The sequence below is a fragment of the Paenibacillus sp. FSL R5-0701 genome (assembly GCF_037973995.1).
In the GTDB taxonomy this organism is placed as follows: domain Bacteria; phylum Bacillota; class Bacilli; order Paenibacillales; family Paenibacillaceae; genus Paenibacillus.
Map to the genome: position 1 here is coordinate 6,168,620 of NZ_CP150230.1, position 230,686 is coordinate 6,399,305.

178 protein-coding genes, 11 tRNA genes, 7 rRNA genes, 1 pseudogene and 1 other annotated feature (1 of these 198 only partly in view) are annotated in these 230,686 nt (G+C 46.5%); of the genes and pseudogenes, 13 read left to right on the top strand and 184 right to left on the bottom strand.

The window, feature by feature from the left end; genetic code table 11:
- From MKZ13_RS27165 to ppc, 12 genes are all read right to left on the bottom strand, one after another.
- Positions 1–11,598: the 5' portion of an amino acid adenylation domain-containing protein gene (locus MKZ13_RS27165; RefSeq protein ID WP_339179668.1), read on the bottom strand. 3,462 nt of this gene lie to the left of the window's left edge; 11,598 of the gene's 15,060 nt are visible here — the first part of the coding sequence; its start codon is at positions 11,596–11,598; its stop codon lies off the left edge, out of view.
- Positions 11,591–11,713 (bottom strand): hypothetical protein, encoded by a 123-nt coding sequence (locus tag MKZ13_RS27170; protein ID WP_339179670.1) that lies wholly within the window; start codon positions 11,711–11,713, stop codon positions 11,591–11,593. The genes MKZ13_RS27165 and MKZ13_RS27170 overlap by 8 nt, the downstream gene beginning before the upstream one ends.
- A 108-nt stretch (positions 11,714–11,821) precedes the next feature.
- Complete coding sequence (locus MKZ13_RS27175) at positions 11,822–11,980, bottom strand: hypothetical protein (RefSeq protein ID WP_339179673.1); 159 nt, start codon at positions 11,978–11,980, stop codon at positions 11,822–11,824.
- 294 nt (positions 11,981–12,274) lie between these two features.
- Positions 12,275–13,558 carry a diaminobutyrate--2-oxoglutarate transaminase gene (ectB, locus tag MKZ13_RS27180; RefSeq protein WP_076217242.1) on the bottom strand — a complete coding sequence of 428 codons (1,284 nt, stop codon included), beginning with the start codon at positions 13,556–13,558 and terminating at the stop codon, positions 12,275–12,277.
- A gap of 453 nt (positions 13,559–14,011) precedes the next feature.
- Positions 14,012–14,257, bottom strand: a complete 246-nt coding sequence (locus MKZ13_RS27185) for a hypothetical protein (protein ID WP_339179677.1) — start codon at positions 14,255–14,257, stop codon at positions 14,012–14,014.
- Positions 14,258–14,766: 509 nt separating this feature from the next.
- The gene (glmS, locus tag MKZ13_RS27190) at positions 14,767–16,599 is read right to left on the bottom strand and encodes a glutamine--fructose-6-phosphate transaminase (isomerizing) (protein WP_036668148.1); all 1,833 of its coding nucleotides are present in this window, start codon (positions 16,597–16,599) and stop codon (positions 14,767–14,769) included.
- A 749-nt stretch (positions 16,600–17,348) separates the two neighbouring features.
- On the bottom strand, positions 17,349–18,689 hold the full coding sequence (gene glmM / locus MKZ13_RS27195) for a phosphoglucosamine mutase (RefSeq protein WP_339179680.1): 1,341 nt from the start codon (positions 18,687–18,689) through the stop codon (positions 17,349–17,351).
- Positions 18,690–18,761: 72 nt separating this feature from the next.
- Complete coding sequence (locus tag MKZ13_RS27200) at positions 18,762–20,255, bottom strand: CdaR family protein (RefSeq protein ID WP_339179683.1); 1,494 nt, start codon at positions 20,253–20,255, stop codon at positions 18,762–18,764.
- Entirely contained in the window at positions 20,248–21,084 is an 837-nt protein-coding gene (cdaA, locus tag MKZ13_RS27205) for a diadenylate cyclase CdaA (protein ID WP_047841664.1), read from the bottom strand. The genes MKZ13_RS27200 and cdaA overlap by 8 nt, the downstream gene beginning before the upstream one ends.
- Positions 21,085–21,397: 313 nt before the next feature.
- On the bottom strand, positions 21,398–22,012 hold the full coding sequence (locus MKZ13_RS27210) for a zf-HC2 domain-containing protein (protein WP_036614042.1): 615 nt from the start codon (positions 22,010–22,012) through the stop codon (positions 21,398–21,400).
- A gap of 136 nt (positions 22,013–22,148) precedes the next feature.
- Complete coding sequence (sigW, locus tag MKZ13_RS27215; protein WP_017692117.1) at positions 22,149–22,715, bottom strand: RNA polymerase sigma factor SigW; 567 nt, start codon at positions 22,713–22,715, stop codon at positions 22,149–22,151.
- A gap of 260 nt (positions 22,716–22,975) precedes the next feature.
- Complete coding sequence (gene ppc, locus MKZ13_RS27220) at positions 22,976–25,768, bottom strand: phosphoenolpyruvate carboxylase (protein ID WP_076217238.1); 2,793 nt, start codon at positions 25,766–25,768, stop codon at positions 22,976–22,978.
- Between the two features lie 578 nt (positions 25,769–26,346).
- On the opposite strand from ppc, the gene MKZ13_RS27225 reads away from it, so the two are divergent.
- The gene (locus tag MKZ13_RS27225) at positions 26,347–26,703 is read left to right on the top strand and encodes a WGxxGxxG family protein (protein ID WP_339179687.1); all 357 of its coding nucleotides are present in this window, start codon (positions 26,347–26,349) and stop codon (positions 26,701–26,703) included.
- 221 nt (positions 26,704–26,924) lie between these two features.
- On the opposite strand, the gene MKZ13_RS27230 is transcribed toward MKZ13_RS27225, so the two are convergent.
- From MKZ13_RS27230 to MKZ13_RS27310, 17 genes and pseudogenes are all read right to left on the bottom strand, one after another.
- A tRNA-Gly gene (locus MKZ13_RS27230) sits at positions 26,925–26,994 on the bottom strand.
- A gap of 10 nt (positions 26,995–27,004) precedes the next feature.
- A tRNA-Pro gene (locus tag MKZ13_RS27235) sits at positions 27,005–27,078 on the bottom strand.
- A 95-nt stretch (positions 27,079–27,173) separates the two neighbouring features.
- Positions 27,174–27,248 (bottom strand) — tRNA-Gly (locus MKZ13_RS27240).
- 10 nt (positions 27,249–27,258) lie between these two features.
- A pseudogene (locus tag MKZ13_RS27245) lies at positions 27,259–27,335 on the bottom strand.
- 6 nt (positions 27,336–27,341) lie between these two features.
- Positions 27,342–27,419, bottom strand: a tRNA-Lys gene (locus tag MKZ13_RS27250).
- Positions 27,420–27,428: 9 nt separating this feature from the next.
- Positions 27,429–27,503: transfer RNA gene (locus MKZ13_RS27255), tRNA-Gln, on the bottom strand.
- A gap of 9 nt (positions 27,504–27,512) precedes the next feature.
- A tRNA-Val gene (locus MKZ13_RS27260) sits at positions 27,513–27,588 on the bottom strand.
- A gap of 7 nt (positions 27,589–27,595) precedes the next feature.
- Positions 27,596–27,667: transfer RNA gene (locus MKZ13_RS27265), tRNA-Glu, on the bottom strand.
- Between the two features lie 10 nt (positions 27,668–27,677).
- Positions 27,678–27,750: transfer RNA gene (locus MKZ13_RS27270), tRNA-Thr, on the bottom strand.
- 3 nt (positions 27,751–27,753) lie between these two features.
- Positions 27,754–27,828, bottom strand: a tRNA-Asn gene (locus MKZ13_RS27275).
- A gap of 85 nt (positions 27,829–27,913) precedes the next feature.
- A 5S ribosomal RNA gene (rrf, locus tag MKZ13_RS27280) occupies positions 27,914–28,028 on the bottom strand.
- A gap of 147 nt (positions 28,029–28,175) precedes the next feature.
- Positions 28,176–31,068, bottom strand: a 23S ribosomal RNA gene (locus MKZ13_RS27285).
- A gap of 210 nt (positions 31,069–31,278) precedes the next feature.
- Positions 31,279–31,340 (bottom strand) — tRNA-Gln (locus tag MKZ13_RS27290).
- A gap of 148 nt (positions 31,341–31,488) precedes the next feature.
- Positions 31,489–31,607 (bottom strand): 5S ribosomal RNA (gene rrf, locus MKZ13_RS27295).
- A 158-nt stretch (positions 31,608–31,765) separates the two neighbouring features.
- Positions 31,766–33,311, bottom strand: a 16S ribosomal RNA gene (locus MKZ13_RS27300).
- Together the 16S, 23S and 5S rRNA genes with 7 tRNA genes alongside form the textbook arrangement of a ribosomal RNA operon.
- A 479-nt stretch (positions 33,312–33,790) precedes the next feature.
- Positions 33,791–34,021 carry a hypothetical protein gene (locus MKZ13_RS27305; protein WP_056697767.1) on the bottom strand — a complete coding sequence of 77 codons (231 nt, stop codon included), beginning with the start codon at positions 34,019–34,021 and terminating at the stop codon, positions 33,791–33,793.
- Between the two features lie 153 nt (positions 34,022–34,174).
- Positions 34,175–34,792, bottom strand: coding sequence for a stage II sporulation protein M (locus MKZ13_RS27310; RefSeq protein ID WP_221825229.1), 618 nt, complete (start codon positions 34,790–34,792; stop codon positions 34,175–34,177).
- A 123-nt stretch (positions 34,793–34,915) separates the two neighbouring features.
- On the opposite strand from MKZ13_RS27310, the gene pdaB reads away from it, so the two are divergent.
- On the top strand, positions 34,916–35,692 hold the full coding sequence (gene pdaB, locus MKZ13_RS27315; RefSeq protein ID WP_076216866.1) for a polysaccharide deacetylase family sporulation protein PdaB: 777 nt from the start codon (positions 34,916–34,918) through the stop codon (positions 35,690–35,692).
- Between the two features lie 99 nt (positions 35,693–35,791).
- On the opposite strand, the gene MKZ13_RS27320 is transcribed toward pdaB, so the two are convergent.
- Positions 35,792–36,424 carry a KinB-signaling pathway activation protein gene (locus MKZ13_RS27320; protein ID WP_047841115.1) on the bottom strand — a complete coding sequence of 211 codons (633 nt, stop codon included), beginning with the start codon at positions 36,422–36,424 and terminating at the stop codon, positions 35,792–35,794.
- Between the two features lie 125 nt (positions 36,425–36,549).
- Between MKZ13_RS27320 and gerD the strand changes: the two genes are divergently transcribed.
- Entirely contained in the window at positions 36,550–37,305 is a 756-nt protein-coding gene (gene gerD, locus MKZ13_RS27325; RefSeq protein WP_221825239.1) for a spore germination lipoprotein GerD, read from the top strand.
- 86 nt (positions 37,306–37,391) lie between these two features.
- Here gerD and MKZ13_RS27330 read toward each other — a convergent pair whose 3' ends face one another.
- From MKZ13_RS27330 to MKZ13_RS27640, 63 genes are all read right to left on the bottom strand, one after another.
- Positions 37,392–38,492: an Mrp/NBP35 family ATP-binding protein gene (locus MKZ13_RS27330; RefSeq protein WP_339179695.1), complete on the bottom strand. Its 1,101-nt coding sequence runs from the start codon at positions 38,490–38,492 to the stop codon at positions 37,392–37,394.
- A gap of 79 nt (positions 38,493–38,571) precedes the next feature.
- Positions 38,572–39,327 (bottom strand): N-acetylmuramoyl-L-alanine amidase CwlD, encoded by a 756-nt coding sequence (gene cwlD / locus MKZ13_RS27335; protein ID WP_339179697.1) that lies wholly within the window; start codon positions 39,325–39,327, stop codon positions 38,572–38,574.
- Between the two features lie 68 nt (positions 39,328–39,395).
- Complete coding sequence (gene sat, locus MKZ13_RS27340) at positions 39,396–40,565, bottom strand: sulfate adenylyltransferase (RefSeq protein WP_339179701.1); 1,170 nt, start codon at positions 40,563–40,565, stop codon at positions 39,396–39,398.
- A 23-nt stretch (positions 40,566–40,588) separates the two neighbouring features.
- Positions 40,589–41,281, bottom strand: a complete 693-nt coding sequence (locus MKZ13_RS27345; protein WP_339179703.1) for a phosphoadenylyl-sulfate reductase — start codon at positions 41,279–41,281, stop codon at positions 40,589–40,591.
- Positions 41,282–42,084: 803 nt separating this feature from the next.
- Positions 42,085–42,477 carry a 30S ribosomal protein S9 gene (rpsI, locus tag MKZ13_RS27350; protein WP_017692105.1) on the bottom strand — a complete coding sequence of 131 codons (393 nt, stop codon included), beginning with the start codon at positions 42,475–42,477 and terminating at the stop codon, positions 42,085–42,087.
- A 19-nt stretch (positions 42,478–42,496) separates the two neighbouring features.
- The gene (gene rplM / locus MKZ13_RS27355; RefSeq protein WP_024633564.1) at positions 42,497–42,934 is read right to left on the bottom strand and encodes a 50S ribosomal protein L13; all 438 of its coding nucleotides are present in this window, start codon (positions 42,932–42,934) and stop codon (positions 42,497–42,499) included.
- 205 nt (positions 42,935–43,139) lie between these two features.
- Positions 43,140–43,913, bottom strand: coding sequence for a tRNA pseudouridine(38-40) synthase TruA (truA, locus tag MKZ13_RS27360; protein WP_339179705.1), 774 nt, complete (start codon positions 43,911–43,913; stop codon positions 43,140–43,142).
- Between the two features lie 159 nt (positions 43,914–44,072).
- A complete protein-coding gene (gene rplQ / locus MKZ13_RS27365) occupies positions 44,073–44,438 on the bottom strand; it encodes a 50S ribosomal protein L17 (RefSeq protein WP_017692102.1) in 366 nt (121 codons plus the stop codon).
- 34 nt (positions 44,439–44,472) lie between these two features.
- Positions 44,473–45,417: a DNA-directed RNA polymerase subunit alpha gene (locus MKZ13_RS27370; RefSeq protein WP_017692101.1), complete on the bottom strand. Its 945-nt coding sequence runs from the start codon at positions 45,415–45,417 to the stop codon at positions 44,473–44,475.
- 136 nt (positions 45,418–45,553) lie between these two features.
- On the bottom strand, positions 45,554–45,949 hold the full coding sequence (gene rpsK / locus MKZ13_RS27375; protein ID WP_017692100.1) for a 30S ribosomal protein S11: 396 nt from the start codon (positions 45,947–45,949) through the stop codon (positions 45,554–45,556).
- Between the two features lie 19 nt (positions 45,950–45,968).
- The gene (rpsM, locus tag MKZ13_RS27380; protein ID WP_062329455.1) at positions 45,969–46,337 is read right to left on the bottom strand and encodes a 30S ribosomal protein S13; all 369 of its coding nucleotides are present in this window, start codon (positions 46,335–46,337) and stop codon (positions 45,969–45,971) included.
- A 20-nt stretch (positions 46,338–46,357) separates the two neighbouring features.
- Positions 46,358–46,471 (bottom strand): 50S ribosomal protein L36, encoded by a 114-nt coding sequence (rpmJ, locus tag MKZ13_RS27385; protein ID WP_003333770.1) that lies wholly within the window; start codon positions 46,469–46,471, stop codon positions 46,358–46,360.
- A 152-nt stretch (positions 46,472–46,623) separates the two neighbouring features.
- Positions 46,624–46,839, bottom strand: coding sequence for a translation initiation factor IF-1 (gene infA, locus MKZ13_RS27390; protein ID WP_017692098.1), 216 nt, complete (start codon positions 46,837–46,839; stop codon positions 46,624–46,626).
- A 3-nt stretch (positions 46,840–46,842) separates the two neighbouring features.
- On the bottom strand, positions 46,843–47,151 hold the full coding sequence (locus MKZ13_RS27395; RefSeq protein WP_036607194.1) for a KOW domain-containing RNA-binding protein: 309 nt from the start codon (positions 47,149–47,151) through the stop codon (positions 46,843–46,845).
- Between the two features lie 10 nt (positions 47,152–47,161).
- Positions 47,162–47,914, bottom strand: a complete 753-nt coding sequence (gene map, locus MKZ13_RS27400; protein WP_036607191.1) for a type I methionyl aminopeptidase — start codon at positions 47,912–47,914, stop codon at positions 47,162–47,164.
- Positions 47,915–47,917: 3 nt separating this feature from the next.
- On the bottom strand, positions 47,918–48,562 hold the full coding sequence (locus MKZ13_RS27405) for an adenylate kinase (RefSeq protein ID WP_036607188.1): 645 nt from the start codon (positions 48,560–48,562) through the stop codon (positions 47,918–47,920).
- A gap of 90 nt (positions 48,563–48,652) precedes the next feature.
- Complete coding sequence (secY, locus tag MKZ13_RS27410; protein WP_076216860.1) at positions 48,653–49,951, bottom strand: preprotein translocase subunit SecY; 1,299 nt, start codon at positions 49,949–49,951, stop codon at positions 48,653–48,655.
- Positions 49,951–50,391 (bottom strand): 50S ribosomal protein L15, encoded by a 441-nt coding sequence (gene rplO / locus MKZ13_RS27415; RefSeq protein ID WP_017692093.1) that lies wholly within the window; start codon positions 50,389–50,391, stop codon positions 49,951–49,953. Before rplO ends, secY begins: the two co-directional genes overlap by 1 nt.
- 43 nt (positions 50,392–50,434) lie before the next feature.
- A complete protein-coding gene (gene rpmD, locus MKZ13_RS27420; protein ID WP_017692092.1) occupies positions 50,435–50,620 on the bottom strand; it encodes a 50S ribosomal protein L30 in 186 nt (61 codons plus the stop codon).
- 13 nt (positions 50,621–50,633) lie between these two features.
- Complete coding sequence (gene rpsE / locus MKZ13_RS27425; protein WP_017692091.1) at positions 50,634–51,131, bottom strand: 30S ribosomal protein S5; 498 nt, start codon at positions 51,129–51,131, stop codon at positions 50,634–50,636.
- Between the two features lie 27 nt (positions 51,132–51,158).
- Positions 51,159–51,527 (bottom strand): 50S ribosomal protein L18, encoded by a 369-nt coding sequence (gene rplR, locus MKZ13_RS27430; RefSeq protein WP_017692090.1) that lies wholly within the window; start codon positions 51,525–51,527, stop codon positions 51,159–51,161.
- A gap of 117 nt (positions 51,528–51,644) precedes the next feature.
- A complete protein-coding gene (gene rplF / locus MKZ13_RS27435; RefSeq protein ID WP_017692089.1) occupies positions 51,645–52,187 on the bottom strand; it encodes a 50S ribosomal protein L6 in 543 nt (180 codons plus the stop codon).
- Between the two features lie 30 nt (positions 52,188–52,217).
- A complete protein-coding gene (gene rpsH, locus MKZ13_RS27440) occupies positions 52,218–52,616 on the bottom strand; it encodes a 30S ribosomal protein S8 (RefSeq protein ID WP_017692088.1) in 399 nt (132 codons plus the stop codon).
- Between the two features lie 32 nt (positions 52,617–52,648).
- The gene (locus MKZ13_RS27445; protein ID WP_013312154.1) at positions 52,649–52,834 is read right to left on the bottom strand and encodes a type Z 30S ribosomal protein S14; all 186 of its coding nucleotides are present in this window, start codon (positions 52,832–52,834) and stop codon (positions 52,649–52,651) included.
- Between the two features lie 73 nt (positions 52,835–52,907).
- Complete coding sequence (gene rplE / locus MKZ13_RS27450; protein WP_221825249.1) at positions 52,908–53,450, bottom strand: 50S ribosomal protein L5; 543 nt, start codon at positions 53,448–53,450, stop codon at positions 52,908–52,910.
- A 32-nt stretch (positions 53,451–53,482) separates the two neighbouring features.
- The gene (gene rplX / locus MKZ13_RS27455; RefSeq protein ID WP_017692086.1) at positions 53,483–53,836 is read right to left on the bottom strand and encodes a 50S ribosomal protein L24; all 354 of its coding nucleotides are present in this window, start codon (positions 53,834–53,836) and stop codon (positions 53,483–53,485) included.
- A gap of 39 nt (positions 53,837–53,875) precedes the next feature.
- On the bottom strand, positions 53,876–54,244 hold the full coding sequence (gene rplN / locus MKZ13_RS27460) for a 50S ribosomal protein L14 (protein WP_017692085.1): 369 nt from the start codon (positions 54,242–54,244) through the stop codon (positions 53,876–53,878).
- Between the two features lie 34 nt (positions 54,245–54,278).
- Positions 54,279–54,545 (bottom strand): 30S ribosomal protein S17, encoded by a 267-nt coding sequence (rpsQ, locus tag MKZ13_RS27465; protein ID WP_017692084.1) that lies wholly within the window; start codon positions 54,543–54,545, stop codon positions 54,279–54,281.
- 48 nt (positions 54,546–54,593) lie between these two features.
- A complete protein-coding gene (rpmC, locus tag MKZ13_RS27470; RefSeq protein ID WP_017692083.1) occupies positions 54,594–54,791 on the bottom strand; it encodes a 50S ribosomal protein L29 in 198 nt (65 codons plus the stop codon).
- The gene (gene rplP, locus MKZ13_RS27475) at positions 54,781–55,215 is read right to left on the bottom strand and encodes a 50S ribosomal protein L16 (protein WP_017692082.1); all 435 of its coding nucleotides are present in this window, start codon (positions 55,213–55,215) and stop codon (positions 54,781–54,783) included. Before rplP ends, rpmC begins: the two co-directional genes overlap by 11 nt.
- Before the next feature lie 2 nt (positions 55,216–55,217).
- Complete coding sequence (rpsC, locus tag MKZ13_RS27480; protein ID WP_076216858.1) at positions 55,218–55,883, bottom strand: 30S ribosomal protein S3; 666 nt, start codon at positions 55,881–55,883, stop codon at positions 55,218–55,220.
- A gap of 15 nt (positions 55,884–55,898) precedes the next feature.
- The gene (gene rplV / locus MKZ13_RS27485) at positions 55,899–56,231 is read right to left on the bottom strand and encodes a 50S ribosomal protein L22 (RefSeq protein WP_024633583.1); all 333 of its coding nucleotides are present in this window, start codon (positions 56,229–56,231) and stop codon (positions 55,899–55,901) included.
- Positions 56,232–56,266: 35 nt separating this feature from the next.
- Positions 56,267–56,545, bottom strand: a complete 279-nt coding sequence (gene rpsS, locus MKZ13_RS27490; RefSeq protein ID WP_062836183.1) for a 30S ribosomal protein S19 — start codon at positions 56,543–56,545, stop codon at positions 56,267–56,269.
- 71 nt (positions 56,546–56,616) lie between these two features.
- Positions 56,617–57,447: a 50S ribosomal protein L2 gene (gene rplB / locus MKZ13_RS27495; protein WP_017692078.1), complete on the bottom strand. Its 831-nt coding sequence runs from the start codon at positions 57,445–57,447 to the stop codon at positions 56,617–56,619.
- 30 nt (positions 57,448–57,477) lie between these two features.
- Positions 57,478–57,768, bottom strand: a complete 291-nt coding sequence (gene rplW / locus MKZ13_RS27500) for a 50S ribosomal protein L23 (protein WP_017692077.1) — start codon at positions 57,766–57,768, stop codon at positions 57,478–57,480.
- Positions 57,768–58,391 (bottom strand): 50S ribosomal protein L4, encoded by a 624-nt coding sequence (gene rplD, locus MKZ13_RS27505; protein WP_017692076.1) that lies wholly within the window; start codon positions 58,389–58,391, stop codon positions 57,768–57,770. Before rplD ends, rplW begins: the two co-directional genes overlap by 1 nt.
- A gap of 25 nt (positions 58,392–58,416) precedes the next feature.
- Positions 58,417–59,040 (bottom strand): 50S ribosomal protein L3, encoded by a 624-nt coding sequence (rplC, locus tag MKZ13_RS27510; protein WP_017692075.1) that lies wholly within the window; start codon positions 59,038–59,040, stop codon positions 58,417–58,419.
- Between the two features lie 46 nt (positions 59,041–59,086).
- Positions 59,087–59,395 carry a 30S ribosomal protein S10 gene (gene rpsJ, locus MKZ13_RS27515; protein ID WP_017692074.1) on the bottom strand — a complete coding sequence of 103 codons (309 nt, stop codon included), beginning with the start codon at positions 59,393–59,395 and terminating at the stop codon, positions 59,087–59,089.
- 436 nt (positions 59,396–59,831) lie between these two features.
- Entirely contained in the window at positions 59,832–61,022 is a 1,191-nt protein-coding gene (gene tuf, locus MKZ13_RS27520) for an elongation factor Tu (RefSeq protein WP_017692073.1), read from the bottom strand.
- A 95-nt stretch (positions 61,023–61,117) separates the two neighbouring features.
- Positions 61,118–63,196 (bottom strand): elongation factor G, encoded by a 2,079-nt coding sequence (fusA, locus tag MKZ13_RS27525; protein ID WP_076216857.1) that lies wholly within the window; start codon positions 63,194–63,196, stop codon positions 61,118–61,120.
- Between the two features lie 49 nt (positions 63,197–63,245).
- On the bottom strand, positions 63,246–63,716 hold the full coding sequence (gene rpsG, locus MKZ13_RS27530; RefSeq protein ID WP_017692071.1) for a 30S ribosomal protein S7: 471 nt from the start codon (positions 63,714–63,716) through the stop codon (positions 63,246–63,248).
- 87 nt (positions 63,717–63,803) lie between these two features.
- On the bottom strand, positions 63,804–64,226 hold the full coding sequence (gene rpsL, locus MKZ13_RS27535; RefSeq protein ID WP_017692070.1) for a 30S ribosomal protein S12: 423 nt from the start codon (positions 64,224–64,226) through the stop codon (positions 63,804–63,806).
- A gap of 153 nt (positions 64,227–64,379) precedes the next feature.
- Positions 64,380–64,628, bottom strand: a complete 249-nt coding sequence (locus MKZ13_RS27540; RefSeq protein ID WP_221825251.1) for a ribosomal L7Ae/L30e/S12e/Gadd45 family protein — start codon at positions 64,626–64,628, stop codon at positions 64,380–64,382.
- A gap of 206 nt (positions 64,629–64,834) precedes the next feature.
- Positions 64,835–68,449 carry a DNA-directed RNA polymerase subunit beta' gene (gene rpoC, locus MKZ13_RS27545; protein ID WP_221825252.1) on the bottom strand — a complete coding sequence of 1,205 codons (3,615 nt, stop codon included), beginning with the start codon at positions 68,447–68,449 and terminating at the stop codon, positions 64,835–64,837.
- Positions 68,450–68,562: 113 nt separating this feature from the next.
- Positions 68,563–72,108: a DNA-directed RNA polymerase subunit beta gene (gene rpoB, locus MKZ13_RS27550; protein WP_091020534.1), complete on the bottom strand. Its 3,546-nt coding sequence runs from the start codon at positions 72,106–72,108 to the stop codon at positions 68,563–68,565.
- 412 nt (positions 72,109–72,520) lie between these two features.
- A complete protein-coding gene (locus MKZ13_RS27555) occupies positions 72,521–73,123 on the bottom strand; it encodes a class I SAM-dependent methyltransferase (protein ID WP_237178600.1) in 603 nt (200 codons plus the stop codon).
- 96 nt (positions 73,124–73,219) lie between these two features.
- On the bottom strand, positions 73,220–73,579 hold the full coding sequence (gene rplL / locus MKZ13_RS27560; protein WP_017692065.1) for a 50S ribosomal protein L7/L12: 360 nt from the start codon (positions 73,577–73,579) through the stop codon (positions 73,220–73,222).
- Between the two features lie 72 nt (positions 73,580–73,651).
- Complete coding sequence (rplJ, locus tag MKZ13_RS27565) at positions 73,652–74,155, bottom strand: 50S ribosomal protein L10 (RefSeq protein ID WP_017692064.1); 504 nt, start codon at positions 74,153–74,155, stop codon at positions 73,652–73,654.
- A 23-nt stretch (positions 74,156–74,178) separates the two neighbouring features.
- Positions 74,179–74,326, bottom strand: a sequence feature (ribosomal protein L10 leader region).
- A gap of 68 nt (positions 74,327–74,394) precedes the next feature.
- Positions 74,395–75,087, bottom strand: coding sequence for a 50S ribosomal protein L1 (gene rplA / locus MKZ13_RS27570; protein WP_017692063.1), 693 nt, complete (start codon positions 75,085–75,087; stop codon positions 74,395–74,397).
- Positions 75,088–75,181: 94 nt separating this feature from the next.
- Complete coding sequence (gene rplK / locus MKZ13_RS27575; protein ID WP_017692062.1) at positions 75,182–75,607, bottom strand: 50S ribosomal protein L11; 426 nt, start codon at positions 75,605–75,607, stop codon at positions 75,182–75,184.
- 68 nt (positions 75,608–75,675) lie between these two features.
- Complete coding sequence (nusG, locus tag MKZ13_RS27580) at positions 75,676–76,209, bottom strand: transcription termination/antitermination protein NusG (RefSeq protein WP_024633599.1); 534 nt, start codon at positions 76,207–76,209, stop codon at positions 75,676–75,678.
- Positions 76,210–76,230: 21 nt separating this feature from the next.
- Positions 76,231–76,422: a preprotein translocase subunit SecE gene (gene secE, locus MKZ13_RS27585; protein ID WP_017692060.1), complete on the bottom strand. Its 192-nt coding sequence runs from the start codon at positions 76,420–76,422 to the stop codon at positions 76,231–76,233.
- Positions 76,423–76,439: 17 nt separating this feature from the next.
- The gene (gene rpmG, locus MKZ13_RS27590) at positions 76,440–76,589 is read right to left on the bottom strand and encodes a 50S ribosomal protein L33 (RefSeq protein ID WP_072735843.1); all 150 of its coding nucleotides are present in this window, start codon (positions 76,587–76,589) and stop codon (positions 76,440–76,442) included.
- 304 nt (positions 76,590–76,893) lie between these two features.
- Positions 76,894–77,538, bottom strand: coding sequence for an RNA polymerase sporulation sigma factor SigH (gene sigH, locus MKZ13_RS27595; RefSeq protein ID WP_017692059.1), 645 nt, complete (start codon positions 77,536–77,538; stop codon positions 76,894–76,896).
- A gap of 171 nt (positions 77,539–77,709) precedes the next feature.
- Complete coding sequence (locus MKZ13_RS27600; RefSeq protein WP_036607162.1) at positions 77,710–78,231, bottom strand: NYN domain-containing protein; 522 nt, start codon at positions 78,229–78,231, stop codon at positions 77,710–77,712.
- 5 nt (positions 78,232–78,236) lie between these two features.
- Positions 78,237–78,983 (bottom strand): 23S rRNA (guanosine(2251)-2'-O)-methyltransferase RlmB, encoded by a 747-nt coding sequence (gene rlmB, locus MKZ13_RS27605; protein WP_017692057.1) that lies wholly within the window; start codon positions 78,981–78,983, stop codon positions 78,237–78,239.
- A 43-nt stretch (positions 78,984–79,026) separates the two neighbouring features.
- Entirely contained in the window at positions 79,027–79,506 is a 480-nt protein-coding gene (locus tag MKZ13_RS27610; protein ID WP_339179717.1) for a ribonuclease III domain-containing protein, read from the bottom strand.
- Complete coding sequence (gene cysS, locus MKZ13_RS27615; protein ID WP_339179719.1) at positions 79,503–80,903, bottom strand: cysteine--tRNA ligase; 1,401 nt, start codon at positions 80,901–80,903, stop codon at positions 79,503–79,505. Before cysS ends, MKZ13_RS27610 begins: the two co-directional genes overlap by 4 nt.
- 42 nt (positions 80,904–80,945) lie before the next feature.
- A complete protein-coding gene (gene cysE / locus MKZ13_RS27620) occupies positions 80,946–81,605 on the bottom strand; it encodes a serine O-acetyltransferase (protein ID WP_221825254.1) in 660 nt (219 codons plus the stop codon).
- A gap of 538 nt (positions 81,606–82,143) precedes the next feature.
- Positions 82,144–83,601: a glutamate--tRNA ligase gene (gltX, locus tag MKZ13_RS27625; protein ID WP_339179723.1), complete on the bottom strand. Its 1,458-nt coding sequence runs from the start codon at positions 83,599–83,601 to the stop codon at positions 82,144–82,146.
- Between the two features lie 33 nt (positions 83,602–83,634).
- Positions 83,635–84,111 carry a 2-C-methyl-D-erythritol 2,4-cyclodiphosphate synthase gene (gene ispF / locus MKZ13_RS27630; RefSeq protein ID WP_017692052.1) on the bottom strand — a complete coding sequence of 159 codons (477 nt, stop codon included), beginning with the start codon at positions 84,109–84,111 and terminating at the stop codon, positions 83,635–83,637.
- On the bottom strand, positions 84,108–84,803 hold the full coding sequence (ispD, locus tag MKZ13_RS27635) for a 2-C-methyl-D-erythritol 4-phosphate cytidylyltransferase (protein WP_221825258.1): 696 nt from the start codon (positions 84,801–84,803) through the stop codon (positions 84,108–84,110). Before ispD ends, ispF begins: the two co-directional genes overlap by 4 nt.
- Before the next feature lie 82 nt (positions 84,804–84,885).
- Positions 84,886–85,971: a PIN/TRAM domain-containing protein gene (locus MKZ13_RS27640; protein WP_047841132.1), complete on the bottom strand. Its 1,086-nt coding sequence runs from the start codon at positions 85,969–85,971 to the stop codon at positions 84,886–84,888.
- A 172-nt stretch (positions 85,972–86,143) separates the two neighbouring features.
- Between MKZ13_RS27640 and MKZ13_RS27645 the strand changes: the two genes are divergently transcribed.
- Positions 86,144–86,539, top strand: a complete 396-nt coding sequence (locus MKZ13_RS27645) for a hypothetical protein (RefSeq protein WP_017692049.1) — start codon at positions 86,144–86,146, stop codon at positions 86,537–86,539.
- Between the two features lie 126 nt (positions 86,540–86,665).
- Here the strand turns inward: MKZ13_RS27645 and pssA are convergent, their stop codons facing one another.
- The 12 genes from pssA to MKZ13_RS27705 all read right to left on the bottom strand — a co-directional run bounded on the left by pssA (position 86,666) and on the right by MKZ13_RS27705 (position 101,819).
- Positions 86,666–87,397 (bottom strand): CDP-diacylglycerol--serine O-phosphatidyltransferase, encoded by a 732-nt coding sequence (gene pssA / locus MKZ13_RS27650; protein ID WP_017692048.1) that lies wholly within the window; start codon positions 87,395–87,397, stop codon positions 86,666–86,668.
- Between the two features lie 45 nt (positions 87,398–87,442).
- Positions 87,443–88,519, bottom strand: a complete 1,077-nt coding sequence (gene disA / locus MKZ13_RS27655) for a DNA integrity scanning diadenylate cyclase DisA (protein WP_047841130.1) — start codon at positions 88,517–88,519, stop codon at positions 87,443–87,445.
- 13 nt (positions 88,520–88,532) lie between these two features.
- Positions 88,533–89,900: a DNA repair protein RadA gene (radA, locus tag MKZ13_RS27660; RefSeq protein WP_036671578.1), complete on the bottom strand. Its 1,368-nt coding sequence runs from the start codon at positions 89,898–89,900 to the stop codon at positions 88,533–88,535.
- Between the two features lie 272 nt (positions 89,901–90,172).
- On the bottom strand, positions 90,173–92,635 hold the full coding sequence (locus MKZ13_RS27665; protein ID WP_036607223.1) for an ATP-dependent Clp protease ATP-binding subunit: 2,463 nt from the start codon (positions 92,633–92,635) through the stop codon (positions 90,173–90,175).
- A 184-nt stretch (positions 92,636–92,819) separates the two neighbouring features.
- A complete protein-coding gene (locus tag MKZ13_RS27670) occupies positions 92,820–93,890 on the bottom strand; it encodes a protein arginine kinase (protein ID WP_339179728.1) in 1,071 nt (356 codons plus the stop codon).
- 28 nt (positions 93,891–93,918) lie between these two features.
- Entirely contained in the window at positions 93,919–94,443 is a 525-nt protein-coding gene (locus MKZ13_RS27675) for a UvrB/UvrC motif-containing protein (RefSeq protein WP_237178603.1), read from the bottom strand.
- Positions 94,444–94,474: 31 nt separating this feature from the next.
- Positions 94,475–94,936, bottom strand: coding sequence for a CtsR family transcriptional regulator (locus MKZ13_RS27680; protein ID WP_036607135.1), 462 nt, complete (start codon positions 94,934–94,936; stop codon positions 94,475–94,477).
- 461 nt (positions 94,937–95,397) lie between these two features.
- A complete protein-coding gene (locus MKZ13_RS27685) occupies positions 95,398–96,573 on the bottom strand; it encodes a GNAT family N-acetyltransferase (protein WP_339179731.1) in 1,176 nt (391 codons plus the stop codon).
- A 179-nt stretch (positions 96,574–96,752) separates the two neighbouring features.
- A 5S ribosomal RNA gene (rrf, locus tag MKZ13_RS27690) occupies positions 96,753–96,869 on the bottom strand.
- A gap of 75 nt (positions 96,870–96,944) precedes the next feature.
- Positions 96,945–99,872 (bottom strand): 23S ribosomal RNA (locus tag MKZ13_RS27695).
- A 210-nt stretch (positions 99,873–100,082) separates the two neighbouring features.
- Positions 100,083–100,158: transfer RNA gene (locus MKZ13_RS27700), tRNA-Ala, on the bottom strand.
- Positions 100,159–100,266: 108 nt separating this feature from the next.
- Positions 100,267–101,819, bottom strand: a 16S ribosomal RNA gene (locus MKZ13_RS27705).
- Between the two features lie 599 nt (positions 101,820–102,418).
- Here MKZ13_RS27705 and MKZ13_RS27710 point away from each other — a divergent pair.
- The gene (locus tag MKZ13_RS27710) at positions 102,419–103,798 is read left to right on the top strand and encodes a molybdopterin-dependent oxidoreductase (RefSeq protein ID WP_339179734.1); all 1,380 of its coding nucleotides are present in this window, start codon (positions 102,419–102,421) and stop codon (positions 103,796–103,798) included.
- Between the two features lie 115 nt (positions 103,799–103,913).
- Here MKZ13_RS27710 and ligA read toward each other — a convergent pair whose 3' ends face one another.
- The 15 genes from ligA to uvrB all read right to left on the bottom strand — a co-directional run bounded on the left by ligA (position 103,914) and on the right by uvrB (position 130,918).
- Positions 103,914–105,935, bottom strand: a complete 2,022-nt coding sequence (gene ligA / locus MKZ13_RS27715) for an NAD-dependent DNA ligase LigA (protein ID WP_339179736.1) — start codon at positions 105,933–105,935, stop codon at positions 103,914–103,916.
- 217 nt (positions 105,936–106,152) lie between these two features.
- Positions 106,153–108,507: a DNA helicase PcrA gene (pcrA, locus tag MKZ13_RS27720; RefSeq protein WP_339179738.1), complete on the bottom strand. Its 2,355-nt coding sequence runs from the start codon at positions 108,505–108,507 to the stop codon at positions 106,153–106,155.
- Positions 108,508–109,038: 531 nt separating this feature from the next.
- Entirely contained in the window at positions 109,039–109,734 is a 696-nt protein-coding gene (locus MKZ13_RS27725; protein WP_339179740.1) for a heptaprenylglyceryl phosphate synthase, read from the bottom strand.
- A 115-nt stretch (positions 109,735–109,849) separates the two neighbouring features.
- Positions 109,850–110,725 (bottom strand): phosphatidylinositol-specific phospholipase C/glycerophosphodiester phosphodiesterase family protein, encoded by an 876-nt coding sequence (locus tag MKZ13_RS27730; protein ID WP_339179743.1) that lies wholly within the window; start codon positions 110,723–110,725, stop codon positions 109,850–109,852.
- Between the two features lie 134 nt (positions 110,726–110,859).
- Positions 110,860–111,741: a dTDP-4-dehydrorhamnose reductase gene (gene rfbD, locus MKZ13_RS27735; RefSeq protein ID WP_339179746.1), complete on the bottom strand. Its 882-nt coding sequence runs from the start codon at positions 111,739–111,741 to the stop codon at positions 110,860–110,862.
- Complete coding sequence (rfbB, locus tag MKZ13_RS27740) at positions 111,738–112,763, bottom strand: dTDP-glucose 4,6-dehydratase (RefSeq protein WP_339179749.1); 1,026 nt, start codon at positions 112,761–112,763, stop codon at positions 111,738–111,740. The genes rfbD and rfbB overlap by 4 nt, the downstream gene beginning before the upstream one ends.
- Before the next feature lie 54 nt (positions 112,764–112,817).
- On the bottom strand, positions 112,818–113,366 hold the full coding sequence (rfbC, locus tag MKZ13_RS27745) for a dTDP-4-dehydrorhamnose 3,5-epimerase (RefSeq protein WP_339179751.1): 549 nt from the start codon (positions 113,364–113,366) through the stop codon (positions 112,818–112,820).
- 181 nt (positions 113,367–113,547) lie between these two features.
- Complete coding sequence (gene galU / locus MKZ13_RS27750; protein ID WP_076328769.1) at positions 113,548–114,426, bottom strand: UTP--glucose-1-phosphate uridylyltransferase GalU; 879 nt, start codon at positions 114,424–114,426, stop codon at positions 113,548–113,550.
- Between the two features lie 297 nt (positions 114,427–114,723).
- Complete coding sequence (locus MKZ13_RS27755) at positions 114,724–118,374, bottom strand: DEAD/DEAH box helicase (protein ID WP_339179753.1); 3,651 nt, start codon at positions 118,372–118,374, stop codon at positions 114,724–114,726.
- A gap of 104 nt (positions 118,375–118,478) precedes the next feature.
- Positions 118,479–120,992: a U32 family peptidase gene (locus MKZ13_RS27760; protein WP_017692029.1), complete on the bottom strand. Its 2,514-nt coding sequence runs from the start codon at positions 120,990–120,992 to the stop codon at positions 118,479–118,481.
- Positions 120,993–121,320: 328 nt separating this feature from the next.
- Positions 121,321–123,273, bottom strand: a complete 1,953-nt coding sequence (locus MKZ13_RS27765) for a stalk domain-containing protein (protein ID WP_339179755.1) — start codon at positions 123,271–123,273, stop codon at positions 121,321–121,323.
- On the bottom strand, positions 123,260–124,429 hold the full coding sequence (locus MKZ13_RS27770; RefSeq protein ID WP_339179757.1) for a trypsin-like peptidase domain-containing protein: 1,170 nt from the start codon (positions 124,427–124,429) through the stop codon (positions 123,260–123,262). The genes MKZ13_RS27765 and MKZ13_RS27770 overlap by 14 nt, the downstream gene beginning before the upstream one ends.
- A 277-nt stretch (positions 124,430–124,706) precedes the next feature.
- The gene (locus MKZ13_RS27775; protein WP_017692026.1) at positions 124,707–124,919 is read right to left on the bottom strand and encodes a hypothetical protein; all 213 of its coding nucleotides are present in this window, start codon (positions 124,917–124,919) and stop codon (positions 124,707–124,709) included.
- 338 nt (positions 124,920–125,257) lie between these two features.
- Positions 125,258–128,116 carry an excinuclease ABC subunit UvrA gene (gene uvrA, locus MKZ13_RS27780; RefSeq protein WP_339179760.1) on the bottom strand — a complete coding sequence of 953 codons (2,859 nt, stop codon included), beginning with the start codon at positions 128,114–128,116 and terminating at the stop codon, positions 125,258–125,260.
- Positions 128,117–128,926: 810 nt separating this feature from the next.
- The gene (gene uvrB / locus MKZ13_RS27785; RefSeq protein ID WP_091013102.1) at positions 128,927–130,918 is read right to left on the bottom strand and encodes an excinuclease ABC subunit UvrB; all 1,992 of its coding nucleotides are present in this window, start codon (positions 130,916–130,918) and stop codon (positions 128,927–128,929) included.
- 169 nt (positions 130,919–131,087) lie between these two features.
- Here uvrB and MKZ13_RS27790 point away from each other — a divergent pair, with 169 nt between their 5' ends.
- Both MKZ13_RS27790 and MKZ13_RS27795 read left to right on the top strand, forming a co-directional pair.
- Positions 131,088–131,885, top strand: coding sequence for a flagellar motor protein (locus tag MKZ13_RS27790; protein ID WP_339179764.1), 798 nt, complete (start codon positions 131,088–131,090; stop codon positions 131,883–131,885).
- On the top strand, positions 131,869–132,693 hold the full coding sequence (locus MKZ13_RS27795; protein ID WP_221824030.1) for a flagellar motor protein MotB: 825 nt from the start codon (positions 131,869–131,871) through the stop codon (positions 132,691–132,693). The genes MKZ13_RS27790 and MKZ13_RS27795 overlap by 17 nt, the downstream gene beginning before the upstream one ends.
- A gap of 105 nt (positions 132,694–132,798) precedes the next feature.
- Here MKZ13_RS27795 and MKZ13_RS27800 read toward each other — a convergent pair whose 3' ends face one another.
- Genes MKZ13_RS27800 through MKZ13_RS27810 form a run of 3 tightly spaced genes read right to left on the bottom strand, consistent with a single transcriptional unit; the run spans position 132,799 to position 136,116 of the window.
- Entirely contained in the window at positions 132,799–133,977 is a 1,179-nt protein-coding gene (locus tag MKZ13_RS27800) for an ABC transporter permease (protein WP_339179768.1), read from the bottom strand.
- The gene (locus MKZ13_RS27805; RefSeq protein WP_339179770.1) at positions 133,970–135,166 is read right to left on the bottom strand and encodes an ABC transporter permease; all 1,197 of its coding nucleotides are present in this window, start codon (positions 135,164–135,166) and stop codon (positions 133,970–133,972) included. The genes MKZ13_RS27800 and MKZ13_RS27805 overlap by 8 nt, the downstream gene beginning before the upstream one ends.
- A 14-nt stretch (positions 135,167–135,180) precedes the next feature.
- Positions 135,181–136,116 carry an ABC transporter ATP-binding protein gene (locus MKZ13_RS27810; RefSeq protein ID WP_339179773.1) on the bottom strand — a complete coding sequence of 312 codons (936 nt, stop codon included), beginning with the start codon at positions 136,114–136,116 and terminating at the stop codon, positions 135,181–135,183.
- Between the two features lie 211 nt (positions 136,117–136,327).
- Here MKZ13_RS27810 and MKZ13_RS27815 point away from each other — a divergent pair, with 211 nt between their 5' ends.
- Positions 136,328–137,539 (top strand): sensor histidine kinase, encoded by a 1,212-nt coding sequence (locus MKZ13_RS27815; protein ID WP_339179776.1) that lies wholly within the window; start codon positions 136,328–136,330, stop codon positions 137,537–137,539.
- A 21-nt stretch (positions 137,540–137,560) separates the two neighbouring features.
- Positions 137,561–138,250, top strand: coding sequence for a response regulator transcription factor (locus tag MKZ13_RS27820; protein WP_339179779.1), 690 nt, complete (start codon positions 137,561–137,563; stop codon positions 138,248–138,250).
- A gap of 90 nt (positions 138,251–138,340) precedes the next feature.
- On the opposite strand, the gene MKZ13_RS27825 is transcribed toward MKZ13_RS27820, so the two are convergent.
- The 5 genes from MKZ13_RS27825 to ftsE all read right to left on the bottom strand — a co-directional run bounded on the left by MKZ13_RS27825 (position 138,341) and on the right by ftsE (position 144,403).
- Positions 138,341–139,669 (bottom strand): PDZ domain-containing protein, encoded by a 1,329-nt coding sequence (locus MKZ13_RS27825; RefSeq protein WP_339179782.1) that lies wholly within the window; start codon positions 139,667–139,669, stop codon positions 138,341–138,343.
- A 64-nt stretch (positions 139,670–139,733) separates the two neighbouring features.
- Positions 139,734–141,206, bottom strand: coding sequence for a S41 family peptidase (locus MKZ13_RS27830; protein ID WP_339179784.1), 1,473 nt, complete (start codon positions 141,204–141,206; stop codon positions 139,734–139,736).
- 135 nt (positions 141,207–141,341) lie between these two features.
- The gene (locus MKZ13_RS27835; RefSeq protein WP_339179786.1) at positions 141,342–142,622 is read right to left on the bottom strand and encodes a peptidoglycan DD-metalloendopeptidase family protein; all 1,281 of its coding nucleotides are present in this window, start codon (positions 142,620–142,622) and stop codon (positions 141,342–141,344) included.
- A 187-nt stretch (positions 142,623–142,809) separates the two neighbouring features.
- Entirely contained in the window at positions 142,810–143,727 is a 918-nt protein-coding gene (ftsX, locus tag MKZ13_RS27840) for a permease-like cell division protein FtsX (protein ID WP_221824017.1), read from the bottom strand.
- Positions 143,717–144,403, bottom strand: coding sequence for a cell division ATP-binding protein FtsE (gene ftsE, locus MKZ13_RS27845; RefSeq protein WP_076209894.1), 687 nt, complete (start codon positions 144,401–144,403; stop codon positions 143,717–143,719). Before ftsE ends, ftsX begins: the two co-directional genes overlap by 11 nt.
- 254 nt (positions 144,404–144,657) lie before the next feature.
- Here ftsE and MKZ13_RS27850 point away from each other — a divergent pair, with 254 nt between their 5' ends.
- On the top strand, positions 144,658–146,091 hold the full coding sequence (locus MKZ13_RS27850) for a VanW family protein (protein WP_339179789.1): 1,434 nt from the start codon (positions 144,658–144,660) through the stop codon (positions 146,089–146,091).
- Positions 146,092–146,239: 148 nt separating this feature from the next.
- Here the strand turns inward: MKZ13_RS27850 and MKZ13_RS27855 are convergent, their stop codons facing one another.
- The 4 genes from MKZ13_RS27855 to MKZ13_RS27870 all read right to left on the bottom strand — a co-directional run bounded on the left by MKZ13_RS27855 (position 146,240) and on the right by MKZ13_RS27870 (position 149,950).
- Complete coding sequence (locus MKZ13_RS27855) at positions 146,240–147,793, bottom strand: MDR family MFS transporter (protein ID WP_339185459.1); 1,554 nt, start codon at positions 147,791–147,793, stop codon at positions 146,240–146,242.
- Between the two features lie 72 nt (positions 147,794–147,865).
- Positions 147,866–148,549 (bottom strand): hypothetical protein, encoded by a 684-nt coding sequence (locus MKZ13_RS27860; RefSeq protein WP_339179791.1) that lies wholly within the window; start codon positions 148,547–148,549, stop codon positions 147,866–147,868.
- A gap of 34 nt (positions 148,550–148,583) precedes the next feature.
- The gene (locus MKZ13_RS27865; protein ID WP_339179794.1) at positions 148,584–149,312 is read right to left on the bottom strand and encodes a polymer-forming cytoskeletal protein; all 729 of its coding nucleotides are present in this window, start codon (positions 149,310–149,312) and stop codon (positions 148,584–148,586) included.
- 14 nt (positions 149,313–149,326) lie between these two features.
- Positions 149,327–149,950 carry a YhbD family protein gene (locus MKZ13_RS27870; RefSeq protein ID WP_074096600.1) on the bottom strand — a complete coding sequence of 208 codons (624 nt, stop codon included), beginning with the start codon at positions 149,948–149,950 and terminating at the stop codon, positions 149,327–149,329.
- A gap of 274 nt (positions 149,951–150,224) precedes the next feature.
- Between MKZ13_RS27870 and MKZ13_RS27875 the strand changes: the two genes are divergently transcribed.
- On the top strand, positions 150,225–151,013 hold the full coding sequence (locus MKZ13_RS27875) for an alpha/beta hydrolase family protein (RefSeq protein ID WP_076254082.1): 789 nt from the start codon (positions 150,225–150,227) through the stop codon (positions 151,011–151,013).
- A gap of 206 nt (positions 151,014–151,219) precedes the next feature.
- Here the strand turns inward: MKZ13_RS27875 and argH are convergent, their stop codons facing one another.
- The 7 genes from argH to argC form a co-directional block, all read right to left on the bottom strand.
- Positions 151,220–152,623: an argininosuccinate lyase gene (gene argH, locus MKZ13_RS27880; protein WP_339185460.1), complete on the bottom strand. Its 1,404-nt coding sequence runs from the start codon at positions 152,621–152,623 to the stop codon at positions 151,220–151,222.
- 106 nt (positions 152,624–152,729) lie between these two features.
- Complete coding sequence (locus MKZ13_RS27885; RefSeq protein WP_017692004.1) at positions 152,730–153,965, bottom strand: argininosuccinate synthase; 1,236 nt, start codon at positions 153,963–153,965, stop codon at positions 152,730–152,732.
- A gap of 324 nt (positions 153,966–154,289) precedes the next feature.
- Positions 154,290–155,255 carry an ornithine carbamoyltransferase gene (gene argF, locus MKZ13_RS27890; protein ID WP_047840650.1) on the bottom strand — a complete coding sequence of 322 codons (966 nt, stop codon included), beginning with the start codon at positions 155,253–155,255 and terminating at the stop codon, positions 154,290–154,292.
- Between the two features lie 199 nt (positions 155,256–155,454).
- Positions 155,455–156,708, bottom strand: coding sequence for an aspartate aminotransferase family protein (locus MKZ13_RS27895; protein ID WP_169479733.1), 1,254 nt, complete (start codon positions 156,706–156,708; stop codon positions 155,455–155,457).
- Between the two features lie 408 nt (positions 156,709–157,116).
- Positions 157,117–157,956, bottom strand: a complete 840-nt coding sequence (gene argB / locus MKZ13_RS27900) for an acetylglutamate kinase (RefSeq protein WP_339179799.1) — start codon at positions 157,954–157,956, stop codon at positions 157,117–157,119.
- A 335-nt stretch (positions 157,957–158,291) separates the two neighbouring features.
- A complete protein-coding gene (gene argJ, locus MKZ13_RS27905) occupies positions 158,292–159,518 on the bottom strand; it encodes a bifunctional glutamate N-acetyltransferase/amino-acid acetyltransferase ArgJ (RefSeq protein WP_339185461.1) in 1,227 nt (408 codons plus the stop codon).
- Between the two features lie 141 nt (positions 159,519–159,659).
- Positions 159,660–160,709: an N-acetyl-gamma-glutamyl-phosphate reductase gene (gene argC / locus MKZ13_RS27910; protein WP_339179802.1), complete on the bottom strand. Its 1,050-nt coding sequence runs from the start codon at positions 160,707–160,709 to the stop codon at positions 159,660–159,662.
- Positions 160,710–161,039: 330 nt separating this feature from the next.
- Between argC and cls the strand changes: the two genes are divergently transcribed.
- On the top strand, positions 161,040–162,488 hold the full coding sequence (gene cls / locus MKZ13_RS27915) for a cardiolipin synthase (protein ID WP_339179805.1): 1,449 nt from the start codon (positions 161,040–161,042) through the stop codon (positions 162,486–162,488).
- Positions 162,489–162,622: 134 nt separating this feature from the next.
- Here cls and MKZ13_RS27920 read toward each other — a convergent pair whose 3' ends face one another.
- The 3 genes from MKZ13_RS27920 to secA form a co-directional block, all read right to left on the bottom strand.
- The gene (locus MKZ13_RS27920) at positions 162,623–163,531 is read right to left on the bottom strand and encodes a YitT family protein (protein ID WP_169479738.1); all 909 of its coding nucleotides are present in this window, start codon (positions 163,529–163,531) and stop codon (positions 162,623–162,625) included.
- A 132-nt stretch (positions 163,532–163,663) separates the two neighbouring features.
- Positions 163,664–164,777 (bottom strand): peptide chain release factor 2 gene (gene prfB, locus MKZ13_RS27925; RefSeq protein WP_100528440.1). Its coding sequence is split into 2 segments (ribosomal slippage): positions 163,664–164,704 and positions 164,706–164,777, totalling 1,113 coding nucleotides; the frame shifts between segments, so codons are not numbered across the junction.
- A 242-nt stretch (positions 164,778–165,019) separates the two neighbouring features.
- Entirely contained in the window at positions 165,020–167,524 is a 2,505-nt protein-coding gene (gene secA, locus MKZ13_RS27930; RefSeq protein WP_036667733.1) for a preprotein translocase subunit SecA, read from the bottom strand.
- A gap of 88 nt (positions 167,525–167,612) precedes the next feature.
- On the opposite strand from secA, the gene MKZ13_RS27935 reads away from it, so the two are divergent.
- On the top strand, positions 167,613–167,780 hold the full coding sequence (locus tag MKZ13_RS27935; protein ID WP_338707151.1) for a hypothetical protein: 168 nt from the start codon (positions 167,613–167,615) through the stop codon (positions 167,778–167,780).
- A gap of 532 nt (positions 167,781–168,312) precedes the next feature.
- On the opposite strand, the gene raiA is transcribed toward MKZ13_RS27935, so the two are convergent.
- The 42 genes from raiA to fabZ all read right to left on the bottom strand — a co-directional run bounded on the left by raiA (position 168,313) and on the right by fabZ (position 230,219).
- Positions 168,313–168,888, bottom strand: coding sequence for a ribosome-associated translation inhibitor RaiA (gene raiA, locus MKZ13_RS27940; RefSeq protein ID WP_339179810.1), 576 nt, complete (start codon positions 168,886–168,888; stop codon positions 168,313–168,315).
- A 445-nt stretch (positions 168,889–169,333) separates the two neighbouring features.
- Positions 169,334–173,170, bottom strand: a complete 3,837-nt coding sequence (locus MKZ13_RS27945; protein WP_339179812.1) for an InlB B-repeat-containing protein — start codon at positions 173,168–173,170, stop codon at positions 169,334–169,336.
- A 520-nt stretch (positions 173,171–173,690) separates the two neighbouring features.
- Complete coding sequence (locus MKZ13_RS27950) at positions 173,691–173,888, bottom strand: cold shock domain-containing protein (RefSeq protein ID WP_024631599.1); 198 nt, start codon at positions 173,886–173,888, stop codon at positions 173,691–173,693.
- A 364-nt stretch (positions 173,889–174,252) separates the two neighbouring features.
- Positions 174,253–174,588 carry a hypothetical protein gene (locus MKZ13_RS27955; RefSeq protein ID WP_339179813.1) on the bottom strand — a complete coding sequence of 112 codons (336 nt, stop codon included), beginning with the start codon at positions 174,586–174,588 and terminating at the stop codon, positions 174,253–174,255.
- Positions 174,581–174,973 carry a flagellar export chaperone FliS gene (gene fliS, locus MKZ13_RS27960; protein WP_339179816.1) on the bottom strand — a complete coding sequence of 131 codons (393 nt, stop codon included), beginning with the start codon at positions 174,971–174,973 and terminating at the stop codon, positions 174,581–174,583. The genes MKZ13_RS27955 and fliS overlap by 8 nt, the downstream gene beginning before the upstream one ends.
- A 13-nt stretch (positions 174,974–174,986) precedes the next feature.
- The gene (gene fliD, locus MKZ13_RS27965) at positions 174,987–176,576 is read right to left on the bottom strand and encodes a flagellar filament capping protein FliD (protein ID WP_339179818.1); all 1,590 of its coding nucleotides are present in this window, start codon (positions 176,574–176,576) and stop codon (positions 174,987–174,989) included.
- A gap of 14 nt (positions 176,577–176,590) precedes the next feature.
- Positions 176,591–176,971, bottom strand: coding sequence for a flagellar protein FlaG (locus MKZ13_RS27970; RefSeq protein ID WP_339179821.1), 381 nt, complete (start codon positions 176,969–176,971; stop codon positions 176,591–176,593).
- A 126-nt stretch (positions 176,972–177,097) separates the two neighbouring features.
- Positions 177,098–178,798: a flagellin gene (locus MKZ13_RS27975; RefSeq protein WP_339179823.1), complete on the bottom strand. Its 1,701-nt coding sequence runs from the start codon at positions 178,796–178,798 to the stop codon at positions 177,098–177,100.
- A 144-nt stretch (positions 178,799–178,942) separates the two neighbouring features.
- Complete coding sequence (gene csrA, locus MKZ13_RS27980) at positions 178,943–179,188, bottom strand: carbon storage regulator CsrA (RefSeq protein WP_339179826.1); 246 nt, start codon at positions 179,186–179,188, stop codon at positions 178,943–178,945.
- Between the two features lies 1 nt (position 179,189).
- Positions 179,190–179,678, bottom strand: a complete 489-nt coding sequence (fliW, locus tag MKZ13_RS27985; RefSeq protein ID WP_339179829.1) for a flagellar assembly protein FliW — start codon at positions 179,676–179,678, stop codon at positions 179,190–179,192.
- Between the two features lie 42 nt (positions 179,679–179,720).
- The gene (locus MKZ13_RS27990) at positions 179,721–180,290 is read right to left on the bottom strand and encodes a DUF6470 family protein (RefSeq protein WP_339179832.1); all 570 of its coding nucleotides are present in this window, start codon (positions 180,288–180,290) and stop codon (positions 179,721–179,723) included.
- A gap of 15 nt (positions 180,291–180,305) precedes the next feature.
- The gene (gene flgL, locus MKZ13_RS27995) at positions 180,306–181,226 is read right to left on the bottom strand and encodes a flagellar hook-associated protein FlgL (protein ID WP_339179835.1); all 921 of its coding nucleotides are present in this window, start codon (positions 181,224–181,226) and stop codon (positions 180,306–180,308) included.
- 23 nt (positions 181,227–181,249) lie between these two features.
- Positions 181,250–182,800, bottom strand: coding sequence for a flagellar hook-associated protein FlgK (flgK, locus tag MKZ13_RS28000; protein WP_339179837.1), 1,551 nt, complete (start codon positions 182,798–182,800; stop codon positions 181,250–181,252).
- 19 nt (positions 182,801–182,819) lie between these two features.
- Entirely contained in the window at positions 182,820–183,323 is a 504-nt protein-coding gene (locus tag MKZ13_RS28005; RefSeq protein WP_076333996.1) for a flagellar protein FlgN, read from the bottom strand.
- Positions 183,324–183,334: 11 nt separating this feature from the next.
- Complete coding sequence (flgM, locus tag MKZ13_RS28010; protein ID WP_053779526.1) at positions 183,335–183,619, bottom strand: flagellar biosynthesis anti-sigma factor FlgM; 285 nt, start codon at positions 183,617–183,619, stop codon at positions 183,335–183,337.
- A gap of 173 nt (positions 183,620–183,792) precedes the next feature.
- Positions 183,793–184,200 carry a TIGR03826 family flagellar region protein gene (locus MKZ13_RS28015; protein WP_339179840.1) on the bottom strand — a complete coding sequence of 136 codons (408 nt, stop codon included), beginning with the start codon at positions 184,198–184,200 and terminating at the stop codon, positions 183,793–183,795.
- Between the two features lie 149 nt (positions 184,201–184,349).
- Positions 184,350–189,284: a fibronectin type III domain-containing protein gene (locus MKZ13_RS28020; protein WP_339179843.1), complete on the bottom strand. Its 4,935-nt coding sequence runs from the start codon at positions 189,282–189,284 to the stop codon at positions 184,350–184,352.
- Between the two features lie 294 nt (positions 189,285–189,578).
- On the bottom strand, positions 189,579–190,475 hold the full coding sequence (locus MKZ13_RS28025; RefSeq protein WP_339179846.1) for a ComF family protein: 897 nt from the start codon (positions 190,473–190,475) through the stop codon (positions 189,579–189,581).
- A gap of 65 nt (positions 190,476–190,540) precedes the next feature.
- Entirely contained in the window at positions 190,541–192,430 is a 1,890-nt protein-coding gene (locus MKZ13_RS28030; protein ID WP_339179848.1) for a helicase-related protein, read from the bottom strand.
- A gap of 313 nt (positions 192,431–192,743) precedes the next feature.
- Complete coding sequence (locus MKZ13_RS28035; RefSeq protein ID WP_339179850.1) at positions 192,744–192,926, bottom strand: aspartyl-phosphate phosphatase Spo0E family protein; 183 nt, start codon at positions 192,924–192,926, stop codon at positions 192,744–192,746.
- A gap of 281 nt (positions 192,927–193,207) precedes the next feature.
- The gene (locus MKZ13_RS28040; protein WP_339179853.1) at positions 193,208–194,578 is read right to left on the bottom strand and encodes a helix-turn-helix transcriptional regulator; all 1,371 of its coding nucleotides are present in this window, start codon (positions 194,576–194,578) and stop codon (positions 193,208–193,210) included.
- A 392-nt stretch (positions 194,579–194,970) separates the two neighbouring features.
- On the bottom strand, positions 194,971–195,348 hold the full coding sequence (locus MKZ13_RS28045) for a hypothetical protein (protein WP_036612497.1): 378 nt from the start codon (positions 195,346–195,348) through the stop codon (positions 194,971–194,973).
- Positions 195,349–195,705: 357 nt separating this feature from the next.
- Complete coding sequence (locus MKZ13_RS28050) at positions 195,706–196,428, bottom strand: response regulator transcription factor (RefSeq protein WP_026081439.1); 723 nt, start codon at positions 196,426–196,428, stop codon at positions 195,706–195,708.
- Positions 196,429–196,435: 7 nt separating this feature from the next.
- Positions 196,436–197,596 (bottom strand): sensor histidine kinase, encoded by a 1,161-nt coding sequence (locus MKZ13_RS28055; RefSeq protein WP_074092506.1) that lies wholly within the window; start codon positions 197,594–197,596, stop codon positions 196,436–196,438.
- A 47-nt stretch (positions 197,597–197,643) separates the two neighbouring features.
- On the bottom strand, positions 197,644–200,367 hold the full coding sequence (locus MKZ13_RS28060; protein WP_339179857.1) for a stalk domain-containing protein: 2,724 nt from the start codon (positions 200,365–200,367) through the stop codon (positions 197,644–197,646).
- Positions 200,368–200,862: 495 nt separating this feature from the next.
- A complete protein-coding gene (locus MKZ13_RS28065; RefSeq protein WP_339179860.1) occupies positions 200,863–201,444 on the bottom strand; it encodes a hypothetical protein in 582 nt (193 codons plus the stop codon).
- A 16-nt stretch (positions 201,445–201,460) separates the two neighbouring features.
- A complete protein-coding gene (locus MKZ13_RS28070) occupies positions 201,461–201,811 on the bottom strand; it encodes a hypothetical protein (RefSeq protein ID WP_339179861.1) in 351 nt (116 codons plus the stop codon).
- Between the two features lies 1 nt (position 201,812).
- A complete protein-coding gene (locus MKZ13_RS28075) occupies positions 201,813–203,462 on the bottom strand; it encodes an RHS repeat-associated core domain-containing protein (RefSeq protein WP_339179863.1) in 1,650 nt (549 codons plus the stop codon).
- A 199-nt stretch (positions 203,463–203,661) separates the two neighbouring features.
- Entirely contained in the window at positions 203,662–207,438 is a 3,777-nt protein-coding gene (locus MKZ13_RS28080; protein ID WP_339179865.1) for a SwmB domain-containing protein, read from the bottom strand.
- Between the two features lie 208 nt (positions 207,439–207,646).
- Complete coding sequence (metK, locus tag MKZ13_RS28085; RefSeq protein WP_036612510.1) at positions 207,647–208,849, bottom strand: methionine adenosyltransferase; 1,203 nt, start codon at positions 208,847–208,849, stop codon at positions 207,647–207,649.
- A gap of 255 nt (positions 208,850–209,104) precedes the next feature.
- The gene (locus tag MKZ13_RS28090) at positions 209,105–209,377 is read right to left on the bottom strand and encodes an alpha/beta-type small acid-soluble spore protein (RefSeq protein WP_339179868.1); all 273 of its coding nucleotides are present in this window, start codon (positions 209,375–209,377) and stop codon (positions 209,105–209,107) included.
- Positions 209,378–209,525: 148 nt separating this feature from the next.
- Positions 209,526–210,119, bottom strand: coding sequence for a hypothetical protein (locus MKZ13_RS28095; RefSeq protein ID WP_339179870.1), 594 nt, complete (start codon positions 210,117–210,119; stop codon positions 209,526–209,528).
- A 172-nt stretch (positions 210,120–210,291) separates the two neighbouring features.
- Positions 210,292–212,916, bottom strand: a complete 2,625-nt coding sequence (locus MKZ13_RS28100) for a hypothetical protein (RefSeq protein ID WP_339179871.1) — start codon at positions 212,914–212,916, stop codon at positions 210,292–210,294.
- Positions 212,917–213,401: 485 nt separating this feature from the next.
- Positions 213,402–217,076, bottom strand: a complete 3,675-nt coding sequence (locus MKZ13_RS28105) for an S-layer homology domain-containing protein (protein WP_339179874.1) — start codon at positions 217,074–217,076, stop codon at positions 213,402–213,404.
- A 519-nt stretch (positions 217,077–217,595) separates the two neighbouring features.
- Positions 217,596–217,937: a hypothetical protein gene (locus MKZ13_RS28110; RefSeq protein WP_036612519.1), complete on the bottom strand. Its 342-nt coding sequence runs from the start codon at positions 217,935–217,937 to the stop codon at positions 217,596–217,598.
- A 205-nt stretch (positions 217,938–218,142) separates the two neighbouring features.
- Positions 218,143–222,096 (bottom strand): S-layer homology domain-containing protein, encoded by a 3,954-nt coding sequence (locus MKZ13_RS28115; protein ID WP_339179877.1) that lies wholly within the window; start codon positions 222,094–222,096, stop codon positions 218,143–218,145.
- A gap of 164 nt (positions 222,097–222,260) precedes the next feature.
- The gene (locus tag MKZ13_RS28120; RefSeq protein WP_036667762.1) at positions 222,261–223,388 is read right to left on the bottom strand and encodes an MraY family glycosyltransferase; all 1,128 of its coding nucleotides are present in this window, start codon (positions 223,386–223,388) and stop codon (positions 222,261–222,263) included.
- 416 nt (positions 223,389–223,804) lie between these two features.
- On the bottom strand, positions 223,805–224,566 hold the full coding sequence (locus tag MKZ13_RS28125) for a WecB/TagA/CpsF family glycosyltransferase (RefSeq protein ID WP_315371198.1): 762 nt from the start codon (positions 224,564–224,566) through the stop codon (positions 223,805–223,807).
- Between the two features lie 7 nt (positions 224,567–224,573).
- Positions 224,574–225,740: a polysaccharide pyruvyl transferase CsaB gene (csaB, locus tag MKZ13_RS28130; protein ID WP_339179882.1), complete on the bottom strand. Its 1,167-nt coding sequence runs from the start codon at positions 225,738–225,740 to the stop codon at positions 224,574–224,576.
- Entirely contained in the window at positions 225,716–227,737 is a 2,022-nt protein-coding gene (locus MKZ13_RS28135) for a DUF5693 family protein (protein ID WP_339179885.1), read from the bottom strand. Before MKZ13_RS28135 ends, csaB begins: the two co-directional genes overlap by 25 nt.
- A 217-nt stretch (positions 227,738–227,954) precedes the next feature.
- Positions 227,955–229,676 carry a phospho-sugar mutase gene (locus MKZ13_RS28140; RefSeq protein WP_091036315.1) on the bottom strand — a complete coding sequence of 574 codons (1,722 nt, stop codon included), beginning with the start codon at positions 229,674–229,676 and terminating at the stop codon, positions 227,955–227,957.
- A 111-nt stretch (positions 229,677–229,787) separates the two neighbouring features.
- On the bottom strand, positions 229,788–230,219 hold the full coding sequence (gene fabZ, locus MKZ13_RS28145; RefSeq protein WP_036613058.1) for a 3-hydroxyacyl-ACP dehydratase FabZ: 432 nt from the start codon (positions 230,217–230,219) through the stop codon (positions 229,788–229,790).
- Between the last annotated feature and the right edge of the window lie 467 nt (positions 230,220–230,686).

Consider the following 230,686-nt stretch of genomic DNA (forward strand, 5'->3'; position numbering starts at 1 on the left):
CGTCGCATATTCGAAGCTGTAATCCAATCCGCCGTTCTCCTCGCCCACATCCAAGCTGATATCAAACTTCGCAGTATCCAGTACGCTCGGATAAGGAATCAGGCGAAGCCCTTCCAGTTCAAATTGCTCGTTCTCCGTATTTTGCATCGTAAACATCGTGTCGAAGAGTGGATTACGGCTTAAATCACGGGTGACTTGCACCTTGTCCACCAATTGTTCAAACGGATAGTTTTGATGCTCAAAGGCGTGTAAAGTTGTTTCTTTGACTTCATTTAGATAGGACAGGAATGTTTTCTCCGAAACCGGATAACTGCGAATCGCCAGCGTGTTTAGGAAAATCCCAATCAACGGCTGCACATCTCCATGATTTCTTCCGGCAATCGGCGTACCAACGATCACGTCTTCCTGACCTGAATATTTGTGCAAAAGCACGTTATATGCCGCAAGCAGCACCATAAACAGTGTCGTGCCCGTTTCCGAAGCCAGCTGTTTCAAACCGTCGGTTTTTGAAGCGTCGAAGAAAAACTCCAGCGTTTGACCCTCATAGCTCTGTACAGCCGGACGTGGATAGTCAGTCGGCATTTCCAGCACCGGAAGCTCGCCCTGGAACATATCCAGCCAATACGTCCCCTGATGCCGAAGCCTTTCCTGCTGCTCCTGCGAATGCTGCCAAACGGTGTAGTCTTTGTACTGAATGCGCAGTGGCTCCAATTGCTCTCCACCATACAAGCGCACGAATTCTTCAACAAAGATTTCCATCGAAACGCCGTCAGAAATAATATGATGCATGTCGTACATCAGAATATGGCGTTCCGGAGCCAGCTCAACAAGGCCTACCCTCAACAGCGGTGGCTTAGCCAAGTCAAACGGACGGACGAAACCGTGAACCACCGTTTCGACCTCTTGCTCATCCGCTTGATAGAACTCCACCGCAAAATTCACATCCTGGTAAATCCGCTGTGATGCTTCGCCGTCCACCATTTCGAACCCGGTGCGCAGCATTTCATGCCGCGTCACGAGCTTACGGCATGTTTCTTCGAACCTTGTCCGGTCCAAAGCACCTTCCAGCAGCATCGCTTCCGGCATGTTGTAGCTAAGCTCCGCACCTTCCAGCTGATTTAGGATAAAGAGACGTTTTTGAGCAAAAGATTGAGGGTACACCTCTCGGTCATCCGCCACCGGAATGGCAACAAATGTCTGCTCATCCAGCCGGTAAATGACGGCAGCCATGCTCTCGATCGTGGAATGGCGGAACACGTCGCGCAGTGGCAGATCCACGTTCAAGTCTTTATGAATCTTGCTGACCAACGTTGTCGCGCGCAGGGAGTGGCCACCGATGTCGAAGAAGTTGTCGTGAATACCAATCTCCTTCGTAAGCCCCAGCACTTCCTGCCAAATAACTACCAGCTTCATTTCCAGCTCATTGCGTGGTGCGACGTACTGTGTTCCGCTTCCCGCTTCTCCTTCCGGCGCTGGTAGCGCCTTTCGGTCAAGCTTCCCGTTCGGTGTCAGAGGCAGATGCTCCAGCTCCACGAAGTACGACGGGATCATGTAACCTGGCAACTCCTGTGCCAACGCACTGCGCAGATCGTTCACTAACAGCTTCGCACCAGTATCCGGTGTGTAATACGCACACAGCATCTTCTGCCCGTTCGCATCATCACTTCGAACCAGCACCACCGCTTCGCGCACACCTTTCACCCGCAACAGCTGCGACTCGATCTCACCCGTCTCGATCCGGTAACCCCGGATTTTCGCCTGGTTATCGATCCGGCCGATGAAGTCCACGTTCCCGTCTTCCATCCACCGCGCCAAGTCTCCCGTGCAGTACAACCGCTCGCCCGTGATGAAGGGGCTGCCTACAAACTTCTCTTCCGTCAGCTCTGGACGGTTCAAGTACCCTCGTGCCACGCCGACTCCGCCGATAACCAGCTCGCCCAGCACCCCGACTGGTACGGGATTCAGATGTGCATCCACGATGTAAAATTTCGCATTCAACCACGCTTTGCCAATCGGCACATGGCCTGTCTGCGGCAGTTTCTCCAACTGCTCGTCATAGAAACTGGAGTCAATTGCCGCTTCCGTCACACCGTAGGCGTTAATAATGCGGAATGACGGGCCGAACCGTTCCTGCAAGGTACGGTAATCTGCCACGCTGCAGCTGTCCGAGCTTGTGATCAGCAGCTCCATCCCGCTTAACTCCAACCCCTGCTCATGCACGTATTCCATAAACGGTACGATCAGCGCCGGCGTTGATTCAAAGATCGTCACTTGCTCCCGCTCTATCCAGTAGTGCAGACGAGACGGATCGATCCGGTCGTCCTTCGGTACAATGACCATGCTGCCTCCGTTATACAACGTGCGTGCAATATCACCCACGAACACGTCAAACGAGAAGCTGGCGAGTTGCAGTAGCCTCACCGGGAACTGATCTAACCGGTATTCCCGTCGGTAACCCGCTGCCGTGTTCACCAGGCTGCGGTGCTCAATCATTACACCCTTCGGCTTACCCGTTGTACCCGACGTATAGATTACATAGGCCAAATCCTCTGGACGAGCTTCATGGAAGCTGTCCATACCGACAGCATCAACATCATTTGGATGACTCTCGCCGCCACCGTTCACAGCACCCGTCAGCTTGCTGGAGACTGGATTAGGAGCATTGCTGGAGCCAAGCGGTGCATTCTCCCAGTCTTCGCTGTATGACGTTTCGTCGTCGAGGTACAACACCTTCGCCAGTGACAGTTCCTCTTCGCCGAGCCAGGCTTCGGCACGCTCTCGCAGCGGCGTTTGTGTCAACAACACCTTAGCTCCGCTGTCTTCCAGCATGAACCGCACGCGGTCCGCCGGATAGTCCGGGTCGAGCGGTACATACGCCCCTCCCGCTTTCCAGACGGCCAGCACGGCCACCAGCAAATCGACCGAACGCTCGGCGAGAATGCCGACGATTGACTCCCGGCCGATTCCACTTGCGCGCAGCGTTGCCGAAAGGCGGTTCGCCCGCTCATTCAGCTCCGCATACGTCAGCCGATCGTTTTCGTACACGACCGCCTCCGCTTCCGGAGTGCTCTCCGTCTGTTCCTCGAACAGTCGGTGGAACGCGGCCACAGGAGCCACTTCCGACTGCGCCGGGTGGAACGCGGCGATAATTTGCTCTTTTTCCTCTGCCGTCAGCAAGTCCAGCTCGGCAATCTTCGCATCTGGACGGCTTACAATCGCCGCAAGCAAATGTCCAAAATGAATCGATAGCCGCCGGATCGTGCTTTCTTTATAAAGAGCCGTTGCGAATTCAAAGTTGCACTCCAGTCCGCCATTTTCTTCCGTAACATCCACACTCAGGTCGAACTTGGCCATACCATATTCGCTAGGGTACGGGGACAATTTCAGCCCTTCCAGCTCAAACTCTGACTCCTCCAGGTTTTGCAGGGAGAACATCGTGTCAAACAGCGGGTTGCGGCTCAAATCCCGGCTAACCTGCACTTTATCGACGAGTTCTTCGAACGGATAATTCTGATGCTCGTAAGCGCCTAAGGTCGTTTCTTTCACTTCTTCCAAATACGACAGGAAGGTCTTCTCCGAAGCCGGATAATTGCGGATCGCCAGCGTGTTGACAAACATTCCGATCAAGGGCTGCATATCGCCGTGCGTTCTACCCGCAATCGACGTGCCAACGATCAAATCATCCTGACCTGTGTATTTATGCAAAAGCACGGTATACGCGGCAAGCAACACCATATATAGCGTCGTTCCTCTTTGAGCGGCTAGCTGCTTCAAGCCTTCGTTCGTTGCCTCGTCCACAAAAGACGTCAGCGTATGTCCTTCATAGCTCTGTACAGCAGGACGCGGGTAGTCCGTTGGCATTTCCAGAACCGGCAGCTCGCCCCGGTAACGGTCCAGCCAGTAAGCTTCCTCGCGTTTCAATTGCACTTTTTGCTCGTCCGATTGCTGCCATACCGCATAGTCCTTGTACTGAATATGCAAAGGCTCTAATGACTCACCGCCATACAAACGAACGAGTTCCTCAACGAACACGTCCATCGAAACCCCGTCGGAGATGATATGGTGCATGTCAAACATCAGTAAATAACGATCGGCTGCCAGCTCTACGAGCTCGGCACGCAGCAACGGTGGCTTCGCCAAGTCGAAAGGTCGGATAAAAGCCTGCACGACTGCAGCCGCTTCTTCCTCGTTCGCATGTCGACACACAACGGCAAAATCAACGCTCTCGTAAATACGCTGTACCGCTTCGCCTTGCACGATCTCAAATCCGGTTCGCAACGTTTCATGACGTTCGATCAGTCCGCGGAAAGCTTTCTCCAGCAGGCTGTGGTCAATCGATCCTTCGAGCAACAGCACACCCGGCATGTTATAGCTCTGATCGGCTCCTTCCAGCTGATTCAGGATAAACAGCCGCTTCTGAGCTGAGGAAAGTGGATAATACGCTCTTTCATCTGCCAGCGGAATCGACGAGAACAACTGCTCTTCAATCCGGGAGAGGGCGAGAGCCATCTCTTCGATCGTTGAGTAGCGGAATACGTCGCGTAGAGGCAGCTCGACGTTCAACTCCTGATGCACCTTGCTCACCAGTGTCGTTGCCCGCAGGGAATGGCCGCCCAAGTCAAAGAAGTTGTCATGAACCCCGATGTGTTCCAATCCGAGCACGCTTTTCCATATTTCAGCCAAGCTGGCTTCCAACGGAGTCCGAGGCGGAGTATGTCCTTCGCCCGGCTGCAAGCTCTCCTCAGGTGCCGGGAGGGAGCGGCGGTCGACCTTGCCGTTCGTCGTCAGCGGAAGCCGTTCCAACTGGATCAGGTATGCCGGGATCATATAGGCAGGAAGTTCCTGGGAAAGAACGCTCTTCAGCTCGGCCGCCGGAAGCTCACGGTCCGCTTCATAATAGGCACAAAGTTGCTTCTCGCCGGAGGCGTTTTCCCGCGCAAATACCGTCGTTTTCCGAATTCCCTCCACTTTCTGAAGCTGAGCTTCGATCTCGCCCAGCTCAATACGGAAGCCGCGGACTTTCACTTGATCATCCGTCCGCCCCACGTATTCAATCGTGCCGTCCGGTAGCCATTTTGCCAAATCTCCTGTACGGTACATGCGCTCTCCCGGCACAAACGGATGGTCCACAAATTTCTCCGCCGTTAGCTCCGGCCGGTTATTGTAGCCCTGTACCAAGCCTTCTCCGCCGACGCAAAGTTCCCCGGCCACGCCGATCGGCAGAAGTTTATTCTGGCTGTCGACGATATACACCGTCGTATTGCTGATCGGCCGTCCGATGGGTACGGTAAGCGCGGACTCATCGACAAAGTCGACTGGAAGATACGTGGTATAAACCGTGCTTTCTGATGGACCGTACAGGTGGTTGAGCCTGCCCGGTCCGATATGGGCGAGCGCTTTACGCACATGGCCGACCGACACGCGCTCTCCTCCGAACAAAATCGCCCGGACATCCCGCAGGCAGTCGACGTTCACATCTACAAGGACGTTGAAGAAAGCCGTCGTAATTAGCATGACCGAGATTCGCTCGCGCTGGATAAGATCCGCCAGCTGGCCGATTTCCAGCAAAGTCTCGTGGGGAACCAGCACCAGCCGTGCCCCGTTGGTCAAAGCACCGAAAATATCAAAAATCGCTCCGTCAAACGAATAGCTCGAAAGCTGGAGGACATGATCCCGCTCAGTGATGTCGATATAATTCGTATTTCGCACGATCCGCACGATATTGCGGTGCGAAACAAGGTTTCCTTTTGGCTTGCCCGTCGTGCCTGACGTATAGATGATGCAAGCCAGGTCTGTCGCTTCGTTGCCCGAATTAAGATTTGTGCGGTCCTCGTGATAGAAGGACTCGTCATCCAGTAAAATCACGGAGTCCGAACCCGCCAGGCGCTCGCGTAATCGGCTTTGCGTCAGCATGACCTGCGCACCCGAATCCTCGATCAAGAAACGGATACGCTCCTCGGGATATTCCGGGTCAATCGGTACGTAAGCCGAACCGGCTTTGTGTGCCGCCAGCATACCCACCACCATTTCGATGGAACGCTCAGCCATAATGGCGACCAGGCGGCCTTTGGATATCCCGTGGCTACGCAAGGTACGAGCAAGGCAATTAACGCGTTCGTTCAGCTCGCGGTAGGTCAGCTCTTGCCCATTCAAGGAGATGGCAGCTGCATCCGGGATGCGCTCCGCCTGCTCTTCGAACAATTGAATGAGCGTTTTCCCGCACGGAAATTCCGTTGTGGTGTCGTTAAAACGTCCGAGAAGGTCAGCCTTTTCCGCCTCTGTCACAAGTTCCAGCTCGCCCACGGTAATCTCCGGGTTATCCGCCACCTGCTCCAGCAAATGAACGAGATGCCCCTTGAGCCGCTCAATGCTAGCTTTATCAAACACTTCGGCGTTAAAGTCGAACCGAATTTCAATCTCGTCTCCCGGCACCACGGTGACGTTGAAGTTATAGTTTGTCTGCTCCTCCATCTGAACATCAGCAATCGTCAGATCGCCATGTTGCTGGTCCCCCGCCTGCTCCATCTGCTCGTCCACCGGATAGTTCTCAAAAGCGATGATATGGTTGATCAGGTTCTGCTTTTGCACGCTACGGGCCTGAATTTCATACAGCGGATAGTAATCATAACGCCCGGACTCCAATGCCCGCTCTTGAAGCTTCGCCATTAGGTCGGCGAACACGGTGTCCGCTTCACTCGTGACCCGGACAGGCACCGTATTGATGAACAGCCCGATCATGGACTCAATGCCCGGGATTTCCGCCGGTCTTCCGGCCACGACGCTACCGAATACGGCATCGTTTGTTCCGTTATATTTTTGCAGCATCACGCCCCAAATAGCTTGCAGCAGTGTATTGACCGTAACCAGGCGCTGTTTCGCCACCCGGTCCATCCGCTCACTCAAGTCCTTGCCCAGCTCGGCGGTGACGTGATCAGCCGTAAATCTGCCGTTGGGCGCCACTTCCTTTTGTCCCGGGAGTACGGTTTGCCCTTCATAACCTGCCAGGAATGCCATCCAATAGTTTGATGCCGCCTGATCGTCCTGTTTCTCCAACCATTCGATATAGGCGCCATAATCCGATCCCTTATCTCCCGCTGATTGCTCGCCGGATGCCAAGGCTGAGTATGCCTCAAACAGCTCCTGCGTCAGCTGAGCCAGGCACCAGCCGTCCATCAAAATATGTTGGAAACTCCACAGTACATGATAACTTTGCTCTTCGGTGCGCAGGATCGTGAACCGAACGAGCGCGTCATGTTCCATGTCGAAGCCGCGAAGCTTGTCCTCCTCGGCCTTTTTATCCAAGTAAGCTTGTTTCTCGTCCATCTGCAAATGAAGCAGCTCTTCATATTCAAAACCGACCGGTTTGTCGCGGTATATGATTTGCAGCGGCTCGCCCGCGGGTCCTTTCACAAAATTCGCCCGCAGCACCAGATGACGTTTCGCAAGTTCCATCCAACTCCTCTCAAAAAGCTGGACGTCGAGCGCTCCCCGCATCGTAAACCGCGTCTGCTCAAAATAAGCCGCCGTTTGCCGGTCAAGCGCGCTGTGGAACCACATACCTTTCTGCATCGGCGTAAGTGAGTAAATATTTTCGATTTCCCCGAGATGGCACGAGCGCTGGGCGATTTGCTCCAATTCTGCAATGGTCAAGCCTTTAAATTGCACGTCACTCGGCGTCAATTCTGTGTTTTCTTTGCCTGCACAGTGGATAATGAGGTCTCGGAGACTTTGCTCAAGCCGCTGAGCGAGGGCTTCCATCGTTTCCTTGCGATACTGCTTCCGGCTGTAGCTGAGATCGAGCGATAAAGCGCCGTCCAGCACCATACCGTTGATATCCAGCACAAAGCTGCGGGCCTGCCGGTCGCTAGCCGGGTTGCCGCTGGAATAAGAAGATATGCCGATCTCGTCCTGGTCGACATCATCGTCGAACTGGCCGAGGTAGTTAAAATTAATTTCCGGCTCTGCGCCCCAAACCAAGCCATCCTCCGATTTAGAGAGATAGCGGCATATGCCGTACCCTAGCCCCTTGTTCGGAATACGGCGCAAGTTTTCCTTGACCTGTTTAATCTGATATGCCAAATCTCGGTCGGTTTCCGGTTCCAGGACGACCGGAAACTTGGTCGTAAACCAGCCAACTGTACGCGTGATGTCGATATCCGTTCCGATCGATTCACGTCCGTGTCCTTCGAGATTGATCCGCACCCGTTCATGCCCCGTCCATTTGCGTAAGGCTATGCCGAGCGCCGTTACCAAAATATCATTCATTTCAGTGTTGTAGGCACGGTGAACCCGCTTCAGTAGCAGCTCCGTTTCTTCGGGAGTCAAACGGACAAACAGCGATTCGCTGTCATGCTGCGTCGTAACGTCCGCCTCCATATCCTTCGGCACGGCCAGAACCTCCATTTGTTCCACGGCCTGCCAATAGGCCCGTTCCTTTGCCATCTCCGGACTTTGCGCGTAAGCAGTCAGCTGCTCGGACCAAGTGCGGTACGCATCTGTTTTCGCCGGGAAACGAATTCCCTCACTTTTTCCAATCTGCTCGTAACCTAGAGCGAAATCCTCCATCAAAATGCGCCAAGACACGCCGTCTACCACGGCATGATGAACCGCGAGCAGCAAATGATCTCCGTCCTCGCACTGGAGCAGTGCCGCCTTCATGAGGGGCCCGTTCTCCAAATCAATGCCTGCTTGAATGTCCGTTGCCTTCGCTTCCACAGCCTGCGTGGGATTCTCCGCATCCTTAAAGTCGAACACGTCCAGCGTGAACAGCCCACCATCCTGAATCGCTCGTGTTAACGCACCAAACCCTTGTTCCGTCTTGCAGAACACCATGCGTAAGGCGTCATGATGCTCTGCCAGCTTTTGCAGCACCTGATACACGATCTCTTCGTTGAAGCGTTCCTTCCGGTACAGCATCACCGACTGGTTGAAATGATGTGGGTCCGCAAAGGAACTCTCGAAAAACCAATGCTGAATCGGCGTCAACGCCGTTTCACCCGTTATTTCGCCTTGATCGATGGTACTTCTGATCGGTTTCACATGCAGGCTGAGCTGTGAAATCGTCGGATATTTGAATAAATCCCGGATTTCCAGCTTGTACCCGGCTTGATGAAGCCGCGAAGATACTTGAATGGACTTGATCGAGTCTCCGCCCAGCTCAAAGAAATGATCCGTTACCCCAACACGATCGGCGTTCAATACCGCCTGCCACACATCAGCAAGCTTTTGCTCAGCTTCATTGCGGGGAGCTACGTACGCGCCACCGGTCAGTGCGTTGCCTTCCGGGGCAGGCAAAGCCTTACGATCGATTTTGTCGTTCGGCGTGAGCGGCATCCGTGGAAGCTGAACAAAATACGCCGGAATCATATAATTCGGCAATTTTTGCGCCAGCGCGCTTCTCAGCTCGCCGAGCGTAAGAGGGAGGCTCGCGACCAGGTAAGCGCACAATTCTTGCCCACTTTTGCCTTCCCGCGCGATTACAATCGTCTCCTGCACCGAGTCGATCTTCAAAAGCTGCTCTTCAATCTCACCGACCTCGATTCGGAATCCACGGATTTTCACCTGATGGTCGATTCGGCCCAAGTACTCCATATTACCGTCAGGCAGCCAGCGGGCGAGATCTCCTGTCCGGTAAAGGCGTTCTCCCGGCGCAAACGGATGTTCCACGAACTTCTCTGCCGTCAGCTCCGGTTGGTTCAGGTAACCTCTCGCAAGCCCCACGCCTGCCACGCACAGCTCGCCGTCCACTCCCGGAGGCACAAGTTGCAGGTGGGCATCCAAAATAAAAATCTGATGATTAGCCAGCGGGCGCCCAATCGGAATGACTCTGCGCTCCGGCTGCTGCTCATCCGCATCCCAAAGCGTCGTAACAATCGAAGCTTCGGTAGGGCCGTAAGCATTGAAATAGTGAACCTTCGCTTTCCACTGCTGCACGAATTCGGCCGATACCGCCGAACCTCCCGTTACAAGCTTTGTTAAGCTGGGAAGACGATCCGGGTTCAAATGAGCGCTGTACGTCGGAGGCAAAATCGCCGCTGTAATCGCATGCTCGTTCATATAACTCTCGAACAGACGAGTGTCGAGAATTGTTTCGGCTGTCGGGATGTACAAAGCCGCGCCAAAATAGAGTGCTTTGAATACTTCCCAGCAGGATGCGTCGAAGGACAAGCTCGCAAATTGTACGATCCGGTCATGCTCCGTGATGCCCAGCCTGTCTGCGAACATCAGCTTCAAGCTGACCAAACCACGATGCTCCAGCATGACCCCTTTGGGTTTGCCCGTTGTACCTGACGTATAAATGACATAAGCAAGATCGTTTGGACCGCTGACTGCCTCCAGGTTCGAGCAATCGTCGCTATAGGCTTGCTCGTCATCAAGCGCCAATACGGTCCCTTGAAACGGGACTTGCTGTAACAGCTCTCTTTGAGTCAGCAGCAGCTGCGCGTTCGAGTTCTCCAGAATGTAGCGGATACGTTCTTCCGGGTACTCCGGGTCGATCGGCACGTAAGCACCGCCAGCTTTCAGAACCGCCAGAATGCCAATGACCGTCTCCAGTGATCTCCTGACCATCAAGCCTACTAACTGATTGGGCAGCACACCGACCGATCGTAGCGTATGCGCCAGCTGGTTTGCCCGTTCGTTCAACTCTGCGTATGAAAGCCGCTGCCCCTCAAAGACAACCGCAGTCGCCTCGGGCACACGCTTCGCTTGCTCCTCCACAAGCTGATGAATCGTCCGATCAAGAGGATAGTCCTTCTCTGTATCGTTGAAGCTTTGCAGTAATTGAAATTTTTCGTCCTCCGACAGCATGTCCGCTCGCACGATGTCCAGCTCCAGCTCATAAAGCCCCACGGACAGCAGGCGATTCAGGTGGCCGACGACCCGACTCATGAACTCGGAGTCATATAAGTGCTCGTTATATGACAGCGCTAGCTGTATCGTCCCGCCGGTTAAACTGAATTCAAAGGAACAGTCCGTGACCACGTTTTGCCCAATTTCGTCCAGATGCAACTCCTTAAGGGATACTAGCGTATGGACGAAGGGTATCCCTTCAGCATATTGCAGATCCAGCTTCTCCGTCATTTTCAAGAACGGAATATGTTGATGCTGAATGGCTTCCGGCAAGGAAGTCCTCAGTTCGCTCAGAAGCGTCTTAAAAGTTGCCCCCACCGAAAGCGAGTTTTTCAAAATGACCGTATGATTAACGGATCGACGAGTCTCCGCCTTTTTCCGCACAACCGGCATGCCGACCAGAATGTCTGAAGCACCTGTATATTTATGCAAGAGTGCCTGAACACCGGCGAGCAATATCATAAAAGCGGCCAGCGGAGCACCCTTGCTCATTTGAAGAACGCGTTGCGCCGCTTCCTCCGAAAGCGAACCGCCGACGGTTTTCACATTGGGCACCAGGGAGCTTGGAGCTTTGCTGTAAGGCAGCCGCGTCAAAGTATAATCGTCACTACCGAATTTTTCGTTCCAAAACAACGTTTCTTGTTCAAAAGCCATCTGGATCGTTCCCCTCTCTTCATCGGTAAAAGCAATCCGGCGGAGCATATGCCGAAGCAACGCTCCAACCTCGCTCCTCTCCTTTTCAAACATCTGACAACAACATCAATGGCTTGCGCAATGTCACCGCTTCATTTGCCCGGTTGATCGCATGCGGCAATCCTCTGCCTGGCAGCTGTCCCGCTCGGCTCCCATGCGTAAAGGACAACAACAAGCATCGTTCTACGCAAGAGATGCGGTTACTTCGGACTCCTCTGCTTCAATAAGATTGCTGCCGACGAGTCACCCGAAGACGGGATTTGGTTTAACATGGGATTCAGAATTGGATTTGGGGATAGACGACAAGATATGTTCCTCCTGTCGATGTAAGGCTTGCCGCAGGGTTCCAGCCGTCCAGCAGGAAGTCGACCGTACCTCCTGATTTGGCACCCGAGCTGCCTTTGACGAAGCCTATGTTTAAGGGGTATTGATACACTCTATGTACGATTTGCTTATTCCCCCACAGCCCTGGTTGTGGATAAGTAAAGATTCGGCTGCGGGGTAGTGAGCTTTTCCTGACGATTAAATTTAACGAGGGTATTGCATGAGACTCAAGGAATGCTCCGTATGGCACGAACGGTACTGCCCTTGGATTGCCGGAGAATTCCATGCTGATTGACGTTACCGCAGGTAGCATGAGGAGAAAGCGCTACCTTAACATCAAGTCCGCACGCCCTCCGGAAGGCACTTTCATGCCTCTTGCCGGGGGCGGCCATCGGCTTGGCCAAGCTTAGGTCGTTACTAACAAATCCTTGGTCTCCTGAGAGATCACCTGCTGCATACTGGACTTGATAATGGCGCAGCCGGCGGTCAGATGCTCCATCGAGACGGTCAGCGGAGGCATGATCTTCAGCACACAATCTCCTCTGCCGGCTCTTTCAATGATGAGCCCGTTCTCGAAGCTGATATCCGTCACCCGCTTCGCCCCGGCTTCATCCATGAACCCCGAGACGTCAATGCCCCAGATCAGGCCGAGTCCGCGGATGGCGATGGACGGATGCAGAGGCTTGATTTCTTGATCAAGGAACGAGCGCACATACTCTTCCTTCTGCTTCACCTGAGCTTCCAGTTCGGTTCTGTCCCGGAACTCGAGAGCAGCCTTCGCGGCCACAAAAGCCAGCTGGTTGCCGCGGAAGGTGCCGTTGTGCTCGCCCGGCGTCCAGATATCCAGTTCGGGCTTCAGCAGCAGGAGGGACATTGGCAGGCCGTACCCGCTGATCGACTTCGACAGGGTAATGAGATCCGGCTCGATCCCTGCACGTTCGAAGGAGAAGAATTCGCCTGTCCGACCGCATCCTACTTGAATCTCGTCTGTAATGAGCAAAATATCGTGCCTGCGGCAAAGCTGCTGCAGCTCGCGTAGCCACTGCGCGTCGACAACGTGAATTCCTCCTTCGGCTTGTACCGTTTCAAGCAGGATCGCGGCTGGCTTGTCGATTCCGGAGTGCGAATCAGTCAGGATATTTTCGATATAGCCGAGAGTATCCATTTCTGCAAAAGCCCCGCTCGGGTGCGGCATGAACGTAACTCCGTCCAGAGGGAGCCCCGCCCCTTCTCTCATGGACTTGGAGCTTGTCGCCGACAGACTGCCGAGCGACATACCGTGGAAGCCACCCATGAATGCGAATATTCCACTTCTCTTCTTCGCCTTGCGTGCGAGCTTCAGGGCCGCTTCCACCGCATTCGTCCCTGTTGGACCGCAGAATTGAAGCTTGTAATTCAGCTTCTTCGGCTCCAGGATCCGCTCTGAGAAGCTCTGGATGAATTCACGTTTGGCCATTGTATACATATCCAGACCGTGCATAATCCGGTCGGAGGTCAAGTAATCAAGAACCCGGTCTTTAATATAATCGTTGTTATGACCGTAATTGAGTGCCCCGGCACCTGCAAAGAAATCAATATATGCTCTTCCGTCCTCAGAATATAAAAGGTCTCCCTTGGCCCGGTCGAATACCACCGGAAAACTTCTGCAGTAAGATCTTACGTTGGATTCCAGCTTTTCAAAAATGCTCACTCACTTCATCCTCCATCGGAATTGGGATAAGGTTGGCTCCATCTTTCTGAACCTTCCTTTCTGAACCTTCTGACGTCATGGAGCAACATATTCTAGGCTGTCATTTTCCACAATTGTTGGTCCCCGCATGCCGGCTTGTTGGTTAGCCAGTAGACTGGTCTCTCGCACACAGCTTGGATGGGTATAAAAAACCCCACAATTCCATTTATTAGAATAATAGGGAATAAGACCTAGGTTGAATTATATCAAAATTTACAAGAATGTATAGTGAAATTTTTGTTAAATATAGTCATTATAATGTTAAATTTGGTTCACGAAACATAATGTGTTAACATTTTTCATTAAAAAGAGTGAATAGCAAGGAAACGTTGGGAATGGTTTTACATCAATCGAGGAATTCGACGCGTGTTGACATTCAGCCATGAAACAGGATAATTTGGTATATATTACCTTTTAATATTCTTTGCCAGTGTTCCGCATCCTTGCACTTTGCATTAACTTAACATGATTACCTGACCAATTTCTGAAAGTCTGGCTGAAGCTGCCCGCAGCATTCAAACGGATGGCAGCCGACATCGTTTTGTATCTTGCCTTCTTCTCTACACCTCCGTTAGAATAAAGGGTAAATATATTCTGCTCCTCCTCATCAAACCATACGTGAGATTTTCCCTCATACGCTTTTCTATGTCCTTCACTCATTTACATATAGATTACAATGGCGTTCTGAATCCAAGTTGAACAGACAATGATTTCACTTCGCGTAATAAGCTTCTTCATCCAGCAAATTGTTGCTTCTTGGCATACCATTTTGTGAGTCACTGAAAGATGTTCCAGTCCCATTTGGCCATCTTCCTTTATTGTTCAAACGATCCCGTATGCCCGATCCACATCCTTCTTGGGGATATATTTGCACTTACGAGTTGCGAATGTTAATGACTCTCTTTAAGAAGTTGATGACATAAATTTACAATGCACAAACATAAAAAAGGTGGTTCTAATATTCAGAACCACCCTCCTGAAACATCAAAAAAGTCCTGATGACTTAGAGTCATCAGGACCATATTTTGTTTATACTTTATTAATTTACTGAATCTATTGATCAACCCATTATCCATGTCATTGGACAACAGTTCGTGTAGTTCCATACTTTTGTAAATGGTTCTACACTTATTTATCATTGGAAAATAAAGTAATTTGTACAGAATACCTTACTCAACCGTTACACTTTTCGCCAGGTTACGTGGTTTATCCACATCATGACCCAGTGCCAGGGAAGCATAGTATGCCAGCAATTGCAGCGCAACTACAGACAAAGCAGGGCTAAGCAGTGGCAACGTCTTAGGAATTGCAAACGCTTGGTCTACGGATTTCAGCAATGGTGCTACGTGCTCTTCATACGTAATTGCCAATACATCTGCGCCACGTGCTTTTACTTCCTTAATGTTGCTCACTGTTTTCTCAAGTACGTTCTCTTGCGTTGCCAAGGCAATAACAGGGATGCCGTCTTCGATCAATGCGAGCGTACCGTGTTTCAGCTCACCCGCAGCATACGCTTCGGAGTGAATGTAAGAGATCTCTTTCAGCTTCAAAGATCCTTCTTGAGCTACTGCGTAGTCAAGACCACGACCAATGAAGAAGAGATGTTCATGTTTAGAGATTTGCTCTGCATATCCTTTGATTGCCTCCGCTTGCTCCAACATGGATTCCACTTGCTCAGGCAATGCTTGCATTGCTGCCAGCGTGTGTTCAATCTCTTCTGCAGATTGAGTACCACGAACTTGTGCAAGGTACAGACCAAGCAAGTTGAACGCGATCAACTGCGAAGTATACGCTTTGGTAGAAGCTACTGCAATCTCCGGACCTGCCAATGTTGCGATAACATCATCTGCATCACGTGCAATGGAGCTGCCCACTACGTTTGTGATTGCCAGTACATGCGCACCATTGGATTGTGCTTCACGCAATGCAGCAAGCGTATCGGCAGTTTCACCAGATTGGCTCACTACGATTACAAGTGTATCTTTGTGCACGATTGGGGAACGGTAACGGTACTCGGAAGCCACATCTGTTTCAACCGGAATACGTACCAATTGCTCAATCACTGTACGTCCAACCAGACCTGCATGGTACGCTGTACCACATGCAATGATTTGAACGTTACGAATATTTTTAATTTGTTCTTCAGTCATTTTCAACTCAGGAAGTTGAACTTTTTTGCCTTCATTATCGATGCGACCCAGCATAGTATCACGATATGCTTTTGGTTGCTCATGAATTTCTTTCAGCATGAAGTGCTCGAATCCGCCTTTTTCTGCGGTTACAGCATCCCAATCGACACGAATCATTTCCCGAGAAATAAAGTTGCCTTCAATCGTCATCAATTCGACAGCATCATGTGTCAATACAGCCATTTCACCATCATTCAGAATGTACACGTTACGTGTATGTTCCAGAATTGCCGGGATGTCGGAACCAATGAAGTTCTCGCCTTCACCAATACCAATAATCAATGGGCTTGCTTGACGCACAGCTACGAGTTTCTCAGGCTCATGCTCTGTCAATACACCCAGTGCAAATGCGCCACGCAACAACGTGATCACTTTTTGTACTGTTTTGACGATATCACCATTGTATTCACGTGCGATCAGGTGAGAGATAACCTCAGTATCTGTCTCGGAAGTGAACGTGTGACCTTGAGCCATCAATTCATCCTTCAGATCCAGGTAGTTCTCAATAATACCGTTATGCACAACAGAGAACTTCTGGCTTCCATCCGTGTGTGGATGAGAGTTCTCATCCGATGGTTTACCATGAGTTGCCCAACGTGTGTGTCCGATTCCGGCATTACCTACCAGTGGTGCACCATCCAGCTTGGCTTCAAGGTTCGCAAGACGACCAAGAGCTTTCGTGATTTGCAGACCTTCCGGTGTAAATACCGCGATACCTGCAGAATCATAACCACGATACTCGAGTTTCTTTAATCCTTCGACCAATACCGATTGAGTGTTCTTATTACCAATATATCCAACAATACCGCACATAATTTATTTCCTCCGTTTGTATATGAATACTGTGTCACGAAGAGAAACAGGCAGAGGCGGCACATCGGAAAAATGAGTGATTGCCTAGCGTTTCATGAATACTTGGTACTTATTCAATTATCAATGATCAGAGCGACCTCGTGTCGCCCCGCTGTCATCATAAGCTGTTATGAATGCAATCATGAATGTACATCATTTTCCCGTCCGCGTACTGTTTACGCTCTTCACGCACATTCATTTGAATTTTAGTTTAACTCCTGCACCTGCACCGGCGCGTTGTGTGGACAGTCACCTATCCATTTTCCGCAATCCGGTTTACGGCTCTGGTGCTTCACCGGGAGGTCCCCGCCGAACAATCCGAACACCTCCACCTCGTCAGCTTGATTGCCGTTGATCTTAATCAGCCGTTCTTCAACCTAGAAGAAATCCTGATCAACATCATCCCGCGCAACTCCAAGCTCTGGCGCTTGTGTAACTGTAACCTTACGTTCCTCACTTTCTGTGTCTGAATGACGACTCCACTCATTATATGCACGTCAGGTCCATTTTGCAATGGAGCAAAGTACCTGTGACAATTTTAGCATATTTACCTACAATCCCGACCGGATAAACGGACCTATGGTCTCATCAGGCCGGGACGCAGGAATATTCATGCATAAGTCCTAAATCATGTTATATTAAGCCTCGTTCTACACAACAATTCCTTTAAGAAAACCGTATGCAGAAGGTATCTCTTACATCTTCCAGTACTATACCAGTTCTTTTTGCACTACATCTGCGATTTGAGACACAAATTGTTCAAGTTCGTCTTTATCTGGTCCTTCCGCCATAACACGGATCAGAGACTCAGTACCTGAAGCACGAACGAGTACACGTCCATTATCGCCGAGTTGTTGTTCTACTGTAGCAATAGCCTGCTCGATTGCAGCATTGCCCTCGTATTTGCTCTTATCTTCAACACGCACATTCACCAATACTTGTGGGTACTGGATCATTAGCGCTTTTAGTTCACTCAGTTTTTTACCGGAAGCCTTGAGTGTATCCACGAGTTGAATCGCAGTCAGCATACCGTCTCCGGTTGTATTGTAATCCAGGAAAATAACATGACCAGACTGCTCTCCGCCCAAGTTGTAACCGCCGCGACGCATTTCCTCCATCACATAACGGTCACCTACTGCCGTTTTAGCTGTTTTCAGTGCAAGTTTCTCCGTTGCTTTGTAGAATCCGATGTTACTCATAACGGTCGATACAACAGTACTGTCCTTCAACTTGCCTGCACGATTCATCGCATCACCGCAGATACACAGAATGAAGTCTCCATCCACCTCAGCGCCTGTCTCATCAATAGCAATCAGACGATCCGCATCCCCGTCAAAAGCAAGACCCAGATCCGCTTTATGTTTAAGCACTTCTTGTTTCAGGTTCTCTGGATGAGTTGATCCACATTGCTCATTAATATTCAGGCCGTTAGGCTCAGCGCCAATGGCAATGACTTCTGCACCAAGTTCACTGAACAATTTCGGTGCCAGCTCATAAGCTGCTCCGTTTGCACAGTCCAGAACAATTTTAAGTCCAGAGAACGATTCATTTACAGTCGTTTTCAGGAAATCAAGGTAACGATAACGGGATTCTTCATCTGTCGTTACAGTACCCAGACCGCCACCAACTGGCCGTGGCAATTGATCTGTCTCCGCATCCATCAGTTCTTCAATCCGGTTCTCTGTTTCATCAGACAGCTTGAAGCCATCTCCGCCAAAGAACTTGATTCCGTTATCCTCAACCGGATTGTGGGAAGCTGAGATCATCACGCCCGCGTCAGCTTTCAACAAACGTGCAATATACGCCACTCCCGGAGTGGATACAACGCCCAGACGGATCACATCAGCGCCAATGGACAACAGACCTGCAACCAGTGCGGATTCCAACATCAATCCCGAGATTCGAGTATCCATGCCGATAACCACTTTTGGTCTTTCCACACCACCTGCAAGCACGTAACCACCACAACGTCCAATGCTGTAAGCCAGCTCTGCCGTTAACTCTTTATTGGCAACCCCTCTTACACCGTCTGTACCAAAATATTTCCCCATGATTTAACTCCTTCTATTCGCATCATATACGAGCACTATTATTATTTTTTGAGAATTTTAAAATTAGAACGTTTACGGATTTGAGCCACTTTTACTGCTACTACCACTGTTATTATTATTTAAATTACCTCGATTGGTTGTGCTCCCCTGTTGACTCTGATCCTGAGTATCCGTATTCGATTCCGTTTCTTCTTCATCAGGAACAGGCTCCGTTTCCCCGTTTTCGACCTCGGCTGGTGAAGGGTCAGGTGCTACCGTTCCCTCGTCAGTCGGATCTTCGCTAGGCGTAGTTGTGGTGTCCTCAGCCTTTTCGCTAATTTTGACCGTTGCACTCAGAGCATTAGATGATTCATCCAGTTTGGCATAACGGGGCAGGTCGGCTTCAAGCTTAATCTCATGCGTTCCGACCGCAAGTTCAGCAAGATCCCCCGTCAACGTGAGATCATCACTACTCAGACCCTCAAGCATACTTGCCGAGCCTGTAAGCGTAAGGTTCAGACCGCCACTTTTAGGCGTAACGAGTGTACCTTCAAGCCCATTCCCCGCACCGGTAAGTGTGATGGGGACGTTCGGAAAGACTTTGGTTGTCTCCTCCGCCTCGTCAAATGGGGATATGGTTACCTTGATCTGAATCGAACTAGGCTCGATTTTCTCAAAACCGGAAGGCGGCGTCAAGTCCACGTTAACTGTCGATGTACCCGACTGATCAAACTGTGTAAGATCAAGGGTTACTTGGTCGTAGGCCTGTATACCCGCAAGCGCATCCTCTGATCCATAAACCGAGACTTCTTTCACGCTTGGCTCTACTGTGGAGAGTACCAGGCCTTCCGGAAGCTGTCCCGAATATTTGATTCTTAAGGGTACAGATGTATAGGGCTGATTGACCGGAACCCGGACTTCAACCGTTTGAGGCGTTATAATCGCATTTTCAAGGACCTTGCCTTCAGCATCGTATGCTTGAAGTTTCACTTTTTTCTGTATGACATCTTCCTTCGCATCTTTCACGCTCACACTGCCCTGGATCTTCGCTACAGCCTCGAGTTGCCCTTCGGGCAGAGTTACCTTAACTGGCGTCGAAGGTTCAATTACGGGCGTTCCAGCGCTGTATCCGGCGGATGGTTCCCCTTCGGGTACAATATTCACATTGAAGGATTTGGTGCCCAATTTTTCTACATTCACCGTAACCATGGAAGGTTCCATGCTGACCACTTCTACACCGGAAGGCAGATCAGGTACGAGTGGCAGTGTATTGGACCCATCTTTCACCTGACTCAGATCGACCAGTACCTTGTAATCATCATTCGTAAAAATCGATGTCAACATCGAGCGCTGTCCTTTGATCTCCAGCCGGACCTCATCCGTACTTAATGAAGTAAGCACATAGCTGTTGCTGTCTAATCCATAAGGTTGAACAGGCACCGTACGTTCCACAACCTTGTTGGTTGTCCCTGTTGTAATCGTAGGGGTGGTTGGTACCTCATCCAGATGAATCATGAACCAGAGCAGCAGGCTCACCGCAAGTGCAAGTATTTTGGCAAAGTTATTATTGTTAAACCACTTATCCATTGTTACGTCCTCCCTTCCGTTTCCAGAAGGTTGTCCAGCCATTCTTTTTCAGATTGGATGTAGGGCGCAACTCCTCATACAGTTTGGCAATCAGCGATTCTTCCTTAATATCACGAACGACCTGTCCATTCATTGCAAGTGACACTTGTCCTGTCTCCTCGGAGACAACCAAACAGATCGCATCTGCAACTTCGGTAATCCCGATTGCTGCACGATGACGTGTTCCCAATTCCTTACTGATAAAAGGATTCTCTGATAATGGCAAATAACAAGCTGCCGCCGAAATCTGTTTTCCCTGTATAATAACGGCTCCATCATGGAGCGGTGTATTTGGAATAAAGATGTTAATCATCAGCTCTGAGCTGACCAGAGATTGCATCTTAATGCCCGATTCCGTGTAATCGTTCAGACCCGTTTCACGTTCAAACACGACCAAAGCGCCAATTTTACGCCGTGACAAATAATTAACAGACTTAATAATCTCACCAATTAACACGGTTAATTCTTCATCACTCGCTGCCGCTGAACGTCCAAACAGCTTACCGCGTCCCAATTGCTCCAGACCACGACGCAGTTCCGGCTGAAAGATAATGAACACCGCAACGACACCAAACGTAAACATCTGGTTCATTAACCACTTGAGCGTATACAGGTTTAGCCACGTACTTAATGCCCAGATCAGCACAAGGAACAGAATCCCTTTCAGGAGCTGAACCGCACGTGTCCCCCGCACAAGCAAAATCAGTTTGTACATAATATAGGTAACGATCAATATATCGATAACGTCCTTAATGGACTCTGTCCACGTTAAGTCAGCAAAATAATTCATAAGCCAGCCCCCGCTATCCCCATTGATGAGTAAACCCTGATCTCATATTAACCCATTAGGATTTTATATAATCCTTTGTCTCCGCGTTTTGCATCATTCGATTTGTGCAAAATGCGTATCTATATGTAGTAGTATGTTCTCTTTAGTATCTAGGTTATAACGTTAACGTTCAGGTTGCAAGTTACGGCAGTCTCAAACTGCACATAAACATCACATTTCCCATGAATTACAAAGTTTGCGTATAAAAAAAGAGTACCCCATGCAATCTGGAGGTACCCTGCTTGGTATATACCATTGAAGATTTTACCCTGTTCTAGCGATAAGCCACTTCATTTACCATATTGGTTATTTTGTACCAGAACCAGTCCAGCGCCTGATCAATACTTTTCACCTGACCTGAAATATGCGCGGTTGAAGCCTGAAACAGTTGTCCATCGATAACCGTCAGATTGCCGTTCACATCACCATATACTTGTGCGGTTCCATTTTCTATCGTAAGATCGCCAGCAATTGACTTACCTTCAGGAACAATAACCGTGTTACCCTGAATCACGATCTGGTCCAGATTATTTCCCTTAACAACCATCTCGTTATTCTGATTCCAGAAATTCAAGGCGCTAAAGAGCATCACGACCAAAAAGAAGGCTGCCGCCGTCAGCGCGGGATGTCCTTTGACCCATTTGAGCCATGCTTGCTGTCTCTTGGGCTGGGGCAGAGCATTCATAATTCGATTGGTCAGCTCATCAGAGGCAGACGGTGAATAGTGTTTCATGGCAAAGAGTAGCATTTCCGTCTGTTCCAACTCTTTAAAGCGCATGCGACAATCCGGACAGATCACAAGGTGACTTTTCAGTTCAACCTTCTGGGCCGGGGACAACGACTCATCCAAACATTCATGCATTAAAGAGACGGCCGAGTTGCAATCCATATGAGAGCCAATCCTTTCTTAAATCACTTAGTCCATGTGCCATTAAAAAGCACGCATAAGACTTGCATACATTACATACGCATCCGTTTCGGATATGTTTCAAATAATTTCGCCCATATTTAAAAGCGTTTAACATTTATAACTTGTACTCCAATTTTTTACGTAGAAAATCACGGCCCCGATGAACGCGTGTCTTAATCGTTGTTACGGGCATACCTGTCACGTCACTGATTTCCTGTAGCGACAAGTCCTGTAAATATCTCAAAATCATAACGGACTTATACTTGGCTGGCAAACTGTCAATAGCCTCACGAATGAGTGTCTGCGTTTCTGACAGGAGCGCTTCACTCTCCGGTGTACGATCATCACTCGGGAGCATCGCATAACCATCAGATCCTTCCTGGTCATTCAGTTCAGCATCCAAAGAGTATGAAGGTTTCTTTCTGCGCAGTCGGTCAATACACAGATTCGTTGCGATCCGGTATATCCAGGTTGAGAACTTCTGGTTCGGATCGTACTTCTCCATATTACGAAACACACGCAAAAACGTCTCCTGCACAACGTCTTCAGCTTCATGACGATTGTTCAGCATCCGGTATGCCAAATGAAATAGCTTGTCCTTATATAGTTCAACGATTTCTGCGAAGGCTCTCTGGTCTCCCTTGAGCACCAATTTCACAAGCCTGTTCTCCAAATTGTCCACCCTTATTCCCCCAGACATGCTGATGGGTCTTCCGTCTTCTGATACCCGTCCACACTTGTAATTCACCAATCAAATCGTAAATCAACTTTGGTCAAAAATCAAGACTGTATGACAAATATCCGCCAAAAACAGTAAAAACGGGAACTCCCGCAGGAGTCCCGTTTCATCTCTCACTCCGTAGAGCAGAGAATGGAGCTTTTATTCAACAAAGTAATGGGTACTTTGTTACATATGATTATTCAAATGAAGCAGTTCAATCATCAACCTGTGTTACGCAGTCCTGCAGCGATGCCGTTAATTGTCAGCAACACTTCTCTGAGCAGTTCCGTATCATCCTCACCACGTTCACGCATATCTCTGAGCTCGCTCAGAAGTTGAACTTGCATGTAGGACAACGGATCTACATAAGGGTTACGAAGACGAATGGATTCTTGAATAACCGGTACATCATCCAGAATTTCAGCTTCTCCGGTAATTTTCAGGATCAACTCTTTTGTGAGTTTGAATTCGGCTTCAATCTGACCGTATATGCGATCACGGGCTTCCTTGTTCGAAGTCATTGCTGAATATTCTTTGGCAATCACCAGATCTGCCTTGGCTACGGCCATCTGTACCGTATCAATTAATGTACGGAAGAATGGGAAGCTTGCATACATTTCTTTCAGGACAACCAGATTTTCCTCTTTACCCTGATAGTAACTTTGCAATCCTGTTCCTGCCGCATACCATGCCGGAAGCAGATAACGACTTTGAGTCCATGCGAATACCCAAGGGATCGCTCTCAGATCTTCAAACTTATCGCTATTTTTACGCTTGGATGGACGGGAGCCAATGTTCAGCTCACCAACCTCCGGAAGCGGCGTTGATTCTTTGAAGAATGTGAAGAAGTCTGGATCACGGAAAATCAGATCCTGATATTTCGTCAGAGATACTTCCGAAATCTCTTTGATGATGCTGTCCCAATGACGCTCGGATGCTGACTCTTGCGGCTCAAGCCCATTAAGTGCTGCTGTGATTAGAGCCGAAGTTGCCTGCTCCAGACTGCGGTATGCAATCCCCTGAAGGGAATAACGGGAAGAAATAACCTCTCCCTGCTCCGTAATCTTGATGCCCCCACCAATCGTATGTGGTGGTTGAGCAAGAATACTGCGGTTGAGTGGCATGCCGCCACGTCCCAGAGCCCCGCCACGTCCATGGAAGAACTTCAGCTTAACGCCATGTTCATTACCTACAGCCGTGATGGCATTCATTGCTACACGCAGTTCCCAGTTGGCTGTAACCACTCCGCCATCCTTGTTACTGTCAGAATAACCAAGCATGATTTCATGCAGTTCATTCCGTCCTTTTACGCTTGCGCGGTATACAGGAAGGTTGAACAGCTTCTGCATAATGTCCGAAGCCGCATGTAGATCATCAATCGTTTCAAACAGTGGTACCGCTTGAAGAGTAGATACAACCTCACCATTGTGTCCTTTGGTGAATAAGCCCACTTCCTTGGCAAATACCATAACCTCCAGCAAATCACTTGCGCCCTGCGTCATACTGATCAGGTAACTTGTGATACAGCCGTTCCCAAATTCGTTTTGGGCACGCTTAATGGTACGGAAGACATCCAGACATTCTTTGGTTCCCTCCGTGTATTGGTGATAAGGAGAAGTAAGCGGACGTGGATCATCCAGCAAACGAGCAAGCAGATCGATTTTACCGTCTTCAGTCAGACGCGCATAATCCTCTACAATGTTCATTTTCGCCAAAATCTCCGACATCGCATTTTCATGTTCCTTACTGTGCTGACGCACATCCAATGCTGCGGTATGGAAACCAAACAACTCGACTTGACGAATCATTTTGCGAATGGTTGTATCTGCTACGTAATCGGCAAAATGATGGCGCAGACTTCGATCAATAATCATCAGTTCATCAATCAAATCCTGTGCGCTATGATAACGGTCAGGCTGACCTAATTTGTTCTCGTCCAGTACATTGTTCAGCTTGGCAATCATATAAGCCAATTTGATGCGGTATGGCTCTTTTTCATTCCGCCAGATATCCACTTTTTTCAATGTAACAGAATTACGGTCCTGCTCAATCGACTGCACCAGCTCATCCGATACGTGAATGATGTTCGTGCTGAAGCTGAGATGGCCCATAAGTTCAATCATAATCCGTTGGTATTCACGCAAAGCGAGCTTGCGTTGCATCAACAGTGTCTGCCATGTTACATCTGAAGTTACCGAAGGATTTCCATCCCGGTCTCCACCGATCCAGGAACCGAACCGCAAATACGTCGGCACATGCCAGTCATGGTCAGGATAAAATTTGTTCAGGCAGCGTTCCAGCTCCTGATATACATCCGGAAGTACGTGGAACAACGTTTCATGAAAGTAATACATCCCGTTCCGCACTTCATCAAGCACAGTCGGTTTACGGTCACGAAGCTCATCAGTCTGCCATAGTGTAATGACTTCGTTCAGCAACTTCTCCCGCAACTGTTCACGTTCACGCAACGTCAGCGTAGGATTATCAAGTGACATGACGTCTTCGGATATCCGCTTGTGGATGTCCAGAATAACCCGGCGCATGGCTTCGGTTGGGTGAGCTGTCATAACGAGTTCCAATGACAAATCATCAAGAATCTCTTCCACCTCTGTATGAGACAGTCCACGTTCCTTAAGATCCTGTACTGCTTTTTCAATCGATCCTGGCTGCACAGCGTCCCCTGCAGAACGTTCATAATCCCGTTTACGCCGGATCCGATGGTTTTGTTCAGCAATATTAACTAATTGAAAATAAATAGCGAAAGCCCGAATAACCTGGTGACGATTGTCCGAGTCTAATTCCTGGATCATCGTTTTGAACTCTGCATAGAGTTCTGGCAGAAATTCTGCACGCAACGATTTGCTCGTTTCCCGAATCTTCTCAACGATATCTAGAAGCTCCGTGCCGCCTTGATGGACAAGAACTTCTCCGAGTATATTGCCCAGGAACCGCACGTCTCGCCGAAGCAGGTTGTTGGATTGGCTTTTGCTGGCGGTTACCATAGTTTCAGTCATGCTTATCCTCCCATCTGATCGTTCCATTCGTACACGTAAATTTGACACCTTCATAACATCATACAATAAAATGGTACGAAAATCTTCATTTTTCTACTAGAAAAAATGGGGATTATCCCCGATTTACAGCACAAAAACACGCTTTTTTATTCATTTTCTTGTTCTGCTTCAATTAATGGTCATATGCTGTCGCATGATACCTTTTTCACGTACTTTAGATAAATCAAATGTCTCATACCTATGCTTAAAAATTTATAAATATACAGTTACTTTAGATATGATCCATCGTACCTGATCGTAAGGTTAAACCGTATAATTTCATTATTTGAGAACAGATGATATACAAAGAAACATGACCGGCAAAGCAAGCTTTTGTATACTTTACCACAGTGATGTAATAAATTAAAGATAAAATTAAAAATTCCTTCCCAATACAAGTCTGCTTACCAGGGGACTTTCTTATGTATGTTCCTAACCTACTGTAATTGTAGGGATATCTTAACAGACCATTTCTACATAATGTTCTTAGCTTTTTGGGCAGATTAATCTATAGCTCTTACTAAAAAGGAGGAACTTAAATGATGAAGAAGGGTACAACAATTATTGCTTCCGTGCTTCTGGTGGCCGCGATGGCAGGCCCTGCTGCTGCTGCTGATGGTCAAATGTCCAAAGGTGTGGATACCAACACCAACGGTTCACGTGTTCGCTCTTATCAGGACACCAACTACATGGACCGCACAAACACTAATTCCAACATGAATATGAATATGGATGGAAACTACCGCAACAATGGTGACTATCGTACCAACAATGTTCGGGCGAACGCCACTACGAACGACCGTGATAATGGTATGGATTGGGGCTGGCTTGGTTTGTTGGGACTACTGGGGCTAGCTGGCATGCGTAAAAGAGTGACGGATCGTAACGAACGTTAAATTGTGCGCTCTTCACTATACAATAGCTGCTACGTTTTAGAGGCAGCTCATCCACAGAGATAAACAGAAGAGCCAAGACCCCCTATTTGGATAGTAAAGGGTCTTGGCTCTTTTTTTAATAAACCTGTACTTGTACCTTACATAAAATAACTGCTAATTCTTACGTTAACAAAAGTAAAAAAGCCTCTGCATCTGCAAAGGCTCTTTCGTTATATCCTGTAAGCGGGTGATGGGAATCGAACCCACGCTATTAGCTTGGAAGGCTAAAGTTCTACCATTGAACACACCCGCATAAACAAAAATCGGGATGACACGGTTGAACATGCGACCCCCCTGGTCCCAAACCAGGTGCTCTACAAGCTGAGCTACATCCGATACTAAAAAAATAATGGCGCGCCTGAGAGATTCGAACTCCGGCCTTTTGATTCATCAATTAAACGCTCTATCCAGCTGACTAAGGCGCAAAATATTGGAGCGGAAGACGGGAATCAGGCCGCGACCCCTCGCCTTGGCAAGGCGATGCTCTACCGCTGAGCCACTTCCGCAAATAAAAGATGCGCGTGGAGGGACTTGAACCCCCACGTCAAAGACGCTGAATCCTAAGTCGGCAATGCCAATTCCGCCACACGCGCATATGATGGTGAGTCATGGAAAGGGCTCGAACCTTCGACACCCTGATTAAAAGTCAGGTGCTCTACCAGCTGAGCTAATGACTCATACTAAAATGGCTGGGGATATAGGATTTGAACCTATGCATGACGGAGTCAAAGTCCGTTGCCTTACCGCTTGGCTAATCCCCAATAAAAATATGGTGGAGGCTGAGGGGATCGAACCCCCGACCCTCTGCTTGTAAGGCAGATGCTCTCCCAGCTGAGCTAAGCCTCCAACTATATGACCCGTAGGGGATTCGAACCCCTGTTACCTCCGTGAAGAGGAGGTGTCTTAACCCCTTGACCAACAGGCCCCATTTCCAAAGCTCTCAACCGGGATCGAACCGGTGACCTCATCCTTACCATGGATGCACTCTACCTACTGAGCTATGAGAGCAAATGGCTCCCGAACAGGGCTCGAACCTGTGACAACTCGATTAACAGTCGAGTGCTCTACCAACTGAGCTATCAGGGAATAATATGCATTTGCAAGGCAAATGCAATTCATCGTACAACGTCCACATGCAGAGCCACTGTTTTCATGTATGATGAAAGAGTTCGCTTGGCAGCGTCCTACTCTCCAGGACCTGCGGTCCAAGTACCATCGGCGCTAGAGGGCTTAACGGTCGTGTTCGGGATGGGTACGTGTGGAACCCCTCCGCCATCGCCACCAAACGCGATTTGTCGAAGCATAGCTTCTTAAAATCAGATATGGAACTGAAAATCATACACACATTCTGTGATGTACCAATTTTCATTTCAGAGGGTGTTCTCTCTGAAAACTAGATTCGAAAACGAAACATGCGATTTAGAACTTGCTAATTGGATAAGCCCTCGACCGATTAGTACTGGTCAGCTCCATGCATTGCTGCACTTCCACCCCCAGCCTATCTACCTCGTCGTCTTCAAGGGGTCTTACATACTGGGAAATCTCATCTTGAGGGGGCTTCACGCTTAGATGCTTTCAGCGTTTATCCCGTCCGTACATAGCTACCCAGCGGTGCTCCTGGCCGGAACAACTGGTACACCAGCGGTACGTCCATCCCCGGTCCTCGTACTAAGGACAGCTCCTCTCAAATTTCCTACGCCCACGACAGATAGGGACCGAACTGTCTCGACGTTCTGAACCCAGCTCGCGTACCGCTTTAATGGGCGAACAGCCCGGCCACAGCAGGACCTACTTCAGCCCCAGGATGCGATGAGCCGACATCCGGGTGCCAAACCTCCCCGTCGATGTGGACTCTTGGAATAAGCCTGTTATCCCCAGGGTAGCTTTTATCCGTTGAGCGATGGCCCTTCCATGCGGTACCACGGATCATTAAACCCGACTTTCGTCCCTGCTCGACTTGTAGGTCTCGCAGTCAAGCTCCCTTATGCCTTTGCCTCTTCGAATGATTTCCAACCATTCTGGGGAACCTTTGGGCGCCTCCGTTACTCTTTAGGAGGCGACCGCCCCAGTCAAACTGCCCACCTGACACTGTCCCCGCACCGGATTACGGTACCAGGTTAGAACCTAGATACGATCAGGGTGGTATCCCAACGTTGCGCAAGCTGGCGCTCACGTTTCAAAGGCTCCCACCACATCGCCAGCCTTCAGATCGTACCCAAATTCAATATCAAGCTGCGGTAAAGCTCATGGGGTCTTTCCGTCTTGTCGCGGGTAACCTGCATCTTCACAGGTATTAAAATTTCACCGGATCTCTCGTTGAGACGGCGCCCAAGTCGTTACGCCATTCGTGCGGGTCGTTACCTGACAAGGAATTTCGCTACCTTAGGACCGTTATAGTTACGGCCGCCGTTTACTGGGGCTTCGGTTCACAGCTTCGGGATTACTCCTAACCACTCCCCTTAACCTTCCAGCACCGGGCAGGCGTCAGCCCGTATACTTCGCCTTACGGCTTCGCACAGACCTGTGTTTTTGCTAAACAGTCGCTTGGGCCTTTTTCACTGCGGCCCCTCGTGCTATTCACACTACCGGGGCACCCCGCTTCTCGAAGTTACGGGGTGTTTGCCGAGTTCCTTAACGAGAGTTCTTCCGCGCGCCTTAGAATACTCTTCTCGCCTACCTGTGTCGGTTTGCGGTACGGGCACCGCTCACCTGGCTAGAGGCTTTTCTTGGCAGTGTGAGATCATGACCTTCGCTACTATAATTTTCGCTCCATCACAGCTCAGCCTTACAATGTGCGGATTTGCCTACACATCAGCCTCACTGCTTAGACGGACATCCATCAGTCCGCGTCACTACCCTACTGCGTCCCCATTGCTCACCAACGGCTTGCAGTGGTACAGGAATTTCGACCTGTTGTCCTTCGACTACGCCTTTCGGCCTCGCCTTAGGTCCCGACTTACCCTGAGCGGACGAGCCTTCTCAGGAACCCTTAGGCTTTCGGCGGATCAGATTCTCACCGATCTTTTCGTTACTCATACCGGCATTCTCACTTGTATAATCAGCGCTCGCCACGGTACACCTTCAGCATATACAACGCTCCCCTACCCCTGATGCAAAGCATCAAGCCGCGCTTCAAGTGGTGTGTTTTAGCCCCGTTACGCATTTTCGGCGCAGAAGTCACTCGACCAGTGAGCTATTACGCACTCTTTCAATGATGGCTGCTTCTAAGCCAGCATCCTGGTTGTCTGTGCAACTCCACATCCTTTCCCACTTAACACACGCGAGGACCTTAGCTGATGGTCTGGGCTGTTTCCTTTTGACAATGGATCTTAGCACTCACTGTCTGACTCCAGAAAGTAAGTCTATGGCATTCGGAGTTTGACTGAGCTTGTTAACCTTGCGGGCCCCGCACCCAATCAGTGCTCTACCTCCCGACTCTGTTTTCCGAGGGCCTAGCCCTAAAGCTATTTCGGGGAGAACCAGCTATCTCCGAGTTCGATTGGAATTTCTCCGCTACCCCCCCACCTCATCCCCGCATTTTTCAACATGTAAACGGGTTCGAGCCTCCAGTGCGTGTTGCCGCACCTTCACCCTGGACAGGGGTAGATCACCCGGTTTCGGGTCTACGTCCACGTACTAATGCGCCCCTATTCAGACTCGCTTTCGCTGCGGCTCCGGCTCTTCACCTTAACCTTGCACAGGAACGTAACTCGCCGGTTCATTCAAAGGCACGCCATCACCCCTAAAACGGGCTCTGACTTTTGTAAGCACACGGTTTCATTCTATTTCACTCCCCTTCCCGGGGTGCTTTCACCTTTCCCTCACGGTACTGCTTCACTATCGGTCGCTAGGAAGTGACTAGCCTTGGCGAATGGTCCTGCCGGATTCATGCGGGGTTTCGTACTTTACCCTACTCGGGATCCGTCTCGGAGGGAACCGGCTTTCAACTACAGGGCTTTTACGGCTTCTTTGGCGGGCCTTTCCAGACCTCTTCGGCTTAACCGGTTCCTTTGCTGCTCATGAGACGTCCCACAACCCCCAAAGAGCAAGCTCTTTGGTTTGGGCTCTCGCGTTCGCTCGCTACTGACGAGATCACTATTGTTTCTCTTCCTCAGGAGTACTTAGATGTTTCAAGTTCCCTGGTATGCCTCACACTAACCTATGTATTCGTTAGGTGTAACTGGAAATTACCCCAGCTGGGTTTCCCATTCGGACACCCCCGGATCCAAAGCTTGCTTACAGCTCCCAGGCAGTTTCGTTGTTCGCCACGTCCTTCATCGGCTCTGGCACTTCCGGCATCCTCCGTGTGCTCTTATTAGCTTAACCATTTTGTTCCGGTTTCGGTCGTTAAACTTCCCTTGTTTTGCTTGCCTCCCAGCCAAAGTCGCTCTCACCCGGTACCAATGCAAAAGCAGATTTAACTTCACCTTTGCTACCTTGACTTGTTTTGCAAGTTCAGCAGAATGTTCTAATTCGCGTTGTTTCGTTCGATATCTAGTTTTCAAAGAACAATACTAAAACATTTTCGTTGGAATACAGCGGGATCGAACCGCTGACCTCCCCTGCTTGCAAAGGCGGGCGCTCTCCCAACTGAGCTATGGCCCCATATAAGTTTAAAATTATAGATGGTGGGCCTGGTGGACTCGAACCACCGGCTTCTCTGCTCATCAGAGGTGCGCTCTCCCAACCAACCTGGGCTAAGGACCCACATTACATACATACTATTTGAACCCCAAAATGGGTTACGCTTGGCGGCGTTCTACTCTCTCCCGGGACCCTGCGGTCCAAGTACCATTGACGCTGAAGGGCTTAACGGTCGTGTTCGGGATGGGAACGTGTGGAACCCCTTCGCTATCGCCACCAAACGTTTGAGAGTTTGAGCTCTCAAAACTGAGCAACAGTGAGTTGCTTTGCGCTCCTTCATTTCATCCACACCGAAGTAGTCGACCAAAATGAATCGCTGTTGTAGGTTCTAAGGAACCTACTTATTTGAATATTTCGTTACAGGAAACGATTCTCATAGAAAAGAATTTGATCAGCCGCACCTTCCAAATACGGCGCTACCTTGTTACGACTTCACCCGAAAGTATTATCCCACCTTCAGCGGCTGGCTCCTTGCGGTTACCCCACCGACTTCAGGTGATATAACTCTCGTGGTGTGACGGGCAGTGTGTACAAGACCAAGGAACGTATTCACACCGCAGCAACTGCTGATCCGCGATTACTAGCAATTCCGACTTCATGCAGGCGAGTTGCGGCCTGCAATCCGAACTGGAACCGGCTTTGTTGGGATTGGCTCCATCTCGCGCGATTTCGCAACCCGTTGTACCGGCCATTGTAGTACGTGTGTAGCCCAGGTCATAAGGGGCATGATGATTTGACGTCATCACCTTCCTCCGGTTTGTCACCGGCAGTCTATCTAGAGTGCCCACCCGGGGTGCTGGCAACTAAATATAAGGGTTGCGCTCGTTGCCGGACTTAACCCGGCATCTCGACACGAGCTGACGACAACCATGCTACCTGTCTTGAATGTTCGAAGAAAGGCCATCTCTGCACCGGTCATTCAGATGTCAAGACCTGGTAAGGTTCTTCGCGTTGCTTCGAATTAAACCACATACTCCACTGCTTGTGCGGGTCCCCGTCAATTCCTTTGAGTTTCAGTCTTGCGACCGTACTCCCCAGGCGAAGGTGCTTAATGTGTTAACTGGCGCCAGGTATCAAGCCCCTAACACCTAGCACTCATCGTTTACGGCGTGGACTACCAGGGTATCTAATCTGTTTGCTCCCACGCTTTCGCGCCTCAGCGTCGATTACAACCCAGAGAGTCGCCTTCGCCACTGGTGTTCCTCCACATATCTACGCAGCCCCTTCACCGCTACACGTGAAATTCCACTCTCCTCTTCTGCACTCAAGTCACCCAGTTTCCAGTGCGATCCAGGAGGTTGAGCCCCGGGATTAAACACCAGACTTAAATGACCGCCTGCGCGCGCTTTCGCCCAATAATTCGGACAACGCTTACCTACGTACGCGGCTGCTGGCACGTAGGTGCTTCGGGGCTTTCTTCTCAGGTACCGTCACCTCCCGAAGGTAGTTACTCTCCCAAGCGTTCTTCCTGTGAAGACTTGAGCTTTACGATCCGAAAACCTTCATCACTCACGCGGCATTGCTCCGTCGAGCTTTCGCCCATTGCGGAAGGTCCCTACTGCTGCCTCCGTAGGAGTCTAGGCCGTGTCTCAGTCCCAAGTGTGGCCGATCACCCTCTCAGGTCGGCTGCGCATCGTCGCCTTGGTGACCGTTACCCCACCAGCTAGCTAATGCCGCAGAATAAACCCACAAGTGACAGATTGCTCCGTCTTTTTCTGGTTTCCTTCAGGCGAAGAAAACAACTATTCGGTATTAGCTACCGTTTCCGGTAGTTGTCCCAAGCAGGGGCAGGTTGCCCACCGTGTTACTCGTCCGCCGCTAACCATCAGAGAAGCAAGCTTCTCATCCGATACGCTCGACTTGCATGTATTAGGCATGCCGCCGAAAAGGCGTTCGTCCTGAGCCGGGATCAAACTCTCCAATAAAGTATTGAAAAGAGCGATAAGCTCATTCTGAAACTGACGAGATTAAAAATCTCATTTGTGCTCCAGCCGATCCAAGCCAAGGCTTGTCTCTAACTTTCGCGTTCATTCTGCAAGCAGAATGTTTACTCACTCGTTGTTCAATTTTCAAAGATCAAACATTCAATTTAGTGCTGTTTTTCATGTTGTCGTCGTTTCAGCGGCGACTTTTATAATATATCATGTTGAAGTTCTCTTTGCAAGCATTATTTTTTCAATTCTTTTCAATCGCTTTATTTTCATGCTTGTTTCGGTGAACCGCTCCTAAAAAAGGAACGAAAATTAATTTACCATATGAAATTAGAAAGGTCAACCCTTTTTCGACAAAAAGTATGAACCCCCCAACAATTTCGCATTTTCATGGTTCAGAGGTACAGCACCCGCTATTGAGAGCCGCACCTCACTTCCACTACTGTAAATCGAATATATGACCAGCTTCAGCATTACGGCTTCGACTTTTTCAGTTTTCCACCTCTTGCATACTTGGACAACTCTTTTGGCGGGGCAAAGCGTGCATACATGCGGAACACAGTCTTATATCGGCTCGCGATAGCATATTTGATCTCTTGGTCAAGACGATTATCACTCAGATCGAACAGCATTTCATCTAATTCTTTACGTAGCACATAGTCTAATTCCTTGCATTCCTTATCGTTAAACAACATACCCAGCATTAGAGTTCTCCTTTTTGTGCATAGCCTCTTTATCACACTTACAGAAGTTTCATGCAACACCCGTGCATTCGCTTTTTGTGGGTGCTGCTGGAACCCGTTTTATTGTTATGGTCAACTTTCTGAAAATTTATGAATGCCAACCATCACAAAATTTTATCCTCTCACCAGAGTATACGTAAGTGTGCTTTCGATGATTGCTGCAACAAGAAGCAAGATGACAACCCAGAAGGATGCCGTTAACGTCCTATTCATGAATGCTCTCCACCGGTTTCCCATCATATTTCGCTTGTCACTTCCAAGTTGTGCAAGGCTTTGGATAACCAGACCACCAAACTTCAGTCCGAAGGCGCAAGCAATAATAATGACCGGAATCTCAATAATGCCATGCGGAAGTAAACCTTTAACCACAATATCATAGAAGCTTGCTCCATAATTCATCGTGGTGTGCACCACAAATCCAAGGACCATCCCATTGATCAGCAGGAAGATGACAGGCAGAATTCCGAAGAATATACCGGCATAGATGACAAGTACACTTTTGATGGCATTATTGAAAAAGATAAACAGGAAGAAGTTCCATTGCACATTGCCCCCCTGCTCCAGCCGTTCACTGACTTCACGTAAACCTCCGATTTGGTTCAACAACAGTTCTTCTAGAGGCCCTGTACTCACCCATCCTGCCCCTATTCCAACAGCAAACAAAACTACGGACCAGATTAATGCACTGCGGATGGAACCAAGATCTCTAAGAAATGTACTGAATTTTAACATAATAACCTCCTGTAGAATCTAAAATGATGGACAAACAAGGTTCGTGTTACGAATAACTGGGGAGTACGAGCATACATTGGAGAGTAAACAAGCATTTCTTATGGGAGAGGGGCGCTTATTGAAATGAACTCGTTCTATGTATTTAGCGGCAAAAAGATTAAACGGTACCTGATTGTCTTCGTTGCTGCCATCTTTGCGATCGGTATTATTTATCTGGAGCGTGGCAATGTCTCCGTATTCTCGGAGGAAGCACCATCAGCCGTCTACAGCGTTCCAACCGAGAAGAAGGTAATTGCACTTACCTTTGACATCAGCTGGGGAGATAAACGGACAGAGCCGATTCTGAAAGTTCTTCAGGAGAATAAAGTGCAGAAGGCAACCTTTTTCCTTTCGTCCCCCTGGAGCAAGACACACCCCGAAATTGTTACTGCCATCAAAGAGGCAGGATATGAAATTGGCAGCCATGGTCACAGACATGAGAACTACAGCAGCCTGACCGAGGAAGAAATTCGCAAAGAAATTTCGACAGCTCATAGCATTTTAACCGATTTAACGGGAAAAGAACCGAAATTAATACGTCTGCCCAACGGGGACTTTGACAAGCGAGTGCTTCAGGTAGCCAATAGTTTGAATTATCAGGTTGTACAGTGGGATACCGACTCCTTGGATTGGAAAAACCCTGGTGTACAGACCATTGTTGATCGTGTAGTAAGCAAAGCACATCCAGGGGACATCGTACTGCTGCATGCAAGTGATTCCTCTAAACAAACTCATGAGGCACTCCCTGTCATTATCGACAAATTAAAAAACCAGGGCTATGAATTCGTAACCGTGTCTGAGTTGCTTAACCATTCCAGTGTGGAAGGTAAGGAAGTTCGTGATCAAGCCAGCGGTCAATAATTGGTATATTGCTTGGGCTACAGCTCAAATAAGAGTGTAAAAGTTGAAAAGAGCTAACCAGGTTAGCTCTTTTTGGTATGTTTTTATGCAAAACGAATTTTATGCTCGGCTTTCTTTCAACTGTTCTGCCTTTCCACTTACACTCCGGTTCGTAGATACATCCACCAGCCTGTGCAATATCAGCATTTGGTATGCATTACATAAGAGCAAAGGAACCACAATAAATATGGTTGCAGCATTGACATCAATACGTAATACGCCGATCGTCTCCACTATGGTGACGGCAATCATGAAAAAGAGTGTTGGTACAAGCGCGGAGATATGAGTGAGCTTTACTTTAACGTAAGCGGTAACAATTGCGGCTGCCAAAATAATGATACCTAACACAATATCCGATATGCGCTCCCGGTCTCCCCCAACAAACAGGCGTAAAAACATCACGTCAAGCAGGGCCAACACCGTTAGTACAATCTGCACGATCTGCCAACCGCGCTTTGGAAATACACCTTTACCCATATAATTCAATATCAGATATGCAAAGAAACCCATTTGTGAATAAACGCTGATCATAACCCCTGATCCAAATAGGATCAAAAGATACAGAAGAAAATCATTCAATCCATTTGTTTTCTCCCCGTTCACCAGCATCATAATCAATCCTGTACCCAATGCTCCCGCGGCCCCAATAAGCAAGGCTGTCCAAAACAGGAAAAACCATCTACGTAAATTCAAAAGTTTTCCACCCCCGAGTGTTTATTTTACCAACCTTCTCAGCAAAAAACCATCATTGCTCAACATATTTCCCCCTTTCCCATCACATACTACATCCAGTATCTAATCAAGGAGGGATTGTACACATGAAACGGCCTTTGTGGCAGCTATGCTGTGTCGTACTGGGGCTATCCGTCATGCTTGCCGGCTGCGGTTCAGATCAGAGTTCTTCGCCTCCTCAGGGCAGTTATAAAGAGATGAAAACAATGGTTGTAGATATTTTGAAAAGTGACGAAGGCAAGAAAGCGGTGGAGGAAGCTCTTACAGGTCAAAGCTCATCCAGTGGTGAAGGCGGCGGGTCAGAAGAAGGTGGCGGCGGGTCGGGTGGTGGCTCGGGAACCATTGGTATGAAAATGTTAATGCCTGTGCAATCTTCGGAACAAATACGTATTGCAGTAAAAGACACCATCACAGCTCCCGAATACCAGAAGGAATTCGAGAAGATCATGACAGATCCACAGTTTGCCGGGGAATTCGCCAAAGTGATTAACGCCCAAAGCAAACAACTTCATATGCAGTTGATTAAAGATCCCACATATCAAAAATCTGTTGGAGACATCATGAAGTCACCAGAAGTATCCAAGATGTTCATGGATATGACCAAGACTCCGGATTATCGTAAACAGACGATGACTGTCATGCAGGAAGTGATGCAAAACCCGTTGTTCCGCATGGAAGTACTCACTTTACTCAAGAAGGTAGTGCAGGACGAATTGCAACCCAAAGTGGAAAGTGGCGGAAAACAGGGGCAAGAGCAAGGAGGACAAGAAGGGCAAGGGCAAGAGGGTAGTGATGGCGGAGATGGTGGAAGTGGAGATTCTGGCAGCGGTGGAGGTTCATAAACAGTAGATGTTGGTATATTACAGAAACTGAAAAGCCTGCATCCGAATGGACGCAGGCTTTATTTGTATTTATAACACTCATACCATTAGAATTTGGATTCAATGGACTTGGCCACTTCATCGTAGATAGCCCCTATACGGGAATCTGCTTTGTACACAGAAGGTGAGAAATCAGGCTCGGATGGATGATTATCCGGTGTGCCTAATGGAATCTGGGCAAGCAAGCTTGTATGCAGACTTTCTGCAAGTCTTCCCCCACCTCCACGTCCAAAGACATAATCCTTCTCTCCGCAACTGCTGCACTCATAATAAGCCATATTCTCCACGACACCAAGTAACTCATGATCGGTCTGAATGGCCATCGCACCCGCACGTGCTGCGACAAAAGCTGCTGTTGCATGCGGCGTGGTAACGATGATTTCCTTGCTCTGTGGCAACATCTGATGCACATCCAAAGCAACATCTCCCGTACCTGGTGGCAAATCCAGTAATATATAATCCAATTCGCCCCACTGGACATCCGTAAAGAATTGACGCAGCATCCGACCTAGCATGGGTCCACGCCAGATTACCGGATTGTTCTCCCGAATAAAGAAGCCCATCGACATGACTTTGACGCCAAAACGTTCAACCGGTTGAATAACGCCATCTTCAACGACCGGATATTCTTCAATCCCCATCATGTCGGGTACACTGAAGCCATAGATATCCGCATCAATTAAGCCCACTTTTTTGCCTTGACGTGCCAAAGCTGCAGCGAGATTAACGGTTACCGTTGATTTACCGACGCCACCTTTACCACTGGCCACAGCAATAAAACGAACACCTGATTCAGGACTTAACAGTTCATGTCCATCCAGACCCGCTGCGTGACCTTTTACGAGCACTTCGTCCCGATCTGGCTCATCATCGGGTTGTCCCATATTCAGGCTCTCACGATCATGCTCAGAAGCTGCACGCACACGAATATGCACATCCTTCAGTCCGTGCTGGGACAACAGATTACGCGCTGCATCACTCAAGGCTGTTGTATCCTCAGGTCGATTTTCCAGTGTCACTAAGGTCAGAGCCACATGATTTTCTTTCACCATAATATCTCGAACCCATTCCAGTTCGGTCAGACTTACTCCCAATTGTGGTTCTTGTAATGGCTGTAATAGTTCAAGTATCTGTTCTTTTGATAACATCAGACAGCACCTCAGCTTTATCTATTGGCATGTAATTAGGTATGCTGATCCAATTATATCATTACCTTTCTTGTTCTGACTAACTTTTAGGCCGTTCTCCTGAGGAATATCTGAGAATTCCATTATAGATCGAGGCAGCCACCTTACGTTGATAAGCTTCGTCGGCAAGCATACGTGCCTCTTCCGGATGAGAAAGGAAACCCACTTCTACCAGCGCGGAAGGGATCTTCAGCGCCTGTAACAGATAAACTGTATTCACCGTTTTGGCGATTCGATCTGTATTCTCCAGATTACGAACCATCTCTTGTTGAAGCAGATTAGCCAAACCTTCGTTATCCGGATGGTTAGTTGTATAGAAAACCTGCGCTCCACTCCAGCGGTTGGATGGGACACTGTTCATGTGAATGCTAATAAAGAGATCTGCTTGCTTATCCTCTATCCGCCGTACTCTTTGTTTCAGATCTTCCGTCTTACGCTTAGAGTACCCCTTGGTGTCCGAGTCCGCCAAATCCGTGTCTATTTCTCTTGTCATCACCACTAAGGCCCCTGCCTGTTGCAAATAATCTCTCACATACAAGGCGATAGACAGGTTAATATCTTTTTCAATAACTCCCTGTTTACTTACCGCTCCTCCATCGGGACCTCCGTGTCCTGCATCAATGGCAATAACTTTACCCGCCATCGGCAAACTCCAATAACCTGAAGTCTTTGCGGAAGGCAGTTCATAGGACATTACCGCCACTAACATGGCCAGCAGACAGAGACTCAGCATGACCCTTTTGATTGTTTTTAACCTAATCCAGACTACAAAGTGTTTCCCCATATTTTTACGCATAAAAAAACCACCTCGTCCCTATAAATGACTCTAATCATCTATATGGGACAAGATGGACAAATATACCGCTAGGACCGGACTTGCTCCGCCATTCCTTCAATCAGTACCTCAGCTACCTCAGGACGTGTAAATTCAGGTGGAGGGCACTGACCGTCACGGAGCAGCCCGCGTACTTTGGTGCCGGAAAGCGCCATATGGTGTTCTTTATCATGTGGGCAAGTTTTGCTGGATGCCATGTTTCCACATTTGGTACAGAAGAAACTATGTTCGAAGAACAACGGAGTGATCCCCAGTTCCTCTGCTGTAAAGTTCGTAAAGATCTCCTGTGCTTCATATGTTCCATAATAATCACCCACACCCGCATGGTCACGACCAACAATAAAGTGGGTACACCCGTAATTTTTGCGAACCATCGCATGGAAAATAGCTTCACGTGGTCCGGCATACCGCATCGCTGCGGGGAACACACCAAGGAACGCACGATCAGCCGGGTAATAGTTCTCCAGTAATACCAGATAACTCTTCATCCGAACATCTGCGGGAACGTCGTCCGACTTCGTCTCTCCAACAAGCGGATTCAGGAAGAGTGCGTCGACAATCTCCATAGCGCTCTTCTGGATGTACTCATGAGCCCGATGGACCGGATTACGTGTCTGAAAACCAACTACCGTCTTCCAACCCTTCTCCTGAAAAATCTTCCGGGTATCTGCAGGATCATAATAGAATTCTTCGAATTTCGAAGGTTTGGGACGATTCAACACTTGGATTGGACCTCCTACGTATGTTGCAGGACGCTCCAACAGTTTTTTAACACCCGGGTGCTCGGGATCATCTGTTTTGAATACACGCCGGGCTTCTTCACCCTGATCCACCTGGTATATACTTTGGACTTCAAGCAATCCATATGTGACTCCATCTTGATCACCAACAAGTTTCACACGTTCACCAATCTGGAGGGTTGCGGCTTGTTGATCGTCAACAGCAAGTGTGATTGGTATACTCCAGACTGTTCCATCGGTGAGACGCATGCGAGACACCACCGAGAGGTAATCTTCCTCATTCAAGAAACCTTCTAGTGGTGAGAACGCACCCACACCAATCAGATCCAAATCTGATATCGTCCAGGTATTAATAAGCAAAGAGGATAAGTTTTTACTGTCTTGCAACAACTGCTCCCGTTCTTCTCCTTGTACGATACGCTGAACCAGCGTACCTCCATGAGGCAGAATCGATGTCATCTTGTCAGCTCCTTGTATATCTATTATTTATGAAGGCCACATTCCGTCTTATCATTGCCAGACCAGCGTCCAGCACGAGGGTCCTCACCAGGCATAACCTGACGTGTGCAATGCTCACAACCAATACTTGGGTAGTTCTGGTCATGAAGAGGGTTATATACAACGTTATTGTCACGAATATATTGCCATACATCCTCAGTCGTCCAGTGCGCAATCGGGTTAAACTTCATCAGGCCAAATTTGGAATCATATTCAACCTTCTTCGAGTTAGCACGAGTTGGTGCTTGATCTCTACGAATACCTGTAATCCACGCATCATACTGAGAAAGAATACGTGTTAACGGTTCGACTTTGCGAATGTTACAGCACCCATTGGGATCAGACTTCCACATCTCTTCACCGTGTTGAGCTGCCTGCTCTTCCGGAGTAATCTTAGGTGACACGCGTACAAATTCAAGGTTGTAGTTCTCCTGCATCTTATCACGTGTTTCGTATGTTTCTTTAAAGTGGAAATCTGTATCTAGATAAAAAATGTCTGTGGATGGGCTGATCTTCTGCAACATATCTACAAGAACAACATCTTCTGCACCAAAGCTACATGCAAAAGTGATATTTGGGAATGTTTCAATAGCATACCGAATAATATCCTCTGGACTGGCATGTTCCAGTTCCTCTGCCTTTGCCCGTGCCAATTCTTCTTTCTCCAACAAGTTCATCTGTGAATTTCCCCCATTCTGCATTTCAATACACTTAAAGCCGACTAATCTAATATGAATTATGTTTAGTATAAATCTTTCATTGGGGATGTCAATGCCTGCCATATGGTATAATAAATCAGTTTTTGACCATTTTTGATCGTTGCTCTCACACAATATTTTGGTTCAATTTATTCATTTCTCTGTTAACGAGATAAAAACAAAGCTGTTGGCTCAGATCATTAGGCAGGTATAAAAACATCTCATGGCCTGTGAAACCTTTGCTGCTGCTGGGTTTAGATAGTTCATGTCGCAAAGAGCAACATCAAAAATTCACTGGGCGATTGAAGATGAAGGACGAAAAGCAGAAGTTTTAAGGGGATCAGCTCTGTGACATTTAACGGTTGATATGTAAGGGACTTTTATCGTTTCCATAAGAAATACTGATAAGGTTGCAATAAAAATTTAAGCACAAAAAACAGTAAACCCAGTGCATTCAAGAAATCCGGCGTGAGCTCTAATTGATGATTTTATAAAGATCTGTTGTAGAATGTGTGGTGAGCGGTGGGTAAAAGCGTAAGAGCAAATCCAAGGATCTAAAACGATTAGAGAGGTTCAGTAAGCTGTAGATGTATTAACGTACATATTATAGGACTGTATTGAGGGACATTAAGAGAACATTGAAAAGGCAATGATGGAAAAATGCACAAGCATGGGGGAAGACATCAGAGGTATGAGAGCTATCGCACAAACTAATATACTATATGGCGGAATAGTCATGAATATATAAAAAAGCCTTTGACCGAGGCCAAAGGCTTTTAATATTAACGTTTGGAGAACTGAGGTGCGCGACGAGCCGCTTTAAGACCGTATTTTTTACGCTCTTTCATACGTGGGTCACGAGTCAGGAATCCTGCTTTTTTCAGGGAAGCACGGTATTCCGGATCTGCTTTGAGCAGAGCGCGGGAGATACCATGACGGATTGCGCCGGCTTGACCGGAGATTCCGCCACCATGAGCAATAACAAGAACGTCATAGTTGTTGAGTGTTTCTGTCAAGTTCAGTGGTTGTTTTACGATCAGTTTGAGTGTTTCCAAACCGAAGTATTCATTAATATCACGTTTATTGATGACAATGCGTCCTTCACCCGGTACAAGGCGAACACGTGCTACCGAATGTTTACGACGACCTGTCCCATAGTATTGTACTTGTGCCATGAAACTGTCCTCCTTTTAATTAACCGCGAAGTTCGTAAACTTCTGGTTTTTGTGCTGCATGTGGATGCTCAGTGCCTCTGTACGCTTTAAGTCTCAACTTCATTTTCTCGCCCATGCGAGTTTTAGGAAGCATACCGCGAACAGCCAGTTCCAACATACGCTCAGGTTTGTTTTTAACCATCTCTTCTGCTGTAGTTACTTTCAAACCACCTGGGTGCATTGAGTGACGGTAGTATTTTTTACCTTGCATTTTCTTACCAGTCAATACGATTTTCTCAGCATTGATGATAACAACGAAATCGCCAGTGTCCACATGTGGAGTGAATTGTGGCTTGTGTTTGCCGCGAATCAAAGCTGCTGCTTCGCTCGCCAAACGTCCGAGGGTTTTGCCTTCAGCATCAATGATGTGCCATTGGCGCTCAACTTCGTTAGGCTTCGCCATGTACGTAGTACGCATGAAAAGTTCCTCCTTAAAATGTTCAAAATCATCATTTTCATTTATCTTCGTTCGTTAAGTTATAACTTTAGGTGTTGATGGATTGTAAATTTGATGTGAACCTCTTAATTGGGGCTGTGGGAAAGCCATTAAGAAAACACAACTTTTATATTACATGATAGGCGATTAAATCGCAAGTGTTAATTAAGCTTTTCACTCACCAAATTTAATCTTTTTTGTATTCAAGATCCCAGAGCATTAAACCGCAGCTAACTGCAGTAGGTCCTGCAGCAGATCGATTACATGCAGCAATCATATTCGGTACATCAGAGGCTTTCCGTTTGCCCTCTCCGATCTCCAGCAGTGTCCCTACAATGATACGAACCATATGCTGCAAAAAGCCGTTACCACTCACATAAATGTGAATGACACCCTGATCGCGCGGATGGTCTCTGCACATTGTTCGGTCCACTTCAATCCATGCTTCGTATACCGAACGGACATGATTCTCTTTCTGAGACTTGCGTGAAGCAAAAGAGGTAAAATCATACGTCCCTATGAAATGTCGTAGGCCCTCCTGCATTGCCATAATATCAAGCTTCGCATGATGATGATACTGCAGTCTTCTGTTAAATACATCCGGAAATTGATTCGCATTGACTGTATAACGATACGTTTTCTTTTTCGCTGCATAGCGAGAATGAAAATCAGCCGAAACTTCAATCGCATCAATGACGACAATATCGGAGGGTAATCTGGAGTTGAGTGCAATACACCAGCGTTCAATCGGGATTTGGGACTCCGTAGGAAAATTAAAGATTTGTCTGCGGGCGTGAACACCTGCATCTGTTCGGCCTGAACCTGTAATTTTAACTTTCTCACCGGTTAAAGCACGAATCGCATCTTCAAGATGATCCTGAATGGTATTCCCACCCGGCTGTACTTGGAAGCCGTAATAGGCAGTGCCATCATAAGTTAACGTCATACATAAGTTCCGCATTATTACCACACCTTTGTTCCATACTATACATATCCCTATCCCGAACAGCAAAAGAAGCCCCTTACGGAGCTTCTATTACAGCACGAATTCCGAAATGAAGAGAAAAAAAGGGTTAATCCAGAATCGTTGATTCTGTCCCCTTTCCTCATCTCATCTGTTTTACGCGCGGTCTACCAGTTCCAAGTAAACCATTGGCGCTGCGTCACCACGACGAGGTCCCAGTTTCAAGATACGAGTGTATCCACCTGGACGCTCAGCGTAACGACCGGACAATTCGCTAAACAGTTTTTGGATTGCATCTTGCTCACCATCGATAGTTTCGCGGCGAACATAAGCTGCCACTTGGCGACGGGCATGAAGATCTCCCTTTTTCGCTTTAGTGATCAGTTTTTCAGCAATAGAGCGAACCTCTTTTGCTTTCGCTTCAGTTGTCTGAATGCGTTCGTATAAGAACAGGTCGGTTACCAGGTCACGGAACAAAGCTTTACGTGCGCTGGAATTACGGCCCAACTTTTGGTATGCCATTGTTTTCCCTCCTTCACTTCAAGCACTCGGCTGTCTATTCTTCTGTACGTAGTCCCAAACCAAGTTCCTCAAGCTTCTCTTGAACTTCTTCCAAAGACTTGCGTCCGAGGTTACGGACTTTCATCATGTCTTCTTCCGTTTTCGTAGTCAGCTCTTGCACGGTATTAATACCGGCACGTTTGAGGCAGTTGTAGGAACGAACAGAGAGATCCAGCTCTTCGATCGTCATTTCGAGTACTTTTTCTTTTTTGTCTTCTTCTTTTTCGACCATGATCTCTGCATCTTTCGCTTCGTCTGTAAGACCCACGAAGAGCATCAAATGCTCAGTCAAAATTTTAGCGCCGAGGCTTACAGCCTCTTCAGGACGAATACTTCCATCAGTCCAAACTTCCAACGTGAGCTTGTCATAGTTGGTCACTTGACCGACACGCGTATTTTCCACAGCGTAGTTAACGCGACTGATCGGGGTGAAGATGGAATCGACTGGGATGACGCCGATCGGCTGGTCATCGCGTTTATTCCGATCTGCCTGGACGTAGCCGCGACCGCGATTGGCAAAAATACGCATGTGAAGTCTCGAACCTGGTCCGAGCGTAGCAATGTGCAAATCCGGGTTAAGGATTTCCACATCGGAGTCAGCACGGATATCTCCAGCCGTAATTGCTCCTTCGCCTTCAGCATCAATCTCGAGCACTTTCTCCTCGTCCGAATGAATCTTAAGCGACAAAGCTTTCAGGTTAAGAATAACCTCCGTTACATCTTCCATTACGCCAGGAACTGTAGCAAATTCATGCAGAACGCCATCGATTTGAACCGAAGACACTGCCGCACCCGGCAGTGACGAGAGCAAGATTCGGCGAAGCGAGTTTCCAAGCGTCGTACCGTATCCGCGCTCAAGCGGTTCTACTACGAATTTCCCATAGGTGCCATCATCGTTGACGTCTACCGTCTCAATTTTCGGCTTTTCGATTTCAATCACTGCAATACCCCTCCTTCAAAACGTCGGTCCTCTATGAAACATTTACCTTCTCTTGCGAAAACATGTAGTAGTATGCCTAAACAACCATTATTAGCAGATTGTGCCGGAAATATACCACACGCAGGGGCAAATCTCATTAGACACGACGACGTTTTGGAGGACGGCATCCGTTATGCGGGACTGGAGTTACGTCTTTGATCAGGTTAACTTCAAGACCAGCAGCTTGCAAAGAGCGAATCGCTGCTTCACGGCCTGCGCCTGGTCCTTTAACCATAACCTCAACGGCTTTCATCCCATGTTCCATTGCAGCTTTGGCAGCAGTCTCAGCAGCCATTTGTGCAGCAAACGGAGTCGATTTACGGGAACCTCTGAATCCGAGGCCGCCGGAGCTTGCCCACGAAATTGCGTTTCCGTGAGGATCCGTAATAGTAACGATAGTGTTATTGAAAGTGGAACGGATATGCGCCACGCCAGATTCAATATTCTTACGGTCACGACGTTTGGTACGTACGACTTTTTTCGGTTTAGCCATTTTCTCTTATCCCCCCTTATTATTTCTTCTTGTTCGCTACTGTACGACGAGGACCTTTACGAGTACGAGCATTCGTTTTCGTACGTTGTCCACGAACAGGCAGACCACGACGATGACGAACTCCACGGTAACAACCGATCTCCGTCAAACGTTTAATATTCAAAGAGATTTCTCGACGCAGGTCACCTTCTACTTTGACCTCTTTATCGATACTTTCACGCAATTTGCTGACTTCATCTTCCGTCAAATCACGAACACGAGTGTCCGGATTGATGCCTGTTGTGCTCAGAATTTTCTGGGAAGTCGTTTTACCGATTCCGAAAATATAAGTCAAGGCGATCTCAACGCGCTTATCACGTGGCAAATCCACACCAGCTATACGTGCCATTTTACGCTACACCCCCTTCTTTAACCTTGTTTTTGTTTGTGTTTCGGATTTTCACAGATAACCATAACATTCCCTTTGCGGCGAATGACTTTGCATTTTTCGCAAATCGGCTTGACCGAAGGTCTTACCTTCATGTGAATTACCTCCTCAAAGTTTTGCTAAGCAAAACCCTCTTCGTAAGCATTGACCTTGTTCTACTATTGTAAAACCGGCTTCGAAGCTTTCGCAAGTTTTGCCGGGCAAAACCCGCTACATAAGCTTCACAGTTCATTGCAACTGTCTACTACTATTTACGGTAAGTTATGCGACCTTTTGTTAAATCATAAGGCGACAACTGAACAACTACTTTGTCTCCAGTCAGGATACGGATAAAGTGCATCCGCAGTTTTCCGGAAACGTGAGCGAGAATTTGATGACCGTTCTCAAGCTCAACCTTGAATGTTGCATTCGGTAGCGGTTCGAGAACCGTACCTTCCACTTCAATGACATCTTCCTTAGCCATTAGTCAGTCTCCTTTCTCTTCAGCTTGAATGTTGGTGGATTCCAGAAATGAATGAACCGCGTAACGGAGCTTTCCATTTGTCACCCGACCACTCTCGTTTAAACTGTTCACAACCTCGCTGCTAATCATGGGCTGGAGTTCAAGATGAAGAAGATTCTTCTTCTTTGGTTGATCAAACTTACGTTTGTCTCCATCCGCAATATATACGAACTTACCGTCCGCTATAGCAACAATTACTGCGGCTTGGTCCGCATTGCGGCCTTTACGGATCTTCACAAGTTGACCGAGCTGCGGATTAGACTGACTGTTCATGCCTCATCACCTACGCATTCAGTTTCGTGAAAATTTCCATACCATCTGGTGTAACTGCTACAGTGTGTTCAAAGTGGGCACATAACTTGCCATCAACCGTGACGACAGTCCAGTTATCTTCCAACGTTTTCACATACCGTCTACCTACGTTGACCATCGGCTCTATGGCCAGCACCATGCCCGCTTTAAGCCGTGGTCCCCGATCGGGAAGACCATAGTTCGGAATCTGTGGTTCTTCGTGCAGATCTGCGCCTATGCCGTGACCGACATATTCACGAACTACGGAGAACCCTTCATCTTCAATATATTTCTGAATTGCATGAGATATTGTAAACAAGCGAACGTCCGGTTTTACCAGCGCCAGACCTGCGTATAACGAAGCCTCGGTAACGTCCAGAAGACGACGGGCTTCTTCGGAAATACGGCCGACCGGATAAGTCCAGGCGGAATCTCCATGATACCCCTGGTACTGCGCGCCAATGTCAAACGTAACGATATCGCCCTCGTTCAACTTGCGTTTGCCGGGAAATCCATGTACCAACTCTTCATTTACTGAAGCGCACACACTGGCAGGGAAACCGTTATAACCTTTGAAAGACGGCACAGCTCCTTGACTGCGGATATATTGATCAGCCATATGGTCAAGTTCTCCAGTCGTAATACCGGGAGCGATATGCTCTGCCAAGAGACGATGCGTTTCCGCAACAATTCTCCCTGCTTCCCTCATCAAGCCCAGTTCCGTTTCGGACTTACCAATGATCATCAATTAACCTCTCAGTAAGGACACGATTTCTTGAGAAACTTGATCGATATCCTGTTCTCCGTTCATTTGACGAAGAAGACCTTTAGTCTCATAGAACGTGAGGAGTGGTGCTGTTTTGTTGATATACTCGTCCAGTCGTGTACCTACACTCTCTTCATTATCATCAGAGCGTTGATACAACTCACCAGCGCATTTATCACAAATACCTTCCTGCTTAGGCGGATTGAATACCACATGATAAGTGGAACCACAGTTTTTACAAATTCGACGACCCGTCAAACGAGCCAGCAATTTGTTGCGATCCACTTTCAGGTTGATTACATGATCGAGACCTGAGTTCAATCTATCCAGAATGCCATCGAGCGCTTCTGCTTGTGAAAGGGTTCTTGGAAATCCGTCCAAGAGGAAACCTTCTCTGCAGTCAGGCTGCTGCAAACGTTCTTCAACGATGCCAATGGTTACATCATCTGGTACAAGCAATCCTTGATCCATATATTCCTTGGCTTTCATGCCAATGGGAGTTCCCTGTTTGATCGCGAGACGAAATGCATCGCCTGTTGAAATATGGGGAATACCGAACTCTTTCACGATGACGTCTGCTTGCGTTCCTTTTCCTGCCCCCGGAGGGCCCATGAATAGGATGTTCACGTTATGTCACTCCCTCCAAGACTACCCTACATCAACAAACAGCACAATAGGTGCCGGCAAGTAAATCTTCACTCGACCGGTACCTATTGCCTATTTATTGATAAAACCTTTGTAGTGGCGTTTGATCAATTGGCTTTCGATTTGCTTCATCGTATCCAGCGCAACACCGATAACGATCAGGAGGGATGTTCCTCCAATTTGCGCAGATTGAGGCAAACCAGAAAGTGCCCCTAAGAATACAGGCAGAACGGAAATGACTGCCAAGAAGATGGCTCCGGCCATTGTCAAACGAGTCATGACACGGGTCAGATATTTCTCGGTTGCTTTACCCGGGCGAATGCCTGGGATGTAACCGCCGTTCTTTTTCATATTATCAGCCATCTGCTGTGGATTCATCTGTACGAAAGTATAGAAGAATGTGAAACCGAAGATCATCACGACATACAGCAACATACCCAGAGGTTTGTGTGTAGTCAGGTTCTGTCCGATCCACTGTGCCCAAAGGCGATCTGCCCAGAAGTTGGCAATGATCGTTGGGAACATCAACAGCGATGAAGCAAAGATGACAGGGATAACACCTGCTGCATTAATTTTCAGCGGGATATGTGTATTCTGTCCACCGTACATTTTGTTACCTACGACACGTTTAGCGTACTGTACCGGAATCTTCCGAATCGCCTGCTGAATATAAATGACCCCTATGATGATCAACACAATAACAATTGCGATGATAACACCTTTAAGAATATTCATAAACAGTTGGTCAGGTTGAATGAAGTCAGATTCGACCGTTTGTTTGATAATGTTAGGCACCGTAGATAGGATACCCGCAAAGATCAAGATCGAAATCCCGTTTCCTATGCCCTTCTCGGTGATCTGCTCACCAAGCCACATCAGGAATGAAGTACCGGCCGTAAGTACAATCGCGATCAAGATATAATCTGCAAATGTAGCGTTAGGCACCATCTCTGTATTGTACAAGCGGTTGAATCCGATCGACGTACCAAACGCTTGAATCAATGCCAGCCCGATGGTTAAATAACGGGTCAACTGTGCAGATTTCTTCTTACCTTGTTCACCTTGCTTTGCCCACTCCGCTAATTTAGGAATAACGTCCATGGAAAGCAACTGTACTATGATAGACGCAGTGATGTAAGGCACGATCCCGAGCGCAAATATCGAGAACTGGAAGAGCGCTCCACCCGAGAACGTATTGAGAAGTCCAAAAACTTCTTTACCCGCAGAATTTGTCGCTTCGAACACATCTTTGTTAACTCCCGGCACGGGGACAAAGGAGCCGATGCGGTAAATGATCAGTACAAAAAGGGTAAATAATACCCTTTTGCGCAGATCTTCAACCCGCCAGATATTCTTTAGGGTCTTGAACATTAAATCACCTCAGTTGTACCGCCAGCAGCTTCAATTTTCTCAATAGCAGATTGAGAAAACTTGTTAGCTTTAACAGTCAGCTTCACAGTGACATCACCGTTACCCAGGATTTTGATTCCGGATTTAGCGTTTTTAACTACGCCGTTCGTCATCAAGAATTCTGGAGTTACTTCAGTACCCGCAGCAAAACTGTTCAGGTCTTCAGTATTCACAACTGCATATTCTTTGCGAGTTGGGTTTACAAAACCACGTTTTGGCAAGCGACGATACAATGGATTTTGTCCACCTTCGAAGCCTGGACGAACTCCACCGCCAGAACGAGAATTTTGTCCTTTGTGACCGCGACCTGATGTTTTACCTGTACCACTACTTGGACCGCGACCAAGACGTTTACGTTCTTTGCGGGATCCAGGAGATGGTGAAAGCTCATGTAACTTCATCGTTCGTTGCACCTCCTTAAAGATTTGTGGGATTAACCCGTTATTAAGCTTCTACTTCTTTAACAGCAACCAAGTGGCTTACTTTGTTAATCATACCACGGATGGCAGGATTATCGTTTTGTACCACTTTGCTATTGATTTTGCGCAAACCCAATGTTTTCACAGTTGTTCTTTGCGTCTCCGGACGTCCGATCAAGCTGCGGACGAGGGTAATTTCTAATTTAGCCATGAGAATTCCCTCCTTAACCCAGAAGCTCTTCGACGGATTTTCCGCGCAGTTTAGCCACGTCTTCAGCACGCTTCAAACGGGACAAACCTTCCAAAGTCGCATTGACCATGTTCATGGAATTCGAAGAACCCAGAGATTTTGTCAAAATGTCACCTACACCAGCAAGTTCGAGAACCGCACGTACAGGACCACCAGCGATAACACCAGTACCTTCAGATGCTGGTTTCAACAGCACGCGTCCTGCGCCGAACTTACCTGTTACCAAGTGAGGAATCGATGTTCCTACGAGTGGAACGTGTACAAGGTTTTTCTTAGCGTCTTCAATACCTTTGCGAATTGCATCAGGTACTTCGCCCGCTTTACCGATACCAGCTCCAACCCAGCCGTTGCCGTCGCCGACTACAACCAGTGCGCTAAAGCTGAAACGGCGTCCGCCTTTTACTACTTTAGCTACGCGATTAATATTTACAACTCTTTCAGTCAGTTCCAAAGTATTCGGATCTACACGCAAGTCGTTAACCTCCTTTTGAAAAATATCTTAAAACTCAAGTCCTGCTTCACGAGCCGCTTCAGCCAATGCTGCGATACGACCATGGTACAGATATCCGCTACGGTCAAATACGATGTTGGAAACACCTTTGTCTTTAGCACGTTTAGCAACGAGTTCGCCAACTTTACGAGCTGATTCAACAGATGCACCATTTTTGATGTCAGTGCTCAATTCTTTGTCTACGGTAGACGCGGAAGCGATTGTTACACCAGCAACATCATCGATGATTTGAGCATACATATGTTTACCAGAACGGAATACGTTCAAACGAGGACGTGCTGCCGTTCCTTGGATTTTCTTACGAACACGAAGGTGTCTTTTCAGACGAGCCTTATTTTTATCTGGTTTCGTAATCATCTCAAAGATTCACTCCTTTCAGGTTACCTCGCTGGCTTCAAAGCAGAAGCCACGGGGTATATTAGAAACACACGAAGCAAGCAAGCCGAAAGCCGCGCAAAGGCGGTAAGAGAAATCTTATTTCTTCTTACCGGCTTTACCTTCCTTACGGATGATACGCTCGCCTTCATATTTAATACCTTTACCTTTGTATGGCTCAGGTTCACGTACGGAACGGATTTTAGCAGCGTAAGCACCTACACGCTCTTTGTCAATTCCGCGAACGATGATTTTTGTATTCGAAGGTACTTCGAATTCAATTCCCGCTTCCGGTGTAATTTCAACCGGGTGAGAGTAACCAACGTTCAGAACGATTTTATCTCCGGATTTGCTTGCACGATATCCGACCCCAACCAATTCCAGAGATTTCGCGAATCCTTCAGTAACGCCGCTCACCATATTGTTTACAACGCTACGCGTTGTGCCGTGCAAAGAACGGTGAGTTTTGTTATCGGAAGGACGCACAACTGTGATTTCGTTATTTTCAACCGTAACCTTCATGTCTTTATGAAGCTCACGAGTCAAAGTTCCTTTAGGTCCTTTTACCGTAATAACGGTGTTGTCCAGGGTGATGTCTACACCACTTGGTACTGTGATTGGTTTGCGACCAATACGAGACATATGTTGCACCTCCTATCTTGTGACGTTATATTACCAAACGTAGCAAACGACTTCTCCGCCGGATTTCGATTGACGAGCTTCTTTGTCCGTCATGATACCTTTAGATGTCGAGATGATCGCGATTCCCAGGCCACCAAGTACACGAGGTACTTCGTTGCTTTTCGTGTAAACACGAAGACCAGGTTTACTGATTCTTTTCAGACCAGTGATAACGCGCTCGTTATTTTGACCGTATTTCAGGAAAACACGGATAATCCCTTGTTTGTTATCATCGATAACTTCAGCGTCACGGATGAAACCTTCACGCTTCAGGATATCGGCGATTTGTTTTTTCATTGTCGAAGCAGGCATTTCTACCGTTTCGTGACGAACAGTGTTCGCGTTACGAATACGAGTAAGCATATCTGCAATTGGATCAGACATAGTCATTGTGAGTTAACCTCCTTCCCGTTCAGGACTTTTTACCAGCTTGCTTTTTTCACGCCAGGGATCTGGCCTTTATAAGCTAATTCACGGAAACAAATTCTGCAAATTTTGAACTTTTGCAGGACCGAATGTGGACGTCCGCAACGCTCACAGCGTGTATATGCACGTACTTTAAACTTAGGTGTACGTTGTTGTTTAACTTTCATCGAAGTTTTTGCCACTTAGCCTGACACCTCCTAAATAATTTCGGAGAAAAGGGAGTCTTTCCAGACACCCGGAAACGTTATGCCAACATTACTTAACGAAAGGCATTCCCATTTGCGTGAGCAATTCGCGGGACTCTTCGTCTGTTTTCGCCGTTGTTACGATGACAATATCCATACCGCGGACTTTATCAACTTTATCATACTCGATCTCTGGGAAGATCAGTTGCTCTTTCAGACCCAGTGTGTAGTTACCACGTCCATCGAAAGCTTTACTCGATACACCGCGGAAGTCGCGGACACGAGGAAGCGTTACGTTGAGCAATTTATCTAGGAAGAAGTACATACGCTCACCGCGTAATGTTACTTTCACACCGATAGGCATATTCTCACGCAGTTTGAATCCTGCGATAGATTTTTTAGCACGAGTGATTACAGGTTTTTGACCTGCGATCAGTTGCAAATCGCTTACTGCGGAATCCAACACTTTAGAGTTTTGGACAGCGTCGCCCACACCCATGTTGATAACGATTTTCTCGATTTTCGGCACTTGCATTACCGTTGTATAGTTAAACTTCTGCATCAAAGCAGGAGCGATTTCTTGCAGGTAACGTTCTTTCATTCTTGATGCCATGAATCATAGCCCTCCTTTCTCATTCGGTTCAATTAGTCGATAATTTCTCCGGAACGTTTAGCAACGCGCACTTTCTTACCGTTATCCAAAACTTTGTAACCTACACGGGTTACTTTTCCGCTCTTCGGATCGATGTGCATTACGTTGGAAACGTGAATCGGAGCTTCCTTCTCGATAATGCCGCCTTGCGGATTTTGCTGGTTAGGCTTCTGGTGTTTTTTCACCATGTTAACACCTTCCACAAGGACGCGGTTCTCACGAGGATAAGCAGCGATGACACGGCCTTTTTTACCTTTGTCTTTACCGCTGATCACCATAACCGTATCTTCCTTTTTAACGTGAAGTTTGTTGTTATGGGATTCCAGAACTTTTTTCACTCTTGGCATTTCGTACACCTCCTGTTTCTAACATCACGAGATTAAGCTTTAGATAACTTCTGGAGCCAAGGAAACGATTTTCATGAAGTCTTTATCGCGAAGTTCGCGAGCAACTGGTCCGAAAATACGTGTTCCACGTGGGCTTCTGTCGTCTTTTACAACAACCGCTGCATTTTCATCAAAACCGATGTAGGAACCGTCTTTACGACGTACAGAACGTTTCGTACGAACGACAACCGCTCTAACTACATCACCTTTTTTGACAACGCCGCCTGGTGTTGCTTGTTTAACAGAACAAACGATCAGATCACCGATTTGAGCTGTACGACGTCCCGTACCGCCGAGTACGCGGATACACATCAGTTCCTTCGCACCGGAGTTGTCAGCCACAGTCAAACGTGTAAATGGTTGAATCATTTAGTATTCCTCCTTTCAGCAGTGCTGCTGAGCATTAGATGATAACCGCTTTTTCTACGATTTCAGTAAGTCTCCAGCGTTTATCCTTCGAAAGCGGACGAGTCTCCATGATTTTCACCGTGTCACCGATTTTCGCAGTGTTTTCTTCGTCATGTGCTTTGAATTTTTTAGTAACCTTAATGCGTTTATGGTACAAGTTGTGTTTTTTGTAAGTTTCTACAGCAACAACAATTGTTTTGTCCATTTTATCGCTGACCACTTTACCAGTTTGCACTTTACGTGCGTTACGTTCTTCGCTCATTGTTGGCCTCCTTCCTGATTACGGACGGATTGTCCATCCTATCCCTAATTAACCGATTCCCAATTCTCTCTCACGGATAATGGTTTTAGCACGAGCTATTTCTTTCCGCACATCACGGATGCGAGTCGGGTTATCCAGCTGACCGGTAGCTAATTGAAAGCGGAGGTTAAAGAGTTCTTCTTTAAATCCGGCAATCTTTTGCTCGATTTCAGCAGAGGTTAGGTTGCGAAATTCACTAGCTTTCATTTGCTTCACCACCCAATTCTTCACGTTTCACGAACTTCGTTTTGATTGGCAGTTTGTGAGCGGCAAGACGCATTGCTTCGCGTGCAATTTCCTCCGGTACACCAGCAAGTTCAAACATGATCTTACCTGGTTTCACTACTGCAACCCATTTTTCTACGTTACCTTTACCGCTACCCATCCGAACCTCGAGAGGCTTTTGAGTGATTGGTTTGTCTGGGAAAATTTTGATCCAAACTTTACCACCACGTTTGATGTAACGAGTCATCGCAATACGAGCCGCTTCGATCTGACGGTTCGTAATCCAAGCCGGTTCCGTAGCTTGCAGACCGTATTCGCCAAAGTTCAGAGTCGTTCCGCCTTTAGCTTGGCCTTTCATATGTCCACGTTGTTGCTTACGGTGTTTTACACGTTTTGGTACCAACATGATTAGTTGCCTCCTTCCTTAGCAGCTTGTTTCTTAGCCGTAGGAAGAACCTCTCCACGATAGATCCATACTTTTACGCCGATACGTCCGTAAGTAGTATGAGCCTCTGCAGTACCATAGTCAATGTCAGCACGCAGTGTGTGCAGTGGAACAGTTCCTTCGCTGTAGCCTTCAGAACGTGCGATCTCAGCACCGCCAAGACGTCCGCCTACTTGAGTTTTGATACCTTTAGCACCAGAGCGCATAGTTCTTTGAATTGCTTGTTTCAGAGCACGACGGAAAGAAACACGACGTTCCAATTGTTGTGCAATGCTTTCAGCTACAAGAACAGCGTCCAAGTCTTGGTTCTTAATTTCAGAAATGTTGATGTGTACTTTTTTACCGCCAGCAATTTTCGTAATTTGGTTACGAAGATTTTCAACTTCCGAACCACCCTTACCAATAACCATACCTGGTTTAGCAGTGTGAATCGTTACGTTTACGCGGTTAGCCGCTCTCTCAATTTCTACACGAGATAAAGCGGAGTCTTTCAATTTATTTTTCAGGAATTCACGAATTCTCACGTCTTCCATCAAAAGATCACCGAAGTCTTTGCCTGCATACCACTTAGATTCCCAGTCACGGATAATTCCGACACGGAGTCCGACTGGATTTACCTTTTGGCCCACACATTTCCCCTCCTTCTACTTCTCAGATACCACCAAAGTAATGTGGCTAGTACGTTTGTTAATACGACTTGCACGTCCCATTGCACGAGGGCGGAAACGTTTCATTGTCGGTCCTTGGTTCACGTAAGCTTGCGAGATAACCAAGTTGTTAACATCCAAAGAATAGTTATGTTCCGCATTCGCAATAGCGGAGTTAAGCAACTTCTCAACGATTGGAGAAGCGGATTTCGGAGTGTGACGGAGAATGGCAACCGCCTCACCTACTTGCTTGCCGCGAATCAAGTCAACAACGAGTTGAACTTTACGAGGAGCAATCCGGATAAACTTAGCATGTGCTTTTGCTTCCATTGTGTAACCTCCTCTCAAACATTAAAGATGTTCATTTATCTTCTTGTTTTCTTATCATCATCAGTATGGCCTTTGTACGTACGGGTTGGAGCGAACTCACCCAGTTTGTGTCCGACCATGTCCTCAGTTACATACACTGGCACGTGTTTACGACCATCGTAAACGCCAAATGTGTGACCGATGAATTGTGGGAAAATTGTAGAACGACGGGACCAGGTTTTGATTACGTTCTTCTTACCTGAAGCTTCCATCTCTTCTACCTTTTTGAGCATGTAGCCATCAATGAATGGCCCTTTTTTCAAACTGCGACCCATGTGGAGATCCTCCCTTCAAACGTAGCTATTATGCATCCGCAGATGCCTCACGAAGTTATGCACAGTGTGTATTACTTCGTGCGGCGGCGAATGATGTATTTATCAGAAGCTTTATTTTTCTTACGCGTTTTGTAACCAAGAGTAGGTTTACCCCATGGTGACATTGGCGATTTACGTCCGATTGGAGCACGACCTTCACCACCACCGTGTGGGTGATCGTTAGGGTTCATTACTACACCACGAACCTCAGGACGTTTACCCAACCAACGGCTACGACCGGCTTTACCGATTTTGATGAGCTCGTGGTCTTGGTTACCAACAGATCCGATTGTCGCGCGGCAAACTTTCAAAATACGACGAACTTCTCCGGAAGAGAGACGAACGGAAACGTATTTTTCTTCTTTACCAAGCAATTGAGCTTCTGTACCAGCAGCACGAACCAATTGTCCGCCTTTACCTGGTTTCAACTCGATGTTGTGGATAACGGTACCTACTGGAATGTTTTCGAGTGGCAGTGCGTTACCGATTTTGATGTCTGATTCAGGTCCGGAGAATACTTGATCTCCAACTTTCAAACCTTTAGGAGCGATGATGTAACGTTTCTCACCATCAGCATAGTGAATCAAAGCGATGTTGGATGTACGGTTCGGGTCATACTCAATCGTAGCAACGCGGCCCGGTATTCCATCTTTAGTACGTTTGAAGTCAATGATACGGTATTTACGTTTGTGTCCACCACCATGGTGACGAACTGTAATTTTACCTTGGTTGTTGCGGCCTGCTTGTTTGCTCAACGGGGCCAACAACGATTTCTCCGGCTGATTTGTGGTGATTTCCTCAAATGTAGAAACGGACATGTTCCGTCTTGCCGGGGATGTTGGTTTATACTTTTTGATTGGCACTAGGTTTCCCTCCTTACTTCAAAAATTCAATTATACAGTTTCAAAGAACTCAAGCGTTTTGCTGTCTTTTGTCAGTGTTACAAACGCTTTTTTCCATTCGCTAGTATATCCGGAATAACGTCCGTACCGTTTCGGCTTAGCTGGAACACGAAGCGTGTTCACGTTTTTCACTTTTACATTGAAAATAGCTTCTACTGCCTTTTTGATCTCGGTTTTGTTTGCACGGATATCGACTTCAAATACATATTTCAAGTCGTTCATCATGTCAGCAGTACGTTCCGTAATAATCGGACGTTTTACAATATCACGAGGATCCTTCATTACGCGAGCACCTCCTCTACCTTCTGAACTGCTTCTTTCGTAATGATCAATTTGTCGTGCGAAAGCACGTCAAGAACATTAATGCCGTCAGCAGCTACGAATTTCACGCCTGGAATATTCCGTGCGGAAAGAGCTACATTATCATCATAGCTAGGAGCTACGATCAAAGCTTTACGTCCCACTTTGAGGTTACTCAAGATGGCTGCGAATTCTTTAGTTTTAGGCGTGCTCAACGTGAGAGCGTCCAAAACGATAATGTCATTGTCAAGCACTTTAGATGAAAGGGCTGATTTGATCGCCAAGCGGCGAACTTTCTTAGGCAGTTTATACGCATAGCTCCGTGGTGTTGGACCAAATACGATACCGCCGCCTTTCCATTGTGGTGAACGAATTGAACCTTGACGAGCGCGACCTGTACCTTTTTGTTTCCAAGGCTTACGTCCACCGCCACGTACTTCAGAACGTCCTTTTACTTTGTGGGTACCTTGACGAAGGGAAGCGCGTTGCATAAGAACTGCATCGTACAGAACGTGTTGATTCGGCTCAATTCCGAAAACCGCATCGTTCAATTCAACTTCACCTACTTGGCTACCATCTACATTGTAAACTGATACTTTTGGCATTTTGTGTTCCTCCTTTCTTCAGTGGTTATTTTTTCACCGTTTCTTTAACTCTGATGAGACTGTTTTTCGGTCCAGGAATGGAACCTTTCACGAGCAACACGTTACGTTCAGCGTCTACTTTAACTACTTCAAGACGTTGGATTGTAATAGTATCATGTCCCATGTGTCCTGGCAGGCGTTTGCCTTTAGGAACGCGGTTAGCTTGGATCGAACCCATTGAACCAGGGCCACGGTGGTAACGCGAACCGTGTGACATAGGTCCAGTGCTTTGTCCCCAACGTTTGATAACGCCGGCAAAACCTTTACCTTTAGAAATACCCGTTACGTCAACGAATTCGCCTTCAGCGAAAATGTCAGCTTTCAGTTCTTGGCCAACTTCATATTCTGCGATGTTGATACCGCGAACTTCACGAACGTAGCGCTTAGGGGCAGTGTTCGCTTTTTTAGCGTGACCTGCTTCTGGCTTGTTAGCATTTTTCTCTTTCTTATCGGAGTAACCGATTTGAATTGCTTCGTAGCCATCGTTCTCAATGTCTTTCTTTTGCAAAACAACACAAGGGCCTGCTTCGATAACCGTTACTGGAACGACGTTACCTTCAGGAGTAAATACTTGAGTCATTCCGAGTTTTTTTCCTAAGATTGCTTTCATGTTGACACCTCTTTTCCTTTATACATGGTCTTTGTTGTAGCTTATATTACAATTTAATTTCGATATCTACACCGGACGGCAGATCCAAGCGCATCAAGGCATCCACAGTTTGTGGAGTCGGGTTAACGATGTCGATCAAACGTTTATGTGTACGTTGTTCGAATTGTTCCCGAGAATCCTTGTACTTGTGCACCGCACGAAGAATAGTAATGATTTGTTTTTCAGTAGGAAGCGGAATCGGACCGGATACACCAGCACCCGAACGTTTTGCTGTTTCAACAATTTTCTCCGCGGATTGATCAAGAATTCTGTGGTCGTAAGCTTTCAAACGAATACGAATTTTTTGCTTTGCCATTTTAGTCCCTCCTTCTATCGCCCAATTTTTTATCGGACATACTCCGTGAAAATTTTCTAGCCACTCTCCCATGGCAAAGGGGCCGGGTGTGCCAGTAACCTCTCACATCATCGCAACGTCACAGAACAACATTCATTATTATATAGAAAAGATAGGCGTATTGCAAGCATATTTAAGAAAAACATTTAAACTTATCTTTTCTGATGAAATGACTTCGTTTATTGCAGTGTTAATCTTCAATATCCAGGCTGCCTTGCCAATCCTTCTAAACTCGTAAATGATGTTCATTTCGTATGACGCAGGTTCCGAACTTTAAACATAATAAAAGAGTTCTCTATCCGATGTCGGATAAAGAACTCTTCCGAAGCTTCGTTACAATACAATGTTACTCGTTCCAGTACACTGTTACATATGCTTTATTCAGCGTTAAGCCAAATTATTTTTGGATAGATGCTACGGAACCGGCACCTACTGTACGTCCGCCTTCACGAATGGAGAATTTAGTTCCTTCTTCAATCGCGATTGGGGAGATCAGGGAAACAGTAACAGTGATGTTATCACCAGGCATTACCATTTCAGTACCTTCAGGCAAGTTGATGATGCCTGTTACGTCAGTTGTACGGAAGTAGAACTGTGGACGGTAACCAGTGAAGAATGGTTTGTGACGTCCGCCCTCTTCTTTAGTCAGAACGTAGATTTGAGCTGTGAATTCTGTGTGTGGCTTAACAGAACCTGGTTTTGCAAGTACTTGACCACGCTCGATTTGAGTACGGTCAACACCACGCAACAATGCGCCGATGTTGTCTCCCGCTTGAGCGGAATCCAACAATTTACGGAACATCTCAACGCCTGTTACAACGGATTTTTTAGTTTCTTCAGTGATACCAACGATTTCGATCTCTTCGCCGACTTTAACAGTACCACGCTCTACACGGCCAGTAGCAACAGTACCACGACCAGTGATGGAGAATACGTCCTCGACAGGCATCAAGAAAGGCTTGTCAGTTTGACGCTCAGGCAGTGGGATGTAAGTGTCGATCTCTTTGAACATCTCAACGATTTTTTGAGCCCATTCGCCATCTGGGTTTGCCAGAGCTTCACGAGCGGATCCACGAGTGATTGGAGTATCGTCACCTGGGAACTCATATTCGTTAAGAAGGTCGCGAACTTCCATCTCAACCAATTCCAACAACTCTTCGTCTTCAACCATGTCACATTTGTTCAAGAATACAACAATGTAAGGTACGCCTACTTGACGGGAGAGCAAGATGTGCTCACGAGTTTGTGGCATTGGGCCGTCTGCTGCGGATACTACCAAGATAGCTCCATCCATTTGAGCCGCGCCAGTGATCATGTTTTTAACATAGTCGGCGTGACCTGGGCAGTCAACGTGAGCGTAGTGACGAGTGTCAGTTTCGTACTCAACGTGTGATGTGGAGATTGTGATACCGCGTTCGCGCTCTTCTGGAGCTTTGTCGATTTGGTCGAATGCAATTGCAGCACCACCGTAAGTTTTGGACAATACAGTTGTGATTGCAGCAGTCAGAGTTGTTTTACCGTGATCGACGTGACCAATAGTACCGATGTTAACGTGGGGTTTATTACGTTCGTATTTAGCCTTTGCCATTTGAACGTGGCCTCCTTAAAATTATAATTTTATGTTTTCACTGAATGAAGTGCTCCGAATTAAATTCTTATGCACTTGCATCCAGTGTGAGAAAACTACTCGGTGCCTTTTGTTTTGGCAACGATTTCTTCAGCGATGCTCTTAGGAACTTCTTCATAGTGAGAGAGTTCCATGGAGAATACGCCGCGTCCTTGAGTACCGGAACGAAGAGTTGTAGAGTAACCAAACATTTCAGACAGAGGCACCTTAGCACGAATGATTTGAGCTCCGCTACGGGAATCCATACCTTCAATGCGGCCACGACGGGAGTTCAACATACCCATTACGTCACCCATGTACTCTTCTGGAACAGTTACTTCTACTTTCATGATAGGCTCAAGCAGAACTGGTTTACACTTGTCTTTAGCCGCTTTAAGCGCCATAGATCCGGCAATTTTAAATGCCATCTCATTGGAATCGACATCATGGTAAGATCCGTCTACGATTGTAGCCTTAACGTCAACAAGCGGGAAGCCTGCAATAACGCCGTTTTTCATTTGCTCTTCAATCCCTGACAGTGCAGGTTGAATGTATTCTCTTGGCACGGAACCACCGACAACCTTACTTTCGAACTGGCTGCCTGTACCCGGCTCGAGAGGTTCGAATTCAACCCATACGTGACCGTATTGACCACGACCACCGGATTGACGTACGAATTTACCTTCAACGCGCGCTGGAGCACGGAATGTTTCACGGTAAGCTACTTGTGGTTTACCCACAGTAGTTTCAACCTTGAACTCACGACGCATACGGTCGATGATGATATCAAGGTGAAGCTCACCCATACCTGCCAAGATTGTTTGGCCTGTTTCTTCGTCAGTATGAGCACGAAGAGTTGGATCCTCTTCAGTCAACTTACCGAGAGCAACACCCATTTTATCTTGGTCAGCTTTGGTTTTAGGTTCAACGGCGATTTCGATAACCGGATCAGGGAAGTTCATTGACTCCAGGATAACCGGATTTTTCTCATCACATAGTGTATCACCTGTACCCGTATCTTTCAAACCTACGGCAGCTGCAATATCACCGGAGTAAACTACAGTGATTTCTTGACGGCTGTTCGCATGCATTTGAAGGATACGACCGATACGCTCACGTTTGTTTTTAGTGGCATTCAATACATATGATCCGGATTGAAGAACACCAGAGTATACGCGGAAGAATGTCAATTTACCAACGTAAGGGTCCGTCATGATTTTGAATGCCAATGCGGAGAAAGGCTCTTCATCGGATGACTGACGGACTGCTTCAGTTCCATCTTCAAGATGTCCAGTGATCGATGGAACATCTGTTGGAGCTGGCAAGTAATCGATAACAGCATCCAACATCAGTTGAACACCTTTGTTACGATACGAGGATCCACAGATAACCGGGAAGATCTTAACATCTACAACACCTTTACGGAGTACGGCTTTGATCTCATCAATTGTGATCTCTTCGCCTTCCAGGTATTTCATTGTCAAATCTTCATCCAGTTCAGCAACGCGCTCAATCAACTCGTTGCGAAGTTCTTCAACTTGATCTGCAAATTCTGCAGGAATGTCGGTTTCTTCGATATCTTGACCAAGATCATCTTTGTACATATGAGCTCTTTGTGCAACGATATCGATGATACCAGTGAAATCATTTTCAGCGCCGATTGGAAGTTGAATCGCAACAGCGTTCGCTTGAAGGCGATCACGCATGTCAGATACAACGTTCAGGAAGTCAGCACCGATGATATCCATTTTATTTACATATGCGATACGAGGTACGCCGTACTTGTCAGCCTGTCTCCATACGGTTTCCGACTGAGGCTCAACGCCTTCTTTCGCACTGAATACACCAACTGCTCCGTCCAATACACGAAGGGAACGTTCAACTTCAACAGTGAAGTCAACGTGTCCCGGGGTATCAATAATATTAACGCGGTGGCCTTTCCAAGCAGCGGTAGTTGCAGCGGAAGTAATCGTAATTCCGCGCTCCTGTTCCTGTTCCATCCAGTCCATTGTCGCAGCGCCTTCGTGTACTTCACCGATTTTGTGCGTACGTCCTGTGTAAAACAGGATCCGCTCAGTTGTCGTGGTTTTACCCGCATCAATATGAGCCATGATCCCGATATTACGTGTATTTTTTAAGGAGAACTCTCTAGCCATGAAATGGGTCTCCCTTCAAAATTGAAGTTTTTTTATTGTGAACTGAATCCTACCAACGGTAGTGAGCAAACGCTTTGTTCGCTTCAGCCATTTTGTGCGTATCTTCACGTTTTTTAACGGAAGCGCCTGTGTTGTTGGAAGCGTCGATGATCTCAGCCGCCAAACGCTCTTCCATTGTTTTCTCACCGCGGTTGCGGGAGTAGTTCACGAGCCAACGTAATCCCAGAGCAGTACGTCTCTCTGGTTTCACCTCGATTGGTACTTGGTAGTTGGCACCGCCGACACGGCGAGCTTTAACTTCCAGGACTGGCATGATGTTCTTGATTGCTGCTTCAAATACTTCCATAGGGTCATTACCCGTACGTTCTTGAATCAACTTGAACGCATTATACAGAATGCTTTGAGCAACACCGCGTTTTCCGCCGATCATGATGCGGTTGATTAAACGAGTAACCAACTTGCTGTTGTATAACGGATCAGGCAACACGTCTCTTTTCGTAACTGGACCTTTGCGTGGCATGGATATCCCCCTTTCTTTCTTGTTCAGCAGACCCTGTACCTTCCAGACCTAAGCCAGAAGGCTTTCAGGTTTTCTGCTTATAATGGTTTAGGCTTTTTTAGCTTTTGGACGTTTTGCACCGTATTTCGAACGAGCTTGCATACGGTTGTTTACGCCTGCAGTATCGAGAGCTCCACGAACGATGTGATAACGAACTCCCGCAAGGTCTTTAACTTTACCTCCGCGGATCAATACCACACTGTGCTCTTGAAGGTTATGTCCGATTCCCGGGATATAAGCAGTAACCTCGAGACGGTTCGTCAAACGAACACGGGCATACTTACGAAGTGCAGAGTTTGGTTTACGTGGAGTCATTGTACCTACACGAGTGCAGACACCACGTTTCTGTGGGGCACTGATGTTAGTAGATTCACGTTTCAAAGCGTTGAATCCTTTTTGCAAAGCTGGAGATTTTGACTTCTCAACTTTTGCTTGACGTCCTTTACGAACCAGTTGATTAATAGTTGGCATGTGATTGCCACCCCCTTCCTCAAATATTCATGTTTCTTTATAAACCTCTTTTCGCTAAGTCCACAGACCCAGGCGGTTCATAAAAAGACAAATGAAAAGTTTTTGCCTTAGAGAATCCCTAAAAGTTCTCGGACAAAAACGTTCCTTACACTATCATTTTACGACAGCAGCCATAGCTGCTCCCACTCCAATCCCGCAAGCTTTGCCGAGATTTTTCATTGTATCCACTTTCGTGTACTTCACATCGTGTTGTTCACACAAAGCAATGATTTTGGAAGTGAGCTGCGGATCACTATCTTCTGCGACATAGACTTCAGAAGCCATACCTGTCTGCACCATCCGCATGGTCTGTTTGGTACCTATTTTGACATGAGCATCTTGCAAGGCTTTTTCATTAGACATTGTGTATTCCTCCGAATAGAACCATGTACAATCAGCTGCCCACGCACCTTTGATATATTAGCATCTAGCGCAAGCATTGTCAATGCTAATCCTAAAACATTTTTTTAAAAGTTTACGTACATCAGGATTCGTCCGCCTGCATTATACAAGCGTCCGCCTCCTGACGCACAAAACTTTCATTCCCCTCTAAATGAGGAGGAATCTATTTAATCAACCGAAACTGGCTCAAGTTCTTCTACTGAAGATTGGCCATCTTCTGGCTCAGCAAATTTGATGCTGCGGTAACGGTGCATACCTGTACCAGCAGGGATCAATTTACCGATAATTACATTTTCCTTCAGACCGAGCAACTGATCGACTTTACCTTTGATCGCTGCATCTGTCAGTACACGTGTAGTTTCTTGGAACGAAGCCGCCGAGAGGAAGGAGTCTGTTTCCAGGGATGCTTTCGTAATACCGAGCAGGATTGGTTTAGCAACCGCTGGCTCTTTATCACTAAGAATCGCAATTTTGTTAGCTCTTTCGTACTCATGCATATCCACGAACGATCCCGGCAACAACGTAGTATCTCCTGCATCTACGATGCGGATTTTACGCAGCATTTGACGGATCATGACTTCAACGTGCTTATCGTTAATTTCTACGCCTTGGTTACGATATACGCGCTGTACTTCCTGCAGAATGTAGTTTTGTACACCACGTATGCCTTTAATCCGTAACATCTCTTTTGGATCAATGGAACCGTCTGTCAACTCGTCACCTGCTTCAACTTCCGCGCCTTCGCTTACGCGCACACGGGAACCGTAGGTAACGGAGTAAACTTTGGATTCCGCCTCACCTTGAATTTCGATTTCACGACGATCTTTCGCTTCGCGAATCTCTTTAACTACACCATCAATCTCACTGATCGTTGCTTGACCCTTAGGATTACGAGCTTCAAACAACTCCTGGATACGCGGCAAACCTTGCGTAATATCGTCTCCGGCTACACCACCGGTGTGGAATGTACGCATTGTAAGCTGTGTTCCCGGCTCACCAATGGACTGTGCTGCAATAATACCAACTGCTTCACCAATCTCCACGTGTTTACCAGTCGCGAGGTTGCGACCATAACACTTCTTGCAGACACCATGACTTGCACGGCAGCTGAGGACGGAGCGGATTTGCAATTTAGTAATACCTGCCTTGATGATCGCTTCTGCTTTATCGGAGTCAATCAATTCATTGCGACCTACAATGATTTCTTTCGTTTCCGGATGACGAACTGTCTCGAAGCAGTATCTGCCTTCAATACGGTCATAGAGATCTTCGATAACCTCTTTACCATCCTGGATACGACTTACCGTAAAGCCTTTATCTGTACCACAATCATCATCACGCACGATTACATCTTGGGCTACGTCTACGAGACGACGAGTCAGGTAACCTGAATCGGCTGTACGCAGGGCTGTATCCGCCAAACCTTTACGCGCTCCGTGAGTGGAGATAAAGTACTCGAGTACCGTCAAACCTTCACGGAAGTTCGATTTGATTGGGAGTTCGATAATTCGACCGGATGGGTTGGCCATCAGACCACGCATACCGCCCAATTGGGTGATTTGCGATTTGTTACCCCGTGCTTTGGAGTCAACCATCATCATGATCGAGTTGTAACGATCCATGGACTTCATCAGAATCTCAGTGATGTCATCTTTGGATTTTGACCAGATATCAATGATACGGTCATAGCGCTCTTCATTCGTAATCAGACCACGACGGTACTGATTCGTAACGATTTGTGCTTTTTCCTCAGATTGTCTAAGAATTTCAAACTTCTCAGGCGGAACGATAACATCAGATACCGCAACCGTAATACCGGCACGTGTAGAGTATGTGAATCCAAGTTGTTTGATTTTATCCAAAATAACGGCTGTTTCCGTTGTGTGATAAATTTCAAAACAACGTGCAATGATGGAGCCGAGGTATTCTTTACCGACACCGCCAGCCAGAGGAGCATTCATAATAGCTTCTCTGAGATCAGCACCTTTTTCATATACAAATGAGTGATCTGCAGTACCTTGGTACAGGTTAGCACGAGTCGCATCATTGATATACGGGAAGCTTGCCGGGAAAATTTCATTGAAGATAATTTTACCGATAGTTGTCAGCAACATTCCTTCTTGCTGTTCTTCCGTGAAGCTTGTTTTACCAAGCGCCTTAACCGGAATAGCTACACGTGCATGCAGACCAGCAGTACCACGTTGGTATGCCGATACAGCTTCGTTAACTGTACGCAAGATCATACCTGTGCCCTTTTCTTCCTTGTTGTCCATAGTGAGGTAGTAAGAACCAAGCACCATATCCTGGGAAGGAGTAACAACCGGTTTACCGTCTTTCGGGTTCAAAATGTTACCAGATGCAAGCATCAGGATACGTGCTTCCGCTTGAGCTTCAGCGGACAACGGAACGTGCACGGCCATTTGGTCACCGTCAAAGTCGGCATTGTATGCCGTACATACGAGCGGGTGAAGACGAATTGCTTTACCTTCAACGAGAATCGGTTCAAACGCTTGAATACCGAGTCTGTGAAGCGTAGGGGCACGGTTCAACAGAACCGGATGCTCCTTGATTACTTCTTCAAGAACATCCCATACCTCAGGACTTACACGCTCAACTTTACGTTTTGCGCTCTTGATATTGTGGGCAAGCCCCTTATTTACAAGCTCTTTCATAACGAAAGGCTTGAACAATTCAAGTGCCATATCTTTTGGCAGACCACACTGATACATTTTCAGGTAAGGTCCGACAACGATAACGGAACGACCAGAATAGTCAACCCGTTTACCGAGCAAGTTCTGACGGAAACGTCCTTGTTTACCTTTCAGCATGTGGCTGAGAGATTTCAATGGACGGTTACCAGGACCCGTTACAGGGCGTCCGCGACGACCATTATCGATCAATGCGTCAACAGCTTCCTGCAACATCCGTTTTTCATTTTGCACGATAATATCTGGCGCGCCCAGATCAAGCAGACGTTTCAGACGGTTGTTCCGGTTGATTACACGGCGATACAAGTCATTCAGGTCAGACGTTGCAAAACGTCCACCATCCAACTGTACCATTGGACGAAGTTCCGGCGGGATAACAGGAAGTACATCCATGATCATCCACTCTGGCTTGTTGCCGGAGTTGCGGAATGCTTCGATAACTTCCAGACGTTTGATTGCACGATTACGACGTTGTCCTTGCGCAGTCCGGAGCTCTTCTTTCAGGAACTCGAGCTCTTTGTCTATGTCAAGGTCTTGAAGCAATTTTTTAACCGCTTCTGCGCCCATGCCAGCCTGGAAACCATAGCCGTATTTTTCACGGTAGCTGCGGTATTCTTTCTCGGACAACAGCTGTTTTTTCTCCAGTGGAGTTTCTCCTGGATCAGTTACAACATATGATGCAAAATAAATAATCTCTTCAAGAGATCTTGGAGACATATCCAGGGCAAGACCCATACGGCTCGGAATACCTTTGAAGTACCAGATATGCGATACCGGAGCAGCGAGCTCAATATGGCCCATCCGTTCGCGGCGTACTTTCGCACGTGTTACTTCAACGCCACAACGATCACAGACAACGCCTTTATAACGGACGCGTTTGTATTTACCGCAATGACATTCCCAGTCTTTTGTAGGGCCAAAAATCTTTTCGCAGAATAGCCCTTCTTTTTCCGGTTTCAACGTACGATAGTTGATCGTTTCCGGTTTTTTCACTTCTCCGCGGGACCAAGAACGAATTTTCTCTGGGGAAGCAAGCCCGATCTTCATGTATTCGAAATTGTTGACGTCCAACAAGGAGCAACCCTCCTTAACCAATTCCTGTATTCTAGGTTACGCCCACTCCGGCCGAAGCCGGAGAAAGACGCGAGCCTGATGAAAAACGCCGGTCATCATGCGCTCGAAGCGGTTTATTCCGCTCCGACCTCTGTACCCTCAAGGTTGAGGCTGAGCTTATCGCTCGCAGCGTCATCTTCATCGTCCATTTCTCTCATTTCAATCTCTTGCTCATCTTCGCTCAAAATCTTAACGTCCATACCCAAGCTTTGCAGCTCTTTAATCAATACTTTGAATGATTCAGGAACGCCTGGTTCCGGAACATTTTCACCTTTGACAATGGATTCATACGTTTTAACCCGACCAACAACGTCATCGGATTTAACAGTCAAGATTTCTTGCAGTGTATAAGCTGCACCGTATGCCTCAAGCGCCCATACTTCCATCTCCCCGAAACGCTGTCCACCAAATTGGGCTTTACCACCCAATGGCTGTTGCGTAACAAGTGAGTAAGGACCTGTGGAACGGGCATGGATTTTATCATCAACCATGTGTGCCAATTTGATCATGTGCATGACACCTACGGTAACTTCACGTTCAAATTCTTCTCCTGTACGACCATCATACAGGACAGTTTTACCATTACGTTGCATACCTGCTTCTTCCATCGTATCGAAGACGTCATACTCCTTCGCTCCGTCGAATACAGGAGTTGCTACGTGAATACCCAGTTGCATCGCGGCCATACCCAAGTGAACTTCGAGTACTTGACCGATATTCATCCGGGAAGGTACGCCCAGTGGGTTAAGAACGATCTGAACCGGTGTACCGTCTGGCAGGAAAGGCATATCTTCTTCCGGCAAGATGCGGGCCACGACCCCTTTGTTACCGTGACGTCCGGCCATTTTATCACCCTCGGAAATTTTCCGTTTTTGAGCGATATATACACGAACGAGTTGGTTAACACCTGGAGGCAGCTCATCACCGTTTTCACGGGTAAATACTTTCACGTCTACTACGATACCGTCAGTACCATGTGGTACACGCAAGGAAGTATCACGTACTTCACGTGCTTTCTCACCAAAGATCGCATGCAAGAGACGTTCTTCTGCTGTCAGCTCTGTTACACCCTTAGGTGTTACTTTACCAACCAGAATGTCGCCAGCACTGATCTCAGCACCGATGCGGATAATACCGCGCTCATCCAAGTTACGCAACGCTTCTTCCCCAACGTTAGGGATGTCACGTGTGATCTCTTCAGGTCCGAGCTTGGTATCACGTGCTTCTGACTCATACTCCTCGATATGGATGGATGTGTATACATCTTCCTTAACGAGTTTTTCACTGAGCAAGATCGCATCCTCGTAGTTGTAACCTTCCCAAGTCATGAAGGCAACAACAACGTTACGCCCCAGAGCCAATTCACCCATTTCCGTTGAAGGACCATCAGCGAGGATATCGCCAGCTTTGACAGCAGCACCTCTTTTGACAATCGGACGCTGGTTAATGCATGTTCCTTGGTTCGAACGCATAAATTTGTGTAATTTATATTTAACGATATCGCCTTTAACTTCCTGACCGTCCACTTCTTCAACACGACGGACCCAAATCTCGTTCGCAGAAGAACGTTCAATAATTCCGTCATAATCGGAGACAATACATACACCAGAATCTTTTGCAGCTTTGTGCTCCATGCCTGTTCCTACAAGTGGTGCTTTAGGAATCAAGAGTGGAACCGCCTGCCGCTGCATGTTAGATCCCATGAGTGCACGGTTGGAGTCATCGTTCTCAAGGAACGGGATCAGCGCTGTAGCGACGGATACAACCTGTTTAGGCGATACGTCCATGTAGTCAACTCGCTCACTCGGCATCGTAAGGATGTTATCCGACTGTTTGTTGTAACGTACAATGATCGCTTCTTCTTCAAATGTACCGTCTTCGTTCAACTTCGCATTCGCTTGCGCGATAACATAGTTGTCCTCTTCATCCGCTGTCAGGTAATCAATTTGCTCGGTTACAATACCTGTCTTCGGATCAACCCAACGATATGGAGCTTCAATGAAGCCATATTCATTCACACGAGCGAACGTAGACAAGGAGTTGATCAAACCGATGTTTGGTCCCTCTGGCGTCTCGATTGGACACATACGGCCATAGTGGGATGGATGGACGTCACGCACTTCCATACCTGCGCGCTCACGCGTCAAACCACCGGGTCCGAGTGCGGACAAACGACGTTTATGTGTCAACTCACCCAGCGGGTTCGTTTGATCCATAAACTGTGACAACTGAGAGCTACCAAAGAACTCTTTAATGGATGCAATAACAGGACGTATGTTAATCAAAGCCTGTGGTGTAATTACGTTAGCATCCTGAATGGACATTCTCTCACGAACCACACGCTCCATACGGGACAAACCGATACGGAACTGGTTCTGCAGGAGTTCACCCACCGAACGCAAACGACGGTTACCCAGATGATCGATATCATCCGTGCTACCAATTCCCTGTAGAAGGTTAAGGAAATAACTGATGGACGAAATAATATCCGCCGGTGTCACGTTTTTAACGGACTTGTCAATGTTTGCATTGGCAATCAGTTTGACCACTTTACCATCTTCAGTTGGTGAGAACACATCAATCGTTTGCATAGGGATATCATTGGCATCCAAAACGCCGTTACCCACGTGATACGTGCGGAATCCAACGCTCTTCTCAAGATACGGCATGATTTCATCCAACAAGCGACGATCCACCATTTGACCTGCTTCAGCAATAATCTCGCCTGTTTCAGCGTCAACAAGTGATTCAGCCAAACGCTGGTTAAACAAACGGTTTTTGATGTGCAGCTTTTTATTCATTTTGTAACGACCTACATTAGCCAGGTCATAACGTTTTGGATCAAAGAAACGTGCTACGAGCAAGCTTTTCGCATTATCCAGCGTTGGCGGCTCGCCCGGACGAAGACGCTCATAGATCTCAATGAGTGCTTTCTCCGTGGAATCCGTGTTGTCTTTGTCCAGTGTGTTGCGGATATATTCGTCATTACCGAGCAGATCCAGAATCTCAGCATCTGTGCCAAAACCAAGTGAACGCAGGAGAACCGTAACCGGTATTTTACGTGTACGGTCGATCCGGACGTAAACAACATCCTTCGCGTCCATCTCCAGTTCCAACCAAGCGCCGCGGTTAGGAATAACTGTAGCGGTATACGTTTTTTTGGCGTTTTTATCTACTTTGGTACTGAAGTAAACGCTAGGAGAGCGAACCAACTGGCTGACAATAACCCGTTCCGCACCATTAATAATAAATGTGCCCGTGTTGGTCATCAGCGGGAAATCTCCCATGAATACTTCCTGCTCTTTGACTTCGCCGGTTTCCTTATTAATGAGCCGGACTTTGACCCGAAGCGGTGCTGCATACGTAACGTCACGCTCTTTCGCGTCGTCTACTGTATACTTCGGTTCACCGAGACTGTAATCGATAAATTCCAAAATCAAGTTACCTGTAAAATCCTGGATCGGCGAGATATCCTGGAACATTTCGCGCAACCCTTCCTCCAAAAACCAATCATAGGATTTTTGTTGGATTTCAATCAGGTTCGGAACTTCGAGTATCTCGTTAATTCGTGCATAACTGCGCCGAGTGCGTCGACCATATTGAACAAGATGTCCTGCCAACTTAAACTCACCCCTCAATGTCTACTCACTTTAAAAATTTCGTTGCGAACCTCTGTTTGTAACCTTATAATGGTACACATACAGAGCAAAGCAATGCATCCACAAATAAAGAAAAGCCCTTACTCGAAATGTCGTTCGAAAAAAGAGCAACTTTGATCGGCGGATGTCTTTCCAAATCATTCTTATCCCCAGTTTGCCCAAAATGTACATATTATACGCCAAACGTAGGCATAATAAGCCCGTTCGGCGTAAAAAAAGGTTGACATTTTTAGTTAGCTAAAGCCAAGTAGGGCATCTTAATACTGACATTTTACAACTATACCACGACCTGAATTTCAAGTCAATAGTCCTATTGCAAAAAAAATGATCCCCTGCTTACTTTACAAACTCAGATTCAGCTTTTGGTAGATACCTATTCCGATTTCACCGCTTTGAAAATCCGATAGCCTTTATCCTTCGTCACTTCTTCCACTCTTCCAAACAAAGATTCCAATTTCGCTTTCGCTGACGGGGCTCCTTGTTTCTTCTGAATGACAATCCACAACGAACCGCCTACCTTCAGATGGCGATGTGCCTGGTCGAAAATAGTATGAACCGTATCTTTCCCAGCCCGTATAGGCGGATTGGTTAGGATAACGTCAAAATCTTGCTTTTTCACTTCAGCCAGTAGATTACTTTGCAATACCGTAACATTGTTAATTCCGTTCGCTTTTGCATTTTCCCTGGAAAGTTCAACGGCTCTCTCGTTGATATCGATCATGGTGACATGCCCATCCGGTACAAGTTTGGCTGCTGTAAGACCCATTGGCCCGTATCCACAGCCCACATCGAGAACATGAGCCCCTGATGGCAACTCTATCGCATCAATCAATACTCTGCTGCCATAATCGATTCCGTTTTTGGAAAATACACCGGCATCCGTCACGAATCGCAGACTGAACCCGCGAAGAACCGCTTCAGTTGCTCTGCGATCATGCGCCACTTGCGGTTTGTCCGAATAATAATGATTGGACATGCCCTCACTCACTTTCCATTTACAATTACAGCAACAAACCCCTTGATATAAGTCAAGGGGTTTGTTGTTTTGTTCATTTAGCTTGTAATAGCTAAATTATTTAACTTCAACTGAAGCGCCTGCTTCTTCAAGCTTAGCTTTAACCGCTTCTGCTTCTTCTTTAGCAACTTTTTCTTTCAATGCTTTTGGAGCGTTGTCAACCAATTCTTTTGCTTCTTTCAGGCCAAGACCTGTGATTTCGCGAACTGCTTTGATAACGTTGATTTTGGAAGCACCAGCGCTAGTCAAGATTACGTCGAACTCGGATTGCTCAGCTTCAGCAGAAGCTACCGCACCTGCAGCAGCTACTGGAGCTGCAGCAGTTACGCCGAATTCTTCTTCGATTGCTTTAACAAGATCGTTCAATTCCAGTACAGTCATGCCTTTGATTGCTTCCAAGATTTGCTCTTTACTCATGAGTGAACCTCCATATATAATATTATTTTTTTTAATTCATTTGCCGCCTAAGCAGCATTCAGATCAAGTTGCTTACGCGCCTTGTTCTTCTTTTTCTGCAACTGCTTTAACCGCAAGCGCGAAGTTGCGCACTGGCGCTTGAAGCACGCTGAGGAGCATGGAGAGGAGTCCATCGCGGGATGGCAGTTCTGCCAATGCCTTAACTTCTTCTACTCCGATTACGCGACCTTCTACGACTGCACCTTTCAATTCCAATGCATCGTTCTTTTTCGCGAAGTCGTTCAGAATTTTAGCTGGAGCCACAACGTCATCTACGCTGAATGCAATTGCAGTAGGACCTGTAAGAACACTATCGAGTTCTGTCAGTTCTGCTGCTGCAGCTGCACGGCGAAGCAACGAGTTTTTCAGCACTTGGAATTCGATCCCTGCTTCACGAAGTTGCTTACGCAACTCAGTTACTTGGGCAACGTTCAATCCGCGATAGTCAACAACAACAGTTGTAACGCTCTCGCGCAATTTTGCTGTTACTGCATCAACGGATTCTTGTTTTGCTTGAATCACTTTTGCGTTTGCCAATCTGTACACCTCCTGATCAAATTTATCCCATTAAGAAAAGCCTCCGTAGAATCACGAAGGCTTGATATATACTCATCATCGATTTGCATCGTTCTAAGTTCTATAATCACACCTCGGCAGGAAATTAAGCCAAATGGCACCTACTGTCTACGGCAAGCATATTCAAATGTCAACGGTCAGTCACTCGGACTCACAACTTTTATATCTTATCAAAAACAGGGCAAGCCTGTCAAGAGATATTATCTAAAAGCTGCTGCGTTCACGCGTGCGCCAGGGCCCATCGTGGAAGAAAGACTAACATTCTTCAGATAAACACCTTTTGCTGCCGCTGGTTTAGCACGATTCAGAGCTTCCATGAGAGCTTTGAAGTTCTCATTAAGTTGCTCAGAAGAGAAAGAAGCTTTACCAATCGGTGCATGAATTTGACCTGCACGATCCAGACGATATTCGATTTTACCGGCTTTAATTTCTTGAACAGCCTTAGTTACATCGAAAGTTACCGTTCCGGCTTTAGGGTTAGGCATCAGACCTTTACCGCCGAGCAGTCGGCCCAATTTACCTACTTCACTCATCATATCTGGTGTCGCTACGCAGACGTCGAATTCGAACCAGCCTTGTTGGATTTTGTTGATCATGTCTGCATCACCAACATAGTCCGCGCCAGCCGCTTCCGCTTCTTTCGCTTTGTCACCTTTTGCAAATACCAATACGCGTTGTGTTTTACCTGTGCCGTGTGGCAAGACAACAACACCACGTACAGCCTGGTCTTGCTTACGAGGGTCTACACCCAAACGAACTGCTGCTTCGATTGTTTCATCGAATTTTGCAGTAGCTGCCTTTTTCACAAGCTCTACAGCTTCTGAAGGCTCGTAAGTTGCTTCGCTGTCAATCAGCTTAGCAGCTTCCAGGTATTTTTTACCGTGTTTAGCCATGTTTTATTCCTCCTTTGTGGTGTTAGCGGATATACCTCCCACATCAACCGGTCGCGAATCGACCGGTTTTACGAAGCCATGTTTCTTATGAAAATTAGTCTTCGATGGTGATACCCATGCTGCGGGCAGTACCTTCGACCATACGCATAGCGGACTCAACGTCTGCTGCATTCAGGTCAGGCATTTTTGTTTCTGCGATTTGACGTACCGCATCACGTTTAACAGTAGCAACTTTTTTCTTGTTCGGTTCGCCGGATCCTTTTTCAACTTTAGCTGCCACTTTCAACAGAACTGCTGCTGGTGGAGTTTTAGTGATGAAAGTAAAGGAACGGTCCTCGAATACAGAAATTTCAACTGGAATAATCAATCCCGCTTGATCAGCTGTACGAGCGTTGAATTCTTTACAGAATGCCATGATGTTGACACCTGCTTGACCCAAAGCTGGACCTACTGGTGGTGCTGGGTTTGCTTTACCTGCTGGAATCTGCAGTTTTACCATTTTAATAACTTTTTTCGCCATGATTGACACCTCCTTGCAAAATAGTGGTTAACGGGTTTTTCAACCCTCCCACAAGAAACTTGAAGAAACTATATCTTCTCCACTTGCGTATATTCCAACTCAAGCGGCGTTTCCCGTCCAAACATGTTCACGTGCACTTTCAACTTGCTTTTGTCTACCAAAATTTCTTCCACGGAGCCTACGAAATTCGCAAAAGGACCGACTTTAATACGTACGGATTCCTTAATATCGAACTCAATTTTCGGCTTAGGCTCAACCATACCCATGTGCTTCAGAATTTGTTCCACTTCTTCAGGCAACAATGCAGTTGGTTTGGACCCAGAACCTGTCGAACCGACAAATCCTGTAACACCTGGTGTGTTGCGAACAACATACCAAGAATCATCCGTCTGTACCATTTCCACCAAGACATAACCGGGATAAACTTTACGCATAACGGTCTTTTTCTTACCGTCCTTGTTTACCACTTCTTCTTCCATAGGAACAAGAACGCGGAATATCTTGTCTTCCATGCCCATAGACTCTACGCGTTTTTCCAAATTGGCTTTGACCTTGTTCTCATACCCTGAATAAGTATGAACGACGTACCATCTTTTTTCCATATCAAGCCACCGGAACCCTTCTTAAATAATCGCTTCGATCACAAAGGAGATGCCAATGTCAATGACCCAAAAAAACAGCGTCATAACCACAACAGTACCAAGTACGATCAATGTGTAGTTGGTCAGCTCTTTACGATTAGGCCAGCGAACTTTTTTAAGTTCAGCCCAGCTTTCTGAGAAAAAGGAAATCAGAGATTTGAAACTTCGTTTCACGCCGACACCTCCAAAAACTATCTGGTTTCGCGATGAGAAGTCTGCTCGTTACAAAACTTGCAAAATTTCTTCATCTCCATGCGGTCGGGGTGATTACGCTTGTTTTTTGTCGTAGTGTAATTTCTTTGTTTGCAGTTAGTACAAGCCAAAGTAATAATTACCCGCATGATGTACACCTCCCGAAGACTTCCACATTCAAGCAGAGTCTCTAAATTGATCCTGAAAAAAAGCCATAAATTTAGGCCTACCTAAAACACTTTATCACAAGGGTATAACCATGTCAATGAAAGAATAGCCTTTCATTCATTGGGTATTACTTCCGTACAACGTACATTCGTTTCTCATCTCTGTTTTTCTCTTCTCCTGCATGGACCGAGCGATTACTAGTATAAACATTCTTAGATTTTATAAACTTGAGACACTAAAAAAAGACTCAAACACCGAGCCTTTTCCGTCAACGACAACATGTGTTTAATTATCTCGAACTTCCAGGTACTTTTCAAGTTTGCGCTTGACGCGCTGAAGTGCATTATCAATGGACTTCACATGTCTGTCCAAATCTACTGCAATCTCTTGATAAGATCTCCCGTCCAGATACAACATCAATACTTTACGTTCCAGATCACTCAGAATCTCGGACATTTTATCTTCCAGGCCCACAAACTCTTCCTGATTAATGATAAGTTCTTCTGGATCACTGACCTGGGTTCCACAAATCACATCGAGTAACGTACGATCAGACTCTTCGTCATAAATAGGCTTGTCCAGAGATACATAAGAATTAAGTGGAATATGTTTCTGACGTGTTGCTGTCTTAATCGCCGTGATGATCTGTCTTGTAATACACAGTTCGGCAAAAGCCTTGAACGAAGCCAGCTTGTCCCCTTTGAAATCTCGAATGGATTTGTAGAGGCCAATCATTCCTTCTTGAATAATATCTTCCCGGTCTGCCCCAATCAGAAAATAAGATCTTGCCTTGGCGCGTACAAAGTTACGATATTTGTTAATCAAAAACTCTAACGCTTCGCTTTCGCCTTCACGGAAAGCTTCGACAATGTCTTCGTCACTTTGGTAATCATACTTGGATAACATGATATCTTTGAGGTCGACACTCACAGACAATCCCTCCGGCTGCAACGCAAGGTACCCCGTTACTCTACTCTATGAAATATAGGATCAGTATATATGATGGTACCTCACACCGTCAACCACGCTCTGCCTAAAAAAGAACATCAATAACATAAATGTCAAGAGTTTCAATATTCTAAAATTTGTAAAAACGTGCTGTTATTCCCGGCGCCATCGCTCAAACTCTTTTAATACATCCGGACTCAACTTGCCCCCGAGTGTGTTACGCGTGGTCTTCGCCTGATCTTCTTCCAGTCGTTTTTTTAATTCTTTTTCGTTCTGCTCAACTTCAATTAGCAACTCCCTCGCAGATACACGTAGCGCTCCCTGTCCAAATATGACATGTTGCTCTACCATATCGCTCGTAGCCACATAGATTTGGCGTCTTCGCATGCTTAGTTCCCGAACGAGTCTCTCAATGCATTCGTCTGCCGTCTCTTTTTCCTTTGTAAAATAGATCTGCACTTTGCTCTGAGTAAAGGATTTACCGAGTCCAGGCACGAGGTAGGCGTCAAACACAACAATGACTCGACGGCCGGAGAAAGCCTGGTAATCTGCAAGACGAAAGAGAAGCCTGTTTCGCGCCTCTTCCAGCCCACTTTCCGCCAGTTTGGTTAATTCCGGCCAGTCGCCAATCATGTTGTACCCGTCTACAAGAAGCACATCACGGGAATCAGCCATACCTTCTATTCCTGCGCTTGACGCGAACGGAGCACTTCATACATGACAACCCCGGCTGCCACGGAAGCATTCAGGGAATTAATCTGACCTTGCATTGGTAATTTGATCAGCACGTCGCATTTCTCACGAATAAGTCGTCCCATTCCCTTGTTCTCATTTCCGATTACCAATGCCACAGGGCCAGTAAAGACTCCATTACCAAAGACACCTTCATGAGCCGTGACATCTGTCCCTACAACCCATACACCTTCCTCTTTGAGGCGATCGATGGTCTGTCCAAGATTACTTACACGAGCCACTGGCACGTACTCCACAGCGCCTGCTGATGTTTTGGATACTGTCACGGTTACCGCAGCCGAGCGACGTTTGGGTACAATGACGCCATGCGCACCCGTGCAGTCCGCTGTCCGCAAAATGGACCCCAGGTTATGCGGATCTTCAATCTCATCCAGCAGAATCAGGAAAGGATGCTCATTCTTCGCTTTTGCTGCGGCAAGAATGTCTTCTACCTCCACATAAGCGTAAGGTGCTGCTTGAGCAACTACCCCCTGATGCTGAATGCCTGGTACCGTTTGATCCAGCTTACGCTTGTCCACGTGTTGAATGACAATACCTAGTTTTTTAGCTTCCGAGATAATAGGTTGAGTCAGATGTTTCTGTGCTGTATCGGCAATCCATATTTTATTAATGGTCCGGCCTGAACGCAGCGCCTCCGTCACGGAGTGTTTACCGGCGATCCATTCTTCTTCCATCGTTGTTCGATCCTCTCTGTAATGCGTTGTTTTGTTGAAATTTCTATTTTTTTGTCGGCGATGGCGATTGTTGTTCCGCGTGCGCAATGCCATGCCCGATCAGTTCAATCATGCGATCATGATGACCACTGCTATAGAGGTAACCAATGAGACATTCAAAAGCCGTGGCATGTCTGTACTCCAACACATCTGCATTTTTGGGTACACTACCCGACTTGGCATTCCGCCCTTGCCGGACGATATCCCGTTCTTCCTCTGTCAGTTCAGCCTCTATCGTTGTAAGTATGCGGCTCTGTGCCTTCGCTGATACCAACCCGGTTGCACTACGGTGCAAATGATTGGGACGCATGTTGGCCTTCGACAACAGATATTGACGAACAGCTACCTCATATACCGCATCACCAATATAGGCCAGTGCAATAGGTGGAATCAACCTCGCAGGTCTGGAAGGAGGATACGGAAACCATCCTCCTTCTGTGGCCTGCTCCTGTTGTTTTGGTGTATTTGGATGTCCTTCGCTCATTTGCGCCGCCATCTCATGCCCTGCGCCGTATCTTCAAGCAGAATGCCACGTGCAGACAATTCATCGCGAATCTCATCCGCTCTTGCCCAGTTTTTGGACTTGCGCGCTTCTACACGCTCTTCAATCAGACGTTCTACTTCCTCGTCCAGAAGTTCTGGCTCTGCGTCAGTATAAATGCGCAGTACAGCATTCAATTCACTGAACAACTCGAGGAGTGCGCGAATGTCAGCCGCATTAACTACGTCTTGCTGCAACAGTTGGTTGGCTTCCCCTGCCCACTCAAACATAGCAGTAATTGCATCAGGCGTATTGAAATCATCCTGCATCTTCTCGTGATACTGCTGACGAATTTGGTCGAGTCTTGCCGCAAACTCTGCTGTGATATCCTGATCAACAGTTACTGCATTCAGACGATGATTCAGGTTACCTACCGCATTCGCAATCCGGTCCACACTGTTCTGTGCCTGCTCCATCGTATCATCCGTGAAGTTCAATGGGTTGCGATAGTGGGTAGACAACATGAAATAACGAATCGCTTCGCGTTTATATTGATTCCGCAAGTCTTTAACCAGAACACCATTACCGAGTGATTTTGACATCTTCTCGTTATCAATCCGGATGAATCCATTATGCATCCAGTAGTTCGCAAGTGGTTTACCTGTTAATACCTCGGATTGGGCGCATTCGCACTCATGGTGCGGGAACTGCAAATCCTGTCCACCCCCGTGAATGTCCAGTGTATCCCCAAGGTACTCCCTAGCCATGGCGGAGCACTCAATATGCCAGCCTGGTCGACCATCCCCCCAAGGACTGGACCAATAGATCTCACCTGGTTTGGCAGCCTTCCAGAGCACAAAATCTTCGGGATGCTCTTTGCGCTCATCCACACCCACACGGATTCCAAATTGCAGTTCCTGCAGGTTCTGTTTCGAAAGTTTGCCATATTCGCTGAATTTGCCTGTCCGATAATAGACGTCACCGCCATTTTCATACGCAAATCCTTTTTCAACCAGCTCACGGATAAAATCAATGATCAGCGGCATGTTTTCCGTTACTCTCGGATTGCTGCTCGCCTTGGGAATACCCAATCCCTCAAGGTCTTCATAATAGGCAGCAATAAATTTCTCAGCTACATGAGGAACGTCTGTTCCAAGTTGTTCTGCTTTGCGAATCAGCTTATCATCCACATCCGTGAAGTTCACCACATAGTTCACATCATGTCCTGTCTGTTCCAGGTATCCTCGAACTGTGTCGAAAAAGATAACCGGGCGTGCATTCCCGATATGAATGTAGTCATATACCGTTGGTCCGCAGACATACATTTTTACTTTCCCTGGCTCTTGGGGAACAAATTCCTCTTTGGTACGACTCATCGTATTATAAATCTGAAGCGTCATGGTCACTTATCCTTTCATCCTATACTGCCTTTATTTATTGTATCACGTATCACGCACAGTCTCATTTTCACGGGCATTCTGCAGTGTACGTACTTCTTTCTGCAATCGTTCGAGTTCTTTTTGCATACTGCGCAGAGAGTCAACGACCGGATCGGGCAATTGCTGACTGAGGCGATCTACCCGTCGGCCATCCTGTTTGACAATTCTGCCCGGTATACCTACCACGGTACTATTGGAAGGGACCTCCTTAAGCACAACGGAGTTCGCACCAATGTTACATTGATCCCCCACGCTAAATGAACCCAGCACCTTCGCTCCGGACGAGATAACCACATTATTACCAATGGTCGGATGTCTCTTCCCTTTTTCTTTCCCTGTTCCGCCCAAGGTAACCCCCTGATAGATAACGACATCATCGCCAATCTCACATGTTTCTCCAATAACAACGCCCATTCCATGGTCAATAAACAACCGATTTCCGATCGTAGCTCCAGGATGTATCTCGATTCCTGTCATAAACCGGCTAACCTGCGAAATGAACCTGGCAACCGAGAACCATCTTCTCTTGTATAAAAAATGAGCCATTCGGTGTGCCCATATCGCATGCAGCCCTGAGTAGGTGAATACCACCTCAAACCAACCTCGGGCCGCCGGATCGTTTTCAAACACCGCCTGGATATCTGATCTGATCTTCTTGAACATGCTCGTTCCCCTCTTGTTCAGGTTCCCGTCCTCCGGCTTACCGGACGGCGCGTTCCTTGGTAGTGTACTGCACACTCGCCTAAACAAAAAAACGCCCCTGCAGCATTTAGCTGCAGAGGCGTTTATCGCGGTCCCACTCTGCTCGGTCCATTCTTAGATAGAATGAGCCCTCAAGCGGTTTGGTAACGGAAACCAATCGTCACAACCTATCCTAACGTTTTCCCTTGTCATGATCAACAAGGGCGGGGCTGGATTCGGCTGTGCAGCTCACGGGCGCATTTCGACTGATGGACAGTGGATGGCTCACAGCCACCGCAACCAAAGAAATCTTTCTTTGCTGCGGGACCATCCTCTCTGAATCTGTCCGGGTCAGTCTACTCCTCCCGATCTTTGCTGTTCTATTAGATAAATCATATCAATTATTCGTTGTGTTGTTATTATAGCGAAAAGGCCTCAGACTGACAACAGCTTGCTACGTAATCCATCCATAATAGGACTGTGTTCAGATTCCAAATAAACGGAATGTCTTCGACTAAGATTATTTTACTTGTGTAAGCAAACGTTCGATCACCGAATCACGACCCAGAAGTACGATCGTTTGGTTCAAATCCCGTCCATGCGTCTGTCCAGTCAAGGCTACACGAATTGGCATAAAGAGCTGTTTGCCCTTAAAGCCGGTTTCTTTCTGTACTTCCTTGATCAATGCAGCCATTTTGCTTGGAGTAAACTCTTCGCTCGCCTGTACTTTATCCGCAAATGCCTTCAGTACGGTTGGCACCTGCTCCTCAGCAAGCACTGCTTCTCCTTCACTTTCAAGCTCCAGATTGGAACGGAAGAATACTTCCGACAATTCGACAATATCGGAGGCAGAATTCATCTGCTCCTGGTACAGGTGTACCAGTGTATAAGCCCATTCTTTTTGTTCAGCAGACAGCTCGGAAGAAATACGTCCAGCCTTTTGCAGATGCGGAATGGCCATCTCGGCAATACGTTCCGGGTCAGCATGTTTGATATAGTGGTTATTCAAGTGAGCCAGCTTGTGGGTATCAAATACCGCCGGGCTCTTGGACAGACGTTTCGTATCAAAAATGGAGATCAGCTGCTCTTGCGAGAAGATCTCTTCTTCCCCTTCCGGCGACCAGCCGAGTAAGGAAATAAAGTTAAACATCGCTTCAGGCAAATAGCCGAGCTGATCATACTGCTCAATAAACTGAATAACGGATTCATCCCGTTTACTCAGCTTCTTGTGATTTTCATTCACGATCAGCGTCATATGACCGAATTGCGGCGGCTCCCAGCCGAGCGCTTCATAGATCATCAGTTGACGCGGCGTGTTCGAGATGTGATCTTCCCCACGCAGGACGTGGGAGATCTTCATCAAGTGATCATCCACAGCAACAGCATAGTTGTACGTGGGAATGCCGTCTTTTTTCACAATGACGAAGTCACCGGATTCCTTGCTGTTGAACGATATTGTGCCTTTAACCATATCCTCAAATGTATATGTGCGCTCTTCCGGCACCCGGAAACGAATACTCGCTACGCGGCCTTCCGCTTCAAACGCACTAATTTGCTCTGGAGTCAGGTCACGGTGTTTGCCAGAATAACGCGGTGTTTCTCCACGTGCTGACTGTTCCTCGCGCTCTTGCTCCAATTCTTCCTCCGTGCAGAAGCAACGGTAAGCCAGACCTTTATCCAGCAATTCCTGCGTATATTTACGATAGAGGTCCAGACGTTCCGTTTGACGGTATGGTCCGTATTCTCCGCCCACGTCAATACTTTCGTCCCACTCAATTCCGAGCCATTTCAGGTATTTCAGTTGGCTTTCTTCACCACCGGCAATATTCCGTTTCACGTCCGTATCTTCAATACGAATAATGAATTTACCGTTATTATGTTTGGCATATAGATAGTTAAACAACGCCGTACGGGCATTCCCGATATGCAGGTGTCCCGTTGGGCTCGGCGCGTAACGCACACGAATTTCCGTGCTCATATGATCCCCTCCGTCGCTAATTGATTGATGATATCACACACGTACAAGGCAAACAACGGATTGAGCGGCAATGCCCTCTCCCCGTCCTGGGAATCCCAATTGCTCTGTAGTTGTTGCTTTCACGTTCACCTGCGTTACATCCGCTTCCAGTGCCTTGGCAATAACCTCAGCCATCTGTGGGATGTAAGGAGCCATCTTTGGCTTCTGGGCAATAATCGTTGAATCAATATTCCCTAGCTTATACCCGCGATCCTTCACAAGCTGCCATACATGCTCCAGCAATTTCAGGCTGTCGGCATCTTTGAATTCCGGATCGGTATCCGGGAAGTGTTTGCCAATATCCCCAAGTGCCAGCGCACCCAAAATGGCATCACTAATCGCGTGCAACAGCACGTCTGCGTCCGAGTGACCCAGCAGTCCTTTTTCATAAGGAATCGTTACTCCGCCAATAATGCACGGGCGTCCCTCTACCAGCTGATGTACATCAAATCCCTGTCCTACACGTATCATCGCTTCTTCTCTCCCCCCAGCAAAAACGCAGCATATTGCAAATCTTCCGGCGTTGTTAATTTGATATTGGTATAATTGCCTTCCACAACCTTGACCGACATCCCCTGACGTTCAGCCAGCATGGCATCATCTGTTCCCAGAAATCCATCCTGCTCGGCTGATGCGTAGGCGGAGAGCAGGGAAGAAAGACGAAAAGCCTGCGGGGTTTGAATGCTCCACAGACTGCTGCGGTCTGGCGTCGCCGTAACGACTCCTTCCGCATTCACTTGTTTGATCGTATCCTTCACGGGAACCGCCAGCACAGCTGCTCCACCACCGGATATGGCGGCCGCCATGCATCCCTTGATCTGCTCATGGTTCACAAAAGGACGTACCCCGTCGTGAACGAGAACCCAATCCGTCCCAAGTGCCTCAAGGCCTTTATGGACAGAATGTTGTCTCTCTTTCCCTCCGGGGATAACACGGACACGTGAATCCAGTTGGTATTCTTTTACCCAATCCTGGCAGCGTTCAACATCTGCGGCTCCTGTGACCAGCACCATCTCGCGGATCTCGTCCAGCGCAGCAAATACCTCAAGCGTATGTATGAAAACGGGCTTGTCCTGCAGCAACAGAAACTGTTTGCTCTCGGTCGTCCCCATCCGGGTTCCGCGACCTGCTGCCACAATGACAACGCCCCACCCTTTATCCATGCCGCAATCCCTGCCTTGTCTGTCAGTTTATCGTCCGAAGATATACAATATCATTCAACGATACACTACCCATCATACCGCTTTATTGGGCTTTTTCCAACAGTTTCGGCTTGGCAAAAATCATTCGTCCCGCTGAAGTCTGCAACACACTGGTCACCAGCACTTCCATCATCATGCCGATATACTCGCGTCCGCCCTCCACAACGATCATAGTGCCATCATCCAGATAGGCTACACCTTGACCATGCTCCTTGCCATCCTTGATGATCTGCACCATGATCTCCTCACCTGGCAGAACAACTGGCTTAACCGCATTGGCGAGATCATTAATGTTCAACACAGATACACCTTGGAGTTCACACACTTTGTTCAGGTTAAAGTCATTGGTGACCACTTTGCCCTGAAGCACTTTAGCCAGTTTAACCAGTTTGCTGTCCACCTCGGAGATTTCCTCGAAATCCCCCTCATAGATCAGGACTTTTACATCAAGTTCCTTCTGGATTTTGTTCAAAATGTCCAGTCCACGCCGTCCTCTGTTCCGCTTGAGCAGATCCGATGAATCGGCAATATGCTGTAACTCCTCCAGAACGAATTCCGGAATTACGATCGTGCCTTCAATGAATCCGGTTTTGCATATATCAGCGATACGCCCATCGATAATAACACTGGTATCCAGAATCTTATGTTCTTCCATCCGTCTATCCTCGTCCACCTCGGGATGACCCCATCGCCCAGACATCCAGAAGGCCCCCAGATCGTCTTTCTTCGCCATGGCAAGGGTATAACCGGAATAAGCACTAATCACCGTCAGCGCCACTTGCAGCACTTCTCCTGCCGTCCCCATCCATCCCACAACAGGGTAGAGCAACAAGGCCACCAGCAACCCAGCCACCGTACCTGCGGCACCTGCAGCCAGTTCGTTCATAGGTACTTTTGCCAATGAATCGATTCCACTATGCAGCCTGTCTGCCATCAATGTTCCACCAATATTACATACAGCCATAAACATTACAGCTCCCAGCAGTGTCGATATACCAGCTCCCAGTAATCCTGCTGACTGAATCCACTCAGCCATCCATGGGACCGATTTTCCTGCCAGATGATATGCCGTGTAGCCGAACCATGCACCGCACAATCCTGTAAAAGTTAAAATGCCTTTTTTCCACATTAGTCCCTGCACCTCCTTCAATGTATCTTGACTTTATATCCAGTATGATCCAATTCCTGAATTGCTAATCCCATCTGGAAGAACTTTTTGGAAATGTTGCAATCGTCAGTTGAAAGTAGGTAAATTATTGGCATATAATGAATTCAATTCATATCCCGAGGTGAGTGGCAAAATGAGTACGCTAAGTTTACAGGCTTTCCAGGATCAAGTTTCTGAACTGTTGCTGCGTCATCGCAGCCTGATTGATGTACTTTCCAAAACGGGACAAGCCGGAGCGTCTGTTAACCGTGCCGTGTCCAAAGCCATTACCGAATGCGGCTGCATCGAGCTGCACGCCACCAAGCAGAAATATGCCCCGGAGAGCGATATCGCTCAAACCAAGGGCCTGCTGGAAACGCATGTGGAAGGTGAGTTGTGTGAGAACTGCAGAGAGGTCATCAGCTCTGAACTAGGGCGGAACCTGTTCTACATGTCGGCTCTCTGCAATCTGCTGGACATTAACATGGAAGAGGTCGTAAATCACGAATCACAGAAATGTTCAACGTTAGGGATGTTTAATCTGTCGTAAGAAGATATGTATGTCGTCCGTAAGGGTTTCTTTTACCGTAAATAGATCTGAATAAACAAAAAGCACGCATTCTCCAGTTCAGGAGAGTACGTGCTTTCTTAGTATAGTGTCTGTCCCCAAGGCGACTTAACGATCGGAAGGACGGGAAGATTTCTCATCCTTGCGCTTTTTCGCCCGACTACGCGAGGCCGCTGTTCGCACATTATGCTTCATTCCATACAAGGCGTATAACACCAGAGGAATAAAGATCAATTTGGATAACTGCTCCGGGAAAATAACGGCTACGGCTATGGCAAATAACACAACCCATGGTGCAATCCAGATTGCCTTGCGTGGCAAACCGACCTTTTTGAAATTGGGATATTTAAGCGAACTCACCATCAGATACGATAACAGCAATGTAGCAATCATCATGCTAACCGGACCAATATCCTTATTGAACAAGGACAGTGTAGCCAGCACCCCACCGGCTGCGGGAATCGGCAGACCTGTGAAATACCCGGGAATTCCCGGACGAACATTAAACCGAGCAAGACGAATGGCTCCACAGATCGGAAAAGCCGCTGTTGCGATCCAGGCGAGGATCGGCATCGAATCTTGAAACGACACCATAAATATGATCAGGGCTGGTGCTGCACCAAAGGAAACCATGTCAGACAAGGAATCCAGTTCCTTGCCGAATTCGCTTTGGGCATTAAGTGCACGTGCCACTCGGCCATCCAGACCATCCAGTAGCATCGCTACAATGACCATAATGGCAGCCAAACTGTAATTTCCATCAATCGCAAGCAAAATTGCCATCATTCCAAGAAACAGATTACCCAGGGTAAAGAGATTCGGAATGAATCTGGTTAGCATCGTTGTTTCACCTCATCCATTTCAAGCCTTTATATAGGCAAACCCTTACATCTGTCTGTCGATAAACATCTGCTCCTGCAAACGTTTGAGGCCTTCCTTAATGGTCCGGGCACGAACTTCACCAATACCGTCCACTTCGTCCAGTTCTTCAATTGTAGCCATAATCACATGAGGCAATTGTTCGAATTGATCCACCAAATTATGGATAATGACATTGGGCAGGCGGGGGATCTTATTTAATACCCGGAATCCACGAGGGGCAACCGAATCCTCAGAAGTAGCCGCTGATGATGGATAGCCGAGCAGACGGACAATATGATGTGCATCCAGCAACTCATCGTCCGACAATCTTTTCAGTCCCACGATAATTTCACGGATTTTGTCATCACTGTCGTCACGGGCATAGTCTTTATACAATAACCAGGCTTCTTCTTCCGTTGTACCCACGAGCTCTTCCATTTGCATGGAAATGAGTCGTCCCTCATTCCCAAGTTCATGAATGTATCGTTTGATTTCCGTTTTGATCCGCATCACCATTTCGGTACGCTGAATCACATTAACCACTTCAGGAATCGTTACTAATTCCTCAAATTCCGAAGCACTCAGATTCGTAAGGGACTGTGTTAATACCGCTTTGTATTTCTCCAGGGTTTGAATCGCTTGATTCGCTTTGGTCAAAATAACCCCGATTTCCTTGAGGGAATAACGAAGTGTTCCCTGATACAAGGTAATGATATTCCGTCGCTGTGATATGGATACGACCAATTTACCCGTTTGCTTCGCTACACGCTCTGCCGTCCGGTGACGAATCCCCGTCTCTGATGAAGAGATAGATGAATCCGGGATTAACTGGGTATTGGCGTAAAGAATACGCTTCAAATCCTCGCTAAGAATAATGGCTCCATCCATCTTGGCGAGTTCATACAGATAGTTCGGGGAGAAATCACAGTTAATCGAGAATCCCCCATCCACCACTTCCATTACTTCAGGGCTGTATCCTACAACAAGCAGTGCGCCCGTCTTGGCGCGCAGCACATTTTCCAGACCTTCGCGGAAAGGTGTACCTGGTGCGATCAGCCTTAACAACTCATTCATATTATCCAGTTGGCTCATATCTTTCATCTTGTTATGCCCCCTAATCTAAAGCAACCGCTAGTGCATCTGCCACGGTATTCACACCGATCAGTTGTATCCCGCGAGGATGTTTCCAGCCCTTTAAGCTTTTTTCTGGTAAAATGACTCGCTTGAAGCCCAGCTTTGCGGCTTCCTTCACTCGTTGTTCGGCCCGTGATACGGCTCGAACCTCACCTGTCAGACCAATCTCGCCAAAGATGACGTCATCCGGCTTGGTCGGTACATCTCTCAAACTGGATGCAATACTGACAGCAACAGCCAAATCTACAGCAGGCTCATCCAACCGTACTCCACCAGCCACGTTCAGATACGCATCCTGGGTCTGTAAAAACATGCCCATTCTTTTCTCCAGCACTGCAATGATCAGATTTAGTCGATGCAGATCTACCCCTGTTGCCATACGGCGGGGAGAAGGGAAATGTGTGGTCGAGATCAACGCCTGCAATTCCACGAGCAGAGGGCGTGTACCCTCCATACTGGCAACTACCGTTGAACCTGCTACACCCAGTGGACGTTCCGACAAAAAGAGTTCGGACGGATTGCCCACCTCACGAAGTCCATCCTCGCCCATTTCAAAAATGCCAATCTCATTGGTTGAACCAAAACGGTTCTTCACCGCACGCAGCAGGCGATACGTATGATGCCGTTCTCCTTCAAAATAAAGCACGCAATCCACCATATGTTCTAACATACGTGGACCGGCAATGGCACCTTCTTTGGTAACATGCCCCACAAGAACCGTTGCAATGCCTCTGCCTTTGGCAATCCGCATGAACCTTGACGTACATTCCCTTACCTGCGCTACACTACCTGGCGCACTGGTAACTTCGGGAAGATATACCGTCTGAATGGAGTCGATGACCAGAAAATGCGGCTGGATCTGATCCACCGCTTCCTCTACACGTTCCATATTGGTTTCACACAGTACATACAACTCGGCAGAGAGTGCCCCGAGACGGTCTGCCCGCAATTTGGTTTGCTTGACTGATTCCTCACCGGAAACATATAACACACGCAAACCCGAGTGCGTCAAAGCATGGGACGTCTGCAACATCAACGTTGATTTACCAATACCCGGATCTCCGCCCACCAGAACGAGTGAACCCGGAACGATTCCGCCACCCAATACCCGGTTCAACTCTCCGATTCCAGTCTGTACACGCGGTTCCTGACCGCTATCTATATCTATGATAGGAAGCGGTTTATCTTTACTGTCAAACAGAGGAGAATTTCTCCCTTGTGTTTTGACCACCGTCTCTGTTTCTTCCACCATTGAATTCCATGACTGACAACCCGGACACTTACCGTACCACTTGGGGGCTTCATAGCCGCATTCCGTACATTGAAACTTGGTTTTAACTTTGGCCACTTCAGCACTCCTATAATTTAGTTTTATAACAGCATTTTGCATTATTCGACGAATTTCACCCAAACTTCCTGACGTGCAGGGTTACTAAAAGTTTACCATTGTTTGAGATTTTTCGTAAAGGATTATCGCAAACTTTACACATGTTCCTAACATAATCATGTCCGTCTTCTGTCCAAAGTGCAAAAAATCCTCCCCGGCCGAAGCCGAGAAGGATTTGATTAAGGATTATGGATCAATACAAGCTGAAGTTTAACTTCAAAGCTTGCTAAATATTATTTGGTTTCGATTTCCTCATTGGACGGAACGACCACGTCTTTTTTCGTAACAGACAGTGCACCATTCTCTTCGTCGATGAGCAATGAATCCCCTTTGGTTACGTTACCTGTGAGCAACTCTTCGGACAATTTGTCCTCGATATGCTTCTGGATCGCCCGACGAAGCGGACGCGCACCGTAAGCTGGATCAAAGCCTGACTTCGCAAGGAAAGACTTGGCATTATCAGTGAGTTCGAAATCGACCTCATGTTCGAGCAGTCGTTTACGAAGTTCTTCACTCATAAGCGTAACAATTTCAGCAATGTGTTTTTCTTCGAGTGAGTGGAACACGATAATTTCATCAATCCGGTTAAGGAACTCTGGACGGAAGCTTTTCTTCAGCTCATCCATCACTTTCCCCTTCATGTTGTCATAATCTGCTCCTGCATCTACAACTGCAGTGAAGCCCAGTGTAGAGTTACGTTTGATCGCTTCGGCACCCACGTTGGATGTCAAGATAATCAGCGTATTGCGGAAGTCAACGACGCGACCTTTGGAATCCGTCAGTCGACCATCCTCAAGCACTTGTAACAAGATATTGAATACTTCTGGATGTGCTTTCTCGATTTCATCGAGCAGGACTACGGAATATGGTTTGCGACGAACTTTCTCTGTCAGCTGGCCACCTTCTTCGTACCCAACATATCCTGGAGGCGCTCCGACAAGTCGGGAAGTCGAGTGTTTCTCACCATACTCGGACATATCAATCCGGATTACTGCATTTTCATCGCCGAACATCGCTTCAGCCAGAGCACGAGCAAGTTCTGTTTTACCTACCCCTGTAGGGCCGAGGAAAATGAATGAACCCATCGGACGTTTTGGATCTTTAAGTCCTGCACGAGCACGACGAACCGCACGGCTGACAGACTTCACTGCCTCATCCTGACCGATGACACGTTCATGTAGAATAGACTCCAGATTCATCAGACGCTGTGTCTCTTCTTCTTTCAGTTGGTTCACAGGAATTCCGGTCCAGCTGGCTACCACTTGTGCGATATCCTCAGGAGTAACCTCGGAATCGGTGCGACCTTGTTTCTCTTTCCACTGGTTCTTCGTTACATCCAGCTCTTCACGGATTTTTTGTTCCGTATCACGCAGAGCTGCTGCTTTTTCGAACTCCTGACTTTGAACTGCAGCGTCTTTTTCCTTACGGATATCTTCCAGACGGCTTTCCAGTTGTTTCAGGTTTGGTGGGATCGTGTAAGAGTTCAATCTTACTTTGGAACCCGCTTCATCAATCAGGTCAATCGCTTTATCCGGCAGGAAACGGTCTGTAATGTAACGATCAGACAGTTTAACCGCCTGCACAATTGCTTCGTCCGTGATTTTCACGCGGTGATGCGCCTCATAACGGTCACGCAAGCCGTGCAAGATTTGAATCGCTTCTTCCGGAGAAGGCTGATCTACAGTAATCGGTTGGAAACGACGCTCAAGCGCTGCATCCTTCTCGATGTATTTACGATATTCATCCAGTGTTGTCGCACCGATACATTGCAATTCTCCACGGGCCAGAGCCGGTTTCAAAATGTTAGAAGCATCGATTGCGCCTTCAGCTCCGCCTGCGCCAATCAAGGTATGCAATTCGTCGATAAACAGGACAATGTTACCTGCTTGGCGGATCTCATCCATGATTTTTTTCAGACGATCTTCAAACTCACCACGATATTTGGTTCCAGCAACTACAGAACCCATATCCAGAGTCATTACACGTTTGTCGCGTAATGTTTCCGGAATCTCATTTGCGATGATTTTTTGTGCAAGGCCTTCAGCAATCGCTGTTTTACCTACACCTGGCTCACCGATCAATACCGGGTTGTTCTTCGTACGACGGCTGAGCACTTGGATGACACGTTCAATTTCTTTACTACGCCCAATGACGGGGTCCAGGTTGTTCTCTCTCGCATAAGCCGTGAGGTCACGTGCCAGACTGTCCAGCGTTGGTGTGCTTACATTGGCAGGTGTTCCATTATGACTGGATACAGCTTCACTGCTGCCAAGCAATTGCAACACTTGTTGACGTGCTTTGTTCAGGCTAATTCCCAGGTTATTGAGCACACGTGCTGCAACACCCTCGCCTTCACGAATCAATCCGAGCAGGATATGCTCTGTGCCTACATAAGTGTGGCCCAATTTACGAGCTTCATCCATAGACAGTTCAATTACTTTTTTCGCACGTGGCGTATATGCAATGTTGGTAGGTTGCTCTTGGCCACGGCCAATCAGCGTTTCTACTTCATCCTGAATTTTTTCTAATCCGAGTCCCAGGCCGATCAGTGCTTTGGCTGCGATGCCTTCGCCTTCACGAATGAGGCCGAGCAAAATATGCTCAGTACCGATGTTATTATGACCGAGACGGACAGCTTCTTCCTGCGCGAGTGCGAGCACCTTTTGGGCCCGTTCCGTAAATCTTCCAAACATCATATCTCCTGCACCTCCATGGTTTTGGATAAAACGAGGTCATGTAATGAAATAACCGTCGTATTCTTCATATCATTTTTGTTTGCAGCCGTGCTGCGAATAAAGTCATTTGGCATTTGTACATGCCTTATTATATAAAAGCCGCAATGCGGCATGAAACCATAATTCAATACAATATTAGGCTAAGCTAGGACTGCTTCGCTGCATTGATCGTATCACGAATCAACTGAGCACGGTAGATGTCACGCTCATCTGTGCGCATATCTTCCCCGAACGTTTTCTGCAAGAATCCCGGCTGTGTCATCACATTCAACTCATTCATTACCGTAATGGACAGTCCATCCAACAAACCGAGATCCACGCCAAGGCGTACATCAGATAAGCGCTGTGCAGCTTCCTTGGAATCCACAATAGCTGCATGAGACAATATGCCGTAAGAGCGCATGACACGATCCGTAATCCGAACTCTGGAGTCGGTAATTAACCGTTCTCTGGCTGTACGCTCATGACCTATCATCTGTAATACAACACCATGCAGGTTCTCGATGACTTCCTGTTCGGTCTGTCCCAAAGTAATCTGGTTCGAGATCTGGAACAGGTTACCCATCGCCTCACTGCCTTCACCGTATATCCCCCTTACAGTTAAACCCACTTGGGAAACTGCGGTTAAAATGCGGCCAATCTGTTGTGTCATCACCAGGGCAGGCAAGTGCATCATAACCGATGCTCTAACACCTGTACCTACATTAGTAGGACAGCTGGTTAAGTATCCTCTGCGATCATCAAAAGCATAATCCACGTGCGCTTCAAAAGCATCATCTATTGCGGAAGCTTTCTCCCAGGCTTCTTTCACCTGGAACCCCGGATAGAGGCACTGGATACGAAGATGATCCTCTTCGTTAATCATAATACTGACAGACTCATCCTCACTGAGAATAACCGCACCATTCCTGGATTCATTCGCAAGACTTGGACTGATGAGATGTTTCTCCACCAGCACCCGTTTGTCGAGTTCGTCAATATCGATCAGATCCAACGTATGAAAATCCCCAAAGGCATGAACGTCATCGTATTGAAGTACTTCGCTCAGCTTATTCAGCACCTCTTCCGATTGCTCATTGGAAGCCAGCATCGGAAACGGAATATGCTGAAGGTTGCGTGCAATCCGGACACGGCTGCTAATGACAATTTCGGAATCAGCCGCATCACTGCGCATCCAGTCGCTGAGCGCCTTCTCTGTAAAGCGCAGATTAGGCATTACACATCCCTCCTACTCATGACAAACTTTACTCCTGAGCTATTCCTTTTTCAAGTCCTCTGATCTGGTCACGGATCTGAGCCGCCTCTTCAAATTCCTCTTGCGCGATGCTCTCCTGGAGCTCACGCTTCAGATCAGCGATTTGCCGTTTCACCTTGATGCGACCACCAGCTCGTGCAGGCACTTTGCCTACATGGGACGTATTACCATGAACCCGCTTGAACAAAGGATCCAGGCGGCTGTCAAAATATTTATAACATGAACTGCAGCCGAACCGGCCTATCTTGCTAAATTGTGAATACGTCATACCACACTCTTCACATTGAAGTGCTTTTGCAGGGGGTGTTCCTGCCGATCCACTTTTGCTGGCTGGATCAAAATCAAGCAATCCAGACAATAAGTTGTGAATGGAAAACCCACCTGCTGTTCCAGGGATCATTTCCCCTTTTTCACGGGCACATGACTCACAAATATGGAATTCCGTCTTCTCTCCATTTACGATCTTCGTAAAATGAAGTGTCGCCGGACGTTTATTGCATTCTTGGCACAGCATATTGATGTACCTCCTTTGACCCCGATAGTTTTCATTTACCGAGCAAAGATATTAACATCGCCTTCAACATTCTGGCACGAATTTGATCCCGGTAAGGAAGTTTGACTAATATAACCTCTCTAGATACAGCAGCTCGCATCAACCCGGCTTCCCGCTTGCTCAAGAAGCGTGCTTCTTCCAATTGATAGATCAATCCTTCGGCAGCTGTCTGCCCGATCTCTTCACCAATACTATGGTGCAAATGATTATGCAGAGCTGATTGGGCCGGTAATTCAATGCGCTGTATGCGAACATAACCACCACCGCCGCGTTTACTCTCTACCAGGTATCCCTTCTCGAGTGTAAAACGTGTGCTGATGACATAATTGATCTGGGAAGGTACACATGAGAATTGATCTGCCAGATCATTACGCTGAATTTCAACCATTCCTTCGGGACTTTCATGCAAAATACTCTTCAGATATCGTTCGATAATATCAGAGATATTACGCATCCAATCATCCTCCACTGTCTGAAACGTTAAGTCAATAAGGACCCACACGCCCCCACAGAGTACACCTTCTCTACCCATTTAACCAATCAGGGAAACAGCGAATCTTGCTTCCAAAGGTGTCAACAGGAGAGCGAAGGAAGCACGAAGGTCCTTTAATATTCCCTTGATCCTCCAACGAAATGAATCCCGTATATTGGCGATCATGCATCAGATTGTAGAAAGAAAGCTACTTAAGTATTAAACCTTTAGTTGACTTTGACTTTCTTTGACTTTATAACCATTATAGCATATTTTGTGGTTTTGCCAAGTGGGGTCACTATTCATTTTTTACGATTTTACACGAAATATTCCCCGGACACAAAAAAACCTCCCCAAAATTGCTGGAGAAGTCCATTTGTCTTTCGATCACGCCGTATTTCTATATAAGCTAATCAAGTTAAATGGAGCAGTGGGAATAGCTATCAGAAGAAATCAAGCAAATAGGTTTCCCGTTCAGGAATCGCTTCTTCCAAAGCCATGATTGCTGTGTTCGGTCCGTGAATTCTTCCGATTCGTGCCATTTCCGTTGGTCTGCGATATCCCATCAGCACCGCGGTAAGGGATTGAATATCCACCTTAATGGTCTGATCATCATTAATTGCCTCCGAAGTTTTCCATATGGACGCTGTTCCGTTCATTGCCACGTTTAATTGCCATACCCCTTCATTCCACGGAGCGTAGGTATCCTCTACCTGTAGAACAATCTGCACCGGTGAGTCCTGGCTTGCAAATGGATACTGAGATATAAACTGCTCTACACTAACGATACGCGCCATAAAATAAGGTACAATCTCCTGCTGAATCCGTGGGTTATCCAGTTGGAAGGCAAGCGTATCACTGGCAGGCGCCTGCAACGTAACTTCCTGGATCATGGAATCATGGTTAGCAATGAAGGTCCACAGCCCTTGCCTCGCCTCTTCATTCAGATAGATGATCTCTTTAATGGTAAATTTATTTTCCTTAACCTCATATAAAAGATAACCTTGTGCTGCATCAGCTTCATCGTAATATACAGCCTTCTGGCTGGTCCCATTAACAAGAACTGAATTCTCCCACCTTGCATCATCCCGAACCAGAGTTCCGTTATAACGCTCAGCATAAGCACTGTATACTTCCTTTAGTATGCTGAGGGCCGGATCCCCACGCCGAATCGTTCCAGGTGTCGCTTTTTTCGAAGGCAAATGAGCTGCAGGCACTTTATAACGTTTAAATTCAACATACGTCTCCCATCCATACTTCCGATAGAAACCAAAGGAGAATGGATGCAAGAATGATATACTTTGTTTGTTACGATTCATTTCTTCCAACGCATGCTTCAGCAGACCCGCTACCCAGCCTTTGCGTCTATACTCTGGCCAGGTGGCAACACCCGCAATACCGCCCATCTCGAACGATCTGCCATGAATATAGGTTTGAAAAGGAATGATGTGAAGTTTGGCTCCTAGTTGCCCGTCCTCATATACACCCCATATATCCTGTGACGAAAATTGACTCCTCCGTTTTTCTTTCTGTTCTTCACCCATTACTACTTGAAAAGCATATTCGGAGAGTGCCATCGCCGGTTCAAAATCATCTACCGTCAATTTCTGAATTTCCATGTCGTCCTACACCCCATTCGCTAGAGTTATTATCAATCCAAATCATGGCCTGATATGTGATATATGTACCCCTTAGAGTGTGTCAGAGGATTCTTACAAAGTCAAATAAGAGATGCTTTCGCATCCCCTTAAATAAACAAATAAAAACCACCACCGAATAACATCGGCAGTGGTTCTTCGCTTGGCGGCGTCCTACTCTCCCAGGACCCTGCGGTCCAAGTACCATCGGCGCTAGAGGGCTTAACGGTCGTGTTCGGGATGGGTACGTGTGGAACCCCTCCGCCATCGCCACCAAACGCGTAGCTTACATTTCAGAGTGTTGTTCTCTGAAAACTAGATTCGAAACGAAACATGCGAATTATCACTTGCTATTGGATAAGCCCTCGACCGATTAGTACTGGTCAGCTCCATGCATTGCTGCACTTCCACCCCCAGCCTATCTACCTCGTCGTCTTCAAGGGGTCTTACATACTGGGAAATCTCATCTTGAGGGGGGCTTCACGCTTAGATGCTTTCAGCGTTTATCCCGTCCGTACATAGCTACCCAGCGGTGCTCCTGGCGGAACAACTGGTACACCAGCGGTACGTCCATCCCGGTCCTCTCGTACTAAGGACAGCTCCTCTCAAATTTCCTACGCCCACGACAGATAGGGACCGAACTGTCTCACGACGTTCTGAACCCAGCTCGCGTACCGCTTTAATGGGCGAACAGCCCAACCCTTGGGACCTACTTCAGCCCCAGGATGCGATGAGCCGACATCGAGGTGCCAAACCTCCCCGTCGATGTGGACTCTTGGGGGAGATAAGCCTGTTATCCCCAGGGTAGCTTTTATCCGTTGAGCGATGGCCCTTCCATGCGGTACCACCGGATCACTAAGCCCGACTTTCGTCCCTGCTCGACTTGTAGGTCTCGCAGTCAAGCTCCCTTATGCCTTTGCACTCTTCGAATGATTTCCAACCATTCTGAGGGAACCTTTGGGCGCCTCCGTTACTCTTTAGGAGGCGACCGCCCCAGTCAAACTGCCCACCTGACACTGTCCCCGCACCGGATTACGGTACCAGGTTAGAACCTAGATACGATCAGGGTGGTATCCCAACGTTGCCTCCACACAAGCTGGCGCTCATGCTTCAAAGGCTCCCACCTATCCTGTACAGATCGTACCCAAATTCAATATCAAGCTGCAGTAAAGCTCCATGGGGTCTTTCCGTCTTGTCGCGGGTAACCTGCATCTTCACAGGTATTAAAATTTCACCGGATCTCTCGTTGAGACAGCGCCCAAGTCGTTACGCCATTCGTGCGGGTCAGAATTTACCTGACAAGGAATTTCGCTACCTTAGGACCGTTATAGTTACGGCCGCCGTTTACTGGGGCTTCGGTTCACAGCTTCGGGATTACTCCCTAACCACTCCCCTTAACCTTCCAGCACCGGGCAGGCGTCAGCCCGTATACTTCGCCTTACGGCTTCGCACAGACCTGTGTTTTTGCTAAACAGTCGCTTGGGCCTTTTCACTGCGGCCCCCTCGTGCTATTCACACTACCGGGGCACCCCTTCTCCCGAAGTTACGGGGTCATTTTGCCGAGTTCCTTAACGAGAGTTCTTCCGCGCGCCTTAGAATACTCTTCTCGCCTACCTGTGTCGGTTTGCGGTACGGGCACCATCACCTGGCTAGAGGCTTTTCTTGGCAGTGTGAGATCATGACCTTCGCTACTATAATTTTCGCTCCCCATCACAGCTCAGCCTTACAATGTGCGGATTTGCCTACACATCAGCCTCACTGCTTAGACGGACATCCATCAGTCCGCGTCACTACCCTACTGCGTCCCCCCATTGCTCATAACGGCTTACGGTGGTACAGGAATTTCGACCTGTTGTCCTTCGACTACGCCTTTCGGCCTCGCCTTAGGTCCCGACTTACCCTGAGCGGACGAGCCTTCCTCAGGAACCCTTAGGCTTTCGGCGGATCAGATTCTCACTGATCTTTTCGTTACTCATACCGGCATTCTCACTTGTATAATGTCCAGCGCTCCTTACGGTACACCTTCAACCCTTATACAACGCTCCCCTACCCCTGATGCAAAGCATCAAGCCATAGCTTCGGTGGTGTGTTTAGCCCCGTTACATTTTCGGCGCAGAGTCACTCGACCAGTGAGCTATTACGCACTCTTTCAATGATGGCTGCTTCTAAGCCAACATCCTGGTTGTCTGTGCAACTCCACATCCTTTCCCACTTAACACACACTTGGGGACCTTAGCTGATGGTCTGGGCTGTTTCCCTTTTGACAATGGATCTTAGCACTCACTGTCTGACTCCCGGAAGTAAGTCTATGGCATTCGGAGTTTGACTGAGCTTGGTAACCCTTGCGGGCCCCGCACCCAATCAGTGCTCTACCTCCACGACTCTGTTTTCCGAGGCTAGCCCTAAAGCTATTTCGGGGAGAACCAGCTATCTCCGAGTTCGATTGGAATTTCTCCGCTACCCCCACCTCATCCCCGCATTTTTCAACATGCGTGGGTTCGGGCCTCCAGTGCGTGTTACCGCACCTTCACCCTGGACAGGGGTAGATCACCCGGTTTCGGGTCTACGTCCACGTACTAAGTCGCCCTATTCAGACTCGCTTTCGCTGCGGCTCCGGCTCTTCACCTTAACCTTGCACGGGAACGTAACTCGCCGGTTCATTCTACAAAAGGCACGCCATCACCCCTAAAACGGGCTCTGACTTTTTGTAAGCACACGGTTTCAGGTTCTATTTCACTCCCCTTCCGGGGTGCTTTTCACCTTTCCCTCACGGTACTGCTTCACTATCGGTCGCTAGGAAGTATTTAGCCTTGGCAGATGGTCCTGCCGGATTCATACGGGGTTTCACGTGCCCCGCACTACTCGGGATCCGTCTCGGAGGGAACAGACTTTCAACTACAGGGCTTTTACCTTCTTTGGCGGGCCTTTCCAGACCTCTTCGCTTAACCGGTTCCTTTGTAACTCCATGTGAGACGTCCCACAACCCCAAAGAGCAAGCTCTTTGGTTTGGGCTTCTCCGCGTTCGCTCGCCGCTACTGACGGAATCACTATTGTTTTCTCTTCCTCAGGGTACTTAGATGTTTCAGTTCCCCTGGTATGCCTCTACACAACCTATGTATTCAGTTGTGAGTAACTGGAAATTACCCCAGCTGGGTTTCCCCATTCGGACACCCCCGGATCAAAGCTTGCTTACAGCTCCCCGAGGCAGTTTCGTTGTTCGCCACGTCCTTCATCGGCTCCTAGCGCCTAGGCATCCTCCGTGTGCTCTTAGTAGCTTAACCATTTTGTTCCGGTTTCGGTCGCTCGCTTCCCTTGTTTTGCTTGCGCAAAGCCAAAAGTCGCTCTCATCCGATACCCTCACAAAAGCAATTTAACTACCTTTATACACTTGACTTGTTTACACAAGATCAGCTTAAAGGAATGTTCTAATTCGCGTTTGTTTCGTTTCGATATCTAGTTTTCAAAGAACAAGCCAAATAGATGAAATTGTTTGGTGGAGCCAAGCGGGATCGAACCGCTGACCTCCTGCTTGCAAGGCAGGCGCTCTCCCAGCTGAGCTATGGCCCCTCAAATTCCATCAAAACTGAACAAATGGATAAGTAACTGTGTTGCTGTTGCAGGTTCTATGAACCTGCGTATTTGAATGTTTCCGTTGCAGGAAACGATTCTCCATAGAAAGGAGGTGATCCAGCCGCACCTTCCGATACGGCTACCTTGTTACGACTTCACCCCAATCATCTATCCCACCTTCGGCGGCTGGCTCCTTGCGGTTACCCCACCGACTTCGGGTGTTATAAACTCTCGTGGTGTGACGGGCGGTGTGTACAAGACCCGGGAACGTATTCACCGCGGCATGCTGATCCGCGATTACTAGCAATTCCGACTTCATGCAGGCGAGTTGCAGCCTGCAATCCGAACTGAGACCGGCTTTGTTGGGATTGGCTCCATCTCGCGATTTCGCAGCCCGTTGTACCGGCCATTGTAGTACGTGTGTAGCCCAGGTCATAAGGGGCATGATGATTTGACGTCATCCCCACCTTCCTCCGGTTTGTCACCGGCAGTCTATCTAGAGTGCCCACCCGAAGTGCTGGCAACTAAATATAAGGGTTGCGCTCGTTGCGGGACTTAACCCAACATCTCACGACACGAGCTGACGACAACCATGCACCACCTGTCTCCTCTGTCCCGAAGGAAAGATACATCTCTGCATCGATCAGAGGGATGTCAAGACCTGGTAAGGTTCTTCGCGTTGCTTCGAATTAAACCACATACTCCACTGCTTGTGCGGGTCCCCGTCAATTCCTTTGAGTTTCAGTCTTGCGACCGTACTCCCCAGGCGGAGTGCTTAATGTGTTAACTTCGGCACCAAGGGTATCGAAACCCCTAACACCTAGCACTCATCGTTTACGGCGTGGACTACCAGGGTATCTAATCCTGTTTGCTCCCCACGCTTTCGCGCCTCAGCGTCAGTTACAGCCCAGAGAGTCGCCTTCGCCACTGGTGTTCCTCCACATATCTACGCATTTCACCGCTACACGTGGAATTCCACTCTCCTCTTCTGCACTCAAGTCACCCAGTTTCCAGTGCGATCCGGGGTTGAGCCCCGGGATTAAACACCAGACTTAAATGACCGCCTGCGCGCGCTTTACGCCCAATAATTCCGGACAACGCTTGCCCCCTACGTATTACCGCGGCTGCTGGCACGTAGTTAGCCGGGGCTTTCTTCTCAGGTACCGTCACCTTGAGAGCAGTTACTCTCCCAAGCGTTCTTCCCTGGCAACAGAGCTTTACGATCCGAAAACCTTCATCACTCACGCGGCATTGCTCCGTCAGGCTTTCGCCCATTGCGGAAGATTCCCTACTGCTGCCTCCCGTAGGAGTCTGGGCCGTGTCTCAGTCCCAGTGTGGCCGATCACCCTCTCAGGTCGGCTACGCATCGTCGCCTTGGTGAGCCGTTACCCCACCAACTAGCTAATGCGCCGCAGGCCCATCCCCAAGTGACAGATTGCTCCGTCTTTCCAGTTTCCTTCAGGCGAAGAAAACAACTATTCGGTATTAGCTACCGTTTCCGGTAGTTGTCCCAAACTTGAGGGCAGGTTGCCTACGTGTTACTCACCCGTCCGCCGCTAACTATCAAGGAAGCAAGCTTCCTTGATACTCCGCTCGACTTGCATGTATTAGGCATGCCGCCAGCGTTCGTCCTGAGCCAGGATCAAACTCTCCAATAAAGTATTGAAAAGAGCGATAAGCTCATTTTGAATCTGACGATTCATTTTGAATCAAAAGTTACTATCCATTTGTTCAGTTTTCAAGGAACTTGTATGTCCGTTTATCTTGATGTTTGTCAACCGGACAGGAATCTTATCATATCATGTTAACTAACTTACTGTCAACACTTTGTTTTCGTCATCTTTCAAATGATTATGACAATCATTCGTTTGAAGCGACAAGAAATAATATATCACGTAGTGATTTATTTAGCAAGCATTTTTAATCACCCTTTTGATATCATGATATTTTCATCTACGGTGTCTTGCCTCCAACCTGTATTCGACAGATTAGCACATGCTCTGAACCCAAGATGGGATAACGATCCCTGCCCTTCTGTTCGTTTGGAGAAAGTGATCCAAAAACTCTATAATAAGGTATATAGATATAGAGATAAGGTTAAGCAGTCAAGTGTACTACTTTCATAAGTAGCCTATGAACAATCGTATAACCATCTCACATTGCACCTTTACACAGATCACGTACTCCATTCACAGCTAGCTATTACATATCAAAGTTCTGAATAAACTCATTACTAACCTATATGGGGTGATCGCACTTGAAGCAATGGTTAAAGAACAGACGCAAAGGTTACGGCAAAAAGTTGGTTTCCATCCATTCTTGGAATGCCTGGATTGTTGTGATCCTTGCTATATCAGGTCTTATGCTGGTAGGCGGCTTTTGGCGAGAGATACTCGGAATTGGACGTGTCTGGTTAAAATGGCTACATATCATCGTTGGGCTAGCTATGCTGGCACCCGTAGTATATTACTTGATTTTGGCCGGAAAGCACTGGAAACAGCTTCGTAACAGACCTTGGCAAAGGGTGAACACCATCTTTGTTCTTGCTCTGCTGGTAGGCTGGCTACTCTCGGGTATTGTGTTATGGCAGTTCAAGCTGGCTGGACCTCGATGGTCGAATGCTGCACTTCTGATCCATGACCTGCTGACTTGGGTGGGCTTACCTTATATTATCTATCACTCCATCACTCGGACCAAATGGTTAAAGGACCCTGCACGTCGTGCGGTTAAAACCACTACACCTACAACTTCAACACGAACTCAAAATTCAGCTGATCCATCTGATTCAATATTGGATGAAAAAGAAACTCTGGCTGCTATATCTTCTTCCCAGTTTGATCGCAGTTCCGAGAGAGATCCCCTCAAATCAGAGGAGCGACCTCAACCGTTGTATACACGACGAGCTTTCATCCGTTCTACTGTGGGGGTTGGTCTCGCCGTGACTCTTGGTCCTACTTTTATATCCTGGGTAGGACGAAATCTCAAGATCGATAATAGTATTGATAGCATGCTGGAGAACGATCCTAACCGTATGGTTCCTCTGCCACAACCGCTGTCTGCCTCTTCACCTCCCATTGGAGGCGGAGCTGAAGGTCATTTCCGCGTATATACCGTTACGCCTATACCATCCTTCTCCAATGCTAACTGGTCTTTCCGAATCGATGGACTAGTTGAGCGGGCACAGATTTGGAATTGGGAACAATTCGTGAAGATGGCGCGTACCGTACAGGTTAGTGATTTCCACTGTGTAACGGGCTGGTCTGTATATAAGAATACCTGGGAAGGCATTTCTCTTGCACAGCTTTTGAAACAAGCCGGGGTCAAACCGGAAGCTCATAGTGTAAAGTTTTATTCCGGTGATGGTGTGTATACAGATGCGATTACGATGGATCAAGCGCAGATGGAGGATATTATGGTCGCTGTCATGCATGATGGCAAACCTATCCCGGCTGATCTTGGCGGTCCGGTACGGCTCGTCATTCCTCAAATGTATGCCTACAAATCAGTAAAACGGTTAAATCGCATTGAACTCATCGACAGTGAACATATCGGTTACTGGGAAGAACGAGGATATGACAAGGATGCATGGCTTACAGGCGCATCTCAGCGCATTCCTAACAATTTAAGTGGATCATGATCAGATAAGATAAAATTGGTGAGCGTTCATTCGTTGTAAAATAGCAAAAGCCCCCGATCACATATTCGTGTCTTCGGGGGCTTTTTTTATATGAACTCTTTTGTTCATTTATCCTCTAACCCTGTGGGTTCAAAAGACGTACAAGTTCGTCCTCATCCTCAATCGTAGGAATACCGAGATCATGAGCTTTGGTTAGTTTACTACCTGCCTTCTCTCCGGCAATAACCAGATCTGTCTTTTTCGACACACTGCCAGTCACCTTCGCTCCGAGCGCTTCCAGTCTTTGCGTCGCCTCTTCGCGCGTCAATTGGTGCAGCGTTCCGGTCAAGACGACCGTTTTACCACTGAAGAAGGAATCTTCCACAACAGCAACGGCTGGTGCCTCAGGTGCCTGAGCTTTCACGCCCAAGTTGAGCATTTTCTCAATCGCAGCCTGTGTAAAAGGATCTACAAAAAAGTTTACGATGCTCTCAGCCACGATACCACCGACGTCGGGTAGTTCAACCAGTTCTTCCACGGTTGCATTCATAATGGCGTGCAGATCTCGATAATGATCTGCGAGCATGCGCGTTGTCGATTTACCTGTGTTCGGAATACCCAGTGAGTATAAGAAGGAAGCCAAGTCTCTATCTTTACTAAGCTCAAGCGCAGCGATAAGGTTGTTCGCTTTCTTTTCCCCAAACCGCTCCAGCTTCACCAGATCATCAAACTGTAACGTATACAGGTCGGCAGGCTCACGTACGTTCAATTCATCATACAACTGAATCGCTGTTTTCTCACTGAACGTCTCAATGTCCATGGCATCACGGGAGGCAAAATGGGAAATACGTGCCACCGTTTGTGGTTTACACGCAAGTCTATTGTTACAGAACAGATGCGCTCCGCGTTGCTCCAGTGGGAATCCACATGCAGGACACTGCTCAGGGAAGACGATCTCCTCACCATCACTCTCCTCCGTCACTTTACCCAGAATCTCAGGAATGACGTCGTTGGAGCGACGGATAAAGACCCGTGTGCCCAGAGCAAACTTCAGGTTTTTGCGCTCAATATCGCCGACATTGTTCAAAGTACAGTTCTGTACCGTTACTCCGGCAAGTTCAACCGGCTCTACGCGTGCCAGCGGAGTTACTTTGCCAGTACGGCCCACATTCCATACCACAGCATTAAGAACCGTAGTGGTCTCTTCTGCCTCGAATTTATATGCCACCGCCCAGCGAGGGAATTTATCGGTATAACCCAACACCTCGCGGGTGCGCATGTCCGTAATTTTGATAACAGCTCCATCGATCAGATAGTCCAGCTGACCCCGGTTCTCCTGAATCGCAGCCAATTGTTCCATCACATCATCAAACTCATGGAAATAAGTAATCGACGGATTCACTTTGAAGCGGTTCTCACGCAGGAAGTCCATCATCTGCTGATGATTGGCAAACTGAATGTCATCCGAATAACCTACATTATAAAAATAAGCATTCAACCGACGCTCAGCCGTCGCCTTCGGATTCAGGTTGCGGAGCGCTCCTGCTGCTGCATTACGCGCATTCTTGAGTGGCTCTGCCGCTGTCTCATTGTATCGGTCCAAGACAGACAGATTCATGATGCCTTCACCCTGTACTTCAATCGTACCGCTTGTGTAAGGAATTTTGAGCGGAACGGATCGGATCGTTCTTACCTGTGCCAAAATACCTTCACCTACGGTACCGTTCCCTCGTGTAGAGGCTTGCACCAACTCACCGTTGGTGTATGTCAGGTTCAACGTCAATCCGTCAAACTTCAACTCGATTACATAACCTGGTTCCGGTAAAGGCGTATCGGGATTTTTACTGTTATAGTCATTAATCAGTTTCAGTACACGGGTATTCCAGCTACGAAGCTGCTCAATATTCTGTGCTTTGTCCAGACTCCATAAGGAAGATAAGTGGCGATGCGGGGTAAACCCCTTTAGCAGTTCGCCACCCACACGCTGTGTTGGAGAATCAGGCAGAACCATGCCGCTTTCCTGTTCCAGCGTAACCAGTTCATCGTACAGAAGATCATACTCCTTATCGCTGATCTGTGGCTGATCCATCGTGTAGTACTGATAATTATGCTGGTTCAGCTCGGTAACGAGTTGCTCCATCCGGTGCATCGGGTCCATACAGGGCCATCCCTCCGTTAATTTGATCATATATGTAGAACGAACACTCCTATTGCACGTAAACTCCGATAACAGATTAACTTTCCAATCGCTGTTATCCCCGGATTTCTTTTTATCCAATTTGAAGGTAGAAATCCGGGGATAAAGGCAAACGCCATGCTTCTTCAAGTTATTTTAGTCTCTCTGTTATCGTGCAAAAGGAAGTTTCGTTCAAAAATCATTCTACTTTGGTAATTGGGGCAAAGCCGGCAAGCAAACGTTTCACACCCACCGGAGCCGGGAAGGCAATCTGCAGTTCGGTATCATTACCTGTCCCTTTGACCGCAACAATGGTGCCTGTTCCCCATTTGCCATGCTGCACTTTATCTCCTGCCTTGAATCCTGCTTCACCATCAGAAGCTACTGGCTTGGAAGCAGATGATGGCGTAGAGTATGTTGGGCGGGAGGTACTCGTGGTCACACGAGAAGTTGGCGTGGATGAGGTAGCAGATGAACCACTCTTGCTTTGGTGATCGAACAGCTTGGTGCCACCACCGAAGTTACTTCCTCCACTAGAGCCTAACCCACGTCCACCATATGAGCCGCCTCCGCTACTTCCACGACGGTAACGATCACGAGCCATGGAGGTGTCTTCCTTCAGCTCATCCGGAATTTCATCCAAGAAGCGGGAAGGTGGGTTCGCTGCGGTACGTCCAAACAACGTCCGCATCTGTGCACAGGACAGGAACAGTTGCTCTTCCGCACGGGTGATCCCTACATAAGCAAGTCGGCGTTCTTCTTCCAGTTCTTCATTGTCCATAAAGGCACGGCTATGCGGGAAGACTCCTTCCTCCATACCCACGATAAAGACAACCGGGAACTCCAGACCTTTGGCGCTGTGCATGGTCATCAGGGTAACCGCGTCGCTCTGATCCTCTTCATCATCGTTCATGCTGTCGATGTCAGCAATCAATGCAAGATCGGTGAGGAACGACACCAGCGTTTTGTCTTCATTATTTTTCTCGAATTCCATCGTTACCGACAGGAACTCTTCAATGTTCTCCAGCCGTGCACGGGATTCGAGTGTGTTTTCATTTTGCATTTCAAGACGGTATTGACTCATCTCAAGAATCTTCTCAGTCAGTTCAGTTACAGACAGATACTCTACCATCTGATGCAACGCAGCGATCATGTCATAGAACTCCACCAGCGCATTACGCGTACGGCCAGCAAAACCAAGATCATCTACGACCTGAAGTACACGGAAAATAGAAATTCCACGCTCTCCTGCCGCAGCCGCCAGCTTCGCTACCGTTGTATCACCGATGCTACGTTTCGGTACATTAATGATCCGGGTAAGACTGATATCATCGTCGGGGTTAGATAACAGGCGCAGATACGCCAGAATGTCCTTGATCTCTTTACGATCATAGAACTTAATGCCGCCGACAATCTGATACGGAATATCAGACTTGATCAGAATTTCCTCTATAACCCGGGACTGGGCGTTGGTACGGTACAAAATAGCATGGTTTTGATAGGATTTGCCGTTCTTCACATTTTTACTAATCTCGGAGGTAACAAAATACCCCTCATCATGCTCGGAATCCGCACGGTACACCTTGATCTTCGAACCACCCTCTTTGTCCGTCCACAGTTTCTTCGGTTTACGCCCTGTATTCAGGCCGATCACTTCATTGGCTGCATTCAGGATATTGGAAGTTGAACGATAGTTCTGCTCCAGCAAAATCGTACTTGCTTCAGGGTAGTCTTTCTCAAAGTTCAGGATATTGCTGATATCCGCCCCACGCCAGCGATAAATCGACTGGTCACTATCCCCTACAACGCAGATGTGGTGGTGACTGTCAGCCAGCATGCGGCACAGCATGTACTGTGCACGGTTCGTATCCTGGTACTCGTCCACGTGAATGTACTGGAATTTCTTTTGATAAAAGTCGAGGACTTCCGGCACTTCTTTGAACAGTTGAATAGTCTGCATAATGAGATCGTCGAAATCAAGTGAGTTGTTGGCTCTTAACCGTTTCTGGTACATCTTATATATCTTCGCTACAATACCTTCGAAATAATCTCCTGCCTGCTTCTCATATTGCTCCGGACTAATCAGTTCATTCTTGGCCGTGCTCATCATCGATTGAACTGCTTTCGGTTCGAATTTCTTGGTATCGATATTCTGATCTTTCATACAGCTGCGAATAACAGATAATTGGTCCGATGAGTCCAAAATACTGAAGTTGGAGGTAAAGCCAATACGTTCAATATCACGGCGCAGAATTCGCACGCACATGGAGTGGAACGTGGATACCCAAATGTCGCGGCCTTGGGAGCCACCAACCAGTTGGGATACACGGTCTTGCATCTCACGGGCGGCTTTGTTCGTAAATGTAATCGCTAAAATGCCCCACGGGGGTGCCTTCCGTGTTGCAATGAGGTAGGCAATCCGGTGTGTCAGCACTCGCGTCTTGCCAGAGCCCGCTCCGGCCATAATTAGCAGCGGGCCATCCGTCGCCTCGACGGCTTGCCGTTGAGGGGTGTTAAGTCGTGCAACGGCATCATGTATATTTACAGGTTGCATGCATGCATGCTCCTTTCGTTGGTTGGTCTATAAAGCAAAATTAATAGGTTACACTCGCCACTCCGATGACAGAATAATCTTCCGATCGCTGTTATTCCCGGATTTTTCGATCTACTTTTTCAAAGGTGAAAATCCGGTAATAAAGGCGAACGCTCCGCTTCTCCAGCTTATTTCTGTCCTCTACGTTCTCGTGTAAAAATTAGTTTAGCTTATATTTAAAGGTAGTAAAAACACAAGAGAGAACACTTCGTTTCTTCAGATTGCTTCTGCACTCTCCGTTTCTGTGTAAACATAGTTCTGTATACGAATCTCTTAGTAAAAAAAGAACAAAATCAGGTAATAGAAGCATGCTTAGGATTTAGCTTTCTTACAGAAAGCTTTGAACGAGCATTTCGTTTCTCCAGCTCACTTCTCTCCTCTTTGTTCTCGTGTAAACGACATTACGCTCATATAACTTCTTTAATTAGTAAGGGCAAAGTTCTATTTTAACAGATCATAAGGGGAAAATGGGGGAATGGTAAACTAAACCGATTAAATGGTTCCTTTTACGGCCAACACCGTCTCAAGTGCCTTAGTCAAATCGCTATACACAATGTTACCTACCACGACGGTATCTGCCACCTGGGCAGCTTGCGAGGCTTTCTCCGGATCATCAATTCCGCCGCCGTAGATAAGGTGTGCCCGATCCAATTGTCTGTGTGTCTCACCAACAAGCTCCATATCTCCGAACGTTCCGCTGTACTCCATGTATACAATTGGAAGATTGAGCAGACGCTCCGCAGCCTGGGCGTATGCCACCGCAGCTCCTGTCGTCAGTTCCGTATCTGCACCAGTTAACCGCGCTACCGTGGAGTTTGCATTAAGCACAATATAACCCTCGGCAATCAGCAGATCCCAAGGGATAAGATAACCGTAACGCTCTATGGCTTGCTGGTGGTGCCCAATCATCCATTTGCTGTCCGTTGCATTCAGGACCATTGGGATCAAATAGCCATCAAAGCCGGGAACAACAGCCTCTAGGTCAGATACTTCAAGCACACATGGCAACTCATAACGACGCACACGGGACATCAGATCTACCGTGTTATCATAGGTAATTCCGGAAGATCCACCGACGATAATTGCATCGGTCCCCGACATGCAGACCAGATCGAGTTCTTCGTCCGTAATCTCCCGGTCCGGGTCAAGCTTAAATACATGTCTCCACTGCTTAATCATGTCTATCAACGAACATTCCTCCAGAGGTTCTTCTGCATCCTAGAAAGCTTGTAAACTAAGTCTAAGTCAGCAGACAGTGAGTGTCAATGTTCGTATAAAAAGGGGAACAGAAAAACATGAATTTTTACGGTTTCCAGGCAAAACGTGTATTCATCTCAACCAGTTCCTGCTCCGTCAGCACGTCCGAGTAGACCCCGTACACGCCCCATTTCTCATAGTTAGCCACCTGTTCAGTGTCATTGATGGTATGCACGTAGGTGACTGAGCCTGCGCTATTCAGCTTGGCGACGAAATTCTGGTTTACTTTATATTCCGGCATAGTCACGGCATCAATATCATTCTTTTGCACAAAATCAACAACCTGAGCTTCTGTATCCTGTGTGGCATATAACGTATAGATAATGGAAGGGAATGCATAGACTTCTTTCACCGTTTCGAGCATCGGTTCGTTATAAATCTGTACAACCACCCGATCCAGCACGGATGGGTCATGTTCTTTGGCTGCATCCACGAGGGATCTTAACACCTGCTGAATATCCTCATCCTTCTGTTCCTTGGTGTCGGTTACGATATACATATCCGGGTACTCAGCCAGTACATCTATAATGCCATCGGCATCCATGGGTTGATACATGCCCAAGATTGGCGTATCCATGAATTCATCATGTGTCAACGCCCCGGCCTGTTTATCCTCTGGAAGCTCTTCTTCTTGTCCTAGCATTTTACTCATATTAGCGGTCCATTCATGTCTGGCTACGGCTTTGCGATCCGAAGTCAACATAAAGTCGATCTCAAATACACGTGTACCTTTCTCGTAATTGGCAATCATCGCTTCATAGGCATTGGTATAGGGTTGATCACGAATGCTGCCCATCGCATGGGCGATTAATCTATAAGCGGTAAATCCGTCCCGTTGTTCCTCACTCTCGCTTTCATAGGCGAAAAAGAGTGTGCCCACGGTAACGATCAGTAGTATTAATACGGCGGCAATGCGTTTCATATCACATTCACATCCTCAGTACCTTTTTGTTAGCTAACTACCCGAATTGATGAGGTGCAAAACAAAATAGCCGCCCGAGGCGGCTGTTAAATGGTGGGTAAACTATGGGTATAAAGCAGAGACCCTCCACATGCTCAGTCCTTTTGCTGTACACTCCACTCTTTCAAAAACGCAATCAGTGCCTCACGCCAAGGTCTCAGAGGTTCCAGACCGTTCGTTCGAATCGCAAGATGATCCATCACCGAGTATGCAGGACGAGGGGCTGGACGCGGAAACTGATCGGTTGTGCATGGCGTTAGTTCGGCTGTCGGCTCGAACCCACTCTGCTTACCGGCTTCCTCTCTTATTGCCTGTGCAAAATCGTACCATGTGCAAGTTCCTGAATTGGAAGCATGATAGATACCATATTTTTCACTCGTAGAAAGAGTATGAATGAAACGGGCAAGATCCACCGTATAGGTGGGCGAACCTTGTTGGTCATGAACAACTTGCAGTTGTGGACGCTTCTCCATAAGTGCCAGCATGGTTTTGACAAAATTACTGCCATATATGCCAAACACCCATGATGTTCGAATGATAAACCATTGCGTACACAAACTTTGAACCAGTCGTTCCCCCGCAAGCTTGGACTTGCCATACACACTATGGGGATTGGTTACATCGTACTCTCGGTAAGGTGTACTCCCGCTCCCATCAAATACATAATCGGTACTGATATACACGAGCTTCGCATTCACACTCTCGGCAGCAACCGCAATATTTCTAGTGCCTGAAACATTCACAGCGTATGCTGCATCCTCATCCACTTCAGCCTGATCAACTGCCGTGTAGGCAGCACAGTGAATAATGATGTGAGGCTGGAACGTTGTAATCATACTTGTGCACTGCTGTTGATCGGTAATATCCATCTGATTTCTATCACAGGCCAGTACTTGATGACCCTCTGCTTGGAAGGTCTTCACCACATCATAACCCAGCTGTCCCGCGGAGCCAGTCACCATAACTCTATAGTTCATTGGGAAGAATCACCCATCCGCTTACCGTACTGAAGCTGGACATAATCCTGATACGCGCCTGATTGAATTCTCGTCCACCAGTCTTGATGTTTCAGATACCACTGGATTGTCTCCCTGATCCCTGTCTCAAAGTTATGTGCAGGTTGCCAACCGAGCTCTGTACGTATTTTGGTTGGATCTATACCGTAACGTCGGTCATGTCCCAAGCGGTCCTGTACATGTTTAATCAAACTCGCTGGTTTGCCCAGTTGCTCCAAAACAGTCTGCACAATATACATATTAGTACGTTCGTTATTACCGCCAATATTATATACCTCTCCAGATTGTCCATTATGAATCACCAAATCAATCGCGCTACAGTGATCCTCGACATAAAGCCAGTCACGAATATTGAGGCCGTCACCATATACTGGAATGGCTTCATCATTTAATGCACGGGATATAATCAGCGGAATCAGTTTCTCAGGGAATTGAAAAGGCCCGTAGTTATTAGAGCAACGTGTAATATTCACAGGCAGTCCAAAGGTTTCATGATAAGCTCTTACGAGTAGATCCCCGCCAGCTTTACTTGCAGAGTAAGGACTGTTTGGCATCAGAGGTGTATCTTCAGTAAATAAACCTGCTGCACCCAATGATCCATACACCTCATCCGTCGATACCTGAACAAATTTGGTGACTTGATACTTCTTTGCCGCATCCAGCAGAACCTGAGTACCCATCACATTGGTACGCACAAAGATATCCGGGGACAGAATACTTCGATCCACATGAGACTCGGCAGCGAAATTCACAACCACATCGATGCCTTGGGAAAAAACAGCTTCCATCTGCTGTACATCTGCAATATCTGCCTTGATGAAGGTATATCGGGGATTGGACTCTACCGTATGCAAGTTCTCCAAGTTCCCTGCATACGTTAATGCATCCACATTGATAATTTCATAACTCGGATGTTCACGAAGCATATATAACACAAAGTTGCTGCCGATAAATCCGGCCCCACCCGTAACCAGTAGTTTCATGCGGTCTCTCTCCCTCTGCCTCCAGATACAGAAGTATCTGAAAAGTCTGATTAATTAGTCAAAGTTCAGTTCAGCATCTTTCAGTAAAGGATGCTTCTGATCCTTCTCCGATAATATAGGTTTCGTCACAGGCCAATCAATGGCGAGCGACGGATCATTCCATAGAATTCCACGGTCATGTTCAGGCGAATAATAGGCGTCTACCTTATAAGTTACTTGGGAATGAGGCACCAATGTACAAAATCCATGAGCAAAGCCTTGAGGAACAAGCAGTTGCCGCTGGTTGTACTCACTTAGAATGACACTTTTCCATTGGCCAAAAGTAGGGGATGAGGTGCGGACATCCACAATCACATCATAGATAGCCCCAGATATAACCCTCACCAATTTAGTCTGTGCTTTGGGCTTAAGCTGATAATGAAGCCCACGCAGAACACCTGCTTCAGCCGACAAGGATTGATTGTCCTGAATAAAGACGTGCTGTATCCCCTGTTCATGCAGAACCTGCTCATTATAACTCTCCATAAAATATCCACGGTGATCACCATAAACCTTGGGTTCCAATATGGCAGCGCCATCCATAAACAGCGGAAGTACCTTCATGACATCCCTCCGTTTTGCTGTTGACATCATTTCTTCATATTGACTATGTATATGTAAAGTGTCGGGTAAGTGTTTGTTCATTGGCCTGTATAACCCTCATATTTACTCTTCCATAAAATAAATTAAAGCCCAGCCGCGATATCATTCTTCGGCTGGACTTCAAGGGATTGCGGAAAACCATTTATTGATCCTTCACGACCTGTTCTAAATACTTTAAGAGATCTTTCCGTAGATCCGGGCGCTGCAATGCGTAGTGAATCGATGTCTCAATAAAGCCCAACTTCTCGCCAACATCATGACGCAATCCATCAAAGTGATATGCGAGAATCTGCCGCTGCTCATTCAGTCGGGATAAGGCATCCGTGAGCTGGATTTCTCCCCCAACACCAGCAGATTGTTGACCCAGGATGTCGAAGATATCTGGTGTAAGAATGTAACGTCCCATAATAGCCAAGTTCGAGGGTGAATCTTCGGTCTTTGGTTTCTCAATTAAGCGCCTAGCGCGAAAAACACGATCATCGGTAGGGGTCAGCAACTCTCCGTCCACTATCCCATAGCGGGATACCTCACTCCAATCAACAGGCTGTACACCAACAATTGGAGATTGCAGTTCATCATAGACATCGATCATCTGCTTCAGGCAGGGATGTTCCGCTTCCACAATATCGTCCCCTAACAGGACGGCAAAAGGTTCGTTGCCGATAAACTTGCGGGCGCACCAGATGGCGTGACCAAGTCCCTTCGGTTCCTTTTGACGGATATAATGGATATCTGCCATCTCGGAGGGTTTGCGTACTTCGTTAAGCAAGTCCCACTTCTGTTTGTCCGCCAGATTCTGCTCCAGCTCAAAAGAATAATCGAAGTGATCTTCAATGGCCCGCTTCCCTTTACCTGTCACAATAATGATATCTTCAATGCCTGAAGCTACGGCTTCTTCAATAATATACTGGATCGTTGGCTTGTCCACGATGGGCAGCATTTCCTTAGGCATCGCCTTGGTGGCAGGCAAAAACCGGGTACCCAGTCCTGCGGCTGGAATAATCGCTTTGCGAATACGCATACGAACCCACTCCTTTTGTTAAACAAGTTAAACTAAAGCATATTTACACTTACCACTCCGATGACAGAACAACCTTCCGATCGCTGTTATCCCCCGATTTTTTAATTCACTTTTACAAAGGTTAAAATCTGGTGATAGCTTATGCTTCCGATGCAGCTTTCTTTCAGAAAGCTTTTAGGCGAACCCTCCGCTTCTCCAGCTTTTTTCTGTCCTCTACGTTTCTCGTGTAAATGATTAGTCCAACTTGTATAGATTCATATATTTAATGATTCTGAGTGCTACGATGCTTGGACTCTATTATACCATCAATAATTCGCGGATATCCTGTTCGGATAAGGTTGTCGATCCTCCGTCTCCCGGTTCGATCACTTCGGCAATCAAGTCCTTCTTCCGCTGCTGGAGCTCCAAAATCTTCTCTTCGATCGTACCTTCGGTAACTAAGCGGATGACTTGCACCACTTGTTTCTGTCCCATGCGATGAGCACGGCCAATAGCCTGTTCTTCCACCGCAGGATTCCACCATAGATCATATAATATAACGGTATCTGCACCTGTTAAGTTTAGTCCTGTCCCTCCAGCCTTAAGAGAAATCAGAAACAATTCTGCTTCGCCCTCATTAAATCTGCGGCACATCTCGACACGGCTCTGTGCAGGGGTCTGACCATCGAGATAGAACAGATTTCTTCCCTGTGCCGTGAGCGTCTGGCGAATCAGGTTCAACATGCTCGCAAATTGGGAGAAGATAAGAATACGTTTGCCTGAAGCCAAACAATCCTCGACCGTTTCAAGCAACTGTTCCATTTTCCCGGAATCACCTTGGTACCCGTCAACAAAGAGGGCCGGATGACAACACAACTGACGCAAACGCGTGATGCCAGCCAAAATTTTGATACGATTCTTCTGGAATCCGTTATCCTCCATGTCCTTCGATGCTTCATCCTGAAGTTGAGAAAGATATGCGGCGTAAAGTTTCTTCTGTTCAACCGTAAGCTCTGAGCGCTGTACCGTTTCAATTCGATCAGGCAATTCTTCCAGCACATCCTTCTTCAGGCGGCGCAGAATAAACGGACGCACCATCCGCGAGATCCGTTCCGGAGGAAGGTCGCGGAATCTTCTGTAACTGGGAAACAACCCAGGGAATACGGCTTCAAAAATGGACCACAATTCATCCAGCGAGTTCTCCACAGGTGTACCTGTGAGCGCAAAGCGGCGCGGGGCCTGAATCTGTTTGACCGCCTGCGCGGTTTGGGAAGAAGCATTTTTGATCGCCTGAGCCTCATCCAGAATGAGCGTATGGAATGTTCGGCCAAGGTACGTGTCTAGATCCCGGCGTAACAAAGGATACGACGTCACAATCACATCTGCCTCATCCATACCTGAAAGCATGCTGGCTCGCTCTTCTTTCTGACCGGCTGCGATCAAAACCTTCAGGTGCGGGGCGAACCGCGTAAACTCATTAGCCCAGTTATAGGTAAGCGAGGCAGGCGCCACGACAAGTACCGGAGGATGAATGACCTTCGTTCGGATCGTCAGCCCATCCTGCTGCATCGTGGACAATAAGCCATCCGTATTCTCTGAAGCCATCTTATCCAATGGGAGCCCCGTTTCGGGATCGATGTCGGAGGTAGCCAACATCTCACCGTCCCATAATGAGCCACTCTCCCGGTATTTATCAACGCCCGTATGGTCCAAATTATACTCAGGCTTCTCCTGAAGTACCGCTGTGATATACGCGATGCTTTGCAATGTTTTGCCAAGTCCCATATCATCCGCCAGAATGCCGCCAAAACGATAATAAGCGAGGGTACGCAGCCACTGGTATCCACTGTTCTGATAATCCCGCAGGATGAGAGTGAGAGCTTCCGGCAATGCAAAATCCATCCGCTCGGGATCTCGGAGATCATCAAGGAAACGTTTCAGTGAACCTCCCCACTTCACATGACCGGAAACTTCATCTCTGCCTGGCAATTGCAATGCCCGAACAGCTGGCAGCCGGATATGGCTGCTTTTGATGTCATCTGCCCCAAGTCCCAGTGAATCGGCCATATGAGCGAAACTGTCTGCACCTTCATTTTCAAGCGACAGAAAGACACCGCTCTTGAGACGGAAATATGGTTTCTTTTCCACAATGCGACGCATGAGTTCCTGAAGTTCCTGCTCGTCCACACCTTCCATCTCGAATGAGATCTCCAGCCAGTCCAGTCCTCTCCCCAAGTCTGCTCGGACTTTCGGTGGTGTCGGATAGGATTGCACCATCGCCTTCACGGCGTTCGGCATGTAGATGTCTACCTGTTTCTCAAGCTCAGGCAACAGATGATACATGACATCATAGATCGCATCTTCCCGTTCACTCGCCCAGACACTACCATCTCTTTCGAGAAAGGATCGATCGAGCCGTTCAATCAGATTCCGCTCCTTGTACCGATCACGCACCAAAATAACCTTTTTCTCTTCTTCATCTATCAAGTACTCTGCAAGCGGATTAATAACCATGACCTCATAGTCGAATTCCAGACGCGCTGTAATACGCTCACGATAGAAGTCGATGTACAACTTCGGTGAGAGTTCCGGTTCCGCGATCTGTTCACGTACCTGTGAATCAATAGACAGATGGCCGAGCGTACGCAGTTCTGGCACGACATGCTGTACGAACTCATCCACCTGCTGGGTCGAAATATCAATGCTTTCCTTAATCCCATATGAGGTGAGCGCCCCACTCAAGTCCTCCAGACTTCGCATCTGCATCGGCTCCAACATATGCAACTGTCCTTCCACCACAGCGGCATCATAAGCAGGAAGAAGAATCAGCTCACGCAGTCCCGAAATTTCAAGCTGATATCCTTCATTCGCTCCCTGGGCGATCCGGTAAAATAAAGGAAGTACCCCTTCCCCCAGCGTGAGTGGTCCATTGGCAAATCCTGTGCCCTCCATCCGGCTGTCAGCCTGTAGCAGCAATTCCAGCAATGGCTTCCATACCAGAGGAGCAATCAATATATCCCGTCCGTCCGAAGCTCCAAGATAACCGGAGATGGATTGGCGGTAGGCCTCCTCACTCTGTCTCATTCGAATAAGCATCGAGAGAATCGCCTGATCCTGTGGAGTGAACACATGCATTAATGGATCATAGTGGAACAGCTTGGTAAATGACATGGGCTCGCCCTTTTCGATGCAGTTCAGGAATTGCTTCACTTTCTGCACCACATACAGCCGTTTGTTACCCACTTTCAATTCAAGAGCAAGTTTCCCCCCACCCTTATGAACCTGTATCAGCTTACATATAAACTGAACCTGCAACTCTTCCCGCAGGGAGGATCGGTTGACAGGGGCGGTGTATTTACGGTCATTTCCATGCAGCTGTCTCCGATCCTTGGCAAACATGGACAGAATCTGATCCGCCGTACGGTAAGAAGGTTTATCTGCCGAGCGACCCCACCCCGAAGCTGAGCTTGGACGACCTGCCTGGGCAAAATGAACCGGAGGACGCTCTGGAGCATCATTCAGTTGCTCTCGTTGTGAAGCAGACTGTGGGCGCTCCCACACGCTCTCTTCGACTAGCGTCCCGACCTTGGACTTGGAATCTAAGTTAGAACTGGCATTGGCTCCTTGGCCTGTAGCCGGTTGAGAAGGCTTCCCAGAGGCAATCGTGGCATTACGCTGCTGCTGCTCACCCCATTCGTGAATAGCCAACAGGACAGCAGCGACATGTTTGCAATAGTCATAATGCCTGCCGTCACCCGGACAACTGCAGCCTGCCACAATCTCACCTGATCCATCTATATCCACCGTCACCTGATAACGCTCCGATCCACGTACCTGTGCTTCAAAATGAAGCTGATCCTCACTAACCACCAGATTAGTCACCCTGCCAGATTGGTTATAATCTTCTCCGCGCTTGAATGCCGTGACCCCGCACAGCAATTTGATATCCATAATTGTGAATGGCGCCACGCTTCTTCGCCTCCTGTGTCATGATGTAAAAAAACCCCAAGAGCTCCTTGAAGCAGAGATTGGGGTTCCTTCATGCTTGTAACTGTTGTTGTACCATACAATCGTTATTTCACCAATTGACCACGTGTAACGCCCAGTTGGTTCGTTGCTTTTAGGGTTTTCCACACTTGTGTACCACTGATCTCGCCGCGCAGTGCACGGTTGTACAGATCGATTACTTCGCGTACCTGCTCCGGTGTCTCTTCCAGGAATTCCACACGGTAGCGAGATACACCCAGATCCATAAAGTTGGTCAGATATTCGGCACCTGACTGCTCCACTGCATTGTATACCGTATTACGACAGCCTTCATCCACACGTACCGGGTGAGACATACCGATCCGGTCTTGCAATGATGCACGCTGTTCCTCACAAGGACGTCCACAGTTCGTAAAGTCTGTTCCTTCACTCATGAACGTACAGTATACACAGTGCTCGGTGTGGAACATCGGCAGATGCTGATGGATAACCACTTCGGTCTGACTTGTACGGGAGTGGCCCAGCAAATCAACCATTTGTTGAATGTTCAGGTCATAGGATGGCGTAATCCAGTCACAGCCTGCTTCCAGGAACAATTCTACTGCTTTGTGATTAGCGATGTTCAATGAGAAGTCGCCGATCAGTTCCGGGTGCTTCGCATCCGGGTTTTCCATCCGGTGACGAAGGTAAAAGTACAGTGCGCCTGTATTACGTACCAATACCGCATCCGGCTTCAGACGCAAGATGTTGTTATGATATCCGTTCTCCCCAGGCATATGAATACGCGGTGTTGCCAGCGCGATCTTGCGACCAGCGGCATGCACAGCTTCCACGGCTGCCGGGAACTGTTTGATAAACTCGAAGTCGGCATAGATCATACCGATTCCTGCTTCAATCGCTGCCTCCACTTGTGGCAGGCTACGGCAGAGTGCGGTCAGTTCTGCTTGACCGCGAGCGACTGGTGATGCCGGTTTAACCGAATCGCCGTACACATCTACCGCCCGTTTCACGTAGACGGGTGGTTTAGGACGCTCGCCCGCGAGTTGTTCTACCGCCTGACGGCGAATGTTATTCAACTCGCGCATCGGGATAATGACATCACCGTGCAGATTGACGTCCATTCCTTCCAACTGGAACACGGTGCCTCCCAGACGACCGAACTGCTCTTCGAGCAATTCATGTGTCATTGGACGCTTCTGCGCGATGTCCAGTTCCATCTCGGAATCAATCCGGACGGTCGTGCCTTTCTGCACGTCTGTCCACCATGTGCTAAGCGGCTGCCCCGGGCTGCCAATGACCTTCACCTTCACCGGGAATACACGGTACGGCTTCTCGGTCTCAAAGCTTTGACGCAGTCGTTTGTCCAGCGCCGGGTCATTCGTTTTCCACACTTTGTCGCCAACTTTCACGCGGCGCAGATCCACGTCACTGCGGCCTGGCACGACATCAACGATCCAGCCCTCTTCGGCTTCGCCTTCGAGTTTTACGCCTTTACGACGTACATCGTATACGCGTCCGCCCTCTTCCTTCTGAGTCGGGTCTCCGGCGTCAAATACAATTCCATCTCCACGTTTCACGGGTGCATCCAGCTTCAGGACCACACCATCGCGCAACACTTGATCCACACGACCAAGGTAGACACCACGGCTTTTCGGGAATGTTCCATCCACCAGTTCTTTGTTATTTGTACCGCTCAGGAAACCATGTGTGAAGCCACGGGAGAAGCTTTGCTGCAATTCGCGAACTTCTTCCTTGCTTGGCGGTGTGTTATCTCCATCAAAATAACGGTCAATCGCTTTACGATATTTGCTTACTACGTTTGCTACGTATTCCGGCGTTTTGAGACGTCCTTCAATTTTGAAAGAAGTTACTCCTGCTTCGATCAGTTCCGGCATCAGGTCAATCGCTGCCAGATCCTTCGGAGACAACAGATAGGCTACATCACCCATCGGTTTGTGCACCCCATCCACCATCAGGTCGTACGGAAGACGACAAGCTTGCGCGCACTCCCCACGGTTCGCCGAACGTCCTCCCCACATTTCGGAAGTCAGACACTGCCCCGAGTAGGATACACACAGCGCGCCATGAACGAATACTTCCATTGGAAGCTTCGCCTGCTCACCGATCTTTTGGATCTGCTTCAGATTGTTCTCCCGTCCCAGAACGACACGTTCCATATCAAAAGGCTTCGTAAACTCAACCGCTTCCGGGGACGTAATCGTCATCTGTGTTGAACCGTGAATCGGGAAATCCGGCGAGATCTCGCGAATCATCTTCACCAAACCCAAATCCTGAACAATTACAGCATCCACACCAGCATCGACACAAGCATCAATCAGTTCTTTTGCATCCGTCAATTCATTTTCAAAAATCAATATATTAAAGGTCAAAAAACCTTTTACGCCATAACTGTGTAAAAACGCCATTATCTCCGGCAGCTCGTCCATACGGAAATTGTTCGCTCGTGCCCGTGCATTAAACTTTTCGACTCCGAAGAAAATTGCATCTGCGCCATTAGCTACCGCCGAACGCATACAATCCCAGTCACCAGCAGGTGCCAGAAGTTCAACGTCTTCTCTTCGTATTGTTGCTGTTTTCATGTAGATCCTCCCCATAACCGGCTATCCGCCGGATTTCATCCCTATATCCTTAAACGCCTGAACATACTAAGCCTAAGACTGCACCTTATCGGGTACACCTGCATTGTCACGGTATTACAATATCTATCTATTATGTCTGTATTGCCTGAACTCCAAGCTTACAGTCATTCATATTCATCAGATCAGCAGTCATAACTCCTGAACTAGTATATTGTAACACTTCTGCACCGACTCTTCTACGGTTTCCTGAAAAAACCGTTTACCATTTTCATTTCCAGTACAACGAAAAAAACCGAAAGGTCTTTTGACCCTCCGGCTTGCATCACTATTATTTAATAAATGTAAATGAGTTCACTGCTTTTTCCAAGGCTGCCGCCTGAACTTCTGTCTTGTTGGCATCATTCAGCCCACTTGTGATCGTATAGGTTGTTCCGTCCTTTTCAAACACGATCTGGCGACCCGCATATGGCACGCCTTTGTCCAGCTCATGATACGTAAAGGAAAATGCAGGCACACCCGCAAACGTCAGCTCTTCACTGCCAAGCAACTTGAAGTTCTTACGGGTTTTGGTGGCTTCGGCATAGGCTTCTCTCAATTGGCTGACCGTCATCTCGATCGACTTGTCTTCGCTCGCCGCAATGGAGAATTCTCCGCCAGTAAAGGTGTACACCACAGGTGAATATTCGAATCGATCACTATACGGCGTCCAGTAACGCGGAATATCTACACTGTATTTATAACGTTTGGACGTACGTGTAAGTGTCTTCGTTTTGTCTGTCAAATAAGGATCTTCATCCAGCTGACCGAAATTATCGGCAACCGTATCAAAATCAATCTCCACACTCTTCATAATTCGTTCGAACCATGTCCGATCTGCACTTTGCTCCTCAGGGAACGTATACTCTGCATAATATCGATACCCATTCTTCTGCAAAAGAACATCAAACTCGGTCTGCCAGCCCCCGCCAAAGTTATAACGGAATTCATTCACCTCGGCAGTCTCTCCCGAGATATCCATCGTATATGAGCCAATTGGCTCGTAACTCTCTGGTGTAAATGTCTCGCGCATCCACTTATCCAGTTGGCCGCTCCAGTCTTTAACCGTAGTACCTGCCTTCGCCGAAGTGACACGCCATTGCAGATATGCACCGTCCTTGGCTTCGTAGATCATCTGATTGTTATCCATCGACCAGCCGGCTGGAATCATCAATTCAATACCATAGTCATCGTTCCATGCGGAGCGCATGCCATTATCTACGGTGGACAGATCCTTGATCGTTCGATCCGATTCCGCATAGGTTGGCTGGAATGAATTGAGCAGCGCTGCACGTTTGCCCAGATCTTTATAATTCAGGGCTTCGTAATCCGCGAGGTACACATCATATTGACGACCTTCGCTCAGATACTGACGCATCTCCCATAACATGCCGTCTACATCTTTCACGATAATCCGTGCATATGGCGTTTTGCCTTTTGACACCGCTTCACGATCCAGCACGGTATCTCCCGATTGTTTGGCCTCTTGGACAAGTTGCTGCAACAAATCATCCGCATCCAGAGCCACATCCTGATCGCTGACATACACTTCAAGATAATAACTGTTGTCCGCAGCGCCGAAAGTCATCATGCGCTCCTGCTCACCGGTCTGGAAAACTATAAGGTCTGCCGGGTAGTTAATGGACCAACCGTAAAAACTGTTACCAATTCTGGTTTTGCCTTCATCTGGATGAATGCCATCCTCGTCATCCACCGAATCATCGGTTTGCAACAGACGAATGACCATTTCTCCGGAGCTGGTTGGAGCTAGCGTCGCTCCGATACCGGCAGCAACCGGACGAAGTGGAACCATAAGTATGCCATTCACCATCTTGGGAACGGCACCCATCTCATGTTTTACACCATCCACCCAGGCAATGGAACTGCCAATCGTTAGGGTGACCGTGTGTGGACCTTCCTTGATTTTGACAACATCATTTTTCTCCAGCCGGATTTCACTGCCAAATGCTTTCTTGAACACACCAACAGGCACCATCGTAACACCCTTGAACTTGTAAGGTTTGGCTATGGCCTGCTTATCGCCGTTAATGTAGGCGCTCGTGCTCCCCGCTTTGACTCGTAGTTCACTTGTCGTCAGATCAGATGCCCATACAGGCAATGCCGCGCCAATGGTCAGCATCCCGGTTAATACACCTGTGCTTAGCACACGTATCCATGACTTTTTCATTCCGTTCTTTCGTCCTCTCTCCATCCGGGCTGATCGCCGGGCTTTATTGTTCTTCATCTGCAAGGAACGCTTCATCTTCCTCGTCTACGATGTCTGCGCGATCAGCAAGCACCAACGTGCGGGTGACGATATCGCCATCCGTTTGCATCAACAGCTTTACCTTTTGCCCAGGCAGATACTTTTTGAGCAACTCATTGATATCCACTACTGAAGAGACACGTATGCCCGCGACACTGTAAAGGACATCGCCCTCTTTGATTTTGGCTTTCTTGGCTTCAGTAGACAGTACGCCCGTAATCGTTAAGGGATCATCTGTAGGCAGGCCCACAATCGCAGACCAACTTTCTTCCAGCTGTAGTCCCAGACTTGCACGTTTTATTTTGCCATATTTAAAAAACTGATCAATGATATATTGAACGGTATCCACTGGAATCGAAAATCCCAAACTCTCTACGCCGACCGCAGAAAATTTCATGGAATTGATACCAACCACTTCACCCTTCAGGTTGACCAGCGGTCCTCCGCTATTTCCTGGGTTAATGGCCGTGTCGGTCTGAATCAACCGGTAGGTCGCCTCAACACCACGATTCAAGCCGCTAATTACCCCTACCGTTGCCGAGTTGCGCAAAGAAAAGGAAATCGGCGTACCCAAGGCAATCACCGTTTCTCCAACAGTGGTTTGTGAAGCTTTGGCAAAGCTCGCCGGTTTGAGTGATTTGGCATTGATTTTGATTAGAGCCAGATCACTTAGTGCATCACTGTATGTTTTCGTAATTTTGTATGTATTGCCATCCGTCGTTACGACCACGGGGTTCGTTAATCCGTCGACCACATGAGCATTCGTTACAATCCATCCGTTCGACCGGATAATGACACCTGTACCATGTGCAAGATTATAACGGTCGTCTGATGTTGCACCGTCCTGCACTTCGGTAGATTTCCCAATAATGCCTACAACCGAAGGAGATACCTTTTCGATTACTTTGGGAATGGCTTCACTTCCCTTGTACGTGTACGTTCCGGATTTGGCATCATATTGTCCACTTCCACCAACTGCCTTGAGCAGATCCTTGGTGTTCACATAGACTTGACCGTCTACCACTTTAGCTTGCATCGCCGCTTTGGATTCAGCTGCACCGGCCGTTGCCGCTACACTAATCGAGAGTACAGCAGCCATCAGTATGGCTATCCCCTTTTTACCCAACACGCTCATATTCTCACCTGACCCTCTCTATACATCCTTCTTGCGCGACTCGACATCGGATTCATCGCTGAATCTATTCTCTTTTTCTCTCATCTGCAATTCCGGTATCCCTCAATGTATCATACAGAATCTGGATATACAATTGTTTTAAGTCCTATTTTAGTAGAGAAGGTATAATCTTGTTCAATCGCTCAATATAAACGAAAAAAAACACCCTCCATGTCTCCCGTGGAAAGTGTTCCTCCATACTCTTTTAGCTTAAATTCCATTCACTTCAGTGGCATTCCTACTGAGCAAACCAACCTGTTATCATCGCATAGTCTGTCATCAGAAATACCAGTAGGCTGACTACTGCAAATCCGATTGCAAACAGATTCTTCTTCGGTGCCCGAAGAAGCCGAACGACTCCGATGAAAATCAGGATCGTAAATAAGATGACAAAAATATCAAATGCATTAAAATTCGATGTACTCGCCGTGGCAGCTTCTGCAAACAGCATGGATAGACAGACCTCCTTACCATAGTTGAACAGCTAACGCATACCCTAATATCTTCCTCTATGTTATCTGTACCCTGCTTGTAATGCAAGCCCTATCATCCATAAAAATGAAAAAAAGCCAATTTGGCCGAATATTCCTGTAATGCTCGTCATAATGCATATGTAAACACTTTCACGAAATAACCTTAGTCCAAAGGAAACACTGTTCCTACTCAAAATGAAAAGCCCTTCTTTCTCGGAAGGAGAGCACATCAGATCGTAATCCAACGTCTTTACCTTTTCGAAAAGAAGGGCCATTACTGCTACTTCATATTGATATAACTACTGGGTAGAGAACCTTAGTCTACCAATTGCAGCGCCTTACTCCGCTCGGTATCCCGCTCAAGAACTGGCTTCAAGTACTTGCCGGTATAAGAAGCTTCCACTTTAACGATATCCTCAGGTGTTCCAGTTGCAACAATGGTTCCTCCACCGCTACCGCCTTCTGGACCCAAATCAACAACATAGTCTGCCGTTTTGATCACATCCAGGTTATGCTCGATCACTAGCACCGATTCCCCGGAATCAACCAGACGGTGTAATACGTTCAGCAAACGGTCGATATCATCGACATGCAAACCCGTAGTCGGCTCATCGAGGATGTAGATGGTTTTCCCCGTACTGCGACGATACAGCTCGGAAGCAAGCTTCACACGCTGGGCTTCACCACCAGACAATGTGGTTGCAGGTTGCCCCAGATTGATATAACCCAGACCCACATCCATCAGTGTCTGCATTTTGCGATGGATCTTCGGAATGTTCTCGAAGAATTGGGTTGCATCTTCAACCGTCATTTCCAGTACATCGGAAATATTTCTGTTTTTATATTTCACTTCAAGCGTTTCCCGATTGTATCGTTTGCCTTTGCAGACTTCACAAGGAACATAAACGTCTGGCAAGAAGTGCATCTCAATCTTGATAATGCCGTCTCCACGGCAGGCTTCACACCGTCCACCTTTGATATTAAAGCTGAACCGGCCTTTCTTGTATCCACGTACCTTGGCTTCGTTCGTCTGAGCAAACAGATCCCGGATATCATCAAAGACACCTGTATACGTAGCCGGGTTGGAACGTGGTGTCCGCCCGATTGGCGACTGGTCAATATCGATAACTTTATCGATATGCTCCAGACCACGAATTTCTTTATGTTGACCCGGGCGTACCCGAGCACGGTTCAGATCACGTGCCAGCGTTTTGTAGAGAATCTCATTAATCAATGTGGATTTACCTGAGCCAGACACACCCGTTACCGCAGTAAATACGCCCACTGGAATCTTCACGTTCAGATTCTTCAGGTTATTTTCTTTGGCTCCACGTACTTCCAACCAACGGTCTCCTACACTTCTACGTTCTGTACGAATCGGAATGAACTTGCGTCCACTCAGATATTGACCGGTTAAGGAGTTCTCATCGTTCATGATCTCCTCCGGTGTACCCTGTGACATGATGGTACCACCGTGGATACCTGCACCTGGGCCAATATCAATAATATAATCGGCAGCCATCATCGTATCCTCATCATGTTCAACCACGATCAACGTGTTACCAATGTCTCGCATATGCGCAAGTGTTGAGATCAGACGGTCATTATCCCGTTGATGCAGACCGATACTTGGCTCATCGAGAATATACAGTACACCCATCAGGCTGGAACCAATCTGTGTGGCCAGTCTGATCCGCTGCGCTTCCCCACCGGACAATGTTCCGGCAGCACGACTCAGTGTAAGATAATCCAGACCAACATTCACCAGGAAGCCGAGACGGCTGTTGATTTCTTTCAAAATCAGTTTGGCAATCGTCTGCTCCTTCTCCGTCAATTCCAATGAATCGAAGAATCGGCCAGCTTCACCAATGGACAAACTAGTCACATAGGCCATGTTGTGATCATTGATCGTAACCGCAAGACTCTCGCGTTTCAGACGCTGACCTTTACATGTACCACAAGGCTTCGCACTCATGTAACCCTCAATAAATTCACGGATACCTTCAGATGCTGTATCACGATATCTACGCTCTAAGTTATTCACGATACCTTCAAAGGTAACCAGTGCTTCCTTACGTTGTCCAAAATCATTCTCATAACGGAAACGGATTTTCTCCGTACCTGTACCCTGCAACAACTTGTTCATCTGCTCAGCTGGCAGATCTTCGACAGGTACATTTTGCGGAATGTTGAAGTGCTCACATACTGACTTCAGGAACTGCGGATAATAGGTGGATGTACCACCTGTCCAAGCATCAAAAGCTCCATCTTCGATGGTCTTAGTCCGATCTGGTACCAGCAGATCAGGGTCAACGATCATTTTGACACCTAACCCATCACAATCCGGGCAAGCCCCGAAGGGACTGTTAAATGAGAACATCCGTGGTGCAAGCTCTTCAATACTGAATCCACACACCGGGCAGGCAAAGTTGGAACTGAAGCGCAGCTCTTCTTCGCCCATAATGTCCACCAGGAGTTGTCCACCGGACAAAGTAAGTGCCGTTTCAATGGAGTCGGCCAGACGCGCCTGTACATCATCTTTAACAACGATCCGGTCAACAACGACTTCAATCGTATGCTTTTTGTTTTTCTCCAATTGAATATCTTCTGACAGGTCACGCAGTTCCCCGTTCACCCGTACACGGACAAAACCCTGTTTGGATACATCAGCAAATACACTTTTGTGCTCGCCCTTACGCCCCGAGATAATGGGTGCCAAAATCTGCAACCGGGTACGCTCTGGATATTGCATAATGCGGTCAACCATTTGTTCTACGGTTTGGGAGCTAATTTCCACCCCATGGTCCGGACAATGTGGATGGCCCACACGTGCAAATAACAGACGCAGATAATCGTAGATTTCGGTCACCGTTCCTACTGTGGAACGTGGGTTACGGCTTGTTGTTTTCTGATCTATTGAAATGGCAGGAGATAATCCTTCGATGGAATCCACATCCGGTTTCTCCATCTGTCCCAGAAACTGCCGTGCGTAAGCAGACAATGATTCTACATAACGCCGCTGTCCTTCGGCATAGATCGTGTCAAAAGCCAGCGAGGACTTGCCTGAGCCACTCAGGCCGGTCAATACAACAAAGCGGTCACGCGGGATGGTAATGTCGATATTTTTCAGGTTATGCGCTCGTGCGCCTTTAATGACAATGTTATCGCTCGCCAATAGTATTCATCCTCTCAGTGTGTTAATCCAAACCTTTAAAGGCTTTTCGATCCCTCCCAAACCCTCCCTTCCAAGGGAGGGCCCCAGAGGGCGCAACCCTCTGGACACCCGAAACAAGCGGTGCAACGGTGAGGGGTCGGGTCTTGCTATGTGAAGGGTGGTCGTGTGCCCGCGGCTCCGTATAAGGTTCCGGCTCATTGCCGGAACCTTATACGGCCGCTCTACTGCGAGGTGGTGCTCTCGGCTTCGCCACGTTCGCGACAAGTCGCCATTGCCTTCGGCTCGGCTCCAAGGTCAAGAGCGGGACGCTCTTTGCTTCGCCTTGGTCGCGGCATGGTCGCCATTGCCTTCGGCTCGGCTCCAAGGTCAAGAGCAGGACGCTCTCAGCTTTGCCTTGGTCGCGGCATGGTCGCCATTGCCTTTGGCTCGGCTCCAAGGTCAACACCGGGGCGCTCTCGGCTTCGCCTTTGTCGCGACAGGGTCGCCATTGCCTTCGGCTCGGCTCCAAGGTCAAGAGCGGGACGCTCTCAGCTTCGCCTTGATCGCGGCAGGTCGCCATTGCCTTTGGCTCGGCTCCGAGGTCAACACCAGGGCGCTCTCGACTCTCAGGGGAACACGACTCCCAATTGCTTTCCTATAAACCTTTTAACCAATTTCAACATTTCTATCAGTATAGACCTGATTTCAAGATTTCAACATCTCTAATTATCGGTAGATATCAATGATTTCCTTACTCAACAAGAGAACGGCCAATTGGCCGTTCTCTTGTTACAGATCCATCTTTACTGGAGCATATGAATGAGCAGTATCTTATTCGGCGCGAAGTTCCAGCAACGCATCGCGAAGCTCGGCAGCACGCTCAAACTGCAGGTTTTTGGCTGCATCTTTCATCTCTACCTCTAAGCGCTGAATAAGCGCCTGGCGATCTTTCTTCGACATCTTCTCGGCTGCGCCTGTGAGATAGTCTTTCTTGGATTCGGCAACTTTGGTTGCCTCAATCACATCACGTACTTTTTTGCGAATCGTCTGTGGTGTAATTCCATGTTTCTCGTTGTACTCGATCTGGATTGCGCGACGACGTTCTGTTTCCTTTATCGCTTTATCCATCGAATCCGTTACTTTGTCACCATAAAGAATAACGCGACCCTCGCTGTTCCGTGCCGCACGACCAATCGTTTGGATCAGTGAGCGTTCGGAACGCAGGAATCCTTCCTTATCGGCATCCAATATAGCGACGAGGGAAACTTCGGGCAGATCGAGACCTTCCCGGAGCAAGTTGATTCCGATTAGCACATGGAAAACGCCCAACCTTAAATCACGTAAAATCGCCATCCGTTCCAATGTCTTGATCTCGGAGTGCAGATAACGAACCTTGATTCCAACTTCCTTCAGATAATCCGTCAGGTCCTCGGACATCTTCTTCGTTAATGTTGTAATCAACACACGCTCGTCTTTGGCAATCCGGTCATTAATCTCACCAATCAAGTCATCGATCTGTCCCTTTGTTGGACGCAGTTCAATGATTGGATCAAGCAGTCCGGTTGGACGAATAATCTGTTGCACCATCGTATCGGTATGCTCAATCTCATACGGGCCTGGTGTGGCCGATACATAGATAATCTGATCCATCTTGCCTTCGAACTCTTCGAATTTGAGCGGACGATTATCCAGCGCTGACGGCAGACGGAATCCATGTTCAACCAATACTGTCTTCCGCGCCTGGTCACCATTGTACATCGCACGGATCTGTGGCAGAGTCACGTGAGACTCATCAACCACAATCAACATGTCATCCGGGAAGTAATCCATCAATGTGTATGGGGTATCGCCGCGTTCGCGGAAAGTCAGCGGACCGGAATAGTTCTCAATCCCCGAACAGAAGCCAACTTCCTTCATCATCTCGATATCATACCGTGTGCGCTGCTCCAGTCGCTGAGCCTCCAGCAACTTCCCTTGTTCACGCAACACTTCAAGACGCTCCTCCAGTTCACGCTCAATGTTCACCAGCGCAACCTTCATCGTCTCTTCTTGCGTTACGAAGTGAGACGCCGGGAAGATGGCAATATGTTCACGTTCGCCAATCAGTTCTCCGGTTAACACATCAATCTCCGTAATTTTCTCGATCTCATCACCAAACAATTCAACCCGAATTGCATGTTCGCCCTTGGAGGCAGGGAAGATCTCTACGACATCCCCACGGACACGGAATGTACCCCGTACAAAGTTAATATCATTCCGTTGATACTGAATCTCTACCAGACGGGACAAAATCTGATTGCGCGGTTTCTCCATGCCTACCCGGAGTGATAGCAACATGCTTGAATACGAGTGCGGTGAACCCAAACCATAAATACAGGATACACTCGCTACAATGATGACATCCCTGCGCTCAAACAACGAACTGGTCGCTGCGTGACGCAGTTTGTCGATCTCTTCATTAATACTTGAATCCTTCTCGATATACGTATCGGAGGACGGGATATACGCTTCTGGCTGGAAATAATCGTAATAACTGACAAAATACTCAACCATGTTGTTAGGAAAAAAATCTTTGAACTCACTTGCAAGCTGCGCTGCCAATGTTTTGTTGTGTGCAATAATCAGCGTCGGACGTTGCAGTTGGGCTATCGTCTGGGCTATCGTAAACGTCTTACCCGTACCCGTTGCACCCAGCAGTGTCTGGTACCTCTTCCCCTCCTGAACACCCTTCACCAATTCTTTAATGGCTGCAGGCTGATCACCTTGGGGAGAAAACTCTGACTCGATTTCGAACGTTTTGTCGCTCATTATAATATCGCTCATTGCCGTATCTCACCCTATCGTCTAAAATAATAGTCACTATATATTGTCGAAGTTCCCCGAATTTTCATATGGGAAAACTTATAGTAATAGGAATATTTGTTCCCGTTTAATTATACCTCGTTCGTTTTAGTGATGCAAACGTGAAATGAAGATAGGAGTGGGTTAATTTATGGATATTGCGACACTTATCGGTATTATTGCCGGAATTGCCGCAGTCATTAGCGGTTTTTTGTGGGAAGGTGGCCAATTGTCCGGTCTCCTGCAAAAAACGGCTGCTTTAATTGTATTCGGTGGAACGATTGCTGCTGTGGTTGCCAGTTTTCCGGCGCATCGCCTTCGTACGATTCCAGCTGCTCTGCGTATGGCTTTTGGACGTAACAATAATGAATCAGGCTTATGGGTTGAAGAACTGGTGGAGATGTCTTCAATCGCACGCCGCTCAGGTGTACTTGCATTGGAACGCAAGGTTATGGATCATCCGCATCCATTTTTGCAAGATGGAATTCAGATGGTTGTTGATGGTACCGATCAGGATGTGGTTCGCCAGATCCTGGAGATGGAGATTGACTCGATTGAACAAAAACATGAGGGCTATGCCAAAATATTTGAATCCGCTGGTGGGTACGCTCCAACCATGGGGATCATCGGAACCGTGATGGGACTTATTCAGGTACTTGGCAGTTTGACCGATCCCACAGGACTCGGACCTGCCATTGCTGTTGCCTTTACCGCAACCCTGTATGGGGTCGCCAGTGCCAATCTTATCTTTTTGCCCATTGCCTCCAAGATCAAATCCAGAGGTGCCGATGAAGTGCAGACCATGGAAATGCTTCTCGAAGGTGTACTTGCCATTCAGAACGGTGAGAATCCCCAGCTTGTACGCAAAAGACTGGAGTCCTTCACCCTTACACATCGTCAGCATATACGCCCCCTAACAAAGGAGGGATTGGATGAGTCGGCGCAGTAAACGGCGCGGAAAACGTGAAACTATCGATCATCGGGATCGCTGGATGATTACTTATGCCGATCTCATAACTCTACTTTTGATCTTTTTTGTCATCATGTATGCCATGAGCAATCTGGATTCAGGTAAATATGACGTCGTTACTCAATCGTTACAAAATACATTCAATGCGTCCGACTCTATCCTTGAGCTTGGTGAGGGACTCGGTGAGAAGCCCGGACAGACGATTACAGAGACTCCGCCATCCGAGGTGCAGGGTGAAGACCCTTCAGAAGGTGAAGAAACTGCAACACCAGATGATGACAACAAACCCCTCACAGAACGGGAAGAACAGTTCAGATCACAGGAGCAGGAATTGCAAAATCTGTTCAATGTGATTACCCAATATATTGAGGATAATAAACTGGAAAATCAGATTTTTGTTGCGGACAAGCCACAGGGCCTATCCATTACACTTAGTGACCGCTTCTTGTTTGATCAGGGACAGGCCGCTCTAAAGGATGGTGCAGCACCAACGCTCAGTAAACTTGCCAGCCTGTTCCGTGATCTAAATACCGTTGTCAGCATTGAGGGTCACACCGATAACATTCCTGTGGGAGCTAACTCCGCCTATACCGATAACTGGCAGCTTTCAGGAGAACGTGCACTGTCTGTATTGCGATTCTTTCTGGATACAGAGAAGCTTAACCCGGACAGCTTCCAGTATGCTGGATACGCGGATACTCGCCCAACGGGTGACAACACCACAGCCGCCGGAAGACAAAAGAACCGTCGGGTTGAAATAACGGTCCTGCGTCAGCTCCAGCCTTAATCATCCATATCTCACATAATGCAACATTACTCATGCAAAGAAAGCACGCTCTAACTGAATTCAATTCAGCAGAGCGTGCTTTCTTTTATGTCGTATAAACCTTATTTATGCCTCTACTCCTGGCTGGCTAGGGCGTAGAATCGCAGAGCCTACAGTCAGCAAAATGGCAGCCATGCCAAACAAAATCAATAACGGCAATGTAATATCCGACAATGTACCGCCAGCAGAGATCGTCTCCACCGCCTGAATCGCCCACTTCTGTGGAACAAAGTTAGCGAGCTTCTGCATATAGTCCGGCATCAACGAGATTGGCCAGAAACAACCGCCTATCATGCAGGTTGGCATAATAACAAGTGAATTCAGCATATTCGCATTTTTGGGATTACGAATTAATCCTGCCACGGTACTTGCGATCCCCATGGAGACCAGCATGAATGCGGCCAAGATGACGAAATGAATGCCAAAAGGAATACCGGCATCATAATGCAGCAGCCACCTGCTGACTCCTAGAACCATCACAATCTGAATCATACCAATGACAAAGCTGCCCAGGAAATTACCAAGCGCAATCTCATATGCACGGACGGGTGCCGTATATACTCTGGCCATCGTACGTTTCCTGCGATCTTCCATTATCACAGCCACTGCACTGGTCAGTAGCCCCATCATAAACATGATTGTAAATCCAGTCACATTGTTCAGGCCTGGCTTGGGATAGATCTGCAGATCGGTGACTTCACCAGTAACCTGATGTTTTCCTATCTCCTGTAAGAGCTGTTCAAATGGCTTCTGTGTACTCGATAGTATATCCGTCTCACTTGAGACGGGGCCTGCGGCCACCTTAACAGCTGAAGCAGATTGTTGCAATCCGCTCGTTAAACCTTCAACTGCTGCTCGTAGGGTATAGGAACTTTCACTTATACGCAGTTCCACCAATTGAATTTCGGTTGGCTTTCCTTGTAACAGATCCTCCGTATAATGTGCCGGAATGATGATGCCAGAACTTCCTTTTTGCTGAGCGATAGCTTCCTTCACTTCTGCTTCGTTGTTCATTGGCTTGAGCAAATATTCCTCTTTGCCAGTAAGTTCATGAATCATCCATGTCCCTGCCACCCCTGCATCTTCATTGACGTAGGGAATGACCGTGCGTGTACTCTGCTCACTTCCAAAAAGAGCTACCGCACCTGTAACCACCAGGCAAGGCAGAAGTAGAAACGTAATGAAGCCCATTTTACGGCCAAGTGTACGTTTGATCATCAACCAGGCTATGTGCAGACTATTCATATCGATATCCTGCCTTTCTATAGATCAATCCTGAGATAGCCAGTAAAACAGCGCATACCACGCCTAGCATCAGTATGTTATATACTATCTCTCCTACAGGTGCATCCAGCATCATTCTCAGAAAACTTTGGAGCGCCCAGTGATTAACTGTAAATTCGCTAAGACGTTGCACCAAATCAACCGGAATGGGCCTGAACCCACCACTGATGAATGTCATGACAATAATGATGCCTTGTAAGGTTGCACCGGCCGATGCCGTGCTTTTGCATACCAGGGATACAATAATGCCGAGGGTCATAGATGCCAAAGTGATGAGAACACAAGTTAGCACAATATACCCAGGATACGTTCCCCAATCTACACCGTAGAACCAATATGTCATAAGGATGATCGTCGTTGCCTGTAAAAAAGCGAGCAGACTATTGCCGGCAATTTTCCCGGCAAAGATCACTCCGTTACCTATCGGCGCAGCCTGAAGGCGGGTCAGCGTTCGGTTATCCCGCTCTCCAAAAAGGCTGGTACTTGTTGTCATACCCGAATACAACATGAACATCGCCAGCATGGAAGCTGCATAGTATTGGGAGGCGCTGTAGGACGTACCTGTCTTTCCGGGATTAATGACAGTAATGGAAGTCGAGTTCGCTCCATTAGACTCCAAGCCAGAGGTCATGGCAGCAGTCACTTCCGGGCCTAACACTTTGCTAATCGCCATCTGTCGATTCCATTCATCCGTAAACCGTGTGAACAAGGTTTCGCCCAAGGTATTGAGCGTGCTGTCCTTTCCACGTATCCATTGCAACCTGGCCTCTTTCCCCATCATCACGTTCTGCTCAAAATCTGAAGGAATCATTACGGCAAAGTCGAGCTTGCCAGTACGCAGCGAATGGACAGCCTCTTCTTCAGTCATAAAGTTCTGCACCTTGATCATCTCAGCCACTTCCGGGGATTTAACGAATGTATCCAGCGCTTGATTAACCGTACTTGATCCTCCACCTGATTCAGTACTCAAATGGATAATTCCCACACGTACAGTATCCGGAATAACATCATCCGCCGTACCCATCGTACTGGAAAGTGCCGTACCCAATATAAAAATCAGTAACAACGGCAAAATAAACAGGTTTAACACCACAGATCGAATCTTAAGAATACGTTTCAATTCAAAGATGCAAATATGCCATATATTCATCTCTTGTTCTCCCCCTAGTCCCGAAGCGTACGCCCGGTCAGATTGAGGAACAACGTTTCCAGATCCGGCTCTTCGACCTTGAGCGACTGAATGGATACTTCATGTTTGCTGCAAATGAAGAGCAGATCCTGGAGATCCTGCTGTGCCGAAGGCAGCGTAATGGTCAGTGTATTCTCTGAAACGTCTACCATCCGCACACGGGGGTGAAGTTTCAGTTCTTCCACGGCGTCGGGACCGATACCGAAAGTGGAGAGCACTACTTTTTCCTCCGATGCTACCCGTTCTCTCAGCTCCGCTTCAGTCCCACAGGCAATGATTCGCCCCTGATCCATAATCGCGACCCGGTGACTAATCGCCGCCACTTCCTCCATGTAATGACTTGTATATATGATCGTTGAACCCATCTTGTTAAGTGTGCGTACCGATTCAAGAATATGATTCCGAGATTGCGGATCAATGCCAACTGTAGGTTCATCCATAATAATGAGATCCGGGCGATGTGTAATCGCACATGCGATGTTTAACCTGCGTTTCATACCGCCAGAGAAGGTCGAGGGGGCATCATTTGCTTTATCCTGTAACCCTACAAATTCAAGAGACTCCTGCACTCTTTCCTTAAGCAATTTCCCACGCAGTCCATACAGTCTGGCAAAAAAGGTCACATTCTCCGCAGCAGACATCGTTTCGTATAAAGCCAGATCCTGCGGAACGAGACCGATCTTGCGCTTTACTTCAAGCGGTCGCTCCTTGACCGAGATCCCATCTAATCTGATTTCACCCTGATCCATATTCAGGAGCCCTGCAATCATGCTGATGGTGGTACTTTTTCCTGCTCCATTGGGCCCAAGCAATCCAAAAATCTCGCCTTTACCAACACTAAGGTTCAAATGATCCACGGACAGCTTGCTGCCATATCGTTTTACTACATGATCCACTTCAAGTATACCCATCCCTTTTACGCCCCTCTTCCGTTTCGGCCTTCGCCGCTGGATTTCATAATTTTATTGTAACGGATCGCAATATGTAGCGAAGGTACAAAAAGTCATGAATCGAAGGTGACTTAATTCATCTCCTGATTCGAATGCTGCTTATGGTATAATCAAGGGCGCATTACCAAGAGATTTTCTACTCCACTTTTTATATAAAGGATGTCATTTACATATGCCGATGCGGCTTCTGCAATATGGATTAATTATCGTTCCAGCAGTACTGTACATGTTGATGCTGCCCTTGGAAAATGAAGCCGTCTACACCCTGTATATCATCATTGCACTTGGACTCTCCGTGTGGAAAGATTTCAATCGTTCAAGTACACAGCAGTGGCTGTTGCTTCTGGCCGAAATACTCTGGGGCTGCTGGCTGATTGCTTCGTATGGACCATTCCTGCTATTCCTCTCTCTATCCGTACTCTACGTGTATATATACAGACTGGAGGGAAGTCGGAGATGGTTGATGTTTGCAATTCAGCTTATCGCTAACAATGTCGCTTTGCATTGGCATTATTCTGACCCACAGGCACCGCAGCCAGGGTTAACCACACTAAATACAACCGCCACTACATTACTCTCCGCAGAGACAACTGCGATAGTTCTTGGCAACCTGCTTCTGCTCATCACAGCGGCTCTGTCCTGGCAGGGATCAAGAACGGCGAACAGCCGTGGACAACTGGAACAAGTCTATGACGAACTTCGCAGCAAACATTACGAGCTACAAGAAACTCGTGCGCAGCTGCTGTTATTTACAAAGCAACTTGAAGGAGTGGCTCAGGCAGAGGAACGTACCCGTATCTCCAGACAGCTTCATGACGATATCGGGCATCGACTGATTCGCACCAAAATGATGTCGGAAGCCGCCCTGCTGACCCTCCCCCTGAATATGGAACAAGGAACGGAAATGGTGAGACAGATTCGCGATCAATTGGCCGATAGTATGGATGATATGCGCAGCACACTGCACAAACTGCAACCTAATTCCTATGCATCCCAAGCCTACGACCTGGATCGTCTCCTAGAGGAAGTGGGCAGAGATACCGGCGTGAAGACAAATTATGAAGTTCATGGCCCATCTCATGTGCTGTATCCCAGCATACAAATCGTTTTGTTCAAAAATGCCAAAGAAGCCTTGACCAATGCCCTGCGACACGGTAATGCTTCTTCGATCACAGTGGAGTTGGTATTCGGGGATCAGGAAGTCTGTATGAGTGTAAGTAATGATGGCAAAATCAGTCCTTCTTCTTCCAAGCGAAATGGCATAGGACAGGAAGGCATGCTTCTGCGTACACAAATGGTGGGAGGTACCTTGGAGATCCAATCGGCTTATCCGTATACAGTGATTACACGCATTCCAATAACGAACCAGATGGATATACTCTGAAAAAAGGAAGTGAATGTTCTCATGTCCGAACGGAATGATGTGAACAAAAAGAATGATTCAGGCCAGCCCCCACTTATTCGGCTGATTCTCGCGGACGATGACTATTTCATTCGTGAGAGCCTTAAAGTGCTGCTCGGACTCGAGTCTGGCATTCGTGTTACAGGCACGGCCTCAAATGGGCAGGAAGCATTGGAGCTGCTTGAAGCAGGAACGCCTGCGGATGTGGTTTTAATGGATATTCGGATGCCGGAATGTGACGGAGTTGAAGGTACCAAACGCATCAAGGCACGTTTTCCTGAAATCCAGGTGCTCATGCTAACTACTTTTGACGACGATGAGTATATTATTCAGGCATTACAGAATGGAGCAAGCGGTTATTTGCTCAAAAACGTCCCCCCCGAGCGGATCATTCAAGGCATCAAGACCGTACATAACGGTGATATGTTAATTCATCCGGATATTGCCCGCAAATTGGCAGGCCTTCTTCGTCCCGCTGCAATTCCCCTGACACAGAATCCAATCGAAACCTATGGACTGACACGTATGGAGCTGGCGGTTGCCGAGGCCATATCGGAGGGGTTGTCCAATAAGGAAATTGCCGCCAAACTGTTCCTCAGTGAAGGCACGGTCAAAAACTATGTCACGGATATTCTGGGTAAGCTGAGCTTACGTGATCGGACTCAAATCGCTATCTTTATGTTAAAACAATAACAAAAAAGGTATTTCCCTTGCCTGCGACGGCGTTCGGAAATACCTTTTTCATTGCTTGATTTATGCAACATACTTCATCACGTATGCTAGTTACATCTCCACGGACCCTTTATCACTGGCCACAGGGGCTGGTGGTAACGCCAAGGGAGCTTCGTCCCTTTGTGGTTTTTTCAGACGGGCAAATAATTTGAGGTTGATGATATGGAACAACGTCAGTGGACGTAACCGAATCGCCCAAACCTCGTGATTGTCCGGTGCCATAATGACCCCAAGCTGATGATGCTCGCCTTCATAGATCGCTCGTTGCATGAACTTGCTTTCTCCCTGGTGATTTCGAACCTCAAGTTTGCAAAAAGCCGGGTTCATCCGCAGAGCGCGATGCAACTCTTCCGGTGAATGAACCAACTTACCATTCACCTTGTACAACGTCTCACCTGCTTCAATCCCCAAATCCGCTGCCGGACTCTCCGGAATAACAGCCAGTACCTTCAATCCATGCTGCGGATGGACAAATATCGGACTGCGGTTTTGCTCTTCAAACGCGCTGTACCTTACCAGAAATTCATGTCCAATAAATGCGATTAGCGCAGCAACCACCATGAGTGGAGACCACCATGCAGCAAGCAAACTGAACACAAGCAAAGTTGCCCCATATATCATCAACCGTTTTGATGAGATCTGCACCTTTTGTCCCGGAAGCATACTCTGCGTTATCTCACCAAATCCGAGCATAATCGGCAATGCAACCAGCATGTAACTATGTCCCGCATTCATCAGTGGATTCCATGCCAGCTCTGCGCCACCTCCTGTGACTGGAACAAGAATCAGTAGAGGAATGGCCCAGAACTGTTGCAGTTGATATCCACCAACCAGTTTCCCGCGTTTTCCCTCGAAGAGAAGTGGTGATGCCATCGATACCCCCTGCATGCGTACCAACAAGGCTTCACCCATATGTAGAAGCGCCGCCAGGACAAGCAGTGCTGGCATATCCAGGGCACGTAGCGTTTCCGTGATAGTGCCCATCCAACCCGATGGTTGCCAGCCTGAAGCCAGATTCAAACCAAATTGCAGCACACCCAGTAACCCGGCCGCATAAGCAAAGCACAAATACCGGATACGGAACAAGGATAGAATTAATGTTGCAGCCCATATGCATATCAGGCTTCCCAGTGTAAGATGTGCACCGAGAAATAGGGACACGATCGAGACGATGGTACCGATGAGTATGCCTCCGAGCACGGCACGAATCGTCTGTGTTATCGAGCTTTGCAACCGAACATGGAACAATTTACGCTCCTGTAGTAACTGACGATGATAGATCAGTGCAATCAGGATCACCGCAATATAATAAAACGGCTGAATAAACAACTGCAACATAGCTTCCCCTAATGTAGTTAACCACGGCCATACCCATTCCATTGTGGTCGGTCACCCCTCTCTTTCAGCCGGTTCAGAAAAAAAGAAGGCTGAAAATCAGCCTTCTTTATGGCTTCGACACAGCGGACGAAATATCCTTCGAGACATTTTCGATCGCGCGTTTCAGCTGTGCATCATATTGAGGATTGGCAATACGTTCAATCAGAGCCGCTTCCAGTGATTCAGCGGTTTTCTCGTCAATCTGGCCTGTAGCCTGAATGCCTTTTTGCTTCTGGAATGCCTTGACCGCTTCTTCCGTCTTCTGGTCGTAGTATCCATCCACACGATCCGGTTTAAAATCGAGTCCTCTCAGCATCGTCTGCGCACTTTTCACATCCGTGCTATTGCTGTCATATTTCAGTGGTAACTTCTCTTTGTTAATCGGTGCCACCGAGAAATAATCCGGCTGGTCTACCGCAATATCCGGTTTGATACCTTTTTCATGAATCCAGTCTCCGTTCGGAGTGAGCCACTTGGCAATGGTGATCTTCAGCAAGCTGCCGTCACCCATCTGCTTGTCATAACTCGTCTGTACAGTTCCTTTACCAAAGGAGTTTTCACCAATCAACTTAGCACCTGCTGACTGTTGTAATGCACCGGCCAAAATCTCCGAAGCACTCGCACTGCCTTTGTTCATCAAGACTGTGACTGGATAAGCTTTGGCTGATCCATTGGACTTACTTTGTTCCTTTTTGCCGTTCTTGTCTTCCACTTGCACAATAACCTTGCCTTTAGGAACAAACTGTTCAGCAATATCAATAACAACTTGCAATACACCGCCTGGGTCATTCCGTACGTCGATGACCAGACCTTTCATGTTCTGCTTCTCAAGCTTCGCCAATTCTTCCTTGAAGCGATCGCCTGTATTCAAAGAGAATTGAGTAATGGCAATAACGCCAATTCCGCCATCCTCCATGTGCGCATATACGGTCTCCAGATCAATGTCATCGCGTACAATGACAAATTCAATCAGCTCGGAAGATCCGGCACGTTTGACCTGTACCTTCGCTTCACTGCCCTTGGGACCTCTGATTTTGTTAACAGCCTTGTTCAGTTCCAAACCTTGCAGGGATTCGCCGTTGACTGACATAATCATGTCTTTTGCACGAATACCCGCTTTCTCGGCAGGAGATCCTTTGATTGGGGAAACAACAACAACGTTTCCATCCTGGGAGGATACCTCTGCGCCAATACCGGTAAATGAACCTTCGATCGACTCTTCAAACTGAGCAGCCGTTTCCTGCCCCATATAGTTGGAGTACGGATCACCAAGCGAGTCCATCATGCCGTTGATCGCACCGTCAATCAATTTGGTCTGATCCACGTCTTTATAATAGTTGCTGGAGATCAAATCCATCGCAGTTTCAATCTTTTTCAAATCGTTCTTCTGCTGTGTATTGCCGGTTACACTAGCCAGCAAACCTTCGCCCGCTGTGGTCTGATTCGCTATTCCCGGGTAAGTCATCAGTACCAGGGTTAGCAAACTACCACCCAGGAGACCCACAATGACAAGCAGTAGCGCCGATCTTTTCTTCATCATCCGTTTGTCACCGCCTTTAGTTTTGAAGCGTGTCCGATTCCATTGTTGCCAGAATCCATTCCCTGAACATGCCAGCTTATTATATGTCTAGCTTGTACGGAATATGTTTTTTCCATTCGAACGATGGAGCAATAATTACAAATAGTTCATCGGATTTACAGCGGTACCGTTATCTCTCACTTCAAAGTGCAAGTGAGGTCCAGTAGAGTTCCCTGTATTTCCTGACTCCGCAATGGTATCGCCCTTGCTTACTGTGTCTCCCTTGCTGACTTTGAATCCACCTTCGCGCAAGTGACCATATAACGTCCATAGTCCACCGCCGTGGTCCACAATAACCGTATAACCATAACCGCTATACCATTCAGCCATGATCACGATTCCGCCAGAAGCAGCGTGAACCGAAGTTCCCACAGGCACAGCGAAATCAACACCGTTATGCATCTTACCCACTACGCCCGTAATTGGATGGGTACGGGGGCCGAATGGAGAAGAAATGCGACCTCCAGATACCGGTCTTGAGAAGATATCATTACCGGATGAGTACGTAACCTCACTGCTGCTATCCGAACTCACTCTGGTTGGTGTCTTGGCTGCAGCTTTCGCCCGAGCGGCGGCTGCGGCTTTTGCTTTGGCTGCGGCGGCTGCCTGTTGTTCACGCAATTTATTTTTCTCTTGAAGAAGTGCCGAACGTTTGCTGGCAATCTGCATTAATACATCTTCCTGCTCTTGTGTCAACTCTTCTGACTCTTCAATTTTAGCATCATATGAAGCGAGAAGCACTTGCTTTTCCGCTTCTTTTTCATTCAATTGGGACTTGCGCTGTTTCTTCTGTGCATACAGACTCTTGGCTTCCGCATATTGCACATCCAGTTCTGCCTTTTTGTCCACGACAAGTTGCTTGTCCGCTTTGTGCTCATCCAGCAGATGCTGATCCTGATCCACAATCGTTTTGAGTGAATCCGCACGGGTCAGAAAGTCTGTGAAGCTAGTAGAGGACAACAATACATCCAGATAGGACACAGCACCGTCCGTGTACATCAGACGCACACGTGACTCCAACAATTTTTCCCTTGCAACGATGCGTTCTTCTGCCGCTTGCAGATCTTTTTTCGTTGTACGGAGATCTTCCTCCGTGTTCTCGATTTGCAAGGATACACTGGCCAATTCATCACTAACGACATTGATCTGTTCCATGACAACCTTCAGATAAGCGTTGGTTTTGTTCTTGTAATGCTGTGCTTCCTTTTTGTTGGAAGCCGCTTTTTTTTGCTCCTGCTTGGCAGAAGCCGCCTTGCTCTCCAGTTGCTGAATCTGTTGGTCAATATCGCTGATGCTACTCTTGGCATATCCGTCAGAAGGTTGAAGCGTCAAACTGGCCAATAACGTAAAGGCCAGCAGCGAAGCGGTTTTTTTCAAAATGATGATCCCCCATCCTATGATTTCACAAGAAAGCAACCTGCACAGGTGGTGAACAGCATGTTCTTTGCTTTCTTCAATCTTAAAAGACTCCGTCTTTCCTACATATCGTCAAACAGCGTCCATTAATGAACCTGCTTTACCATTCTTTTCGACATATTCTGCAATTCGATCGTTGAAAACAAAATTAAACGTTGAGTGATTTCCGAATGGACAGTGTACTTCCCAAAATACCTACCAGCACGCCGAGTCCGATCAACAGGGTTCCAAACAGCAACCAGATTTCGCCGAGCGGAATCAAGTTAAGCATCTGCATGAAAACATCCTGACCAATCGTGTTCATCAACTGGCTGTATCCAACAAAGAGCACACCAACCGTAATCACCGAGCCAATAAATCCAATGAGTGCACCTTCAATAAAGAAAGGCCAGCGAATAAAGGTATTGGTTGCGCCAACCAGCTTCATAATGCCGATCTCCCGGCGACGAGCCAGAATCGTTACGCGAATCGTATTCGAGATCAGGAACATGGACATCAGACCCAGTCCCCCGACAAAGATAAATCCGATGTTACGAACAAGTTTCGTAAATTTGAATAACACTTCCACCGTTTCCTTGCCGTAGTTCACTTTCATGATCGGCTTCTCCGGGTGTTTTTCGTTCAAAGCTTCGATTTTTTGCGCCACAAAAGCGACGGTTTCCGGCTCAATGACCTCAACTTCAATGGTCTCCGGCAGTGGGTTGTTATCCACATCGAAACCGCTAAGCACGTTATCTGCACTCTCTCCAAGACGTTCACGGAACTCCTTGAGCCCTTCTTCCTTGGACACAAAACGAATCTCACTTACTTCAGGCATCGCGCTGATTTCTTGCTCCAGTGTATTACGCAGGTTCTCGTCCACATTCAGTTCGAGGAACGTGCTGATCTCCACCTGGCTATCTACCTGATTCGCCATGGAGTTCACATTGAGCACCAGCAACATAAACACACCAAGAATCAATAGCGACACAATGATGGACATGATGGAGGCCACAGACATCCAGCCGTTGCGGAATACGTTTTTGAATCCCTCCCGCAGATGGCGCAAGAGAGTACTAAAATTCATAACCGTATTCCCCTCTCATCTGATCCCGTACAATCTGTCCACGTTCAATCGCGATTACCCGTTTACGCATCGTATTCACGATATCTTTGTTGTGGGTCGCCATAACAATGGTTGTCCCCCGGAAATTAATCTCATCCAGCAGTTGCATAATGCCCCATGACGTCTCCGGATCGAGGTTACCTGTAGGTTCATCCGCGATAATAACCGATGGGTTATTGACGATAGCCCGTGCAATGGCAATACGTTGCTGTTCTCCACCAGAGAGCTGTGAAGGTTCACGACCCGCTTTGCTGCGCAGTCCCACCAGATCAAGCACTTCCATCACTCGTTTCTTGATATGACGCTTCGGTGCTTCAATAACTTCCATCGCAAATGCCACATTCTCAAATGCTGTCATCCGTGGCAGCAGACGAAAATCTTGGAACACAACGCCGATGTTACGACGCACATAAGGAATCTTTCTTGGCTTCAACTTACCAATATTAAATCCGTTAATGGATATTTGTCCTTTGGTCGGAACTTCTTCTCTGTACATCAATTTCATAAATGTTGATTTACCTGCGCCGGACGGACCGACGATATAGACAAATTCATTGCGGTCGATCTTCACCGACACCCCTTGTAATGCGTGGGTCCCATTGGCGTAGGTCTTCCACACGTCCTGCATTTCTATCACATCATCACTTCCTGCTCGCATAGTTAGCCATTATCATTTCGACACAATCCCGGCATTTCCTTTAAAAAGACCTGAATTTCATCAGGAAAAAATCCACTTCGTTCCTGTTTCAATGGTGAAGCATGGATTCATATGAAGTTTATTGTAACAAATTTGTTACCTATTGAGTACCCGAAAGTTTTCCTGCATTGGATCATATATATAGAAAGTGTTACAAAGTCGGGAACAACCGAAGTATAAAGGAGCGTACGGTTATGAAAAAAATACATTTGACGGTCATTGTTCTATTCTCTATCCTCTTGATCGGCTCCGCGTCTTATGGATTGCTGTATATGTACGTGAATCAACCTGCCCTGCCCAAAGACGTTCATGTTGGCGGCATACTGGTGGAGGAGAAGAATCGCAAGAACGTATTACATGAATTGGATGAACAGATCCAAAAGCTGGAGGACTGGCCTGTCACCTTTGAAGTGACTGAACCCAACCCCCAGACGAAGTCGTATAGCGCAGCTCAGGTGGGGGTGAGCTACAACGTTAACAGCTTGGAATCCGCGATACAGCAGCTGGAGGAGGGTAACCTGTGGGAACGCGCTTATGCACGTTATCATTTTCCGAAAGAGTTCTCTCTCGATATGACCTACAACTCAAGAACACTCCAAGAACATCTCAGCCCTGCTTGGGAAAAAGAAACCTTCGGTACACCTGCAGACGCTGTTCGCCGCATTACCACAAGTGACAAAGTCCAGTATATCCCGGAAAAGGGCGTCCGCCGGATTGATTGGGAAACACTCACAAATCTCATAAAGACGAAGCTGCACAGGGATTTCAGTGTACTCAACCCGGATGAGAAACCCGCCCCACTGCTGATCCAGGTACCACTGTATACGCTGAAGCCTGAAGTAACCCTTGATTCGCTGCGCCTGGAAGGCATTGACCGAAAGATCATCCAGTTCTCCACGGGTCTGGGCAATAGTAGTGAAGGCCGGATACATAATGTCAGCGCAGCAGCGGAAGCGATTAACGGCATGATTTTGCCACCAGATGCCACATTCGATTATGAGAAGGTCGTCCGTAAAGCTGAAAAGGAGTATGGGTTTCGTGAGGCACCGGTCATTGTTAATGGAAAACTCACCCCCGGAATTGGCGGGGGAATCTGCCAGGTATCCAGTACGGTGTATAACGCAGCGCTATTGACGGGTCTTGATATTATTGAGCGTCGCAACCATTCCCTGCCGGTCAAATATTTGCCGAAAGGACTGGATGCCACCTTTGCCTCGGGAGCCATCAATTTTCGCTTCAAGAATAATACCGGAAAATCCTTACTCATTCATGCAGAGGTGAAGAACCACCAATTGATGGTGAAATTTTTCGGCACATTCCCGGAGAATGTCAGCTATGCAGTTGAATCTCGTACCATTGAAACATTAAGTGTTCCAGTAAAATATGTGTCCAGTACTGTACTACCTGATGGTGTACAGCAGGTGCTGCAAGACGGACAGCCTGGATATATTGTGGAGACAGTAAGAACCAAGAGGCTGGACGGCAAAGTGGTCGAATCCAAAACGATTACACGGGACACGTACAAAGCTCAGAATCGCCTGATTGCCCGCTCCGGTCATAGCAGCCTGCCTGATCCACAAGGGCCTTCTGTGGTCGAGGACGGGATTAGCGATACGAAACAGCCTTAGGTTCCTTTTCTGAAGCCAAAAAAACAAAAAGACACACTTCCCGTCCATTTTGAGGTACGCGAGAAGTGTGTCTTTCCATGTTCTAAGCTAAGATAAGTTATTCGTTTTTATAAATTACGAGTAGCCGCTGTATCGTATGCATTACGGTTTAGTGACCGCCGGTGTATTCGCCTTGCTCTTCGCCTACAACCATCTTCTCTCTTCCCATGAAGAAGGAAGCGACCAACGCGAGTGCTGCAGGAATTACAGCCCAGGCAAATAACTGCACGATGGAAGAGGACAGGGCATGTGTGATGGTATCCAGCACCTGAGGCGGAATCGCCTGTCTGAGTTCTGGTGAGAGCAACGCATGTGGATCGGTCAGATCCACTCCCTGAGGCACGCCACCCGCTGAAGCACCGCCTGCTTCCGCACCTGAACCAGCGAGAGCATCGTTCATTTTACGCGTAAATACCTGGCTCTGTACGATACCAAAGATCGTAATGCCCATCGTCATGCCGAGGGACCGCAAAAAGTTAAGTGTGGAGCTTGCTGCTCCGCGCCTTTGCGGTTCAAATGCGTTCATGGCTGCATTGCTAAGTACGGAGAACGATGCACCGACACCCAGACCAACCATCACCATGTAGATACGTATCGTCCAAAGGGAAGAATTCTCATCCAGTGTGGTCAGCAATCCAAGTCCAATGACAAGTAAGGCTAACGTAGGGATCATGATATTACGATACTTGATTTTGGTCATCAGCACCCCGCCCAAGGACGCCGTTACAACGGACCCAAGCATCATGGGTAGCAGCACAAGACCGGAGTTGGTCGCTTTACCACCAAGTACCCCCTGTATGAAGATCGGAATGTACACGGATGCTGTAATGAACGCTGCACCACTCAACATACCAATAACGTTACTGGACCAGTAGACCCGGTTGCGGAACATGCTGAAGGAGATGATTGGTTCTTTGGCTTTGGTTTCTGCAAAAAGGAAGAGCAGCGCTAATGCTACAAATCCGGCAAACAAGCCAAGAATCTGCCACGAACCCCAGGCAAATGTTTTGCCGCCAAGTTCCAGACCAAAGATCAGGCACACAACAGCACCGATCAGCGTTACGGCACCCAGCCAGTCGATCTGTTGGGATTGATGCTGATGAGACTCCTTGTAGAAGAAGGCAATAAACACAAATGCAATCAAGCCTAGCGGCAGGTTGATATAGAATACCCATTCCCATGTCGCATATTGGGTAATGTAAGCACCGAGCAGAGGTCCGAATACGCTGGACAGGCCAAAGACGGCTCCAAACAATCCACCCAATTTACCACGAGATTCTGGTGCAACGACATCAAACATGATCGTAAAGGCAATCGGCACCAGGGCCCCCGCACCAATACCTTGAATCGCTCTGTACATCGTCAATTCCACAATAGACGTTGCCGTTCCGCACAGCGCTGAGCCAAGCATAAACACAATAATACCAAATACAAAAAACTTCTTCCGTCCATACATATCGGATAACTTACCGAAGATCGGCATCCCTGCCATCTCAGCCACCATGTACGCGGAGGTAACCCAGACGAACTTGTCGAGGCCACCCAGCTTCCCGACAATATCCCCCATAGCTGTTGCCACGATGGTGTTATCCATCGAAGCCATTAGTATGCTGAGCAGTAACCCTGCCAGCACCAATCCAATACTGTTTTTACGTGCAACCATTGTACTCAATCTCTCCATTCACGCTCTATTCATATGACTGCATTAGTATATCCGAAAAGAAGTTTTCGTTAATCAGTCCAAGGACCGATTGCTTTGCAGCAAAACTTCCGATTGCGGATGAATTTGCAGAGATGAACGGTATTCCACTGTTCCAATCCGGCAGCCAGGACCGATTTTTATTTTATCGCCACGGACAATCTCGGCCTCCGTATTCTCTAATTCAATATCATCACCTTCGATAATCTGTGCCTTGAGAATTGATTTATTCCCCGTAAACAAGTCATTCAACCGACCGCTCTTCACCGAAATGATGGAACCACCCATTTCCTTGACCTCGGATGGACCCATGATTTTGAGTGTCATGTGTTCAGCGCTGAGCATCCCCGCTATCGTCAAACGCCCGTTCAGCTTGATATTTTCCGCCTGACAATCCCCTGACAGATGAAGTTCACCGACCACTTTTATATGCTCAGCTTTGGCATGCAGGCCAGATGCCTGGATTCCATTCTCACCATCGTTGCTGGCCTCTCGCTCTGTCAGAGTAAGGGTTCCGGTAATTTTAATCTCTGTGGATTCAAGTGATCCGTATATGACTGATGTACCCGTACATTTGAATCGATCACAAGATAGATTGTCGTTAAAGGACGCGTCCCCTACGACCTTAATCTTGCCGTACACGCCACCAGAAGAACTGCCATCACCAACGATGCTGATATCCATTTTTTTGTCCAATGAACGCCCAGGATTGTTATTCATGTCCATCCCATCCCTTTCTCTCCATATCCAAACTTTAAATTCGCTGACTGCTGCCCACCTTGGCATCCTGATCTACCTCAAGTTCACCTGAATACTCGACCTGCCTGATGTTACAGCCGCGACCGATAAAAATGTTACTCCCCCGAACAATATCAGCTTCGGTATCTTCCAGCACAATCTCATCGCCCTCAATTAAGGATGTCTTAAAAGAAGGGGTCCCGCTCAGACCAATACTTTTCCAAAATCCATTCTGTTGCTCCTTGCGACGAATATCGATGCGCTCTCCGCCAATCTCTTTAGCCGAAGAAGATGTATGCAGCCTGATCTCCACTGTTCCCGCATTCAGTAAGCCGCTGATCTTAATATTGCCCCGTACATTCAGGGACTCACATTGGACATCCCCTTCAATATCGATCACACCGCCAATATCAATTCGTTCCCCATCCACTCTTCCACGTACAGTACACTTTCCGTTCACCTCAAGCTCAGGGCTATGGAGATCTCCGTTAATCGTCGTCATGCCATCTACACGAACACGAGAACTGGTCAGAGGTCCATTCAACGTACACATGCCGTTAATCGTTGCACTCTCGGAGGTCAAAGCGCCGTGCATCTTCAATGTTCCATTCACTTCCATAGAGGTGCAGTCCAGGTTACCGTTCACCTTAGCCATGCCATCAATAGATACACGGTGAAAATTCCCGCCTGCCGTTTGACTTATGCCCGCCACATTCAGATCATTCCGCTTATTCCGCTCTTCCATAGATGATCCTCTCCTTATCCCAATTTGAGTTTTAATTCTTCCATAAATGTTCCCATCGGCTGTCTAAGAACCACTTTCACACCATTGTCAAAATAAAACTCCGTTCCTGCTGTTACCAGCATGAATGAAGGAACACCCATCTTACGAATAAGCACGAGTTCGCTGGGTTTGCCTGTAAAACGGTAATAATGTTCGGACATCACTTCGATCAGCAACGCACCCTCTTGCCGAGTAATATCTCCGCTCATTAACAGCTTATCAAGGACGTAGAGCATCATAATCTGCTCCAAAGCATACAGCGATTGCTCTCGACCTGCTTCTTTCAATAGATCCAGGGATATTTGTGAAACAATGTTTCGCTCTAATAGTTGCTCTGCAGACATCTCCACTTCACCCAACGTAGGTGAGAACACGTCTGCCAGCTCATCCAGCGATAATCCGTCTTTCATATTGAGAATCTTGTCAATGCGCAGTAAAATCTGTTGTTTGGGAAAAAAGGTTTCTTGTCCGGTGTAGGAAGACTTCCGAATGAACCATTCTTCCGGAATGAGATTTTTCCGCTTCCAGCGGTATAACTGGCCGTATGAGATTCCTGTCAGGTCCAACAATTCTTTCTTGGAGATCAAATCATCTGTCATATATGGTCCCCCTTTTTATTAAAATGAGTGTAACATAACATTGTTACGTTGTAAACCACATTGAAAAATCGATGATCAGATTACAGATTTCCACTTTAACCACTGGTGTGAAATTCTTTGTTTTCTACTGTAGATCTTGTTATTGCAATGGGAGCGTAATGCGTATAACCTGTTACATATAAACACTTTGGAGGCTTAGGCATCCGACTTCCATCCCATCGTCTCATGTCAGAACACGTGGTTAACGAACTTATGAAAGGGGTTTCTTATACTCATGGCACTTATTAAATGTGATTTTTACTCGGATACGCTTGGACTGAGCACCAGCATGCATGTCATTCTGCCGCAACAAACCCACAATCAGATCGGTATGGAGAATGTGACTGGCAAAGGGCTGCACCCAACTCTGTACCTGCTGCACGGTCTGTCTGATGATGATTCCATCTGGCTGCGCCGGACTTCCATCGAACGTTATGTGGCCAACCTCGGGATCGCCGTTGTTATGCCACAAGTACATCGTAGCTTCTATACAGATATGGTAGAAGGCGGACGTTATTGGAGTTTTATCAGTGAAGAACTGCCGGCACTTGCTCGTTCCTTCTTCCCGCTGTCAGATCAACGGGAGGACAATTTCGTTGCCGGATTATCCATGGGTGGCTATGGGGCGTTCAAGCTGGCCCTTCGCAAACCAGATCAATATGCTGCTGCTGCCAGTTTGTCTGGAGCACTCGATATGTCTGCACATATGGATAGAAACGCATCCTCAGCATTGCAACAGACGGAGTTACAGCGAATTTTCGGACCACAGGTGGCAGGCACTGAGAATGATCTGATTCATCTGTTAAAAGAAAGCCAATCTAGCGAAAGTCCTCGACCTTTGCTCTACCAATGCTGCGGAACGGAAGATTTCCTGTATGAGGATAATCAAACCTTCCGTCAAGCCTGTGAACAGACGAACTTCGAACTGACGTACGAGGAAGGGCCCGGTGAACATGAGTGGGGCTACTGGGATGCCAAGATTCAGGATGTATTGAAATGGTTGCCTTTACAAAAGCGCGATTAGCGGAGAATTGCAATGGAGCTACCGCGAGTAACTAAACTGGTACTCCGATAGTAGAACAACCTAACATCCGTTCGCGGTTGAGTAGAATGTATCTAGAGCACATCGCTGTAAAACACAAAGAAGCAGGCCGTTGAGAACAAAGTTCTCTGGCCTGCTTCTTTGTTGTACTGTTGTATCTGTAAGGGTACCTTATAGTAGCGGTGGTATTAACCGCGGTTCGTAATCCATTGCTCGGTGATCTCCAGTACCTTCTCACTGCGTCCAATCGCTTCAGCAACTTGACCTGAAGCTGTTCCGCCGTAAACATTACGAGCGTTCACAACCGCTTCCGGTTGCAGCACATCATAGATCCGGTCATCAAACAACGGTGAGAACTGACGGAATTCATCAATCGTCATATCCAGCAAATACTTGCTGTTCTGGATGCAGTACAGCACCGTTTTACCAATCACTTCATGCGCCTGACGGAAAGGCAAGCCTTCGCCCACGAGGAAGTCAGCAATATCCGTAGCATTGGAGAAATCCTGGTTGACCGCTTGACGCATCCGATCCTTGTTCACTGTCATTGTCGCGATCATTGGAGCAAACAGTTGCAGTGCACCCTCCAGCGTCGCTACTGTATCAAACATGCCTTCTTTGTCTTCCTGCATGTCTTTGTTGTATGCCAGTGGAAGAGATTTCAGTACCGTCAGCAAACCGATCAGGTTGCCGTACACACGTCCTGTTTTACCACGCACGAGTTCAGGAACATCTGGGTTTTTCTTCTGTGGCATGATGCTGCTGCCTGTGCAGAATGCATCGTCCAGTTCAACGAATCCAAACTCCGTGCTGCTCCACAATACCAGCTCTTCACTCAGACGGGACAAGTGAGTCATGATCAGCGAAGCTGCCGCCAGGAACTCAACAATGAAGTCACGGTCGCTTACTGCGTCCAGACTGTTCTCGTACACACCATCAAAGCCCAGTTGTTCCGCCACAAAATGACGGTCAATCGGGAAGGTTGTGCCCGCGAGTGCACCTGCGCCCAGTGGCAGGATGTTAATACGTTTGTAGCTGTCCATCAGACGCTCCGCATCCCGTTGGAACATCGATACATACGCCATCAGGTGATGTGCGAACAGAATTGGCTGCGCCCGTTGAAGATGCGTATAACCCGGTACAATGGTATCGAGGTTATCTTTTGCTTGTCCAATCAGTGCTTCCTGCAAGGAATGCAGCATGCCTACAAATCCGACTACGCGCTCGCGTAGGTATAGGTGCATATCCGTTGCAACCTGGTCGTTCCGGCTACGGCCTGTATGTAATTTGCCGCCTACAGGACCAATCGTCTCGATCAGATTTTTCTCAATATTCATGTGGATGTCTTCGTCCGATACGGAGAATTCCACTTCGCCCGCACGGATTTTGTGCAGAACGGTCATCAATCCTTCTTTGATCGTCTCTACATCTTCCGCCGGAAGAATGCCGCATTTGCCCAGCATCGTTACATGGGCCAGACTGCCCTGAATATCTTCCTCAGCCAAAGCCTTGTCAAAATTGATCGATGCCGTATATTCCTCAACCAAATGATTGGTTTGTTTTGTAAAACGTCCTCCCCACAGCTTGCTCACGGTGAGTACTCCCCTTTCGCTCATGGACAAAGCCGCTCCTGCCAGATGTGCAAGAACGGCCTGCCTTATCATTTATATTGATGTAGCTCTTGTATGCAGGTATAAATTAGTTTTTGTTTTGCTCCACGCCGGAGTTTACTTTCAAACGCAGTGCATTCAGGCGGATAAAGCCTGTTGCATCACCTTGATCGTAGGCTTGCGTTGGATCAGCTTCCATCGTTGCGATGTCCGGATTGTAGAGGCTGACAGGACTTTTCACGCCTGCGCCGATGATGTTGCCTTTGTACAGTTTCACACGAACCGTACCTGTTACGTTCTTCTGGCTTTCAGTCACCAGCGCTTGCAGCGCCAGACGTTCCGGTGCGAACCAGAAGCCGTTGTAAACGAGTGTGCTGTAACGTGTGATCAGGCTATCACGCAGGTTCATCACTTCACGGTCCATCGTGATGGACTCCATTTTGCGATGTGCGGTGAACAAGATTGTTCCACCTGGTGTTTCGTATACGCCACGGCTCTTCATACCAACAAAACGGTTCTCAACCATATCTACACGGCCAATACCATGTTTGCCACCCAGCTCGTTCAGTTGCTCCATCACTTGCAGTGGGCTCAAGCGCTCACCGTTCAGTGCAACACAGTCACCTTGTTCGAATTCCAGTTCAACATATTCCGCTTGATCTGGTGCATCTTCAGGTGCACTGCTCAGCAGGAACATGTCTTTGTTCTCGTCCGCGCTTGGATCGAACCAAGGATCTTCTAGCACACCGCTCTCATAGCTGATATGCAGCAAGTTACGGTCTGTCGAGTATGGTTTAGCCGCAGAAGCGGTTACCGGAATGCCATGTTTCTCAGCGTACGCGATCATCTCGGCACGTCCCGGGAATTGGTTACGGAATTCTTCCAGACGCCAAGGTGCAATTACGTTAATGTCTGGTGTCAGTGCAGCCGCGTTCAACTCAAACCGAACTTGGTCATTTCCTTTACCTGTAGCGCCGTGAGCTATGGCTGTAGCACCTTCTGCACGAGCGATATCCACCATACGTTTAGCGATCAGTGGACGAGCAATACTTGTGCCAAGCAGGTATTGTCCTTCATAGAGGGCACCTGCCTGGAACATCGGATAGATGAAATCTTTTGCGAATTCATCGCGTAGATCGTCGATGTATACTTTGGAAGCGCCTGTTGCCAGTGCTTTTTCCTCCAAACCGTCCAATTCATCCTTTTGTCCAATATCCGCTGTGAAAGCGATAATCTCTGCATCATATGTTTCTTTCAACCATTTCAAAATTACAGATGTGTCCAACCCGCCTGAATACGCGAGTACAATTTTTTCCTTAGCCATGTTCAATGGTCCTCCCCAAGATCAGTTAAGTTAAACAGAGCCTTCATACACTGAATCCTACGAGCCAGAAAACCCTTCCGATCACTGTTATCCCCAGATTTTTTCATCCCTTTATGATAAAGGGTAAAATCCGGGGATAGCCTATGCTTCCGATGCAGCTTTCTTTCAGAAAGCTTTCAGGCGACCGCTTCGCTTCTTCAGGCTTTTTCTGTCTCTTCGTTTTTGTGTATGCTTCTTGTTTAATTAACTTTTTAAAGTACATTATAGATGAATCTATCATCGCGAAATCTGCGCCTAAAATCAACCCATAAAGGCAAATAGCATCTATTCGCTCATTAATGCAGCCATTAATGCTTTCTGTGCATGCAAGCGATTCTCCGCCTGATCAAAGATCAGGGAGTTCGGTCCGTCAATTACACCGGCACTCACTTCTTCGCCGCGGTGTGCTGGCAGACAGTGCAAGAACATGTAGTCCGGCTTCGCACCTTTCATCAGTTCCTCGTCCACTTGATATGCTGCAAATGCCTGCTCACGAATCTTCTGCTCTTCTTCAAAGCCCATGCTAGCCCATACATCCGTGTACACGATATCTGCATCTTTCGCAGCTTCCTGTGCACTGTACGTTACAGTCACTTCAGAACCGCTCTCCTGTGCGATAATGCGTGCCTGCTCCACAACTGCACTATCCGGCTCATAACCTTCTGGCGTTGCTACAGCAACATGCATTCCCATCTTCGCTGCACCGAGCATCAGGGAGTGCGCCATGTTGTTGCCATCTCCGATGTAGGCCATTTTCAGACCTGCCAGCTTGCCTTTGTGCTCCAGCACCGTTTGGAAGTCTGCCAGTACCTGACAAGGATGCGCTGCATCGCTCAGGCCGTTAATGACCGGAACATCCGCATGCTCTGCCAGTTCAGTTACATTATGGTGTCCAAAGGTACGGATCATGATGCCGTCCAGGTAACGGGACAATACTTTGGCTGTATCATGTGTTGTTTCCCCGCGACCCAGCTGGATATCATTTTTGCTCAGGAAGAGCGCGTGTCCGCCCAATTGGAACATACCCACTTCAAAGGATACACGCGTACGTGTGGATGATTTTTCAAAAATAAGTCCGATCGTTTTACCTTTCAACGGTTGAAAAGGTACACCGCTTTTTTGTTTGCCTTTAATCTCAATTGCGAGATCAAGCAGATAACGAATCTCCTCGGCCGTATAGTCCGTGAATTCGATAAAATCCCGGCCTCTCAGATCAATCTTCTGAATCTTTTCCGTCTGTTGTGCTGTCATGTATAATGTCCTCCTTATTTCCGGTTCCCTGCACCCGCATGGGCAGAAGAGAGAGCAACATTGACACTTTGTCTTGGTGCTTCTCAAGTTTATTCTTTTCCGCCTTCTGCAAGTTCACCGCGCGGCTACAGGGATTCATCATCTCGTTCTGCTTCGAGGCCGGTAATGGCCCCGAGACAGAAAGGTTCTCATTTTTATATTAGGCTTTCGCCGCTACGTGCTCTTCGATCAATGTGGCTACCAGGGATACCGCCTCGTCGATCTCTTCTTTGCTCACATACAGGTTCGGAAGCAAACGAATCACATTAGGTCCTGCAGAGACAAACAAAATACCGCGTTTTTGCCCAGCAAGCACAATATCACCTACCGGCTCAGCACATTCGATGCCGACCAACAATCCCAAGCCACGAACTTCCTTAACGAAGGAATTGCCCGCCAAACGATTCCGCAGGGAGCTCATCAGGTATTCACCCATCTCCGCTGCACGCTCTGGCAAACGATCTTCCAGCATCGTTTCGATTGTTGCAATCACAACAGATGAAGCAAGTGGTGTTCCGCCAAATGTTGTCGCATGGCTACCTGGTGTGAACGCATCCCGCAGGAAACCTTTACCCAGCATCGCGCCTACAGGGAAACCACTACCGATACCTTTGGCAACGGTGAACACGTCTGGCTCAATACCATAATGTTCGTGTGCAAACAGTTTGCCTGTACGTCCCATTCCCGTTTGTACTTCATCAACAATGAGCAACAATCCGTGCTCGTCACACAGTTTCCGTACATGTTTGACGAATTCCGGCTCAACCGGATATACACCACCCTCGGCCTGAACCATTTCCAGCATAATAGCTGCTGTGTTGGGTCCAATTGCCGCTTCAAGTGCAGGGATATCATGCAAAGGTACAGTTACAAATCCGGCTGGCAATGGCAAAAATCCTTCTTTCACCTTATCCTGTCCGGTTGCTGTCAGTGTTGCAAGCGTCCGTCCATGGAAGGACTGGGCAAAGGTGATCACTTCATAGCGATCTGTGCCTTTCACCTTTTGGTGATAACGACGTGCAACTTTGATAGCTGCTTCATTCGCTTCGGCACCACTGTTGCAGAAGAACACTGCATCAGCGCAAGTATTGGCTGTCAGCAATGCTGCTGCTTTCTCCTGGCCTGGAATCTGGAACAGGTTGGATACATGCCACAGCTCATCAATCTGAGCTTTCAGCTTGGCTCCAACTTTCTCCGGTGCATGGCCCAGGCTAGTTACAGCGAGTCCGCACATGAAATCGAGATAGCGGTTCCCCTGATCGTCCCATAACCAGCTGCCTTTACCTTTGACCAGACTGATTGGATAACGTGCATACGTTTGGAAAAGCGAGCTTTCCGTCTGTGCCGCTGCACCTGTTGCTGTTGCGCCCGCTACCGCTGTGCCAGAACCTGGCTGTTCGTTGCCTTTTGCCATGACCCTATCACTCCTTATTGGTTGGTGCAACGGCAATTATATAAGAGCTCTTATTTACACTAGATCACTCCGATTGCGGAACCATCTTCCGAACGTATGCATACTCCACTTCGATGACAGAACAACCTTCCGATCGCTGTTATCCCTGGATTTTTTTTATTCCCCTTCAATGGGGAAAATCCTGTGATAAAGGCGAGCTGATGCTTACGAAGTAGCTTTCTTTCAGAAAGCTTTTAGCTCCGCTTCTTCAGGTTATTTCTGTCCTCTCCGTTATGCATTTTTATTCTTCAGATTGGTTCTGCACCCTACGTTATTGTGAGTGTAATATTAGATTTCTTATATAAAAAAAGCCGTGCACATATTTTTTTATTTAAATAAGACTATTAAGACCCTAGCGTATCGAGCAAATTATTGCATACGGATGATTCTTGTTCCGATGATTTCTCCGCCGAGCACTCGGCTCAGGATTTGGGGTTCGCTGCCGTCTACGATGACGACCTCACGTACTTGGCCATGGATACATGCGATAGCTGCACGCACTTTGGGAATCATGCCGCCATAGATTTCTCCGGTCTGGATCATGTCCTCAATCTCTTGTACAGATACGGATGGCAGTACTTTTTTCTCGCCGCCTACGTTCTTCATGATGCCAGGAACGTCAGTCACGACAATCATCCGACTTACGCCAAGATGAGAAGCCACTGCACCCGCCGCTGTATCTGCGTTAATGTTGTAGCGTTGTCCAGTTGCATCTACGCCAACTGTTGCAATAACCGGCATGTAACCCATGTTCACGATGCCTTGGATAATCTCTGCATTCACGCTTGTGACATCGCCTACCCAACCGATCTCTGCATGGTTTGAAACAGGTTTAGCCTGAATCAGACCCCCGTCCACGCCGGACAAGCCTAGTGCACGACCGCCCACACGTTGAATCAGACGTACGATCTGCTTGTTGATAGTACCCGCAAGGACCATCTCCACTACGTCCAGCACAGGTTCAGTTGTTTTGCGCAGGCCATTAACGAATTCCGTTTCGATACCAAGCTTTGCCAGGTTATCTGAGATCGCAGGACCTCCACCATGCACGATTACCGGTTGCGTGCCCTGAGACTGCAAATCACGCAGATCCGCAAAGAAAGACTCAGGTAATGCTGCCAGCGTGCTGCCTCCACATTTCATGACAAACATCTGTTTCTCTGTGCTCGCTTCCGTTGCGGTACTCTCGTTTGGCATTGTTGAATTCATGAGGGCAAGCTCCTTCCATAGTAAAAATTACATTCAAAAAAATATAACACTTTTATAAGGTGACGAAGGCTGTAGGAGTCCATTCCGAATTCGGATTGTTCTTTCGATCGCTGTTGTCTCCAGGTTTCTTGAATTATCCCTATATAGGGGAATACCCGGAGACAAAGGCGACCGCTCCGCTTATGCAGAATCAATTCCGTCTTCTCCATTACTATCGCTATATGTTCAACACCAAACAACAAGTTTAAATTTTATTGATAATTTTTGAAACATCTCACGAAACAGCTACACAATAGAAGACAGCTGTTTCGCAAAACCTTTATCCCAAAGACTTATTACGTGCGGTATGCGGCGTTAATTCGAACGTAGTCATACGTCAGGTCACAGCCCCAGGCTGTTGCTGTTCCTTCGCCGTGGTGCAGATCCACCACAATGCGCACTGTATCGGTCTGCAAATAGGCCAATGCCGCTTCTTCGTCAAACAGGACTGGGCGAGACTGCGCAAGTACCGAGATATCTCCCAAACGAATATCTACCGTATCCGGGTTCACCGGCTGTCCTGCACGCCCTACGGCTGCAATAATCCGTCCCCAGTTGGCATCTGCGCCAAACATCGCGGATTTCACCAGACTGGACCCGATGACAGTTTTCGCGATTGCTTGCGCGGACTCATCACTTACTGCTCCTGTAACTTCTACCTCAACCAGTTTGGTTGCTCCTTCACCATCACGAGCAATGGCTTTGGCTAGCACTTGGCAAACATAGGTGAAGCCGGCTGCAAAAGCGTCCCAATCTGGATGCTCTGTGGTCAGCTCTTCATTGCCTGCATAACCACTGGACATAGCTACCAGCATGTCGTTTGTACTCGTATCCCCATCAACGGTAATCATGTTGAATGTATGATTCGTTGCCTGGCGCAGCAGACGCTGCAACGCTTCTGCACCAATGACCGCGTCAGAGGTCATGAAAGCGAGCATTGTCGCCATATTCGGATGAATCATACCCGAGCCTTTGGCGGCTCCCGCAATCGTAACCGTCTTGCCGTTAACTATAACGGAGACGCAGGCTTCCTTTTTCACCAAATCCGTTGTCAGAATCGCTTGTGAAAATTGCTCCGCCTCATTCGATTCCTTGCCCATATGCGCTGGAAGTCCGGTGATGCCTGAATGTACAGCATCCATCTTGAGCAATTCCCCAATGACACCTGTGGATGCCACAGCCACGTCTTCTTCTGCCACACCCAACTCACGCGCAGCTGCCGAACGCATCGCATAAGCATCTTCTTCCCCTTGTTGCCCTGTACATGCATTCGCATTACCACTGTTGACGATAACAGCCTGAAGGCGTCCATTGCTCAAGCTTTCGCGTGTTACTTTGAGTGGCGCCGCCTGAAACACGTTCGTTGTGTATACAGCAGCAGCTGTAGCCGGTACATCACATCGGATCGCTCCGATGTCATTACGAGATGTCTTTTTCAATCCGCAGTGAAGTCCACCAGCAGTGAATCCCCCAGGGGTTACAATTGTTCCGTTCTCAACCACGGTAAAAGTATGTTGCTCCACATTCGTTCCCATATCATATCCCCCGTATGCGTTCAGCTATATGCTGATGATCGCCTGCTTAACCTGATCCGTTCTCCTTAAGTGACTCCGAGAAAGCACTTTACACCGAATGTTCCAGTGCTCCTCCTGAATTCCAATCCCTTATGGATATACCGGTGTCATGTTCAGCCCGAGGTTCTCCTCCCATCCCATCATCAGGTTCATATTTTGAATCGCTTGCCCGGAAGCACCCTTCACCAGGTTGTCGATAACCGAAATAATCGTTAAACGACCTGTGCGAGGATCCACCGCAAATCCGATATCACAATAGTTGGATCCGTACACTTCCTTAGTAGAAGGCCAGATGCCCGGTTCACGTACACGTACGAAAGGCCGGTTCTCATAATATTTGCGGTATAAATCTACGATCTCCCGGTCGCTGTGTTCCCCAACGAGGTTTGCATACATCGTACTCATAATTCCACGTGTCATTGGTACCAGATGTGTTGTGAAAGTAACCGTAACAGACGTTCCCGTTATATTGCCAAGCACTTGTTCGATCTCGGGAATATGTTGATGTTTATTCAGTTTGTAGGCTTTGAAATTCTCATTCATCTCTGCATAATGATTTGTCAGACTTGTTCCACGTCCTGCTCCGGATACGCCTGATTTGGCATCAATAATAATAGTAGAAGGATCAATCCAGCCTGCCTCTACTGCAGGGATCAGTCCAAGAAGTGTAGCCGTTGGATAACAACCTGGGTTGGATATAAAATTCTGTCCCTTCACTTCTTCGCCATACACCTCAGCCATGCCGTATACCGCTTGTTCCAGCAAATCAGCTGAAGGAGCCGGATGTTTATACCACTCTTCGTACACTGTTCCATCCTTAAGTCTGAAATCACCAGACAGGTCAATCACCTTAAGTCCTGCTGCCAGTAGGCTTGGTACGAGCTTAGCACTTACGCCGGACGGGGTCGCTGTGAATACCAGATCCGCGCGACTCGCAATTTCAGCCGGATCTACACCGTCGAGTGGCCTGTGAATCACGCCCGTCAAATGCGGAAATCCATCTGCGATGGACTCACCACTGCTCGATGATGAGATCACCGATGTGATTTCAACCAAGGGATGGTTCTGGAAAAAACGAATCAGCTCCACCCCGCCGTAGCCGGTGGAACCGACGATTGCTACTTTTAATTTGTTATTCACTCTCGCTCCCCCAATCTCGATGTATGCGCTACTTGTGCTATGTCCTTGCCTGAAGGATACTTGAACACAGCAATTCCGTCGCTTATATGCATATTTGTGTATTATTATACGACTCTGGTTATATAAATACAACACTCTATCATCAATTTCACATGGATTTCCATCCAATCCGAACATATCTTTTTTAACATCCGGGACGAATAGGTATACATCTGTTAAAATACGTATTAGTAGGAAACATTACAATCAGGGTCTCATTCATAACTAACCTGCTAATCAAGGACATATGAATAGATTCATGATGGTCATAATGAGACGTGGGGGACTATAGTGCATATCGAATCCATTTTACTTATTGTACTCCTTGGCCTGAATATTATTTTTGCGGCAGCAGTCGTTTTCTTCGAACGGAAGGATGCCAGCGCTTCATGGGCTTGGCTGCTCGTCTTGAACTTTATTCCGGTGTTTGGGTTTGTACTTTATCTTTTAACCGGTCAGAACCTGACCCGATACCGGCTTTTCCAGTGGAAAGAACGTAAGAAGCTCGGGCTAGAGGAACGTATTGAAGCCCAGCTCACGCAGTTGCACGATAACCGCACACCTTTCCGGAACCAAGCAACCGAGACTAGCCAGGACATGATCTATATGAACCTGAAGCAGAACGGTGCTCTGGTGACGGAAGATAATGCGGTTGAGATCATTACGGACGGAACAGACAAGTTTCAACGGCTCTTGGATGACATCGAAGCGGCCAAGGATCACGTCCACGTACAATACTACATTTATAGAGGCGACCGTCTGGGCAAAAGAATTCGGGATGCACTTATCCGCAAAGCGCGGGAAGGCATCAAAGTTCGTTTGCTGTATGACGCGCTCGGATCGCGGCGGGTATCCAAACGCTTTTTCAAAGAATTGCGCGAAGCAGGCGGTTTGGTTGAAGTCTTTTTCCCCTCCAAATTCAGTCTGATCAACTTGCGTATGAACTACCGGAACCACCGGAAGATTGTCATCATCGATGGTAACCTGGGGTACACGGGCGGATTTAACGTTGGAGATGAGTATCTTGGCTTGAACTCGAAATTCGGTTACTGGCGTGACACACATCTGCGTATTCAGGGGAATGCCGTTCATGCGTTGCAGACCCGGTTCCTCCTGGATTGGAATGAAGCGTCCAAACAACACGACACACCCTACGTTCCGGCGCATTTCCCTCATATCGAGGGTACAGGAAAGATTGCCATGCAGATTGTCTCCAGTGGACCGGATGCAGAGACTGAACATATTAAGAACAGTTATCTCAAGATGATTAACGGGGCCAAACAATCGATTCTGATTCAAACGCCTTATTTTATCCCGGATGCCAGTGTATTCGAAGCTATTCGTCTCGCGTGTCTGTCCGGCATAGATGTTCGCATCATGATTCCAAATAAACCCGACCACGCCTTTGTATATTGGGCTACGTTATCTTATATTGGTGAGTTGTTGAAGGTGGGCGCCAAAGTATTTATATATGATAATGGCTTCATTCATGCCAAAACACTTATCATTGACAGTTTGGTTGCATCCGTGGGAACCGCCAATATTGACTACCGCAGTTTCCGGTTGAACTTTGAGGTTAATGCTTTTATGTACGATGAAGCGATTGCGACAGCACTTGTACAAACCTTTGAGCACGACCTGCATGTATCGCGAGAAATGACGCTCGATGAATACCAAAAACGTAGTCTCATTATCCGCTTCAAAGAAGCCATTTCCCGTCTGCTATCTCCGATTTTGTAGCGGTCAATATTTATAGTAAAAAAACAGGCACATCCTCTCCCGTCATTTTGGAGAAGGATGTGCCTGTTTTTTTCTTGTCTTGAACATCCAAACGTATGAGCCCTACACGGCTCACTTGCTATTTTTCACACCGTTCACACATGTTCTCCCCGCTTAAAGCCTTCGCCGAGCACTTCGTGCGCGTTACTGATAATGACAAATGCTCCCGGGTCCACAGACCGGATCAACGCTTTAAGTCTTGGTACCTCATTTTGCCCAACCACGACCATCAGTACTGTTCGTTGATCATCGGTGTAACCACCTTTGGCTTCCAGCTTTGTTAATCCGCGATCCAAGTCATCCAGAATCACTTTGCTAATCGCTTCGGTCTGGTTGGAGATAATATAAGCCACCTTGGAAAAGCCCAGCCCCATCTCAACAGCATCGATCACTTTACCAGTAACATACAACCCAATCAGCGCATAGAGGGACTGCTCCAACGACAATACAAAAGCAGCCATAATAATAACCGTAGCATCCATGATGACTACACACAGCGAGTAACTCAATCCACTGTATTTCTGTACGATTCTGGCAAGAATGCTCATGCCACCTGTTGATCCTCTACCTCGGTATACAATTCCAATCCCTAAACCAACACCAATCCCACCATACAGTGAACCAAGTAGCGGATTCGTTGTTGGAATGGCCCAATCCTTCGTGAGATAGACTAACAGTGGCAGAACAATGCTACCCAGTACTGAACGAATTCCATACTGCTTACCAATAAGCAGGAAACCAGCGATCAGGAGTGGGATATTAATTGCCCATTGGGTATATGCCGGCTCCCAATTAAGCCATTCCTTGCCCAGAATTGATAACCCGGACACCCCACCCGAAGCGATCTGATTTGGTAATAAAAATAAATTAAAGGCCACTGCAATTAAAAACGAACCTACAATGATAGATACCGTATCCACGACGTTTCTCCATGGACCATTGAGTGGAATGAGGCTAGTTATCCTCTTTTTGCGATTATTGTGAAGTTGTGATCGTTGTTGCATGTTCTCGTGCTCTCCTTTTATGTGACTGATCAGTTGTTCGCTCATTTCTTCTATCCTATAAAATTATTCAAAAAAAAGCTCCCGTATACACCAGCATACGCCTACACGTATGGGTCCATACAGGAACTTATATTAATCGGTTTCTACTTTAATCTGGCTACGCAAATAACCATCGATGAATGCATCGAGGTCGCCGTCCATTACTGCCCCTGTATTTCCAGTCTCCACGCTTGTACGGTGATCCTTTACCATACTATAGGGATGGAACACATAGGAGCGAATCTGGCTACCCCATGAAATATCCGACTGATCTCCTCGGATTTCATCCAGCTGTTGTTTTTGCTCTTCAATTTTACGCTCATACAATTTCGAACGAAGCATCTTCATCGCCCGCTCACGGTTCTTGATCTGTGAACGTTCATTCTGACACGTTACAACTACACCTGTCGGAAGGTGGGTAATCCGCACGGCTGAGTCGGTGGTATTGATATGCTGTCCACCCGCGCCACTCGCACGGTAGGTATCAATCTTGAGATCCTCTGTTCGAATGTCCAATTCAATCGTATCATCAATCTCAGGAACCACATCACATGATACGAAGGACGTATGTCTACGGCCCGATGAGTCAAAAGGAGAGATCCGCACCAGTCGGTGTACACCCTTCTCGGCTTTCAGATAACCATAAGCATTGTGCCCCTTGATCGATAGCGTGACGCTCTTGATCCCCGCCTCATCTCCTGGCAGATAATCCAGAACCTCAACCTTGAAGCCACGCTTCTCGGCCCAACGTGTGTACATCCGGAGTAACATCTGTCCCCAGTCCTGTGACTCGGTACCACCTGCCCCCGGATGAAGCTCTAGAATGGCATCCATCTTATCATACGGCTGGTTCAGGAGCAGCTGAAGTTCGAACTCTGCCACCTTGCTCACGATCGCTGTGACGCTTCTACCGATCTCTGCAGCGAGGTCTTCGTCGCCTTCCTCGTCAGCCAGTTCTACCATCATCACCGCATCATCATAATCCTGTTGGAGTTTGGTGTATTGATCCACAGATCCCTTCACCGCATTTAGCTCAGCGATTACGGATTGCGCCTTGTCACTATCATCCCAGAAATCCGGGGCAGACATCTTCACTTCGAAGTTGCCGATCATCTCTTGCTTCAGATCTAAGTCAAAGAGACCCCCTAAGGTTGGTTAGTTTTTTGCCTATTTCACGCAGGTCATGCTTCACGTTTGGATCGATCATGTGCAATTCCTCTTTTCATTAAGATAAGCTCCCCGCATCCAGGGCATTCCTCCAGATCAAGTATCCGATGCGTTACCCTGGTGTTGAGACTACTGTTGTATCAGTATATCTCTTCCCCGTGATCATGGTCATATTATTATAACTATGCACCATTAATCGGTTTTGCATCCTTCACTTCATCCTATGGAATACCCGGCTGCAAGGAGCCATTCATGTCATTCGTGTATAAATGAACCCTTTAACTACTCTTGACCGTGGCAGTGTTTGAATTTCTTGCCACTACCGCATGGGCATGGATCGTTACGTCCGATTTGGTCAGAAACCTTCACTGGACGTTTCTCAGCAGGTTCACCGCTTGTCGAGATCTGACTTTCCTCAACAACCGCTTGACGCTCCTGATTGCTCTCGATCTGTGCTCTCATCACATAAGTCGCTACTTCTTCTTGAATCGAAGCGATCATCTGATGGAACATCTCGAAGCCTTCGAACTGGTACTCACGCAGTGGATCTGTACCGCCGTAGGCACGAAGGTGGATACCTTGACGCAATTGATCCATTGCATCAATATGATCCATCCACTTGCTGTCTACTGCACGGAGCACAACCACTTTCTCGAACTCACGAACCATCTCTTCGCCAATTCGCTCTTCACGTGCATTGTACTTGTTCTGAACTTTCGTGAACAGGAACTCGATGATCTCTTCTGCTTCCTTACCCCACAGATCATCTTTAGTTATGGAACCATCGTCCAGCAATTTGCTGTTCATGTAATCAGCAACTTCCTGAAGCTCCCAGTTTTCCGGGATATCGTCACTACAATGTGCTTCAACGATACGTTCAATGGAAGGCTTGATCATATCCATAACGATTTGTTTGATATTTTCGGACTCCAGTACCTCGCGGCGCTGTTTATATATAATTTCACGTTGTTGGTTCATTACATCATCATATTGGAGAACGACTTTACGCACGTCAAAGTTGTTACCTTCAACACGCTTCTGCGCTGATTCTACTGCACGGGTAATCATCCGGCTCTCGATCGGTTGGTCTTCTTCAAAACCAAGACGCTCCATCATGTTCAATACATTGTCTGCACCGAAACGTCTCATCAATTCATCACCCAGTGACAGGTAGAATTGTGTTGAACCCGGGTCACCTTGACGTCCCGCACGGCCACGTAGCTGATTATCAATCCGGCGTGATTCGTGACGCTCTGTACCGATGATATGAAGGCCGCCTACTTCAGCTACACCATCACCCAAGATAATATCTGTACCCCGTCCTGCCATGTTGGTTGCAATCGTTACTGCACCCGCTTGACCAGCTCCTGAGATGATCTCTGCTTCTTCCGCGTGGTACTTGGCGTTCAGTACCTGGTGTTTGACACCACGGCGTTTAAGCATGTCAGACAGGCGTTCAGAGTTCTCAATGGACACTGTACCTACCAGAATCGGTTGATTCTTACTGTGGCGTGCCACGATCTCTTCTACAACGGCATTGAACTTGCCATCGATGCTCTTATACACGACATCTGCCATGTCATCGCGTTTATTCGGACGGTTAGTTGGAATTTGCAGTACTTCGAGACCGTAGATTTTTTTGAACTCTTCTTCCTCGGTTTTCGCTGTACCCGTCATACCCGCAAGTTTACGGTACATCCGGAAATAGTTCTGGAAGGTAATCGTAGCAAGCGTCATGCTCTCATTTTGTACTTCAATGCCTTCTTTGGCTTCAATCGCTTGGTGCAATCCATCACTGTAACGACGTCCAGACATCAGACGACCTGTGAATTCATCAACGATCATGACTTCCTCATCACTGACAACATAATCCACGTCACGACGCATGATTGCATTAGCTTTCAAGCCCTGTACAATGTGATGGTTGAGAGTTACATTGGCATGATCATACAAGTTCTCGATACCAAATGCTTTCTCTGCTTTTGCCACGCCCGCCTCAGTCAACGCTACGGATTTCACCTTAATGTCTACCGTAAAGTCTTCTTCCGGCACCAAACGTTTCACAAAACGATCTGCTGCATAGTACATATCCGTCGACTTCTGAGCTTGTCCAGAGATAATGAGTGGCGTACGCGCCTCATCGACCAAGATGGAGTCTACTTCATCAATGATACAGAAGAACAATGGACGTTGTACCATTTGCTCTTTGTAAAGCACCATGTTGTCACGCAGATAGTCAAAACCAAACTCATTGTTCGTTCCGTACGTAATATCACATGCATATGCATGTTGTTTCAACGCATGGTCCATACCGCTGAGGTTAACCCCAACCGTCATGCCCATGAACTCATAGATTTGTCCCATTTCCTGGCTATCCCGTTGTGCCAAGTAGTCATTGACCGTGACCACGTGTACACCTTTGGACATTAACGCGTTCAGATATACCGGAAGTGTTCCTACCAGCGTTTTACCTTCACCCGTTTTCATCTCGGAAATACGGCCTTCATGCAGAGCGATACCGCCCAGCATCTGTACATCGTAGTGACGTTTGCCCAGTACACGACGTGATGCCTCACGTACAGTTGCAAATGCCTCTGGAAGAAGCTCATCTGTTGTTTCTCCCTTTTCAATACGAGCACGGTATTCGTCCGTTTTACCTTTCAGTTGTTCATCAGACAACGCCTGAAATTGTGGTTCCAGTTTATTGATCACATCGACCGTCTTCATCAGACGTTTAACATCACGTTCATTCATGTCGCCGAAGATCTTTTTGACAAGTCCTAGCATGGTATACCCCTTTCGTGCAAAACAGAATAGACCCCCTGTTGCCGCCATGCGACACCATCGGATGGATGTTGCATCCACTTGCCCGGGGGTGACAAACAATATAAAAAGTAATATGGATGAATCAACTCCAGGCTTGCCAAGGGTTCCTCATGAAGCTGATTCGGTATTCAAACGGATTCGGTTATTAAAAAGTAGCCGAAGCCCGAGCCTTGCGAATCATGTTCATGGTGCTGTGCCTGTCATTGATTATGATTAGCGATCATTCGTTGACAATTCCTCATCAGGACAATGATTCTCTTTGCATAAATTGTAACAGTTTGTAAGAGCCGCCGCAACACGCCACGGCACACTTCTTTGAACTTCTGAGACATATCAAACCGAGTTTAAGTGCAAAAAATCATAGTCGTTAGCGGAAGCGTCCGATTGTCATGTTTCGTTTTGCAGGATAGACAGCTCTGTCAACGAATTTTGATGGTAAATTTGGATGGAAATCTCAATATCCAGTTCTCGAATGTAGGTATACGAATATTTTCGTAAGCATCGGAATCTGGTGATAAACTTGTACCAATTATGATTATTCTTACTATCTATTAGACGCAGCAGCATAGTGAATAGTTTCACCATTTTATTTCCAAAGGTGATTTCCCAGCTCCTCTACGCACAAAAGAGCCCCATCCCCTAAAGGATGGAAGCTCTTGTTAAGTCCAATCCAGGAAACTACAGTCCCTGTCTTCATTATTATTAGATATTCATACGCATGTCCGTTCCGATGATCCTGTACGTTAAGATTAACCTTGTTCGATCAATCCGTACTTACCATCGTTCCGTTTGTAAACAACGCTAACTTCTTCACTGTCAATGTTGGAGAATACGAAGAAATTGTGACCAACCATGTTCATTTGGAGGATGGCCTCTTCCACGTCCATTGGTTTCAACATAAAGCGTTTCGTCCGTACGACTTCAAAATCATCGTCATCCGTATCCGTATCCGTATCCGTATCCAGTTCAGCAGTAGCTACAGTACCTGTTGGATCTTCAACGAAGAGTGTTTTCAGGCTACCTTCCTGGCGGAACTTACGGTTAATTTTTGTTTTGTGTTTGCGGATCTGACGTTCCAGCTTGTCCACCACGGAGTCAATGGATGCGTACATATCGTCGCTTTCATCCTCGGCGCGGAGCACAATGCCTTTCAAAGGGATCGTCACCTCTACCGTATGCAAACCTCTCGTCGTGCTCAATGTAACAGCACCGTCAGAGTTAAGGGGTGCATCGAAATACTTCTCGAGTCTACTCAACTTTTTGTCGACATAATCCTTCAAAGCATCAGTAACCTCGATTTGTTGACCTCGAATACTTAAATTCATAGGGCACTCCTCCTTTTTCCTTTGCCACTTCATTATAACACGAATGTAAGCTCCATGTAAAAACTCCCGGTGACCGAATAATGACATCTGTTCAAGCCACATCTGCCAACGTAGGCTTAACGCCATATTTCGCGATATTTCGCCATTTTCGGGCAAAATCAACAAAAAAATCAATCATTATCCTGGAGCAACTTATCCGGCGCTTGATGATGTATTTAACCGTTTTTGAGGTGATTTAATCTGTTATGTAAAACGGAGGTTTAGAATAGTGCTTGAACAGAGCCCTTTTGTATCGTGTAATAGACCGGGGATATCTCCCATAATTTAAATTCTATGAACGCAAAAAAAGACCCCGGATCACCGGAGTCTGATGCTAGCGATAATTCAATTTGGTAATTTACTTTTGTATCTTATGTTACATATAGGTTGCAAAAACTGCTGATCACTATTGTAATTTCTCAATTGTTGCATTCCCATCTTGGTACATCGCAATCTTTGCAACTCTTACACCATTGTCATCCAATAGGGTAATACGGTATGGAATTGTCTTATCCCCATTTGTTTTTACTTTGTTCCAATCGGCTTTGCTCAAGATACTGTCTGTAACTGCAAGCTTGCCTGCTCCGACCTGGATCGCGTTTATATTAAAGTTTACTGTATATTTCCCATCAATAAATGTCTTCACTTCAGACAGGGTGCTTGGTTTTTGTGCACTGTTGCCTTCTTCCTGATTCAAACCAAACACCAGAAATTCCGGGTCTGTTCCGGTTACACCGGGTACATCAAGTTCCGTTACTCGGTCTGCAGGTGTTTTTAAATCAGCTGTCCATTGCGCGTACAATGTTGTATTGCTCGTAATCTCGGTTGTACTATCTACGGCCTTCCCTTGTCCATCTGCTGCCGTATTCCAACCCGCGAAGCTGTGTCCCTCCCATACCGGTTCAGCTGGCAGCGTTAGCGCTTTGCCCTCTTCTACTTTTGCCGCTTCTGGAGCTGTCTCCGGAGAACCATTCAAATCAAACGTTACGGTGTAGTTCACCTGCGTTTCACCTTGAAGTGATTCAATCGTTGCATTCCCATCTTGGTACATCGCAATCTTTGCAACTCTTACACCATTGTCATCCAATAGGGTAATACGGTATGGAATTGTCTTATCCCCATTTGTTTTTACTTTGTTCCAATCGGCTTTGCTCAAGATACTGTCTGTAACTGCAAGCTTGCCTGCTCCGACCTGGATCGCGTTTATATTAAAGTTTACTGTATATTTCCCATCAATAAATGTCTTCACTTCAGACAGGGTGCTTGGTTTTTGTGTACTGCTGCCTTCTTCCTGATTCAAACCAAACACCAGAAATTCCGGGTCTGTTCCGGTTACACCGGGTACATCAAGTTCCGTTACTCGGTCTGCTGGTGCTTTTAAATCAGCTGTCCATTGCGCGTACAACGTTGTATTGCTCGTGATCTCGGTTGTACTATCTACGGCCTTCCCTTGTCCATCTGCTGCCGTATTCCAACCCGCGAAGCTGTGTCCCTCCCATACCGGTTCAGCTGGCAGCGTTAGCGCTTTGCCCTCTTCTACTTTTGCCGCTTCTGGAGCTGTCTCCGGAGAACCATTCAAATCAAACGTTACGGTGTAGTTCACCTGCGTTTCACCTTGAAGTGATTCAATCGTTGCATTCCCATCTTGGTACATCGCAATCTTTGCAACTCTTACACCATTGTCATCCAATAGGGTAATACGGTATGGAATTGTCTTATCCCCATTTGTTTTTACTTTGTTCCAATCGGCTTTGCTCAAGATACTGTCTGTAACTGCAAGCTTGCCTGCTCCGACCTGGATCGCGTTTATATTAAAGTTTACTGTATATTTCCCATCAATAAATGTCTTCACTTCAGACAGGGTGCTTGGTTTTTGTGTACTGCTGCCTTCTTCCTGATTCAAACCAAACACCAGAAATTCCGGGTCTGTTCCGGTTACACCGGGTACATCAAGTTCCGTTACTCGGTCTGCTGGTACTTTTAAATCAGCTGTCCATTGCGCGTACAATGTTGTATTGCTCGTGATCTCGGTTGTACTATCTACGGCCTTCCCTTGTCCATCTGCTGCCGTATTCCAACCCGCGAAGCTGTGTCCCTCCCATACCGGTTCAGCTGGCAGTGTTAACGCTTTGCCCTCTTCTACTTTTGCTGCTTCTGGAGCTGTGCCTTCAGCGCCGTTCAAATCAAAATTCACTGTATATTTCGCTGCTTCTTCCGCTTGATACGATTCGATAACTGCGTTTCCATCCTGGTACATTGCAATTTTAGCCGCGATGACCTTCGTTCCATCTTCCAGCAAGGTAATGCGGTACGGAATTGTTTTATCCCCGTTCTGTTTTACCTTAGCCCAGTCTGCTGGACTCAGTATGCTTTCAGTAATAGAGATCTTTCCATCTACAACTTGAATCGCATCTGCGTTAAAGGACACATTATACTTTTCGTTGATATACGCTTTAACCTCTGACAGAGTGCTTGGAATCTCTACATTATTTTCATCCACCAGCCCTTTGGCTAAAAACTTCGCTTCAGCCGCAGTCACATTAGCTACGTTCAGCGTATCTAAACCGCCAACTGGTGCAGCCAGGTGCCACTGAGCATAAACGGTTGTGTTTTGCGCAATCGCAGTTGTACTACTTACTGTTGTTCCACTTCCATCTGCTGCAGTGTTCCAGCCCACAAACGCGTATCCAGCACGCTCTGGGTTAGCTGGCAGTGTTAACGCTTTGCCCTCTTCTACAGTTACTGCACCTGGAGCTGTGCCTTCAACACCATTCAAGTTAAACGTTACGGTGTAGGTTACCTTCGGTTGGTTATCTCCCCCACCTGTCGAGCCACCACTTGATCCTCCACTCGAAGATCCACCTGAAGAAGATTCTCCGCTTGGAGCAGTAGCCGTAGTTGATGGCGTGTTAACAACAATGCTACCTTTTTGGTCACCTTGAACATTGCTTGGTCTTACATCGAATGCGGAATTCTGGGAACCGGAATTCAGTGTTACCGTTGTAATATTAGATGCACCTAATATTTTTGAAATTGCGTTTAATACAAGATTCACAACTTGCGCACCAGCACTAATTTGGATTGTGTTATTGGCAGCCGTAGCATCCACTTTCACGTCCTGAATTGATCCACGTTGCAATTGTACAGTCACGGATGCGCTGAATACATCAAAATCATCAAATTTACCATTTAATTGAACTTTCGCATTAGATGGCAGTTCTTTTGCCAATTCAATATCAGTAAATCCCTCACCTTTTAGTTCATTCTCTTCCAATTTGGCAGAGGATTGTACAATCACTTTTTGAGCTGTTGTTGTGCCTTCTGCGACCAAACGAACGGTACCATCCTTTTTATTTACCAGAACGTTGACGAGTGCTGAATCTACAAAATGAATAGAGTTCTCACCGCCACCCTCTACATTGGTAGTACCGTGGACTTTTACATTTTTAATGGTTACGTCTCCGCTGCCAATACCTGAAGCAAGCAGTAAATCACCTTTAATTTCATAGTTTTCAAGAGTCACGCCAGCCACATTAATAATTACATCACCGTTCACAACTTTGGTTTCTTGTGCGCTTCCATATGTTCCTGGTGTATCAATGCTTAAAGTTTCTTTTGCTACCGTCCGGTTGTTTAGAGCAGAATCAATCAGGACAATCGCTTCAGCGCGAGTCAGCTGCTTTTGAGCCTGGAACGTGCCATCTGGGTATCCTTTCATGATCCCCTTCTCAATTACTGCTGCAATGCTCCCTTGGCTCCACGTAGGAATCTTGCCTGCATCCGTGAATTGTCTGATTCCTTCGGAGCTACTAGTGTCCAATCCAAGAATACTAGAAATCATGGTCGCAGCTTCCTGACGACTTACGTTGGCACCAGGGTGGAAGGTGTTATCCGAGTATCCTTTCACATAACCAGCATTAAGTGCTTTTGCTACATCGTTATATGCCCAGTTAGACGGGGATAAATCTTTAAAATTAGCTGTAGATGTGTCTGCGAATCCAAACATTCGATTAACCAATGTAATGAATTCTGCGCGCGTAATTGCACTATTCGGTTTTACTGAACCATCTTGATAACCTTTCAAGCTACCATTCTCAATCCAGCTTTGAATTTTTTGCTCTGCCCAGTGTCCTTGTACATCATTTATAGATCGTGCAGATACAGCACCGCTCATTGAAGACAATGCCAGACTCAAACTTAGAGCACTGACAACCGCTCCGCGTAGTTTCTTGTTTTTACCCATGTTATCCTCCTAAAGTCTTATGTATTAATCTTATGAAACTCGCAAACACACTGTTAAAAGATCAAATTACCTGAAACACCTATTAAATTAGGTCTAAATAACTACTAATACCTGTTATATACTACCATAACACTACACAAAGTATCTACTATTTTTTAACTTCTTCATAATATTATAGGGATTAAATAGTAATAACCGTCATTATACCTTTACAATTCCATCTTTAATTTTGTCGAGTGCAGATAACTCCAAGATCACATACTTCATACTTTCTCCCCATACCTTTAACAGCTTCGAGGACGATAGATTTTTACAATCTACTATTTCTTAAAAGTAATGCACCTCCTATTTCGAGCATGTTAATTACCTATAAGAGCCCGTTTAAATTGAATCATTTGAAAGGTTTAATCATATCTACAAAGAATCAAAAAAAGACCCCGGATTAACCGGAGTCTGATGCTAGCGATAATTCAATTTGGTAACCATCTAACCATATATGTAGGTCGGATTGTCCGGATGATTATAATTTGATTACGTTAGCTGCTTGCGGTCCACGCGCGCCTTCGACGATGTCGAATTCTACGGATTGACCTTCTTCCAAAGTTTTGAATCCTTCGGATTGAATTGCGGAGAAATGTACGAATACGTCGCCGCCGTCTTCAGTCTCAATGAAACCGTAACCTTTTTCTGCGTTGAACCATTTTACTTTACCTTGCATGCACTAACATTCCCTTCGTCATCAAATGAAGTGAAGCTTTCGGCCTTAACCTCTGCCCACAATTCAGATAATACCATCCAAAGTTATCCATTGTCAATTGGAAAAGTAAATGTTTTCTTGGAATTTTTTGTAGATTAATTGGGGATTGTGTTGAGAGGTGGGATATCTTGAATATATCGGGTTTATTAGGCTGCTGATAAGTCTAATTTTAGCCTGCTTTGAAATGTAAAATAAATGTACCACGATTATTTCATATTAGACCTGGTGATAATCTACAGAAGAGAATTGTATTAGAAAAACAAAATATTATAAAAAAATAATAAAAAGTGAGCAAACATAAAAAAATTTGTTTGCTCACTTTTTATTATTTTTTTCTATCCATTAAAATGCTTTCAGGCGCGAAGTCACTCTCGTATGCATTACGCTGAGCCTTTGCCTGGTTACGCTTCATAAGCCATTCCTGAGCTTCAACACGAAGTAGATTCATTTGGCTTAAAATAGCATCATCATGGTCTGTTAACGCAACAATTCTTGCCTTCTGAGCTGAATCAATAGAAACATTGTTTAAATGATCTTGAATACGTTGAATGATTATTCCTCTTTTGTCCACATATTCAACCAATTCTTCATAATTTGCGTCTGACAATTCACTTATTATATTAGAGTTTAATAGTTCTAACTCTGCTATTAAATCATCCATGTGCAGTCTCTGACTGCGATACAGCTATTTTAGAAGCCTGTATCCATGTTTCACGTAAGTCTGTAAGATACCCAATGGCTTCTTCAGCTTTATCAGGTTGTTTCTGAATATTAGCCTGTACTAGGAGATAATTAGTATATTCATACATTGAATACAATCCCTTTGAAATCTCAACGGAGTTGTCCAAGGTACTCATAAGTTCGCTAATAATAGTCTGAGCTTTACCCAAGTTAAGACTAGTCGCTTCATAATCATTTTGTTTCAATCCTTCAATACCGGTACGTGCAAATCGTATTGCACCGTCATACAACATAACAACGAGTTGTGAAGGAGACGATGTCTGAACTGAAGATTGCCGATACTTATCATAAGGAGATTTAATCATGTATTCACCCTCTTTAAGAATTCATTCCCAAGCTTGAAAACAAGCTAGAGGATTGGCTGCTAAGTTTACTCATAGCTGTTTCCATCGCAGTGAATTGTTTATAAAACCGTGTTTCAGCATTGTTCAAATTGGTCAACATAACACTAATTCTATCATTGTACTGTTTAAGCCTCTTACCCATGACACTTTGCTCATTAAATGTTGTTGTCAGATCCGTCGAATATCTACTGGTACCTACTCTTTTTACCATACTTTCAAGAGATTCCGTCACTTTAGATGCTAATTTATCAAAAATCCCACTTTCCGAATCACTAGCAGGACCTTGGAGTAAATCAATTGCTTTCTGTGGGTTAGCAGCCAGTGCTTGTTTCAATTTCGCTTCATCTAGCTCTAGCTTACCTTTGGTATTGTAATCTCCCAGATTAATTCCAATTTCTTTTAAGTTTACAACTTCTTTTGAAATAATACTACGCATTGAAGAAATTGTGCTTCGGAGAATGTCATCATTCTTCAAAAGTCCGCTTTTTGCTTTTTCTGTCCAGTTCTTTATGTCATCGTCCTTCATTGCCGATTTCTGCTCATCCGTTAACGGTGTAAAATTACGATATTTGGCTTCATCTACTTTCGAATTCAGTAAATTAAGCAGCGAATTATAATCTTCTACAAAATTTTTAATATTTTGTACTGCCGTTTCAATATCTGATTGGATTGAAATCTCAGCGGGTGTATCAGTTGTAACACTACCCACTGTGGTGGATGTTTCTTTTAATAAAGTTAAGGTTACACCGTTGACCGTGAAACTATTACTATTATTTTTAAATTCAACACCATTAACTAACGATATAGAATCTATCCCTGTCTTTTCAACAAACTCTGTGGGATCGTTAACAGAATCATAGCTTTGGTTAAATAATTTCAATGTGCTATTATCACCACTTGAGATTATTTCATCAGTATTACCTAAAGTACCGCCTTTTTTTGAGGTAAACATCAATTTACCCGTAATTTCATCAAACTTAGCAGTAACATTTGACTTAGAGTTGCCGTTAATTGTGGATACTAGAGTTGCGATGGACGTAGTTCCATTAAACAATGGCTCCCCTTTATCGTCCTCATAAGTAACCCCACCAATTGTTAATGGATACACTGCCTTGTTATAAGTCTCGCGATCAGCATCGGTTAATACTGCAGGATCTGTCACACCATCACTAATCATTTTCAGGTCAGCAAGAGTTTTGGAGCTAGAAACGCTCTGCCCCACACCTCTTGTCTCCACAGTTTTGTTAGAAGCTAGTTGTGTTACACTTACCTTCATGTCTATTCCTGTAGCTGAAGGACCTGCCTCTGCTCTCACTGCTGTAGTATTACCATTAATAACTGATTTGTTCGTATTTAGGGCTGCACTTTTTCCGTACTTATCAACGAGTTTGTTGGTTCTAAACTCAACTAGCTTACTATTAATCTCTCGGTAACTATCTCTTGTCCATTCTAAGATTTGTTTTTGCTGATTCATTTTGTCGAGTGGAACTCTCTTGGCAGCCATCATACTTTTGACCATACTATCAATATCCATACCAGAAAAACCATTAATCCGAGTTACCATATCATATCCCCTTTCTAAATTTTTTCATCTACTAATATCCCCGCGATTTCCATCATTTTAGCAACTAAATCCAACGTTTTCTCAGGTGGAATCTCCCTGATTAATTCGCCAGTATCCTTGTTTAACACTTTCACCATAATATCATGGGTTTTCTCATGCACGCTAATCTCTAATGTTGTTTGAGGCCCTTGTAAGGACTGCACAGCACGCTCAATCGTCTTGATTAAATGTTCATCAGCCAAAGATACACTAGCACCCTGAAGCTCTTTTATGTTCATCTCTTTAGTATTCTTTATAGCACGTGTTGAGGTTACTAATTCACCAGTTCCTGAAGCATCTGATCTGGGCTGTCCGCTAACTGATCCTGAAGCAGATAGAGAAAGCTGTACATTCATGAGTCTATCCTCCAACAAAGCTTATTTATAGTATATATCGGTTATAAACAACCATATATTTAGGAAAATGCTAACAAAACAAAAAAAAGCTTCGGATTAATCCGAAGCTTTTTAATAAGTTGAATATTAACGAAGCAATTGCAGAACGCCTTGCGGTTGTTGGTTTGCTTGCGCCAACATTGCTTGTGCAGCTTGTGCAAGGATATTGTTTTTTGTTTGTTCCATCATTTCTTTCGCCATGTCTACGTCACGAATACGGGATTCGGAAGCAGTCAAGTTCTCAGAAGTTGTTCCCAAGTTGTTGATTGTGTGCTCCAAACGGTTTTGAACAGCACCCAGTTTAGAACGCTCAGCAGACACTTTGGAAATTGCGGAATCCAATTTAGTCAGAGCATTTTGTGCTCCAGTTTGGCTGGAGATATCTACACCGGAAATACCCAGAGCGTTGGATCTCATATCGTTGATGGAGAATGTAAGGTTTTGGCCTTTATTCGCACCAATTTGCAGAGAAACAGCACCCGTACCGGAAGCTTCGCGAGAAGCTTGATCAAGACCCAGTTTGGACAATACATCACCATTAGCAAGTTCACCGAAATCAATTACTCCGCTTGGGCTAGTTACAGTCAAACGACCGTTTTCAGCTTTCACTTCAACGTCTTTAATTTCTTTATCGGTGTCTGTAAATCCACCTTTAGTGTTGATATCAAGAATTTGAGCATTGATTGCTGTTGCTAGGGCATCAGCCAATGCTTTAGCATCGGAGTTAGCACCTGCAGTGATACCCGTAACTGTGCGAGTTTCACCATTGAGGCTAAAGCTAAATTTATCACCTGCAACAATTGCATCTAGAACTTTGTTCTCTCCAGCTGCCACTGTTACTGCACCTGCTTGCTCAGCAGCCGCACCAACGAACACGTCTAATACAGAACCGCTTCCTGCCGCATCAGTTCCGTCTGCAAGTTTAGCTGTGAGGTTAGCACCGTCACCAAAGTAGTTTTCAACTTTCGAAGAAGTCCCTTTTGAACCACTTTCGATTTTGAACGTACCTGGAGTTGCGTCAGTCACTTTAACGTGCTCTACACCAGTTCCAGAATCATCAATAGATGCATTAATTGCTTTTTGCAATACATCGCGGATTTTACCACTTGCAGTTGCATCCATTGGAGTTGTTGACCAGTCACCTGTCAATACAGCCTTATCTGCTTCGCTTAAGTGCTTGCTCCAGTCGATCGTGATGGTTTTTCCATCAATTACGATTGCATCTTTTTTGTCAAATTTAAGCTCTTCTGCTCCACCTGTGTTAGTTGCTACTCCACCAGCGCCAGCACCCGTCAAAGTACCTGCAGTTTGTTTGAATACTTGGGAACCAGATAGTTGGTTGATACCGTTAGAACCACCAGCACCACTCAAGTTACCATTCAACAATTTTTGTGTATTGAACTCTGCAGTATCACCAATACGGTCGATCTCAGATTTCAATTGGCTAACTTCGTTTTGAAGAGCTTTACGATCTTCTGCAGTGTTCGTTCCGTTGGCAGATTGGTCAGCCAATTCACGAACACGTTGTAGGATAGAGTGAGTTTCGTTCAAGTTACCCTCAGCTACTTGAATCAAAGAGATACCATCTTGAGCGTTACGGCTCGCTTGATCCAAACCGCGGATTTGGGAACGCATTTTTTCGGAAATTGCCAAACCAGCAGCATCGTCACCAGCACGGTTGATACGAAGACCGGAAGACAATTTTTCAATGTTTTTGTTTGTGTTTGCGGAGTTTGCACTCAGCTGACGGTGCGTATTCAACGCAGCGATATTGTGATTGATAATCATTAGATAGTTCCTCCCTGAAAATAAGTTAGTACCACATCCTTGTGGTAAACGCCGCGACATTAAGGTCGGCCGCCCTGCCGAAGCAGCGTCTAAATTATATATCGACAGGAGGAGAGCAAGTGTTTATAGCAAATTGGAATTTTTTTATTCTTTTTTGTTGCCACTATTTCGAAGACGTTCCATAAATGCTTCAACGTTAGTTGCAAGAGGTGTTGCAGACTCTCGGTTTGTCTCCTGAATAGATTGATATACTTCTTGTCTGAAGATATCAATATGTTTAGGTGCTGAAATTCCAATACGCACCGTATCACCTTCTACAGATAATATTGTAACTTCAATATTATCTTGAATGATAATAGATTCACCCTTTTTCCGTGATAAAACCAGCATGTTATACCCCACCCTTCACTGAGGTCTTCTCTTCTTCAGCCCAAATGAGATGGCGTGGTTCGTAACCAGATTGATGAAGTATAACCTGTTTACCTAGGCGATTTTCAGGATTCAAAACAATCGGTGCTAGCAAATTCATTGTAGATCTATTCGCTTGAGAATGTATTGTAACAATTGTAAATACGTTAACTTGATCTTCAATCGCGAGCTCTTCTTTGTCTATGTCGGCCAGTTCAAAACTATAGCTAGGCATAAATACAAATGGGCTTACTAACAAAAATGAAAGTCCGGGCTCTTGTATCGACTGCAAATAACTAAAAGGCGTATCCTCCCATGGGATTAATGTAAATTCTGTATTTTCCTCGAATCCCGGTAAACCTTTAGGAAACTTAAATATATCTTCTTCTTTAACTTCTATTTCTCCCCATATGCTTGTTTGGATATGAATGACAAACGCCTCCCTCGGCAAAAATTGATAAAAAAAAGCCATAGAGGACTGTATCAGAGACCGTCTATAGCTCTACATTATATCTTATAACCCCATATCTACAGTAGGTGGAGTATATTGAATTGATGCATACTGCTTAACATAGATATCGAGCTTTCCCCTCTGGTATTCAATCTCAGGTCTGTTGACCGTAACATTCATTTCTGAAACAGCGGCTTGAAAACGAATATCAGGCGGTCTCGTTTCAATACGAATATCTACGTTATCAAATGATGCAGGAGTTCGAGTCTCAGGGAAAGGCTGTGGTTGCCAGTCCGTACCTATGATATTAGCAATCGTGTTACCCGGTTTGTGAATAGCTGCCAATTGATTGCCCTGTTGTACGCGATTGGCCATATTTTGCAGGAATTGCTGTTCAATACCTGAATATATTCTCGCATTCATATCTATCATATTTCCGCCAGTGTAGGCGGAGAACGCCTTTGATTGGTCTACATTCAGTCGAATGGGATGACTCTCTACTGTCAATTTTGAAGGCCTAGTATTCAGTTTAACCTCTGCTTTCGGCTGACGAATGGAGTATTGTCCTGGGTCAGCATCAATACTCAAAAGAGACGGCGTGGTTCGAATTTGAACAACAGGAAGAGTCTTCATAAATCCCCCCCCTTTTTATCTCAGGAAGTCCACCAGAGATGGCGAGATAATTTTGGCACCAGCAGACAGAGAAGCATTATAGATGTTTTCCTGTATTTTGGATTGCATCGCAAGCTCCGCGTAGTCTGCATCCTCAACTTTGGCTTGAAGGTCAGTTAAGTTTATACCTAAATCGTCTAGACGACCAGCCATCAGATCTACACGGTTTGTTTTTGCACCAATCTCAGAACGAATTGCCAACATCTTATCCATGCGGCTATCGATATTCCCCAACTGATTGGAGAGCTCTTTTTTGTCACCACTACCTAAAGCCTTCATAATATTATTCATAATACCAAAAAGGTTATCTTCTTCTGTATCTGTACCAAATACTTCGTTTCCACTAATGTTAATTGGAAGTTGAACACTCTCACCAACAATAAAGTTAATTTTCCCTTTATCCGTAATAATGGATGTAGCATTCGTTGTATCAAGTGTACCATCAGCATTAGCCGGGAAATCATATGGCTTCACGTCATAGGTTTCACCATTGAAGACATACTTTCCGTTAAGCTTACTGTTGGAAATATCAATTAATTGCTCATTAAGTTGTTTTACCTCTTCTTTAATGCTATCTAGCGCGGATTGAGGATTTGTCCCTGTCGAAGCTTGTACCGTCAATTCACGCAGACGCTGTACTACATTCCCAGCTTGATTCATAACGGTGTCATTAAACTCCAGCCAGGAAACCGCACTATCTACGTTTTTCTGATACTGCTCATTGGATGAAAGTTCTGCCCGATAACGAAGGGAGTATGTGATCCCTACCGGATCATCCGAAGGTTTGTTAATTTTACGGCCTGTTGCCAGTTGTGTCTGAGTATTGTTCATCTGCTGTGCATTCCGGTTCAAGTTCAAAAGCAACTGTGAACTAAGCATGTTATTTGTAATTCTCATGGTTGTTAGGCCACTCCCTTCTATTATCTGCCTACCATGCCGGTAGAGTTAATCAATTTATCGAGAAGTTGATCATATGTGGTCATAAAACGTGCAGAGGCGCTATAAGCATGTTGGAACTTGATCATGTTGGCCATCTCCTCATCCAAAGATACGCCACTCACGGATTGACGACGGGTGTCCACTTGCTCTACTAGGAACTCCGAGTTCGATGTTTGACGTGCGGCCTCTTGAGATTGCACCCCCAGTTGTCCCACAATCGCACTAAACTGTGCACCGATTGTTGCATTTCGCAGACCGTCGGTCGTCTTCATTGGTGTATCCTTCAAATTAGCAATCAAAATCGCAAGTGTGTTGTTACCTTTAATTACAGTTTCAGTGCCAGAAGCATCCGTTGTGCGGAGCGAAGTAGCAATCTTATTCGGGTCAGCCAGAATCTCAGCGTTCAATGAGATGTTACCCGCTGTAATCGCTGTTCCACCACCTGCTGCGGTAAAGAAAGGTAATCCTCCTGTATTAGTTCCATCCATGCTGTACCCGATTTGATGCAACCCGTTAAAGCCTTTAACCGTCACTGGATTTGGAAAACTTTCATCTATCTTGCGAGCTTCACCTGTGAGACCCCAAGGATTATTTTCAGGTAAAACAGAACCCACTGGGATTGTAATTTGGATATCACCGTTAGCAAGGGTATTAGCCAAGTCGTCCATTTGTTTCCGGTAATCACTTACCAAGGTATCTCTGGACTTAATCATGCCATGAACCTCACCATTAGTGAGTGTTCCAGCTGTATATGCTGTATTCAGAAAAGCAGGATCTACCGCGACTTGTACTGCTCCGCCTGTAACGAGTGCCTGTCCATTCATCTGAATCTGATATCCTTGCGGGGAATCCGTAACGGTAACATTCATGATTTTGGACAGCTTGTCTGTCATCAGATCACGTTGGTCACGTAAATCGTTGGCATTATCGCCAAGAGACTCGACTTTTACAATAGCACTATTCAGATTCGCAATGTTCCCAAGATAGCCTTGTATTTCATTACTTTTCACAGCGATGTTACTGTCCAAATCCTGGCTAAGCGCATCCAATTGGCGGCTAATCTGATTCATCGCATCCGTAAGAGCTAGAGTTGTTTCTTTGACAATCCGGCGTGCCGTAACGTCCTCAGGATTCTTACTTAGATCTGACCATGATTTATAGAAATTATCCATAACCGTCCGAAATCCGGTGTCCGATGGCTCGTTGACAATAGCTTCAAGTTTCTCAAGCGTATCTCGTTGAATGGACCAACTCCCGAAGTTGGTGTTTTCATTACGATATTGGTCGTCCAGAAATTTCTCACGCACACGAGTAATGGAGTCGAACTCTACCCCTGTACCGAGCTGTCCTGGTGTTGTGCTATGCAGAAATGCGAACGGCTCCATTGGAATGGATGCCTGCATGTTTACCTTTTGGCGTGAGTACCCTTCTGTGTTGGCATTGGCTACGTTATGACCTGTTGTGCTAAGAGCTGTCGTCTGTGTGAACAAACTGCGTTTAGCCGTTTCGATTGAATGAAATGTAGATGTCACCTGGTTTCCCCCTAATTAATCAGGCACGCGTGTCAAACAGACCGATTCGCCCTGGATTGCCGTTCTTATCAGCAGGATGCTGATATGTGGCATCCTGTTCTGGCCGAGAAGCAAAGATGTCCATTGAAAGATCAATAAACATCAACGATTGCTCGATCAGCTTTTGATTCAGTTGATTGATTTCCTTTAACTCCTGCAGTGTTCCCGCCAGCTTCTTCTGGACTTCAAGCAATCGCTGTTTGTCAGCCGGATCAAAAATCAGTTTGGAGATCTCCGTAATGTTCAGGTTCAGCATGGACTTGATGCCACGCTCCTGAAGCAATTCATGGACTGCACTCTGCCGTTCAATCTCCAATGGCTCCTGTTGTTTCATGAACCGGGATTCTTTGTTCAGAACGGCAATGAGTTCATCCACATCGTTTTTGACAATGACCTGTCTCTTGACCTCACTGAGTGCCAGCATATCGCGGTGACTTTGTTCCATTTGCTGCAAAACTGCAATTAATCTGTCCAGTGCTGCCATTACGTGATCACCTATTCCTTATCAAAAGACTTAAAATACGGTAATAATTTGTCAGCAAGCTTGCTGCTGTCTACCTGATACGTTCCTGAACTGACCTGTTCTTTCAGTTCCTGTATCCGCTGAATGCGTCCTGCATCTTGTGTACGCCCTTGTTCCTCAAGCATCTTCATCGCCTCCGGAGAAATGGATACTTCGTCCTTACGGCGGCTCTTCTTGGCATCAGCCTGCTGATTGGATTCAACGTTCCTTTGATATGAATTGATGGCTCCAATTCTACTCGGTTCATTGATTTTCATATGAACTACACTTCCTTCCACGTTAGAATTTTACATTGATATACGTTTTTCTTACTTTATCTTTATGTTATCGAAATGATTAGGATAATAAAAAAAACCGATAATCTTTAATAAGTTTATCGGTACGTTTCAAAACATTTGTTATAGCAAGATCTGTATTTAAGACCTCGTTCCTATGAATCGCGTAGTTTGTCGAGAGCATTGTAGGTTCGTCCGCCTATATTGCCGTTATCCTTCTGACCTACATCACGAGCTGCACTAGCCAAGTCTTTCGTCAAGCGCTGACGACAAGAGTCACACATATGACCTTCACGAATCAATGTTCCGCATACTTCACAAGGATACATCATATTCGGGGCATTTTCGATGGAAATCCGTCCCTCACGGATGAACTTGGTAATGGTTTTGATCGAAACATCTGTTGCATCAGATAGTTCCTGTATATTGGTGCCTTTGTTTTCGCGCAAATAATCTACACAGATCTGATATTCCTGTTCCATTTCCTTAATACAATTCGAGCATACATCTCGAAAATTCAACGCATATAATTTACCACAGCGAGGACAATTGCCTAGATTCATCGCTAAAACGCCCCTCTCAAACTTCCATTTCCGAATAGATAATAACTATACATTACCTTATTTTCTCTGATGAAGCCATAGTCTATTTACAAAGCAAAAAAGGGGAACAGGATGCACATATATGCAAACCCATTCCCCCTTATACATTACTAATTCAATGTTCTAATACTTAGTACAGAAGACCATATGCTTGTGTTCTGATCATTGAATGCCCGAATGCGATATTTATGCAAACTGGACGGTAACAGGTCAGAATGAATAAACGTTGTATCAATGACAGTCGCCACAATTTGCCCATCGGCTTCAATTTCGTAAGACGAAGCTCCCCCAACCGAGTCCCAAGTCAGAAAAACGTTTGTTTTGTCCGAAGTTCCCTTCAGCACAGGTGTAGTTAATTGAGTCATTCCCGCTATAATTTCACTCCAAGCTCCCGCACCAGAAGCATTTTTGGCACGAATTCGGAAGGTATGCTCCGTATTTGGTGCAAGTCCGCTCTTCGTATAAGCAACTCCACTCACGGCAACCACCGTACCATCAATCTCCAGATCATATCCGGTAGCTCCAGTTACAGCACTCCATCTCAGCGCAATAGCCGCTGTGGTTGCAGAGTTAATACTCAAGCCTGAGACACTTGCAGGTAACGTAGTTTGGGACAATAGTGCTGTCCATGCACTCACATTAGTGTCGGTCAGGGCACGAATACGATATTTATGAATGGTTCCACCAAGTACTCCATTATGGACATACAAGAGATCACTTACAGTAGCAACCACTATGCCATCTGCCTCAATCTCATATTTTGTTGCACCAGCAACTTCATTCCATGTCAGCGTAACTGCCGTTTCTTCAGGTGCAGCTTTCAGCGTTGTTGGTACATTTAATTGGGTCGAGGCGGTTACAATCTCACTCCAGCTACCAATGCCAGCAGCATTTTTGGCACGAATGCGGAAGGTATGGTCTGTATTGGCTAGAAGACCACTTTTCGTATAAGCAGATCCACTCACAGAAATTACAACACCGTCAATTTCCAAATCGTAAGCAGTGGCGCCTGTAACAGGGCTCCATTTCAATGAAATGGCAACAGGTGTAGCGGTATTTAACATGAAACCGTTAACTGCAGCAGGTATGGTGCTTTGTGTCAGCACTGCTGTCCATGCACTTGTGTTGGTATCCGTCATCCCACGAATGCGATACTTATGGGCTGTTCCTGGCAACTGTCCTGTGTGACTATAGCTCGTCTCTTCTACCGTTGCCACTACTACTCCATCGGCTTCAATCTCATACTTAGTCGCATCAGCAATAGCTGCCCATGTCAGGTTGATTGCAGTTTCTTCCGATGCTGCTTTTAGTACTGGTGTGTTTAGAAGTGTAGTGCCCTTGATGAGTTCGCTCCAAGCCCCTGTACCAGCAGTATTCTTCGAGCGAATACGGAAAGTATGGTCTGTGTTGGCTGTAAGACCACTCTTTGTATAAGCTACTCCCGTTACTGGGACAACCGTTCCATCGATCTCCAGATCGTATCCCGTGGCTCCGATTACTGCTGTCCATTTCAATGCAATGGCTACGTTCGTAGCCGAGCTAACCGTTAATCCTGTAACAGAGGCAGGTATAGTGCTCTGCGTCAAGATTGCTGTCCATGCACTTGTATTGGTCTCGGTCAACGCACGAATGCGATACTTATGCGCCGTTCCTGGTAGCAGTGCTGCATGGCTATAGCTAGGTTCTTCTACCGTTGCTACCACTACTCCGTCAGTCTCAATCTCATACTTAGTCGCATCAGTAATAGCTACCCAAGTTAGGTTGATTGCTGTTTCTTCTGATGTTGCTTTTAATACCGGTGTATTTAGAAGTGTCGTTCCATTGATGAGTTCGCTCCAAGCCCCTACACCAGCGGCATTTTTCGAGCGAATACGGAAAGTGTGATCTGTGTTAGCTACAAGACCACTCTTCGTATATGCTACTCCCGTTACTGGGACAACGGTACCATCGATTTCCAGATCATATCCAGTTGCTCCCGTTACTGCTGCCCATTTCAAAGCAATAGCTACGTTCGTAGTTGAGCTAACTGTTAATCCGGTAACGGAGGCAGGGATGGTGCTCTGCGTCAGGATTGCTGTCCACGCACTTGTATTAGTATCCGTCAACGCACGAATGCGATACTTATGGGCCGTTCCTGGTAACAATGCTGTATGGCTGTAGTTAGGTTCTTCTACCGTTTCCACTGATGTTCCGTCCGCTTCAATCTCATACTTGGTTGCGTCTGTTACATCAGCCCACGTGAGGTTGACTGCAGTTTCTTCTGATGATGCTTTTAATACCGGTGTATTTAGAAGTGTGGTTCCACTAATCAAATCGCTCCATGCCCCTACACCAGCGGCATTTTTCGAGCGAACACGGAAAGTATGATCTGTATTGGCTGCAAGACCGCTCTTCGTATAAGCTACTCCCGTTACTGGGACAACCGTTCCATCAATCTCCAGATCATATCCCGTGGCTCCGGTTACTGCTGTCCACTTTAAGGCAATGGCTGCATTCGTAGCCGTGCTAACTGTTAATCCGGTAACGGAAGCAGGGATGGTGCTTTGCGTCAGGGTTGCTGTCCATGCACTTGTATTGGTCTCGGTCAACGCTCGAATACGATACTTATGGGACGTTCCTGGTAACAATGCTGTATGGCTGTAGTTAGGTTCTTCTACTTTTGCCACTACTGCTCCGTCTGCCTCAATCTCATACTTGGTTGCGTCCGCAATAGCTACCCATGTCAGGTTAATTGCAGTTTCTTCCGATGATGCTTTTAGTACAGGTGTGTTTAGGAGCGTCGTTCCATTGATGAGTTCACTCCACGCTCCTACACCAGCTGCATTTTTCGAGCGAACACGGAAGGTGTGATCTGTATTTGCTGAAAGGCCACTCTTCGTATAAGCTACTCCCGTTACTGGGACAACTGTTCCATCGATCTCCAGATCATATCCAGTTGCTCCCGTAACTGCTGTCCATTTCAAAGCAATAGCTACGTTCGTAGCCGAGTTAACTGTTAATCCTGTAACGGAGGCAGGTACAGTGCTCTGTGTCAGAATTGCTGTCCATGCACTCGTATTGGTCTCGGTCAACGCACGAATACGATACTTGTGCGCCGTTCCTGGTAACAATAATGTGTGACTGTAGCTAGGCTCTTCTACTGTTGCAACCACTGCTCCGTCTGCCTCAATCTCATACTTGGTTGCGTCTGCTACATCAGCCCATGTCAGATTGATTGCAGTTTCTTCTGATGTTGCTTTCAAGACAGGTGTGTTCAACTGCGTTATTCCGCTGATCAGATCACTCCATGCCCCTGCACCAGCGGCATTCTTTGAGCGAATACGGAAGGTATGATCTGTATTTGCTGCGAGACCATTCTTCGTGTAGGTTACTCCTGTTACAGGGACAACTGTTCCATCGATCTCAAGATCATAACCTGTGGCTCCGGTTACTGCTGTCCATTTCACAGTTACAGCTGCATTGGTCGCTGCACTGACCACCAATCCATTAACGGAATCAGGCAACGTATTCTGTGATTTCACTGCCGACCATGCGCTAATGTTATTGTCACTTATAGCTCGTACACGATACTTATGGGCCGTTCCAGGTTTGAGCCCTGTGTGCGTATAGATTGAATCTGATATATCTCCAACGACAACGCCATCCGCCTCAACTTCATATGACGTTGCACCATCAACTGGTGACCAGATGAGAACAACTTCTTCTTGTGAAGGGTTGGACTGAATAACGGGTGTACTCATCTGGGTGATTCCTGTAGTTACATCACTCCAGCTTCCTGCACCACCAGCATTTTTAGGTCTGATTCTAAAAGTGTACTCTGTATTGGCTGTAAGGCCAGTTTTACTATAAGTGGTACCTGTTACAGCAACATTAGTGCCATCAATCTCCAAATCATATCCGGTAGCACCCTTTACCGCAGTCCAAGCTACCGTTAATTTATTGAATGTGGCATCAGTAACCGTCAGCCCGTTGGTACGATCAGGTACTGTTAACTGACTCACCATTTTACTCCATGAACTCTCATTGTTAGCCGAGAAGGCTTTTAGCACATAGGTATGCGTTGAATTCGCTTCAAGCCCTTCATGTACATAGGAAGTTACGTTTCCTAATTCAAATGGTGTACCACCATCAATCTGCAACTGGTAGCGATCTGCAGACTCAACCGCCATCCACTGAATCGTATTCTTGCCTTCCTCTGGCGTTACGGTCAAAACAGGTTTCTCAAGCAAGGTTGTTATTGCAACCGGCTCAATCCACTCACTAGCCCCTAGTCTGTTAATTCCACGTACTCTATAGGTGTATGTAGTATTGGGTGTAAGTGAAGAACTTGTATAATTGATTCCGTAAAAAGGCCCTTTGACTACGCCATTCTCTTCAATCTCATATTGAACAGCTTGTGGAGCAGCAGACCAATTGAGATTAATAGCTACATCACTGGCATCAGCCGCCAAATTAGTTGGAACAGCAGGAATTGTAGTAATAGGCTGTGTTGTCCCCGGCTCTTTTACAAAACTGAATGATTCTGCTTTCCGTATATAATACGGATTCAGGTTGGATACAAAATCTACTACCGCTCCTGTATCGGCATTAATCACAAGACTTAACTGTGTAGCCTCATAGCTTTGCACATATCTTGGCGTAGTCATTCCAAATTCATCAACGGTGGAATTATTCCATACTCCAACATTGGTTCCGGATTGTCTGTATTCCATAGTCGTGTAATACTCCCATACCTCAGCAAAGTCGATGATAAAGGCATTGGTAACTTTACCGGCATAAGTAGATGTGTAGGAGCCAAATGAAATCTTGGTTATGTCCTCAACTGCTCCATTAATCGATTGGCTTCTCCTAAAAGAATATCCTGATGTTGAAATCTCATATGATCTCACCCAACCCAGCTTAACTGATTTTTGATTCACCTGTAGTTGGCCGTTGTTGTTGGTCAACACATATTGGTAATCATTACTTGATGAGACTATCCCGCTTCCTACTGCGGCATCTGCCCGGTTCCCCCCGTACACGCCAAACTGTCCGAATACCAGCATGAATACTAGTAGACGGACAGTCCATAAGTAAAATCCATTTTTTCTTTTTCCTGCGACCACTTTTGTTCTCCCCTTCGACAGATATGTTGTGCCACTCCCTATGCTGTCACCTGTGGTGAACGGCAAAACTATCTATTCTGCGCGAGAAAACCAATTCCTCTTTTTTACATGTAAAAAATTTCTTATTACGCTTTCATTTATAATTTCATCAAACAACTATATTTCAAACGGAATAAATGAAATGGAGACACGCATTAACGTACCAATGATTAATAAAGGAACATATTTTCCTGTCTAGGATCTTGCCAGTGTCAGCGTGTAAACATTGACCGGAATCTCCATGTAGAAGCCAGCATTAAGAATAACCCGTCCACAAGCGTCCAAGGTGCTGCCTGTTGTATAGATATCATCAATCAGCAGTAACTGTATGGGTTTGGCATGCGATATGCCCATATGTGTTGGCAGATGAGATTCCCTGTATAGCTCTTCAATTAGATGCATACCATCCGGGTTGATGGAAAAAGCGTTCTTCATCGTTTCAATACGCTCACCGCGTGATTTGAAGCTTTGTTTGGTGGTGTTGATCTGGCGCTGCAACAGATCAACGATAGGTAGGCGGCAGGCGGTGGCGAGCCCAGCAGCCAGCCGCTCCGCCTGATTGAAGCCACGCTCGGCCAGCCGCTCGTTGCTCACCGGGACATAGGTGACCGCGTCAGGCCGCCATTGTGGCTTCGTTTGTTGAGCATGTGTGGCGAAATGAGCCACGGGGGCTGGGGGTTCTTTTGCCAAAGCAGAATTCTGCTCCTCACTCATCGCTTGAAAAGCTTGAATCAACAGCGCGGTTAGGAGCGGTGCGTAGCGTTCATGGCCTCTGAATTTGTACATGCCGATCCATTCTCTCATAAGAGGGTTGTATTGTACGGCGCTACGGTTGGCGATAAAAGAACGGTTTTGCATGTGTGGACGAGCACAGTCCGGGCACCCAACACCCCGACCACAACGCAGGCAACGGATGGAACGAATCCATGGAATCTGTTTCACACAACGTGGGCATATGCCTGAATAAGTTGAAGACAGAATCGCTCGAGTGCCACATGTCAGACAAGTCGCTCCCGGTGGGGCGAGCAGGTGATGGAGACGCTGGGTCAGGTGTTGCGCGTGATCGGATATGTTGCTGAGCCAGTTGAACATAGGGGGCATACCTCCAGTCTCGGGAATGTATTGTGATATGTGGATACGAACTGGGCAGATGACAATTAGGTTTGGGATGGTGGATGCAGGTAACCTTTGCGACGAGCGATCGTGTTCATTTTCCGAATCTGTGCAACAGCCTTCACCTGTGAACGTGTCCGACGAGATGATGCAAAAACCACTCTACCCGCCGGGTCATCCATGGAACGCCCTGCTCTACCCGCCATCTGAACCAGTGAAGCTTCATCAAAAAGACCATTGTCTGCATCCAATATAAAAACATCACTGCGCGGAATGGTAACACCACGCTCCAGAATTGTTGTCGTTACGAGCAAACGAATTGTGCGTTCACGAAAGGCTGTAACTTTGCTAGCGCGATCAGGATCCTGAGATGAAGTTCCTTCGATATGGATTCCAGGAAAGGTACGACGCATCAGGTTCACAAACGCCCCAATCTGGGCAATACGTGTCACAAAGACAAATACCTGGGCGTCACGCTTCAATGAAATTTGGATGTTAGTCCTCAAGGTAGAAGGAAGATTTCGTTTCTTAATACATTCAGCAACGGTAACCATTTTGACCAATCTTGGCACGGGCAAAGGATGACGGTGGAAACGTACTGGAACTTTGGCATGATTGAGTTTCCCCCGTGCTGCTTCCCTCTGAAGCCGAGCAGGCGGTGTGGCAGATAGATAGACAAAATTCCCGTCCGGCTTACAGGAGGATGCTGCCGCGTGAGCGAGCATGGGATCGTTGTGATAAGGGAACGCATCCAGTTCGTCGATAATAACGAGATCAAATCCCTGATAAAAACGCATCAGTTGATGTGTGGTCGCAAGCGTGAGCTGGGCGTCTTTCCAGCGTTCGTCACTGCCTCCATAAAGGGTAGCGAGCGAAGTGTCCGGAAAAGCTTCCGCCAGACGCGGGGCTAGCTCCAGCACCACATCCCTGCGCGGCGTAGCGACCAAAGCTCGTCCGCCACGATCCAATGTATGTTGGAGTAGAGGGAATATCATCTCGGTCTTGCCGGCCCCGGTCACGGCCCACAGCAAGAACTGCCCCGGCCCATCCCCTGCGGGCGGCCGGGCCAAAAACGCAAGCGCCGCGGCTGCTGCCGCGCTCTGCGCTGCGCTAAGCCCCCACCGGGCGAGTCCGCCGCCGGTGGGGGCCAAGGCCGTGCCACGCGGTGCTTCGCCGCGTCGTGGCACGGCTCCTTGCGCTGCACTGCGTAGCAGCAGCGCACAAGCACGGCTGCGTCCCAGCGCGAGGCAAGCCTCGCAGTAGGCGCACGCCGCCAGGCCGCAGGCAGCGCAGGGAACGCGCTGCCTGGCTTCGCTGCCACAACGGTGGCAGCGGGGCGCGCTCTGCGCGCGTCCAAGCCACGCGTGCCGACGGCGCGTGGCAGGCCCTTCGAGGGCGGCTGTGATACTCAGCCGCCCATGCAAGCGCGCGAGCTGCGCAGCCGCGCGCCACTCCCTTGGCGGCTGGGCGGTATCCGCCAGCAACGCCTCCGCCTCGGCCGCCAGTAATTGGCGGCCGCTGATCCGCTCAGCCAGCAGGGCCGCGTCCCGCTCCAGCTGAGCCCACTGCCCGGCGGGATACGGCTCGGGCATCCCGCCTACCAAAGCACCACGCACAGCGGCACTCCCCGCTTTGCCCGCTGTAGCCTTCCTAACCTCTGCTTCCCCCGAGCCCAGTTCATACACATCCAGCTTCTGTGCAAGATAGCTCTGCCATTCGCGCTGGCCCCACTGAACCATGTCCCGCTCCATCTCAAAATGTTCAACCAACCAGGATGCCTGACTCAACGGCAACGCCGGATCTAACAGCAGCCAGCGCAGCACATGTCGCCCACTTCCTCCCTCCAGCCACCAAGCCACATCCACTCGAATGTCGAGTGATAACATCATGCTCCACCCTTCCCCTACACGGCACACATACAAAGCAACCTTCATTTACTCTCCTCCCCCATCGTACTTTCTCCTGAACGCAAAAAAAGCACATGCCAACCCGGCTGTTCGCCGGAGCATGTGCTTCATGTCCATATTCCATCTTCGTATAATCAATCTACTTATCACTATACCAATTGAATCTCTACTCTACAAATTCAGCCACTCCAAAAGTTTATTTCCAAACTCGAATTAGAAGTTGCTGATCAAGTACTGAACAACTTCTAACCAGACTATTATATATATATCATTTAGATGAACCTTATTCTACGATGTACGTTTACTTCAATCATATTGGTCTGAAATGTCCAGGAACCAGTTATGTATTACTTAGTTTGGAGATGCCTGAGAACATTCGATTATATCGATTAATCAACTCATCCAAAATCTCGGATTGCTTAATTACGATTGGATGTTGTAAACCATAAATCGCAACCAACGCGTGCAAGCTTTCCCGTTCATGTTCCAAGTCACTTTCCTGATTGTTCACAACATATTTCATAGCATCCTCACCTCTATGAAATAGTGTAACCCCTTATGTAAAAACCAAGATTCATGTCAGATATACAAAAACACCTATAAGAAAATGAAATGTGGCCATCCTCTCACAGGTATCTCTCTATTATCTATAAAATAAGATCTACCAACCACCTTGACCATGAGAATTAGTCGTCAAAATTTCTGGAACTTCAGGTGGTACATTCTCCGTAGCAGAAGACGTATTAAATGGTACCACCATTGTTGTGATGGTAATTATGGTAGCAATGATTATGAATTTTATCTTCATCTCTCTTTTCGGACCTCCTTCAGCAGTGTAGTGTATTTATGAAGCTCTTCGTTTGTTGCTAAATGCCGAATGGAATCAAATGTACAGAACCCTCTGACCATACAAGCATCATTATTAATTCTAGCTGAGATTGCCAAACTATCCAGTATAAATTGAATCCCAACCCGAATCCGATCTGTGTTTAGATAATAATCCGCTACATCTGCCAAGAAATTCACGAACTGATCATCTATAATCTGATTGGTATAAGAACCCACCTTCTCATGTGTGATCATAAAAAATGATATTGTGGTCTTAAAGCGTTCCAACACATGATCCATATTCATATTATAATTTAGTGCAGCCTTAATAAGCTTAAACAACCCACGTAGAATCTCATTCTCTTTTGTAGATAAATAATCCACATACTCATCTAAAATCTCAATTCTTCCTGCCATTATTTCAAAGAGGTACCTATTTGCTTTTGCCCAGTCCCGAAACTGACTCTTTGTAAGCTCCGCCTCAAGATCATTCTCGATAATCCACTCGTGATTTTCATAGCGTGAGATGTAGTATAACGCCTGCTGATACTCATTCTTTTCTCCATATATTGATGCTATGATCAAATCAGAATATAAAATATAACCAAACAACGCTTTGGAAGGCTCTTGATAACTCTTCCCTCGTCTAATCCGTTCATGTTTGATTTTATATTGTACCCTTGCCAGTTTACCCATTCGTGTAGCCAGTTGCTCCGCTTTTTCCCAACGACGTAAAGAGAGATAGAGATTCATCAGATCTTTCAACGCATCCAGTTGCTCCAACTCATTAAGACGCGCGACAAAAGGATCGAATTGCACAGCACATTCCAGATTATTCTGCTGATCATGGTTAATCGAGAGCTTGAATATTCGATACTGGCAGATCGCCAATCGTTCGGCATGCTGGTACCGTTCTCCTTCACACACCTTACGATATATAATTAATGCAGCTTCCGCACTCCCTTCGGCATTAAATGATTCGGCACAATCAAACAAAGGTTTGATATACGTAGGATTTTCCATCATTAGATCTACTGTTCTTTCAATACAATCGTTTTTACCAAGCTCTGCACAGCGTATGATAAACGGACGCAGTCGTCTCCAGTTCATTGTAGAATCATCAAACAACTCACTCACATACTGTTCATAAAAGTACCCATCTTCCAATCCCATGTATTCTGTCATAATATCCAGGATTTTTACCGATATAGGCTGTGAACCATTAATCACTCTACTTAGCGTTCCAGAGTTAATGCCTGATTTCTCTGCAAAATGATAAAGAAGGATTTTGTTTTCCTCTATGTAATGTAAAAATTCTGTTCGGATCGTCTTATTCAATACACTCAAGAAGATACCCCCTTCCAGAAACACACTTTTCCCACGTCCAACATCCATTTTAAGTAATTATATGGTTTAATATACCATAGGTCAATATAATGGAAGAGTCCGCTCTCATTTTATGGGCTGATCTATCCCCTATAGTACACTCTCACCACAATTCTGCTAATAACCAGAATCTTTCTTTAAAATCGCGAAACTTTTTCCAATCTGAATCGTCTATACTTTTAAATTAAGAGTTCTGACTTCGAAAAGTTTTATAACCATAGATTGCATAAAAACCCATTTTTAATTTAAAAGCAGACTTGGCTACAATTACAAAAAAAGACTACAGCTTCTGCTGTAATCTTTTCACTGTAGATCTGCGAAATGTTAATCCCATTTCCCGCTCACATCATGATTTATTGCTCTGACTCACGCAAATCAATCAGGCGAAACGTGTGATCGGTCTGTGCTACCCGTTCAATATCAGCAGGGACAGCAGGCAGATAAGATGTCTCCATGCCTTGCCTTTGCATAAGCTTTTCAATAATCGTAATCGTTTCCGCTTCTGTACGATCAGCAACAACGGTTAATCTGAAGCTCTTACCACGGTATAATAATTCCCGGCAAAGTTCTCTTACAATGCCTTCGATCCGCCCTGCCTGATTGGAAGGGATGAGCAGGATCTGCTCGAAACCTTCAGATTCCGGACGGGAAAGATGGCGCTGGTGCATGGCATGAACGGCCATTGCCGCCAGGAAGTATATGAGCAGAATCATAGTTAGATGAGCAACCATGGCAACTGCACCTCCTCGGAAGGTCATGCTCACCCATGGCGAACATCCCTGTATACAACAAGTATATGCTGTACTTCCTGAAGGGTTACACTTGCATTTCCTATCACTCATATTCCACGCTGATCGACACCGGACGAAGAAAGACAGGCCAGGTCATTCATTCACACCTAAGCTTGAACATATGTTCCGCACAACCTTACACTTTGCTCATTTGCAGTGATAAAGTCCATTAACCCGCAGACCAATCCAACATTCTGGAAAGGGCGCGAGTGAACACCAATCTATACTTCGTCTAGGTTGAATCAACCAATGGACTGACTTACCATAAGAATACTGCTTTACGAAAAACATAAGGTACTAGAGCGTAACCCAACCATATTTGATCGAATTGATAACGGCTTGTGTACGGTCGTCCACTTCCATCTTCTGCAGAATACTGCTGACATGGTTTTTTACTGTTTTTTCACTGATGAACAGGAATTCACCAATCATTTTGTTGCTCTTACCTTCTGCCATCAAGCGAAGTACTTCAGCCTCACGACGTGTGAGCGGGTTATTGTCGCCAGCAACAAATTTAACGCCTGCTTCCTTCGAAGCTCCTTCACTCATTGCCCCTGTTTCATTAAGATACGTCATACGACGCAGCTGCATGATCAATTTGCCTGTTACTTTCGGATGTATGAACGCATGGCCTTCATGCACGGAACGAATCGCATTGATCAGAGACTCGGCCTCCATATCCTTCAGCAAGTATCCGTTAGCCCCTTTACGAAGGGTCTCAAATACATAACTTTCATCATCATGAATGGACAAGATAATCACTTTGACATCAGGGAACAGCTCACGCAATTTCTCCGTTGCCTCAACCCCGTTTTCGATCGGCATGTTAATATCCATCAATACGATGTCAGGTTTATCCTGATTGCAGAATTCGAGCACTTGAATACCATCGCCGCACTCGCCGATGACCTCAATGTCGTCCTCCATATTTAAAATGCGCTTCAGTCCCTCACGGAACAGCTGATGATCATCAGCCAAAAGAACTTTAATTGATGCTTTACCAGTATCACGGTTTTCCATCATCCTGCTACTCCTTCCCCTTATCCACGTTTGTCGGGATATGAATTACTATTTTGGTTCCTTGATTTTCTCCGGATTCAATCTCTATTCTTCCTTCTAACAGTTCAACCCGTTCTCTCATCCCAATCAGACCGAAGTGGGTATGATCCTTGCTTTTCTTCGCAAGAAGCTCCGGTTTGAACCCAAGCCCATTGTCCTGAACGACAATTTTGACGAGCTGAGCCTGATATGTAATTTCCACTACAACATATGTGGGATAAGCATGCTTTGCAGCATTCGACAGACCTTCCTGCACGAGGCGGTAGATCGCAGCCTCCATGGCTGAAGATAAACGATGTTCCTTGCCTCTCGTTTCAAAAAGCGACCGGATTTTCGTTTTTACTTCAAAATCCTGCACGTACTTCCGAAGCGTTGGAATCAGTCCCAGATCATCCAGTGCCATAGGACGCAGATTGAAAATGACTTTTCTCATTTCTTCAAGACTGGAACGAACCTGGCCTTTCAAATCTACTATTTCGGCCTGGACCATCTTAAAATCCTGCTTAATGAGCATTCTTTCTACAATTTCCGTCCTAAGCACTAGATTGGCGAGCATCTGCGCAGGCCCGTCATGAATCTCACGAGCAATACGTTTCCGCTCTTCTTCCTGGGCCAAAATTATTTTCAAACCAATCATTTGTCGATTTTTGGCAGATTCGATGATCCGGGTCACTTGACCCAGTTCACCTGACAGGTATTCGAGTACAACACCCATCTGCGAACCGATGGTCTCGGCACGCTCCACAGAAGCTTCCACATTTTTGGCACGCTTCTGCAGATCATCCCGACGGGCCTTCAGATACATTTCCTTCTCACGATAAATCATCAGATCCAGCTGCAGCTGTGTTGCTTTCTCGTACGCCTGCTTGATATCATGTTCGGAATAACGGACAAAGTCGCGGCTAACCTCAGTCAGCCGGATCCGGGAACGGCGGTAGTTCAGCTCCAATTGATCTACTTTCTCGATCGTTTCCGCCGTCTCCTTCAGTACCGACTTTAACTCTTCGTTGAGTGTTTTCAGCTCATCGCGAGTTGCGTCCATAATTTCGAACATTTGATATTTGCTGTTTTCCATGACTTGTATGGCGTTTTTAATGACGCGGTCTATGGCATCGGCTTGTAAATCCACGTTTGTTCGACTCCATTTCTATCGTTTCCGGTATATATCATACCATATCACGATGAGATGGTAACGGTCTTCGTTTTCTGTTCCCATTTTACAGTCAGACCAAGTTGCTCGGAAACGAGTCTAAGTGGGACTAAAGTCCTACCACCCGTTACGTATGGTGCAACAGTTGCGCTCTGTCTTTTACCATTCAGAATGAATTCTTTCTGCCCTACCACCAGATCAATCAGCTTGCCACCACGTAATACCGTGATCCGCTGATTTTTGCTATCCCAGCTTGCCTGACCACCAAAAGCGTCCAAAACATGTTTGATTGGCACATACGTTGTACCATTTTTCAGGACTGGTGCTGCATCAATCGCTTTTTTCGTTCCGTTCACCGTCATCGATTTCTGTCCAAGCACAAGCGAAGCTGTACCCGTAGGCAATCCTACTTCACTGGACTTGGAAGGCATCGTGAATGCGATATTGTCAAAAGCAACCGTACCTGATTTCGCACGCTCATCCTGACCTTCCTCCACGTTCACCACATAGACCCGCTTCAGCTTCGCCGGATAGGCGATGTTCAGTCCGTTCAGGTCCACACTCAGCTTCTTCCACCCATTCCAGTCAATTGCCTTTGCGAGATCGGCATATACCGTTTTGCCATTGGCATCCGTGAATTCGGCACGTAGCCAGTTCAGGCTTTTATCTCCCATAACATCCATCGACATCGACGTAGCCGCTGCAGATACCTCTCTGCCGGTAGAACCATTCAGTTGTGCATAAGCGTACATTTTGCCTGTTCCAGCAGTCATATCATAACCAAGTTGCAGTACATTGGAGCCGGCTTTTTCACCCGTTCCTGCTGTAACGGTTGCCGTACCAGTTACACCCGCTGCGTTCGTTGTGAAGTTAATCGGATAATTCACGTTCTCGAAGTTCTCCCAGATCGTTTCACTTGCAGAAGCCGAGAGTACCACGACTGTGCTGTAACCATCATAACGTCCAATCGCATATCCCACTTGTGCACCGGAATTGACGGAAGATACGGTTAATTGGTCAGCAGTAACTTTACCTTTGAATCCGATAAATTCCCATGTCAGCGAGTCTGCCGGAACCGTAACACTTTGTCCACTCTTCGTTGTTGCCGTTACTGGAATGGACATCGTTGTGCCCGCTTTGAGCGAACCCAGACCTGATCCTGCTGTCAGGGAAGCCAATTCACTTCCACCCAATACTGATACTTTAATGGAAGATGAGGCTCCATTGCTCGTTGCCGTCAGCGTTGCTGTACCTGGCTTCACGCCTTTGATCGTTCCGTTGCTAACACTCACGATACTGTTGTTGCTGGATTTCCAGGACATGCTGATATCGCCTGTTGCAATTGGGTTGTAGTAAGTGTCATATCCTTTGGCTGTGTACTTGCCCTCTTGCCCCACCAGCAACGTTTGACTGCCACTCACGGCAAAGCCCTTCAGTTTACCTACAGGAGCCGTAGAGAACACACCTAGTGTGTTTACAACCTGACGTTGCTCGGTACCATACTCTGTGTTGAACGTCAGACCAGCGGTTTGCTCACCCAACGGACGTGTTACCATTGTTGTGGAGCCTCCTCCATCTAGGTTCATGCCTTTCCAGACACCCACACTGGTCATAAAGGATTGCAGTTCCGTCAGCGACATACCGCTGCTGTTACTATTTTTCTCCGCTGCAATGATGTAAACATACCGACCATCCTGGGAGTACCCTACTGCCGTTCTTGCACGAATGCCACCAATGCCGGAAGATGCGATATCACGGGAAAAGGAAGCTGCCTTGCCACCGTTTACCAAAATGGTGTGACCGCCAATCATCATCTCCAGGTTACTGGGATCGACCGATTGCCCAGTTGTTTTAGCTTTCAGCTTGTAATCCGCATCCAAGGTTTGCCCAACAGATAGATGGCTCATGATCCATGTCGCCGCTGTTCCATGCGCACGCAAAATGTACCCATCCTGCGGCACCGTCATGTTTAACGCTTTTTTATCCGAGATTTGGGTAACTACTCCGTTCTGCACGAGAACCTCTGTTGGCGTTGTGGAAGGATCATTTGGTCGTTTGCTCGACGTCCATGCCGGTGTATAAATATACATCGAGTTGGCATGGCTATATTTCACCGCACCCGACTCTACCGTGTAATCCTCTTTATTTATCCCACGCAAAGCAAAGGTTGAACCATCCTGCGCCTTCACTGTTCCGTCAAAAGAATACTCGTCGATCATCGGTTTGCCATCCTTGGTCACCGTGAGGGCATACATGCCCGACAGTTCGGAAGGTGTGGAGACCAGTACGCCATCCGAGACCTGTCCACCAATGGGCGCGAGCTCCCCGGATACATTGAAGTAATCGCCATTCACAGCAGCCACTGCACCATTTTCCTTGGCCATGGCACCTGTGCTCTGTTTGCTGTTCAGATTACCGCCCTTGCCTGTCATCACATCCAGCTTCACATACGGGTTCTGCAAATCCACTTGGATTACATCCGCCAGTACGTTGACCTTGGAACCGGAACGTGTTGTCGTATATCTGTATTTCATGAGCTTCGCACCCGAAGTCAGAATTTCTTCACTCAACTTGCTTGTATTCGTAGATGCTGCTGCAGCCACCGATTGCCACGAAGTGCCTGACCACATCTGCCCGCCTGCGCTCATCACCGGTGCAATCCAGATCACACCCGCCAGCGTCACAATCGCCCATTTCTTCACCTTACTGCCCTTAACGTCTTCCAGCTGTTTCCCATGTTTCCCCAGCATGTCTGAAACGTCTCTCCCATCTTGTATATCAATCTTAGACATCACGAACACTGCCAAGTAGGCAGCCGATAGCGAGATCTCTAGTATACTCTTCTATTAATAGACTGCTTTTTGTGGAAAAAGTTACGCCCATAGCCAAGATTGAGGTATATATTGGTTAATGAGTTTTTCACAAATAATCGTTCTGAAGCTTACAAAATTCCAGGTATTGAATGTAAATCTTGATAAATGAATGATAACTCTCGAAATCTTTCATAATAAATATCTTGGTAATGTTTATAAAAGTTACCTTTCTACTTTAACGACACTTTTATTTCCCCTTATCTAATTGTAAGAAAATCACAAAGAGTTCAGTAGATATGTATATTTCAAAAAAAAATACCCCCATAGATGAGCTTTTTAAGTAAGTTCATCTATGGGGGGGTATAATTATTACATTAATTCATATTATTTACATTTTAAATCAATTTTCTACTTATACAACTCATAACATATTCAATGATCCAATAATTTTTCTCTCCACCAAACATAAAGATCACTTAACATATTTATATTTCCAACATCATTTAAAGCCCTTGCCGTACAAACATCCACGACTCGAATTGGATTCAGTCGTATCTTCCCTGTCCCAGCCAGTAAGGGTTGATTAACATCAACATGATTTCGTGGTTTATTAATTACCACCCATTTCAGTTTATTGGATGAATGTATCAATACACTGCTAAAATAAATTCCAATATCTATTATTTGAGTTTCTGTATCTCTACTAAACTTTAATACATTTTGTTCTGCTTCAGGTCTCATCCAATCCGGTACTAGTTCCAATTCTTCATTCATTTCTTCTATTGTCATTTTTTTCTGTTCAATTCGAGGAATAAACCATTCCCAGAGAGAAATCAAAGAATCTTGACTAAAATCTAGCTGTATATGTGAACCAGATAATTCAACATATTCCTGTAATAATTCAATTCTTCGCGGGATGATCGAAAGAAACCATTCATAGTATTCCTCTGCTTCAGTTTTCGACATCACCGAAAAAGGAGTAAATTCAAAAGGCACCTCAATAGTTGGATACAATATTTCCACCTCACCATTACATTGATTCTAATTCTACATAGATTTCATTTAACTCCATGATTAGTTGTTTAAACAACTTATTATTCTCGTCAGAGTCAATATTCTTAAAATTAGTTTTTCCCAGAAAGGCCATATAGACACTCATCAACTTTTCTTGAATTCTGTTCTCCTCTTCTCTAAAAAGATCCATATCAAAAAAATTGTCAATCCTGACTATCTCTGATTTTGGAAAGCCCTTATTTTCTATAGAAGCTTCCAATACTTCTACTACGTAAGTTGCTTCATATACAAAATTACTTTCATTAGCCATATTACACCCCATTTGTAACAGAATCAGAAGGAAGGAACTAATTAGTTTAGTTGTCAAACTACCTTCTCCTTTTTTTGGTTTTAAAGTTGAATTCAGGCGGGTACAAGTGATTCGCATCCACATAATTTTCTGCCTGTCTAGTTGTCATTGACACAGTTTTACCATTACCATAATCCAAATAGAACTCGTAGAATATCTTCCCTTTATCGAAAAATTCAATATCCATATATAAATCACCTTCTACAATTATTCCTTTTATTGTTCGATACTGCGCTCCCCTAACAAGCTTTCCATTTACAGATTGATATTTTGTCAGTTGTTCTTCTGCATCTTCATAGTACCCGTCAGTATCACCGTAAGGAACATCTCGTCTGGCCTTTAATTCCCACATTTGACCGTTTGATGTTACTATATCTACCCAATAATGCTTATTAGGCCACCATGCAATTTCTTGTTCTATATGATATTCCAAAGTTGTGCTCAAGCCTGTTTTTAAATGTATTGCTTTTGCTGTATGAATTTGGGCAATTTCATGGAACGCTAAATATATTCGATTATCTCCATTAGCATTCAACACAGCATCGGATAATTGTAAATCTGTATATTTCGTTCCATCATTCCTACCATTCAAGAAGTCCTTCAAGAAGCCGTTTAAGAGATTTTTTGGCATGTGCCCACTAGGGTCCACGTACTTCAACGGGTTATTGTTTACATACGAATACAAATTCAAACTCAGTGGATCGTTCAGTTCACCTTCGTACGTATCCTCACCAATGAATCGACCCATGCCTGGATCGTACCATCGGGCTCGCAAATACTGTAACCCTATCGTTTCATCCCAATACTCGCCAGCATAACGAAGTATATTCGGTACGGTTTGTTCGGTCGTTGATGGCCCACCCCAGATATCATACGTATACTGGTTCAATACTTGACCGGCATCATCCACGAGTCCAACCACGTCTCCGTGACCGTTGAATTGGTAGTATTCCAGCTTGCCTGTTTGCTTGTCCTGACGTGCCCACAGTTGTCCATACAAATCATAGATGTAAGCATAAGTCAATTCTGCTTTTCCAGAAGTTACACTGGCCTCAGCCATGAGTTTGGCTTCTTCATCGTAGTAATAACGAATCGTTTGGTCGCCTTCCGTACGTTCATACAACAGTCCATCTCCATTATAGCTGTAGGTTACCGTTTTGCCTTCACCCGTTGCTTTAATCAGACGATTCTGGCTGTCATACGTATACTGTGCATCCTTTAGACCGTATATCTTACCACTTCCAATACTGTACCGGTTACCATTCGGGTCATAAGTATACGTTTCTTTTTGTGTGCCCGTTTCGGTCTGAATCCGGCTCAATTCATCGTATGTGTATTGATCGGTTTCCCCGTTCTGTGTACGAGACGTGATGTTTTTATTACCATCATATTCATAGGCGAACTGTTGCACCGCAGATGTCCCTTGAGAGATCGTGATTCCCGACAGGTCATAGCCATTGAACTGGTAGCTTGTGCTGAGACCCTTGCCAAACGACAATTTCTCCAGCAAGCTATTGGACGCATAACTGAATGTCATACGATCCACAGGCGTCGTCCCCGATGCTGCGAGTGCGTAATCAAGTCGTGTCCCATCCGGGAACGTCATTCCGTTCAGCACCCCATCTGCTGCACGATAACTGTACGTGGTCTTTCCATAATCATCAGTCATCGATGTTCTGCGGCCGATCTCGTCGTAGTAATCGCATCACCACCTGCTTTTTGGACATCAAATGTCCGATAGGGTACACCATATGTAGGGTTGCAGTAACTTTGCCTTTAACTTGAGACGACGTAAGAAAGAGCTTACATGCTTTAACAAAAAAAAGAACACCTCAAGAAATGCGCTTCCTTGAAGTGTCCCTATTAATTTATAGATATCCTAACTTGTCCAAAACCCGTTTCAACATGACTGCTGCCTGTGCACGAGTTGCATTTCCCTGAGGTTCAAATGTTCTGGCTGTCATGCCTTGAATGATTCCCTCCTGCACCGCTTTGGCAACAGAATCCTTGGACTGGATTTTGTTGCTGTCCTTGAACTTGGATAGAGTGGTAGCAGCGGAAGATTGAAGAGAGACTGTTTTCCCACCGTAGTTCATAGCACGTACCATCATAAGTGCCATCTGCTCACGCGTAATGGGGCGATCCGGCTTAAACGTACCATCGGTATTTCCTGTAATGATTCCCGCTTCAGCGGCAGCACCGATATAGGCACTTGTCACACTACCGCTACGAACATCCTGGAAACGACTTGCTGCGGTAGGTTCTCCATTCAGTCCAAGACCTCTAGCGACCAATTCAGCAAATTCCGCACGTGAAATGTTCTCATTCGGTCTATAGAAGGATCCATTAGGTGCACTAATAATCCATTTCGCAGAGAGCTCTTTAATGACTGCACTAGCCCAATGTGATGCCGTATCCTGATAGTTTACAGTACGGGTGACCGGAGCTACCGTCTGATTGCCATTTATCTGGCCTTTTATAACCATACCCCCAGCCGTACTTTTAAACGAACTAGGTACGTTGGATAACATAAGCGTAACCGGATCGATATAAGTATATACGGATGTGGCAGTAGGCGTATTTGCAGGTAATTTCATAGACAACTGGCTTTTGAGATCAAGTTCCATACGCTGATTATTGTTTCCATTAAAAGCAAACAGATATACATCCGTATTATTACCTAGCTTCTGTGCGCCCGAGTTAATAAGCATTCCATCCAATGTACCTGACGCAAGCACGGGTACCGTCTCAAGTTGAACGTAGAAGGATGGCTCACGCACACCTGTTGATGCTCCAGTGGTTCCTACACTTCGACTCATAGCGGTTAAATCCAGATTGGAAAGAGGAACAGTCCAAAGGCGATCTCCATATTTCACACCAATGCTACCTGTGCGATAGCTTGCCGCAATCTGTGTCAGTGCATTCAACGGGAATCCAACATACGCAGAAGATTCACTATCGGGAATCTCAAACACAATAGGCTCCATGGTCTTACCGACCGCCGATGCGTATTCAAAGGACTGGATCAGCTTGGTAGCATCCACATTGAATTGACGAGTAGAGCGATTATTACGTGACATCGCAGACTCGGCAGAAGCCGTATTATTGTTCATCACAAGTAAAGACTGACCATAGCTCGATGCATCTAGTTCTGTTAACCAGACTGGAATGCTGTTCGTCTGGCTACCGGTAGAACTATTGTTTGTCTGTTGCAACGTAAGTGGTCCAAATGCAGCTACAGTAACATTCGACGCGTCCCGTAACGGCACTGCCCCAGGTACATAACTCACCGTTCCCGTCTGAGTAGCTGTCGATGTTACTGCTGAAGTATCCACTTTCAACGTCACCACAGAGCCAGAAGCTGAAGCAGACAATACAGTTGTGGTTGAATTACCAATCACTACACTGAACTGAGATGCCGTTAGTGCAGCCTGGGACTGGATTGAATCACGGAAATTAATTTGAACCGTGTCTCCCTGAAGCGTAGCCGACAGGATTTTGCCATTTCCATATGTGTACGTTACTGGAGTCAGATTGAGATATCCTGCTGGGTTATTGTTCAGATCCGTTAATCGCAATGCTCCAGGTACATATGATAACGATATATTTTGTGTATCTTTCACCGCTGTAGCCAGCGTTAACGTGACCAGATCATTTTCAATCTCAGAATCATTAACGAAGACTGGCTTACCATCGACCAGAACAGAATATTGGCTGTTGAGCGGTTTATTCGTCGTGTTCAGTGGTTCATTGTAACGCATCCATAACTTGTTACCACTCACCTCAGCACTCTTAAACTCAGGTGGTTTGGTATCAATTGAATTGCGGACATAGAAGCCGCTGAATCCAGCAAGAGCCTGTCCACGTGTATCTTTTACAGGCCATGAACCTGGCGTGTATGCAACCCGAACGACTTCACCATCCGTAACGGATCGACTGAGATTCAACGTCACAACCGAGCTATTGTTAACCGAGATGCTATTAATGCCTACAGCCGACTGATCCGCAGTTACACTGAATTGTCTTGCCGCATCACTTGAAGTGATATATACCGTCTCAGGGTAGTACAACGTCATTGTACTGTAATACACGTTACCTTCTCGCGGCTTGGACATGACAGAGTCTAAACCGTTCTCCACATCTCTTGCGCCAAAAGCAGCCGCAGCGTTGGAAGACTGGTCTGTAAGACGATTACCTGTAGTCCCCGGCGCATAAGTGATACGCACAATTTGTCCTACGGCTACACCCGTATCCAAGACAACATATACACTGTCGCCTGAGATATAAGTGGAGCTGACATTCCTCTTTTCACCATTTACAGTTACAGCATAAGTACTACTCAGCGAATTAGTGCTGTACAGCCACTCATCATAAGTAAGGCGAATGGTGTTATTGCTATGCATCTTAGCATTCTTCAACACAGGTGCAGTTGTATCTGCACTTAATGTTTTAAAGGCCCATGATGTAGACCCATTAAGACCTGTAAATGTATTTCCTGCTTTATCACGAAACGTATTGGCTGGAATGTCTACCACATAATTTGTGTTGCTATCCAATGCGCTCGCAGGTGTAATCAGCAATTGTCTATTGTTTGAACTATTAATGGCTGTCTTGGATGCAACGGTTGCTCCATTTGATTTTTTGAGCGTTACATTCTGAATGTAATTCGGATCAAGTTCTTTGTTGAACGTAACTGTTAAATTTCCCGTTAAAGGTGCATTGGTAGTACCGTTTGCGGGAGATACGGTAGATACCATGAGGGACGTCGGATCGGATATGATATTGAATCCCCAAACATTCCCACTAATTGCACTGATATCATTCTCATTGCTATCCCGCAAATAACCTTCTGGCATTACGATGTAATATGTAGTGTTGTTGTTCCAGTTATTCGTGGGAACGATCGTAATCGTATTGGTTCCAAAACCTGTAATTCGAGGTGCTCCTGCGTTTACTGGAATCTGCTCAAATACTGTACCACCAACTCTTCCCTGATAAATAATGAGATTCCCTCTACCTGGGGTTACCGGCTTATCGAACGTCATTACTACCTTAGTTGAAAGGGATACCATTGCTGCGTTATCAGGAACTCTACTCACAAGGGAAGTTGAGCCTAGCCCCAGAGTACTGAAGGTCCACTCTTTGTTAGTCAGTCCCGGAAATGCAGTGTTGTCCGCGTAAACAAATGATTTATTATCTATCTCTACGTAGTATGTTGCTCCCGGTAGAGTCTTGCCCAGTGTAATCGTCACTCGTAGACCAGTAGCTGGTACAGGTGTGTTGTCTCCCGCATCCGGTATCGTAGGATCTGTAATCGGTGGTGTGGGATCAATCACGACTTGTTCACTGGATACCAGCACCGAACCCATCGTTGTATTGTCATCCAAACGTTTAATCACGATTGAACTTTGTGTACCTGGTGCCTTCTGAACAGGTTTATCAAAATCAATAACGAATGGTACTGAACTATCCACATTCGTTCCTTTCACCGCAGGAACAGTATTCGTTATTCCATTTGCACTTAATGCGTGTGCAGCATATGCTTCCTGCTCGACTCCACTCCAACCCGTAAGCCATCCTTGAGCCGTCAGCATAACAATTAAGATTCCGAGCATGCCTTTTCTTGCAATTCTCTTCAATTCCACTGATCTTCCCCCTTATCTGCATTTCTTCTCCTGTCTGATGTACAGACCTCATTATGTATTTCGGTTGGAGAAGGGATTTCATTTAGTTATTTGGGGATTTATTCCATAATTTTTCCTTTGTCCATGACAAGCAGTGAAATCGATGGAAGCACAAAAAAGCCCTTAATTCCTTTAACGGAATCAAGGGCTTCATTACTTTTGAATCTAACTACAGACCTGCTTGAGTTTTCAAAAGGTCTACTTTGTCCACTTGCTCCCAAGGTACATCCAGGTCTGTACGCCCGAAGTGACCGTAAGCTGCGGTTTGTTTGTAGATTGGGCGACGCAGATCCAGCATACGAATGATGCCAGCCGGACGAAGATCAAAGTTGTTACGCACAAGCTCAACCAATTTCTCTTCGCTGACTTTGCCAGTTCCGTATGTATCCACGTTGATCGATACCGGGTTGGCTACACCAATCGCGTAAGCGAGCTGGATTTCAACTTTGTCTGCAAGACCTGCAGCTACAAGGTTTTTCGCTACGTAACGTGCCGCATATGCTGCGGAGCGGTCTACTTTTGTTGGATCTTTACCAGAGAACGCACCACCGCCGTGACGTGCATAACCGCCGTAGGTATCTACGATGATTTTACGTCCAGTAAGGCCTGCATCTCCCTGAGGTCCGCCAATAACGAAACGTCCTGTTGGGTTGATGAAATATTTAGTCTGCTCATCCAGCAATCCAGCTGGAACGACAGGCAAGATTACATGTTCTTTGATATCTTTTTGGATCTGCTCCAGCGTAGTCTCTTCAGCGTGCTGAGTAGACACAACGATTGTATCCACACGTACCGGTTTATCACCGTCGTATTCAATCGTTACTTGCGTTTTACCATCCGGACGAAGATATTCCAATGTACCGTTCTTACGCACTTCCGCCAGACGACGCGCGATACGGTGGGACAGAGCGATTGGCAAAGGCATGAGTTCAGGTGTTTCGTTCGTTGCAAAACCGAACATCAAACCTTGGTCACCTGCACCAATGTTTTCTGTTTCACGAGCGACTTGTTCCGGGTCACGGTTCTCAAGCGCTGCGTTAACGCCTTGGGCAATATCAGCGGACTGCTCATTCAGAGAAGTCAGAACTGCACAAGTGTTATAATCAAAACCGAACTTGGCACGTGTGTAGCCAATATCCTTAATTGTATTACGAACGATGGACGGAATGTCCACGTATTCAGAAGCTGAACTGATTTCACCGATGACAAGCACTAAGCCTGTGGCTACGGAAACTTCGCAAGCTACGCGAGCATTGGGGTCGTTTGCAAGAAACGCGTCCAATACGGCGTCTGAGATCTGATCGCAGATTTTATCCGGATGTCCTTCGGTTACAGACTCCGATGTAAATAGATGCCGGCCTTTAACAGACATGAAGTTTCAACCTCCCATAACTAGTAGTATGGCGATTGCCCGAACAAAACATGACAGCGATTCGTTCACTGTACCCTCGAAGCTTTCCAAAATGGAATAAGGACGCAGGGTCCGCAGTACCGAAGATAAGGATTTTTCAGGTAATTGCCTCAAACGAAAATCAACCTTTCCCTAGTGGAAAAGGTTGCATACCTCAAGTGCCATCTTAACGTATTTGTCAAGACGTGTCAAACGAAATGGGGTAAGGAAAATGCCCTATAAGTGCTGTTCTGCCTGGCGAATTAGCCTTTTCGTGATTTCTCCACCAACCGATCCATTCTCGCGGGAAGTCAGATGTCCCCACCCTTTGTATTGCCCATAAGAATGATCACTCACTTCACCCAGTTCAGATCCAAATTCTGTATCCGCACCAGATAAACCTCTGCCACCATAACCCACATTGAGACCAAACTCTGCAGCAATCTCATACTTCATCTGATCCAGCATTTGACGACTTTCGGGTACCACTTTGCGATTGCTTCTAGCCATGATTCCTGCACCTCCATTAATTGATTGTCCACAGTTATAGAGTGAGCAGGAATAAGGTTGGCTAGCCGTATTAATGTTTGTTAGAACTGGTTAATCTGCGCAAATAAAATATATGACTACTGAATAATTCCTTTAACAGCTACAAATCCTATTGCAGAGTATATCCACCACGAACCATTACGGTTAGGCTATATTTGTTTCCTTCCAATACCGTGATTCCCCGTCCATCCCTTGGAAAAGAGAGTAGGTGATTGGTCGGCGCTGCCTGTCCATTCGTCAGATCAATCCCGTCCGTCAGATCAGCTACACCATTCGTACCTTCACTGACGATCACAGCCTTGCCGCTACGTACAATGAACTCCGCGCCAGACTTGCCGATCAGCTGTTGACCCGGCTTCACGGTTACGATCTCAACGGCTTCAGAAGCGCCTGAGACCAGTGGAGGAAGTGATGTATCTCCACCTGTGCTACCGGAGTTCCCGGTTCCTGTAGAGCCGGTATTGTTACCATTTCCTGCATTGCTGTCTGTTCCCGTATTGGTACTACCTCCTCCCGTCGGGATTTTACCGCCCAAAGCCTGTTGGATCTGCTGATCTACATAACTCTTTGTTACAACCGGATCATCTGCTGTTCCTGGCTGGCTTGTACCTGCACCGATGGCTGTATTGCTGTATACCGACCCAACCCACACGCCAACACCAATCGCGAGCGCAGCAAGGGATACTTTCATATAAGGTTTCATGTGAATCATTTTCCTCCTCTGGTAATCTATTAACTTTAACTATAGAGAAAAAGTAGGGATGCGACAAGCAAAACCTCGTCTCCATGTTGTCGAAGACGAGGTTTCTTTACTTAAATAGCAAGAATTTATAGTAAGTATAAACGGTACTTATTGTTGAATTGTTGTTATCTGGTTATTGAGCTCCACCCTCAGGAATCACAGGAATTTCAGGTTCTTCTTTTGGCAACTTGGACACATCGTATCCATAAGCTTGCTCTGCAAGGAGCAAACGTTGTCCTTGGAACTGATCATATATCGCTAAGCGGTAAGACCCACCTCTCAATTTTTCGAAGAAGCTGTCCTCTAAGCTCCAACTTAAAGTCTGATTACTTCCTACTTTCAAATCCGTACCTGGAGTCAGTTCTTTCTCAAATACTTTCCCGTTCTGAGCTGTAAATGCAAGAATCCATTTGTGTTCATACTCAGCCATTTCGATCTCTTCACTACGATTAAGCGTGTAATTCATGTCAACTTGTACAGAATTGCTACCCACAAGGTATGCACGAACACTGTTAGCAGTTAATGAATACGGATAAAGATCAATGTTGGTGAAGTTCCCTTGAACAGTTATTGAGGATGGCGGTACTTCGAATGCCATTGCATTCACATAAGCCGTTGCTTCACCTTCACCTGTCACAAATTTGCTATCCGCAATGCCTTCGCCCACAAGCAGACGCAAATCTGAGAAAGTAACAGACTTCGGAAGCTTAGCCCAGAACGTAACAATTGACTTCTGACCTGGGCCAGGTGAGCGTTCAGATTGTTTAGCAGTTGCTTTATAATACTGACCGTCCGATGTCTTGAAGTATCCTACCAATTTGCCAAGGCCATTCTGACGAAGTGATTTATTGGTCATCTCAAATTCGGTATATACTACATCTGAGGATGTTCCAGGATAACGTATCGTTCTACGAACACTCATCTCAGTCTCTTTATCCGGAGCACCAGATGTATAAGTCTTACCTGAGCCAACATAAGATACAGGTTGAATCAATCCCGATGTGTTCAAGGTAATCCACTCATTTGTTTCTTCTTCACTAACTTTCTCGATCAAACTCACTTCAAGACGCCCCATGAGAAGTTCAGAAGGAATTTTGGTCAGAAGATACGCTTCAGTGGTCATGCCTGCCCCAAGAAGCTTCCCACTTTGGGTGTAGATCAGTTTCTTGTCACCATCGATCTGAGCTGAATCAATCGTGAACATTGCTTCGAGCTCTGGAAGCTGCACTGTTTTGGTTCCCGCATTACGAATCGTGACTTTAGCTGCCACAATATCACTGTCTAACCACGGCAAGCGTTGTAATGAACCCAAAGATACGCCAAATGTACCTTTATTGTTCTTAATTACAGTCTCTGTAGTTAGACCATCACCGCTTGATACAGATTCTGGTATAGCATAGATTCCTACAGGATAGGAAAAAACTAAGGTGCTAGAAGAACTCGTGGATTCTGTAGTCTCGCTCTTATCCAAAGGACTCATCGCATATAACTTGATCTGACTTGCATCACCGTTGCCTTGAATTGTGGTATTAAGTTTAATAGTTTTTATATCTCCAGGATTTAACTTCAACGTTTCTAATGCCTTTGTTTCAACAGGATAAATGGTACCATCTGCAGTACGAACTTCAAAAGTGTAAGTAGGAACCTTAATTACCTTTTTGCCCTCATTCTTCAATACAAACTGCATATTCAAATCATATTCATTCTCATTTACACGTATTTTTGCAGACTCAAGTAAAGTGGACAGTCGTTGTCCGTCTACAGAAATTATATTAGGTTCATTTGCTGTCGTTTCTACGTTTGATGTGCTTGCCTGCGGTAATTGTAAAGCCGCAACAGGTAGTGCTGTCTTCTCTTCACCCTGTTCCTCTACCAGTAACAATTCTGATTTTAACAGCTTTACCGATGTTGGTAAGGACACCATTAAGCTAAGTGTCTTGTTTGCCTGCGCCTGAATACTGATGCTTGCACTATCCTTATCTGGAGTTAAGGGATAATTGGTACCGCTTGGCGTGCGCAAGATCCATTTGATATTCGGGTTCTCAAGCAATTTGTAGCTGATATTATTGAGGTTCACACCGACTTTGACATATTGATTCTTATTTTCCCCAGGAAACACCTTAATACCTGACACCTTAACCTTCACAGACGAGTCACTGAGACGAACTGTTTTTGTCTTCCCTACAGGTGTTGTAATACTATACGATGCAGGAACATTAAATTTCCCTAAGGTACTTTCATAATTTGGCTTACTGAAATCCCACTTCACAATCAGGAAGTTCAGATCACTCAGCTTTACTTCACGTCCAACCTTCATCGTGTAGGTTAGATCTACGCTTGATCCGGCAGCTACGGTTTTCTTTTCTTGATCCTTGGCAATCAGTTTAGGCGAGAACAACGTACCACCTTTTGTTTTTACCTTGCTCCAATAATCGAGCATGATCAAGGGTTTACTATCACTATTTTTGTACGTTAACGTATACGTCACAGTATTTCCATCATCTTGAGCCAAAATATTAACATCGGTTAACTGCGCCGTACTTCTAGCAGTAACTTTCACCGCTGGTAGGTTTGCCAGTGTATGTACAACTTTTTTCGTTGCTGGCGATTGTTCCTTCTTAATTGTATTGCTATTTGCACTATTTGTCGTAGGTTTCCCCGTTTCTCCTGACGTACTATGCGCTGAAATAATCCCCCCACTTGAGCTGATAAATAACATACTTGACAACAAAGTCATTATGGCCTTTTTATGATCCACTTTCAAACCTCCCACAGTTGCTTATTACTTTATAGTATAAACGTTCGGGAAGGCGAGAAAGTTACGGTGTTGTCGATTTTGAATCAAGATTATGATAATGAGTAATTCTTTCATCCTAGCTAAGTCATAATCCTAAATATTTTCTTTTGATACATTTTATATAATATATAGATTTAATTCACTTCAATCAATTTAGTTGAGTCTCACTACATAGCATGTCGGATTCCTTAACCACTGCCCCATTACAAGTAGATGATAGAATCGACCGTATAGCGAACAGTTGCAGGTACTCCATCTCAAGTCTTGTCCTTGTTCAGTACACGAGAATTATTTATTAGAATTAAAAAAGGTGAACCAGCTTACCATTAAACTATAGGTATTACTAATTATTAAAATTGGGTACTCAAATCTTAGAAATAGCGCAAATGTCTAGGCACAAAAAAAATCTACCCCTTGGGTAGATTTTTTTTTGTTACAATGTGAAATTAGTTGAAGGAAACTGTAATTGTTTTTGGACCAGCATTGTTAGCAGTGAATGTAACAACATCACCACTAGCAGTTGCAGTGTAACCAATCAGTTTAGTATTGATTGCACTTGCAATTTTTCTTGCAACATCTGCTTTAGAATCAGTACTAGCTACAGAAACTGGAGCAGTTACAGAAATCACTGTATCATTGAAGCTTACTGTGTTAGTACCTGATTTAGTTGGAGCAGTAGTTACAGTTAACAAAGTAGTAGCTTTAGTACCATCAGATGGTGCAACACCAGCTTTTACTTCTGGATCAGCTGCAAGAGCTTGAGTACCAGTAAAGCCTGTAGTGTTCGTAGCAATAGTTGCTGTTACTGTTTGGTCAGCAGCAGCATCTTCTGCTGTGAAGAACACATCTTCTGCAACATTAGTTACATCAAAACCAGTAACTTTCCCGTTGAATGCAGCAACGATTTTTCCAGCAACAGTTGCTTCAGTATCTGTAGCTTCTACAGTAACCTCTTTAGTAACAGTAGTGCTTCCTACTTTATAGGAAACATCAAATGTCCCAACTGCTACAGTAGTAACTGCAACGCTAAATTTTGCAACTTGCTTAGTACCAGTTGATGAAGCAACACCTGTTACACCAGCAGATTGAGTAGCAACTGCACCGGTAACTACAGTGTTAATTCCACCAGAGTTAGATACATAAGTAGAAGAAGATACTGCAAAGTTTCCTGCTCTATCTTGAATGTAACGCGCGTCTGCTCTTACACTTACTTTATAATCGTCCGAGGTTTCAACACCACTAGCAAGTTTGATGAGAATTTCATTTGAATTAGTTCCAAGAGACGTAGTGTACTGTTCGAAATTCAACGGTACATTAGTTCTGTTGTTAACAACCAATAAATCTTTTACATAATCAGTCGCATCAGCAGCTTTCAATGTCTCAGAGAATGGCAAGATGATTGTATCGTTACCAGTAACATTCAATCTTCCATTAGGATTGGAAGTAGAAGTCAGTTCCACTTGTGGTTTAACAGTATCTTTAACAGTAACAGCTGTTGCAGTAACTGTATTACCAGTTACAGTTCTCAAAGAGTTTGTAGGAGCAACTGTCAACAACAAATCAGATGCGCTAGTTTTAGTTGTCAATCCAGTTTTGCTCAGACCCGCAACTTTAACTGTTACAAACTCAGTACCATCAGCAGTTGCACTAGTTACAGCACCTTGAGTTACTGCAAAGTCAGAAGCTTTAGCAGAAGAAATTGGTTGGTCAAAACGAACTTTGATTGTTCCTTCCTCAGTCAACTCAGCTTGATGAGTATCACCAGTGCTGTATGCAGTCACTTGAGATGCAGCAACATTGATTGATTGAGCGCCAGCTCCAAGGTTAGTAATTACGTTACCAGAAAGATCTTTCAGCGCCAACAAAGTGAAATGAGTAATGTTTGCCGCGACTGCTGTGTCCTGAATTCCTACACGATCATTATCAATAAATTGTGGGAAGATGATACGTACTGCTTTACCTTCGTTAACTGGGCTTACCTCAGTTCCAGCCGGAAGTTGTTGAGAAACACCGTTAATAGTCACAAGGTAGTTAGATTTGTCACCAACAGATGTTGGATCCATCTTTTTATTGAAATTGATGTAAACTGTACGAGTTGCACTGTTACCAGAGTTGGATTGATATTGCGGACGAGCTGTATCTTTACCAGTTACAGTCGCAGTGTAATCCAACATAGTGTTGTTCAACTTAGTTGTGTCTCTAACTCCAACAATTTTAAGAGTATAAGAATTTTCGCTAAGGGCATCATACGTAGACAATTTGAACTCTTTATCTTCGAATGTACCATTAACCCCTGTAACTGCTCTCAAAGCCACAGTTTTACCATCAGATTTAGTCAAAGTGAAGTATTTAACATCTTCAACTTTTACTTCTTTGCTGAATTTAACATTGATCACTTTGTTGTCCGCGTTGTTCAGAGTTACTTCAGTAACTTCTGGACGAGTTTGGTCAACTTCTGCTCTCAATTTAGTTTCAGTAGCAGTGATTTGATTGCCAGAGTAATCTTTAACATTTTCTACGAAGAATGGTGTTTCATAACCAGGGAACGGGTTAGACTTGAAGCTGAACTCATAAACTTCAGGTGATACTTGAGTGAAGGAGTTAGCAGCTTTTTTGTCGTTACCAGATTTCCAGTAAACGTTAGATGCAGACAACGTTTCCGGATCAATTTCTTCGCTGAATGTTACAGTCGCTTTTTCAAGTGTAGCTGTTACGTTAGCGATAGTTGGTGCAGTAGTGTCAGACACTACTTCGAACTCAACTTCTTTAGTCAAAGCTTTGAATCCGTTGAAATCTTCAACACCAGAGATTTCCAACTTATGAGTCCCTACAGTCAGATCAGTGGAGCTATAAGGCTTCAAGATAACATCACGTTTACCTTCAGTCACGCTACCGAAGAACGTTTTGCCATCCAATTTAAAGTTAGCAGATGTAGCAGATTTAACTGGTTCAGTGAATGTTACTTTCACTGCTTTAGTTCCCAAAGATTTCACTGTTGCAACTTCTGGAAGAGCGTTGTCAAGCGGTGTGAATTCTTGGTTAGTTACACTTACAGTTCTGTCTCCTGCTTTAACATTACGAACAGAAATTTTGTAAGCTTTTTGGTTTTGCAACGCGCCCACAACAGTCAAACGAACTGTTTTCTCGTCGGATTGCAGTGCAGCAGATTCAATCACTACAGAGCTATCTACTGAGTAACGATCTTTGTCTTCTGCAGTCAACTTGTCAACTTTACCGTCGAAAGCAACATCGATTTCTTTAAGGTTGCTAGCTTTTACACTTTCAACTTTAGTTGCAGAAGTTACTACATAAGTAACCTTTTCAGTGAATTCTTTTTCCTTGTAAGTGAATTTCACTTCAGTTTCTTTGTTAGCTTCAAGAGCTTTATCCAAAGTTACTTTTACAGTTTCGCCGTCGCTGATTTTGAACTCAACTACTTTACCAGCCTCAGATACTGTGTAAGATTCAACTTTGATGCTTTGAGCTTCGTCAATTGCGTAAGCAGCGCCTACAAGCAATTCACGTGAAGCATTTCCAGCGAAGTTAGCGTTAGCGTCGATCAGACCTGCATTGATCGCTGCTTGAGCATAACCTTTAGCCCATGCTGCTGCAGTGTTGTTTGTTTCAGCCGGGATTTCAAGATCAAGTGCACGAGTCAGGATTGTAGCCATTTCAGCTACTGTCACTTTACCGTTGAAGTCGAAGATTTTCTTCTCAACGTTTTTACCTTCCATGATACCAGCAGCAGTTACTGCTTCGATGTAAGGTACAGCCCAGTTTTTAGCTGTGTAGTTTTTGTCAGTGTAAGAAAGAGTTCCAGTGATCTCTTTCAGACCCAGCAATTTAGTGATAACTTTTGCAAACTCAGCGCGAGTCATGTCTTTGTCAAGACCTGCTGTACCATCCGGATAACCGTTGAAGATACCTTTTGCTTTCAATGCATCAAACTGTTGTTGCGGGGAAACTGCTGTGTCACCGAATGCTACAGATGCAAACATTGAGAATGCCATTGCTGTAGACAATGCTACGGATAAAATTTTCTTCATAACCTTTTTTTCTCCTCCTTGGGCGTTCATAACATTTGAATTTTCTTTTTTAATAGGGTCGCTCGTATTCCTCATATATTGTTGCACCCCCTTTCCAGAGTTGTGAGCAAGTTAATATAAATGATGTCTGTGAGCATATCACAGAAACTTGTAAACTAGGTTAGTAAAGCAGAATCACACGTAAATAGAGTAGTTTCCTAATCCTACCTTACGTATTATACAATGGGTCTCTCGTGCCGTAAAGCAATTTTTTCTAAAAAATAGACAAGATTCTTCACGAGGTCATTCTTGGTAACAGGCCCAATGTTTTCGACTCTACACTTTAAACGCAGTAGATTTCAAAAAGTTGCGGATTGCACAAAAAAAGTTTTGATTTTTTTTATGTATAGGTACAGTGCGGGTATTGAAGCCATTCAAAACCTTTTCAAACCATTGATACAGCAGTGAATCTGGAATGGTGATCTATAGTTTGTCTGTGCTACCAACGTTTATTTATACCCGCAACTTCAACCTAAGAAGCGACAAAATTCACAAAAAATAAAATAAAAAAGCACCCCTATTGGGATGCTTTTCCTGCAGTTCTGGAAATATAAGTTATTTAATCTTCATCGCGAGTTCAATAATTTGAGCACGCATATTTGGATCACTGTTCAATCTCAGATACATATCGTCAATTGGTTGTCTGTTCTCACGGTACGTTTTCTCATGCTTCATCGTCGTGTGAGACCATTCAATCAACTCATTCTCAGCCAGAACCAGATTGTTATACGCATCATGGAAGCCAGTGGACTGTACAAGCCCTTCCATAACTTCCTGAGAGATCTCCTGAGTCTTGCGTGTATCTTCCAACTTTTTCTCCAGAATGACTGCCTGCTTCTCAAACTGTGTCTTTGCCTTCATGTAGCCCAGCTGGGCTTTCGAATAAATCGGTTTCATTAGCTAACTTCACCCTCTAGATCATTGTGTATTTACCGTTATTGTATCTTAAACTCTAGCAAATTACAAAAATAGTTATTGGTAAAAAACAGTTTCCTTCTATTATAAATGAGTTGTTTGTCAATTTATTGACTCTCATTAAAAAGAACCTACCCCTTTAATGCAAGGGGCAGGTCATAGAACAAATCTCATCTCATAACTAGAATTAACTCAAGTTTTTAGGGAATAGCTTCGTACTCTTTTTGAGTAGTTCCACTGCGATCTTAGCAGCCTCTGCACGAGTCAGGTTCCCCTTCGGATTGAATTGGAATTGCTGCTTGGTAGAACCTGTTACTGTTACAGGACTACCTTCCATGATTTTTGCTTTGGTTACGGCTTGAACAGCCGGTCGGGCATAATGCTCAATGGAACCAGAATCTTGGAATGATTTAGCAAGAGCAGCTGAAAGCTTACTGTCATTTGTCGCAAGCTTACTACTCATTGCTCTAGCAATCATGACCGCAGCCTGCTCACGCGTTATACGATCCTCCACCCCAAAGTATCCATCACTTAACCCTTGTACAATTCCCGCACGCGCTGCTGTCTCAATGGCAGCAAAGCTCCAAGAGTTCTTCTCTGCTCTTTTCGACACATCAATAAATGTCTGCTTATTAGCATCGTAATTAAGGGGAATGTTCAGGCCTTTAACTAGCAATGTTGCAAATTCTCCACGTGTAGTTTGATCATCTGCACCGAATTCGCCTGTACGAAGTGCTTTCATTATGCCTTTGGAATAAAGAGCATTCAACATATTACGAGCCCAAGGATGATTGGTTATATCTTGGAAGCTTTTGCTCTGCTTCATGACTTTATAATAACCGAACTCGTCAAAAGGTACAGTAATCGTGTGTGCTTTGGTATCAACAACTCCACCAATCGGAATCCACTGTTTCTGATCACTTACATCAGTATAGCGGAATACGCTAATGGTCGAGCCAACTTCATCAACAATACTTGGATCATATTGAAGCGTCAGACTTCCTCGCTGCGAGGGAGTGAGAATTCTTGAAGTTGGATACTCAGGATAATAACCATAGATCGAATATGGTGGTATACCATCCGTATAAGGTAAATTGTTCAACTCACCCAATCCACCGTTAATCCAGTATACATCTGATATTAAGGTAAAGTTCCCAGTGTTGTTTGTTGAGGTGAATGCACTAATTAAATCCTCTCGAAGTGCGATAGCACTTTCCCCACGAACAGTTCTCATGTCTCGATCAATATTTATTACATTGCCGTAATCATTCTTACGTTCCAGTACACCGTTCAGAGGATCAGCGATACCGAATAGAATTTTATTATCAGGATAGAACTTCGTGCCTCCATCAACTTTAGCCTGAAGAATTGTCCCCTTAGGGAAAGATAATGTCAGTCCTTTGTTGAACACCGTATACTTGTTAGCCACTTTAGGAGCCATAAACTGACTGTCTACAGTTACTGCTCCTGTATAGAATACATTGATCGTTTCATTAATTGTACTACCATCTCGTTCAATGGAAATTTTGATCTTATTATCCTTGTCCGGTTTCAAACCAACGTAATCATAGATGTAACGATTGTTCATGTCTGTACGTTTTGTTGCCACATTCTTATCAATTACTACTCGGGAAGCACCCTCTGCTTCGATATCGAACCGGATATAGTTTTTGTTAACAACAATTTTATCTCCCACTGTCGGTTGTGGTGCCACAATACGGAAAGAAGATGGTTCACGGACGATCTCCAGCCTTTGTGTTGTTCTTGCACCTGTGCTGTTAATTAACTCAAGTGTATATACCTGTGTACCTGGCGAATCAAATTTCAAGTTCTTGATCCGAGCTATAAATTGTTTCTCATTACCCGCAAAGTCATACTTTTTGAGCTGAGATGCTGGACCATCCTTATCCAAATCAAGTGTCAATGTACCTGTCTGTTCATGACGGAAAATCAACTCAGAACCAAAGTAGACATTAGCAATCTGGGCGCCGCCACCTCTGAACACAAGATCATAGGTATCTTCACTTGTTACATATTTATTCTCTTTATACGCAAAATCAGGAGTTACCGCGAAGATGTTACTCATCTCTTCTGATGTATAACTTGTTATCTCCTTTTCATAAAACGGTGCTCTGGCATTAGAAGACTTAGGTACAGCTGTAGGCATAAATGAATCAATAGTAGATACATTTTCATCAATAATATACACCGTAAGTGTTCTCGTAATGATTACTGGTGCACCTTTCTCATCCGCATCTGTAGCCGTAATACGAATTATATTTTGCCCATAACCAAGAGGGCCATCTTTGGTTATCCCCAAATCAAACTTGAAGTTGTTTCCGGATAACGTTGGAAATCCTGTATCTGGTTTCTCCACTTTACCATTTACTTGTAACTCAGCTTTAAAGCCAGTTTTGGGTCCAGTTGAATTATCCACATTGCGGAAATCAAGATACTTACCGATAACCTCTAATTTCGCAGATTTATTGCCTGAATTAAACTTAAATGTCTGACCATCTTGAAGGTTTTCGATATATATCGAACTGCTTGATGCGTAACTTATCCAAGCTACAAAAGGTAACTCAGGCGCTTTAGTTGAATCTCCATAATAAAAACTGATCTTCTGTTGTCCACCCGAAACTTTGTTGATTTTATATATTTGCTGAGTATCTTTAAGCCCTGCAGTATTATCATTAACGGGCGTAATACTTAATGGTACTGTTAGTGAAGGAAGATATTTACCATTGATGTCTGCACCCTTGATTATTTGAGTTGACTCAACCAGGATGTAGAATGAATCTTCCGACACTTTAGTATAATCAGTTTTGTTCAGCTGAACTTTCGAGTCAACTGGACCACTAGTGTATCCAGGCAGATAATAAACATTCGTTATATCTTTGCTGTCTGGTGAGTAAGTAAACTCTCCCGTATATCCCGTATTAAATGATCCATACTTTGCAACTACTTTTATCGGTTGGTTCTTGTCCGTTAAGCCACCTGTAGCGGCGAGAGTATATTCACCAACACCTACAAATGTGATAATTCTGTACTGAAAGTCCACTCCATTGGCACCAGTAATAAGGATATCTTGACTAGAATCAACTGTTACAGGATAGGGATTGTTATTCACTTCTATACCTGTAGCACCGTCAAATGGAGTCGTAGAGTAAGGTAGTATAAGTTGACCCGACAGTTTGGCTGTTGTTGCCGGAGTTGAGAAGTTTGCTTTGTTATTAAGAACCGACTTCTTCTCTCCATTTTCTCCACCAATAGTAATCTGCAAGTCTGCAAATGATTGATTCTTGTCAAAGTAATACAACGTTCTTTCGACAGTCATTGAACTCGACGGTCCAACAATATCAAACACAACTTTGTTTTTGCCACTCGCAAGCTCTAATGGTGGAGTAAAGAACTTCTGACTAATCTCATTATTCTGTGTAGGAAAAGCATCTACCTTAGTCCCACCATTGATGGAAAGGGATACTTTAGTTGCATTTTGAAGCGTTAAACCGAAAGTAACATCTTTCGTATCTACAATTGTTTCTGACACACCGTTCAAGTTAAATTCTTGTCCATTTCCTGTGGTGAAATCAGTTGTTACGGTTAATTTCTCAATTAATGGAGTTTCTTCGTATAAAATATAAAATGTATTTGAGCGTTCAACATTATTTAATCCACTTCCAGTTAGGGTAACCTGGTTAAATCCCGGAAACAAGTCTAATGTAGCTGTGAACTTAGGGGCAGCTTGAGAACCAGCATCAGCTATGATACTGCCTGTTCTCGTACGTCCTGCCTCAACCGTCCATTTCGTGTTATTGCTAGATAGAGTTAATTGTTCCACCGATGCTTTCAGGTTATCAGTGCTAACCCCCGAGAATGTTCCTGTAACTGTGACCTTTGAGTCTTTGGTAACGTAGGCTTTATCTCTTGTAAGAAATACCTTGTTTGCATTAGCAGCATCAATCGAAAGATCAGATGTCTCTCGCAAGGTTTTCAAATCTGGGATGAAGTAGGAAGCTGTACTAGGATTAGGCTCATCTGCAGCCGAAGCAACGGACCCACCGAATAGACCTTGTGGGAACAATGAGAACACCATGGTGACCAACATGATCCAGACCAACGGCCGTTTCTTTTGTTGCATTAAATATCATCTCTCCTCTTTTAAGTCAGTTACCTTTATATATCGGCAAAAGGTTCCAATTATTTAGTAAAAATCTCAAAATAAACAAAAAACCTTATCCACAAGGGATAAGGTTGGGTCTGGAATAATATTCAAGAATAGCTATAACCATTACATTTATCTATTTATGATTTCGAACGAGTCTCCGGATTCAACTTAACGCGCATGCGCATCAGGAAGTTAATAACCGGTCTTCTAGTTTTGCTAACAAGCCCGATAACTTCTGCTCCCACCTGGAGGAAGAACATCATGATACAGATGACCACAAATGTTACCCAGTTTGCTTCAAACATGGCAGCGGAAGATTGGATAATCGCCAGAACACCGAAGAAGGCGGCAATTCCGTATATGATCAGTACCGTCTGACGGTGACTGAATCCAAGTTCACGCAAGCAATGATGCAGGTGACCTTTGTCCGGTGCGAAAATCGGTTTCCGTTGTACCGCACGACGGATAATCGCGAAGAAGGTATCCGAGAGCGGCACACCGATAATGATCAGCGGGGTAATAAAGGACACGATAGCAATTTGTTTGAATCCCAGCATGGACAGCATCGCCAGAGAAAAACCAAGGAATAGTGATCCGGTATCCCCCATGAAGATCTTGGCCGGGTGGAAGTTGAAGAACAGGAATCCGATAATACTACCCAGCAATACAAGACACATCAAGGCAATCATCATGTTACCCATGAGGAAGGACATCACGGCGATGGTACCAATTGCAATACCAGATACACCGGCTGCCAGACCATCCAGACCATCAATCAGGTTAATCGCATTGGTTACACCAACGATCCAGAAGATCGTCAGCGGAATGGATACCCAAGCTTCGAGTGAAGAGTAGGAATCCTGAAACGGAATGTTAACGAAATCTACCCGGATATTAAATCCGAATACAACGACAGAAGCAGCAACGATCTGACCAAGCAACTTCACTTTGGCTGACAGTTCAAACCGATCATCGAGTGCGCCGATCAGCACGATAATTGTTCCACCAATCAGAAACGCGCTGACAAAACTCATATCACGAGTCGTGAACCATGCCGATACAAACGGAAGCAATGCAGCAACTGTAATAATAAAGGCCAGGAATATCCCCAGACCACCAAGACGAGGCATGATCCGTGTGTGTACTTTACGTGCATTCGGCGTATCCATTGCGCCAATGCGGACTGCGAACTTTTTGACAAGTGGTGTCAGGGCAAGAGCCAGTCCCATTGACACGATAAATCCAATGATAAAGATCGCTACCATTTGAACATTCGACCCCCAATTATAATACCTGTACGAAATTATAAATCCCCTGATCTCTTTTTATATATAAAAATTATTTGTTAGTCACTTTTGATGAAAAATGCAATTTGCACCAGAACGGAGAGGGCAGAAATAACCTGTAGAAGCGAAGCGTTCGCCTACAAGCTTTCTGAAAGAAAGCTACATCGTAAGCATATGCTATCGCGGGATTTCAACCTTGTAAAGGTGGATAAAAGAAATCCAGAGATAACAGCGATCAAAAGGTTATTCTGACATCGAAGTGGCCGTATGCAACAACTTCCGTTTTTCATGGAGTGGCACACATGTAATCCGGAATGAATTATACGCTCATCACACCCGAAAAGCCATCCTCAATTTCTAGCAAAAACACGCATTTATCTCGCAATTACCTGTTTTTAACGGACTTTCGTCACGTTTTCTTTGTCACGCATCACCTTAACAGCGAATTTCGGAAGCGCAAGCATCCGTCCAGCCCGGCTTGGTTCACGCAATAAGCGATAAAACCACTCCAGTCTTAACTTTTGGAACAGGACAGGCGCACGTTTAGTTTTACCCGAAATCACATCAAAGCTTCCGCCAACGCCCATAGTTACAGGAACCTTTAGCGCATCTTTGTGCTTGTGAATCCACGGTTCTTGGGTGTCCGCCCCACGTGCTACAAACAACAGATCAGGTGCCGCTTCCCGAATGGAAGCGATGACCTGTTCATCCTCAGCCGGACCAAAATAACCGTCGCGATAACCCACAATTCGAATCGCCGGATATTGCTGTTGTAACCGAACTGCCGTTTCTTGAATCACCTCAGGGGTGGAACCCAGCAGATATACGCCCCATCGATAGTTTTCTCCAACACGCAGCAATTCATGTAAAAGCTCAAAACCCGGCACTCGCTCAGCTACAGGATCTCCACAATAGTTTGCAGCCCATACGACACCTGTTCCATCAGGAACAATCAATTCCGCAGCTTGCATAACTTCCATGATTGCGGGATTTTCCAATGCGGCCATAACCATAATGGGATTGGCTGTAATGACCTGATGTGGTGTCTGTTTGGACAGCACAGCTTCCTGGAGAACCTTTACCGTTTCTTTCATCGTCAGTTTGGAAAAAGGAATGCCGTAGATCGAAACGGTAGGTATTGATCCAGTCTGACTCATCTTTATCTCATCCTTTGCGGCCTAAATAGTTAATAATCTGCTGTGCAGGCACTCTGGCTTCCTGCTTCAGTTGGGTGATACCTTCTTCATGTTCCTTCAACCACTGTGAACGTTGATCCAGCAGTCCAACAACAGTCTTGGCGAGTTTGTCGCCATCGAGTGTATCCGTATTGCCTGCTGGTTCACTGTCCAGACGAAGCAGGAATTGATCAATTTTCGGATCATACGAGATGCCCACCGGTGGAACATACTGAGATGCTGCATAGATCAGACTGTGCAGACGCATACCGATGACAAGATCACACTTGCTGACTTCCTCCAGCATAAGCTGAGGGTCGGTCAGATCTTCTGTGATGCTAATCTCGTTGCCTTTGCTGGTCACATCACCTAGCATTTCCATAAGGAATCGTGATGCCTGTTCATCAACCGGCAAATGAAATGGCAGAAAACGCAAGTGCACCGCTCTTTTGGAGCACAGCTTTTTCAATCCGGCGGCAATAGCCGTAAGTTCCTTCCGGTCTGACTCCCAGAAACGTACCGATACGCCGATCACAGGAAGCTTGGTATGTCCTCCAGTTGAAGGTTCCATTCGATTAGCTTGGTTAGTAGCATCTGCTACAGCCTTCGAATTTGTTTCAGGTAATGGCAAACCCATTACGGGGTCGGGTACAACATGGATCTGATTCCACTGTAACCCGAGCCCACGCAGGTAGTCTGCAGATTGTTCATCACGAACAGATACATAGGTGCAGGCTTTGAAGACCGATTTGATCATCGGATTAAAAATTTTACGATTCACAGGGCCAATCCCCTGTGCATAGATAAACGTTGGTTTTTTCAGCCACTGGGCCAGCTTGATTATACCCAGATAATAAGGAATGGACTTAAGTCCAGTTGCATCCTGCAATAGACTTCCTCCGCCACTGATTAACCCGTCGCTCTCCTTGAGTGCTTCACGGACTTCCTTCAATTTCATGCGATGCACGGAGCGCACACCGTACATGGCGGTTGTCGACTCGGGATCACCCGAGAGAACAATAGGTTCAATGGTTATGTTCGACCTTTGGCTTTCCTCTTCCAGCGCTGTCAAAATCGACTTTAGCACCGCTTCGTCTCCGCTATTGCGGAATCCGTAATACCCCGAGATGACTAACTTTTGAGAAGTGGTGACCATTTTTTCCAACATCCTTCCGCTACTTGCCACACACCCACAGCAATGATACCGAAGATTAAGCCAAGTCCCAATCCCATCACTCCACGAATGAGTGACAATACAGCCGGCGTATGGATATGCGCGAACGTATCCACCATGGACAATTGCCCAATCGCTGCAATAATGAGCACAAAGATGACTTTACGATATTTTAAAGCGGCGAACACGCCAACGATAAACAGCGGGTGTCCCAGCATAAATTCTTTAAATCTCGGACGTACACCGAACGTATCTTCCAACACAACACGAAGGAACATCTCGAATGGTGTTACCGAACCCGAGTTGCCTGTACGACTCAAATAGTAATATCCAACAACGGCTGCAACAAGTCCCAGCACAACCATCACAACGGTAATCGGTGTACGAAGGATATTTTTAATTTGTTTAATGGAGAACGAACCCGCACCCCGGTAAAACACAATATAGATCGCCACCAGTGCCATAGGTGCAAAGTGCAACAGACTCACGCCGCGGAACTGGTTAATCACCAGACTGTACGTAATACTGTTAAGCAATGCGATGACAAAAGGTACCGCCAGGAATGACAGAATCGAAGTTCTTACATATAAAACTAACGTTTGTTTCAAACGACGACCTGCAGATGCATCTGGTTGACGCTGTTGCTGATAGTTCACTGTACGAACGGCCAGCACCATTGCTATGGTCGGCGCGGCGATTGCCACAAGCAAGGCAATTCCTTGCTCCAGCAGCGTTGGTTTCAAAAGGAACAATCCTGCACTGCCCACCAAAGCGACCACAAATGCGATCAAGGTCAGTAGTGGGATAAAATAAGAAACCATAAGCGCAATCATGGCAATTGCACCAACAAGAGCAACCAGCTTGGCATAACGCTGAATCGAAGAATCCTTAACTGTAAATGCCTCAGCTTGTCCTAGCTCGAATCCATGCTTCGCCATGCGTTCTACGGCATGACCCGGCTCACCCAGGCTGTTGATCAGATTCTCAATTGGATCTGTAATCATGGCCTTTGCTGTATTCCGGCTTGGCGATGCATTCATATAGAGCATACGAATGTTACGATCCTTGGTTGCGAGAACAAAACGGTCAGCAATCGTGTCTACGTCCAGATTGGCATCTCCATCACTAAGCGAGTACAGACGCGTAACGTTGTAATCCGTTTTATATGCAAGGGTCTGGAATCCAGACTGCGGTTTCTTCAAGTTCTCAATGGCTGCAAGACCAATATTGTGCTTGTTCAGCAACTGTGCAAATTGGTCGAGACTTTTCATCTCTGCATTATCATTGTACCCTTTCACAGCATCACCATCAAACAAGATGCGCTTTACGCCATTCTCTTCGAAGAAGGTAAGCAAGCGCTCCATCGATTCCTGGCTGTATGGCACACTGTCCGAGATCCGCGGCAAAATGTAGAAACCTTTATCACGCAGCATCTTCACGGCAACCGGATCGGGCTGCAAAGGCTGCATGTTGGCATTCTCCGGAGGAGTCTGCAATATTAAGCCGCTACGACCTTCATATTCCCATGGTACTACCGGAATCTGCCGATCAGCGAACGTTTGTTCAATAATAGGGGTATACGTCTGTGCGTTTTCCTCTGATGTAAATAACACATACGTGTAATTCGCATTAGAAGGGATCACATCTTTAGTCAGGTTCGCGAGATCCTGGCCGTTATATACCATTAGTCGGCGTGTCTTTCTCAGCTCGTCCAATGTACTTTCGAACACAGCCATCGTTGTTACGCCTGCGTCTTTCAGACGAGTCAATTGTTCATTCATGAAATCTTGCGGATGTGCCTGATAGGCGGAAATATCCAGCAGACCTCGATAGTTGAAGACAAGCTCCACCTTTTTGGCAGAAGATTCTGTCTGCACCCGATCACTGATTACAGGGATGGACGCAACCAGACCGATGATAACGACGAGCCACAACCACTTCCGAGAAGCGTTATTCCAATAAAGCCATTTTTGACGCACTACATGTACCTCCTCAAGTGTTGGAACCAAATACACGTTCAGCTCAAGTAATTCGTTCATATAACATTCATACAATAGGTTACAAACAGCTTGTGTCAACAAGCCTTCTTATATGCTAGAACCATCTACACTTTTATTTCAAAGAAAAACCCCTCCGCCAACCAACCTTACGGTGCGGAGAGGCCTTCTCATGTTCTTGCTCATTGTTGCATTCGTATTATTGTGCGTCTACACGCGACATCACTGTAGTCACCAGACGCTCGATCCGGCTTTCCGCATCTTCCAAATTCTCTCCACGCACGGCGAAGTATACTTTGATCTTCGGTTCTGTTCCTGAAGGACGCAAGCAGAACCATGAACCGTCTGCCAAAATGAACTTCAGTACGTTCTCCTTCGGAAGACCGTCCAGACCAAGGGAGTAGTCCAGTACATCTTGTACAGCAATTCCCGCTACTTCTTGTGGCGGATTGGAACGCCAGTCCGTCATTTTGGCTTGAATCTGAGCTACGCCGTCTTTGCCTTTAAGCGTACGGGACTCCAGCTTCTCCAGGAAGTATCCGAATTGGTTGTACAGCTCTTGCAAGACATCATACAGCGTCTTGCCTTGACTCTTATAATACGCAGCAGCTTCAGCAATCAGCATCGAGGCAAGGACAGCATCCTTGTCACGGGCATAGTTGCCTGAAAGGTAGCCATAACTCTCTTCATATCCGAACAAGAATGTATGACTGCCTGTTGCTTCGAACTGGTTCATTTTTTCACCAATATATTTGAAGCCCGTCAGTGTGTTCATCACTTCTGCACCGTAATGTTCAGCAATAACAGCACCCATCTCACTTGTTACGATTGTTTTGACAACCGCACCATTGCTTGGCAGTGTACCTGTCTCTTGCAGGCGACTGAGCAGGTAATGTACCATAATGGCACCAGACTGGTTACCGGACAAGACGAAATATTTGCCATCATTGTCTTTCACGACAGCACCCATACGGTCTGCATCCGGATCTGTTCCGATCAGAATGTCAGCGCCTACGGATTCTCCCAGCTTCATTGCAAGCGTAAACGCTTCACGTTCTTCCGGGTTAGGGGATTTCACGGTAGAGAACTCAGCATCCGGCTGTTCTTGTTCAGCTACAATGTGCACTTGCTCGAATCCGATCTGCTCCAGCACGCGACGTACAGGAATGTTACCTGTTCCGTGAAGCGGTGTGTAAACGATTTTGAAATCACGGCCTATGCCGGATTGGATCAGTTCACGGCTCAGACTGCGGCTCGCTACGGTATCCACAAACGCTTGGTCTTGGTCTTCACCCAACCAGATCAGGAGTCCTTGAGCTTCTGCTTCTTCTTGCGTCAGCTTTTTCACGTCAGCAAGGGAAGGCACTTCCTGGATGTACTGAATGACTTTTTCCGCTTCATCCGGTACCAATTGACCGCCCTCATGATTGTATACTTTGTAGCCGTTATATTCCGGTGGGTTATGGCTCGCTGTTACAACGATCCCTCCAGTTGCCTTCTGATGACGCACTGCGAATGACAGCTCAGGAGTAGAACGCAGGGATGGGAACAGCTTGGCTACAATGCCGTTTCCAGCCAGTACAAGCGCAGCATCCAGTGTGAATTCAGGTGAGAAATGACGGGAATCATGAGCAATGACAACAGAAGGTTTGCCTTCTTGGTCACCATGCTGCTCAAGCAAATAACGCGCAAATCCTTGCGTTGCCCGACCTACCGTGTAACGGTTCATCCGGTTACTTCCGGCACCAATGACTCCGCGTAATCCCCCTGTACCAAACTCCAGGTTTCTGTAAAAACGTTCCTCCAGCTCTTTCGGCTGATCCTGCAAGTCACGAAGCTCCTGTTTCGTTGCTTCATCAATCGAAGCATCCTCCAACCATTGCTGCAACGTCTCTGCTGCTGCTGTGCTTAACTGTTCCATTCCGATAAACCCCTTCCGTCTATATAAATTCAGGTGTGCTGAGTTACTTCAGCATCTTGCATCATTCGGTCCGTCTACGTTCCTGCATGATGTCAATGCTCACATATGTAATCAGCTTGGGTCAGACAGTGCAAACATGATCTCGCCTTCAGCGACCACTTTGTCGTTCACTCGGGCAGTTGCTTTACCTTTACCAATAGAACCCTTCAGACGTGTAATCTCCACTTCCAGAATCAACGTATCTCCGGGCACAACTTGTCCACGGAATCGGAAGTTGTCCAGTCCCGCCAAAAAGCCGATTTTTCCTTTGTTGCCTTCCAAATTCAGAATGGCTACTGCACCAACTTGCGCCAGCGCTTCTGTAATCAGTACACCCGGCATTACCGGATACTCTGGGAAATGACCAATGAAGAAAGGTTCGTTAATGGTTACGTTTTTCAAACCAACGGCACGTTTGCCATCCTCAATCTCTAGAATCTTGTCCACCAGCAGAAACGGGGGGCGGTGCGGGATGATTTCTTGAATCTGTTTGATATCGAGCACAGTGTAATCTCCTCTCGGGATGTTTATATGAGCGTTCTTCATCATGATTGACTCTTAGCGCTGCGGTGGTCGTTACGGTTACGGATCGTCCTTCTGATCGCTGTTGTCTCCGAATTTTTTTGATCAACCTCAGAGAGGTGAAAATTCGGTGACAAAGGCGAGCGCTTTGCTTCTTCTGAACGATTCCGTTCCCTCCACTTACTTCGATGCTGCAAGGTCAACCCAAACATGATAAAATCAAAAGCTCATATAAAAGGTTTTTAATTTTAAAATTTTGTATGGAAAGCATATTTTCGGTTAACACTAGTTATATCCTTCATGACTGCAGTAGTGAAGGTTAAGATAAGGGGTCTCTCTTCGCGATGACGAATGTCTTTCGCAGGGGAGGCCTCTTTTGCTATGAAACGTCATCCATCATTATACTGTTTTCAACGTCAAAAAGAAAACTCCTGCCTGCGCAGGAGTTT

Excerpts from the sequence above, each read along its gene's own strand:
- rplM (WP_024633564.1), bottom strand. The coding sequence starts at position 42,934 with ATGCGTACTACGTACATGGCGAAGCCTAACGAAGTTGAGCGCCAATGG.
- MKZ13_RS27770 (WP_339179757.1), bottom strand. The coding sequence starts at position 124,429 with ATGAGCGTGTTGGGTAAAAAGGGGATAGCCATACTGATGGCTGCTGTA.
- rfbD (WP_339179746.1), bottom strand. The coding sequence starts at position 111,741 with ATGAACTATAGAGTTATGGTGACTGGCTCCGCGGGACAGCTGGGTTAT.
- disA (WP_047841130.1), bottom strand. The coding sequence starts at position 88,519 with ATGAAAGATATGAGCCAACTGGATAATATGAATGAGTTGTTAAGGCTG.
- cdaA (WP_047841664.1), bottom strand. The coding sequence starts at position 21,084 with ATGAATTATTTTGCTGACTTAACGTGGACAGAGTCCATTAAGGACGTT.
- MKZ13_RS27795 (WP_221824030.1), top strand. The coding sequence starts at position 131,869 with ATGAGTCGGCGCAGTAAACGGCGCGGAAAACGTGAAACTATCGATCAT.
- MKZ13_RS28025 (WP_339179846.1), bottom strand. The coding sequence starts at position 190,475 with ATGTTCAACTGGCTCAGCAACATATCCGATCACGCGCAACACCTGACC.
- rlmB (WP_017692057.1), bottom strand. The coding sequence starts at position 78,983 with ATGGAAGAAGAATGGATCGCCGGTAAACACTCCGTGACGGAGGCGCTG.
- MKZ13_RS27665 (WP_036607223.1), bottom strand. The coding sequence starts at position 92,635 with ATGATGTTTGGAAGATTTACGGAACGGGCCCAAAAGGTGCTCGCACTC.
- MKZ13_RS28045 (WP_036612497.1), bottom strand. The coding sequence starts at position 195,348 with ATGGTTGCTCATCTAACTATGATTCTGCTCATATACTTCCTGGCGGCA.
- cysE (WP_221825254.1), bottom strand. The coding sequence starts at position 81,605 with ATGTTCAAGAAGATCAGATCAGATATCCAGGCGGTGTTTGAAAACGAT.
- MKZ13_RS27920 (WP_169479738.1), bottom strand. The coding sequence starts at position 163,531 with ATGCAACAACGATCACAACTTCACAATAATCGCAAAAAGAGGATAACT.
- rplL (WP_017692065.1), bottom strand. The coding sequence starts at position 73,579 with ATGAGTAAAGAGCAAATCTTGGAAGCAATCAAAGGCATGACTGTACTG.
- MKZ13_RS28020 (WP_339179843.1), bottom strand. The coding sequence starts at position 189,284 with ATGCTGGTATTCGGACAGTTTGGCGTGTACGGGGGGAACCGGGCAGAT.
- MKZ13_RS28110 (WP_036612519.1), bottom strand. The coding sequence starts at position 217,937 with ATGAAACCGATTTATTCGAAAGCCCAGCTGGGCTACATGAAGGCAAAG.
- MKZ13_RS27185 (WP_339179677.1), bottom strand. The coding sequence starts at position 14,257 with ATGAGTGAAGGACATAGAAAAGCGTATGAGGGAAAATCTCACGTATGG.
- rpsM (WP_062329455.1), bottom strand. The coding sequence starts at position 46,337 with ATGGCACGTATAGCTGGTGTGGATTTGCCACGTGATAAGCGCGTTGAG.
- tuf (WP_017692073.1), bottom strand. The coding sequence starts at position 61,022 with ATGGCAAAGGCTAAATACGAACGTAATAAACCCCACGTTAACATCGGT.
- MKZ13_RS28060 (WP_339179857.1), bottom strand. The coding sequence starts at position 200,367 with ATGCTGGGGAAACATGGGAAACAGCTGGAAGACGTTAAGGGCAGTAAG.
- MKZ13_RS28090 (WP_339179868.1), bottom strand. The coding sequence starts at position 209,377 with ATGGCTAGAAGCAATCGCAAAGTGGTACCCGAAAGTCGTCAAATGCTG.
- ispF (WP_017692052.1), bottom strand. The coding sequence starts at position 84,111 with ATGATACGTGTAGGACAGGGATTTGATGTACATCAGCTGGTAGAGGGA.
- MKZ13_RS27670 (WP_339179728.1), bottom strand. The coding sequence starts at position 93,890 with ATGCCTAATCTGCGCTTTACAGAGAAGGCGCTCAGCGACTGGATGCGC.
- rplN (WP_017692085.1), bottom strand. The coding sequence starts at position 54,244 with ATGATTCAACCATTTACACGTTTGACTGTGGCTGACAACTCCGGTGCG.
- argF (WP_047840650.1), bottom strand. The coding sequence starts at position 155,255 with ATGACAGCACAACAGACGGAAAAGATTCAGAAGATTGATCTGAGAGGC.
- MKZ13_RS27990 (WP_339179832.1), bottom strand. The coding sequence starts at position 180,290 with ATGAAGACTCTTCCTGTTGTTCAAATTCGAACCACGCCGTCTCTTTTG.
- glmS (WP_036668148.1), bottom strand. The coding sequence starts at position 16,599 with ATGTGCGGTATTGTTGGATATATTGGTAATAAGAACACTCAATCGGTA.
- MKZ13_RS27395 (WP_036607194.1), bottom strand. The coding sequence starts at position 47,151 with ATGAACAGTCAGTCTAATCCGCAGCTCGGTCAACTTGTGAAGATCCGT.
- rplA (WP_017692063.1), bottom strand. The coding sequence starts at position 75,087 with ATGGCTAAACACGGTAAAAAATACCTGGAAGCTGCTAAGCTGATTGAC.
- MKZ13_RS28125 (WP_315371198.1), bottom strand. The coding sequence starts at position 224,566 with ATGAGTCAGACTGGATCAATACCTACCGTTTCGATCTACGGCATTCCT.
- gltX (WP_339179723.1), bottom strand. The coding sequence starts at position 83,601 with ATGAGCACGGAAATTCGTGTGCGTTACGCGCCGAGCCCAACGGGACAC.
- MKZ13_RS27810 (WP_339179773.1), bottom strand. The coding sequence starts at position 136,116 with ATGGGTATACTTGAAGTGGATCATGTAGTAAAACGATATGGCAGCAAG.
- MKZ13_RS28095 (WP_339179870.1), bottom strand. The coding sequence starts at position 210,119 with ATGAAACCTTATATGAAAGTATCCCTTGCTGCGCTCGCGATTGGTGTT.
- MKZ13_RS27800 (WP_339179768.1), bottom strand. The coding sequence starts at position 133,977 with ATGAATAGTCTGCACATAGCCTGGTTGATGATCAAACGTACACTTGGC.
- MKZ13_RS27600 (WP_036607162.1), bottom strand. The coding sequence starts at position 78,231 with ATGGCTGATTCCCGTGATGTGCTTCTTGTAGACGGGTACAACATGATT.
- MKZ13_RS27970 (WP_339179821.1), bottom strand. The coding sequence starts at position 176,971 with ATGAATGTACAGCTTTCTCTATCTGCTTCAGGATCAGTTAGCGGACAG.
- MKZ13_RS28035 (WP_339179850.1), bottom strand. The coding sequence starts at position 192,926 with ATGAAATATGTTGTGAACAATCAGGAAAGTGACTTGGAACATGAACGG.
- rplO (WP_017692093.1), bottom strand. The coding sequence starts at position 50,391 with ATGAAGTTACATGAGCTTTCACCATCTCCTGGATCCCGCAAAGAACGT.
- rplQ (WP_017692102.1), bottom strand. The coding sequence starts at position 44,438 with ATGGCATACCAAAAGTTGGGCCGTAATTCCAGCGCACGTAAAGCTTTG.
- MKZ13_RS27310 (WP_221825229.1), bottom strand. The coding sequence starts at position 34,792 with ATGTTAAAATTCAGTACATTTCTTAGAGATCTTGGTTCCATCCGCAGT.
- MKZ13_RS27305 (WP_056697767.1), bottom strand. The coding sequence starts at position 34,021 with ATGCTGGGTATGTTGTTTAACGATAAGGAATGCAAGGAATTAGACTAT.
- MKZ13_RS27895 (WP_169479733.1), bottom strand. The coding sequence starts at position 156,708 with ATGGCAAAAGGCAACGAACAGCCAGGTTCTGGCACAGCGGTAGCGGGC.
- MKZ13_RS27640 (WP_047841132.1), bottom strand. The coding sequence starts at position 85,971 with ATGTGGAAAAAAGGCATTTTAACTTTTACAGGATTGTGCGGTGCATGG.
- MKZ13_RS27860 (WP_339179791.1), bottom strand. The coding sequence starts at position 148,549 with ATGAATAACAATCCTGGGCGTTCATTGGACAAAAAAATGGATATCAGC.
- argB (WP_339179799.1), bottom strand. The coding sequence starts at position 157,956 with ATGAATTCAACAATGCCAAACGAGAGTACCGCAACGGAAGCGAGCACA.
- MKZ13_RS27330 (WP_339179695.1), bottom strand. The coding sequence starts at position 38,492 with ATGTTATCAAAAGAACAGATACTTGAACTATTACAGCCATTACAAGAA.
- pssA (WP_017692048.1), bottom strand. The coding sequence starts at position 87,397 with ATGCTAACCAGATTCATTCCGAATCTCTTTACCCTGGGTAATCTGTTT.
- MKZ13_RS27975 (WP_339179823.1), bottom strand. The coding sequence starts at position 178,798 with ATGATTATCAATCACAATATCGCTGCGTTGAATACGCACCGTCAGCTG.
- MKZ13_RS27870 (WP_074096600.1), bottom strand. The coding sequence starts at position 149,950 with ATGACAGATGATTTGATCTCCAAGAAAGAATTGTTGGACCTGACAGGA.
- fliD (WP_339179818.1), bottom strand. The coding sequence starts at position 176,576 with ATGGTAACTCGGATTAATGGTTTTTCTGGTATGGATATTGATAGTATG.
- rfbC (WP_339179751.1), bottom strand. The coding sequence starts at position 113,366 with ATGAAGGTACTTCCGCTGTTTATGGATGGCGCTGCCATATTGGAACCC.
- rplX (WP_017692086.1), bottom strand. The coding sequence starts at position 53,836 with ATGCCAAGAGTGAAAAAAGTTCTGGAATCCCATAACAACAAACTTCAC.
- ispD (WP_221825258.1), bottom strand. The coding sequence starts at position 84,803 with ATGGATAAAGGGTGGGGCGTTGTCATTGTGGCAGCAGGTCGCGGAACC.
- rpmG (WP_072735843.1), bottom strand. The coding sequence starts at position 76,589 with ATGCGGGTAATTATTACTTTGGCTTGTACTAACTGCAAACAAAGAAAT.
- rplK (WP_017692062.1), bottom strand. The coding sequence starts at position 75,607 with ATGGCGAAAAAAGTTATTAAAATGGTAAAACTGCAGATTCCAGCAGGT.
- pdaB (WP_076216866.1), top strand. The coding sequence starts at position 34,916 with ATGAACTCGTTCTATGTATTTAGCGGCAAAAAGATTAAACGGTACCTG.
- ligA (WP_339179736.1), bottom strand. The coding sequence starts at position 105,935 with ATGGACCCGATGCACCGGATGGAGCAACTCGTTACCGAGCTGAACCAG.
- sat (WP_339179701.1), bottom strand. The coding sequence starts at position 40,565 with ATGACATCGATTCTGCCTCATGGAGGTACGCTGGTTCAGCGTATCGTA.
- MKZ13_RS27675 (WP_237178603.1), bottom strand. The coding sequence starts at position 94,443 with ATGCTGTGCCAAGAATGCAATAAACGTCCGGCGACACTTCATTTTACG.
- rpsQ (WP_017692084.1), bottom strand. The coding sequence starts at position 54,545 with ATGAGCGAAGAACGTAACGCACGTAAAGTGCAAACTGGTAAAGTGGTC.
- MKZ13_RS27225 (WP_339179687.1), top strand. The coding sequence starts at position 26,347 with ATGATGAAGAAGGGTACAACAATTATTGCTTCCGTGCTTCTGGTGGCC.
- MKZ13_RS28105 (WP_339179874.1), bottom strand. The coding sequence starts at position 217,076 with ATGAGGAATACGAGCGACCCTATTAAAAAAGAAAATTCAAATGTTATG.
- rplP (WP_017692082.1), bottom strand. The coding sequence starts at position 55,215 with ATGTTGGTACCAAAACGTGTAAAACACCGTAAGCAACAACGTGGACAT.
- MKZ13_RS27730 (WP_339179743.1), bottom strand. The coding sequence starts at position 110,725 with ATGAAACGCATTGCCGCCGTATTAATACTACTGATCGTTACCGTGGGC.
- MKZ13_RS27345 (WP_339179703.1), bottom strand. The coding sequence starts at position 41,281 with ATGAACTTGTTGGAGAAAGAAGAATTGGCACGGGCAAAGGCAGAGGAA.
- raiA (WP_339179810.1), bottom strand. The coding sequence starts at position 168,888 with ATGAATTTAAGTATTCGAGGTCAACAAATCGAGGTTACTGATGCTTTG.
- MKZ13_RS27825 (WP_339179782.1), bottom strand. The coding sequence starts at position 139,669 with ATGGAATGGGTATGGCCGTGGTTAACTACATTAGGGGAAGCTATGTTG.
- rplE (WP_221825249.1), bottom strand. The coding sequence starts at position 53,450 with ATGGCATCAAGAATGAAAGAACGTTACCTGCAAGAAATCGCTCCTGCT.
- flgM (WP_053779526.1), bottom strand. The coding sequence starts at position 183,619 with ATGAAAATCAATGAACCGAGTAGAATTGGAGCCATCAATTCATATCAA.
- MKZ13_RS27790 (WP_339179764.1), top strand. The coding sequence starts at position 131,088 with ATGGATATTGCGACACTTATCGGTATTATTGCCGGAATTGCCGCAGTC.
- rpmD (WP_017692092.1), bottom strand. The coding sequence starts at position 50,620 with ATGGCTAAATTAGAAATTACCCTCGTCCGCAGCTTGATCGGACGTCCG.
- map (WP_036607191.1), bottom strand. The coding sequence starts at position 47,914 with ATGATCATTGGTAAGTCCGAAACGGAACTGGGCTTGATGAGGGAAGCA.
- metK (WP_036612510.1), bottom strand. The coding sequence starts at position 208,849 with ATGTCTGTTAAAGGCCGGCATCTATTTACATCGGAGTCTGTAACCGAA.
- MKZ13_RS27680 (WP_036607135.1), bottom strand. The coding sequence starts at position 94,936 with ATGCGTAATATCTCTGATATTATCGAACGATATCTGAAGAGTATTTTG.
- fusA (WP_076216857.1), bottom strand. The coding sequence starts at position 63,196 with ATGGCTAGAGAGTTCTCCTTAAAAAATACACGTAATATCGGGATCATG.
- rpsG (WP_017692071.1), bottom strand. The coding sequence starts at position 63,716 with ATGCCACGCAAAGGTCCAGTTACGAAAAGAGACGTGTTGCCTGATCCG.
- MKZ13_RS28140 (WP_091036315.1), bottom strand. The coding sequence starts at position 229,676 with ATGGAACAGTTAAGCACAGCAGCAGCAGAGACGTTGCAGCAATGGTTG.
- MKZ13_RS27760 (WP_017692029.1), bottom strand. The coding sequence starts at position 120,992 with ATGAAAACAGCAACAATACGAAGAGAAGACGTTGAACTTCTGGCACCT.
- MKZ13_RS27865 (WP_339179794.1), bottom strand. The coding sequence starts at position 149,312 with ATGGAAGAGCGGAATAAGCGGAATGATCTGAATGTGGCGGGCATAAGT.
- MKZ13_RS27945 (WP_339179812.1), bottom strand. The coding sequence starts at position 173,170 with ATGGGTAAAAACAAGAAACTACGCGGAGCGGTTGTCAGTGCTCTAAGT.
- MKZ13_RS27645 (WP_017692049.1), top strand. The coding sequence starts at position 86,144 with ATGAGTACGCTAAGTTTACAGGCTTTCCAGGATCAAGTTTCTGAACTG.
- rplV (WP_024633583.1), bottom strand. The coding sequence starts at position 56,231 with ATGGAAGCAAAAGCACATGCTAAGTTTATCCGGATTGCTCCTCGTAAA.
- fliW (WP_339179829.1), bottom strand. The coding sequence starts at position 179,678 with ATGGCTTTTTTTTATCAATTTTTGCCGAGGGAGGCGTTTGTCATTCAT.
- MKZ13_RS27885 (WP_017692004.1), bottom strand. The coding sequence starts at position 153,965 with ATGGCTAAGGAAAAAATTGTACTCGCGTATTCAGGCGGGTTGGACACA.
- MKZ13_RS28115 (WP_339179877.1), bottom strand. The coding sequence starts at position 222,096 with ATGCAACAAAAGAAACGGCCGTTGGTCTGGATCATGTTGGTCACCATG.
- rpmJ (WP_003333770.1), bottom strand. The coding sequence starts at position 46,471 with ATGAAGGTAAGACCTTCGGTCAAGCCGATTTGCGAAAAATGCAAAGTC.
- MKZ13_RS27955 (WP_339179813.1), bottom strand. The coding sequence starts at position 174,588 with ATGGATGATTTAATAGCAGAGTTAGAACTATTAAACTCTAATATAATA.
- rplR (WP_017692090.1), bottom strand. The coding sequence starts at position 51,527 with ATGATTACGAAACCAGATAAAAATAAGGCTCGTCTGAAAAGACACCTT.
- MKZ13_RS27820 (WP_339179779.1), top strand. The coding sequence starts at position 137,561 with ATGTCCGAACGGAATGATGTGAACAAAAAGAATGATTCAGGCCAGCCC.
- rfbB (WP_339179749.1), bottom strand. The coding sequence starts at position 112,763 with ATGAAACTACTGGTTACGGGTGGGGCCGGATTTATCGGCAGCAACTTT.
- pcrA (WP_339179738.1), bottom strand. The coding sequence starts at position 108,507 with ATGCAACCTGTAAATATACATGATGCCGTTGCACGACTTAACACCCCT.
- rplD (WP_017692076.1), bottom strand. The coding sequence starts at position 58,391 with ATGCCAAAAGTATCAGTTTACAATGTAGATGGTAGCCAAGTAGGTGAA.
- secY (WP_076216860.1), bottom strand. The coding sequence starts at position 49,951 with ATGTTCAAGACCCTAAAGAATATCTGGCGGGTTGAAGATCTGCGCAAA.
- MKZ13_RS27950 (WP_024631599.1), bottom strand. The coding sequence starts at position 173,888 with ATGCAAGGTAAAGTAAAATGGTTCAACGCAGAAAAAGGTTACGGTTTC.
- rpmC (WP_017692083.1), bottom strand. The coding sequence starts at position 54,791 with ATGAAAGCTAGTGAATTTCGCAACCTAACCTCTGCTGAAATCGAGCAA.
- rpsI (WP_017692105.1), bottom strand. The coding sequence starts at position 42,477 with ATGGCACAAGTACAATACTATGGGACAGGTCGTCGTAAACATTCGGTA.
- MKZ13_RS27555 (WP_237178600.1), bottom strand. The coding sequence starts at position 73,123 with ATGTCCAATCATTATTATTCGGACAAACCGCAAGTGGCGCATGATCGC.
- MKZ13_RS27830 (WP_339179784.1), bottom strand. The coding sequence starts at position 141,206 with ATGATGAAGAAAAGATCGGCGCTACTGCTTGTCATTGTGGGTCTCCTG.
- rplW (WP_017692077.1), bottom strand. The coding sequence starts at position 57,768 with ATGAAGGATCCTCGTGATATTGTAAAACGTCCGATTATTACGGAACGT.
- nusG (WP_024633599.1), bottom strand. The coding sequence starts at position 76,209 with ATGGAAAAAAGATGGTACGTCGTTCATACTTATTCAGGGTATGAGAAC.
- secA (WP_036667733.1), bottom strand. The coding sequence starts at position 167,524 with ATGCTAGGACTTGTCAAAAAGATCTTCGGCGACATGAATGAACGTGAT.
- MKZ13_RS28120 (WP_036667762.1), bottom strand. The coding sequence starts at position 223,388 with ATGGTAGCGATCTTTATCATTGGATTTATCGTGTCAATGGGACTGGCT.
- MKZ13_RS27775 (WP_017692026.1), bottom strand. The coding sequence starts at position 124,919 with ATGCTGTTTGCAGAAGCTGCCACGGCGAGTACATCGAATTTTAATGCA.
- MKZ13_RS28050 (WP_026081439.1), bottom strand. The coding sequence starts at position 196,428 with ATGGAAAACCGTGATACTGGTAAAGCATCAATTAAAGTTCTTTTGGCT.
- truA (WP_339179705.1), bottom strand. The coding sequence starts at position 43,913 with ATGCGGAACTTATGTATGACGTTAACTTATGATGGCACTGCCTATTAC.
- rpsS (WP_062836183.1), bottom strand. The coding sequence starts at position 56,545 with ATGGGTCGCAGTTTGAAAAAAGGGCCATTCATTGATGGCTACATGCTC.
- uvrB (WP_091013102.1), bottom strand. The coding sequence starts at position 130,918 with ATGAGCGATATTATAATGAGCGACAAAACGTTCGAAATCGAGTCAGAG.
- MKZ13_RS28015 (WP_339179840.1), bottom strand. The coding sequence starts at position 184,200 with ATGAATCTAGGCAATTGTCCTCGCTGTGGTAAATTATATGCGTTGAAT.
- MKZ13_RS28005 (WP_076333996.1), bottom strand. The coding sequence starts at position 183,323 with ATGGCAGCACTGGACAGATTAATTGCAGTTTTGCAGCAAATGGAACAA.
- rpsL (WP_017692070.1), bottom strand. The coding sequence starts at position 64,226 with ATGCCAACTATTAATCAACTGGTTCGTAAAGGACGTCAAGCAAAAGTT.
- fliS (WP_339179816.1), bottom strand. The coding sequence starts at position 174,973 with ATGATTAAATCTCCTTATGATAAGTATCGGCAATCTTCAGTTCAGACA.
- cysS (WP_339179719.1), bottom strand. The coding sequence starts at position 80,903 with ATGACGCTTCAGATTTATAATACGATGAGTCGTACCAAAGAGGAATTT.
- rpsH (WP_017692088.1), bottom strand. The coding sequence starts at position 52,616 with ATGACTATGTCTGATCCAATTGCAGATATGCTTACTCGTATTCGTAAC.
- cwlD (WP_339179697.1), bottom strand. The coding sequence starts at position 39,327 with ATGCGTAAAAATATGGGGAAACACTTTGTAGTCTGGATTAGGTTAAAA.
- MKZ13_RS27805 (WP_339179770.1), bottom strand. The coding sequence starts at position 135,166 with ATGAATATATGGCATATTTGCATCTTTGAATTGAAACGTATTCTTAAG.
- rpsJ (WP_017692074.1), bottom strand. The coding sequence starts at position 59,395 with ATGGCAAAGCAAAAAATTCGTATTCGTTTGAAAGCTTACGACCACAGA.
- ftsX (WP_221824017.1), bottom strand. The coding sequence starts at position 143,727 with ATGAATTTTAGTACTCTCTTGCGCCATCTGCGGGAGGGATTCAAAAAC.
- rplF (WP_017692089.1), bottom strand. The coding sequence starts at position 52,187 with ATGTCTCGTATTGGTCGCAAACCAATCACAGTACCAAGTGGTGTAGAC.
- infA (WP_017692098.1), bottom strand. The coding sequence starts at position 46,839 with ATGGCTAAGGAAGATGTCATTGAAGTGGAAGGTACGGTTCTCGAACCG.
- MKZ13_RS27200 (WP_339179683.1), bottom strand. The coding sequence starts at position 20,255 with ATGGATAAGTGGTTTAACAATAATAACTTTGCCAAAATACTTGCACTT.
- ppc (WP_076217238.1), bottom strand. The coding sequence starts at position 25,768 with ATGACTGAAACTATGGTAACCGCCAGCAAAAGCCAATCCAACAACCTG.
- MKZ13_RS27815 (WP_339179776.1), top strand. The coding sequence starts at position 136,328 with ATGCCGATGCGGCTTCTGCAATATGGATTAATTATCGTTCCAGCAGTA.
- MKZ13_RS28030 (WP_339179848.1), bottom strand. The coding sequence starts at position 192,430 with ATGAAGGTTGCTTTGTATGTGTGCCGTGTAGGGGAAGGGTGGAGCATG.
- MKZ13_RS27540 (WP_221825251.1), bottom strand. The coding sequence starts at position 64,628 with ATGTCTAATGAAAAAGCCTTGCAAGATGCTCATGTCAAAATAGGTACC.
- gerD (WP_221825239.1), top strand. The coding sequence starts at position 36,550 with ATGAAACGGCCTTTGTGGCAGCTATGCTGTGTCGTACTGGGGCTATCC.
- csrA (WP_339179826.1), bottom strand. The coding sequence starts at position 179,188 with ATGCTGGTTTTATCACGGAAAAAGGGTGAATCTATTATCATTCAAGAT.
- rpsK (WP_017692100.1), bottom strand. The coding sequence starts at position 45,949 with ATGGCTAAACCGAAAAAAGTCGTACGTACCAAACGTCGTGACCGTAAG.
- MKZ13_RS27850 (WP_339179789.1), top strand. The coding sequence starts at position 144,658 with ATGAAAAAAATACATTTGACGGTCATTGTTCTATTCTCTATCCTCTTG.
- flgL (WP_339179835.1), bottom strand. The coding sequence starts at position 181,226 with ATGAGAATTACAAATAACATGCTTAGTTCACAGTTGCTTTTGAACTTG.
- MKZ13_RS27210 (WP_036614042.1), bottom strand. The coding sequence starts at position 22,012 with ATGGATTGCAACTCGGCCGTCTCTTTAATGCATGAATGTTTGGATGAG.
- MKZ13_RS28075 (WP_339179863.1), bottom strand. The coding sequence starts at position 203,462 with ATGACTGATGATTATGGAAAGACCACGTACAGTTATCGTGCAGCAGAT.
- MKZ13_RS27610 (WP_339179717.1), bottom strand. The coding sequence starts at position 79,506 with ATGAGCGAAGGACATCCAAATACACCAAAACAACAGGAGCAGGCCACA.
- MKZ13_RS27765 (WP_339179755.1), bottom strand. The coding sequence starts at position 123,273 with ATGAAGAACAATAAAGCCCGGCGATCAGCCCGGATGGAGAGAGGACGA.
- galU (WP_076328769.1), bottom strand. The coding sequence starts at position 114,426 with ATGCGTATTCGCAAAGCGATTATTCCAGCCGCAGGACTGGGTACCCGG.
- MKZ13_RS27685 (WP_339179731.1), bottom strand. The coding sequence starts at position 96,573 with ATGGAAATTCAGAAATTGACGGTAGATGATTTTGAACCGGCGATGGCA.
- rplC (WP_017692075.1), bottom strand. The coding sequence starts at position 59,040 with ATGAAAGCAATCTTAGGAAAAAAACTCGGAATGACTCAAGTATTTACT.
- MKZ13_RS27875 (WP_076254082.1), top strand. The coding sequence starts at position 150,225 with ATGGCACTTATTAAATGTGATTTTTACTCGGATACGCTTGGACTGAGC.
- MKZ13_RS27855 (WP_339185459.1), bottom strand. The coding sequence starts at position 147,793 with ATGGTTGCACGTAAAAACAGTATTGGATTGGTGCTGGCAGGGTTACTG.
- glmM (WP_339179680.1), bottom strand. The coding sequence starts at position 18,689 with ATGGGGAAATATTTTGGTACAGACGGTGTAAGAGGGGTTGCCAATAAA.
- csaB (WP_339179882.1), bottom strand. The coding sequence starts at position 225,740 with ATGGTCACCACTTCTCAAAAGTTAGTCATCTCGGGGTATTACGGATTC.